We start from the raw sequence: 226,665 nt of genomic DNA on the forward strand, positions 1-226,665 counted from the left end.
TGCGGTACTATCTGCTGTCCAAATACATCTCCCCCAAGAGGTTGCTCCACGTCACCCGCAGCCATTGGGGCATCGAGAATCAGCTCCATTGGGTTCTCGACGTCCATTTCGCTGAGGATGGCAACCGCTCGCGCTGTGACCACGCCCCCGAGAATCTCGCCATTCTGCGCAGGCTCGCCCTCAATGTTCTGCGAACCCACCCGGATCGCGCTTCCCTCCGGCGTAAAATCAAGCGCGCTGGCTGGGACAACGCATTCCTCTTGGCCACCCTCAGCCATATGCGATAGCCCTGCCCTCCAGGGGAGGGTAAGAAGCCAAAAATGTCCCCCGATCTCCACTTCTTCCTCTTCCTTCTCCTGCGCATGGCGATCGCGGCGGCGTTCGTCGTGACGGCCTCGATCATCACTGAGCGCGCGGGTCCGGTGATCGGCGCGCTGGTCGCGACCCTGCCGATCTCGGCCGGTCCCTCCTACGTCTTCCTCGCGCTCGACCACGATGCCGCCTTCATCGCGCAGGGTTCGCTGGCGAGCCTTCCGATCAATGCGGCGACGATCTTCATGTGCCTCGCTTATGTCGTGCTGGCGCAGCGGCATGGTTTTGCGGTGAGTTGTGGAAGCGCGGTTACCGTCTGGATCGTGCTGGCCTCGATCATCCGCCAGTTCGACTGGTCGCTCACCGCCGGGCTCGCCGCCAATCTGATCGCCTTCGGCATCTGCATTCCGCTCCTGGCGGGCTATCGCCATGTGAAGATGCCTCTGGTCACGCGTCGCTGGTACGACGTGCCGATGCGGGCTGCGCTGGTCGCGACCCTGGTCGCCATCGTGGTCTCGACTTCGGGCTGGGTGGGACCCCGCATCAGCGGCATTATCGCGCTGTATCCCGTGGTGTTCTCCAGCATCATGGTGATCCTGCATCCGCGCATCGGCGGCCCGCCGACCGCGGCGGTGCTCGCCAACTCCGCCTGGGGCCTGCTCGGATTCGGCACGGCGATTGCCGTCTTGCACGTTGCGGTCGTGTCGTTCGGCTCGGCCGTCGGTCTGTGTCTCGCGCTCGGCACCTGCATCGCCTGGAATCTGACGCTGTGGGGAATCGGCCGGCGAACGATGCGCAGGGCGCGGCAAGGACCGTGAGACTACGGACACGCGCGACACCGCGTCGCGAAAGACATGTCGGAGACGGCATCTCATGCCGACGGGCAACGCGGCATCTTCCCAAGCCATTGGATGAGAAATGTCATTTCAAGTCGCAGGGGCGCGGGTGGCGGCTCTCGACGCCCGCCGGATCGTTCCCGGCTCTGCTGGTTTCCGACAATTCTATTAGAACTTTGTTCGAGCTTTTCCCGTACGAATAATTTCGCGTACCCGCTTCCGCCGTCGTCGGCGTGAACTCGTCCGAGCTGCATCCGAGTGCAGGGACCCGCGGGAATTGTCGATTTGAATACGGCTGTGTTGCCGCAGCGGTCACTTCCCCTACGGGCTGTCCACGTTACTTCGAGATGGAGATTGGTTGATGTTCGGTCGCAAGTCCCACAGCGATGCACAAGGGCGGCTCGACGCCATAGGCCGTTCGCAGGCCATGATCGAATTCAATCTCGATGGCTCGATCGTCACGGCCAACCAGAATTTTCTCGACGCCCTCGGCTATCGGCTTGACGAGATTCAGGGCAAGCATCACTCCATGTTCGTGCCGGCCGACCAGCGCGATACCGCCGAGTACAAGGCGTTCTGGGCTGCATTGAACCGTGGCGAGTATCAGGCGCGCGAGTTCAAGCGGATCGCGAAGGGTGGCCGCGAGGTCTGGATCGAAGCATCCTACAATCCGGTGCTCGACGGCAACGGCAAGACGGTGATGGTCGCCAAGATCGCGACCGACATCACGGCGAAGAAGATCCGGAGCATGACGGATGCATCGAAGATCGCCGCGATCAGCCGTGCCCAGGCCGTCATCGAATTCAAGCTCGACGGCACCATCGTCAGCGCCAACGAGAATTTCTGCAAGACGCTCGGCTATTCGCTGGCCGAGATCGAGGGCAAGCATCACAGCCTGTTCATGCCGCAGGCCGACCGCGACGGCGCGGCCTATCGCGAGTTCTGGGCTGCACTCAACCGCGGTGAATACCAGGCCGGCGAGTTCAAGCGCATCGGCAAGGGCGGCCGCGAAGTGTGGATCCTCGCCTCCTACAACCCACTGCTTGACGAGAACGGCAAACCTTACGGCGTCGTCAAATTCGCAACGGACGTCACCGCGGAGAAGCTGAAGAACGCCGATCTCGCCGGCCAGATCGCGGCGATCGACAAGGCCCAGGCCGTGATCGAATTCAACATGGACGGCACGATCATCGCCGCCAACGCCAACTTCCTCGGCGCGCTCGGCTACTCGCTGGCCGAGATCAAGGGCAAGCACCACAGCATGTTTGTCGAGCCCACGGAGCGCGACGGCGCGGCCTATCGCGAGTTCTGGGCCGCCCTCAACCGCGGTCAGTACCAGGCGGCCGAATACAAGCGCATCGGCAAGGGCGGCAAGGAGGTCTATATCCAGGCCTCCTACAACCCGATCCTCGATCTCAACGGCAAGCCGTTCAAGGTCGTGAAATATGCCACCGACACCACGCGTCAGGTGCTGGTCCGCATGGGCAACGAGCGCGTGCGCGGCATGATGGAATCGGTCGCCGCCGGTTCGGAAGAGCTGAACGCTTCGGTGCGGGAGATCTCCGAGGCGATGACCAAGTCCCGCGAGACCGCGATGAGCGCGGTGGAGCAGGTCGCCTCCGCCGATGCTCAGGCCCAGCGCCTCACCGAGGCGGCGCAGTCGATGAGCGGGATCGTCGAGATGATCAACAGCATCACCGGACAGATCAACCTGCTCGCGCTCAACGCCACGATCGAATCCGCACGGGCCGGCGAAGCCGGCCGCGGCTTTGCGGTGGTCGCCTCCGAAGTGAAGAGCCTCGCCAATCAGGCCAAGCAGGCCACCGACAAGATCGGCCAGGAGATCGGCAGCCTCAACGGCATCTCCGGCGACGTCGTCAGCGCGCTCGGCTCGATCAAGCAGGCGATCAACAATGTCAGCGAATACGTGACATCGACCGCCGCTGCCGTCGAGGAGCAGAGCACGGTGACGAACGAGATGTCGACCAGCATGCAGCGCGCGGCTGCGGAGGCGGCTGCGATCGCGGCGCGGGCGTAGCGCTCAGCGCACGGAATCGTAGGGTGGGCAAAGGCGCGCACTTCGCGCGCCGTGCCCACCATCTCTTCCCGATCTCGTCCGAAACGCGGTGGGCACGCTTCCGCCGTCGCTCTTCGAGCTATGGCGGACAAGTCGCTTTGCCCACCCTACGGCACCGCTACTGCTTCGGCAGTTTGGCCTTCAACGCATACAACGCATCCAGCGCCTCGCGCGGCGACATCTCGTCGGGGTGCAGCGCCTTCACGGCTTCCATCAGCAACTCAGCCTCGGTCGGCGGCGCCGCTTCCGCGGCGGCGCGCGAGGGCACGGCGAACAGAGGCAGATCGTCCACCAGCGCCCGTGCGGTCTGGCCGCGGTCCTGTGCCTCCAGCTTGGAGAGCACCGATTTGGCGCGATTGATCACGGCCGGCGGCAGGCCGGCGAGCTTGGCCACCTGGATGCCGTAGGAGCGGTCGGCCGAGCCGGGCAGCACCTCGTGCAGGAATACGACATTGCCCTGCCATTCCTTCACGCGCACCGTGGCATTGAACATGCGCGGCAGTTTGGCCGAGAGCGCGGTCAGCTCGTGATAATGCGTGGCGAACAGGGTGCGGCAGCGATTGCTCTCGTGCAGGTGCTCGATCGCGGCCCAGGCAATCGAGAGACCATCGAAGGTCGCGGTGCCGCGGCCGATCTCGTCGAGGATCACGAGCGAGCGTTCGCCGGCCTGGTTCAGGATCGCAGCCGTCTCGACCATTTCGACCATGAAGGTGGAGCGACCGCGGGCGAGATCGTCGGCGGCGCCGACACGCGAGAACAGTCGGTCGATGATGCCGATCCGCGCGCGCGCGGCCGGCACGAAGCTGCCGATTTGGGCAAGCAGGGCAATCAGCGCGTTCTGACGCAGGAAGGTCGATTTGCCGGCCATGTTCGGGCCGGTGAGCAGCCAGAGCTGGCCGGACTTTTGCGCCGGGCTTGGCGAGAGGTCGCAGGCATTGGCGATGAACGGCTCGCCATTGCGCTTCAGCGCCTGCTCCACCACGGGATGGCGGCCGGCCTCGATCGCAAAGCCGAGGGAATCGTCCACGTCCGGCCGCACATAATTGTCGTCGACCGCGAGCTTTGCCAGTGATGTCGCAACGTCGAGCAAGGCGAAGGCGTGGGCGGCGGCGCGCAGATCGTCGCTGATCGCCATGGCCTTGGCTGACAGCCGCTCGAAAATCTCGAGCTCTAGGCCGAGCGCGCGATCGCCGGCATTGGCGATCTTGGCTTCGATCTCGCCCAACTCGGAGGTGGTGAAGCGCACCTGCCCCGCCAGCGTCTGGCGATGGATGAAAGTCGCGTTCAGCGGCGCCGACATCAGCTTGTCGCCGTGCTGCGCGGTGACCTCGACGAAATAGCCGAGCACGTTGTTGTGCCGGATCTTCAGGCCTTTCACGGATGTCGTGTCGGCGTAGCGCGCCTGCATCGAGGCGACGACGAGACGCGAGGCGTCGCGCAGGTTTCGGGCTTCGTCGAGCGCCGGCTCATAGCCCTGTCGAACGAAGCCGCCGTCGCGCTTGATCAGCGGCAGCTGCTCGTCGAGCGCGCTGGCGAATTCGGCCGCGAGCTCGCGCGAGGGACGCTGCAAGGCCGCCATCACCGCGGCGATTTCCTGCGGCGGCTGATCGAGCTCGCCAAGCCGCGCCAGCACCTGGTCGGCGGCGATGATGCCGTCGCGCAGACCTGCGAGGTCGCGCGGGCCGCCGCGGCCGACTGACAGGCGCGCCAGCGCGCGCGACATGTCGGGCGCGCCGCGCAGGATGCTGCGGATGTCTTCGCGCGCAGCTGAATCGGCGACGAAGGTACTGACCGCATCGAGCCGGCGCGCGATCGCCGGCGCATCCGTCAGCGGCGCGGCCAAACGTTGAGCCAGCAGACGCGAGCCCGCCGAGGTCACAGTGCAGTCGATCGCATCGAGCAGCGAGCCGCGACGTTCGCCTGCGAGCGTCCGGGTCAGCTCGAGATTGACGCGGGTCGCCGGATCGATCGCCATGGTCGCGCCGGAAGCTTCGCGCGCGGGCGGCGACAGCGGCGGATGCTTGCCGACCTGGGTGCGGTCGACATAGGTGACGGCGGCTGCTGCTGCCGTGGCCTCCAGCCGCGTCAGCTGCGCCAGCCCGTCCATGGTCGCGACAGCGAAATAATCGCAAAGGCGCTTTTCGGCGGTGGCGCCGTCGAAGACGTCGCGCGTCAGCGGCGTCACCGCCGGCAGCTCGCGCAAGGTCTGTCCGAGCTCGCTGTCGTTATAGAGCGCGTCGGTGACGATGGCCTCGTTCGGGTTGATGCGCGCCAGCGTCGCGGCGAGCTCGCCGCCCGAGCACTCCATCACGGTGAACTCGGCGGTCGAGATGTCGATCCAGGCGAGGCCGAAGCGGTCGCCGCCGCCGGAGGCGCGGGCGCGCGCGATCGCGAGCAGATAATTGTTGGCACGCGCATCGAGCAGCGTGTCCTCGGTCAGCGTGCCAGGCGTCACCAGCCGCACCACGCCGCGGCGGACCACGCTCTTGTTGCCGCGTGCCTTGGCGGCAGCAGGATCTTCGGTCTGCTCGCACACCGCGACGCGGTGGCAGGCCGAGATCAGCCGATGCAGATAATCCTCGGAACGCTCGACCGGCACGCCGCACATCGGGATGTCGGCGCCGTGGTGCTTGCCGCGCTTGGTCAAGACGATGCCGAGCGTCCTGGAGGCGATCTCGGCATCCTCGAAGAACAATTCGTAGAAATCGCCCATCCGGTAGAACAGCAGCAGGCCCTGATGCGCCGCCTTGATCTCCAGGTACTGTTCCATCATCGGCGTGACGCGCGCGACGGCTTCCGTTGGCGAAGCGGGCGCTTCGTCGGGGGGCGGTACTTGTATCGGCTGTTGCATGGTCATGGGCGGCGCAACCTACAAAATTTCGCCCCCTGCTCCTATCGCTTTGGCCGGAAGGAGCGGGTTTTCCACGTTGTCCGCATTGCGGCATGCGTGGCCGGCGTGCGGCCCCCTCGGAACACGCGTGTATCAGTCAATTGACCTGCTGCGGGCGCCCTCCTAAAACTCCGGCGTCATTGAAGAATTTGGGCCGAACCGCGGCATTCAGGGAGAACAACGATGCGTGACGTCTTTATCTGCGATGCCGTGCGGACCCCGATCGGCCGCTTCGGCGGCTCCCTCGCCAAGGTGCGTGCCGACGATCTCGCCGCCGCGCCGATCAAGGCACTGATGGCCAAGCACCTCAATCTCGACTGGGCGCAGGTGGACGAAGTCTTCTTCGGCTGTGCCAACCAGGCCGGCGAGGACAACCGCAACGTCGCCCGCATGGCGCTTCTGCTCGCTGGTCTGCCGGACTCGGTTCCCGGCCAGACGCTCAACCGGCTCTGCGCCTCGGGCCTCGATGCGGTCGGTGCGGCCGGCCGCGCCATCCGCTCCGGCGAGATCGAGCTCGCCATTGCCGGCGGCGTCGAATCCATGACCCGCGCGCCCTTCGTGATGGGCAAGGCGCAGGAGGCCTTCTCGCGGTCGGCCGAAATCTTCGACACCACGATCGGCTGGCGTTTCATCAATCCGCTGCTCAAGGCTCAGTATGGCGTCGACGCCATGCCGGAGACCGGCGAGAACGTCGCCGAGGAATTCCAGGTCTCGCGCGCCGACCAGGACGCCTTCGCCATCCGCTCGCAGCAGCGCGCCGGCAAGGCGATCGCGGCGGGCTATTTCGCCGAGGAAATCGTCCCGATCACCATTCCCGGCGGCAAGGCGGGTCCCATCACCGTCGACAAGGACGAGCATCCGCGTCCCGAAACCACGCTCGAAGGTCTCGCAAAACTGAAGCCGATCGTGCGCAATCCCGGCACGGTGACCGCCGGCAATGCTTCCGGCGTCAATGACGGCGCGGCCGCGATGATCCTGGCCTCGGAAGCTGCGGTGAAGAAGCATGGTCTCACGCCCCGCGCGCGCATCCTCGGCCTTGCCTCGGCCGGCGTGCCGCCGCGCATCATGGGCATTGGTCCCGTGCCCGCGACCCGCAAGCTGATGGAGCGGCTCGGCAAGAAGATCAGCGATTTCGACCTGATCGAGCTCAACGAGGCCTTCGCCTCGCAAGGCATCGCCTGCATGCGCCAGCTCGGCGTTGCCGACGACGCCGATTTCGTCAATCCGCATGGCGGCGCGATCGCGCTCGGCCATCCCCTCGGCATGAGCGGCGCGCGCCTCGCGCTCACCGCCGTCCACGGCATGGAGAAGCGCGGCGGCAAGCTCGCGCTCGCCACCATGTGCGTCGGCGTCGGCCAGGGCGTCGCGGTCGCGATCGAGAAGGTGAACTGAACTCTCTCCTCCCCCTCTCCCCGCTTGCGGGGAGAGGGTTGGGGTGAGGGGAGTCTCCGCAAGGACGGTGATAGTTGGACTCGCGGAGAGNCCCCCTCNCCCGCCGCGCTTCGCGCGCCGGCCTCTCCCCGCAAGCGGGGAGAGGCGAAGAGTCCGGGTTCGCTCGTTTCTCTCGCGTCCCGGAATGACAGGGAGAAAAAGCCAGCATGATCATCGAGCGCGAGCAGGACGTCACGGCCGCGGCACTGGCGGTGATGGAGCGGACTTCCGATCCGCGGATGCGCCAGATCATGATTTCCCTGGTCAAGCATTTGCACGGCTTCGTGCGCGACGTCCGCCTGACCGAGAAGGAGTTTCGCGATGCCACCGCTGTCATCGCCGAGCTCGGCAAGCTGACCACCGACACGCACAACGAAGTGGTGCTGATGGCGGGCTCGCTCGGCGTCTCGCCGCTGGTCTGCCTGCTCAACAACGGCGACCAGGGCAATACCGAAACCGATCAGTCACTGCTCGGGCCGTTCTGGCGGTTGAACTCGCCGCGGGTCGAGAATGGCGGATCGATCGTCCGCTCCGAGACCCCGGGCGCGCCGCTGTTCGTGAACGGCCGCGTCGTGGACAAGGACGGTCGTCCGGTCGTCGGCGCCGAGGTCGATGTCTGGCACGCCTCTCCGGTCGGCCTTTACGAGAACCAGGATCCTGACCAGGCCGACATGAACCTGCGTGGCAAGTTCACGACCGACCAGGATGGGCGCTTCTCCTTCCGTTCGGTGATGATGGTCGGCTATCCCATTCCGACGGACGGCGTGGTCGGCCAGCCTGCTGGAGGCGCAGAGCCGCCATCCCTACCGCCCCGCGCATCTGCATGCCCTGATCTTCAAGCCGGGCTTCAAGGTCCTGATCTCGCAGGTCTACGATCCCAACGATCCCCATATCGACAGCGACGTGCAGTTCGGCGTGACGCAGGCGCTGATCGGCAAGTTCCTGCGCCATGACGCGCTACATCCGACCGAACGCGAGGTTGCGACGCCCTGGTATTCGCTCGACCATGTCTACCGGCTCGAAGTCGGGGAAGCCGTACTGCCCCGTCCGCCGATCAAATAGGGCTCAAACCCGCTTCCCCCAATTAGTTATATCCTATAATGATTGGCGGAAGCGTTGTCCGGCCGGACCACATGGCCGGGGAGGAGTCCGCCCATGACATTCATCTATCCCACTGACAGCAACAAGGCGCATCCGTTGCCGCTGTCGCCCGACTACAAGAGCTCGATCAAGCGTGCGCCGAACAAGCCCTTGATCCCGATGCGCCATACGTTGTCGGAGCTCACCGGCCCGGTCTACGGCCACGAGACCGTGCGCGAGGGCGACAACGACCTCACCACCCAGCACAAGGGCGAGCCGATCGGCGAGCGCATCATCGTGCACGGCCATGTGCGCGACGAGGACGGCCGCGGCGTGCCGAACTCGCTGGTCGAGATCTGGCAGGCCAATGCCTGCGGCCGCTACGTCCATGTCCGCGACCAGCATCCGGCGCCGCTCGATCCGAATTTCACGGGGGCCGGCCGCGCCCAAAGCGATGCCTCCGGCTATTATCGCTTCGTCACCGTCAAGCCGGGTGCTTATCCCTGGGGCAATCACCACAATGCCTGGCGTCCCGCGCACATCCATCTGTCGGTGTTCGGCCATTCCTTCGTCACGCGCCTCGTGACGCAGATGTATTTTCCGAACGATCCGCTGTTCCCGTTCGATCCGATCTTCAACTCGGTGCCGGACGAGAAGGCGCGGGCGCGGATGGTCTCCTCGTTCGATCTCGAGAACACCCAGCCCGAATGGGCGCTGTGCTACCGCTTTGACATCGTGCTGCGCGGCAAGAACGCCACCCCCATGGAGAATCACTAAGTGCAGGATTCTGTGACGCCCGACGGGATCACCCCATCGCAGACGGTCGGCCCGTTCTTCAAATACGGCCTGACGCCGAACGGCGAATACGCCTGGAACGACGCGTTCACCAACTCGACGCTGACGCCAGATGTCACCGGCGAGCGCATCCGCATCGAGGGTCGGGTATTCGACGGTGACGGCGTTGCCGTGCCGGATTGCATGCTGGAGATCTGGCAGGCGGACGCGCAAGGCCGCTTCGCCGACCCGCAGGACAAGCGTGCGCTGCCAAATGCAAGCTTCCGCGGCTTCGCCCGTTGCGGCACCGACAAGGACGGCAATTACGCGTTCGAGACCATCAAGCCGGGCACGGTGCCGGATCCCGATGGCAAGCCGCAGGCGCCGCACATCCTCCTTGCGGTGTTCGGCCGCGGCATGTTCAGGCATCTCTACACCCGGATCTATTTCGGCGACGAGGCCGGCAACGCCGCCGACCCCGTGCTGGCGCTGGTGCCCACCGAGCGCCGCGCCACGCTGACTGCGGTGCGCGAAGCCGGCAAGCCGGTCTACCGGCTCGACCTGCGGCTGCAGGGCGACAACGAGACGGTGTTCTTCGACGTGTGAGACAATGCGGGCCGGGGGGCTTGATCCTCGGCACGCATGTCTCATCTGGCGCATCGAGGCCGAGGCTGCCTCCGGCCGAAACGATTCTCCCGCACGTGTGTGCGTCAGCCTCGCTGACTCAAATACCGATGGCTTGACGTCAAATTCCCGTAGTTAGACGGAGTTCGCGCGATACAATTTCGGCGCGAAGCAATCCCGTATTTACCGTATTCGTCTAGGGTGGCTGCAGTTTTGACACCGCCCTGGATTGTTTTCATGAAATTTCGTCTGTCGTTGTCATCTGCGATCATTGCGTTCGGTATCGTTCTCGCCATCGGTTTTGCCGCCGTGGTTTTGACCAGCCTGTACGCCTTGAAAGAGCTCAAGGTCGGCGGTCCGCTCTATTCCGACATCAAGCTCGGCAACGACCTCATCGCGGACATTCTGCCGCCGCCGGAATATGTCATCGAGGCCTATCTCGAGGCGACCCTGGCCATGCGCGAGCCGGACCAGCTGGCGGCCCACGGCGAACGCCTGGTCCAGCTCCGCAAGGATTACGACGAGCGCAAGGCGTTCTGGGTCACCTCCAGCCTCTCGGCCGACCTGAAGACGGCGCTGGTGTCGAAATCCGACGCCGAGGTGCAGAAGTTCTGGAAGGCGTCCGACCAGCTCCTGCCGGCCCTCAAGGCCAAGGACGCCGCTGCGTCCGAGCGCATCTATGCGCAGGTGAAGGACGCCTACACCGCGCATCGCGCCGTAATCGACAGCATCGTCGAGAACGCCAACAAGCAGAATGCAGCCATGGAAAAGCTGGCCGCGGACCGCGACAGCTCGATGCTTTATATCCTCCTCGGCGTCTCCGCCGCTGTCCTGGCCTTCGTTGCTGCGGGCCTGCTCGGCGTCGCACTCGGCGTGGTGCGGCCGATCGTGCGCATGACGGGCACGATGCAGAAGCTCGCGACCGGCGATCTCGCCGCCGACATTCCTTTCGCTGACCGAAAGGACGAGGTCGGCTCGATGGCGGGGGCGCTTGTGGTGTTCAAGCAGGCGGCGGTCGAGAATTCCCGCCTGCGCGAGGAGCAGTTGCGGCAGGAGCAGGAGGCGGCGCTCGCCAAGCGCTCCGCCCTGCACCAGATGGCCGAGACCGTCGAGCGCGAGACCGGCCGATCGGTCGACACCGCCGGCGCAGCGACGCAAGGCGTCGAGCGGGCGGCGTCCAGCCTGTCCGAGATCGCGAGGTCGCTCTCCGCACAGTCGCAGGCGGTCGCGGCGGCCTCCACCCAGGCCCTGGGCAGTTCGCAGACCGTCTCGGCCGCGGCCGAACAGCTGAGCGCCTCGATCCGCGAGATCGCAAGCCAGGTCGTGCGGACCAGCACCGTCACAAAATCGGCGGTCGCCGGCCGCGAGCAGGCGCGTTCGACCATCCAGGCACTGGCCGGATCGGTGAAGAAGATCGCCGAGGTCTCCGACCTCATCGGCGGCATCGCCGGCCAGACCAACCTTCTGGCGCTCAACGCCACGATCGAGGCCGCCCGTGCCGGCGAGGCCGGCCGCGGCTTCGCCGTGGTCGCCGCCGAAGTGAAGTCCCTGTCCGACCAGACCGCCAAATCCACCGAGGAGATCACGCGGCTGATCACCGAGATTCAGGCCTCGACCCAGGCCGCGGTCGATGCCGTCGAGACGATGGGAGGGCACATCGTCGAGATCGACGGCGTGGCGACCTCGGTTGCCGCCGCGATGGAAGAGCAGGACGCCGCGACGCGGGAGATCACGCGGTCGATTTCCGAATCGGCCTCAGCGGCGAAGGAGGTCTCGGCCAAGATCGGCAATGTCAGCCGCGACGCCGCTTCCGTGAACGAGCGCGCCGCCGAGGTCAGGCAGGCGATCGCCGGCATGGCGGCCAATCTCGAACAGCTTCGGTCGGTCGTGGTGCGGACCGTGCGCGACTCGACCGAGGCGGCTTGAGCGCGGCGTCGGTTCGGCCGCTGGTGCGCGGGGCTATGATCGTGCAGTATGGCGCGGGACAGGGGCATCGTGAATTTCATGACACCTCCACAACTGCCTGATGTCGTTGAGCCCGCCCGACTGACGGCGGCACTGCGCAGAGGCGGCGTGCTGGACGCCGGCGCGGTCCGTGAGGTGAAGGTGCTGCATCAGCGCGACACCGTCGTGTCACACATCATCCGCCTCGGTCTGCGCTATGTCGGTGAATCCGGCGGCGCGCCGCAGACACTGATCCTGAAGACGCCGCATGCCGATTTTGCCAAGACGCTTGCGCATGGTGGCCGGCACGAAGTGGCCTTCTATGCGAAACTTGCACCGAATATGCCGCCGGGGCTGGTGCCGCGTTGCTTTGACGGGCAGTTCGATGAGGAAAATGTCAGTTGGCATCTGCTGCTCGAGGACCTCACCGACAGCCATGAGGTCGCGGCCCCGTGGCCCTTGCCGCCGTCTCGCGAACAGGCGATGGCGATCGTCACGACGCTCGCGGGCTGGCACGCGGCATGGTGGGACCACCCAAGTCTCGGCGACATCGTCGGCAGTTGGATGAGCGCCGATGATACGTCAAGGTTGATGGAGACCTTTGCTGGCCACTATGATCGTTTTGCCGATCTTCTCGGCGACCGTCTGAGCGAAGAACGACGCATCCTCTATCGTCGGTTCATTGAGCAGTCGGATCGTTTGCTTGAGCGCTATCATTCCCATCGACATCTCTCTATTGCCCACGGCGATGCCCATACCTGGAATTTCCTCCTGCCGCGCGCGGACATCGCCGACACCGTGCGGATTTTCGACTTCGACCAGTGGCGCATCAACGTGCCGACCCACGATCTCGCCTACATGATGGCGACACAATGGTATCCGGAGCGCCGGCAGACGCTCGAGCGCCTGCTGCTAAACCGCTATCATGAGACCCTGATCTCGCACGGCGTCAGCGGCTACACGCGCGGCGCACTTGACCAGGATTATCGCCGGTCGGTGCTCTGGCACATCACCAAGCCGGTCTGGCAATGGAGCGTCAATCTCCCGCCGCTGATCTGGTGGAATAATCTGGAGCGGGTGTTTGCGGCGGTGGATGATTTGGGCTGCGAGGAATTGTTGTAGGGCGCGCCGCAATTTCGGTGTCGTCCCTGCGAACGCAGGGACTCATAATCACAGGGAGTAGTTTGGCGCGAGACTGGTAGTTCACAGTCTTCGCCAAACTACTCCCTGTGATTATCGCGACGAGCGCAAGCGCTCGCGCTGAGATCCCGGATCTGCGGTCCGCTTCGCTGCGCTTGTCCGGGATGACAGTGGAGATTGGGAGATCGAGCGTACGTTACTCCATCACCGCATGCTCCGGTCCCGCCGCCTGCTTGCGCAGCGTGGCCTTGGTCGAGCCGATCAGCAAGGCGAGCGGGATGGTACAGAGGACGAAGAGCATCACCATCTGGTAGTCTTGCGCGAACGCGATGATCTGCGCCTGGACGCTGACCATCCTGTCGGCCATGGCGCGGCCGGCGTCGGTGGACAGGTTGATCAGGCCCCTGACGTCGGGCATCTGCAGTGCATGGTTGAACGGGTTGATGTGCTCGGACAGGATTGCATAGGTCCGCCGCGTCCCCTGCGTCAATTGGGCGATGACGACGGAAATGCCGACCGAGCTCGCGACGTTGCGCATCAGGGTCAGCATCGCGGTGCCGTCGGTACGGAGGTCGTTCGACAGTGTCAGGAAGGCCACGGTCGATAGCGGCACGAAGACAAGGCCGAAGCCGAAGCCTTGAATGACGCTGACGGTGACGATCTCCGGCACCTGGGTCAGATCGGTCCAGCCGGTCATCTGGAACAGCGAGCCCGCGGTCAGCGTCAGGCCGGCGATGATCAGCGTGCGCGCCTCGAAATAGCGCATCATGCGGCCGACCAGCATCATCGCGAAGAAGGTGCCGAAGCCGCGGCTCGCCAGCAGCAGGCCGGCGGTGATGATGGGATAGCCGATCACGTTCTGCATATAGGGCGAGGCCAGCGCCATGGTCGAGAACAGCACGAGCCCCATCACGATCATGAACACGCAGCCGGTGACGAAGTTGCGATCCCGAAACAGCGCGAAACGGATGAACGGGGTCGAGGTCGTGAAGGAGTGCGCGAGGAAGAAGTAGAAGGCGACCGCCGAAACGATGAACTCCGCGAGGATCTCATTGGATTCCAGCCAGCCCAGCTGCTCGCCGCGGTCGAGGGCGAGCTGAAGCGAGCCGATCGCAACCGCCAGCGCGGCGAAGCCGAACCAGTCGAATTTGAGGCTGAGATTCTTGTCGGTCTCGTCCATGAAGACGATCAGCCCGAGCACGGTGATGAAGCCGAACGGCAGGTTGACGAAGAACACCCAGTGCCAGGAATAGGTCTCGGTCAGCCAGGCGCCCAGCGAGGGCCCCATGATCGGACCCATCATCACGCCCATGCCCCAGATCGACATCGCCTTGGCACGTTCCTGGAGCGTGTAATAATCGAGCATCACCGATTGCGACAACGGCACCAGGGCGGCGCCGAACACGCCTTGCAGCAGGCGGAACAGCACCATCTGGTTGATGTCCTGGGCGAGGCCGCACAGCACCGAGGCCATCGTGAAGCCGGCCGAGCAGATGATGAAGATGCGCTTGCGGCCGAAGCGGTTGGCGATCCAGCCCACCGGCGCCGTCATGATCGCGGCGGCGACGATGTAGGAGGTCAGCACCCAGTTGATCTGGTCCTGCGAGGCCGACAGCGTGCCCTGCATGTAGGGCAGGGCGACGTTGGCGATGGTGGTGTCCAGCGCCTGCATGATGGTCGCGGTCATGGCGCAGATCGTCACCATGTTCCGGCGCAGGCCGGGGACCATCAGGCTGGCATTGGGACCGGACATCGGATCAGTCCTTGCGTTCAGTCTTTATCCTGGCTCGCGGTTGCCGACAGGCCGAGCAGGCCGGCGAGCGAGCGCTGATGGCCGGTGTCGATGGTGGCGTAGACGCTCATGCCGGCCTTCAGCTTCCGGACATATTTGTCGGTCTCGTCGAAATAGATGCGGATCGGCACGCGCTGCACCACCTTGACGAAATTGCCGGTGGCGTTCTGCGGCGGCAGGATCGCGAATTGCGCGCCGGTGCCGGGCGAGAGCGAGCCGATCTTGCCCTTGAAGACGTGGTTCGGGAACGCGTCGACCTCGAGCGCGACGGGCTGTCCTTCGGTGACGTGGGTGAGGTCGCTCTCCTTCGGATTGGCGTCGACCCAGGGGTGGGCGACGTCGATGATGGAAAACACCGGCGTGCCGGCGGCGACATAGCGGCCGAGCTGGATCTGCTCGACCTGCGTCGCCACGCCGTCCATCGGCGCGCGCAGCACGGTGTGATCGAGGTTGCGCTGGGCATCGTCCAGCTTGGCTTTCGCCTGTGCGTAGGGCGGGAATTGCTCCAGTGGCAATTCGGGGTCGCCGAGCAGCTGCGTCCTGGCGTTGGACAGCTGTTGCTTGATGTATTGCGCCTGCGCGCCGGCGGTGACCAGCGCATTCGAGGCATTGTCGAGATCGAGCTGCGAGCCGTAATTGTTCTTCACCAGCGCCTGCTTGCGCTCGACGTCGCGCTGCTTCAAATCGATGCCTTGCTGGGCGAGGCCCAGCATGTCGCCATAGATCTTGATGTTGGCGACGAGGTTGTCGTAGGTCGTGCGGGCCTGCGCGAGCTGCGCCTTGGCTTCGACCACCGCGTGGCGAAACGGAGCGGGGTCGATCTCGAACAGCTCGTCGCCCTGCTTGACGGACTGGCCTTCCTTCACGACGACCTTCTGGATCTTGCCGGAGATGTCGGGCGTCACCAGCACCTTCTGCGCGCCGACATAGGCGTCGTCGGTGCCGACATAGCGGCCGCCATGCAGGTAGAAAGTGATGCCGCCGATGGCGGCGATGACAGGCAGCACGACCAGGAGCAGGAAGCGGCGGTAACGCCGCAGGCCGGCTACCAAGCGGCGGCGCGGATCGGTGCCGGCCTTCTTGGTGGGCTTGCCGCTGTCGGTCTTCTGCTCGGGCTGGAACTTGAGGACTTGGTCAGCCATAGCGCTGCTCCTTACGCGCCTGTTCCGCGCCGCTGGTCTGGATCGCGGTACGCACGTTTTCCTTGATGGTTTCGAGCTGGGTCAGGAGGCGATGGGCGTCCGCCGGCGTGATGCCGTCGAGCGCGTTGGCCGTGAGCTCGGACTTCAGCCCGCTCATCCGGCCCAGCAATTGCCGGCCGGCCTTCCTCAGATACAGGCGCTTGACGCGGCGGTCCGAAGCGTCGCTGCGGCGCTCGATCCAGTCATTATCGCAGAGCTTGTCGATCAGGCGGGTCAGCGTAATCGGCTGCATCTCGAGCAGTTCGGCGAGTTCCGACTGCTTCATGCCCTCGCTGCGCTCGACCTTGGCCAGCACCGCCCATTGCGCCCGGGTGATGCCGAACCGCGATGCCTCCTTGTCGGCATAGACGCGCAACAGGCGGTAGAGCTCACCGAGCGTGAACAAGAAGTTCTGGTCGACGGACCCGCGGGTCATAAGCTTGGTCTCCAATAAGCCCGGGATATAATAAGCAAGCTTATGATTATTCCATGGCGGATATCACGATGCTGTCCCGCAGCGCGAGCATGGCTGGCAGCCGGTCGCAGGGTCGTGCTTTGGGTTCCCGGGCCCAAATGCTAGAACGTGGCCGCATGACCCTCGCAAAGCCGGCATTTCCCGCGCCCGACCACGATCACGGCCGCTGCACCGCGGACGCGCTGGCGCATGCCGAGGAGGTCTGCAAGCAGCGCGCACAGAAATTCACGCCGATACGCCGTCAGGTGCTGGGGGCCCTGCTCTCCAGCCATCGCCCGCTCGGCGCCTATGAGGTGATCGACGAGCTCGCCAAATCGATGTCGCGGCCGGCGCCGATCACGGTCTATCGCGCGCTCGATTTCCTGATGGCCAACGGCCTTGTGCATCGCATCGAGAGCCGCAATGCCTACCTTGCCTGTGCCGCCCACGACCACGACGCGACCTCGGCGGTGGCGTTCCTGATCTGCGAGCGCTGCGGCCTGGTCGGCGAGATCCCGTCGGCGTCCTTTGCCGGGGACCTCAATGCCGCCGCGCGCAGCTCGGGCTTTGCGCCTAAATTGTCCGTGGTGGAGATCACGGGCGTCTGCACCCATTGTCAGAAAGCTGCATAGAGAAACAACGGCGCAAAGCCGGTAATCGGGAAGAGATGTCCTCACCACAAGCCTTACATTCCGCCGCACGTCCCCTCAGCGCCGGCGCCATCGCCCTGATGCTCATGCTGTGCCTGACCTGGGGGTTCAACCAGATCGCGGTGAAGCTGGTGCTGCCGGACATTCCGCCGATGCTGCAGGCCACGATCCGGTCGACGGGCGCGCTGCCGGTGCTGTTCCTCATCGGCACGCTGCGCGGGGTCAAATTCTTCGAGAATGATGGCACGTGGAAGCCGGGCCTGATCGCCGGGCTGATGTTCGGCATCGAATTCGTGCTGATCTTCCAGGGGCTGCACCTCACGTCGGCCTCGCGCGCGGTGGTGTTCCTCTACACCGCGCCGTTCTTCGTTGCGCTCGGCTCCTACCAAGTGCTCGGCGAACGGCTTGGCGCCTCGCAATGGCTGGGTCTTGCTATCAGCTTTGCCGGCGTCGCCCTAGCGATTGGCGTGCCGCAGCCCAATGTCGATTCGCATGTCCTGCTCGGCGACCTCATGATCGTCGGCGGCGCCGCGCTGTGGGCGGCAACCACGCTGGTTGCCAAGGGCACCAGGTTGCGGTTTGCCGCGCCGGAGAAGGCGCTGGGCTATCAGGTCGCGATCTCGATCCCGATCCTGGGGCTGGCGGCCTGGCTGTTCGGCGAGACCATCACGCACACCCCCGCGCCGCTGTCGCTCGGCCTGATGGCCTTCCAGGCGATCTGGGTCGTTGGAACCACGTTCACGCTTTGGTTCGCGCTGGTGAAGGCCTATTCGGCCAGCAAATTGTCGGCTTTTACCTTCATCACCCCTTTGTTTGGCGTCGTCGGTAGCTATTTCATCATGCACGACACGCTAAGCTTGGCGTTCGGGGCGGCCGCCGTCCTTGTAATTGCTGGGCTTTTTCTGGTTAACCGTCCCAGCCAAGTCGCTGCGGCGCCGCGCGATGCATTGCTGAACGTCACCAAAACCTGATATTTGGACCCCATGAACAAGCCCGAAACCACCATCGATTCCGACATCGCGGGGCCAGCGCCGCGCTATCATACCACCCAGGTCAAGGTCGGCGACGTCGCCGTCGGCGGCGGTGCGCCGATCGTCGTGCAGTCGATGACCAACACCGATACCGCCGACATCGACGGTACCATCGCCCAGGTCGCAGCGCTCGCGCGCGCCGGCTCCGAAATGGTCCGCATCACTGTGGACCGGGAGGAAGCCGCGGCCGCTGTTCCGCACATTCGCGACGGCCTCGCCAAGCGCGGTATCACCACGCCGCTGATCGGCGACTTCCACTATATCGGCCACAAGCTGCTCGCGGCCTACCCGGCCTGCGCCGAGGCGCTCGCCAAGTACCGCATCAATCCCGGCAATGTCGGCTTCAAGGACAAGCGCGACACCCAGTTCGCCGACATCATCGAGATCGCCAACAAGAACAACAAGCCGGTGCGCATCGGCGCCAATTGGGGCTCGCTCGACCAGGAGCTGCTGACCAAGCTGATGGACGAGAACGCCGCCTCCGCCAATCCGCGTGACGTGCGCGCGGTGACGCGCGAGGCCATGGTGCAGTCCGCGCTGCTCTCGGCCGCGCGCGCCGAAGAGCTCGGCATGCCCAAGAACCGCATCATCCTCTCCGCAAAGGTCTCGGCGGTGCAGGATCTGATCGCGGTCTATCAGGATCTCGCTTCTCGTTCCGACTACGCCATCCATCTCGGCCTGACCGAGGCCGGCATGGGCTCGAAGGGCATCGTGGCGTCGTCCGCCGCGCTCGGCATCCTGCTGCAGCAGGGCATCGGCGACACCATCCGCATCTCGCTGACGCCGGAGCCCGGCGGCGACCGCACCCGCGAGGTGCAGGTCGGCCAGGAGCTGCTGCAGACCATGGGCTTCCGCACCTTCGTGCCGCTGGTCGCCGCGTGCCCCGGCTGCGGCCGCACCACCTCGACCACGTTCCAGGAGCTGGCGCGCTCGATCCAGGATTTCATCCGCGACGAGATGCCGACCTGGAAGACGAAATATCCTGGTGTCGAGGAGCTCAACGTCGCGGTGATGGGCTGCATCGTCAACGGCCCCGGCGAATCCAAGCACGCCAATATCGGCATCTCGCTGCCCGGCACCGGTGAAGCGCCGGCCGCACCCGTGTTCGTCGACGGCAAGAAGTTCCGCACGCTGCGCGGCCCGACCATCTCCGCCGACTTCAAGGCGCTGGTGATCGACTATATCGAGCAGCGTTACGGCCAGGGCGCCAAGGTGCCGGTGACCGCGGCGGAGTAAGCGTTCAGGTCAGCATGTAATCGTGCTGACCTGGCCTGTCTCGCCATATCTCAGCATCAATCCGTCCCGGGTAATCACGCTCGCGCCAAGGTCGCGAGCGGTTGCAATGATGATTCGATCCGCAGGGTCACGCGGCGGGGCACCGGGCAAGAATGAAGACGCGATCAAAATATTGGGCGTGAGTTCGGCGAGCCGCACTCCTTCGACGGCAAGCAGCCGTTGAAACCAGAGTTCTGGTCTCGTGGAGAGGCCCAGCCTGTTGCGTGCAACGAGCAAGCCGATTTCCCAAGCGGTGATTGCAGAGACGAAGATGGCAGATCCTGCGCGATAGGCGGCTTCAATCGCCTCGCTCGCCTCGGTGGCAATAGGTTTGTCTTCTGCAATCCAGATCGCGGCATGCGTATCGAGCAAAAGAGGCGCAGGATCACTCATACACTTGGCCCCAATCGGGATCGGCCGGCTGTGTCAAATCAACGCCGGGTGGGATGTGTGCCAATCCTTTGAGGGCGCCGAACAGCGGAGGGCGGCCGAGCTTCTTGACGCGCGACGGCGCCGGTTCTGCGGAACTCAATTCGACCCGGCGAAACACGACCTTGCGAGCCTTCGTGTCGACCTGCTCGGTACGAAAGCCGGCGGCCAGCCAGACCTTGGTCATCACATTGTTGGTCGGATTATTGCTCCACCAGGCCGGGTATTGAGGAGAGTTAGGAGGGAGCTTGCTTCCAATGACTCGCTCGATTTCGGCAAAGGTCATAGGGACCTCTTTGGTCCGTTGGGACTTCAGGAACGCGCCAAGTCGCTCATATTTACCCATCGTGGAAGCCTCTTTCCTTCTGCACACTATTAAAACTTTATAAGTGTGTCAAGATTCGCGGGTTGCTATCTTTGCGTCTGCGCTCCCGAGGCCTAGGATAGCAAGCAACGAACAACAGATCGGGAGACACGCCATGAGCTCACTCGCCGGCAAGCAGGGCCCGCGCTATCGCCACACGGCTGACGACGGCGCGCCCTACGAGACCATCGCGGTCGAAAAGCTCACCCCCATCATCGGCGCGGAAATATCGGGCGTGGACATCGGCGGGCTCGTCTCCGACGACGCGCGTTCAAATCAGCAGATGGACGAGATCCACCGCGCGCTCGCCGAAAACCTCGTCATCTTCTTTCGCGACCAGCAGATCACGCCGCAGCAGCAGCTCGCCTTCGGCCGCAAGTTCGGCGAGCTGCATTTCCATCCCGCCGCGCCGCATGAGGACGAAGACCCGGCGCTGATGAAGATCTACGCCGACAAGAACTCGCCGCGTGCCAACGGCGAGGGCTGGCACTCCGACGTGTCCTGCGATCTCGAACCGCCGATGGGCTCGATCCTCTACATCAAGCAGTGCCCGCCGCGCGGCGGCGACACGCTATTCGCCAACATGTACGCCGCCTATGAGGCGCTGTCCGATCGCATGAAGACCTATCTCGATGGCCTCACCGCGCTGCATGATGGCGAGCCGATCTATCGCGGGCTCTATGCGAACTACGGCGTTGCCGACCGTCCGTCCTATCCGAGCGCCGAGCATCCCGTTGTGCGTACGCATCCGGTCACCGGCAGAAAGGCGCTCTACGTCAACCGCGGCTTCACCCGCCACATCAACGGCATCCCGCGCGACGAGAGCGATGCGATGCTCGCCTATCTCTACCAGCACGCCGAAAACCCACTGTTCCAGTGCCGCTTCCGCTGGACCGAGAACGCCATCGCGTTCTGGGACAACCGCTGCACCCAGCACCGCGCGATGTGGGACTACTGGCCCCACACGCGCTCGGGCACGCGGGTGACGGTGAAGGGGGAGAGGCCGGTTTAGGGGACAGTGCGGTAGGGTGGGCAAAGGCGCGTCAGCGCCGTGCCCACGTCTTCTCATCAAATAGGCAGGACGTGGGCACGCTTCGCTTTGCCCACCCTACGAGAGCCGTTCTTGCGTTGACGTCTTCCCGCGTCCGCGCCAATCTTCCCGAAAATATTCGGGAGGATCAGCCATGCTCCGCGCCGAGGACAACAAATTCCTGACCGAGGCCGGCCCTGGAACAGGCATGGGCGAATTGCTGCGCCGCTTCTGGATTCCCGTCCTGCTGTCCGAAGAACTCCCCGAACCAGACGGCGAGCCGAAGAAGATCACCGTGCTCGGCGAGGAACTGCTTGCCTTCCGCGACACGCGCGGCGTCGTCGGCGTCATCGACCAATATTGCCCGCATCGCGGCGCCAATCTCTGGCTGGGGCGAAACGAGGAATGCGGCATCCGCTGCGTCTATCACGGCTGGAAGTTCAACACCGACGGCCGCTGCGTCGACATGCCGACCTCCTATCCCGATCTCAACGCCAAGGACCTGATCCGCATCAAGTCCTATCCGGTGCGCGAATGGGGCGAGATGATCTGGGCCTATATGGGTCCGATCGAGGCCATGCCCGAGCTGCCCGATCTCGAAATGGCGCTGCTGCCGGCCTCGCACCGCTACGTCAGCAAGAAATGGCAGGACTGCAACTGGGTGCAGGCGCTGGAAGGCTCGATCGACACCGCGCATTTCACCTTTGCCCATCTCTCCTTCGACAAGGAGGAGAACGAGATCCTGGACATCAAGAAGCACTTTGTGAATCCGATCGCGCGGATGTCGAGCGATCACATGCGCTGGATCGCGGAAGACCCGCGGCCGGTGATCAAGATCAGCCCGCACGAGGCCGGACTGACCATTGCCGGTGGCCGGCTCACCGGCAGCGACAGCATCTACTGGCGCATCGCGCAATTCCTGATGCCATTCCACGCCTACGCGCCGAGCGCGATGCCGGGCGAGAGCATTTTTGGCCAGACCTTCGTGCCTGTGACCGACACCAATTGCTGGATCTACACCTATGCCTGGAATCCGGAGCGGCCGTTGTCGCAAGCGGAGCGCGACGCCTACGACCGCGGCAACGGCGTGATCGCGGAGGTCGACGACAATTACGTGCCGCTGCGCCATAAGGGCAACGACTATCTGATCGATCGCAAGCTGCAGAAGACCAGGAGCTACACCGGCATTAAGGGTGTCTCCGAGCAGGACGCCGCCGTGCAGGACAGCCAGGGGCCGATCGCCGACCGCACCCGCGAGCATCTCGGGCCGACCGATCTCGGCATCATGCATTTTCGTAAAGTGGTGATGGATCTGGCGCGGGCGCTGCAGCAGGGTGAGCCGCCCCCGCAGGCGGCGCATCAGGATCGCTATGCGGTGCGCTCCGGCGCCTGCGTCACCAGCAAGTCGAAGGATCTACCCGCGGTCATGCTCGAACGATTCGGCGATGTCGCGGGCTTCGTCGGCCGGCCACGCATCGCGGCAGCGGAGTAGGATTTGTCGTCAGGGCGGGACATCGTCGCAATTCTCCTGGTGTCGCTGGTCGCGTTATTGCTTCCGTCCATCGATGCGGGGCAGGCTGCCCCGGCCCGAAAGGTCGCGAAAGCAAGGCTCAAGCCTTCGCCCGCGCCGGCCAAATGTGAGATGCCGAAATTCCGGATCGTCGTGGATGTCGGGCATACGCCGGACTCCTACGGCGCGTTGAGCGCGCGCAACGATCCGGAGTTCGGCTTCAACTTCCGTCTCGCAAGACTCATCACGGCGAAACTCAAGTCCGAAGGCTTTGCCGCAACACGTCTGCTCGTCACGGACGGCAAGGCTAGGCCCAGCCTGTTTAAACGTGTCGGCAGCGCCAATGGGTCGCACGCCGATCTCTTCCTGTCGATCCATCATGATTCGGTGCCGGACAAGCTGCTCGAGACCTGGGAATTCGATGGTGCGAAGAGCTATTTCAGCGATCGCTTTTCGGGCCACTCGCTGTTCGTGTCGCAGCGGAATTCGCACTTCGCCACCAGCCTGATGCTGGCCCGGATGATCGGCAGGCAGTTGAAGGAGCAAGGCCTGCACTATGCCAGCCAATACACTTTGCCGCTGATGGGCCGTTACCGGCGCCAGTTGCTCGACAAGGACGTCGGCGTCTACCGCTATGACGGGCTCGTCGTCCTGTCGCGGACCAGCAGTGCCGCAGTGCTGCTCGAGGCCGGCTCCATCATCAACCGCGACGAGGAAATGGCGATGAACGCACCCGAGCGGCATGAAACGATTGCGGCGGCCGTGGCGTCCGCCATAGCGGAGTTTTGCGCAAGGCGGTAATTGCTCCCGCCGTCATTGCGAGCCAACGGGTCCGCGCCTAGCGCGGCCCGAGGACAGGCTCCGCGAAGCAATCCAGAGTCTTTCCGTGGAGGCGGTCTGGATTGCTTCGTCGCAACGGCTCCTCGCAATGACGGGAGGCTACAGCGGCGTCCGCCGATACTCCCGGTTCGCCAGGCTCGCTTCCTCCAGATCCAGGTCGCGCTCGATTCGCCGCCGCGTCTCGTCGGTGATCTGGCCGTCGCGCAGCAGGTTGTGAATGAATTTGCGTTCGGCGGCGATCAGGTCGCGGGTCAGCGCGGTACCGGCGGCGGAGACGTCGTGGTGGGTGGGATCGAGTGAATCAGGCAGTTGGTTGACGCGGATGTCGTGGCGGGCACGCAGGAGCCGCATCACTTCGTCGGACACCTCCTTCTCCTCGGTCAGCGCGTCGAGCGATTTCAGCGCTGCATCCAGCGCCTGACGGCGCGCGGCGATCTCGGCTTCGTGCTCGGCGGCATGCTCGTTACGGCCGGCCTCGGCGACGCCGAGCCATCTCACCACCGGCGGCAGCGTCAGCCCGACGCCGATCAGCGTGACGAAGATGACGCCGAAGGCCACGAACAGGATCAGGTCGCGATACGGAAATGCATCGCCATCCGGCAGCGTGAACGGCAGTGCCAGCGCGGCCGCCAGCGACACCGCGCCGCGCACGCCGGTGAAGGCGAGCACGAACGGCCATTGCCAGGGTGGCGACGGATCGCGCTGGCGCAGCGATTTGCTGAGCATGCGCGGCAGATAGGTTGCAGGATAGAGCCAGGCGAAGCGCGCGACCACGACGATCACCAGGACCACGGCAGTTGCGATCAGGATGTCGTCGAGCGGGAACGCCTTCGATTTCTCGTAGAGCGCGCGCATCTGGAATCCGGTGAGCAGGAACAGCACGCCCTCGATCAGGTAGATCACGAGGTCCCAGAAGAAGATGCCCTGCAGGCGCGTTGCCGACGAGATCAGCAGCGGGCCGTTCCAGCTCACATAGAGGCCGCAGGCCACCGTCGCGATCACTCCGGAGCCACCGATATGCTCGGGCAGCCAGTAGGAGACGTAGGGGGTGATCAGCGACAGCGTCAGCTCGACCTGCGGATCTCCGGACCATTTGCGGAAGCGAAGGGAGAGCCAACCGACGCCGATGCCGAAGGCGATCTCGCTGGCGACAATGAGGAGGAATTCGCCGGCGGCGAGCGGCAGCGAGAAATGTCCGACCATGATGGCGGCCAGCGCGAAGCGGTAGAGGATCAGCGCGGTGGCATCATTGGCGAGCCCTTCACCCTCGAGGATGACGAGGAGCCGCCGCGGCATGTTGAGCCGGCGCGCGATCGCGAGCGGTGCCACCACGTCGGGCGGCGCGACGATGGCGCCGAGCAGGAAGCCGATGGTCCAGGGCAGGCCGATCATGTAGTGCGTGGCGGCCGCCACCATCGCTGCGGTGAAGATCACCGCGCCAACCGCGAGCAGCACGATCGGGCGCAAATTGTTCTTGAACTCACGCCAGCTCATGGCGACGCTCGCCGAGTAGATCAGCGGCGGCAGCACCATCAGCAGCACCAGCTCGGGAGGCAATTCCACCGGGGGCATGCCAGGCACGAAGGCGAGGCCGACGCCGGCCAGCATCAGCAGGATGGCGGGGGCGACGTTGAAGCGGCGTGCGGCCAGCGCCACGCCTGCCAGCACGGCGAGCAGGATGAGAAAGGTCTGAAACTTCGCTTCCATGATAGTCTGTCTTGACCCGGAAGCGACGGCTACGTCAATGTGCGCGGCTTACGCCAGCCGCTCGGCCACCATCCGCCCGATGCGTGCAAAGGCGGCTTCGATCTGCGTCGGATTCGGCGTGCCGCCCTGGGTATAGACCGCGATCAGGATCGGCGTCCCGGGCTTGGGCCAGGCGACCGCGATATCACCCGAAGCGTCCTTGCCGTTGTTGCCGGTCTTGTCGCCGATGGTCCAGCTTGCGGGCAGGCCGCCGCGCAGCCGGTTCGCGCCAGTCTTGCAGTTCACCATCCAGTCGGTGAGCAGGGCCCGCGAGGCTGGCGACAGCGCTTCGCCCACCACCAGGCGCTGCAAATTTCCCGCCATTGCTGACGGCGTCGTGGTGTCGTGGGGATTGCCCGGCGGCGAGCGGTTGAGTTCTGGCTCGTTGTGGTCGAGCCGGGAGGTGGTGTCGCCGAGCGATCGCCAGAAGGCGGTGAGGGCGGCGGGTCCGCCGATCCGCGCCAGCAGCAGATTGGCGCAGGTATTGTCGCTGAGCTCGACGATCGCCTTGCACATGTCGCTGACCGACATCGCGCCGGCCGCAAGATTCTGTTTGGCGACCGGCGCGTAGTCCAAGAGGTCGGGCTTGCCGTAAGCGATCATGGCCGCAAGCTGGTCCTCGCCGCGGTCGACCCGGGCCAGCATGCAAGCCGCAAGCGAGGCCTTGAAGGTCGAGCACATGACGAAGCGCTCGTCGGCGCGCCAGGCGAGCTTTTTGCCGGTCGCAAGGTTCTCTGCATAGACCCCGATCCGTCCTCCGCTCTCACGTTCATAGGTTTCGAGCTCAGGCGGTGCCTCAGCGGCCGACGCAGGAGAGGCGGCGATCCAGCAGAGAGAGGCGAGCAGGGAACGGCGATCGAGCGGCATGGGGAGCTTTCATGAGAAGAGATGGAAGAGATTACGCACGCGTCATCCGCGCCGTCATTGCGAGCGCAGCGAAGCAATCCAGAATCTCTCCGCGGAGAGATTCCGGATTGCTTCGTCGCAAGAGCTCCTCGCGCGCCGAGAGTTGTGCTTGCAATGGTGCAGAATGGAGGGCGAGCGCGTCCGAATTCAGGCAGCGGGACGTCAGGCCCTCCTCACTCCCTCAGGTCATACCGATACGATTTCGACACGATCTGCCAGCCGTCGGCGAGCTTCATCGCCACCAGATAATCGGTGAAGAAACGTGGCGGCAGTTGGCAACGGACCTTGATGAAGGCGGTCTTGTCGTCCGAACGGTCGATGGTGACGATGAAATCCTCGCGCGGCTTGCCTTCGGCCTTGGCGGAGGCGCGCTTGCGGACGCGGTCGAGCCAGTCGGGTACGGTCAGGACCTGGAGCTCGCCCTTCTCGACCCAGCGCAAGTCAGCGGAGGGATGGAAGATGGTGCCGAGCTTCTCGGCGTCGCCCTCGTAAAGCCCGTCGAAATAGGATTGCACGACGGCTTCGACACTCGAACGGTTCTGGTTCATAGGTCATCCTTTTGCATGATGGCTTGGGCGGAACTTAGTCGTACACATCGAAATGCGCTATGGGCGTCTCTTGCCAATCGCGCAAGGACGCTGGAATGACCGGATCAGAAACTTCGAACGCTCGTATCCTGATCGGCGAATGCTACTGCCGCGCCGTGCGGTTTGAGGTGGCCGACGCGTTCTCCTATGCGATGAACTGCCACTGTTCGAACTGCCGTCGCACCACCGGCTCCGCCTTCAAGCCCTTCGCCGGCATCGCGCAGGACGAGCTCCGCATTGTCCGGGGAGGGGACCAGCGGATGATTTTCGGCGACGACACCACCCATGACGCCCATTGCTCCCGGTGCGGCTCGCTGCTTTATTCCCGGGTACGTGAAGGACAATGGGTCCATGTCGCCATGGGAACCCTGGTTGATGCCCCCTCGATCCGGCCGAGCGCCCACATCTTCGTGGCCTCGAAGGCGCCCTGGCACGAAATTACGGATAATCTGCCGCAATATCGGGGGCATATCGGCGATCCCTAGGGGAATTCGGTCTGCTTGCCTGTTTGGCAGCGAACCGTGACCGCGCTGGCGCGACAAACAAAGGGGGTCCTTCGGGCTGTCGCCGGCGCGGCCTTGGTGACCTCCATCACAAGCGCCGGCACCGGATCCTGCTAAAGCGGTCCCAAGGGGTACCGAAACGTCCCGAACTTCGGAAGTCGTGTCATGCGCAGCCTGCTCAGACTCTGCCCGCTTCTCCTCGCCGCCGTGCTGTTGTTCGGCACGGATCCCGCTTTTGCCGGCAACCGCGTCGCGCTGGTGATCGCCAATTCGGCCTATCAGCACGCGCCGTCGCTCACCAATCCCGTCAATGACGGTGCGGTGATGGCGAAGACGCTGAAGGAGGCCGGCTTCAACAGCGTCGATTTCCGGCACGACCTGTCGGCCCTGGATACGCGGCGCGTGCTGCGCGATTTTGCCGATGCGACCCGCAATGCCGACATCGCCGTGGTCTACTATGCCGGTCACGGCATCGAGGTCGAGGGTTCGAATTATCTGATACCGGTCGACGCCAAGCTTGAGCGCGACACCGACGTCTATGACGAGGCGCTCTCGCTCGACCGCGTCCTGGTCGCCGTCGAACCGGCCAAACAGCTTCGGCTGGTGATCCTGGATGCCTGCCGCGACAATCCGTTCGGCAAGACCATGAAGCGCACGGTGGCCGCGCGCGGTATCGGCCGGGGCCTCGCCCAGGTCGAGCCGACCAGCCCCAATACGCTGATCGCCTATTCGGCGAAGGCCGGCTTCACCGCTCAGGACGGCGACGGCGCCAACAGCCCCTTTACGGTGGCGCTGTCGAAGCATCTGACGACGCCGGGCCTCGACGTCCGCCGTGCCTTCGGCTTCGTGCGCGACGACGTGCTCAAGTCGACCGGCAACAAGCAGGAGCCGTTCGTCTACGGCTCGCTCGGTGGCGAGGACGTGCCGCTGGTTCCGGTCAAGGTGACGGCCGCAGCAACGGTTGCGCCCGCGCCGAACCCGCAGGCCGATATCCGCCGCGATTACGAGCTCGCGCTCCAGGTCGGCAACAAGGCGGCGTGGGCCGCTTTCCTCGCCCAGCATCCCGATGGCTTCTATGCGAGCCTCGCCAAGCTTCAGGTCGAGAAAATCGGTGCCGAGCAGGCCCATGCGGCTGCCACCGAGAAGGCGAAACAGGCCGAGGCAGAACGCGATCGTCTTGCCGCCCTCGGCGCACAGAAGGATGCGCAGGCCAAAGCCGCGGCCGATGCGAAGGCCGCCGAGCAGGCGCAGCTCGCTGCGCAGAAGGCCAAGGAGCAGGCGCAACAGCAGGCAGCTGCCGCCGAGCAGCAGCGCGTCAATCTCGCCGCTGCGGCCCCGAGCGCGGCGCCGGCCAGCACCGCGAGCCCCGCCGGCACCAACGTTGCCTCTCTGACGCCGGCGACCGCGCCGGCGGATCTCAGCCGTTCGGTGCAGACCGAGCTCGGCCGCGTCGGCTGCTTCTCGGGCACTGCCGACGGCAATTGGAGCACATCCTCGCAGCGCTCGCTGTCGCAGTTCAACCGCTATGCCGGCACCAAGCTCGACGTGAAGGTGGCGAGCACGGACGCGCTGGATGCGGTCAAGGCCAAGCCGTCACGCGTCTGCCCGCTGGTCTGCGAGCACGGCTTCAAGGCCGATGGCGACAAGTGCACCAAGATCGTCTGCCGTGAGGGCTATGCGGTCAACGACGACAATGAGTGCGAGAAGAAGCGCGCCGCCAAGCCGGCCAAGCCTGCAACGGCGAAGCGCGATGACGGTGATGAACGTCCCGCCCGGCAGCGTCCTCAGGCCGGCGGCGCGGCAGGCGGCTATGGTGCCGCGGCCGGCATTGCGGCCGCTGCCGGCGCCGGTCGCGCCGCAGGTGGCGGGCAAGTCATCTGCAATAGCACCGGCTGCCGCCCGGTCAGCCGCGGTTGCCACCTCGAATATCGCGGCGGCGGCGGCCCCGGCAACGATGCCAATGCCGAGGTGTGTCGTTAGGGCATGCATGATCCAGGTCGTCGTCCCGAAAGCCCGGGACGACGTCAGGTCGCAATCGCGCTCGCCGCGATGTTGACCGTCAGTGCCAGCAAGGCCGTGTTGTAGATGAACGATACGATCCCGTGCGCCGTGGCCGTGCGGCGGATCGTCTTGTCGGTGATGCCGACGTCGGAGACCTGCGCGGTCATGCCGATCACGAACGAGAAATAGACGAAGTCCCAGTAGTCGGCGTGGTCTTCCTTGTCGCCGCTCGGGAACTGAAGGCCGCCCGGCTTGGCGTTCCGATAATAATCATGCGCGTAGTGCAGCGCGAAGGTCGTGTGCACGGCGGCCCATGACATGGCGATGGTGCTGATTGCGATGGTCAGCTCCAACACGCCCCGATGCGGTGTGCCGAGTTCTGAGACGATCGCGGCGATGCTGGCGAAGGCGCCGGTCGCCGTCACCAGCAGGATCACGAAACGGCCGTCGTCCTGCATCGCGGCGGCGCGCCGGATATGGTGATGGTCGTTGCAAAGCATCATTGCGTAGACCAGCACGAGATAGACCGCGATCAGCGCATCCCAGCCGAACAGGAGCCGTGTCACCAGCCGGTGCGAGCCCGGCAGCAGCAGACAGACCAGGACGCCAGCCGCGAGCGCGATGAAGGTCCGCGGCCGCGCGTAAAGCAGCCGCATCGGCCGCGACATCTGGCGGAAGCGGACGAGGACGGGATCTTCTTTGCCCTCGGCCGCCATCGATGCGTGTCAGCTCTTCCGCTCGGCGACAAACCGCGCGGCGGCCTGCAGCACGGCGGCGCGATCGCCGAAGATCGAGACCGCGCTGTCGGCCCGGGCGAGCAGGTCGCGCACGCGCTGCTTGGCGCCTTCGATGCCGAGCTGGGTGACGAAGGTGGTCTTGCCGAGCGCGGCATCGGCGCCGGCCGGCTTGCCGAGGGCCGCCGCATCGCCCTCGACATCGAGCAGATCATCGGCGATCTGGAAGGCTTCGCCGAGCGCGCGGCCGTAATCGTCGAGTGCCTGATATTCTTTCTGCGAGGCCTGGCCAAGGATCGCACCGGCGATGCAGCCGTAACGCAAGAGCGCGCCGGTCTTCATCTGCTGAATGCGGGCGACATCGATCGGCTCGTTGCCGCCAAAGCGGCCTTCGCCGGCGAGGTCGAGGATCTGGCCGCCGACCATGCCGCCGATGCCGGCGCAGCGCGCCAGCGCGCGCGTCAGCAGCAGCCGCACATTGGCGTCGCGATGGATTTCGTCACGGGTGACGATGTCGAAGGCCAGCGTCAGCAGACCGTCGCCGGCGAGGATCGCGGTCGCGTCATCGGTCTGCTTGTGCAGGGTGGGGCGGCCGCGGCGCAGGTCCGAATTGTCCATGGCGGGCAGATCGTCGTGGATCAGCGAATAGCAGTGGATGCATTCGAGCGCGGCGCCGACCAGCAACGCGGCTTCACGGGGAACACCGAACACGGCCGCGCTCTCGACCACCAGGAACGGGCGCAGACGCTTGCCGCCGTTCAGGCTCGAGTAGCGCATTGCGTCCATCAGTCGCTTGGGCCGGGCGATCTCATCGTGCAGGATGTCGTCCGACAACAGGCGCCCGAGCAGGGCCTCGGTGTCATCAGCGGTCTTGTCCAGACGCTTGGCGAAATCGGACGGGGACGTGCCGGTCATCAAGAAGGGCTCCAGAACTAAAATTCGGCGGGACAATCCTTTATGCGCCCGCCCCAGTCAATCGTTTGGAAGGCCTAAAAAGTGCTGGAAAAGGCCCGAATTATCACAGACTTAATGGCGAGAGCCGTGGCCGCGTTTCGTTCCATGCCGGAAAGGTCGATTTGCGCATCGTCAAAATCCTGCTGGTAGCGCTCGCGGTCGTCATTCTCGCGCCCTATGTGATCGCGCCGTTCTACCGAACCGGCCATCCGGGTTCGACACTGATGGCGTGGCGTTCGCTTCGCGGCGCGCCAATGCAGCGGGAATGGATCGATCTGGCGGCGATGTCGCCCTATCTGCCGCGCGCGGTGGTGGCGGCTGAGGACGCACATTTCTGCAAGCATCAGGGCATCGATTGGGGGGCGCTGCGCGAGGCGATCGATGACGCGCAGGAGGACGGCACGCCGTTCCGGGGCGCCTCCACCATTACCCAGCAGGTCGCAAAAAACCTGTTCCTCTGGCAGGGGCGGGATTTCGTCCGCAAGGCGCTGGAATTCCCGCTGGCGCTCTGGATCGATCTCGTCCTGCCCAAGCCGCGGATCCTGGAGATTTATCTCAACATCGCCGAGCTCGGCCCGCAGGGCCAGTTCGGGGTGGGGGCGGCCAGCGCCTATGCCTTCGGCAAATCGGCCGCCGCCCTCTCTCCGCGTGAGGCGGCCCTTCTGGCCTCGATCCTGCCGAATCCGGTCAAACGCAGCGCCAAAACCCCCGGTCCGGGCGTCCGGCGGCTGGCAGGGACCTATGTGGCAAGGGCGCAGGCCTCTTCGCTTGCGACCTGCTGGCGGGAAAATCGCTGATTTTGGGCTCTTTTCGGGCGCATTTTCCGGCCCAAGAGCCTAGCTTTGCAGCCAGCCTTCCTCTATAAGCGCGACCTTGATCGGCATTCAGCTCGCCTCGGATTGCGGGTGCTGAGCCGTCCCTCGCGGACGATGCCCTGATAACACCAATCCCTAGAGGATATTGAAATGGCCGTTCCGAGAAGAAAAACCTCGCCGTCGCGCCGTGGCATGCGCCGCTCGGCAGACGCCATCAAGAAGCCGACCTATGTGGAAGACAAGGACTCCGGCGAGCTGCGTCGTCCGCACCATCTCGACCTCAAGACCGGCATGTACAAGGGCCGTCAGGTCCTGAAGAAGAAAGAGTCCTGAGTTAAGGACCTTTCTCCAGGCGGGATGATTGCACCTGCCTGATTTCGGCCAACCCATGAGATATGACAGTGGCGGCGGCGGAGCTAATGCTTCGCCGCCGCATTGTCCTGTCTGGATATCTTGATCGAGAAGGCATTTCGCCGATGGTCGGTTTCCCGCTGCTTCTGATTCCGCTCGCGGTCTACAACATCATCGCCTTCCTGATGCCGACCGTGTCCTTCACGGATGTGCTGTTCAAGGTGCCGATGGTGTCGGGCGAGACCTGGCCGGTCACGCTCGCCGACGTGATGCTGGCGCTCGGTATCGTGCTGCTGCTGCTCGAAGTGGTGAAGGGCGCGCGGCCGGGCTCGAAATTCCTGATGGATCATCTGCTGTCACTGATCCTGTTTGGCGCGGCCGCGGCCGAATTCGTGATGTGGCCCAAATTCGGCAACTCGACCTATTTCCTGCTGGTGCTGCTCGCGATGGCCGATTTCCTCGGCGGTATTGCCCAGCGCACGCGCCGCCGCGTCACCTATGTCGCCGAGACAACGGTGCCGGCGCCACGCAAGGCCAAGCGTCAGGTGGAAGCTCCGGATGCCGTGGCCGAGCCCAAGTTCGAACCGGTGTCCGCGCCGATCGCAGCACCGGCGGCACCGCCCGCGCCCTCGGCACAGTCGGTCGCCGAATCCGTGCTGATGGATCCTCCCGCGCCGAAGCCGGTGCAGAGCACGCCCTCGCCGGAAGTCCCCTCGCCGCATTTGCAGCCGGGCGACGGCACGCCTCCGTCCCCCGACACGCCGCCGCGCTGACCGATCTCAAGCCACCTGCCGCGTGCGCGCGCTGACGCTTTGCAGCGGGCGCTTGTCGCCATAGGCCGTCTGCGCATCTTCGGAAGAGGCGCGGCGCAGCCGGCTCGCCTGGGGCAGATGTTCGGCATTGGCGATCAGCTGGGCGACGAAGCTGGGATCGGGGCGCGGCAACGGCGTCTTGTGGACCCATTGCAAAATCGGCAGTACCGGCACCAGGGCCGTGCCTGTGCCGCTATCCGCCGCGTCCGATCGATCGGTACTCAACATCGCTATCACCGTTGATCCGGCAGAGCCTGTCGCGTTTCGGGACGCTGGTGCCGGGTGCGTGTCAGTACTCGCAAGGCCTATGCCGGACGGGCCGGTTTGGTTCCCCCGGCCTGTAGAAACGTGGTTTCCAAATTGTTTATCAACTTTGCCTAGGGTTGGGGACGAATCTAGCTCTATCCTGTGTCAGCTCAGGACTTTCCCGCTGTCCCGAAACGAGGCGATTTTGATCCCCGCATTACCGCAAGCCTCCGACATCCTGGCCGCCCTCGGCCAGGCCGTGTTTGCCTGGGACATTGGCAGTGATGCGATCGTCTGGGGTGACCAGGTTGGCAGCGTCTTTCCCGGCATTCCCGCCGAGCGGCTGGCGACGGGGGCCGAATTTGCCAAGCTGATCGAGCCCTCGCCAACGCTGCGGAGCGCCGCGCTGGCGCAAGCCTATGCCGTGCATGGTGCCGACGGCACGCCCTACCGGGTCGAGTACGGGGTGCGCATGAGCGCCGCCGATCCCGTGATTTGGATCGAGGAGACCGGCCGCTGGTTCGCCGGCCCCGACGGCCGCCCGGTGCGCGCGATCGGCTCGGTCCGAATCAACAATGAGCGCCACGCCCGTGACGAGGAGCTGACCAAGCTGGCCCGGCTCGATCCGCTGACCGGCGAGCTCAACCGCTCTCATCTGATTGCCGCGCTGGCCGAGGCGATCGAGGAGACGACCCGCTTCCGCTCGACCGCGGCCTTCATGCTGGTCGGTATCGACCATCTTGCCCGCGTCAACGACGCCTTCGGCTTCGACGTTGCCGACGCCGTGATCCTCGACATCGCCAAGCGCATCCGCTCGCGCCTGCGTGGCGGCGACGTGCTCGGCCGCTTTTCCGGCAACAAGTTCGGCCTGATCCTGAAGAACTGCACCGTCGACGACATGAATGTCGCCGCCGAGCGTTTCCTCGCCGGCGTTCGCGACGAGGTGGTGCCGACCAAATCCGGTCCGGTCTCGGTCACCGCCTCGATCGGCGCGGTCAGCGTACCGCGCTATGCCCGCAACACCGACGAGGCCGTCAACCGCGCCCATGAGACGCTGGATGCCGCCAAGCGCCGCCGCGTCGGCTCGTTCGCGGCATGGCGTCCGGATGCCACACGCGACGCGCAGCGCCGCGTCAACATCCGCGTCACCGACGAGATCGTCACCGCGCTGAACGAGCGCCGCATCAAGCTCGCCTATGAGCCGGTGGTCTCGGCCGTCTCCCGCGAGCGCGCATTTCATGAATGCCTGGTGCGGATGGACCAGGGCGACGGCCAGGTGCTGCTCGCGCCCGACATCGTGCCGGTCGCCGAGCGGCTCGGCCTGATCCGCCTGGTCGATCATCGCGTGCTGGAGCTCGTGGTCGCCGAGCTCGCCGCCGCGCCCGACATCTGCCTCAGCCTCAACATCTCGCCTGATACGACCATGGATCCGGACTGGTGGGCGGGCATCGAATCGCTGATGCAGGCCCATCCCGGCGTTGCCGAGCGGCTGATCGTCGAGATCACCGAGACGGTCGCGATTCAGGACATCGATGACGTCCGCGCCTTCGTTGGCCGCCTCAAGCATTTCGGCAGCCGCATCGCCATCGACGATTTCGGCGCCGGCTACACCTCGTTCCGAAACTTGCGCAAGCTCGGCGTGGATATCGTGAAGATCGATGGCGCGTTCGTGCAGAACATCACTCATTCCGCCGACGACCGCGCCTTCGTGCAGACCCTGATCGATCTCGCCCGCCGCCTCGACATCAAGACCGTCGCCGAATGGGTGCAGGACGAGGAAGCCGCAAGCATGCTGCGCGATTGGGGCTGCGACTACATCCAGGGCCGCCTGATCGGGCTTGCGTCTGGCGAGCGTCCTTGGGGGACTTCAACGGATAGTGCGCTTCCTGCTGCATGCTGAGGTCTCGTAGGGCGGGCAAAGGCGCACTTGCGCCGTGCCCACCATTCCTCCGTGATGGATACAGATCGTGGGTACGCTTCCGCCTTCGCTCTTCGAGCTACGGCGGACAAGTCGCTTTGCCCACCCTGCGAAACTTCACGCCCCCTCATCCAGCGCCACCAGCTCGCGCTTCTTGCGCAGCGACGGCAATAGCGGCGCGATCAGCAGCACCAGGGCAAACACGAGACAGACCCCCGAGATCGGCCGCTGTACGAAGGTCCAGAGATCGCCCTGCGACAGGATCAGTGACTTGCGCAGATTGTTCTCCATCATCGGTCCCAGCACGAAAGCCAGCACAAGCGGCGCTGGCTCGTAGCCGAGCTTGCGCATGAAATAGCCGATGATCCCGAACGCGATCATCACATAGACGTCGAACACGTTGTTGCTGGAGCAGTAGACGCCCAGGATCGTGAACAGGATGATCAGGGGGAACAGGATGTTGTACGGCAGCTTGAGCAGCTGCACCCACATGCCGATCATCGGCAGGTTCAGGATCAGCAGCATGACGTTGCCGATATACATGCTGGCGACGATGCCCCAGAACAGGCCGGGGTTCTGCGTGATCAGCAGCGGTCCCGGCTGCAGGCCGTGGATGACGAAGGCGCCGAGCAGCAGCGCCATCACCACGTTCGGCGGAATGCCGAGCGTCATCAGCGGAATGAAGGCGCCGCCCGCCGCGGCGTTGTTCGCCGATTCCGGTCCGGCAACGCCTTCGATCGCGCCATGGCCGAAGCGCTCCGGCGTCTTCGACAGCCGCTTCTCCAGCGCGTAGGAGGCAAAGGACGCCACCACCGCGCCGCCGCCCGGCAGGATGCCGAGGAAGAAGCCGAGGATGGTGCCGCGGCCGACCGGACCTGCGCTCGCCTTCCAGTCCTCCCTGGTGGGCAGCAGATGGGTGATCTTGGTGTTGATGATGTCGCGCTTGATCGCCTGCTCGGTGTTGAGCAGCACCTCCGCAACGCCGAACAGGCCCATCACGACGGGCACCAGCCCGATGCCGTCGATCAGCTCCATGCGGCCGAAGGTCAGACGCGGCTGCGCCGTGATGCTGTCGAGCCCGATCAGTCCGAGCACGACGCCGATGCACGCCATCAGCAATGCCTTCGGCATCGAGCCCTGGGTCAGGAAGGTGAGCACCACGAGGCCGAGCACCATCAGGCTGAAATATTCGGCCGGGCCGAACGCGATGGCGACGCTGGCGAGCTTCGGCGCCACCAGCATCAAGGCGATCAGCGCGAACGTGCCGGCAATGAAGGAGCCGAAGGCGGAAATGCCGAGTGCAGGGCCAGCGCGTCCCTGCTTCGCCATCTGGTGGCCGTCGATGCAGGTGACGACGGAGGCCGCCTCGCCGGGGATGTTGACCAGGATCGAGGTGGTCGAGCCGCCATACATCGAGCCGTAATAGATCCCGGCCATCATGATGATGCCGGATTCCGGCGTGCCCGACAGCGTCACGGGCAGAAGCAGCGACATCGCCGAGATCGGCCCGATGCCCGGCAGCACGCCGACCAGGGTGCCGATGAAGACGCCGATGAAGCAGTAGAGCAGGTTGACTGGCAGCAGCGCGACGCCGAACCCATGCGCGACATTGAATAGCGTATCCATAGGGTCAGCCGATCCCGAACAGGCCCGAGGGCAGCTGGATCAGCAGCAGCCGCTTGAGCACCCACCACATGCCTGATGGCACCAGGACGGCGATCGGGATCGCCAGCGTCCAGCGGACGGGATCGATCAGCCGCAACAGCAGCAGCACCAGGGGGATCGACGACAGCAGGAAGCCGAGTGGTTCCAGCGCAATGGAGAATGCCACGAGACAGGCAATCAGCAGGAGCGGCTTGCTCCAGCGCACATTCTCCCAGCGCGAGGCCAGCGTCGGCGCGCCCTCGGTGAGCGCCGAGACGATGATGGCGCCTGCGAACACGCACATCAGGATGCCCGTGTAGAACAGCACGTAGCCGGAGCCGGGATCGTTGATGGTGCCGAGCTTGAGCTTCATGCCGGACCAGATCACGAATCCGCCCAGCGCGAGCCCGATCAGCCCGCCCCAGAGCTCGGAATTGCTGAGGCGGAGTTTGACGTTGGTGTCGTTGTTCATGTGAAGCGCCTTGAGATCACCGTCGTCCTGAGGTGGCGGAGCGCAGCGTAGCCCTCGAAGGGCGACGGTGCCCCGATCCATCCTTCGAGGCGAGCCGCAAGCGCGGCTCGCACCTCAGGATGAGGTCAGCATGTGTGATGGGACAAGCTACTTCTTCGCGAGCCCGAGCGTATCGATCACCTTGCGCTCGGACTCCGTGACCTCGACGACGAACTTCTTGTAGTCCTCGGTGTTCTTGTAGTTCGGCACCATGTCGTATTTGGCGAGCGTCGCGACCACCGCGGGATCCTCGACCGCCTTCTTGAAGGCATCGTGCAGCTTGGCGACGATCTTTGGATCCATGCCTTTCGGGCCGGCGATGCCGAACGGGGAATCATAAACCATGGGATAGCCGAGCTCCTTCAGCGTCGGCGCATCGGGATAGTTCGGCGAGCGTGCGCCGGTCCACACCATCAGCAGCCGCAGCTTGCCGGCGTCGACCAGCGGCCGCCATCCCGTGGAGTCCGCCTGAAGCATCGTGTGCTGTCCCAGCACCGCGGCGTTGGTCTCCGCGCCGCCCTTGAAAGGAACTTGCGTCAGCTTGATACCGGACATTCCGGCGATCTGCTCCATGCCGATATGCAGCGAGGTGCCGGCGCCCGGCGTGGCATAGGTCACCTTGCCCGGATTCGCCTTGGCGAACTCCACGACGTCCTTCCAGCTCTTGAACTGCGACTCCGCGCTGGTGGTCACACCGAAGGTGTAGCCGGTGAGATGGATGATGTAGGTGAAGTCCTTGGCCGGATCCCACGACACTTCCTGCATCAAGGGCAGGCGGAACACGGTGATCGGAATCTGCGAGATGGTGTAGCCGTCCGGCTTCGCGGCCGCCGCCATGGTCGCGGGGCCCACCGTGCCGCCGCCGCCGGCCTTGTTGTCGATCACGATCGGCTGCCCCAGCACCTTCGAGGCGCTGTCGGCGATGGCGCGCATCGAGATATCGGTCGATCCGCCGGCCGGCCATGGCACGATCAGCGTGATCGGCTTGCTGGGATAGTCCTGCGCGCTTGCGGCAGTCGAGAGCAATGCGCCCATGACAGCATGCATCGCGGCAAATGCGATCGTCTTCAGCCCGTATCGCGGCATCGAAACTCCTCCCCTCGCGGCGGCCTCTTTGCGGGCCGCCGTTTTCTCGTTCTTGCGCGGCGATTGTTCCTGAAATCGAGGGAGAAGAAAAGCGCATTGCGCGGACCGCGGGCGCCGGGCGATGCGGCAATCCCGGTCGAGGCGGCACATGCGACAATTCGTCGTTTGGTCGTGTGCCGAGAGACGGAATTTGAGGGAGCAGAAAGCCGCTACGCCACGCGCCGGACCGTGTTCAGCGTCTCGATGGTGCGGCCGACCTCCGATGCGGGGCACGGCCTGCCGAAATAATAGCCCTGTACGGCGGTGCAGCCGCATTCGCGGACGAAGTCGAGTTGCTCCTCGGTCTCCACACCCTCCGCCGTCGTCTCGACGCCGAGCACGGAACCGAGGCTTGCGATGGTGCGGACGATGGCAACGCTCTCCGGACTTTCGCCGAGCGTGCCGACGAAGGAACGATCGATCTTGATGCGATCGAACGGAAACTTGCGTAAATAGCTCAGCGAGGAATAGCCGACGCCGAAATCGTCGAGGCTGACGCGCACGCCTAACGCGCGAAGCTGGTGCAGGATCTCGATCGTCGCCTCGCTGTCGTCGAGCAGCGCCGTCTCGGTGACCTCGAGCTCGAGCCGTTGCGGCGGCAGGCCGGCTTCGGCAAGTGCGCTCGTGACCATCGCCACCAGCCCGCGCGAACGGAACTGCACCGGCGACAGATTTACCGCGACGGTGACATCGGGCCAGGACGCGGCGGTCGCACAGGCGCTGCGCAGCACCCATTCGCCGATCGGAACGATCAGCCCGGTCTCTTCAGCGATCGGAATGAACTCGGCCGGCGAGACGAAGCCGCGCGAGGGATGTTTCCAGCGCAGGAGTGCCTCGAACCCGGTGAGCTCGGTCGAATCGAGCCGCAGTTGCGGCTGGAATACCAGATGGAATTGACGCGCCTCGAGCGCGCCGCGTAGATCGTGCTCCAGCGCGTGCCGACTGCGCGCCTCTTCCTCCATCTCGGGCTCGAACAGCTGATAGGCGCCGCGCCCCTTGGCCTTGGCCTGGTACAGCGCGAGATCTGCGCATTTCATCAGTTCGTCGGCATCGAGCCCGTGGTCGGGTGCGATCGCGATGCCGACGGAGGCGCCGACATGGATCGACTGGTTTTCCAGTGGCGGCGGATGACCGAGAACCTCGACCAGACGCCGGGCCAGCTTTTCCGCCGCTTGCGGCTGCGGTCCGCGCTGGAGCACGGCGAACTCGTCGCCGCCGAGCCGCGCGACGGTATCGTGCTCGCCGACATTCTCCTTCAGCCGCGCCGCGACCCAGCGCAGCAGCCGGTCGCCGGCGGCGTGGCCGAGGCGGTCGTTGACGGTCTTGAAATTGTCGAGGTCGAAGCACAGCACGGCCATGGCGCCGCCGGCGATCGCGACCTGGTTCAGTCCCTCGCCCATCTTTTCGCGGAACAGCGTGCGGTTGGGCAGGTCGGTCAACGAATCGTGCCGCGCCATGTGCGCGACGCGCGCCTGGGCCTTGTGGCGCTCGGTGACGTCCTCGTAGGTGACGACCCAGCCGCCATGCTCCATCCGCTTGTGATTGAGCTTGATGATGCGGCCGTCGCTCAAATGGCGATGCAGCGTATGCTCGCCCTCGCGCAGCCGCTCGACGTAATCGGCATAAAGCCGCGCGGCTGTGGTGTTCTGATGGACGCCGAGCTCGCAGCTGTGCTCCATGATTTCGCGCATCGAGACACCGGGCTTCACGATGTCAGGCGACAGGCCGTACATCTCGATGTAGCGGCGATTGCACACGATGACGCGCAGGCTCGCGTCGAGCATGCACAGGCCCTGGCTCATGTTGTTCAGCGCCGCGTCGAAGCGGCGATACTGCTCGCTCAGCTCCTCGATCGCGTGCTCGCGTTCGGTGATGTCCTCGTAAGTGGCGACGAAGCCGCCCTCGTGCAGCGCGCAATAGCGCACCGAGATCACTGTATCGTTCGACATGCGCCGGCGCATCGGCGAGGAATCGCGGTTCGCGATCCTGGCGCTGGCGGCTTCCAAGAGCTGCCGGGGGCTGTACTCGGACGAGAACGCGCCGTTCGCCATCGAGCGCTCGATCAGCTCGGCGAGATGCGTGCCGGGCCTGGTCTCCTCCGGCGACAGCAGGTAGATCTTGCGGTAGGTGGTATTGCAGACGCGAAGGCGCATGTCGCTGTCATAGAAGGCGAGCCCGTGCGCCATGTTCTCCATCGCGGCATCGAGAATAAAATTCTGTTGCCGCAGCGTCTCTTCATATTGCAGCCGCTCCGTGACGTCCTCATGCACGGTCACCCAGCCGCCGTCGGGCAGGAAGCGCGAGACCGTCTGCACCATGCGTCCGTCATAACGCATCACCAGCAGGGACTTCGCCTTTCTGGTGCGCACGTCCTCCAGCCTGGATTTATGGAATTCGTCTGTCGGCATGCCCGGCAAATTGCCGCGCGATACCCAATGATCGAGCACCTCGCGATGCGAGGCGCCCGGCCTTACGATGCTGGGATCGAGGTTGTAGAGGTTCAGGAAACGTTCGTTGCAGACGACGACGCAACTGTCGGCATCATACATGATGAGGCCGTGCGACATGTTGGCGAGCGCGTGCTGGCTGCGCTCGGTCTGCACGCGCAATTCCGCCTCGAGCCGGGCGAGGCGGGTGACATCGTCGCAGATCGTCATCCAGCCGCCGCCGGGAAGCGGCTTGAGCTCGAGCGACATGACGAGGCCGCTCGCCAGCTGCTGCTCGGTCCGGAACGGCTTTCCCCCAGCGATCTGCGCGATCCGCGCCGAATACAGCGTGTCGAGCTGGTCCTGGGGAAAGTTGCCGCGCATCGCACTATGCGCAAGTACCTCGCGGTAGCTCGTGCCCACGCGCACGATGTCGGCCGACATGTCGAACAGCGAGAGGTAACGCTGGTTGACCAGCACGATCCGGTTGTCGGCATCGTAGACGCAGACGCCCTGTTCCATGTGGTCGAGCGCAAGCTGGCTCAGCGCGACCAGGGCCTCCGGGCCCTGCTCGCGGCGTGCACCAAGCTCGTTGTCGCGGGTCGACGTCATGGGATCGGCGGGATCTCGGCGAGCAATAGACTTAACGCAACCTAATTCAGCCGCCGAGGGTAGCGAAGAGGCCGGAAAATTCCCTTAAGCGCAGTAGTTTACGGAGGGTGACTGACGATGGAGAGCGCGTCGGAAATGCGGAGGTGCGCGCGAGAGTTGGGCGGGAGGGCGCGTCAAATGAAGTGTCGTCCCTGCGAAAGCAGGGACCCATAACCACAGGGGAAGGTTTGACGAAGATTGGAAGTGAAGGGGCCTTCCCGTGGTACCAGCATTGCGGCTTAGAGACAGATCACGCGGTATGGGTCCCTGCGTTCGCAGGGACGACAGCGGTGGTCTGGTCCGACGGCCTCCCTCACGGCCCGTACAACACCAGTTCCGTATCGGTGAGATCGCCGAGCTGCGGCCGATCCGGGCCCTTGAAGTATTTGCGACCGCGCCGCTCGGTATAAATACCGACCAGGCCGGGAAGCGGTCCATTGGAATCGATCGCCACCGCGATCTTGCCGAGCCGAAGCAGCAGCCGGCCGATGCGGCCTGCGCAGGCGGCATATTCCGCGGCGCTACGGCAGTAGATCAGCTTCATCGCAGGAGGCGCAATGAAGCCGCGGCGGATGCGCACCGGCTGCAGGATGAAGGGGAATGTTCCCTTCGGCGTGCGGCAGACGAGGCTGAGGCAATTGTAGCGCGCATGCCGCGTCAAGAGCTCGGTTTCGGCTTCGGATAGCCCCTCGATCGTTTTGGCGTGAGGCGAGATGACCTCGATCTCGCTCCAGCGCGGAGGTCGCGCCAGGGCAGGAACCGAGAAGAATATGCCGCGGCAATAGGCACGAAAGCCCTGCGTCTCGATGATCGGCCAGGTCCACGGGGCCGGGCTGATGTTGAAATAGGTCACGTCCTTGTGCCGCTGCGCGATCTTGGTCAGCAGCGGGGCATAGTTGCGGTAGGCCGGATCGACATACCAGCTCGACAGATTGCACTGGATGGCGGTCTCTTCGCCGTTCTTCCGCGCCGTGTAGATCAGCAGCAGCACACCGACCGGCGTGCCGTCACTCTCGAGCATGTAGCCGAAGCGCGGATAGCCCTCCGGCACGGACCGGAAGGCCTGCCGGCGCAGACCCTGGATCCAATAGTTCCGCGAGCGGCCGACGAAGCCGCGCGTCAGCAGGTCCGCGACCGCTTCGGCGTCGGACTCGGTGATCTCGCGGCATCGCACCTTGGTGTGAATCACGCTCGTCTTACCCGTGGAAATGACAGGCCTCGTTTGGTCTATTGTTTCAGCATGATCTTGTCGGAAGACCGCTTTGCACTTTTCGCTGACGCGGTCCTTCGGATCCGGATCATGCTGCTAGCGCCAGCCTTCGACATGGGCGTCGGCCGTGACCCGCGGCTGCAGGCCCAGGACGTCCCGCACCTTGGCGGGCCAGGCGGAAAGGTCCGTGCCGTGGGTGTGGAACATGGCGACCGCCAGCCGGTCCATGCCGAAGGCGACGCAGCCGGTGTGGGCCGGCTCGCCGCCGGCATCCTGGATTCCCCAGGTCGTGCCGAAATGCTCGCGGTGATAGTTGAAGCTCATGCAGGCCGTCGGCTGCTCTTCCGAGCGCAGCGGAATGAGCAGCTCGAACTTGAGCTGCTGCTGCTTCTGGCTCACCGCCTTCATTTGGCCAACGCGGCCGAAGAAGGGATCGCTGGCATAGTCGACGCGGAAGGTGAGGCCGAGGTCGGTCGCGATCTTCTGCGCGCGCACCATCCAGCGCTCGCGGAAATCGGCGACGTCGTCGGGGCTGCCGATGCAGACATATTCGCGCATCCGGAACGATTGCAGCCGGTCGAGATGCTTCGACGGCTCGCGGCGGAAGCAATCAGCGGCAACGTCGAAGCGCAGGCCGCCCTTCGGCAAGGGGCCGCGGCTCGCCGCGATCGGATAGACCGGATAGCAGGCGGCGGGCGACAGCACGAGATCGGCGGGAGACAGTGAGGTGGTCCAGTCGCCGCCGGCATCGAAGCGGCTCACCGCGGCGTTGATCTCGCGCTCGGTCCCGTGCAGACCGCAAACGCAGCCGAGCAGGTTCGGAAAGCTCTTGAGGTAGCCGGATTTTTCCAGCTGGGCCCGGCTCATCACCGGCGGGAAACGCATCACCTCGGTGCCGCTCTCGCGATGGCTGGTGATCAGCGCGGCGAGCTTCTCGACGACGCCTTCATAGAGCGCGGTGCGGGCGTAGACGCCATCGGCGCCCATGCGGTGGAACAGCTTGTCGGCGAGATGATCGAGCGGATCGATCATCTGCGGCGCGGTCGCGGGCGAGTCGGGGAGGATGGCAATGTTCATGGCGCGATGTCCTGTTATCTCAAAATTGTTGTTGTTGATTCAGTCGTGAAGGCTTGTCGGCACGCCGCTCATCAGCGTCGATGTCGCGGCATTGGCCAGGATACGGTCGTTGTTGATCATGATCGGGGACGACAGCACGTCGCGGAGGTGCCGGCCCATGGTGAACTCGCCGTCGTTGCGGTAGCCGGAGAGGCCGGCTGTGCGCATCGCATGCATCACGGTCTCGACCGCGAGCTCGGAAGCCTGCACCTTCAGCAGCGTGATCGAGGACTGGAAGTCGAGCGAGCCGAGGGCGCGCTCGTCATGCTCGGCGCGGGCAAAGGCATCGATATTGGCCGACAGCAGCGCGCGCAGTTTCGCCAGCGACATCTTGGCGGCGGTGAAATGCGCCGCGGCCGGCGGCATCTGGCCGCCGGAGGTGCGGGCCGCCTTGCGGATGAAGGCCTGCGCGCGGGTCACGGCTGCGGCGGCGATGCCGGCCCAGGCCGACGACCAGCACAGATGCGCGAATGGCGTCATGGTCTGGCCGTGGATCTTGTCATAGGATTCCGGGAAGACGCGATCGGCGGGACAATCAACCTTCAGCTCGAAGCCGGTCGAGCAGGTGCCGCGCATGCCGAGCGTTTCCCAGCCCAGCGTCCGCTTCAGCGAATAATCGTCCCTGGCGAGCGCCAGCAGCACCTGGTCGGAGGCGGCGGCCTCGGTGGCGCGGCGGGCGATGGTGACGAGGCCGTCGGCTTCCGCGCCGTAGGAGATCACGGTGGCGTCGCGCACCAGCGAAACGGTGTCGCCGGCGTGGTCGACGGCGGCGGCGCTGGCCCGGATGTTGCCACCGTTCTGGCCTTCAGTGGTGGAGGAGGCGAGCAGCCACTGGTCGCGGGCGACCCGGCGCATCATGGTTTCCATCCAGGGGATGCCGTGGCCGTGCCTGACGACGCAGGCGACCTTGGTCTGGTGCATCGCATAGATCATCGCGGTCGAGGCGCAGGCGCGTCCGAGCGTGTAGCAGATGTCGGTGACGTCGTAGATGGAGGCACCGAAGCCGCCGAATTCGACCGGGATCATGACGCCGAGCAGCTTCTGCTCGCGCGCGACCTCGAAAGCCTTGTGCGGGAAACGGGCGTCGCGATCGACCCCGTCAGCGTCGGCCGCGGCAGCTGCGGCGGTCCGGGCGGCGCGCTCGGTCAGGGAGGGACCCTGCTCGAGGAAGCCCGTCTGCGTTTCGTCGACAGTGAGGACTGCTTCACGCACGTTCATACTCGTCCGCCTCCGGTTTGCCGTTCGAGATCGCCGGCATCATTCGCGATGCGCGTAAGCGATCCTCCGGCCATCTTTGCTTGTGAGATGAGGCTACGGATTTAATTCAAATTCGTCGATGAAATAGAGGGTAAACAAAGCCCAATTCCGAACGAACAGTTAAGGTCCGGTTGTTTGCATCACCCGTTTTTCCAGCATCGCGTTAGGACTCTGGAAGAAGCCTGAATTTCAGACAATCTGAGTCATCGTTTACTAAGAAACGCGAAGTATTGGTGTCGCCCATTGCGGGACCGGCAGGCCGTGCCCATCGTAGCGGCAAGCCGGTTCGACCTTTGACAGACAGACGGGAATTTGCCGATGCAATCCTTTGATACCGACGTACGCAATCGCATCATCAAGCTGGTGAAGGGCATCCTCGAGCAGAATTCGCTCACGGCCGATGTCACGTCGTCTGCAAAGCTGGTCGATGTCGGCCTGACCTCGATGGACATGGTCAATCTGATGCTCGCCGTCGAAGCCGAGTTCGACTTCACCATCCCGCAAGCCGAGATCACGCCGGAGAATTTCCAGTCCGTCGAGACGCTGGAGCGGATGGTGGCGACCCAGCTTCAGCTGGCGAACGCGGCTTAAGCCGCGCGCCGACCTCTCTCCGGGTCGTCCCTGCGAACGCAGGGACCCATTACCCCAGGGAGAGGTTTTGCGAAGGCTGGTCGTTCTGGATTGCGACCAAGCACCTCGAAAGAATCCGCGGTATGGGTCCCTGCGTGCGCAGGGACGACCTCGAGTGAGAGGCGAGCGCGCCCGCGCCCCTCACACCACCGACATCGCCCCACCACCCCGTTCCAAAACCGCCGCAAAACTGGCATAGCTTAACCATGTCGCACGTGGCGAACAGGGTGGAGCAGGCATGAAGCAGGCGGTATTGGGCATCATCGGCGGCTCGGGCATCTATGACCTGCCGGGCCTCGAGAGTGCGCGCGAAGAGGTGATCGAGAGCCCCTGGGGCGAGCCATCGGCGCCCGTGCGTCGCGGCACCATCGCAGGGTTGCCGATCGTATTCCTGCCGCGGCACGACAAGGGGCACCGCCTGTCGCCCTCCGACATCAACTACCGCGCCAATATCGACGTTCTGAAGCGGGCCGGCGTCACCGATCTGATCTCGCTGTCGGCCTGCGGTTCCTTCAAAGAGGAACTGCCGCCGGGCACCTTCGTTCTCGTCGATCAGTTCGTCGACCGCACCCACAAACGCGAGAGCTCGTTCTTCGGCCGGGGCTGCGTCGCGCATGTGTCGATGGCGCATCCGGTCTCTCCGCGTTTGCGTATCCATCTTGCCGCGGCCGCTGAAGCCGAGAGCATCGCGATCGCGCGTGGCGGCACTTACGTCTGCATGGAGGGGCCGCAATTCTCCACCTATGCGGAGAGCATGACCTACAAGACGCTGGGCTATTCCGTGATCGGCATGACCAACATGCCGGAGGCGAAGCTCGCGCGTGAGGCGGAGATCTGTTACGCCACGGTGGCGATGGTGACGGATTTCGACTGCTGGCATCCCGATCACGATGCCGTCACCGTGCAGGACATCATCCGCGTGCTGACCTCGAACGCCGACAAGGCGAAAGCGCTGGTGGCGCGGCTGGCAAAGGACTTTCCGCGCGAGCATGAGTCGTGTCCGATCGGTTCGGACCGCGCGCTCGACACCGCGCTGATCACGGCGCCCGAGGCGCGCGATCCCGAGCTTCTGAAGAAGCTCGATGCGGTGGCCGGGCGCATCCTGCGAGTATGAGAAAGGCAGAATGCCATGAAGGTCGACGGCAAGCATTTTCGCAGCATCTGGCGCGAGCATGACGGCTGGTCAATCGGCGCGATCGACCAGCGCCGGCTGCCGCATGAGTTCGTCGTCGCGAAGCTCACATCCTGCGAAGATGCAGCCGTCGCCATCCGCGACATGCTGGTGCGAGGCGCGCCGCTGATCGGCGCCACCGCGGCCTACGGCATGGCGCTCGCCATGCGCGAGGACGCTTCCGACGCCGGCCTGAAGCGCGCTTACGACACGCTCGTGGTGGCGCGGCCGACGGCGATCAATCTGAAATGGGCGCTGGACGAGATGCGCACGGCGCTCGCGCCGATCGACCCGATTGAAAGGGCGGAGGCGGCCTATGCGCGCGCCGACGAAATCGTCGAGCAGGATGTCGAGATCAACCGCGGCATCGCCGGCAACGGCTTGAAGCTGATCGAGGCAATCGCAGCGAAGAAGCGGGGCGAGACCGTCAACGTGTTGACCCATTGCAACGCCGGTTGGCTCGCCACCGTCGATTGGGGCACGGCGACGGCGCCGATCTATCTTGCGCATGAACGCGGCATCAAGATCCATGTCTGGGTCGACGAGACACGTCCGCGCAACCAGGGCGCCTCGCTCACGGCCTGGGAGCTCGGTCATCACGGCGTACCGCACACGGTGATCCCCGACAATACCGGCGGGCACCTGATGCAGCACGGCATGGTCGACCTCGCCATCGTCGGTACCGACCGCGTCGCCGCCAATGGCGATGTCTGCAACAAGATCGGCACCTATCTGAAGGCGCTCGCCGCCCACGACAACGGCGTGCCGTTCTATGTCGCGCTGCCGTCGCCGACGATCGATTTTGCCGTCCATGACGGCATCCGCGACATTCCGATCGAGCAGCGCAGCGGCACTGAGGTCACCGACATGACCGGCCGCACCGCCGATGGAAGGCTGGAGACGGTGCGCATCGTGCCGGAGGGATCGCCGGTCGCGAATTACGCTTTCGACGTGACGCCGGCGCGGCTCGTGACCGGCCTCATCACCGAGCGCGGCGTGCTGAAGCCGGATCGCGACGAGCTGGCGGCGGCGTTTCCGGAGCGAATCGCGGCGGGAGAGTAGGCTCCGCCGTCATTGCGAGCTCTCGTAGGGTGGGCAAAGGCGCGGAAGCGCCGTGCCCACCATCTGATTGTGGTGGGCACGCTTTCGCTTTGCCCACCCTACGGCTTCGTGCCTCGCAACGACGAGGTGCCTACCCGAGCTTCAACCCCGTCGCCGCCTCAAGCTCGGCGATCGCCTGCGCGCCGCTCGTCACCTTGATCGTGGTCATGCCCATCTCGCGCGCGGGCTTCAGATTGACGCCGAGATCGTCGAGATAGACGCAATTGTTCGGATCGACCTTCAGCGTCTCGACCATCAGCCGGTAGATGCGCGGATCAGGCTTGCGCAGGCCGATCTTGGCGGACTCGATCACGTGGTCGAACAGCACCATGACTTCGGCGATGTAGAGCGAGCGCCCGGTCATGCTGCCGATCGCATTGGCCGGCAGGTTGTTGGTGATGCAGCCGGTCTTGAATTGCGCCTTGATGCGCTTCAGCGCCTCGACCATCTCGGGGCGCAGATCGCCCTGCAGCAGCGGCAGCACGTCGCGGCCGCGCACCTCCGCGCCGAGTGCGAGCGATTCCGTGGCGAACAATTCGTCGAAGGTGTCGATATCGACCTCGGCCCGCTCGAACTTGGCCCAGGCGTTCTCCAGGTGGTTGGCGGCGTTGGTCCGCCGGATGATGTCGACGGGCAGGCCGCGCTCGGTCTCGAACCGCGCGAATGCCTCGAACGGCGAACTCGTCAGCACGCCGCCAAAATCAAAGATCACCGCCTCGATCGCCAATGTCCTGCCCTCGTCAATTCCTTTCCAAGAGGGCTAGCATGCGCTATCGGCAAGGACCAGTCCGAAGCAATCTGCCGCCGCCAATACCGAAGCGTGTTCCCATGAAGAAGCTTGCCATTCTCATTACAGCCGCGCTGCTCGCGACGCCCGCCCATGCCATCGTCGGCGGTGGCACGCCGCAGGCCGATGGCGTGGCGCGCGCTGTCGTCACCATCGTCGGCTCGCGCGGCAATTCCTGCACCGGCACTCTGATCGCGCCGAAGATCGTATTGACCGGCGCTCACTGCGTGCCGCCGGGCGCGGACTACAAGATCGTCGATCGCAGCGGTGGCGCACCGCAATTGCTGAACGTGCGCACCATCGCGATCCATCCGGGCTACAAAGCGCAGGTTCATCGCGCCGGCGCAGACGTGGCGCTGCTGCAACTGGAAATTCCACTCAAGGGAAAATCGGCGGTGCCGGTCGGCGCGCCGAATATTCCGATCCAGGTCGGTAGCCGTTTCGTCATTGCCGGTACCGGTGTCACCGTGCGCGGTGATGGCAGGAGCGGCGGGGCCACGCGCGTCGCGGGCCTTGTCGTCACGGGCCAGCCCGGCACGCTCCAGATCCGCCTGGTCGATCCCGTAACCAACGGTGTTCGCGACGGAATTGGCGCTTGTACCGGCGATTCCGGTGGTCCTGTGTTCGAGGACAAGCCGAACGGCGCCGTGCTTGTCGGTGTCATCAGCTGGGCGACGGGACCGAACGCCGGCGATGGCTGTGGCGGATTGACCGGCGTCACGCCGCTCACGCTCTACCGCGACTGGATCTTGCAGACCGCGCGGAGCTGGGGTGCGGCGCTGTGATTTGACCGCGGCTCGATCTATGTCATTTTGAAGCGGAAGCGCGGCGGGTGATCATGCCGGCCGCGGAGGAAACGCGTCGTCCGTCAAGGGCGGCCACAAAAACAAGCAAGGCATAGAAGCAACAATGAATGTCGCTGTTCGCAGTCACGCCACCGCCAAACAGGTTTCTGAACATTTCGACGTGCTGATCGTCGGCGCCGGCATCTCCGGCATCGGCAGCGCCTATCACATCGAGAAGCAGCTTCCGGGCACGAGCTATGTCATCCTGGAGACGCAGGCGACGTTCGGCGGCACCTGGAGCACGCATCGTTATCCCGGCATCCGCTCGGACAGTGATCTCCATACGTTCGGCTATAGCTTCAAGCCCTGGGTCGGGCCGCCGATCGCGACCGCCGAAGAAATCCTCACCTATATGAAAGAGGTGATCGACGACAACGGTATCGCCAAGCACATCCGCTACAAGCACAAGATCAATTCCGCGAGCTGGTCGAGCGAGCAGAATCTCTGGACTATTGAGGCGGTGACGATCGACACCGGCGAGCCGAGGACGTTCACGGCGAACTTCCTCTGGATGTGCCAGGGCTATTACCGTCATTCGGAAGGCTACACGCCGGAATGGAAGGGCACCGATCGCTTCAAGGGCCGCATCGTCCATCCGCAGACATGGCCCGATGACGTCGACCTCACGAACAAGAGGGTCGTTGTGATCGGCTCGGGCGCCACAGCGGCGACGCTGGTGCCGAACATCGCTGACCAATGCGCGCATGTCACCATGCTGCAGCGTTCGCCGACTTATTTTCGCCTCGGCCGCAACGCCATCGAGATCGCGGAGGAACTGCGCCGGCTTCAGGTCGATGAGGCCTGGATCCACGAGATCGTTCGGCGCAAGATCCTGTTCGAGCAGGATGCCTTCACGAAGCTCTGCGTGTCCAAGCCAGAGCAGGTCAAGAAGGACCTGATCGGCCAGATCAGTGCGGTGCTCGGTCCCGACTACGACGTCGGGACGCATTTCACGCCGACTTACCGGCCGTGGCGGCAGCGCATCGCCTTCGTGCCCGATGCCGATCTGTTCAAGGGCATCGCCAGCGGCAAGGCCTCCGTCGTGACCGACGAGATCGAATGCTTCGTCGAGAACGGCATTCAGCTCAAGTCCGGCAAGCTGCTGGAAGCCGATGTCATCGTCACCGCGACCGGCTTCAATCTCGCCGCGCTCGGCGACATCGCCTTTGAGATCGACGGCAAGCCGCTCGCCTTCGGCGATACCGTCACCTATCGCGGCATGATGTTCACGGGCGTTCCGAACATGGTCTGGGTGTTCGGCTATTTCCGCGCCAGCTGGACGCTGCGCGTCGATCTCGTCGCCGACTTCGTCTGCCGACTGCTTGGTCACATGAAGGACAAGGGTGCGAAGAAGGTCGAGGTACGCTTGCGCGCCGAAGACCACAACATGCCGATCCTGCCCTGGATCGATCCGGAAAACTTCAACCCCGGCTATATGATGCGCAACATGGATTTGTTGCCCAAGCGCGGCGACAAGCCGGAATGGCAGCACAGCCAGGATTACTGGACGGAGAAGGACGAGATCCCGAAGACGGATCTGGATGACAAGGCGTTTGTGTACGGGTGAGAGCGCTCGGGGGTGTAAGGAGCGGTAACGATTGCCACATCCTCCACTGTCGTCCCCGCGAAGGCGGGGACCCGTAACCACAGGGAGTAGTTATGGAGCGAGCTGCTAACTCCGAGCCTTCGCCAAACATCGGCTGTGGCTACGGGTCCCGGATCTGCGCTTCGCTTGTCCGGGACGATAGCGGTTGTGGGATCAGTAGCGCACCAACTCATCCGCACTGCGCTCACGAGTTCCTTCGCGTCGCATTCGCCGCAATCGCCGCCGCGGCGGTCCGGTTCTCCACGCCGAGTTTTGCGTAGATCTGCTCGAGATGCTTGTCGACCGTGCGCGGGCTGAGGCCCAGGATTTGCGCGATGTCGCGATTGGTCTTGCCCTTGCTGAGCCAGGCCAGCACCTCGCCCTCGCGGGTGGTGAGGCCGAGTTCGCTGGTGAATTCTGGCGGCAGCGCGGTGCCGGACTCCCTGGAGAGCCGCAACAGGAATTCGTTCGGCGCGGTTTCGCCCATGTAATAGAGCCGCAGCTGCGGATTGTCGGGCAAGCAAGCCGCCTGGGATTTCGAGCTGCCCTTGGCTTTGGCCTGCTCCAGCCATTGCAGCAGCGATGGCGGCAGGACGGAGTCGTCAGCCTGTGCGCCGTGATGATCGGACAGCAGCTTCTGCGCCTGCGGCGTTGCCCACAGCAGATTGCCATGGCGGTCGACCGCGAACAGGAAGCGGCCGGAGACGTCGAGCGCGGCGCGCGCACTCTGGGTCAGCCGGGCATTGCCGAGATGGACGCGGATGCGCGCCAGCATCTCCTCGATCACGATCGGCTTTGTCACGTAATCGACGCCGCCGGCCTCGAGCCCGCGCACGATATGCTCGGTTTCGGCGAGGCCCGTCATGAAGATCACGGGGACATTGGCAAGAGCCGCATCGCGCTTGAGCCGACGGCAGGTCTCGAAGCCGTCGATGCCGGGCATCACGGCATCGAGCAGAACGATATCGGGCGTGATCTGGTCGATGATGCGTATCGCGGCCGCGCCGTCGAGCGCTACCATCACCGTCATTCCGGCGCCGTCGAGCGCGTCGGTGAGCAGCCGCAGCGTCTCGGGAGAGTCATCTACAACGAGCGCGACGTCGCGCTTTTTCGACTCAATGTTCATGCGCATGCAACGTCTTCAATGTGGCCATGTACTGCTCGAGATCGAACCGGTCGACCAGCGACCGCATCTGCGCGACGAAGTCGGCGTGCTCCGGATGCTCGCTGCCGATCTCGTCCAGCTTCAATTGTATGCCCCTGACGTAGCCGATCTGGCCGAGCCCGATCAGCGCCTCGATGTGCCGCGCCGGCGGCCTCGATCCGCTTTCGGGGCGCCAGAACGGCATTGCGATCTCGTCCGAGCCGTATTGCCATTCGATCTTGAGGAGCTGGCGGATCGTCTCCAGGAGCCTCGGGATGTCGATCGGCTTCATCAAATAGCCGTCATGGAAGGGCTGCGCCAGCGGCGCGCCGTGGGCCTCGATCGCGCTGGCCGACACCATCAAGATGCGGGCCTGGTGATGGCCGCTCGCGCGCAAGGCCTCCGCGACGGCCCAGCCGTCCATGGCGGGCATCGAGATGTCGAGCAGGAACAGATCGGGCCGGCAATGCTGCGCCAATGCAAGGCAGCCGGGGCCATCCGGTGCGCTGAGCAGGATGAAGCCGAGCGGGGTCAGCACCTCGCGCAGGAGGTCGCGATGCACGGGGTCGTCGTCGGTGATGAGAATGGTCTTGCGCGCGCCGTGATAGCCGGAGACCGGGGCCTCCACCGGCGCGATGAGCTGCGGATTGGTGACCTCCGAGAGCAGGATCTTGACCTTGAACGTTGAGCCGGTGCCGACCGTGCTCATGACCTTGATATCGCCGCCCATTACGCCGGCGAGCAGACGGCTGATGGTCAGGCCGAGGCCGGTGCCGGTTTGCGGCTGCGAGACGCCGAGCGCACCGCGCTCGAACGGCGCGAAGATGCGTTCGAGATCGTCGCCCTGGATGCCGGGACCGGTGTCGATCACTTCGAACTCGGCAACGGGGCTGCGATAGTGCACCACGAACTGCACGCTGCCGGTCTGGGTGAACTTGATGGCGTTCGAGAGCAAATTGATCAACACCTGGCGCAGCCGCTTCTCGTCGGCATAGACCACCAGCGGTAAATACGCCGGCCGCCTGAACACGAAATCGATACCCTTGGCAGCGGCCTGAAGGCGGAACATGCCGACCAGCTGATCGAGGAACTCGCTGAAGCGCACCTCGTCGCGCGACAGATACAGCCGTCCCGCCTCGATCTTGGAGATGTCCAGAATGCCGTCGATCAGGCCGGAGAGGTGGTCGGCACTGCGGCGGACGACGCGGACCTGGTCGCGCGGCTTGGTGTTGAGCGTCGTGTCCTGCTCCAGGAGCTGGGCATAGCCGCTGATCGCGTTCAGGGGTGAACGCAGCTCGTGGCTCAGGCCCACCACGTAGCGGCTCTTGGCGAGGTTGGCGGATTCGGCGACTTCCTTGGCGCGCTGCAGCTCGGCGTCGGTGCGCTTGTGCGCGTCGATCTCCTGGATCAGCAGCGCGGTCTGCCGTCGCGTCTCGGCTTCCGCCGCGCGGCGGCTCTGCTGCGCCAGGACGAACAGCCACGCCACCACGCCGATGATGATGCTGAGCGAGAAGAAAACCTTCCAGAGCACGTCGGAGACGAGCGCGTTCTCGCCATGCACGCTCGCCGAGGTCTGCAGATAGATCAGGCCCAGCACCAGCGCGACGAGGCCGGCGGAGACCACGAACACGCCGACATAGTGGCCGAGTTGCGAGTTGATGCGCGCGTAGATCGGCTGCGGCATCAGCTTGCCCAGCGTCTCCGATACCTGCGCCTGGATCCGCGCGTGCGGCTTGCAGAGATCGTGGCAGCGGGCATCCAGCGAGCAGCACAGAGAGCAGATCGGGCCGGCATAAGCGGGGCACGAGGCCATGTCCTCCGGCTCGAACGCGTGCTCGCAGATGCAGCACTGGATCGCCTCGATGTCCTGCCAGCTCCGTTTCGGCTTGCGCGCGATGTAGTATTTGCCGTCCGTGGCCCAGGCAATCAACGGTGCGGTGAGGAACGCAACCGCCAGCGCTATGAAGGCCGACAGCGCCTTCGCGGTCGGCCCGAACAGGCCGTAAAAGGCGCTGATGGAAACAATGGTCGCGATCGTCATCGCACCCACGCCGACCGGATTGACGTCGTAGAGATGCGCGCGTTTGAATTCGATCTGCTGTGGCCGCAATCCAAGCGGCTTGTTGACGATGAGATCCGCGACCAGCGCACCCACCCAGGCGATCGCGACGTTCGAATAGAGCGCGAGCGTCTGCTCCAGCGCCTTGTAGACGCCGATCTCCATCAACAGCAGCGCTACGATGACGTTGAAGACCAGCCAGACGACGCGGCCGGGATGGCTGTGGGTCAGGCGCGAGAAGAAGTTCGACCAGGCGATCGAGCCGGCATAGGCGTTGGTGACGTTGATCTTCACCTGGGACAGGATCACGAACGTGCCGGTCAACGCCAGCGCGAGGTCAGGCTGGGACAGCACATAGCGGAACGCTTCGAGATACATATGGGCGGGCTCGGCGGCCTCCTCGGGCGGCACCCCGTGGCTGAGCGCGAAGAACGCGAGGAACGAACCCGCCAGGAGCTTCAGCGCGCCCAGCACGATCCAGCCCGGTCCCGCGCTCATCAGCGCCACCCACCAGGACGCCCTGGAGGCGCGGCGGTCGCGCGGCAAAAATCGCAGGAAGTCGACCTGCTCGCCGATCTGCGCCACCAGCGAAAACACCACGGAAGCCGCAACCCCGAACAGCAGCAGGTCAAATTGCCCGTTGAGGTCGCCGTGCTCGCCCGAGAACTTTCGCCACTCCGTGAAAGAGTGCGGGTTGTGCCAGGCGATCGCCGCGAACGGAATGATGTGGAGCACGATCCACAGCGGCTGCGTCCATAATTGGAAGCGGCTGATCAGCGTGATGCCGTAGGCCACCAGCGGGATGATGACGACGGCGCTGATGAGATAGCCGATCGGCCGCGGAATCCCGAAGCACATCTCGAGCGCGGACGCGAGGATCACGGCTTCGATCGCAAAGAAGATGAAGGTGAAGGATGCGTAGATCAGCGAGGTGACGGTGGAGCCGATGTAGCCGAAGCCGGCGCCGCGCGTGAGCAGGTCGATGTCGATGCCGCATTTGGCGGCATAATAGGCGATCGGTACGCCACAGCAGAAGATGATGAGGGAGACCACGAGGATGGCGGCGGTCGCATTGGTGACGCCATAGTTTAGCGTGATGGTGCCGCCGATCGCCTCCATCGCCAGGAACGAGATCGCGCCCAGCGCCGTGTTGGCGACCCGGGCGGCGGACCAGCGGCGCGCGCTCTTGGCCGTGAAGCGCAGCGCATAGTCCTCCAGGGTCTGGTTGGCGACCCATTGGTTGTACTGGCGCCTGACGCGGTCTATTCGCTGCCGCCCTGCCACGCTCTACCCCACTCCTGATACGGACCCGGAGCCCTCGCAAATTCCGTACCAAAAGCCTACGTCGGCATTTTGCGGTGCAGTATACGCGATCTTGCGTATGCTGGCACTGCATCAATCCGAGCCATCCTCACGGCACCAATCGCGTGTCCTCGAACAAAAGTGGGGTGCTCATGTCAGACGAACCAAACAAGGGCCTTTTGTCGCCGCTCCGGCGCAAACTATTGATGGGAATGGCCGCCGTGCCGGCCATCACGATGCTGCCGCGGGCGTCCTTTGCGCAGGCTCCCGCGACCTCGGCGGTCAACACCACCGGCCTTGCAGTCACCGATACCGAGGTCACGGTCGGCATCCTGCACTCGGCGACCGGCACCATGGCCATCTCCGAGACCGGGTCGATCGAGGCCGAAAAGCTTGCCATCGAGCAGATCAATGCCGCCGGCGGCGTGCTCGGCCGCAAGATCAAGTTCATCCAGGAAGACGGCGCCAGCGACTGGCCGACCTTTGCGGAAAAGGCCAAGAAGCTGCTGGTCAACGACAAGGTCGCGGCGATCATGGGCTGCTGGACCTCGGCCTCGCGCAAGGCGGTGCTGCCGGTCATGGAGCAGTATAACGGCATGCTCTATTACCCGACCTTCTACGAAGGCCTCGAGCAGTCCAAGAACGTCATCTACACCGGTCAGGAAGCGACCCAGCAGATTCTCGCCGGCCTGAACTGGATCGCCAAGGAAAAGGGCGCCAAGTCGTTCTTCTTCATCGGCTCCGACTACATCTGGCCGCGCACCTCGAACAAGATCGCGCGCAAGCACGTCGAGAACGTGCTGAAGGGCAAGGTGGTCGGCGAGGAGTACTATCCGCTCGGCAACACCCAGTTCAACTCGGTCATCAACAAGATCAAGCTGACCAAGCCCGACGTGATCTTCACCGACGTCGTGGGCGGCTCCAACGTCGCCTTCTACAAGCAGCTCAAGGCCGCCGGCATCGACCTCTCCAAGCAGGCGCTGCTGACGATCTCGGTGACCGAAGACGAGATCGACGGCATCGGCGGCGAGAACATCGCGGGTGCCTATGCCTGCATGAAGTACTTCCAGTCGCTCGACAATCCGAACAACAAGGCGTTCGTGCCGGCGTTCAAGAAGGCCTGGGGCGAGAAGACCGTGATTGGCGACGTCACCCAGGCTGCGTATCTCGGCCCGTGGCTGTGGAAGTTGACGGTGGAGAAGGCGGGCTCCTTCGACGTCGACAAGATCGCGGCGGCCTCGCCCGGCGTCGAGTTCAAGGGCGCGCCGGAAGGCTATGTGCGCATCCACGAGAACCATCATCTCTGGTCGAAGACCCGGGTGGGGCGCGCCAAGCTCGATGGCCAGTTCGAGCTGATCTACGAGACCGCCGATCTCGTCGAGCCCGATCCGTTCCCGAAGGGTTACCAATAAAGAAGCGCGCCCAGTCGCGCTTTCTTCCAACCACCAAGCCTCTCCCTGGCGTGGACCGCAAATCCACGCCCAAGACCCCCGCGTCGCGAACCTGCTCGCGACGCGGGACCCTTATCCCCGACGGAGAACATCGATGTTCGGCGACTACTCGCTTGGTGACCTTGGCTCCATCTTCGTCATGCAGGGCTTTGCAGGACTGATCCTGTTCTCGGTCTACGTCCTGATGGCGCTCGGGCTTGCCATCATCTTCGGCCAGATGGGCGTCATCAACATGGCCCATGGCGAGTTCATGATCCTCGGGGCCTACGTCACCTGGATGACCTCGAATGTCTTCCAGTCCTATTTGCCCGGCTTGTTCAGCGGCTATTTCTTCCTTGCGATGATCCTGGCCTTTGTCGCGTCCGGCGCATTGGGGATGCTGGTGGAGTGGGTGCTGATACGGCATCTCTACAAGCGCCCGCTGGATACGCTGCTTGCCACCTGGGGCCTCAGCCTGATGCTGCAGCAGGCCTATCGCTCGGTGTTCGGCGCGCGTGAGGTCGGGGTCGAGCTGCCGCAATGGATGCTGGGCTCGCTGCACGTCACCGACAGCATCGAAGTGCCGATCAACGGCGTCTTCGTGATGTGTCTCACCGTGTTGATCACTCTCTCGGTCGCGTACGTCATGTACATGTCGCGCTGGGGCCGCCAGGTCCGTGCGGTGGTGCAGAACCGCATCATGGCCGGAGCGGTCGGCATCAACACCGAGAAGGTCGACCGCTACACCTTCGGGCTTGGTTGCGGCATTGCCGGAATCGCCGGAAGCGCCTTCACCATGATCGGCTCGACCGGGCCGACCTCCGGACAGCTCTACATCGTCGACACGTTCCTGGTCGTCGTATTCGGCGGCGCGGCCAGCCTGCTCGGCACCATCGCCTCCGCGTTCTCGATCTCGCAGACGCAATCGACGCTCGAATTCTTCATGTCGGGCTCGATGGCCAAGGTCCTGACGCTGCTCGCTGTCGTCGGCATCCTGATGCTGCGGCCGCAGGGTCTCTTCGCCCTCAAAGTCCGCAAGTAAGGAGAAGCAGGCAAGTCATGATCATCAACTCACGCTTCTTCAATCGCTCCGAGCTCATCGGCTTCATCGTCCTGGCGGCCGTGCTGTTCGTGATCCTGCCGCTCTCGCTGGATGTGTTCCGCCTCAACCTGGTCGCGAAATACCTCACCTACGCCTTTGTCGCGCTCGGCCTCGTGCTGTGCTGGGGCTATGGCGGCATCTTGAGCCTCGGCCAGGGCGTGTTCTTCGGTCTCGGCGGCTACTGCATGGCGATGTTCCTCAAGCTCGAGGCTTCCAGCGTCGAGAACACGAAGATCCAGTCGACGCCCGGCATCCCCGATTTCATGGACTGGAATCAGATCACTTCGCTGCCGCTGTTCTGGCAACCATTCCACAGCCTCACCTTCACCATCCTCGCCATCATCCTGGTCCCCGGCCTGTTCGCGCTGATCATCGGCACCGCGATGTTCAAGCGCCGTGTCGGCGGCACCTATTTCGCGATCATCACCCAGGCCGTCGCCGCCATCCTCACCATCCTGATCGTCGGGCAGCAGGGCTACACCGGCGGCATCAACGGCATGACCGACCTGCGCACCCTCAAGGGCTGGGACATCCGGCCCGACCACGCCAAGGTCATCCTGTACTTCGTCGAGGTGGTGCTGCTTTTCGCCTGCATCGGCATCGCGCAGTTCATCCGCCTGACCAAGCTCGGCCGCATCCTGGTGGCGATGCGCGAACAGGAGGACCGCGTCCGCTTCTCCGGCTACAGCGTCGCCAACTTCAAGATCTTCGCCTTCTGCATGGCCGCGGTCTTCGCCGCGATCGGCGGCGCCATGTTCGCACTCAATGTCGGTTTCATGTCGCCGTCCTTTGTCGGCATCGTGCCGTCGATCGAGATGGTGATCTACACCGCGGTCGGCGGACGCATGTCGATCTTCGGCGCGATCTGGGGCGCCATCCTGGTGAATTTCGCCAAGACCAGCCTGTCGGAATCCTTCCCGCAACTCTGGCTGTTCGGCCTCGGCGCGCTGTTCATCGCCGTCGTGCTCGCCTTCCCGAACGGTTTGTCCGGGCTCTGGGCCGATTACGTGCAGCCGCGGATCGATCGGCTGTTCGCCTCGCGCAGGCGGAAGCCGGGCTGGAATGACAATTCGGTCGCCGACGGCGCACCGGCAGAGTGAGGAGGCCATCATGCTCGTTGGACACCAGCCCAAGGATTTCCTGCTCGCTGTCTCCGGACTGACCGTCTCGTTCGACGGGTTCAAGGCGGTCAATGATCTCTCCTTTTACGTCGAGGAGAACGAGATCCGCGTCATCATCGGTCCCAACGGCGCCGGCAAGACCACGGTGCTCGATCTGATCTGCGGCAAGACCAAGGCGACCTCGGGCTCGATCCAGTTTCGTGGCAAGGAGCTCACGAAGATGAAAGAGAACGAGATCGTGCAGACCGGCGTCGGGCGCAAATTCCAGACGCCGTCGGTGTTCGAGGATCTCACCGTGTTCGAGAACCTCGAGATCTCGTTTCCACGCGGCCGCACCGTGTTCGGCTCGCTGACCTTTCAGCGCGACCAGCTGGTGAAGGACCGGGTCGAGGAGGTCGCCGAGATGATCTTCCTCAAGGACAAGCTCAACACCTATGCCGACGAGCTCAGCCATGGCCAGAAGCAATGGCTCGAGATCGGCATGCTACTGATCCAGGACCCGGACCTCCTGATGCTCGACGAGCCGGTCGCCGGCATGAGCGTGTCCGAGCGCGCCAAGACGGCCGAGCTCCTCAACCGCATCATCAAGAACCGCTCGGTGCTGGTGATCGAGCACGACATGAAGTTCGTCGAGGATATCGCCCACAAGGTCACCGTGCTGCACCAGGGCCAGATCCTCTCCGAGGGCACCATGGAGAAGGTCAAGAACGATCCCAAGGTCATCGAAGTCTATCTGGGGCACTGACGATGGCGAAAACCAATGAGTCCGTCGCGGCATCGACGGTGCACCTCTCCCCTTGTGGGAGAGGTCGGATCGCATCGTCAGATGCGATCCGGGTGAGGGGTATCTCTCCGCGCGTCGAACTGCCTGTCGCATCCGCGGATGCAAACCCCTCATCCGTCGCGGACTTCGTCCGCGCCACCTTCTCCCACAAGGGGAGAAGGAAGGCATACCGAGTCTAGGAGCACGCTGATGCTGGCAATTTCCGATCTTCACGTCGCCTACGGCCAGAGCGAGGTGCTGCACGGGCTCAACGTCAAGGTCGCGCCCAACGAGATCGTGGCGATCATGGGCCGCAACGGCATGGGCAAGACCACGCTGATGAAGTCGCTGATGGGCATCCTGCCGGCCAGGAGCGGCTCGGTGACCATGGACGGCGCCGAGCTCGGCAACCTCAAGAGCTACGAGCGCGTCGCCAAGGGCCTCGCCTATGTGCCGCAGGGCCGCATGATCTTCTCCACCATGACGGTGAAGGAGAACATCGAGACCGGCCTCGTCGTTGCGGGCGAATCCGAGGTGCCCGGCGACATCTACGAATTGTTTCCGGTCCTGCTGGAGATGAAGGGCCGCCGCGGCGGCAATCTCTCCGGCGGCCAGCAGCAGCAGCTCGCCATTGCGCGTGCGCTCGCGACCAAGCCGAAGGTGTTGCTGCTGGATGAGCCGACCGAAGGCATCCAGCCTTCCATCATCAAGGAGATGGCGCGGACCCTGAAGCGCATCCGCGACGAGAAGGGGCTCTCGATCGTCGTGTCCGAGCAGGTCCTGAGCTTCGCGCTCGACATCGCCGACCGCGTGCTGGTGATCGAGAACGGCGAGATCGTGCGCGACGATCCGCGCGACGCCGTCGATGCCGCACAGGTCTCGAAATATCTGTCCGTCTAACCAACCGTGTAAAAGGGGAGCTTTGCGATGCCAGAGACACTGATCAAGGTCGATCTGACCAAGTCGGCTTACGAAAATGACATGGTGCACAACCGCTGGCACCCCGACATCCCGATCGTGGCCTGGGTCAATCCCGGTGACGATTTCATCATCGAGACCTATGACTGGACCGGCGGCTTCATCAAAAACAACGATTCCGCCGATGACGTGCGCGACATCGACCTGTCGATCGTGCACTTTCTGTCCGGCCCGATCGGCGTCAAGGGCGCCGAGCCCGGCGATCTCCTCGTCGTCGATCTGCTCGACGTCGGCCCGATGAAAGAGAGCCTGTGGGGCTTCAACGGCTTCTTCTCCAAGCAGAACGGCGGCGGCTTCCTCACCGACCATTTCCCGCTGGCGCAGAAATCGATCTGGGACATCAAGGGCCTCTACACCTCGTCCCGCCACGTGCCCGGCGTGAACTTCGCCGGCCTGATCCATCCCGGCCTGATCGGCTGTCTGCCCGATCCGAAGATGCTGGAGACCTGGAACAAGCGTGAGGCCGAGTTGATCTCGACCAATCCGACCCGCGTGCCGGGCCTTGCCAATCCGCCGTTCGCGGCGACCGCCCATGGCGGCCGCGCCAAGGGCGACGTCAAAGCCAAGATCGGCGCGGAAGGTGCGCGCACGGTGCCGCCGCGCGAGCACGGCGGCAATTGCGACATCAAGGATCTCTCGCGCGGCTCGAAGATCTACTTCCCGGTCTATGTGCCGGGCGCGGGTCTTTCGATGGGCGATCTGCACTTCAGCCAGGGTGACGGCGAGATCACCTTCTGCGGCGCCATCGAGATGGCGGGATGGCTGCATCTGAAGGTCGAGGTGATCAAGGACGGCATGTCGAAGTACGGCATCAAGAACCCGATCTTCAAGCCGTCCCCGATCACGCCGAACTACAAGGATTATCTGATCTTCGAAGGCATCTCGGTGGATGAAGCCGGCAAGCAGCACTATCTCGATGTTCACATCGCCTATCGCCAGGCCTGTCTCAACGCCATCGAATACCTGAAGAAGTTCGGCTACTCCGGCGCACAGGCCTATTCGATCCTCGGCACCGCGCCATGTCAGGGCCACATCTCCGGCGTGGTCGACGTGCCCAACGCCTGCGCCACGCTGTGGCTGCCGACCGAGATCTTCGACTTCGACGTGATGCCGTCGGCGGCAGGTCCCATCAAGCACATCACCGGCGATATCCAGATGCCGATCTCGCCGGACAAGTAGTCGGTGCGCGACGGGATGCGGAGCGGCGTCTCTCTGCCGCCCCGCATCCGCCGCCGGATCATTTCTGAACAGGCAAGAGCGTGGGAATAATGCGATGCCGGTCTATGAGTATCTCTGTGACGAATGCGGTCCGTTCAAGGACCTGCGCCCGATGGCCGAGTGCGACGATCCACAAAGCTGCCCGCATTGCGAGACCATGGCGCCGCGCGTCATTCTGACCGCGCCGAATTTCTTCTGCATGCCATCAGACAAGCGCAAGGCACACGCCATCAACGAGCGCAGCTCGCACGCGCCGCGGACGCTCGCGCAATACAAGGCCTCGCACGGTCCCGGCTGCGGCTGCTGCTCTTCGGGCAAGACCGTGAAGGACAAGAACGCGATCGACAAGAAGAAGCCGGCGCGGCTGGTGACCAAGACGAAGAGCGGCGCCAAGGGCTTTCCGACTGCGCGGCCGTGGATGATCAGCCACTAACGCACCTCAAACCAATAAACGACAGGAGCGCCCAACATGCTTCACGGTGACATTTCCAGCAGTAACGATACCGTCGGCGTCGCCGTGGTGAACTACAAGATGCCCCGCCTGCACACCAAGGCCGAGGTGCTCGATAACGCCCGCAAGATCGCCGACATGGTGGTGGGCATGAAGACTGGCCTGCCCGGCATGGACCTCGTGATCTTCCCGGAATATTCCACGCAAGGCATCATGTACGACTCCAAGGAGATGTACGAGACGGCGTGCGCGGTGCCGGGTGAAGAGACAGCGATCTTCGCCGAGGCCTGCCGCAGGGCCAAGGTGTGGGGCGTGTTCTCGCTGACCGGCGAACGCCACGAGGAGCATCCGCACAAGGCGCCCTACAACACCCTGATCCTGATGAACGACAAGGGCGAGATCGTGCAGAAGTATCGCAAGATCATGCCATGGGTGCCGATCGAGGGCTGGTATCCCGGCAATTGCACCTATGTCTCCGACGGCCCGAAGGGGATGAAGGTCAGCCTGATCATCTGCGACGATGGCAATTTCCCGGAGATCTGGCGTGATTGTGCCATGAAGGGCGCCGAGTTGATCGTGCGCTGCCAGGGCTACATGTATCCGGCCAAGGAGCAGCAGGTCCTTATTTCCAAGGCGATGGCGTGGGCCAACAACGTCTATGTCGCCGTCGCCAATGCCGCCGGTTTCGACGGCGTCTACTCCTATTTCGGCCACTCCGCGATCATCGGCTTCGATGGCCGTACGCTCGGCGAGTGCGGTGAGGAGGATTACGGCATCCAGTACGCACAGCTGTCGAAACATCTGATCCGCGATGCGCGCCGCAACGGCCAGTCACAGAACCATCTCTACAAGCTGGTCCACCGCGGCTACACCGGCATGATCAATTCCGGCGAAAGCCCGCGCGGCGTTGCGGCGTGCCCCTATGACTTCTACAAGAACTGGATCAAGGATCCCGAAGGCACGCGTGACATGGTCGAGGCGATGACCCGCTCGACCCCCGGCACCGACGAATGTCCGATCGACGGCATCCCGAATGGGTCGTCGCCGAGCAATTACTGAGCCCTTGCCGGCACCACGAGTTGGACGGTCACCCCTTGATGTGAACGGCCGTCCACAAATGCGGACGTTCTGATGCGTCCGTAGGTGCGCGGAATGGGAATGGCGCCCGGCAAAACCGTGGCGCGGTTACAACATGGACTGTTGAATCTGCCCGAGTTGGGGGGCAGTTGGGCGGATTCTCGATGCCCCGTAGTTCTACCGCCCATCCTCTTCGCCTAAGTTCCCCGCGGCGCCGCTGGGGAGCGCCGCGGGGTGGGGAACGAGCGTGGGGGCTTGGTTGCGATCGAGCGGGGGGAGTTGCCCGCGCCGGAGTGCTGCGGCAAAGCGCGCGGCATTCGGGGCCGGCCTCGTCGTGACCGCGATCGCTGTGGCGAGCCCGGTCGGGGCCCAGCAGGTTTTCAACGGATCACAGACCACGCCGAACGGCACCGTCAACGGCGGGGGCGGCGTCTGGGACAACACGACGACCAACTGGACCGACGTCTTTGGCGCGACCAGCACCGCCTATGATCCCGCGTCAGCCGGCACGCTGTTCGGAAGCAGCGCTCCCTCGACGCCGGCGACGGGCGGCACGGTGACGGTTACGCCGGGCGGCGTGCAGCTCACCAGCCTCGTGGGCTTCGACCTGACCGCCGACGGCTCGATCTATACCATTCAGGGCGGCGACCTCAGGCTGGCTGCGGGCGGCACCACGTTCGTCACCAACGATGTGACCGGCACCAGCGATCCCTCGGCCGCGATCGTTTCGCGCATCGTCGGCAGCGACGGCATCAATGTTCAGGGACCAGGTACCCTGGCGCTGCTCGGCGCGAACTCCTATACCGGCGGCACCTTCATCTGCAATTGCGGGTCCCTGCAGCTCGGTGACGCGACCCACACCGCGAGCATGGTCGGCGCCGTCACCAACGAGGGCCTCTTCAGCATCGTCAATGCCGACACGTCGGGAATCACGTCGATCCTGAACGCCTTCTCCGGCACGACGATGTTCCTCAACGCAAGCTCCGCCAGCTCGATCGTGATCACCAACAACGGCCAGGTGTATTTCGGCGATCCGCTCGGGGGTGGAGCCGACACCGCGACGGCCGGTCGGGCCACCATCATCAATGACAGCGGCCTGATCGGCTTCTTCGGACGGACTAATGCAGGCGCCGCCAACATCACCAACCAGAATGGCGGCGGCACGATATTCATCGAGCAATCTTCGGCGGGCTCGGCGACGATCGTGAACAAGGATTTTGGCGGGACCGTGTTCGGGACGTTCGCCGGCTCCGACACGGCGACCGCCGGCAATGCAATCATCATCAATGAAGCGGATGGTCTCACCGATTTCGGCGCGTTCACCACGGCCGGCAATGCCACGATCATCACCAAGGACGGCGGCAGGACCGAATTCTTCGACAACTCCACCGGCGGCAACGCACGCTTCATCACCACCGGGACCGGCGTCGTCGATTTCGGTGGAGGCACCGGTCCGGCCGGCGATGGTCGCATCACCGCAGGATCGATCGAAGGCAGCGGCTTCTACTACATCGGCGGCGGCAATACCCTCGTCGTCGGCGGTAACAACCTCTCGACCGAGGTCAGCGGCGTCATCGGTGATACCTGCGGTTGCGGTCCCGCCGGCCCCGGCTCGCTGGAAAAGGTCGGCAGCGGCACGTTGATCCTCTCGGGCGCGAATACCTACACCGGCACGACCACGGTGAACGGCGGCATCCTGCGGGTCGATGGTGACATCTCGCAGTCGAGCCTGACCACCGTGAATGCCGGTGGTGCGTTGTTCGGCGCCGGAATCGTTGGCAATACGGTTATCGCCAACGGCGGTATCTATGCGCCCGGCGACGGCGGCCCGGGCTCGAGCATGCAGGTTCAGGGCGATCTCACGCTTCAGTCCGGCTCGGTCTATGTGGTGCAGGTCGGTAGCGGATCCAGCACGAGCCACGCGCTCGTCACCGGCAATGTCGCGCTGGACGGCACTGTCGGCGTCGCGCTGTATCCGGGCGCCGCGGTGATGAAGCATTATTCGATCATGAACTTCTTCGGCACCTCCGGCGGGAATTTTTCGGGCGTTGCCGCGCCGGGTGGCCTCATCGGCACGACGAGCGTCGGATCGAACGAGGTCTTCCTCGATTTCACGCTGAACTACGGCGCGAAATACGCGCTCAACGTCAACCAGCAGAACGTTGCCACGACGCTTCAGAATTTCTTCAACACCAACGGCTTCCTGCAGGCCGAACTCGCGGGTCTTGGTTCCGGGGGCCTGACGCAGGCCTCGGGTGAATCCGCAACGGGATCGCAGCAGACGACGTTCAATGCGATGAACCTGTTCATGAGCCTGTTGACCGACGTCTTCAGCTCTGGACGCAGCGGCACCCCTGGCGCCTCGCCATTTGCCGCGGACGCAAATGCGCGCGACAAGAGCGCGCGCGACGCCTTCGCCTCGATTTACCGCAAGGCACCAGGTGCAACGTTCGAGCAGCGCTGGGATGTGTGGACGGCCGGCTACGGCGGCTCGCAGACCACGGACGGCAATTCCGGCCTCGGCTCGAACAACACGAGCAGCAGTGTCTACGGCACTGCCGTGGGCCTCGATTACCGCTTCTCGCCATCGACGATTGCGGGCTTTGCACTCGCAGGCGGCGGGACCGCCTTCAACGTCAACGGGCTCGGCTGGGGTCGCTCCGACCTTTTCCAGGCCGGTGCCTTCGTGCGTCATACGGCGGGACCGGCCTACATCACGGCGGCGCTCGCCTATGGCTGGCAGGACGTCACGACCAACCGCATCGTGACGGCTGCCGGTTATGACCAGCTGCGTGCGCAGTTCAACGCCAACGCGTTCTCGGGCCGCATCGAGGGCGGCTATCGCTATGCCATGCAGTGGGCTGGCCTCACGCCGTATGCGGCGCTCCAGGCCACCTTGTTCAGCCTTCCGACCTATGCAGAGGCTGCCGTGGTCGGCAGCAACGTCTTCGCTCTCAACTATGCCGCCAAGGACGTGACCAGCACGCGCACCGAACTCGGCCTGCGCGCGGACAGATCGTTTGCCGCGGCCGGTGGCCTCATGACCCTGCGCGGCCGCCTCGCCTGGGCACATGACTACAATCCGGACCGCACTGTGGGCGCGGTGTTCCAGACCCTGCCGGGATCGGCTTTCGTCGTGAACGGCGCCGCCCAGGCGCGCGATTCGGCTCTGACTACGGCATCAGCGCAGATGAACTGGATGAACGGCTGGTCTGCATCGGCGACGTTCGAGGGAGAGTTCTCGAACCTCACCCGCTCCTACGCCGGCAAGGGCGTCGTGCGCTACGCTTGGTGAGGCATCGTCGCCTCCCTTGAGAGGGAGGATAGGGGAGGCGTCACTGCTTCTTCTGCGGCGGCTTGCGCGGCGGGCGCGGGGCGGCAGTGGGGGCCGGCGTCCCGCTCATCTTGTTGGCGGCCTCGCTGACGTCGAGCAGCGAGCGACGGATGTCCTCGAGGTAGCCGGCCGATTTTTTTCTCATGATGTCGGCGAGCTCGTGCAGCCCCTGTATCTTTTCGAACAGCTCGTCGGCCTTGCCGTCGACGAAGCCGGGCACCACGCCCTCGATCTTCGTGACCGCCTTGTCGAAGCCCGCGAAGGCCGTGTCGACCTTGGCCATGACGGAGTCGATTTCGCCACCCTTGCTCCGGAGGTCGGCGGTGTAGTCCTCGAACGTGCGCAGGCCCTCCTTGATCGCGGGGGCGTTGCTGACGATGGTGCGGTCGACACTGTGCAGGGTGTCGACGATGGACTCGGCGTCGCTGAGATCGGCGGTCAGCACGGGGATGCCGTCCGAGTCCAGCGGCACCGGCGGCGCGGAGGGCGCGCCCCCGATCAGCGAGATCGCGGCGACGCCGGTGAGGCCCTGGAACTCGATGCCCGCCACGGTGTCCTTGCGGATCGGCGCGGTGTTGTCGAGCATCACCAGCGCCACGATCCTGCGCGGATTGTCCAGCTTGATCGAGAGGATCTGGCCGGCGGGCACGCCGTCGAAATTGACCGGTCCGCCGCGGCGCAGGCCGCTGGCCGAGCCGCCTTCGAACACCACGCGCAACTGGCTGCGGCTCTGGATGGTGCGCCATTTCTGCACGCCGAGCAGGCCGCCGAACGCCACGGCAATCACCGTCAGCGTTGCCGTTCCGATCACCAGATTACTCGCGCGTGCCATCAGGCGATTCTACGGCCAAAGCGGGGAAGTTGGAAGGAGGCCCCAATGGTACGTAGGGCGGGTTAGCGAAGCGTAACCCGCCGTTTTCGCCGCAGCAGTCGTGTAAATTGGCGGATTACGCTGGCGCTAATCCGCCCTACGGCCTCAATGCCCGGCAACTCGCCTAGCAGCAGCATTGTTCAGCACGATCAGAGCGTCGACCGCTACGCCCGTCCTGGTGTTGATCAGGAACGGGTTGATATCGATCGAGGCGATCCGGTCGCCGGCATCCGCGATCAAATTGGACAGGCCGACCAGCGCCTTCACCGCGGAGGCCTCGTGCAGGGCCGGCTTGCCGCGATAGCCGCGCAGTTTGATGCCGGCCTTGGTGCGGCCGATCAGGAGCCGCGCCTCGGCTTCGTCCAAGGGCGCGCCGGCCAGCGCGACGTCTTTCATCAGCTCGATGTCGATGCCGCCGGTGCCGAACAGCACGACAGGTCCCATCTCGGCATCGAGCGAGGCGCCGACGACGAGCTCGAGCTCGGCCTTGACCTGCTGCGAGATCAAAATGCCGTCCAGCTTCGGCTTGCCCTTCAGCTTCGCGACCCGTGCGGTGATGTCAGCGAACGCCTTCTTCACCTCGGCCGCGCTGTTCAGGTTCAAAACCACGCCGCCGATGTCGGATTTGTGCAGGATCTCGGCGCTGACGAGTTTTGCCACGACCGGAAAGCCGATCTGCTTGGCGATCTTCACCGCCTCCGCCGCGGTCTGTGCGATCGCCTCCTTCGAGATCGGAATGCCATAGGCCTTCAGCAGCTTCTTCGAGGCGACCTCGTCGAGCGCGGCACCGCTCGCCGATTTCAGCGCCTTCTCCAGCACGGCGCGCGCGGCAGGCTTCGAGCTCGAGACGATATCAGGCACCTCCTTGCGCAGCCTGGCGTAGTCGAGCAGCGACTTGATCGCGGTCACCGCCCGGTCCATGCCCTGCATGACCGCGAGATGCGGCAGCGATTTGCGCAAGGTCTTGGTGAACTCGGTGAAGCCGATCGACATCGCGCTGATATAGATCACGGGCTTGCCGCCCTGGCGCGCCATGTCGTCGACGATACGCAAATTGCGCTCGCGCAGCTCGTGCGGAGCTTTCGGCAGCTCGGCATCCACGATGACGATGTCGATATCGGGATCGTCGATCATCAGCTTGATCGACTTCATGTAGACGGAAGGATCGACTACCGCGGCAAAGCCGGCGTCGAGCGGATTGCCGACAATCGACCCCGGGCCGAGCATCTTTGCCAGCTCGGAGCCGACGTGCGGGCTGAGCGGCGCAAAGTTCAGGCCCTCGGCATAGAAGGCATCCAGCAGCATGCCGCGCTTGCCGCCGGACAGCGTGACCGCCGCGAGCCGGTCGCCTTTGGGCACGCCGCAATGAACGAAGCATTCGGTGGTCTCGATCAGTTCGTCGAGCCCGCCGACGCGGATGACGCCTTCGCGCGTTGCAATGGCGTCGAACGTCTCGATCGAGCCTGCAAGCGCACCCGTATGTGCCATCGCCGCGGCGCGGCCACCCTCGGACGAACCGAGCTTGAGTGCGATCACGGGTTTGCTGGCAGCGCGCGCTGCCTTGCAGGCCTCGCGGAACGCCTTGGTATTGCGTACGCCTTCGAGGTAGACGACGATCACCTTGATGCTCGGATCCTCGGCGAAATAGCGCATCAGGTCCGGCGTCTCGAGCCCGGCCTCATTGCCTGATGTCACCATGTAGCCGACGCCGACACCTCGATCCTCCAGCGCTTGGCGGATCGCCATGACGATCGCGCCGGACTGTCCGGCGATCGCTACCGCGCCCTGTTCCATGGTGACGATGCGGTCGTCGATGTTGGTGAAAAGCTTCTCGCCGGCGCTCAGATTGCCGAGGCAGTTCGGGCCGGTGACGGCAAGTCCCGTCTCGCGTATCGCCGCCTGCAATTCGGCCGCGAGCTTCTGGCTTTCCTCGTCCTGCAACTCGCTGAAGCCCGAGGTGACGATGGTGGCCGACCGTGCGCCGGCGGCCGCGGCATCGCGGATCACCTGTACGGCAAAGCGCGCCGGCACCAGCACCAGAACGTGATCCGGCTTTTCCGGGAGGCTCGCAAAGTCCTTGTAGCAGGGGACGCCCCAGATGGTTTCCCGCTTGGCGTTGACCGGATAGAGGCCGCCCTCGTAACCGTACTTGATCAGGTTATTCCAGATGCGTTCGGCATAGTTGCCAGGCTTGTCGGTCGCGCCCACCAGCACGATGTTGTGCGGGTGCAGCATGGCGTGGATGCCCTTGACGATCTCTCCGGCATCGGGCGATGGAGACCATGGGCGCGGAGAAACCGATGCGGCGGGCACTTGAGCTTCCATGCGCTTCCCTCACTTCTTGTTCTTGTTGCAACGCGCGCCCGCGCGCCGGCTTCGGGGGCTGATCGTGGCCGCTCCATGCCGCGAGACGGAATGGGCAGGATCTGACGATAAGGCTAGCATCACGAGACTTTTGGCGAAAGTGCGAACGGTCCGGCAAGATGCTAGGAAACCGTGACCCTCATTCTCGCAAATGGTGATCATGCCGCTGCTGTCCATCGTGGTGCCGACCCTCGATCGTCCCGACACGCTTCGCCACGCGCTCGCGACCATGGCGTGCCAGCCTGCGGATGCAGATTGCGAGTTCATCGTTCAGAACAATGGCGGCAATCCCGAGATTGCGAAGATCGTCGCAGACCTCAGGGACGATCGCTTCAGGCATTTTGCCAGCGAGACCGTTCTGACCATGACCGACAATTGGGAGGCGGCGCTCGGCCACGCCTCGGGCGAGTACGTTGCCTTCATCGGCGACGACGACGGGCTGATGCCCTATGCATGCGCCGCGGCATCGGAGATGCTCTCCGGCCGAAACATCGATCTCCTGAGCTGGAGCGCCTACACCTATCACTGGCCGAGCTACTACCATCCAGCCTTCCGCAACCGGCTGCTCGCCGAGATCGACCTGACCTCGTCCGCACAGCGAGTTTCGTCGCGCGACGAACTGAGGCGCATCTTCGGTTTCCAGGCGAACTATGCGCATCTGCCGATGATCTACAATTCGTTCGTCCGCCGCAGCGTCATCGATCGAATGCGTGCGATCGGCGGCCGCTATTTCATCGGTCTATCGCCCGACGTGGCGTCCGGTATCGCCAACGCTGCGCTGACCGACAGTTTCATCCGTCTGTCGCGGCCGCTGAGCATGGCCGGATTCTCGCAGCACAGCACCGGTCACGCGCTGTTCTTCGAGACCACTGATCTGTTCGAGACGCCGCGAGGAGCGCGCGATTTCGGACCCATTGACGAGGATCCCCAACTTCCCGATCTCAACGCCCTCCAGCTCTTCATCGCCAAGGACATGCTTGTCCTCAAGCGTTTGCTGCTGGCGGATCACGACGAGGTGCGGCTCGACTTCAAGGCGCTGGCACAGGCGCTCGCGACCGACATCAACCATCGGCCGCCCCTGTATGATCGCACCGTGCAGACCATCGGCGAACTCGCGCGCACGCATGGGTTCGACGTCGCCGACATCATCATTCCTGCCCGCCTTGCGGACCGGCCGCCACCCGGCCGGGGTGTTCGCATGACCGGACCGAACCGTGTGGCTTACGAGCTGGATGGTTCTGCGCTTGGGCTCAATTCGATTGCGGATGCAGTGCGCGTGATCGCGCAGTTCGTTCCGGATCAGGGGCCGTTCGATCCAGCCGCTCTGAAGGCTCCCGTGTCCTCGCCGATCCTCGGCGCAAAGCAGCTCGAATTCGCGCATGGCGGAGCGGGCGTCGCCGCGTTGATCGAGGGATGGAGCGAGCCGGAGCAATGGGGCACCTGGTCCATTGCCAGGAATTGCGTGCTCCGGTTCGAGGTCCATCCCATTCCGTCACGGCCGGTTGAGCTTGTGCTGGCGTGCCGGGCCTTCGTTTCCGAGAGGAATCCGCAATTGCAGGCGGCATGCCGCGTCGGCAATGGAGCGCCGCAGCAACTGACATTCTCGAGAGAGGCGTTCGCGGGCTTGCGCAGGTTGATGCTCGATCCCGCCGCGATTGCCGCCGACGGGACGCTGACCATCAGCCTGTCGCTATCCGATCCACGCTCGCCCGCGGATCTCGGACTGAGCCCCGACGCGCGACCTCTCGGCATCGGGCTCGAGCGGATCTGGCTCGATCACGATGTCCATGCGGCACGAGGTGGGTGATCGCCGCCCGCTCAGTATCCCAGCAGGCTCAGCTTGTGGGCGTAGTGAAAGATGACCTGCCTCGCGAGATAGGGGGCGATGGCGCGGCGAATCTGAATCTGTGTCGGATCGAAGCCGAGAGCGCGGCGCCGCAGGATGCCCATCTCCCGGACGCCGATCGCGTAGGTCGATGCCGTCTTCTGGGCATCATGGATTCGGAAGCAGGCGAGAAATCGCGGCAGGCGCACGAATTTGAATCCCGCGGCCTGCGCCCGCAGGATGAAGTCCCAATCCATCGCGTAGTGGAAGCTCTCGTCGATCGGACCGATCCTGTCCCATACGCGCCTGCGCCAGAACATCGTCTCCTGCGGGATATAGTCGGCATATTGCAGCGCGCGCCCGTCATGGGGCGGCAGCACGGCACGGCCCACCTCGAGTCCCTCGCGATCGACGAAGACGCGATGGCCATAGACGATGTCGACATGCGGATGCGACGTGAAGTAGTTGGCGACATAGGCCAGCGTCCCCGGCAGCAGCATGTCGTCGCTGTTGAGATAGGCCATGATCTCGCTGTCGACGCCGGCGAAGCCGAGATTGATGGCGTTCGATTGCCCGCTGTCAGGTTCGCTCTTCCAGCTGATGCTCTCGCCGCGGCCCTTCAGGAGATCAGCCGTGCCGTCGATCGAGGCGCCGTCCTGCACGTGGTAATACAGGTTCGGATAGTTCTGGCTCACGATGCTGTCGATCGTGGCGCCGAGATATTGCGCGTGGTTGTAGCTCGGCGTGACCATCGCGATCCGCGGTGCATTCTCATGGATCGAGGGTGCTGGCGGGAAAGCCCTTAGGTTGAGCAGGCGCGGTGGATATTGCTCGAAGGTCCACATCGGCGGACGCCGCCAGAGGCTCCGAAGCGAGGATCGTCTTTGCCCGGCGGCGATGAGATCCTGATTCCTTTCGAGCAGCGCGACGCGATTTTCGAGCTGCTCCAATCGCTGTTCGAGGCGCTGCCTGAACTCGTCGTCCATCTATCGAGCTTTCGCAAATTACAACGTCCAAAAACAATGGAACCTTCTTACAGGTCTCTGGTCGGCGGCGCCAGTTCACGGTCGCGTCAAACGCGATGGCCCGGCGTGTCCGGCGCGCTTTGAGAAGGCTCGATCGTTTCCGGATGGGTCGATTGCGAACCGCTATTCACGCGTTACGATCAAGGTGGCATGCAGGACGTAGCGCTCCGGGCCGGACGTAACGGCGTCGAACGGCCAGCAGGTCGCGAGCACGAGTTCCACGCCCTGCGTCGAGGGGGCGATGCCCGACGCGTCGAATCGGACAACGGCCGAAGAATCCGCCCGATAGTGAAAATGCTTGCCGTCGCGGCGGGTGACCTCAATGACGTCTCCGACGGCAACATTCCGCAAGAAGCGGAAATGGGTGTCACGATGCGCGGCGTATACGGCAACTCCACGCTCGCCGGCATCAACCGTTTGATGGATGTGGCCCGGCCCGAAGGCGAGCGCCTGGCCGCTCGTACCTTCCAGCACGATCGCGCTGGCGCCAATCCGCTTCACTTCGATCCGCGCGACCGGCCAGGTATCGGCCCATGCCCATGGTTTGATCGCCTCGCCCGTCGCAAGGCTCTTGTCGAACGCGCGCTCCAGCAGCACCTGCGCCAGCCACGCCTTGGCATGGATGTAGGCGCCGTCGCCGAACAGGATGAGTCCGATCAGTGCCAGAACCAGGGGAGATAAGAGGCGGAGCATGACATCTACTCTCGTCACTTCGCTCTTCACAATGACAGAGAAAAAGGCGCGCGCGGCCGTTGGTATGGGACGGGCAGCCGCGCGCGCTAACAGAGGAGCTCGGGGAGGCTCCTCTCTCAAGCGGCGTCGGTGAGCAAGAGCCGACGCCGGTTGAACACGAACAGGATCAGGGCGAGCACGATCAGGACCAGGCCTGCGATCATCTTCAGCTCGGCTGAAGTTGCTGTCTTGGGCAGACGGATCGCGTCAGGCCCTGCGGGTGTCGGACGCCGCGCGGCCGGTGAGGTGCGCGCATCGGCGTGGCGTTCACGCAAGTGTGCCGGGACCTGCGGCCGTTCGCCGAACACCTTCTCGAACTGCCAGCCGGCGGGCAGGTTGATCGGCAATTCGCTGAGCTTGAGCGGCGCGCCTTCGGGCCGACTTGGCGTCTTGTCGACGGCGACAAGGCTGGTCAGGCGCGTGACGATCTGATGGTCGAGCGCCAGCGCCAGGATCGCCTTGTCGGCTTCCTCGGGCGCGAGCTCCCGCATGGCGCGCGCCACTTCGGCATCACCGATCTTGCGCCTGGCCCAGAGTTTCGACAGGCCGTTGCCTTCGGCGGCATTTTGCAGCGGCAGGGTTACCGACCATGGACGGTCGCCGACGCGGCCCCTGATCTCGAGCGAGCCCGCGAGCTTGTCGAGCTTTGCCGCCAGCACCAGCGGCTCGTCGCGATAGACGTCGGGGATGATCGCCGGGGTGATGTCGGCGTTGGCCTCGGAGAATTTCGCGGTAAGGCCGGTTACGGCCGGGTTTTCCAGCTTGGCGAACAAGCCGCGCATGCGCTCCTCCACCTGCTCGACGGAACCGATATGGGTGAAGGCACCACGGCCGAGCTCGGCGGCGCGTGTCATGAGATAGGTGTTGGGCGCCGACCCGATGCCGACCATGAAGACGCGCGAGCGGCCGCGCATCGCCGTGATCGTTTCGAACAATTGCTGTTCGTTGCCGATTGCGCCGTCGGTCAGGAAGACGACCTGGCGAACCATGCCGGTGTCGCCGAGCTTGTCGGCCAGCGCGGCGCGCATTGCCGGCACCATCTCGGTGCCGCCGCGTGCCTGCAACGCGCTCACGAACGAGGTGGCATCACCGACATGGGCCGCGTCTGCCGGCACGGAATCGGGAAACAGCACATCCATGGTATCGTCGAAACGGATGACGTTGAAGTGGTCGGTCGGCTGGAGCCGCGACAGAGCGTAGGCGAGGCTCGCCTTGGCCTGGACGATCGACGTGCCGCCCATCGAGCCCGAATTGTCGATCACGAACACGACCTCACGCGGCAATGGCTTTTGTGTCGTCTGTTCTGCGCTGGGCGGAGTGACGAAGGCGAGCAGGTAGTCGGCGTCGCCGACATGTTCACGGAACAGGCCGACCGACGGCGCCTTCTCGGCGGCGGGCTTCCAGGTCAGCTCGAAGTCGCGGTCGGCGGGGACCGCGCCGTCGGCGAGCGTAATGACGCGATCCGTGTTGTCCGGACTTTCGACCTTGACCTTATGGTGGTAGCTCTTGACCTCGCCGAGCGCGAAGCCGGCCTTCAGGCGCACCGTGATGCTGGTCGGATTGACCGGTGCATTCCTGGCGGGATCCAGCACAGGCGGCGAGATGCGGTCACGGTCCGGGACCGGGTCCGAGGTCGCCGCGCCCCAGCCCGATCCGTCCTTGCGGAAGTCGACGCTCTGGACGATCGGCGCCGGATTGTAGCGCGGTCCGACCACCAGCGGCAGGCGCAGCGAATATTCGTTGCCGGATTGATGCACGGGTTCCTGATATTCGATCTGCACCAGCACGGTCTCGCCGGGGCCGATATTGGCAACCGAATTGGTGAAGATGTTCGGCCGCTCCTGCTCGGTGAGCGCGGCTCGCTGACCGGTGCGGCGCGCCTCTTCGTAGATCACGCGGGCCTGCTGCCGCTCCTTGATGTCTCCGACGATGACGCGGTCGCCGACCACCATCTTCAGCGTATCGACGGCGCCGCCGGCCGCGAGCGGATAGACATAGGTTGCTTCGACCCAGTCCTTGGTCGGGTTGCGGAAGATTTGGGTGACGCGCGCGCGCAGCGTCGGGCCCGAGACCGTGATGTCGATGTCGGTGCCGAGGCGGATCGCTTCGGTGGTGGTGCCATCCTCCTTGAGGAAGAGGGAGCCGGACTTGGCGTCGCCGGGCTGAAGCAGGCTGGCCTGATCTGTCGTGGCCGACCAACTGGTCCCGAAGCTGACGAGCAGGGCCACGAAGGCCATCAGCATCACCGCGATGCCCTGCGCGAGAAGAAACAATCCGAGCTTGATCAGCCCCTTCAACATGGGGTGCTCGTCGTTGTCGGCTGTGTCGTAGGTGTCCATTGGCCTGCTCCCGAAAGGACGTTTGCTGGCTCTGAGCATTCGCTGGGAGGGGCCGATTTCGCGAGCAGAATGATCGGTCATGTTCCGCCGCGGCCGGCCCGGGCAGGCCGCCGTGGGGCGCCCATGTGCGGTTTTGTGCTGGTTTGTCCGCCCTGCTAGAATGGCCGTGCTGGAGCAGGGTTAGCGATGCAGATTCAGGACAAATTCGCCGACAAGCAGCTTTCGGACGAGCAGAGCCGCGAGATCGCCGAGACCATTCGCGAGGAGCTCGCCAGACGCCGGATCTCCCGGCAGACGCTGGCCGAGCAGGCCAAGCTCAGCCTGTCGACGCTGGAGAAGGTGCTCGGCGGCCGACGGCCGTTTACGCTGGCGACGACGGTCCGGCTGGAGCAGGCGCTGGGCGTCTCCTTGCGGAAGAGTCCCGTCGTGGCGGCGCCTCAGGCCGCCAACGATGTCGCTCCCGACAGTCTTGGCTCCTATGCGCATCGCGCCGTGACCTGGCTCGAGGACGTCTACATCACGCTGCGGCCGTCGTTCGGCGACAAGGACGCGATCTTCGCGTACCGCACCGAGATCGTCTGGGAGCCGAAAGTGTCTTCGCTGGTCTTTCGGGAGGGCGATCGCACCGATACCGCCTACGAGCATACCGGCGAGGTCGCCGTCCCGCATCAGTCAGGCTTCATCTACCTCGTCATCATCAAGCACGGCCAGCATCGCGTGATCACAGTGTCGCGGCCGACGGTCGCCGGCGAGATGTACGGCATCATCTCGACGCTCCGCGCCGGGCCTGGTTCACAGCTCACGCCGATCGCAGCGCCGATCGCCTACGTACCGCTCCGGAACGTCCCGAAGCCATCGCTGGGGAGGGTCGGGCCCGGCGACGCCAACCATGCGTTGTACGGAAAGCATCTGCGCCGCACGGTGGAAGAATCCTTCGCACTGTTTCTGTCGGTATAGTCCGCAAGAAAGAATCCGGAATGGCGTTGCCTGCGTCTATAAGGGGGTATGCAGAACGCGCGCGCCCCATGCCTCGGCGAATCTCCGCTGTTCTCCATCATCATCCCGCTCGAATATCATCGCGGGCAATGGGAGCAGTCCTGGCTCGGCTGGACATCGCAGACCGCGGACAAGTCGCTTTACGAAATCATCCTGGTCGTGCCACCGGATTTCAAGACGCGCGAGGCGTTGAAGGCGCTGGCCGGCGACGAGGCTCGCCTCGAGTTCACTGATTCCGAACACGATATCGGGCTGTGCGCATTCGGCGCAACCAAAGCCCGCGGCAGCTATCTGTTCTTCACCGAATCGCACTGCTGGCCCGCGCCCGATGTGATCGAGCTGTGCATCCGCGCCATCGAGGCTCATCCCGAGTGGGCCGGCTTTTCCTGCCATTCGGTTCCGATCTGCCACAATCGATTGTCCGTGGCGGAGGCTGCGATGTATCAGGCCGACATCGAGTTCGGCATGAAGCGGCATCCCTGGCGCAAAGTGCTTGATCAGTGCTTCGTGACGCGGCGCGACGTCTATTGGGAATGCGGCGGCCTGCGCGAGGAGCTCGGCCATTTCGCCGAATGGGTGCTGGCTGCGGCATATCACGCGAGAGGCCATACCATTGGTTATCTGCAAGAGGCGCGCTTCCATCACTATTACATAGGCAAGATCGGCGAGCTGAAGACGTTCACGCTCGATTTCGTTCGGGGCGAGATCCGCTATCTCGGCGAGGCGCACCGTGATCCCGGTAGCGAGTTGCTGGAAGTGCCCACCGAGTGGAGCAAGCGCGACGATTTCGACACCGCGCTTGCGCGGAGTGCCCTCGGCGCACGGATGCGATCCGCTCGAGTGAACGGCGAAAGCGTGCAGGCGCTCGGGCGCTGGGGCGTGATCGCGTTGGTCGGCGGCCGCTCTGCGCGCAGTTCAGCGCGCCTCTCCGCAGTCTATGCCCGCTGTGTGCTGACCATGCTCACCATGGGCGGCTCTCCCGACAGCATCGCGCGTTGGCTGAAGCGCTATATCGCCTCACTGATTCACTTTCAGCGCCTCGATTGCATTCAGGGCGGCAGCGAGCCCGCTGGCACGAAGCTGTCACGTCTCGGGGATGAGGTGATGGCGCAAGCCGGCTTCCACGCGTGCGAGGTCTGGCAGGGCCACAGCTTTCGCTGGAGTGAGCCGGAAGCTGCCTTGCGGATCAAGGTGTCGCCCGGACGCAGCATCATCCGCATCGTATCGCCCGAGATACGCGAGCCTTTGGATCGAATCGGGGTAAGGTTTTATCTCGACGGCATGCGGGTCGCCGATGCAGCGATCGCGATCGACGCCGGTGCTTTCGTCCTGCAACTCGATCGACCGTCATCAGGCACGGCGATACTGGCATGGACATGTCCGCGCTTTGCGGCCGCCGGCGACGATCGCCGGCTGGGTCTGCCGGTGGCGGAGATCCGCATGCCGGGGGGCGAAGGCGCGAACCGCGCGCCATCGCCCACGGCCATCATGTGCAACTAACCGCCCGTTTCGGCGCTGATGATATCGCCGAACAGCTCCCACTGGCCGGCCTTGAAGCGGATCATCTTGAGCTGCTCGATCGGCGCGAAATCGTTGGCGCCGGTGTTGATCTTGATGCCGGGGATCAGCGTATCGGGCGTAAAGTCCTTCAGGCTGGCGGCCTGCTTCATCACGTTCTCTCGCGTCAGATTGTCTCCGCACTGCTTCAGCGTCTGCGCCAGGGTCTGCGCTGCGGCATAGCCGTAGACGAGGTTGGTGTCGGAGACGTTGGCGCCCGGCATGTATTTGTCGATGAAGGCGAGAAATTTCTTCATGCCTTCGTCGTCCTTCCATTGCGGATCGGACGCGTCCTTCAGATAGGTCGCCGACAGCACGCCTTCCGACGCGTCGAGGCCCGCGGGTCTCATCACGGCGCCGATCGAGATCGAGACGTCGGTCATCACATGCATCGGCTTCCATTCGAGCTCGGCGATCTTCTTGATCGCCTGTGCCGCGAATTTCGGCGTCGAGATGTTGACGAAGACGTTGGCGCCGGTTCCCTTCAGCTTGACGATGTGGGAATCGATCGACGGCTCGGTGGTCTCGTAGCTCTCCTCCGCGACGACCAGCGAGGAGGCCTTGTCGCCGAAGATCTCCTTGATGCCGGCGACGTAGTCCTTGCCGAAATCGTCATTGGCATAGAAGATCGCGACCTTGGCATCTGGCTTGGCCTGCAGGATGTATTTGGCGAAGATCCGCGCCTCGACCCGGTAGCTGGGCTGGAAGCCCATGGTCCAGGGAAAATTCTTCGGGTCGTTCCACTTGCTGGCGCCGGTGGCGAGGAACAGCTGCGGCACCTTCTTGGCATTGTGATATTTCTGCACGGCGGTCTGGGTCGGGGTGCCCAGCGCGTTGAAGATCAGGAATACTTCGTCGCTCTCGATCAGCTTGCGGACCTGCTCCACGGTCTTGGGCGGCGAATAGCCGTCATCGTAGGAGATCCAGTTGATCTTGCGGCCGTTGATGCCGCCCTGGTCGTTGACCATCTTGAAATAGGCTTCCTCGGTCTTGCCGATGATGCCGTAGGCGGAGGCCGGACCGGAATAGGCCTCGACGTTGCCGATCTTGATCTCGGTGTCGCTGGCGCCGGTGTCGTATTTCTTCTGCGCGAAAGCGCCCTGGGTGGAGAGTAGCGTCAGGGCAGTTGCCGCGGCGAGCAGGACGAGTTTCTTGTTCTTCATGGAAATTCCTTGGGGTTTCTTGTTGGGTCGAGCAGGCACTTCAAAAAAGAAAAAGCGCCCGCGAGGGGCGCTTGGGTCAGGCGTTGGCGACTTTCTTGTCGACTTCGGAGGCCACCGAGAACTCCTTGCGCAAGGTCGGCTTGTGGATCTTGCCCGTGGCGTTGCGCGGCAGCGCGTCGACGAAGCGGATCTGGCGCGGACATTTGAAGCGCGCCAGATTGGCCGCGCAATGCGCGAGGACATCGACCTCGGTCAGCTTTTGGCCCGGCTTGACCGCGACGATAGCAAGGCCCACTTCGCCCCATTGGGGATCGGAAATGCCGATCACGGCAGCTTCGGCAACGGCCGCGAGCTGATGCAGGACGTTCTCGACCTCGGCCGGATAGACGTTCTCGCCGCCGGAGATGTACATGTCCTTCCAGCGGTCGACGATGTAGTAAAAGCCCTCCTCGTCGACGCGCGTCGCGTCACCGGTGTGCAGCCAGCCGTCGGTGAAGGAGGTCTTGTTCGCCTCCGGCCTGTTCCAGTAGCCCGGCGTGATGTTCGGCCCCTTGACCCAGAGCTCACCGAGCTCGCCGACGTCGGCATCGCTGCCGTCAGGGCGCACGATGCGCACTTCGGTGTGCAGCACGGGCTTGCCGGCGGAGCCGGCTTTGCGCGCCGCATCCTCGCGGTCGAGCACCAGCACGGCCGGCGAGGTCTCGGTCATGCCGTAGCCCTGCTGGAGCGCGACGCCGCGCGCCTCCCACACTTTCAAGAGCGGCACCGGCATCGGTGCGCCGCCGACGCCGCCGACGATCAGCCGGCCGAGATCGGTCGTCGCGAAGGCGGGGTGCTGCGCCATGAACTGGTAGATCGCGGGCACGCCGAAGAACACGTTGATGCCCTGCGCGGGGTCGTTGATCAGGCCGAGCGCGGTGCCGGGATCGAAGGCGCGCATGATCATCACGGTGCCGCCGGCATGCAGCACCGGATTGGTGTAGCAATTCAGCCCGCCGGTATGGAACAGCGGCAGCACGGTGAGCAGCACCGAGGACGGACCGATACAGGCGGGGCCGCCGAGATTGACGCAATTCCAGAAGGTCATGCCATGGGTGATGGTCGCGCCCTTCGGATGTCCCGTCGTGCCCGACGTGTACATGATGGTCGAGACGTCATCGAGCGTGACCTGCTCGATCGCCTCGAGCGGCTTTGCGCCGGCGATCCCGGCCTCATAGGCCCCGCCGGGCCCGAGCAGCAGGCTGGTCGCAATGCCGCACAGCTTTGCGACGCTGAGCGCGGTCTCGGTGAGATCGGCGTCGTGGATCATCACCTTCGGTGCGCAGTCGCCGGTGATGAACTGAAGCTCGGGAACGGTGAGCCGAGTGTTCAGCGGCACGAAGATCGCGCCCAGGCGGCCGCAGGCGAACTGCACCTCCAGCGTATCGGTCGTGTTCAGGGCCAGCACCGCGACGCGGTCGCCGCGTGAGACGTTCAGCGTATGGCGCAGGAATGAGGCGAGGCGCGAGACGCGGGCGTCCAGCTGTGCATAGGTGAAGCGGCGCTCGCTCGCAAGATCGACCAGCGCGACCTTGTCAGGCGTGCGGCGGCCATGGTGAACGATCCAGTCGTAGTAACGAACGGCCAAGAATTCCTCCCTCGGCGGCCTTTGCCGCCAGCATCCCTATTGCCGTGCACCATGCCCGGCGTGGCCCTGGGGCCAGCCGGAGTTGGTGCATCGACGTCTTTTTTTGATTTGGAGTTGGCGCGCGAGGGGTCAAAATCGTCTTGCGTTGAGTTGCTAGGCCATGGCCTGCGCCGCAGTGGTTCTTTGGTCAGCCACTCTGCGCAAGTGAGCAGCCGATGTTCCGGCCATGGTGAACGAGACGAATCCGTCCGCGAGGCGAGACTGCGATGAAGAGCCCGTTCTATACCGCCGAGCACGATGCCTTCCGCGAAATGATGCGCCGCTTCGTCGAGAAGGAGATCTCCCCGTTCGCCCATGAGTGGGACGAGGCTGGCGAATTCCCGCGCGCGCTCTATCGCAAGGCGGCCGAGATCGGCCTGTTGGGGCTGGGATTCCCCGAGGAATATGGCGGGATTGCTGCCGACCAGTTCATGAAGATCGTGGCCAGTCAGGAGCTGGCGCGCGCGGGCGCCGGCGGCGTCAGCGCCAGCCTGATGAGTCACACCATCGGCTCGCCACCGATTGCGCGGGCGGCACGGCCGGAGGTAAAGGCACGCGTGCTGCCGCAGGTGCTGTCAGGCGACAAGATCTCCGCGCTCGCGATCACCGAGCCGGGCGGCGGCTCCGATGTCGCGAACCTCGCCACAAGGGCGCGGCGCGACGGCGATCACTACGTCGTGAGCGGTGAGAAGACCTTCATCACCTCGGGGATGCGCGCCGACTATCTGACCGTTGCGGTGCGCACGGGCGGCGAAGGTGCCGGCGGCGTCAGCCTGCTTCTGATCGAGGGCGATACGCCCGGCCTGTCGCGCACGAAGCTGAAGAAGATGGGCTGGTGGGCCTCCGATACCGCGACGCTGCATTTCGACCAATGCCGCGTCCCGGCCGAAAACCTGATCGGCGAGGAAGGCCAGGGCTTTAAGATCATCATGCAGAATTTCAACAGCGAGCGCATGGGCATGGCGGCCGGCTGCACCGCCTTCGCGCGGGTTTGCCTGGACGAGGCGATCGCCTACGCCAAGGAGCGCAAGACGTTTGGCAAGCCGCTGGCGCAGCACCAGGTCATCAGGCACAAGATCGTCGACATGGCGCAGAAGGTGGCGGTGTCACAGGCGATGCTGGAGATGCTGGCCTGGCGGCTCGAGCAGGGCGAGAGCCCGGTCGCCGAAATCTGCATGATGAAGAACCAGGCGACGCAGACCATGGCCTTCTGCGCCTCGGAAGCCGTACAGATCTTCGGCGGCGCCGGCTTCATGCGCGGCATCAAGGCCGAGCGCATCTACCGCGAGGTCAAGGTCAACGCCATCGGCGGCGGGACCGAGGAGATCATGAAGGATCTGGCATCGCGGCAGATGGGGTTGTGATCACCACCGTGGGGCGACGCCAAGCGCCGAACTGCGATGCGCAATTGCGCATCGGAGAATCTCGACATTGTAGGACCTGATCTCTGGATTCCGGGTTCGCGCTTCGCGCGCCCCGGAATGACAAAGGGGAAAGAATGCTATTCACCGCCGACCATGACGACATTCGCCGTAGCTTACAAAAGTTCATCGCCAACGAGATCAATCCTCATGTCGATGAATGGGAAAAGGCCGACATCTTCCCAGCGCACGAGCTGTTCAAGAAGATGGGCAGCCTCGGCTTCCTCGGCCTGAACAAGCCCGTGGAGTTCGGCGGCTCCGGCCTCGACTACTCCTACGCGCTGATGATGGCGGAGGAGCTGGGTGCCATCACCTGCGGCGGCGTGCCGATGGCGATCGGGGTGCAGACCGACATGGCGACGCCCGCGCTGGCGCGGTTCGGCTCGGATGAGGTGCGCCGCGAGTTCCTGGCGCCCTCGATCTCGGGCGATTTCGTCGCTTGCATCGGCGTCTCCGAGCCCGGTGCGGGCTCCGACGTGGCCTCGATCAAGACCCAGGCGCGCTCCGACGGCGACGATTATGTCATCACCGGCGGCAAGATGTGGATCACCAACGGCACCCAGGCCGACTGGATCTGCCTGCTCGCCAACACCGGCGACGGGCCCGTTCACCGCAACAAGTCGCTGATCTGCGTGCCCATGAAGAGCAAGGGCGTCACCGTCGCCCGCAAGCTCGACAAGATGGGCATGCGCTCCTCCGACACCGCGCAGATCTTCTTCGACAATGTCCGCGTGCCCAAGCGCAACCGGATCGGCGAGGAGGGCAAGGGCTTTACCTATCAGATGATTCAATTCCAGGAGGAGCGGCTCTGGGGCGCGGCGGCCTGCCTGAAGGCGCATGAATACATCATCGATCAGACCGTCGGGTACACCCGCAACCGCAAGGCCTTCGGGAAGTCGATCCTCGACAACCAGGTGGTACACTTCAAGCTGGCGGAGATGCAGACCGAGGTCGAGCTGCTGCGCGCGCTGATCTATCGGGCTGCCGAGCAGCTGGTGGCCGGCGAGGACGTGACGAAGCTCGCCACCATGGCCAAGCTCAAGGCCGGCCGGCTCGGCCGCGAGCTCACCGACGCCTGCTTGCAATATTGGGGCGGAATGGGCTTTACCAACGAGACGCCGGTCAGCCGCGCCTATCGCGACAGCCGCCTGACCTCGATCGGCGGCGGTGCCGATGAGGTCATGCTGATGGTCCTGTGCAAGATGATGGGCACGCTGCCCGGCAGCAAAGGAAACGCCTGATGATAACGCTCTATCACTGCGACGCCGCGCGCTCGTTCCGCCCGCTCTGGATGCTGGAGGAGATGGGGCTGCCGTATGAGCTGAAGATGCTGCCATTCCCGCCGCGGGTCTTCGCCAAGGAATATCTCGCGCTCAATCCGCTCGGCACGATTCCCTTCATGGTCGACGGCGAGACGAAGATGACCGAATCCTCCGGCATCTGCCACTATCTCGGCATCAAGCATGGCCCGACGCCGCTGATGGTCGGGCCGGAAGATCCCGCCTATGGCGCGTTCCTGAACTGGATGTATTTCAGCGACGCCACGTTAACCTTCCCGCAGACGCTGGTGCTCCGATACACCCAGCTCGAGCCGGAGGAGCGGCGCAATCCGCAGGTCGCCGGCGACTATGCAAAATGGTTCCTGGGCCGGTTGCGCGCCGTCGAGGCCGCGACGGCTAATGCCGAAACATTGTGCGCCGGCCGCTTCACCGCCGCTGACATTGTCATCGGTTATGCGCTTCGGCTGGCCGACAACATCGGGCTTGCCAAGGATTTTGGGCCAAATGTCGCAGCCTATTGGGCCCGCCTGCAGCAGCGCGACGGTTTCAAGTGTGCGGTTGCTGCGGAACAGAAGGCTGGCGCCGAGCAGAATGTTGCACCGCGCGTGAGGGCGTAAACCTCCGCGCGTCGAGACTATAGTCTCACGATGGTTCCGGACGGGCGCATCGCTGTCCTGGAATGCCAATGCTTTGCGCTCGATGACAGCGCTATCCCGTCGTGACAGCGCCCAAATTTCCGCTAAGGTGACCTCCGTCCGCAGCGGCCAGAGAGCCGCGCGAGGAGGACCCCAATGGAAGATAAAGGTCGCGAATCCGACCATCTGATGCTGATCACGCCGGAGCGGGTATTCTATGCCGGCCTGCTCGGGCGCCCTCGCAAGCGGACCCCCGGCTGCTGCCATATCTACGTCGCGGTGAAAGGCAGCCTGCACCTGACGATCGACGACGTCCACACGTCGGACGAACTGATCGTGACCCTGCCGAACCAGCGGCATTCCATCGCCAGCGACTACCGCACTGCAATCAGCGTGACCCTCGAGCCGGAAAGCATGCCGGATGGCGTGATCGAGGCCTTGGCCGGGCGGCTGCGCGGGCCGGACAAGGCTCTCTATGCCCGCAAGATCCTGGCCGCTTACGCATTGCTGCGCCAGCGTCGTTATGGCGACATCACCACCGCCGAGTTCGACGAGATGTGCTTTGGCGAGGCGCTTGCTCGCCGCGAGCTCGATCCGCGCGTGACCCGCGCCGTCGCCCGCATCGAGCGGTTCTCCGGCGAGCCGGTGACGGCCGACACTTGCGCGGCGGAGGCCGGGCTCTCGGCCTCGCGCTTCCTGCATCTGTTCAAGGAGGAGACCGGCATCTCGTTCCGCTCCTTCCGCGCCTGGAAGCGCGCACGGCATCTGCTGCACTTCGCCAACCAGGACCTCAACCTCGCCCATCTCGCGCAGGACATCGGCTATCCCGACTCCACGCATTTCAGCCATTCGATCCGCCGCTTCTACGGATTGAAGCCGCGCGCGATCTTCGTCGGATCGCGCGACCTTGCGATCTATCGCAGCACCGAGACGGTGAGGCTCGCGGAGGCGAGTTAGGCTCGCTCTCGTAGGGTGGGCAAAGGCGCTCTTGCGCCGTGCCCACCACCTCTCGGCAACTGACAAAGATGATGGGCACGCTTCGCTTTGCCCGCCCTACGAATTCGTCGTGTTTTCCAGCTTCTCCGCGCAAGAAGCCGCATGCCACCCATCCCATGATCGCAAGCGTTGAATTCTCAACGTGCGAGATATCCAAGGCATGAGCGACAAGGCCGTCATCACCTGCGCGCTGAACGGCGTGCTCACCGACCCCAAGCAGCACAATGTGCCCGTGACGCCCGAGCAGATGGCGCGCGAGGCCAAGGCTGCGTTCGACGCCGGTGCGTCCGTCATGCACATCCACCTGCGCCAGCAGGCGCCGGGCAAGGGCCATCTGCCGTCCTGGGAGGTCGCCGTCAGCAGGGAGATCCAGCAGGCGATCCGTGAAGCCTGTCCCGGCGTGATCATCAATCACACCTCGGGGGTGTCAGGGCCGAACTACTCCGGCGCGCTCGACTGCATCCGTGAGACCAAGCCGGAGATCGCCGCCTGCAACGCCGGCTCGCTGAATTATCTGAAGGTGAAGGCCGACAATACCTGGGCCTGGCCACCGATGATGTTCGACAACGCGGTCGAGAAGGTGAAGGACTATCTCGACGTCATGAACGCGGTCGGCACCATTCCCGAGTTCGAATGTTTCGACGTCGGCATCGTCCGCTGCGTCGGCATGTACACGCAGGTCGGCATGTACAAGGGACCGCTCGAGTATAATTTTGTGATGGGCGTCGCGTCGGGAATGCCTTCGGATCCGGAGCTGCTGCCGATCCTGATCAAGCTGAAACGTCCCGAGGCGCAGTTTCAGGTCACCGCGATCGGCCGCGAGGAGATCTGGCCGCTGCACCAGCGCTGCGCCGAGCTCGGTGGCCACCTGCGCACCGGTCTCGAGGACACCTTCTATCTCGCCGACGGCAAGAAGGTGACATCGAACGGCCAGCTGATCGAAGCCGTCGCCGCCTGTGCCCGCCGTGCCGGCCGCGAGATCGCGAGCCCCGCCGAGGCGCGGAAGATCTTTGGGACGAATCGCTGAATGTAGCCCCAGCCGTCATTGCGAGCGAAGCGAAGCAATCCAGAGTACATCCGCGGAAACAGACTGGATTGCTTCGTCGCTTCGCTCCTCGCAATGATGGGTAGGATAGAGTCATGTCCATTCTCGAAAACACCATCTCCCCCGGCGGCGCCGCCTACCACGCCAACCGCGACGGCATGCTCGGCCTCATCGACCGCATGCGCGCGCTGGAAGAGCGCACCCGCGCGGCGTCGGCGGCGGCGAAGGATCGCTTTCACAAGCGCGGCCAACTGCTGCCGCGCGAGCGCGTCGCGCTGGTGCTCGATCCCGGCGCGCCCTTCATCGAGCTGTCGACGCTCGCCGGCTACATGTTCGATGTACCCGACGCGACCAAGAGCGTGCCCGGCGGCGGCGTCATCGCGGGCATCGGCTTCGTCTCGGGCATTCGCTGCATGGTCAGCGCCAGCGATTCCGGCATCGATGCCGGTGCGTTGCAGCCTTACGGTCTCGACAAGACGTTGCGGGTGCAGGAGCTCGCGCTGGAGAACAAGCTGCCCTACGTGCAACTGGTCGAAAGCGCCGGCGCCAACCTGTTGCGCTACCGCGTCGAGGACTTTGTCCGCGGTGGCAACATTTTTCGCAATCTGGCGCGGCTCTCTGCGGCAGGCCTGCCCGTCGTCACCGTCACGCACGGCTCCTCGACTGCCGGCGGCGCCTATCAGACGGGTCTCTCCGACTACATCGTCATGGTGCGCGGCCGTACCCGCGCCTTCCTCGCGGGGCCGCCGCTGCTGAAGGCCGCGACCGGCGAGATCGCTACGGAAGAAGAGCTCGGTGGCGCCGAGATGCACACGCAAGTGTCCGGTCTCGGCGACTACCTCGCCGAGGACGACCGCGATGCACTGCGCATCGCGCGCGAGATCATGGCGGCGCTGCAATGGGAGCGACCGGGCAGGACGGCGTCGGAATTCAAGCCGCCGCGCTACGACCAGGACGAGCTGCTCGGCATCATGCCGATGGACCACAAGCGCTCCGTCGACATGAAGCAGGTAATCGCACGTATCGTCGACGATTCCGATTTCACCGAGATGGCGCCGAATTTCGGCCCCGCCACCGTCTGCGGCCACGCCCGCATCGAAGGACAGGCGATCGGCATCATCACCAACAACGGGCCGCTCGATCCCGCCGGCGCCAACAAGGCGACGCATTTCATCCAGGCCTGCTGCCAGACCCGCACGCCGATCCTCTATCTCAACAACACCACCGGCTACATGGTCGGCAAGGCCTATGAAGAAGCTGGCATGATCAAGCACGGCTCGAAGATGATCCAGGCGGTGACCTCGGCGACGGTGCCGCAGATCACCATCTATTGCGGCGCCTCGTTCGGCGCCGGCAATTACGGCATGTGCGGCCGCGGCTTCCATCCGCGCTTCTGCTTCTCCTGGCCGAACGCCAAGACCGCTGTGATGGGCGGCGAGCAGGCCGCCGAGACCATGGCTATCGTGACGGAAGCGGCCGCCGCGAGGCGCGGAAAGCCGGTCGAAAAGGACAAGCTCGATGCCATGAAGGCGCAGATCATCGGCGTGTTCGACGGCCAGATGGATGTATTCTCGACCAGCGCGCGCGTGCTCGACGACGGGGTGATCGATCCGCGCGACACCCGCGCGGTGCTGTCCGAAGTGCTCGCGATCTGCCGCGAGGGCGACGCGCGAACGCCGCAGCGCATGCAGTTCTCGGTGGCCCGCCCATGAGGAACGGATCAGTGCAGCACCGGCCGTTCTTCAAGGTCCTGGTCGCCAATCGCGGCGAGATCGCATTGCGCGTGATGCGCAGCGCCCGGCAGCTCGGCCTTGGCGTCGTCGCGGTCTATTCGGACGCGGATCGCGATGCGATCCATGTGCAGCAGGCGGATCAGGCCGTGGGCATCGGCGAAGCCTTGCCGGCGCAATCCTATCTCAACATCCCCGCGATCATCGCCGCGGCGAAAGCGAGCGGCGCAGATGCGGTTCATCCCGGCTACGGCTTCCTCGCCGAGAACGAGGATTTTGCGCGCGCCTGCAAGGATGCGGGCCTGATCTTCATCGGTCCCTCGCCGCAGGCGATCGAGGCGATGGGCAACAAGGCCGGCGCCAAGGAGATCATGATGAAGGCCGGCGTGCCCTGCGTGCCCGGCTATCAGGGCGCCGATCAAGGCGATGAAGTCATGCTGGCGGAGGCCAGGAAGATCGGCTTTCCTGTGATGATTAAGGCGGTCGCCGGCGGCGGCGGTCGTGGCATGCGGCTCGTGACGGACGCGGCGTCCTTCCCGGATGCGCTGCGCAGTGCGCGGTCGGAGGCGAAGGCGGCGTTCGGCGACCCCACCGTCATTCTCGAACGCGCCATTCAGAACCCGCGCCATATCGAGATCCAGGTGTTCGGCGACGGCCATGGCAGCGCCATCCATCTCGGCGAGCGCGACTGCTCGGTGCAGCGGCGGCACCAGAAGCTGATTGAGGAGGCGCCGTCGCCTGCGGTGACGCCGGTGTTGCGCGCGAAGATGGGTGAAGTCGCGGTCGCCGCGGTGAAGGCGCTGCGTTACGAAGGCGCCGGCACGCTGGAATTCCTGCTCGATGCCAGCGGCGAATTCTACTTCATGGAGATGAACACGCGTCTCCAGGTCGAGCATCCCGTGACCGAGGCGATCACCGGGCTGGATCTGGTCGAGCTGCAGCTGCGTGTCGCGCGCGGCGAGCCGCTGCCGGTGAAGCAGCAGGACGTCAAGTTCTCCGGCCATGCCATCGAGGTGCGGCTGTGCTCGGAAGATGCCGCGCATGACTTCATGCCGCAGTCGGGCCGCATGGCGCGCTGGCAGGTGCCTGACGGCATCCGCGTCGAGCACGCGCTGCGATCGGGCTCGGAGATCCCGCCGTTCTACGATTCCATGATCGCCAAGGTGATCAGCCATGGCGCCACGCGCGATGAGGCGAGGGGGCGGCTGATCGTCGGCCTCGAGCAGCTCACCGCGTTCGGCGTGACCACCAACCAGTCGTTTCTGATGTCCTGCCTCCGTCATCCCGGCTTTGCCAGGGGCGAGGCGACGACGGCCTTCATCGGCGCACACCGCGACGAGCTGCTGGCACCACGCGCGAACGCGGCATTTGACTTGGCGCTGGCGGGCCTGCTGCTCTATATCACCAACCCGCGCACACCGTCATGGCAGGGCGGGCGGAGCCTCGCTGCCACCTTTCCCCTGCCAGCGAAGATCGAGATCGCCGGTCAGACGTACGAACTCGAAGTCACGCGCGAGCGCGATGGTAGCTACACCGTTGCCATCGACGGCCGGCGAAACACATTCGAAATTGATCAACTCGACGCCGACGCCGTCCGCTTCCGCCACGATGGCTTGATGGATAGTGCAAAATTCCTGCGCGACGGCGACCGCCTCTACCTCCAGCACCGTGGCATCCCGCTCGCGGTCAGCGATCTCACGCTCGCCGCGCCGAAGGCCACTGCTGCCAATGGCGGCGACGGCAAGGTGCGCGCCGCCATGAACGGCCGCGTCGTCGCCGTCCTGGTCAAGCCGGGTGACCGCGTCACCGCTGGCCAACCGGTTCTGACGCTTGAAGCGATGAAGATGGAGCACGTCCACAAGGCCGGCGTCGACGGCGTGGTGGCGGCTATCGACGTCGCCGAAGGCGAGCAGGTGACGACGGGCAGGATCGTCGCGGAGATCGGGGCATAGTCGGCGCCACGAACTCCGCAATCGTAGGGTGGGCAAAGGCGCAAAGCGCCGTGCCCACCATCTCGCGCTAATCGCAGAAAAGTCGTGGGCACGCTCCGCTTTGCCCACCCTACGGCATCTCGCGTGCGATAGAAATTCCCTTATTATTTCAGTTGCTTAATCGCGTATTGGCGCAAGGGGGAAATTCAATTTGAAACTCGTTCATCTTCCAGCTACAAATAATGAACGTTGTTCAATTTTGGAGCCGGCATGTTGCGCGTCAATGATCCCGCCCGAGCGACCAATCCGACGCTCCCCTCGGTATCCCGCCGCTTCTCGTTCGCCGCCCCACAACTCCGCGAGAGATACCTGATTGGAGCCCTCTGCGTTCTGGCGCTGTCGGCGCTCCTTGCCCCCGCGCTGCCCGCCGCCGCTTGGCACATCCCGCACTTCGTCGACAGTCGCACCTGGCTCGGCGTGCCCAACGCAGGCGATGTGCTGAGCAATCTCGCCTTTCTCGCGATGGGCGTCTGGGGCTCGGAGCGGCTGCGCGCCCGCCATGATGCGCCAGTGGGTGCAAGCTGGTTTTTCGTCGGCCTGATCCTCACCTGCCTGGGCTCAGGCTTCTATCATCTGGACCCCGACATGCCGCAACGGCTCGTGGCTGATCGTCTCGGCATGGCGGTGGCATTCGCAGGCTTTCTGGGCATCGCGGCCAGTGAGCGCGTCAGTGTGCGCGCCGGCGAGGCGGTGCTGGTGCTGATGATGGTTGCGGGCTTGCTTGCTGCCTGGGTGGCACGCGAGAATCTCACGCCATGGGTGGTCGTGCAGTTCGGCGGCATGGCACTTGCCGTGGGACTGGCGTTGGCGCGGCCGCAGCCTGGCGCGCTCGGCGTGCCGCTCGGCGGCGTGATCTTCTTTTATGTGCTGGCGAAGCTTTTCGAACTCGGTGACGCGCTCATTTTCGAAGCGACAGGACACATCGTCTCGGGCCACACGCTCAAGCATCTGGCCGCAGCGCTGGCGGCCTGGCCGGTGATCAGCACGCTCCGCAATCGTACCGAGCGTAGGGTGGACTAGCCGGCGGCCGCGCGAAGCGCGGTCCGCTGGCGTAATCCACCTCTTTGAGCTCCGCAGAAACAGAAGTGGTGGGTTACGCCTTGCGGACCACGCTTCGCGCAGTCCGCAAGGCTAACCTACCCTACGGGACTGTGTTGCTCCGCCCCGTGCCCTCATTGAGCAGACACGCCACCTGATGCCCGTCGCCCGCGTCCAGCAGCGCCGGCCGCTCCGTCCTGCAACGCTCCATCGCAAATCGGCAGCGGGTGTGAAACGCGCAGCCTGAGGGTGGATTGACCGGGCTCGGCACATCGCCGTCGACCAGCGGCGCGAGCTTCTTCGCGAGCGGATTGGCGACCGGAACTGAGGCGAGCAGGGCCTGCGTGTAGGGATGGCGCGGATTGCGGAACAGCTCGTCCTTGCCTGCGATCTCGACGATGCGGCCGAGATACATCACGGCGACGCGGTGGCTGATGTGCGCGACCACGGCGAGGTCGTGCGCGATGAACAGATAGGAAAAGCCGTGCTGGCGCTGCAGGTCGATCAGCAGGTTGATCACCTGCGCCTGGATCGAGACGTCGAGCGCGGAGACCGGCTCGTCGCAGACGATCAGGCGCGGCTCCAGCGCCAGTGCGCGCGCGATGCAGATGCGCTGGCGCTGGCCGCCGGAGAATTGATGCGGGAAGTTGTGCATCTGATCGGCTCGCAAGCCCACCTGCTCGAACAGCGTTGCGACCCGCGCCTCCAGTTCCTTGCCGCTGGCGAGCCCGTGCACCGCAAGCGGCTCGCCAACGATGTCGCCGGCGGTCATGCGCGGATTGAGCGAGGCGAACGGGTCCTGGAAGACGATCTGCATCGAGCGCCGGCGCGGGCGCAGTGCTGCCTTGGACAGATGGGTGATATCCTCGCCGTCGAGGTGAATCTGGCCCGAGGTCGGCTCGACCAGCCGCAACACGCTGCGCGCCACCGTCGATTTGCCGCAACCGGACTCGCCGACGAGCCCGAGTGTCTCGCCGGCATGCAGCGAGAACGAGACGCCGTCGACCGAGTGCACGGTGCCGACCTGCCGACGCAGCACGCCGGCCCGCACCGGGTAGTGCTTCTTGAGGTTGGTGACTTCGAGCAGAACGTCGCTCATGCCACCTCCGCGACTTCTTCCGCACGCCAGCAGGCGGCAAGATGTCCGCCGCCCCAATCCGCCAGCGGCGGATACTCGGCCTCGCAGCGCTTGATCGCGAGCTTGCAGCGCGGCGCGAAGGCGCATCCCTTCGGTAGCCGCACCAGCGACGGCACGGTGCCGGGAATTTCGTTCAGCCGTGCCGGCGCCGCGACGCCGGATGCCGGCACCGCCGGGATCGAGGCCATCAGCCCGCGCGTATAAGGGTGCTTCGGCGCGGCGAACAGCGCTTCGACGCTGGCTTCCTCGACCTTGCGGCCCGCATACATCACGATCACGCGCTGCGCCGTCTGCGCGACCACGCCGAGATCATGCGTGATCAGCACGAGCCCGGTGCCGAGCTCCTTCTGCAGATCGAGGATCAGCGCCAGAATCTGCGCCTGGATGGTGACGTCGAGCGCGGTGGTCGGCTCGTCCGCGATCAGCAGCGCCGGTCGGCAGGCCAGCGCCATCGCGATCATCGCGCGCTGGCGCATGCCGCCGGAGAGTTGATGCGGATATTCCTTCGCGCGCCGCGCCGGTTCGGGAATGCGGACCAGGCGCAGCATCTCGACGGCGATATTCTGGGCCTCTTTGGCCGGGATGCTCCGGTGCAGCCGCACCGCCTCGACGATCTGGTCGCCGATCCGCATCACGGGATTGAGCGAAGTCATCGGCTCCTGGAAGATCATCGAGATGCGGTTGCCCCTGATGGCACGCATCTCCGCCTCGTCCAGCGCCAGCAGATCGGTGCCTTCGAGCGAGACGGAGCCGCCGACGATGCGGCCGGGCGGGTCGGGCACCAGCCGCATCAGCGACAGCGCGGTGACGCTCTTGCCGCAGCCGGATTCGCCGACGATCGCCAGCGTCTCGCCGCGCTTCACGGTAAAGGAAACGTCGTCGACCGCTTTGAACAGGCCGGAATTGGTGAAGAATACCGTTTTCAGGTTCTTCACATCGAGCACGAGGTCGGGTTTGTCAGCCATCAGCCGCGTTGCCTCGGATCAAGAATGTCGCGCAAGGCGTCGCCGAACAGGTTGGCGCCGAACACGGCGAGGCTGATCGCGATGCCCGGGAAGATCACCAGCCACGGCGCGGTGCGGACATATTCGGCGGCGGACTCCGAGAGCATGCGGCCCCATGATGGATAAGGCTCGGGAATGCCGAGGCCGAGGAAGGAGAGCGAGGCCTCGGTGAGGATGGTCGAGCCGAGCTGGGCGGTCGCGAGTACGATCAGCGGCGCCAGCGTGTTCGGCAGCACGTGGCGGAGCGCGATGCGCACTTCGCTCATGCCGATCGACTTGGCGGCTTCGATAAAGGGAAGTTCGCGCAGCGCCAGCGTGTTGGCGCGGATGACACGCGCGACCGTCGGGATCAGCGGAATGGCAATCGCAATGATCACGTTCGGCAGCGATGGGCCGAGCGCCGCCGTCATCACCAGCGCCAGGACCAGCAGCGGCAGCGCCTGGAGGACGTCGGAGACGCGCTGGAACACGAGATCGACCCAGCCGGAGAGATAGCCGGATGTGAGGCCGACGATGACGCCGATCGTGCCGCCAAGCGCGGTCGAGCCGATCCCGACCGCCAGCGAGATCCGCGCGCCGTGGATGATGCGGCTGAACACGTCGCGGCCGAAGGAGTCCGTTCCCATCCAGTGCGCCAGGCTCGGGCGGGCGAGAGCGCGGGCCGAATCGATCGACAGGGGATCGTAGCGCGCGATGAAATCGGCGAAGACGGCCGTGAATACGAACACGGTCATGATGACGAGGCCCGCGGCGCCCAGCACATGCCGCTGTGCCAAAAACAGTACGCGGCGCCAGCCCCCGGTCGCATGCGCGCCGGCCCGCCTCAGTTCAACGTCGAAGTCGATCGCGGCCAAATTGATCTCCTAATCCGTGTATCTGATGCGCGGATCGAACACGGCGTAGAGCATGTCGACGATGAAATTCGCGCTCACCACCACGACGGCGATCAGCATCACGAGGTTCTGCACGATCGGATAGTCGCGCCAGCGGATCGCCTCGACCAGGAAGCGGGCGACGCCGGGGATGTTGAACACCGTCTCGGTGACGATCAGGCCGCCGATCAGGAACGCAGCCTCGATGCCGATCACGGTGATCACCGGAAGGATCGCGTTCTTCAGCGCGTGGTGATAGTTCACGGCGGCATCGGAGGCGCCCTTGGCGCGCGCGGTGCGGATGTAGTCCTGCCGCAGCACCTCCAGCATCGAGGATCGCGTGATGCGCATGGTCAGCGCGGCGCTGCGGAAACCGACCGCGGCGGCCGGCACGGCGTAGGTGGCGAACGCCTCGAGCCAGGTCTTCGGGTTTGGATTGAAGATCGGCATCTGGCCGAACATCGCTACCGACGCAGTCAGGATGAGCAGGCCGAGCCAGAACGAGGGCAGCGACAAGCCGCTCAAGCTGACGACACGCAATGCGTAATCCAGCCGTGTGCCCTGCTTCACCGCGCTGATGACGCCGAGCGGAATACCGATCGAGGCCGAGAATAGCAGCGCGAGGCCGGCTAGCTTTGCCGTGATCGGAATCCGCGGCAATATCTCCTGCAGCGCGGGCTTTTCGGAGACGTAGGAGTAGCCGAAGTCGCCGTGCAGAAAACCGCTGATCCAGTGCCAATATTGCACGATCAGCGGCTGGTCGATGCCGAGCTCCTTCTCCAGATTGGCCTTGTCGGCGGGATCGACATAGCCCGCGGCTGCGAACAGGATATCGACGATGTTACCCGGGACGATGCGCAGCAGGACGAAGATGACGACCGAGATCCCAAACAGGGTCACGAGCATCAGGAACAGGCGTCGCACCAGATAGGCAAACATCCTTCGCCCTCCGCGAGCCGCTAGAGCATGATCCGGAAAGGTGCGCAGCGGTTTTCCGACAAGATCATGCTCAAAACCAAAATCCCGAAGCCTTCAGCCTGCCGCGCTACTTGTCGAGCCACGCGTCCTCGTAGCGAAAGCCGTTATAGGAGCTGTTCGACATGATCGTGATGCCCTTGACGTAGGGCTGCCAGCAGGTGCCGGCCCGTGCGTGGAAGATGATCGGACGGGCGACGTCCTCCTGCAGCTTCTTGTCGATGTCCCACACCAGCGGCTTGCGCTTGGCGGTGTCGGTCTCCTGCGATTGCACGTCGAACAGCTTCTCGATCTCCTTGTTGCAGTAATTGGTGTAGTTCCGCTCCGACCCGCAGGAATAGTTTTCGTAGAAGGACTGATCGGGGTCGTCGACGGAGTTGCCGGTCAGATTGAGGCCCAGCATGTAATCCTTGCGCGCGACTTTCGGGAACCAGTTCGCGGTTTCCACGACGTCGAGCTCGCCATCGATATAGATGCTCTTGAGCTGGTCGATCAGGATCACGGCGGGGTCGCGATACTCCGCCAGATTGCGCGTCGAGACCTTCACCGCGAGATGCTTGTCAGGACCGTAGCCCGCCTTCTGCATCAGCTTCTTTGCCTCTTCCCGATTCGCGTTCACGTCCCGGCCGTAGCCCGGAATGGTCTCGAGCTTGTCCTTGGGCATGCCCCAGATGCCCTGAGGCGGTGGCAGCATGGTGCCGCCGATATCGGCCTGGCCTTCGAACAGGATGTCGACGAAGGCCTTGCGGTCGAGTGCAAGCGCCACCGCCCGGCGAATATCGATGTTGTCGAATGGCGCCGAGGTCGAATTGACGATGATGTTGGTTGAAACGTTGGTCGGCTCGACCACGCAAGTCGCGTTCGGCGCCTGCGACTTGATGTCCTTCAGGAGCGGAATCGTGATGTGCGTCGGGAAGGTCATGTCGAACTTGCCGGCGACGAAAGCGAGAATCGCGGTCGAGCGGTTCGTGATGATCGTGTATTCGATGCCGTCGAGATAGGGCAGGCCCTTCTTCCAATAGTCCGGATTTCGCGTCAGCTTGATCGATTCATTGGCCTTGAACTCGACGAATTTAAACGGTCCGGTCCCGATCGGATGGGTGCGCATGTCCGCCGGCGAGACGTGACAGGGATAGACCGGCGTATAGCCGGACGCGAGCATCGCCAGCAGTGACGGCTGTGGCCGCTTCAGGTCGAAGGAGACCTCGAAATCGCCACTCGTCGTGATCTCGTTGACTTCGTTGTACCAGGCCTTGCGCGGATTCTGCCGAAGCTTCTGCTGCGATTTGCCCATCAGGAGATCGAAGCTGCATTTGACGTCGGCCGATGTGAAAGGCTTGCCGTCATGCCATTTGACACCCTGGCGCAGCTTGAACGTCAGCTTCTTGTTGTCGTTGCCCCAGGACCAGCTTTCAGCCAGCTCGGGCCGGAGGGTCTCAGGACTGTTCTGCGCGATGTGCTGGTCATAAATGACGAGGTTATTGAAGACGCCCATGAACGGCACGTTGACCGAATAGGTCGCGCCCTCGAGGATCGATGCGTTGGCCGGGCTGTCGCGGTGATACATTCGCAGGACGCCGCCCTGCTTGGGCTCGCCGGCGAGCGTGGTGGTTGAGGCCGTCAGCACAGATAGCGCCGCCATTGCGGCGAGCGCCCACACGCTCCGCATGCTCATCCTCCCTGGACGTCAGTCTTTTGGGCCTTTGCGGCCTGTTTGTCGCGACGATAGCACGCGAGTTGAGGGAGGCAACCGGTAAGGCCGCATGCCGCCTCGACAATTCGGATGACCGAAGGCCGCAGGTCTTACTCTCATGATGTGAGAGTGCAGGTGCGAAGAGATGGTTCCGGTGCTGGTGTTGCGCGCAATCGTATCAACAAGCTCGCCGCCGCGCCCTCACACAATCCGCGACGCCTTGTTCCCCCAATACCGGTCCCGCAGCAGCCGCTTGTACAACTTCCCGGTCGGCAGCCGCGGCAATTCCTTCTCGAAATCGACCGAGCGCGGCACCTTCTGCCGTGACAGCGATTTTGCGCAGAATGCGATCAGCTCTTCGGCGAGGGCCTCGTCCGGCACGACATCAGGCATCGGCTGCACCACCGCCTTCACCTCTTCGCCGAGATCGGGATTGGGCACGCCGAACACCGCGGCATCGGCGACCTTGGGATGGGTGATCAGCAAATTCTCGCATTCCTGCGGGTAGATGTTCACGCCACCGGAGATGATCATGAAGGTGGCGCGATCGGTGAGATAGAGAAACCGGTCGGCATCGACATAGCCGACATCGCCGACCGTGCTCATGCTGCCGTCGGCCGAACGCGCCTCCTTGGTCTTCTCCGGATCGTTGAAATATTCGAACGGCGAGGCGGTCTTGAACCAGACCTGGCCCGGGGTTCCGGTCGGGCATTCCCGCATGTTCTCGTCGAGGATGTGGAGGTCGCCGAGCAGCACCTTGCCGACGGTGCCGCGATGGCTAAGCCATTCTTCGCTGTTGCAGGCGGTAAAGCCGAGGCCTTCGGTGGCGCCGTAATATTCGTGGATGATCGGGCCCCACCATTTGATGATGTCGTCCTTGACCAGGGCCGGGCAGGGCGCGGCGGCGTGGATCGCGATCTCCAGCGAGGACAGGTCGTAACGGCCGCGCACCTCCTCCGGCAACTTCAGCATGCGCGAGAACATGGTCGGCACCAGCTGGGTGTGGGTGATGCCCCACCGCTGGACGAGCTCGAGGTAACGCTCGGGATCGAAGCTCTCCATGATGATCACGGTGCCGCCCATGCGGATCGTGAGGTTCACGGCCGCCTGCGGCGCCGAGTGATAGAGCGGGGCCGGCGAGAGGTAGACCATGCCCTCGCGGTAGTGCCAGAGCCTGGTCAGGAAATCGAACAGCGGCAGATTGTGCTTCGGCGGCTCCTCCGGCAGCGGCCGCAGAATGCCTTTCGGCCGTCCCGTCGTGCCGGACGAATAGAGCATGGCGGTGCCGAGCCACTCATCCGCGATCGGTGTCGCCGGCATATCGGCGGTCACGTCCGCAAGACCGACGATGCGCTCGCTCTCGCCCGGGCCGTCGGCGACGATGCAGAGCTTGATGTCGGGGCAGGCCTTGATCGCCTCGCGCGCGATGTCGAGCTTCGCCACCGAGGTGATCAGGATCTTCGACTGGCTGTTGACGAGGAGATAAGCGAGCTCGCCCGGTGTCAGGAAGGAGTTGATGCAGGTGTAGTACAGCCCGGAGCGTTCGCCGGCGCCGCAGGCCTCCAGATAGCGCGAATTGTTCTCCATGAAGATCGAATAGTGGTCGAGCCGCTTCAGGCCGTGCTGGCGGAACAGATGGGCCAGCCGGTTGCTGCGCGCATCGAGCTCGCGATAGGTGACGGCCTCGCCTGTGGCCGCCATGATGAAGGCGGGCTGCAGCGGGCGTAGGCGGGCATGCTGACCTGGGTACATCTATCCTCCGGCTTTGGATTATGCGGCGAGAAGCAGGATTTCGCGCACCTGCGCCGGGCCTTCGATCTTGCGCGGGTTGCGCGGGATCCAGTTGGTGCGCATCGCCTGCTCGGCGATTGTCTCGAAATGCTCGGGCGATACACGCACCTCTGCGAGGCTGCGCGGCATGCCGAGCGAGCGGATGAAGGCATCGAGCACGTCGGCGGCGTTGTGGCCGGGATAGCCCATGGCAGCGGCGACGATCATCTGGCGCTCGGCGTTGTCCCTCGCGTTCCAGCGCATCACCGCCGGCAGCATGATGCAGGACGTGTAGCCGTGCGGCACGTCGAAGGCCGCGCCCAGCACGTAGCCGATGCCGTGGCTCGCGCCCATGGGAACGCCGGCCGCGAGCGCGCCCATCGACAGCCAGGTGCCGATCTGCGCGTCCATCCGCGCGTCGAGATCGGTGGGGTCGGCTTTCACCCGCGGCAGCGCGTCGGCGAGCATGGCGAGGCCCTTCACCGCTTGCGCGTCGGCATAAGGATGTGTCTCGCGCGAGCAGATCGCTTCGACGCAATGGTCGATGGCGCGGATGCCGGTCGACAGGAACAGCCATTCCGGGGTGTGCACGGTGATGGCGGGATCGAGGATGGTCGCGCGCGGCACGGCGAGCGGATGCCGCAGCATCTGCTTCACATGGGTGCTGAGGTCGGTAACCCCCGCGATTGAGCTGAACTCGCCGCCGGCGATCGTGGTCGGCACGCTGATCTGGCGCACCGTCGGCGCCTTCATCTCGGGCGCGACGCCCTTGTGCACGCGGATGCGATCGATGTCGGCGATGTCGTTGATGCCATTGGCGAGACAAAGCTGCACCGCCTTGGCGCCGTCGGTGATCGAGCCGCCGCCGACGGTGACGATCAAATCGGCGCCGGCCTCGCGCGCCGCGTTGGTTGCCGCGATCACCGCCTCGCGCGGCGTGTGCGCCGGCATGGCATCGAACAGGCCGGCGCAGCGGGGGTCCAAAGCCTGCTTGATTTTCTCGATTTCGTCGGTCTGCCGGTTCAGCGTGCCCGAAACCATCAGGAAGGCGCGGCGCGTTCCCAGCCGGTCCATCTGCGCGACGATGGCCTCAGTTGCAGGATGGCCGAACACGACCTCCTCGATCGCGCCGAAAACGACACGTCCCTGGTGCACGCCTGTCCTCCCGGACAATTCGTCTTGTTCTTGTGAGGGCAATCTAGCCGAGCGGATGGCGTTCGTCATGTGCGAAGGCGCTGGCTCTCTCTCTTACCCTCCCTCCAGGAGAGTAGGGCGATCGCATATGGTGTGCACGATGCGGCGGCATTGGCAGTCGGCTCCCTCTCCCGCTTGCGGGGGAGGGCTGGGGTGGGGGCTGTCTCCGCATTGGGATTGTTGAGAATTGCGGACGATGTCCCCGAGTGGTGACAACCCTCACCCGCCGCGCTCTGCGAGCGCGTCGGCCTCTCCCGCAAGCGGGAGAGGCGGAGCAAGCCCGCGGCCCTCACGAAATCCAAACGCGATAGCCCTACCCAGGGGAGGGTGGCGTCGTGCCTTCGTCACCGGTCTCGTATCGCGCGAGAGAGCTCCACTCACCCCCTGTCAACCCGCCATCCGGTCAGGGCGCGCTCGGAAGCCCTGCACGCGCTTTGGTCTTGAAGTGGTCATCAACTCCACCCATCTTGGGACGCCCGCGGGTAAATGCCTACCCTGCTTTTTCCGCGGCTTTTGACATGCGGACGATGCGAGGACCTGGGATGGCTGGACCGGATGGAAGCGAGCGACTTGTCAAAAAGCACGAATTCGTCCAGCCGCGGCATTGCGCACTAGCGGGTCTCCTCGTCGCTTCATTCGTGCTCACCGGTTGCGGGCAGCCCGCCTCGCAAGGCGCTGCCCCGCCGCCGGCGCCCGTGACGGTCGCCCAGCCGGTCAAGCGCACCGTTACCGATTGGGACGAGTTCACCGGCCGCTTTGAGGCGGTGGAGGAGGTGCAGGTGCGCCCGCGCGTCGGCGGCTTCGTCAATTCGGTCGAATTCCAGGACGGCGCCATCGTGCGTCAGGGCGACCTGCTCTACGTGATCGACCCGCGTCCGTTCGAGGCGGTGGCCACGCAGGCGGAAGGGCAGCTGTCGGATGCCCGCGCCAAGGTGGAGCTTGCCAAGCGCGAGCTCGACCGCGGCCTCAGCCTGGTGCAGACCAGCGCCGTCTCCGAGCAGGTCGTCGACCAGCGCCGCCAGGCCCTGCAAGCTGCGCATGCGGCGGAGGTGCAGGCTGAAGGCGCGCTGAAAGCCGCCAGACTGAACATCGAATTCACCCATGTGGCGGCGCCGTTGACCGGCCGCGTCAGCCGCCATCTCGTCAGCCCCGGCAATCTCGTGCAGGGCAGCGACAATGGCTCTTCGACCCTCCTGACCTCGATCGTCACGCTCGACCCGATCTACGTCTATTTCGACATGGATGAGGCGACTTTCATCAAATATAGCAAGCTGTGGTTCGAGGGGCGGCGTCCGAGCTCGCGCGATACGGCGAACCCGGTGCAGGTGACGCTGGCCGGCGAAACCAAGCCGTCGCATGAAGGCACCATCAACTTCCTCGACAACCGGCTCGACGTCTCGACCGGCACGCTACGCAGCCGCGCCGTGGTCAAGAATACCGATCTGTCGATCCTGCCGGGCCAGTTCGGGCGTGTCAGGCTGATCGGCAGCGCGCCCTATGAGGCGTTGCTTATTCCGGATGCTGCCGTCGCGACCGACCAGTCCCGCAAGATCGTGTTCGTGGTGAAACCCGACGACACCGTCGAGGCGCGTCCCGTGGTGCTCGGGCCGCTCGATGACGGCCTGCGCGTGATCCGCGAAGGATTGAAGGCCGAGGACCGCGTCATCGTCAACGGCATCCAGCGTGCCCGTGTCGGTGCCAAGGTAGCCCCGCAGACCGCGCAAGCCCCGGCCGGTGGCAAGTCATGAATCTCGGCCGTCTCTCCATCAACCAGCCCATCCTGGCGATGGTGCTGTCGATCGTGCTCCTGATCGTCGGCGCGATCGCCTACACCACGCTGCCGGTCTCCGAATATCCGCAAGTGGTGCCGCCGACCGTCGTCGTCACCACGCAATATCCTGGCGCTTCCGCGCAGACCGTTTCCGACACGGTCGCCGCTCCGATCGAGCAGGAGATCAACGGCGTCGAGGACATGCTGTACCTCTACAGCCAGGCCACCTCGAACGGCCAGCTCACCATCACCGTCACCTTCAAGCTCGGCACCGACCTCGACAAGGCCCAGGTGCTGGTGCAGAACCGCGTCGCGATCGCGCAGCCGCGCTTGCCCGAGGAGGTCCAGCGCAACGGCGTCACCACCCGCAAGAACTCGCCCGACATCCTGATGGTCGTATTCATGCTGTCGCCGGACGACACCTTCGACCAGCTCTACATCTCCAACTACGCGCTGCTCCAGGTCCGCGACCAGCTGCTGCGTCTCGACGGCGTCGGCGACATCCAGATCTTCGGCGCGCGCGACTATTCGATGCGGCTGTGGCTCGACCCCGATAGAATTGCCAATCTCGGCCTGACCTCGGCCGAGGTTCTGGCCGCGATCCGCGCCCAGAACGTGCAGATTGCGGGCGGCCAGATCGCCGAGCCGCCGATCGCCGATCGCGCCTTCCAGCCGAACCTCACCTTCACCGGGCGCCTGAAGGACCAGAAGCAGTTCGAGGACATCCTGATCAAGGCCGGCTCCGACGGCCGCGTGGTGCGGTTGCGTGACGTCGCCCGCATCGAGCTCGGCGCGCTCGCCTACAGCACCAACAGCTTCCTGCTGCGCAAATCCGCGGTCGCCATGCTGGTGACGCAGCGACCGGGATCGAACGCGCTCGCGACGGCAAAGAACATCTCCGATACCATGACGAGGCTCAAGGAGAGCTTCCCGAAAGGCCTCGACTACAATATCGGCTATAACCCGACCGAGTTCATCGCCCAGTCCGTCCACGAGCTGATCAAGACCATCTACGAGGCGATGCTGCTCGTGGTCATCGTCGTGCTGGTGTTCCTGCAGGGCTGGCGGCCCGCGATCATTCCGATCATCGCGATCCCGGTGTCGCTGGTCGGCACTTTCGCGGTGATGGCGGCGCTGGGCTTCTCGATCAACAATCTCACTTTGTTCGGTCTCGTCCTCGCGGTCGGCATCGTGGTCGACGATGCCATCGTGGTGGTCGAGAACGTCGAGCGCCATCTCGAGCACGGCATGAGCCGGCGCGACGCCGCGCTCAAGACCATGGAGGAGGTCGGCGGCGCGCTGGTCTCGATCGCGCTGGTGCTGTGCGCGGTGTTCGTCCCGACCGCGTTTCTGGGCGGTATTTCCGGGCAGTTCTTCCAGCAATTCGCCGTCACCATTGCGGTCGCGACGGCGATCTCCTGCTTCTGCTCGCTGACACTGTCGCCGGCGCTGGCCTCGCAGATCCTGGTGCCGCACGAGGAGAAGCGGCCGCCGGCAAGCTGGAATGTCATCGCGCGGGCGTGGGGCGCCTTCACCGCGGTCTTCAACCGTGTGTTCGACCGGCTGGCGCACGGCTATGCCGGCCTCGCCGATTTCGTCATCCGCCATGCGGTGGTGATGATCCTGATCTACGTCGCGCTGATCGGCAGCGCCGGCTGGCTGATCGTGACGACCCCGCAGGGCTTCATCCCCGCGCAGGACCGCGGTTATGTCATCGTCTCCGTGCAATTGCCCGGAGCAGCATCGCTGGCGCGCACCACCGAGGTCGTGCGCGAGATCGAGCGGATTGCGCTGGACACGCCTGGCATCGTCCGCGTCGCAGCCTTTGCCGGCTTTTCCGGCGCGACGCGCACGCAGGCGGGTAATGCCGCGGCGCTGTTCCCGGTGTTCGATGAACCGGAGGCGCGGATCAAGAAAGGATTGACGGCCAACGCCATCACCGGCGAGCTGCGCAAGCGGCTGCAGGCGATCCAGGGCGCCTTCATCATCGTGATTCCGCCGCCGGCCGTGCCTGGCATCGGCACCGGCGGCGGCTTTACCATCCGCATCCAGGATCGCCAGGGCCGCGGGCCTGAGTTGCTCGCCGCGGCCACCGACGAGCTGGTCGCCGCGGCGCGCAAATCGCCCTCGCTGCTCGGCCCCACGGTGTTCTCGCCGTTCTCGGCCAACACGCCGCAGCTCTTCGTCGACATCGACCGCACCAAGGCGCAGAAGCTCGGTGTTCCCATCTCCAATATCAACGACACGATCCAGAGCTATTTCGGATCGACCTATGTCAACGACTTCAACCTGTTCGGCCGCACCTATCACGTCACCGCGCAGGCCGACTTCCCGTTCCGGAAAGAGCCCAGCGACCTCGCACGCCTGCGCACGCGCAACGCCGCCGGCGACATGGTGATGCTCGGCAGCGTGGTTGAGTTCAGGGACGTCTCGGGTCCCGACCGCGTCGCGCGCTACAATCTCTATGCGGCGTCCGAGCTCCAAGGCGAGCCGGCACCGGGCACCAGCTCGACCACGGCGCTCAACACCATCAAGAAGCTGGCGGACGACACCTTGCCGAGCGGCTTCACCTTCGAATGGACCGATCTGTCCTATCAGCAGATCACCGGCGGCAATGCCGGCCTCTACGTGTTTCCGATCTGCGTGCTGTTCGTCTACCTCGTGCTCGCTGCGCAATATGGCAGCTGGACCCTGCCGTTCGCGGTGATTTTGATCGTGCCGATGTGCTTGCTCGCTGCCACCATCGGCGTGCGCATCATGGGCCAGGACGTCAACATCCTCACCCAGATCGGCTTCGTCGTGCTGGTGGGGCTGGCGGCCAAGAACGCGATCCTGATCGTCGAGTTCGCGCGCGACATCGAGAACGAAGGCAAGCCGCGGCTGGAGGCGGTGATCGACGCCTGCCGCTTGCGCCTGCGACCGATCCTGATGACGTCCTTCGCCTTCATCCTCGGCGTGCTGCCATTGGTAATATCGAGCGGCTCCGGCTCGGAAATGCGGCAGGCCGTCGGCGTCGCCGTGTTCTTCGGCATGATCGGCGTCACCCTGTTCGGCCTGTTGTTCACGCCGATCTTCTACGTGGTGGTGCGGAACCTGGCGGAAGGGCGGAACGAGGGGAAGAAGCCGCAGGTGGCGGGCCCCTAGTTGTCGGTGGCGGCCACTTGCTTCCCCTCACTCCACGTGTCGTTCCCGCGAAAGCGGGGATCCATAGCCACAGGGAGCAGTTTGGCGAAGACTCGGAGCTGCGAGGTTCGCCCCAAACCTCTCCCTGTGGTTATGGCGACGAGCGCAAGCGCTCGCGCCGGGATCCCGGATCTTCGCTTCGCTCGTCCGGGACGACAGCTCATTTTGTCGCGCCACCCGCGATGCCAATTGGCACACGCCCATACTAACGACCAACTTGAAATGGATGGGCAGGCGCGGGGTTCTTCACTAGTATCCGCGCGATTTCAAAACAGAAAACTGCTGGGAGCTAACAGATGAAATCAGCACTTTTGGCCGCCGTCGCAACCTCTGCTCTGGTGCTGGCGGCGCCGGCCTCCGCGCAAGGCGTCAAGATCGGCATCCTCAACGACCAATCCGGCGTCTATGCCGATTACGGCGGCAAATGGTCGGTCGAGGCGGCCAAGATGGCGATCGAGGATTTTGGCGGCGAGGTGCTCGGCCAGAAGATCGAGCTCGTCACCGCCGACCACCAGAACAAGCCTGACCTCGCGAGCTCGATCGCGCGGCGCTGGTACGACGTCGAGAACGTCGACATGATCACGGAGCTGACGACCTCCTCGGTCGCGCTCGCGATCCACGAGCTCTCCAAGGAAAAGAAGAAGATCGACATCGTCGTCGGCGCGGCGACCTCGCGACTCACCGGCGATGCGTGCCAGCCCTACGGCTTCCACTGGGCTTACGACACCCGCGCGCTCGGCGTCGGCACAGGTGGTGCGCTGACCAAGGCCGGCGGCGACACCTGGTTCTTCCTCACCGCGGACTACGCCTTCGGCTACGCGCTGGAGAAGGACACCAGCGAGATCGTCACCGCCAATGGCGGCAAGGTGGTCGGCTCGGTGCGCGTGCCGCTCAACTCGTCGGACTTCTCCTCCTTCCTGCTGCAGGCGCAGAGCTCGAAGGCGAAGATCGTCGGTCTCGCCAATGCCGGCCTCGACACCACCAACTCGATCAAGCAGGCGTCCGAGTTCGGCATCGTCGCCAGCGGGCAGAAGCTTGCCGGCCTGCTGATGACGCTTGCCGAAGTGAACGGCCTCGGCCTGCAGGCCGCGCAAGGCCTGGTGCTGACCGAGGGCTATTACTGGGATCTCAATGACAAGACCCGCAATCTCGGCGAACGCTTCCTCAAGCGCACCGGCCGGATGCCGAGCATGATCCACGCCGGCACCTACTCCGCGACGCTGAGCTATCTCAAGGCGGTCAAGGCCGCCGGCACCAAGGATCCGGAAGCCGTCGCCAAGAAGCTGAAGGAACTCCCGGTCAACGATGACTTCGCGCAGGGCGGCAAGGTGCTCGAGAACGGCCGCATGGTCCACGACATGTATCTGTTCGAGGTCAAGAAACCCTCGGAATCGAAGAAGCCCTGGGACTATTACAAGCTGCTCGCCACCGTCCCCGGCGACAAGGCCTTTTTCACGGCCAAGGAAAGCGGCTGCCCGCTGACGAAGTGACGGCTCTCGTATCCCGGACGCGCTTCAGCGTGAAACGCTGCTGCGCAGAGCCGGGACCCACGCTCGTGCCACAAACTCTCTGTCGTCCCCGCGAACGCGGGGACCCATAACCCCAGGGGGAAGTTGTCGCGCGGGCTGATAACTTCGAGTCTTCGCCAAACCTCTCCCTGTGAGTATGGGTCCCGGATCAGCGCTCCGCTTCGCTACGCTTGTCCGGGACGACAGCGAAACGTGGGGCCGCAGATCATCCCTCACACCATCCGCAACACCACCGCTCCCAGCGCCCCCGCCCACAGCGCCATGGCGGCGAGCGCCTGGATCGCAAAGCCGGTGCCGCGCTTGGCTGCCGCCTTCGTATAGCCGATGAAGTAGACGACGCGGCCGATGATCCAGACCGCGCCGATCGCTGCCGCGATGCCGTCGCCGATATAGATCGCGAATAGCCAGAGCGCCGGCAGGACAATCGGCATCCATTCCAGTGTGTTCATCTGGATGCGGAAGGCGCGTTCGAAATCCGGATGGCCCGACATCGCCGGCACCTTGACGCCGGTCTTGGTGCGCGAGCGCGACACGTTGATGGCGGTGAAGAAATAAAACGCGATCGCCAGCAGCGTGACGAGGGCGGTGAAATGATACATCGCTGGTTCCTTCAAACAGACCGCGCTTCAATACCCGGTCAGCTCGAGATAGCCAACGCCATCATGCGTCCCGGCAAAGCTGATCGGCCCCTCCCAATAGGAGAAGCCGGTCCCCATCCAGGCCCTGGGATTGAGCGGCTTGCAGTGGATCGAGAACGATCGCGACGGGATCGCGATCTGCCATTTCACGGGCAGCTTGCGTCCCGCAACCTCCGCCGTCGCGTTCGGGATCATCTGAATGTCGTCGCCCGCGATCATCTGCGTTTCGCCGGCAGCGCTGATCCAGTTGCCGAACGGATAGTCTTTGCCGTCCTTCTGTCGCAGCCGATACAGCATCAGCTTGTCGCCTGACGACAGATGCAGCGACAGCCAGTCCCAGCCGGTCTGGTCGGCGTCGAGCGGCTGGCTGCTCCATTCGCGGTCCATCCAGGCCTGGCCCGTCACGTCCAGCGGTTTGTCGTCGATGGTGAGCGTGCCGCGGGCGCGGTAGAACGGCTGGCTGTAATAATAGGACGCCTGCCCACGCTCCGACTTGCGGCTGTAGCCGCGATCGCCCTGTAGGACAACCGGCCGGTCGGCCTCCAGCGTCAGGGCGTAGCTGAAATCGGTGCTGGACGCCTTCAGCGCCAGCGGCGCCAAAGTGCGATCGTCGGTGCGCTCACAACCCTTCATCTCCCAATCATCGATCCAGGCATCGAACGGCTTTGCCGTGACGCCGGCCTGCCCCACGCCGCCGCGTGAAAAGACTTCGTTGAAGCGGTGGGTGTCGGCGCGCGTCACCGCGGCGTGCGCCATCCACACCTGCTGATTGGCCCAGCCTTCGCCTTGCGGGCCCGGCTGCGCCGCCTGACGGAACAGCGTCCATTGCAGGCCGCACGCCGCGCCGCTGCCGTCGACGAGGTTTGCCGTCAGATACCACCATTCGATACGAAACTCCGGATGCGGCCCGTGATCGCCAGGAAAAGCAAACAGCTTTCCCGGCGTCACCTTCCCAAAGCCATCCGCTTTCTCACCGAGCCCGGCATAGCCCTGCGCGCTGGCGCGGCGTGCGAGGGCCAGCGCAGCGATGCCGCCGGCGAAGGCGCGGCGCGACATGCGATCAGCGCTCATTGGCAAACACCTTGACGAGATTTTCCGGCTGCATCCGCGCCAGCCGTGCCACCGGCAACAGCGCCGCAAGCAGCGACGCGAGCAGCGCGACCGCGACCAGCTCAACCAGCTGCAGCGGGAATACGTGGAAAGGCAGCCGCCAGCCGAACGCCTTCACGTTCACGATCGCGATCAGGCACCACGCCACCAGGAGGCCGAGCGGCACGGCGAGCAGCGCCGTGAACAGCGCCACCGACAGCGTCTTGGTCAATTCGATCGCGGCCAGGCGCGGCCGGGTGATGCCGATCGCCCACAGTGGCGCGAGGTGCGGCAGGCGGGAGTTCGCCAGCGTGAGCAGGCTCGTGAACAGCGCGATCCCGGCGACACCGAGCGTGAATGCGTTCAGCGCCGATGTCACCGCAAAGGTGCGGTTGAAGATGCGGATCGATTCCGCCTTCACCGTCGCCTGGTCGGCGACGCTGCGGTCGTCGAGTGCGAATTGCTTCTGCAAGGCCGCGATCAGGCCGGGAATGTTCTCCTTCGCGACGATCAGGCCGATCCGCGTCTGTGGCGTCTGCGGAAACTGCCGGATCAGCGCCGCGACGTTGACGGTGAGTTGCCCCCTGGGATTGCCGTAATCGGCATAGATACCGACGATGTCGAGCTCCCATGTCCCGCTAGGTGCCGCCACCTCGACGACGTCGCCGATGCGGACGTTGAGGCGGCGGCTGAGCTGCTCGCTGATGAAGGCGGCATTGCCCGGCACGAGCCGGCTCCAGCCGCGCGGCGCGGCTTCCAGCAGCGGCCAGCGCTCGCGATAGAGCGCGTGGTCGGGCAGGCCGAGCAATTCCACCGGTTGGCCCTGAACCTGCGCCTCGGCACGGCCGCCCGACAGGATCGCCTGCACGTCGCTGCGCTCGCGCAGCCAGTTGCGGATGGCAACGCCTTGCGCATTGTCGGAGGCGCTGATGTAGACGTCGGCTGCGAGCCGTCCGTTCAGCCAGCCGAGGAAGGTGCGGCTGAAGGTTTCCACCATGGTGGACACCCCGACATTGACGGCGAGCGCGAGCAGCAGCGCCATCAGCGCGAGCGATAATCCGGAAAGCTGCTGCCGGCTGTCCGCCCAGAACCACAGCGCAAGCGGCTTTCTCGCGGCGCGCTGACCCGCGAGCAGGATGATCTCGAGCAGCGCCGGCAGGATCAGCGCCGCGCCGAACATCAGCGCCGCCAGCACGCCAAAGCCCGCGATCAGCGATTGCCCGTACTGAAGCAACAGCAGCGCGACCGCGAACACGGCGCAGGCCGCACAGCTCTGCAGGATCAGCCAGCGGCGCTGCCTCTGCTGCCAGGCGTGCGGCTGCGCGGTCGCCAGCACCGGCATCCTGATCGCCTTGATCAGGCTGGTCGCCGCCGCAACGAGCGCGCCCGCAATGCTGATGCCGATGCCGGCGAGCCACCATTCAGGCTGTAAGGTCAGCTGCCCCGGGATCTGAGCGCCATAGAGCCCGCGCAGTGACGCCGCGACGTCGGGCAGCAGCACGGCCGCGATGAAATAGCCGCAGACGAGCCCGATCAGGCCGGCGATCAGCGCCAGCGCCACGAGCTCGATCACCAGCACGGTGTTGACCAGCCGCGCCGAGGCGCCGCAGGCGCGCAGCGTTCGCAGCATCGGCAACCGCTGCTCGAAAGCGAGGCCGACGGCCGAGTTGACGATGAACAGGCCGACGAAGAACGACAACAGGCCGAACGCCGTGAGGTTGAGGTGAAAGCTGTCGGTGAGGCGTTCCAGCTCGGTCTCCGCGTTCGGCTCGACCAGCTGCAATCGGTCGCCGACCACGCTTGCCAGCGGCGCAGGCTTGCCCTTGGGCTTGCCGATCAGAAGCCGCGACAGCTGATCCGGCTTGTTCAGCAGACGCTGCGCCACGCCGATATCGACCACCAGCACGCCGGGCGCGAGCTGCGGCAGCACGCGTAGTGGCGGCAATTTCGCGCCGTTGCTGATCGGTGGCGCCGCGCCTTCCGTTTCCTGCAAGTCGCTCAACGTCTCCCGCGCCACCAATGTCTGGCCCGGCGGTGCAACAAAGCTGCCTAAATCCGCAGCACCGAGACGCGGTGCGTTGCCGATTTCGAGCGGCAGCGTCACCGGCTCGATTCCGAGCAGCCGCACCGAACGTCCGTTGATCTGGACCCGGCCCTCCAGCGCCGGCGACACCGGCCAGCCGGCGCGGCGGAGCTTGATGAACAATTCCTGCGGAAAGGTCGCTGCCTGGGGCGCCACCAGCATCGCGGTGCGCACGCCGCCGAACGTCGCGGCGGCGCGGTCATAGGCGTTGCGGGCCTGCTGGTTGATGGCCTGCACGCCGCTCCACAGCGCGGTCGCCGCGATCAGCCCGACCAGCAGCGTCGCGAACTGCATCTTGTGACGCCGCCAATGGCTGAGCAGCACCGCGAGCACCCAGAGCGCGCGTCTCATGCGATCCGCCCCGCATGCAGGGTGAGATGGCGGTCGAGCGTGCCGGCCAGATGCAGGCTATGGGTCACCATCAGGAAGCCGCAACCGGTGCGCGCGACCAGGTCGCGCGTCAGCGCCAGCACGTTCTCGGCGGTGGCCTCATCGAGATTGCCGGTCGGCTCATCCGCCAGCAGTAGCGACGGCCTTGTCGCCAGCGCCCGGCCGATCGCGACCCGTTGCTGCTGGCCGCCGGACAATTGCTCGGGATAGCGCTTCAGGAGAGCGCCGAGCCCGAGCCGTTCGACCAGCTCCTTGGTCCAGGCTGCATCGTGACGGTCGGCGATCCGCGCCTGAAAGGCCAGATTGTCCGCGACCGACAGGCTCGGGATCAGGTTGAATTGCTGAAAAACCAGACCGATCCGGTCGCGCCGCAAGCTGGCGCGCCCTGCATCGGACAGCGCGGTGACCTCAATGTCCTCTAGCCGGATCGCGCCGCCATCGGCGGCATCGAGTCCCGCGATCAGGTGCAACAATGTGCTCTTGCCGCTGCCGGACTCACCCGTTAGCGCGACGCGTTCGCCGGCCCTGAGGTCGAGATCGACGCCGCGCAGCACATGGACCGGCTCGCCGGCCGAGAAGAAGGTCTTGGAGAGATTCTTGATGCTCAACACGATGAATGGCGCCGGGCGGAATTAGCGGAATTGCTGCGTAGCACACTTGCTGCGGAAATGCCGGGTTGCGTTGGTCTCGAAGCCGTTGTTAGCTCCCAAGACAGCCAAATCAAAAAAGTGCCAAAAACCAAAAGACATCGACGGGGGAGAATCATGAGCGTTGAGGGAACGACGGAGGGAGCCGGCAAGACGATCGGGACCAAGGGAACGCCAAAGGGCGCCTGGACCGTCACCTTTCTCCTCTTCCTCTTCATGGTCGTGAACTTCGCCGACAAGATCGTCGTCGGTCTCGCCGGCGTGCCGATCATGACCGATCTGAAGCTCACCCCGGAGCAGTTCGGCCTGCTCGGCTCCTCGTTCTTCTTCCTGTTCTCGATCGCGGCCATCGTGGTCGGCTTCATCGTCAACAAGGTGCCGACGCGCTGGGTGTTGCTGGCTCTCGCAGTGATCTGGGCGCTGGCGCAGTTTCCGATGGTCGGCACCGTCTCCTTCACCACGCTGCTGATCTGCCGCATAGTGCTGGGTGCCGGCGAAGGCCCGGCCTTCTCGGTCGCCGCGCACGCCATCTACAAATGGTTCCCCGACGAGAAGCGCACGCTGCCGACCGCGATCCTGTCGCAGGGCTCGGCCTTCGGCGTCATCCTCGCGGTGCCGGCGCTGAACTGGATCATCGTCAACCATTCCTGGCACTACGCCTTCGGCGCGCTCGGCGTCGTCGGCCTGATCTGGGTCTGTGCCTGGCTCGCGCTCGGCAAGGAAGGCCCGCTGGAGGATACGCAGGTCCTGGCCGCGACCGAGCAGAAGATCCCTTACTTGCAGCTTCTCACCTCTCGCACCTTCATCGGCTGTGTCGCGGCGACCTTCGGTGCTTATTGGGCGCTCTCGCTCGGCCTGACCTGGTTCACGCCGTTCATCGTCAAGGGGCTCGGCTTCTCGCAGAGCCAGGCCGGCTTCATCTCGATCCTGCCCTGGGTGTTCGGCGCCACCATCGTCATTCTCACCGGGTGGATATCGCAGGTGATGATGGCGCGCGGCTACAACACCCGCGTGGCGCGCGGCGTGCTCGGCTCGGTGCCGCTGGTGATCGGCGGGTTGATTCTGGCGACGATGCCGCACGTTCAGGGCGCGGGCCTCCAGATCGCGCTGCTCGTGGTCGGCTCTGGCCTGTGCGGGGCGATCTATGTGGTCTGCCCGCCGATGCTTGGCGAGTTCACGCCGACGTCGCAGCGTGGCGCGATCCTTGCGATCTACGGTGCGCTCTACACGCTGGCCGGCATCATCGCGCCGGCCGTGATGGGGGCGATGATCCAGCGTGCCGGCAGCACGGTCGATGGTTACATGGCCGGCTTCACCATCAACGCCGTGATCATGGTCGGCTCCGGCCTGCTCGGCCTGCTGCTGCTGTGGCCGAACTCGGAAAAGGCCAGGTTGATGCGTGGTGCCGCCCCGCAGCCAGCTGCGCTGAAGGGCGTGGTGTCGCCGACGTAAGGGGCTGCTCTCTTACCCTCCCCTGGAGGGGGAGGGTCGATCGCGCGAAGCGCGAGCGGGGTGGGGTGATCTCTCCGCTCGGGCACCGTTGGTTGGGGAGAGACTGTCACTCCACCCCGTCTCACATTTCGCTGCGCTCCATGTGAGCCGACCTACGGGCGAGCTACGCTCGTCCCGGACCCCTCCAGGGGAGGGTAAGCAACACGCCGTGCTAGCTCGCGAGCCCCTGCGCCCCGCGAATCAACTTCCCCGGCCGGCGGCCCGTGGCCTCTCCATGCCGCCGCGTCACCACGCCTGAGACGATCGTCGCCTCATAGCCGTCGACGTCCTGCAACAGGCGCCGCCCGCCGACCGGCAGATCGTAGTGCACCTTCGGCGGATGCAAATGCAGGCGGTCATAGTCGATCACGTTGACGTCGGCCTTGTAGCCGGGCGCAATCAGGCCGCGATCGGTGAGGCCGACCGAGAGCGCGGTCTTGCGCGCCTGCGCCGCGACCACGAACGGGATCGACAGCTTCTCGCCGCGCGTGCGGTCGCGCGTCCAGTGCGTCAGCAGATAGGTCGGGAAGCTCGCATCGCAGATGATGCCGCAATGTGCGCCGCCGTCGGACAGGCCCGGCACCGATTGCGGGTCGATCAGCATCTCGCGCGTCGCGTCGAGATTGCCGTCGGCATAGTTGAGGAACGGCACGTAGAGCATGCCGCGGCCCTCGTCCGACAGCATCGCATCATAGGCGAGCTCTTCCGGCTGACGGCCCTGCTTGCGCGCCTGCGGCCCCAGCGCGTTCTCCGGCGGCTGCTCGTAATCGGGGGGATCGCCGAGCAGAAACATCTTGTCGTAGTTGGGCCGGAAGAACAGTGGATCGTCGGTGGCGGTCGCCGTCTCGCTCAAAATGGCCTTGCGCAAATCGCCCTGATGCAGCCGTGCCAGCCGCTCCTTCAAGGGAAGATGCGCGATCGCCCTGTAGCTCGGATGGGTCTGGAACGGATTGCGCGACAGCTCGAGCCCGAGCAGCAGGCCGACCGGGCGCGCTGCGATCTGCGCGGTGATGGAGAGGCCGCGCTTCGCCGCTGCATTGATCTCGTCCAGCGTCTGGCGCCAGCGGTTTGGCGATCTGTCGTTCTGTGTGATCGAGAACGAGATCGGGCACTTCGTCGTGTCGGCGACCCGCAACATCATCGGCAAATCTTCGTGGATAGTGGAGAGATCGAGCACGAATTGCAGCACGCTGCGGCCCTGGCTGTGCATCGCCCCGGCGATCGCGGTGAGCTCGTCCTCGCCGGCCTTCAGCGTCGGTGTGAAGTCGCCGGTCGAGGTGCGGTGGTTGAGCGTGCGCGAGGTCGAGAAGCCGAGCGCGCCGGAGCGCACCGCCTCGCCCGCGAGCTTGGCCATCGCCGCATTATCCTCGGCGGTCGAGGGATCGCGGCGTGCGCCGCGCTCGCCCATGACATAGACCCGTAGCGCCGCATGCGGCAGCTGCGCGCCGACATCGATGTCGAAATCGCGCTTGGAGAGCCAGTTCATGTAGTCCGGAAAGCTCTCCCACGCCCACGGAATGCCGGCGCTCAGCACGGGCTCCGGAATGTCCTCGACGCCTTCCATCAGCTGGATCAGGCGGGTTTGGTCGGCGAGCTTGCACGGCGCGAAGCCGACGCCGCAATTGCCCATGATCGCGGTGGTGACGCCATTCTGCGAGGACGGCGTGATGTCCTGGCTCCAGGTGACCTGGCCGTCGTAATGGGTGTGCACGTCGACGAAACCCGGCGTCACCAGTTTTCCGCGGGCGTCGATTTCCTCGGCACCTTTGCCAGAGACCTTGCCGACCTCGCTGACCTTCCCGCCGGTGATGGCGACATCAGCCTCGAACAGCTCGCCGCCGCGACCGTCCGCGACGGTGCCGCCGCGGATCACCAGATCAGGATTGCTCATGTGTTTCTTCCCGGTTTGTTTTGTTGTTGCTTGCCGTCGTCCCGGACAAGCGCGCCCTAAGCGCGCAGATCCGGAACCCATAACCACAGGGAGATGTTTTGCGACGACTCGGAGTGACCACCTAGTGCCGCAACTTCTCCCTGTGGTTATGGGTCCCCGCGTTCGCGGGGACGACAGCTCAATTTGTGGCGATACCGGCGACTCAATTTGCCTTGGCCCGCTTCCGCTCCGTGAACGGCGACAGCGCCACCGTCGCGACCATGAAGATCACCGACGCGCCGAATACCCAGTGCGGTGCGCTCTGGTCCATGATCCAGCCGAACAGCAGCGGGCTGATAATGCCGCCGAGATTGAATCCGGTGGAGACGATGCCGAAGGCGCGCCCGGCGGCGCCGGGAGGTGCTGCGTTGCGCACCAGCATGTCGCGCGAGGGGGCTATCACGCCGGAGAGGAAGCCTGCGAGCGTCATCGCGGCAGTCAGCGCCCAACCCGGCACCGTCACGAGCGCGATCAGCAGCACGATTGCCGCGTTCACGGCAAAGCAGGCCGCGGCGACATAGCCGTGGCGTTCGGTGTGGTCGGCGAGAAAACCGCCGGCCAGCACGCCGGCGGCGCTGGCGCCAAGGAATGCCGTCAGCATGACGTTGGCGGCCGAATAGGACGTGCCATAGCCGCTCATCAGCGCGACAACGCCGAAATTGTTGATACCGGCGACCGAGAGGCTGAGCAGCATGAACAGCGCCGTCAGCACGATCAGCGCCGGCGTGATGACAGCCTGCTTCGGTGCGTTCTCCGTGCCCGGTTTCTTCTTGCTGGCGCCGGCGTCGGGAATGTTCATGACGAGCAGCAGCATCGCCACCAGAATGCCGATCGCCCCCGAGGCGATCAGCGCCCCGACGCCGCCGGACAGGGTGACGAGTGCACCCACGATCGCCGGCGCCACCGCGCCGCCGAGAAACCCGGCAAAGGTGTGGATCGAGAAGGCGCGGCCCATCCGTGCCTCGTCCATGTGCTCGGCCAGGATCGCGTAGTCGGCGGGGTGATAGACGCTGTTGGCGAGACCCAGCAGCACGGCGCAGGCGATCAGTGAGGCGTAGCTGAGGTGCAGACCAAGCAGGATCAGCGCGAAGCCGCCGAGCGTGAGGCCGGCCAGCAGAATTCGCCGCGCGCCAAAATGGTCGACGAGATAGCCGGTCGGCGCCTGCGTCAGTCCGGACACCACCGCGAACACGGTGAGCGCGAAGCCAAGCTCGATATAGCCGACGCCGAGCTGCGCCTTGAGGAACGGAAACAGCATCGGCAGGACCAGCAGATGGAAATGGCTGACCCAATGCGCGATCGAGATTCCGGTCAGCGTGCGTAGTGCGCTGTCCGCCTTGCCTTGCTGCGGTGCGGCGAGAACGTCGACCATTGCAATTCCGGTTTCACTCCCTGGAAGGCGCGCAAACTATCGGGGAGAGCGGTTATTTGTCCATGAACGCAGGCGCATGGCAGGTAGTGCGGGTGGTAGAAGAGCGCGTTGAGGTGCCTCCACGCCGTCGTCCCTGCGAAAGCAGGGACCCCCATACCGTGTGATGAAGTGCCGAACGACGATCTCCGCAAAACTCCTCCTTGTGGCTACGGGTCCCTGCGCCCCGTGCGCAATTGCGCACTAGGCAGGGACGACAGCGGAGTTTGGGGCCGCCCTCACAACGGGTCGTCATCCGGACCGTAGCGGTCGCGTTTGGGCGTCGCGATGTCGCCGTCCTCGTAATCGTCGTCATCGAGAGGAGGCGGCGGTATCTTCACCTTGTCTTCCGCCCGCTTTTTGTCAGCGATTTTGGGCGGCTCGCTTGGCTTGCCGATCTTGGCCATGGCTGTTCCCGGATGGTGATGCTGCATCCGATCCTATCCGGAAGATATGTGTAGTTTCTGACCTATCGCAAGCAGGCCGTCAGTGCACCAGCGGCCCGCCCGCCTTCTTCCAGGCATCCACGCCGCCGGCGATATGGGCGGTGTTGGAAAGGCCGGCCGCCTTGGCGGCGGCCACCGCCATCGCCGAGCGCTCGCCGAAGGCGCAGAAGAACACGATGCGGCGGCCGGTGGCGGCGGCGACCTCGCGCAGCATGCCGCCGGGCTTGAGGCTCTCCTCGACGGACGGATAGGGCGTATGCAGCGCGCCTTCGAGCATGCCGTGCTTCATCCGCTCGTTGGTCTCGCGCAGATCGACCAGCAGCATGTCGGGCCGGCCGAGAATGCGGATCGCCTCGACCGCGCTGAGCGCGCGGCCTTCCTTCTCCAGCTCCTCCTGATGCAGGCCGACATGCATGTTGGCGGGCACCGCCACGTCCATCATCTTCGGATTGGGCAGCTTCAGGTTGGCCATCAGCTCGATATATTCGTCGACCGAGCGCACCTGGAGCCGCGGGTTGTAGCGCTTCTCCTCGCCGATGGTGGAGACGGTGTCGCCCTTGTAGTCGTGCGCCGGGAATACCATCGTCTCGTCCGGCAGCTTGAGCAGGCGGTTGAAGATCGATTCGTATTGCGCGCGCGATGAGCCGTTCTGGAAATCGGTGCGGCCGGTGCCGCGGATCAGCAGCGTATCGCCGGTGAAGACGCGATCGCCCATCAGATAGGAATAGGAATCGTCGGTGTGGCCGGGCGTGTACATCACGTCGAGCGACAGGCCCTCGATCGTCACCTTGTCGCCGTCGGCGACCCGCATCGCCACCACGTCGGCCTTGGTCTGGTCGCCCATCACGGTCATGCAATGGGTGCGGTCGCGCAGCTCGCCGAGGCCGGTGACGTGGTCGGCATGCAAATGGGTGTCGACCGCCTTGACCAGCTTGAGGTCGAGCTCGCGCAGCAATTGGCAGTAGCGGTCGACTTTCTCAAGCACGGGATCGAGGATCAGAGCCTCGCCGCCTGGGCGGCTGGCCAGGACGTAGCTGTAGGTGCCCGAAACGCTGTCGAAGAGCTGGCGGAAGATCATGGCGGGAAAGTCCGGCAGTGGAACTGGTTTCGAGGATTCTACTACGTTCCGGGCCGGAAAGAGAAGTAATTCACTGGGCGGATCGCAAGTTTTGGAAGATTTTTGCTTTGCAGGATCGAATCTCCGATTGAACGCGATGGCCGTCCCACAAGTTCAGTGTCGTCCCTGCGAACGCAGGGACCCATAACCCCAGGGTGGAGTTTGGCGAAGACCAGCCGTTCGGTGCGCCTGCCGCCGCGATCGAGAGATCACGCGGTATGGGTCCCTGCGTTCGCAGGGACGACAGCTGAGTGCGACGCGGGAGCGCAGCGCCCCCCTCAGGGGCCTCACCACCGTATATCCATTCTCCGCCAGGAACAGGATCTGCCCGACGCCCACCTGCACCGGGGTCGCGGCCTGGATGAACTCCGGCCGCTTGCCGGTCTCGCGCTCGATCGTATCCACCGTGTTGAGGCAGATGTCGAAGCGCACGCCTTGCGCGATCAAGCTTTCGACCTGCTTGCGACGCTCGCTGCCGGACAACAGGAGATCGATGCCGGGGCCGAACGCGACGACCTCGATCGCGATCTTGTCGGGGTCGTAGGCCTTCAGGAGATTATTGGCGACGCTGAGCACCAGCGCCTGCTTCCTGGCGTCGCCGTCGGAGAGTTGCAGCACGATCTTGTGCTCGGCGAACGGCTTGTCCTGCAGCGGTACCTGCTGTGCCGAGGCCGTTGGGATCGCGACCCGGACCAGCAGCGCCAGCATCAGCGCGCAAAAGACCGGACCCCGAATCATCCCTGTCCCGCAATGCCTGGATTGTCCTCGACGCCCTTCAGCGTGACACCGGGGCCAAGCCGCTTCTCGTCGGCTTATCAGGGTGGACCGGACGTCAGCGGACGGCCGGTGGCGATGGGTCGGGCTTGAAAAACGCTGTCAGCGGCGGCAGTCTCGGCCTGATTGAGGCTTCGATCTGACGAATCTCGGCTTATGCCGACCGATGCGAGGATCGACGATGAAGCAGCGGCCGATAGTGTGGCTTGCCGTTGTTGCAGGCGTGGTCCTGGTGCTTGCTGTCGCCTGGGCCGCCATCCTCTGGACGCGCCCAGAGCCTATTCGCATCGCATTCGCCAATTCGCTCTCTGGCCCGTCCGCCCCGATCGGGGCGGAAAGCCTGGTCGCTACGCAGCTTGCAATCGACGAGGTGAACGCCAAGGGCGGCGTCAACGGACGGCTGATTGAGCTCGTTCTGTTCGACGACGCAAGCAATCCAGCTGTGGCGCGCGCGAATGCGCAGGCGATTGCCGACAGCCCGTGCGTCGCTGTGCTCGGACATTATCTTAGTTCCGCGTCGCTCGCGGCGGCGCCGATATACAAGGATGCGCGGATACCGGCACTCACGGGAAGCTCGGCTGCCGACGATCTGACAAACAACAGTGAATATTATTTTCGTGCGCTGTCGCCGGTCTCCGTGCAGGCGCGCTCGATCGCGGAACATCTGCGCGCCGTGATGAGGGAGCCAAAAGTCCGTCTCGTTCACACGCGCGATTCCTACGGCAAGAGTTTTGAGCATGGATTTGCGACGGCCTATCCGGCGGAGCAGTTGCGTGTGTTCGGACTGGACGTCGCAGCCGGTCAGATCGGATCGACGGATGAGGCGCTGGACGCTGCCGCGCAGGAGCCCGGGCCCGGTGTTATTGTCGTCGGCGCGGCAGCCGATTTTAGCGCAGACATCGTCAAGGCGCTCCGCCGCCGCGGTATCAAGGGAATGATCATTGCATCCCAAGCCGCGGCCCGCGAAAGCTATTTGCAGAATTTCGCCAATGAGCCCGAGGAAAAAGCGCAGCCGGGTTTCTTCAGCGAGAATCTGTATGCTGCTTCCTCGCTGATGTTCGACAGTGCCGGCGTGGCAGCGCAGGTCTTTGCCGCCGACTACAAAGCGAAAGCGGGAACCTTGCCAAGCTGGGTTGCCGGCGGCTCGTATGACGCTGCGCGCCTGATGATCGATGCGCTAAAACGAGCTGCCGTACATCCCCGGTTTATGGGGCAGGGAATTCAGAAACGATCCGACAGCAAGGTCGCAGATCGCGACCGTGTGCGCGTCGCGCTCGCCGCGATCGGCGATCCGAAATCGGCGGTCGTCGGGCTGACTGGGCGGCTCTATTTCAACGCGAACCGCGACATTCCGCGCCCGATTCGACTGGGTTTCTTCCGTTACGGTTTGTTCGTCACTGCGCCGCTGCAACTCGTGCGCATCGATCAGCCCAAAGGAATCGATCTCGCCGCGGAACGAGAGAAGGGCCATGTCGTCACGTTCGGCGACCGACACTACTGGATTCAGCGCGTCGTTTATACCGGCATCGACATCATTCGCGTCAGCCGGGTCGACGTGAAGCAAAATTCGTTCAACGTCGACTTCTATCTCTGGATGCGGTTCGCCGGGGACGATGAGGCGCAGACGCACGTCGAATTCCCGGCCTTGCTGGATCGCGGGGCGTTCGATCCGGCTCGGCCGATTCAGATTGGACAGGAAGACGGCCTGAGCTATCGGCTCTATCGAATCAACGGCGATTTCAAAGCCCGTTTCGATCTCCATGATTATCCGTTCGACACGCAGGAATTGCGTCTACGTTTCCAGAACACGGAGCAGCGGCGGGAACTCATCACCTATGTCATCGATCGGTTCGGCTTGCGCCTCGCCGGCGATGGAAGCTCGCGGGCCGAGGATGGGGCCTATTCCGGACTTCAGCTCTGGCGATTTCTCGGACTGAACTATTTCGTCGAATCTCAGTCCAGCGGATCGACGCTCGGAAAGGCGTCCTCGTTTGGTGCCGAGGCAATGACGGAATTCGCAGGCTTCGATGCGACCATCATGCTGCGCCGCAGCTCCGCCATCTACATGCTGAAGAACCTATTGCCGCTGTTTCTGCTCGTGCTCGTCGTGTTCGCGACGCTGTTCTTTCCCGAAACCATGTTTCGTGAACGCGTGACGATTCCAGTGACCTCGATCCTGGCGAGCGCGGTGCTGCTCGTGACGGTCGCCAGTCAGGTCGGCGATGTCGGATATACGGTGGTCGTCGAAGAGATGTTCTACATTTTCTTCATACTATGCCTGATGACGATATTGGCGGGCTACAAACATGAAAAACTTCGAGACGCCGGCCGAAAGCGCGCCGCTATTGTTTTGGATCACGCAGCGCGGATCATTTATGCCGGGACGGTACTCGCTGTAATCGTCGTGCTCTACCGGCGTTATGCCGTGTGAGGCAAGCGTGGATACCTCGCTGGTCCGCCACACCTTCTTGAAATTCGCAGCATGAGTCCGGATCTGGCCCTTGGCCGACATGACCAAGCGCGCCTCTTTTGTCCGTTTCCGATGGTCATGCGGACGTCATCCGCCGGGCGGATTGGGTACACGCGTGTTCGGCGGGAGCGCCGCCCCCTACGGCCGCACCACCGTATACCCGTTCTCCGCCAGGAACAGGATCTGCCCCACGCCCACCTGCACCGGCGTCGCCGCCTGGATGAACTCCGGCCGCTTGCCCGTCTCGCGCTCGATCGTATCCACCGTGTTGAGACAGATGTCGAAGCGCACGCCCTGCGCGATCAGGCTCTCGACCTGCTTGCGGCGCTCGCTGCCGGACAGCAGGAGATCGATGCCGGGACCGAACGCGACGACCTCGATCGCGATCTTGTCGGGGTCGTACGCCTTCAGAAGATTGTTGGCGACGCTGAGCACCAGCGCCTGCTTCTTCGCATCACCGTCGGAAAGCTGCAGCACGATCCTGTGCTCTGCGAACGGCTTGTCCTGAAGCGGCACCTGCTGCGCCAAGGCTGGCAGGATCGCGGCCTGGACCAGCAGCGTCAGTAGCATCGCGCGAAACATTTGCGCCCGCATCATCCTTGTCCCGCAATGCCCGGATTGTCCTCGACGCCCTTCAGCGTCACGCCGGAGCCGAGCCGCTCCTGGAACATCCGGCCCGAGCGCAGATATTTGCCGACGACGTCCCACACCGGCGCGCCTTGCTGGCCGTTGACCGAAGCCCAGCCTGCGACCTTGTAGCGGTGGCTGGCGCTGAGCGCCTTGCCGCCATGGAGCTTCACTTCCGAGATGCGGCCGCCGATCGCGGCGGTCGGCGTGCAGGTGTAGCTGAGCCCGCCGGCGCGCACCATGTCGCCGCCCTGCTGATAATAGGGATCGGCGTTGAAGAGATTGTCGCAGACGTCTTCCAGCACGTCCTTGATCTGGGCGCCCGTCATCTCCTGCACATAGGTCTCGGGATAGGTGATCGCCGTCTCCGTGAGCAGATCCTCCATGGTCAGCGCCTGACCCGACAGCGCGGTGACGCCCCAGCGGAACCCCGGCGACAGCGCGATCTCGGCATCGAGCTCGGTGCGCAGCGCCGTGCAGATCAGCTCGTCGACCGGCCCGGAGAAATTGCCGCGCCGATAGAGCAGGCGGTCGGGCGTTGCGATCTTTGCCGACCAGTCGGTCACATGCGGCGCGCGCAGCCGGCCGATCAGCTCGGCCATTCCAGGGTCGGGCTTCAGCAGTTCGGAATAAACAGGCAGCAGATGATAATGAATGTCGCTGACCTTGCCCTTGTCGATCGCGAGATCGAGCACGGCGAGGAATTTTCCGTTGGAGCCGGCATTGGTGACGAGCGTGGTGCCGCCGGCGTTCTTCACGGCGATCGGCTGCGGTACGGCGTCATGGGTATGGCCGCCGAGAATGACGTCGATGCCCGTGACGCGGCTTGCGAGCTTGAGGTCGACATCCATGCCGTTGTGCGACAGCAGGATGACGGCGTCGACCTTGTCGGTGCCGCGCAAGGCATCGACATGCTTCTGCAACTCCTCCTCGCGGATGCCGAAGGTCCAGTCCGGCGTGAACCGCTTGGGGTGCGCGATCGGCACGTAAGGGAAGGCCTGGCCGACGATCGCGACCCGGTGACCGCCGATCTCCTTGATGACAGAAGGCTTGAACACGCGCCCGGTGGCCTTGTCGAAGGCGGGGGCATCGTTGAACGCGGCTTCCTCGGTCAGGAACACGTTCTGCGCCAGGAACTCGCCCTTGAAGCGCTCGAGATTGTCGCGCAGCGTCTGCTCGCCATAGGTGAATTCCCAGTGCCCGGTCATCGCTTCGATGCCGAGCAGATTGGCGACCTCGACCATGTCTCGGCCCTGCATGACGTTGGCAAGCCCGGTGCCCTGCCAGAGATCGCCGCCGTCGACCAGCAGCGAACGCTTCTCGCCGACATCGCCACGCAAGCGATCGACCAGCGTCTTCAGATGGGCAAAGCCGCCGAGCTTGCCGAAGCGGCCTGCCGACTTCTCGAACTCGACGCAGGTGAAGGCATAGGCATCGGCGCTGTCGGGACGGATGCCGAAACGATCGAGGAAGGCGCGGCCGACCAGATGCGGTGGCCGCCCGGCCATCTCACCGACGCCGATATTGATGCTGGGCTCGCGGAAATAAACCGGGTTGAGCTGCGCATGCGTGTCGGTGATGTGCAGGATGCGCGCGTTGCCGAAGCGCTCGAGGTCGTAAATGCTCGCGGACTCAGTGCCCCGCGCAAGCCGCGGCAGACTGAGCGATGCAGCAGCAAGGCCTGCGCTCTTCAGGAAATCGCGGCGGCGGATCGCCATACCAAAATTCTCCGCGCCCTCAATGTCGCAAGACTGTTTCAGTTCAGGCAGTCTAGCGGATTTCCATCGCCTTCCAGGCTTCTTTTTCGGACGCCGCCTGGAAGATCGACGCCTTTGCCAGCGCCTCGGCCTCCCTGGCCGCGGCGGTGGCGCGGTCGAAATCGCCGCCATCCGCCGCTTTCTTGGCCGCGGCCAGCGTCGAGACGGTCACGGTCCACTGGTTGCGCAAGCCGGCAGCCTCCTTCGATGCGGCTTCCGCGGTGGCATAGGCCGCCTTGTAGTCCGCTTCATTTGCCGCGCGCGCCGCGGTCGCGAGGCCGAACGCCAGCAGCATGGCGAGGGGAAGTGACCGCTTCATGGCCGCGCTCCCGGTCCTGATATCGGCAGGCCGTTGGCGACATAGGACAGGAAATATTCGACGTCGCGATATTCGTCCGATTGCGGCTCCAGCGGAACCGCGCGGGTCTGGCTGTTGCAGGTGACGAAGCGGCGGCTGGTGGTGCCCATGCCGCTCCATTCGGAGCGGTAGATCGGCATCGCGTTCAAAATGCCGAGCGCCGGCGCCAGGACCTCGGCGCGGATGCGCTCGCCCGGGCTCTGCACATGGCAGCTGGCGCAGGAGAAATTCATCTGGCCGCGCCGCGTATAGAAGTAGCGCTTGCCGTTCTCGAATGCCGCGAGCGCACGGGGATCGTCGGGAATCTTGATGTCCATCGGCTTGCCGCGCGAGGTGAAGGCCATGTAGGCGGTGAGCGAGGCCATCTCGTCCTTGACGTAGGAGTAGGGCGCCTCGCCATTGGCCTCGCGGCAGCGGTTGAGCGCGAGCTCCAGCGTGACGACCTTGCCTTCCTTCTCGTCGAAGTAGGGATAGTTCTGGCGGATGCCGACGCCCCCATTGGGGAAGCAATCGGCATAGGTCTTGCCGTTCTTGAACGGGGTGGCGAACATCTCCTTGCCGGCGTCGAGCGCGAATTCGTAAGGCGGGAATTCTTCCTTCTCCTGCCACTGCCGCTTCATGTCCGCGTTCATGGAATACGGACCGTTGACGAAGTCCTCGTGCTTTACGTCGGGAAACTTCTGGAAGAAGAAGTTCTGGAACGCCTTGGCGTCGGCAGCGGGATCGACCTTGTCGGCCGCGACGACGCGCGGAGAGGTGAGGGCGAACGCAACGAGTGCGGCGCTGAGCGAACCAAGCAGCAATGCAGACCGGGTCTTCATCACGCGATCTTCGCGGTGGTCGTATCCGACGCACCCTTGTTGTCGGTCCAGGAGATCTTGAGGTCGTCGCCCTTCTTGGCGCCCTTGAAGCTGAACTTCACATAGGGGTCCTTGGAGACCGCAGTGCCCCAATCGGCGACGAAGACGTCCTTGCCGTTACATTCGAATTTCAGCTGCTGGATGTAGTGCGCGGGGATCAGCTCGCCCTTGGGATCCTTGACCAGGCCGGTATCCATGGGGTGCTGGATCAGCGCCTGCACCTCGGTGATGTCGCCATTGGATGTTGCGCGCACGCGAATGCTTGATGCCATCGGACCGATCCTCCTAGCCGCCGCAGCCGCCGACGGTGACCTTCACTTCCTTGGTCGCGCTGTAGAGCTTGCCGTCAGCCTCGACGATGGCGACCAGTTTGGTGGTCTTGGCCATTTTCAGCCGGTTGGCGACGCCCGGAATGGTGCCGTCGGCAACCTTGTAGGACGCTGCGAGCGCGTACGGGTTCTCGGTCACGAGGAACGAGATCGAGCTCACCTTGTCGAGCGTCGTCGTCACCGAGACCGGCACGACGCCGCCGTTCTCGGCGATCTCGGGCGCATCCAGCTTGACCTTGTCGGAGGGCTCGGCGGTCTTGCCATAGAGCGCCTTGATCGCCTCAGCCTCGTTCTTCTGCTTGAAGGCCTCTTCCGGATATTTGTCGTTGGCCGCGGCGCGCGCGGGCGTGGCCGCGAACGGCAGATTGCCAAGGCCGAGCAGGGCGACAGAGGCAGCGCCCTGAAGGATCAGGCGCCTTGTCGCAAGCGGGCCGGTGGTCGTGGTCATCTCAAATCTCCTGGCAGCCGGCCGTTACAGCGTCTGCAGGAAATCAACGATCGCGTTGATCTCCTGTTCGGTCAAAATCCGGTTCCGGCCGAACGGCGGCATCATGGTCTGCGGATTGCGCTTGGTCTCGTCGAAGATGATCGCGGTGAGCTCGTTGCGATCAGGGTATTTGGCCTTGAGGTCCTTCAGTTCCGGCCCGATTGTTCCCGGCAGGTCGCCGCCTTTGATGACGTGGCAGGTCAGGCAATTGCCCTTGCCGCGATCGAAAGCGAGCTTCTGGCCGTCGGCGACAGCGGATTGTGCCCGCGCTGGAGCCACAGCCGCGCCGGCGGAGAGCACCAGCGCCACCAGGACGGCAAGCTTGCAAGGAAAGGCGGTCAAGGCATCGTCCCAGGCGTTATGTCGATGATCTCGTTTGCGGAAATATAAGCGTTCCAAAGCACAAAGGGCATCGCCTGACAATCAAGACTATGCACGCGGCAAAATGGAGTTAATATCCCGCGCATTGCAACCGATGAGATGGTTTGTTCATCCTAACAGGTTGACACTAGCAAATTATTCTAGGGCGTTTGGCCCTTACGGGCCGTCTTTTCTGTTTCGCATTCATTGGGGACTGACTTGGCTGAATATGTCGTCGAATTTGGCAGGGATGGCGGACGGGTCGAGCCGGATGGACGGCTCGATGCACCGGCGTTCCATCGCAACCATGTGCCGATCTGGGCGGCGCTGGAAAAGCACCTCACCGGGCTGACCGGCAACGTGGTCGAGCTCGGCAGCGGAACCGGCCAGCACGTGGTCTATTTCGCCCGCCACACGCCCGGCCTGATCTGGTGGCCGAGCGACCTCAACCAGCGCCACCTCAAGAGCATCGAGGCCTGGCGTGTCCATACGGGCCTCGCGAACATCCGCAGCCCCCTGCGGATCGATCTCACCGATTCCGACTGGTGCGAGGAGATGAAAAGCGGACAGGCGCCGACGAGCCTTGCGGCGGTGTTCTGCGCCAATGTCATTCACATCGCGCCCTGGGCCGTGGCCGAGGGCCTGTTCGCCGGCGCCGGCCGCTACTTACGCCCCGACGGCAAGCTGTTCCTCTATGGCCCGTTCAAGCGCGACGGCAAGCACACCGCGCTCAGCAATGCGGTGTTCGACACCTCCTTGCGTGAAGGCAATCCCGAATGGGGCGTGCGCGACATCAGCGATGTCGAGCTCCTCGCGCGCGGCGCGGGCCTTCGCCTCGTCGATACGATCGACATGCCCGCGAACAATCTGACGCTGGTGTTCGAGCGGTAAGCGACTCGGAAGGTGTGCTCCCTCCCCCGCCTGCGGGGGAGGGTTGGGGAGAGGGTGTCTCCGCAACGGGACATCCCCCAGAGGAGAAAACCCTCACCCGCCACGCTCTTCGAGCGCGTCGACCTCTCCCGCAAGCGGGAGAGGTAAGAGCCGGCCTTGGTCTGCACCGACCAAACGAGTCCCATCACCCTTCTTCCCTCCACCCGATCTTCTCCTTCAAGAACCGGAAGCCGAGCACCTCGAAGCCGGCGCGTTCCCTGTTGTCCTTGCCGTAGCCGTGGCCGCCGGCTTCCGGCTCGTAGAACCAGGCCTCATAGCCCATGGCCTGCAGCTTGGCCGCCATCTTGCGCGCGTGGCCGGGATGAACGCGGTCATCGCGCCTTGTGGTGGCGATCAGGATCGGCGGATAGGTCTGGCCGGCTTTCACGTTGTGATAGGCCGAGTAGGTCTTCAGCCACTGCCATTCCTCGGGCTTGTCGGGATCGCCGTATTCCGCGATCCAGCTCGCGCCCGCGAGCAGTTTTGTGTAGCGGCGCATGTCGATCAGCGGGATGGTGCAGAACAGCGCGCCGAAGCGCTCGGGATAGCGCACCAGCATGTTGGTGATGAGGATGCCGCCGTTCGAGCCGCCCTGTGCCGCAATGCGCTTCGGATGCGTCACGCCGCGACGGACGAGATCGGCCGCGACCGCGGCGAAATCGTCGTGCGAGAGTTTCTTGCCGGCGAGGCGGCCGGCGTCGTGCCAGCGCGTGCCGAACTCGCCGCCGCCGCGCAAATTCGCCTGCACGATGGTGCCGCCGCGCTCCAGCCACAGCTTGCCGAGCGAGGAATTGTAGTACCGCTTCACCGAATGGGCGAAGCCGCCATAGGCGCTCATATAGACCGGCGCGTCGCCGGTCTCGCCTGCCGGCCCGGTCTGGACATAGGGAATGCGCTCGCCGTCAACAGAGACCGCCTCGTGCTGCGTCACCACGAGCCCGTCGGCGGTGAACGTCTTCGGCGCCTGCTTCAGGACGATCGGGCTGGCGACGCCGCGCTCTATCAACAGCAGTGACGGCGGGGTGAGTGGATCCTGCACATTGGCGAGCAGATCGCCGTTGCTCTCGCTGGGATGACGATCGAGCGGCCAGACGTCGACGACGCCGATCTCAGGCAGGCCGGGAAGCGTCTCGCGGCTCCAGCCGGTGGCGGATGGCGTGCAGATCTCAAAGCGTGGGCGCAGCTCGTCGAGGATCGACAGCACGAGCTTGCCCGCCGCCCAGAACAGGCCTTGCAAAGCGCGCCGCGGCGCCGGCTCGAACAGCACCGCAAAATCGCGGCTGCCGTTCAGGAATGCCGACAGTGAGATGCCGAGCACGGTGTCGGTGGCGTAGGTCCGCCCGCCGGCCGTCCAGTCCTTGCGCAGTTTCATCGCGAACCAGTCGCCATGGGCCTGCAACCAGATCCCGGTTGGCAGATCGAGCTTCGTCATGCGACCTGCCGCATCGCGCAGCCAGACCGCGTGATTGAAGAAGTCGATCTGCTCGACGATCCAGACCCGCGGCTCAGGTCCGGTGTCGTCGGCGCCGCCATAGATCATCATGTGATCGGCGGTGGTCTCGGCGATCATCTCAGCCTGATCGACCGGCTGGCCGCGCCGCCACAGGCGAACTGTCCGCGAGTATCCGGAGTCCGTCACCATACCCTCGCCATGGGCGCTCGACAGCAGCAGCGTATCGGCATCGAGCCAGTCCGCGCCGCCCTTGGCTTCCGGCAGTGTAAAGCCGTCCGCCACGAAGCCCTTCGCAACGAGGTCGAATTCGCGCAAGGTCACGGCGTCGCTGCCACCGCGCGACAGGCTCAAAATGGCGCGCGAGCTTCCCGGCGTCGTGGCGATCCCGCTCAGCAGCCAATCCTCGCCTTCGCGCGCTGCGAGCTGGTCGATATCCAGCATGGTCTCCCACGCAGGAGTAGCTTTGCGAAATTCCGTCAGCGTGGTCCGCCGCCACAGGCCGCGCGGGTTGGCAGCGTCCTTCCAGAGATTGTGCAGGTCGCTGCCGCGTCGGCTGACATAGGGAATGTTGTCGGGACGATCGTAGATCGCTGCGAGGATGTCGCGGTCATGTCCGAAGGCTTTGCCGCCGAACGCCGCGAGCGTCAGCTGGTTCTGCCGCTCGACGAAATCGAGCGCTTGCGTGCCCTCGATCTCCTCCAGCCAGAGCCAGGGATCGTCGTCGGGAGCGCTGAGCGTGGGCCTGTCGTCGACGGTCATGAACGAAACTCCGAAAAATAGCGGCGGATAGGATTTGATCGAGCGCAAGCCGTCAAGTGCGCGGCCGGCTATGATCGCACCGATTGCGTCAGAGGCATGGCCAGCGCCCGTTTGCGCCGGTTGTCCGGCCAGTCGCGTCCCTCCATAGTGCCGGGAATCAACCAGCCCTTGAGCCCGTTCGGGCAGAAAAAACCGATGCTTGACGTGACTTCTGCCCATGCAATCGCCGACGACGCCCGCGTGCGCGCCAATGTGGTGCGCCTGGCTGCAGCCCAGGCGCTGACCGGTGCCAATTCGGCGGTGATCTTCGCTACCGGCGCGATCGTCGGCTCCACGCTCGCGCCCGACATGTCGTTCGCGACGGTGCCGATCTCGATGTATGTGGTCGGACTCGCCGCCGGAACGCTGCCGACCGGCGCGATCTCGCACCGCTTCGGCCGCCGCGCGGCCTTCGTCATCGGCACCGCTCTCGGCACGCTCACCGGCGTGCTCGGCTCGTTCGCGATCCTGCACGGCTCGTTCGCGCTGTTCTGCATCGCGACCTTCCTCGGCGGCCTCTACGGCTCCGTGGCGCAATCCTATCGCTTCGCGGCCGCCGACGGCGCCAGCGCGGCCTACCGGCCGAAAGCTGTGTCCTGGGTGATGGCGGGCGGCGTGTTCGCCGGTGTGCTCGGTCCGCAGCTCGTGCAATGGACCATGGACGTCTGGCAGCCTTATCTGTTCGCCTTCAGCTTCCTGGTGCAGGCCGCCGTGGCGCTGATCGCGATGGGCATCGTCGCCGGCGTCGATATGCCCAAGCCCGCACCGGCCGATCTGCATGGTGGCCGGCCGCTGCGCGCCATCGTGAGCCAGCCGCGCTTCATCGCCGCGGCGCTGTGCGGCATCATCTCCTATCCCATGATGAACCTCGTCATGACTTCGGCGCCGCTCGCCATGAAGATGTGCGGCCTGTCCGTGTCCGATTCCAATTTCGGCATTCAATGGCACATCGTCGCGATGTACGGGCCGAGCTTCTTCACGGGCACGCTGATCGCCCGCTTCGGCGCACCGAAAGTCGTGGCCGCCGGCCTGCTGCTGGAGGCCGGCGCTGCCGGCATCGGCCTCTCCGGTCTCACCGCGATGCATTTCTGGGCCACGCTGATCGTGCTCGGCGTCGGCTGGAATTTCTCCTTCATCGGCGCCTCCGCCCTGGTGCTGGAGACGCACCGCCCGCAGGAGCGCAACAAGGTGCAGGCCTTCAACGATTTCCTGGTGTTCGGCATGATGGCGATCGGCTCGTTCTCCTCCGGGCAATTGCTCGCCAGCTACGGCTGGTCGGCGGTGAACCTGGTGGTGTTCCCGCCGGTGGTGCTGGGCCTTGCCGTACTCTCGCTGGTCTCCTGGGCCCGCCGCCGCAAGGCGCGGCTGGAGGCGGCGATGGGCGAGTTCCCGGATGCGATCTGACTGGCAGGAGGCTGTCAGCAACCTTGATACTTCGATCCAGGTCGAAGTGATTTTAAGGTAAGGGCCATTTAGATGTCGTCATGGCCGGGCTTGTCCCGGCCATCCACGTCTTGGGTGCTCGGATCGAACAACGTGATGCCCGGGCATGACGGAGTAAGCGGCGATGCTCGACAATCCTCAGACCCCAGCGCTCGACGAATCCTCCCTTCGCTACGAAGGCTGGCGCATCGTCGCGGTCTGCTTCCTGCTCGCGACCTTCGGCTGGGGGCTCGGCTTCAACGGCCAGAGCGTCTATGTCGCCGAGCTGCAGCGCGCGCGGGGCTGGCCGACCACGCTGATCTCGTCAGGCACCACGTTCTTCTATCTGTTCGGCGCGCTGCTCGTCGTGTTCGTCGGCGAAGCCGTGAGGAGACACGGCCCGCGCCTCTGCCTGATCGCCGGCACGCTGGCGATGGCGGCAGCTAGCGTCGCGATCGGCGCGGTGCGCGAGCCCTGGCAGCTTTATCTCGCCAACGCCGTGCTCGCCTTCGGCTGGGCCGGCACCAGTCTCGCCATGATCACCAACACGATCAGCCTGTGGTTCGACCACAAGCGCGGCATGGCGATCAGCCTGGCGCTGAACGGCGCCAGCTTCGGCGGCATCGTCGGCGTGCCGCTGCTGGTGACCCTGATCGGTCATGTCGGCTTCGCCAGCGCGATGTACGCTGCCGCCGGCGCCATGCTGGTGCTGCTGCTGCCGGTGATCCTTGTTCTCGTCGGCCGGCCGCCCGATCACCATGGCTGGCACGCGGCGGCGAAAGCGAAGCCGCAATCATCGACGCAGATTCGCGCACGGGCGCTGCGCGACGTCGGCTTCCTCACGGTGACGATCGCGTTTGCGCTGGTGCTGTTCGCGCAGGTCGGCTTCATCGTGCATCTGATCTCGTTCCTCGATCCCGTGATCGGCCGCGAACGCGCCGCGGTCGCCGTCGCGGTGCTGACTGCGATGGCGGTGGTCGGCCGCGTGCTGTTCTCGCTGGTGATCGATCGTCTCAACCAGCGGCTGGCCTCCGCGCTGTCGTTCCTCAGCCAGGCCGCGGCGCTTCTGGTCGTCATCAACCTGCACAACGATTACGTGCTGATCGCGGCCTGCGCGGTCTTCGGCTTCTCCGTCGGCAACCTCATCACGCTGCCGTCGCTGATCGTGCAGCGGGAGTTCGATTCGGCCTCGTTCGGCGTTCTGATCAGCCTCAACACCGCGATCAACCAGGTGACGTATGCTTTCGGCCCCGGTGTCGTCGGGGCCTTGCGCGATTGGTCCGGTGGCTACGCGTTGCCGTTCTATCTCTGCATCGCGCTGGAAGTGGCGGCCGCCGCGTTGATCATGGTGCGCGGGACGCCGCGGACGAAGCTCGCGTAGGGTGGGCAAAGGCGCAAAGCGCCGTGCCCACGATTCTTCGATGAGTCAGCAGGGTTTCGTGGGCACGCTTCGCTTTGCCCACCCTACGAGACTATCCTTGCCGATCGCTCAACAACCCCTCCACATCCAGCCGTTTCGTAAACATCGCGAGCTTGCCATCCGGCCCGAACGGCCATTGCTCCCTCGGCTTGTCCCAGTACAGCTCGACGCCATTCTCGTCGGGATCGCGCAAATACAGCGCCTCGCTGACGCCGTGGTCGCTGGCGCCATCCAGCGCAATGCCGGCCGAGCGCACGCGGTGCAGCGCATCAGCGAGCGCGGCGCGCGTCGGATAGAGGATCGCGGTGTGATAGAGCCCGGTCGTGCCCGGCGGCGGCGGCGAGCCGCCCTTGCTTTCCCAGGTGTTGAGCCCGATGTGGTGATGATAGCCGCCGGCCGCGATGAAGGCGGCGCCCGAGCCCATCCGCTGCATCAGCTCGAAGCCGAGCACGCCGCAATAGAAGCCGAGCGCGCGATCGAGATCGGCGACCTTGAGGTGAACGTGGCCGATCCTGGTGCCGGCGGCGACGGCTGGGCTTTGCGACATGGGAATGCTCCGTTGAAAGCATGCACATAGGGCGGGCTCCGGGGCTGTGCTACGGCCGTTCCCGAAACCCAGCGTTTCCTGATGCGCAATTGCGCATCAGGATCGGAAACTAAGCCAGTTCCGGCACCTCGCCTTCGGGTAGGTCGAACTCGAACGTGTTCAGCGTCATCGACACCAGCGTGTAATAGCCGCACAGTCCGATCACCTCGACCACGCCGCGCTCACCGAGAAGCTTCACCGCCTCATCATAGAGGCCCTTCTCGACGCCGTGTCCCTCGTGCAACGATTTCGCCACGTCGTAGATCATCTTGCCCTTGGGATCGTCGAACTCGGGCGTGCGACGGTCGCGGATCGCGTCGATGATCTCAGGCTTCATGCCGCCCGCCAGTGCCAGCCGCTTATGCGCGTACCATTCGTAATGCGCGGTCCAGTGCCGCGCCGTCACCAGGATCGCGATCTCCGAGAGCTTTGCGGGGAATATCGTGTCGTAACGCAGCACCTCGCCGAGCCGCGTGGCGTGACGGGCCATGTCGGGGCTGTTCAGCCAGGCCATCATCGGCGCCGGCGGCTTGCCGCGCTTGCCGGCAATCGACTCGTCATAGGTCTGCCGCTGGCTCTCGTTCATTTCGCCAGGCGAAAGAAGTTTCAGGCGCATCGTCGTTTCCTCTTTGTTTTCAAGCACCGTCTTGGTCGCGACTATAGCGGAATGCGGGCTCGCGGAAGTGGTTGAATTCCGCGGGAGCTTGGCCCAGAGTCGCGCCCAACAAGTCGATTGATTGATGGAAACGACCAATGACTGACTCCAAAACCAGCGAATCTGAGACCGCCGATCTCGAATCATTCCGCAACGAGACGCGCGCCTGGCTGGAAGCCAATTGTCCGCCGGAGATGCGCAAGCCCGCGACGTCGGATGCCGACGTGTTCTGGGGCGGGCGCAACGCAAAGTTCTCGTCCGAGCCGCAGCGCATCTGGTTCGAGCGCATGCGCGACAAGGGCTGGACCGTACCGGACTGGCCGAAGGAGTACGGTGGCGGAGGTCTGAGCGCGGCCGAGCACAAGGTGCTGCGCGCCGAGATGGCGCGAATCGGCGCGCGCCCGCCGCTGTCGAGCTTCGGCATCTGGATGCTCGGGCCGGCGCTGCTCAAATACGGCAATGAGGCCCAGAAGAAGGAGCATCTGCCCAAGATCGCCGCCGGCGAGATCCGCTGGTGCCAGGGTTATTCCGAGCCGAACGCCGGCTCTGACCTGGCTTCGCTGCAGACCCGCGCCGAAAGCGATGGCGACGATTTCGTCATCACGGGATCGAAGATCTGGACCTCCTACGCCAACTACGCCGACTGGATCTTCTGCCTGGTCCGCACCGATCCCGCCGCCAAGAAACATGACGGCATCAGCTTCATCCTGTTCGACATGACCTCGAAGGGCGTGACGACCAAGCCGATCCTCTTGATCTCCGGCTATTCGCCGTTCTGCGAGACCTTCTTCGATGGCGTCCGCGTGCCGAAATCGCATGTGGTCGGCACCGTCAACCGCGGCTGGGACGTCGCGAAATACCTGCTGCAGCACGAGCGCGCTATGATCTCCGGCATGGGCGAGCGTGGCGTCGGCCGTCCGCTCGGCCAGATCGCGGCCGATTCCGTCGGCACTGATGCGCAGGGGCGGCTCGATGATTCCATGCTGCGCGGCAAGATCGCCAGCTTCGACGTCGATGAAGCCGCGCTTGCGGCCTGCGCCGAGCACGCGGTCGATCTCGCCAAGGCGGGACAGGCGCATCCGGCGTTCTCCTCCGCGATGAAATATTACGGCACCGAGCTCAACAAGCGCCGCTACGAGATCCTGATGTCGGCCGGCGGCGTCGATGCACTGGAATGGGAGAGCGAGCGCTCCAAGCAGGGCGCCCGCCCGCGCGCCTGGCTGCGCACCAAGGCCAATTCGATCGAGGGCGGCACCACCGAGGTGATGCTCGGCATCGTCGCCAAGCGCATCCTGGATTTGCCGGGGGCTTGACTTCACCGTCGTTCCGGGACGGTCCGCAGGACCGGACCCGGAACCTCGAGATTCCGGGTTCGATGCTTCGCATCGCCCTGGAATGACAGCAACAAACATGCATTCGATGCGACACTAGAGACTCAACACCATGGCCCTCGTCCTCACCGAAGAACAATCAATGCTCCGCGATAGCGCGCGCGGGCTGATCAGCGACAAGGCGCCGGTGTCGCACCTGCGCCATTTGCGCGACAGCAAAGACCCCACCGGCTTCTCCAAGGAGTTTTGGCATTCCTTCGCCGAGATGGGCTTTGCCGGCCTTTTGGTGCCGGAAGAATTCGGCGGCAGCGGCCTCGGCTATGTCGAGGCCGGTGTCGTGATGGAGGAGATCGGCCGCACCTTGATGCCGTCGCCGTTTCTCGCCACCTCAGTGGTCGCGGCCTCGGCGCTGAACCGCGGCGGCAATGCTGCGCAGAAGTCGGAATATCTGCCGAAGATCGCGAGCGGCTCGCTGCTTGCGACACTGGCGATCGACGAAGGCCCCAAGCATCGTCCGCTGCAGACCAGTCTGCAGGCCGTGCGCGCCGGCAACGGCTTCAAGCTCTCCGGCGCCAAGGCGCTGGTCGTCGATGGCCATGTTGCTGATTTGCTCATCGTCGCCGCGCGCACTGCCGGCTCCGCCGGCGAGCGCGAGGGCTTGACGCTGTTCCTGGTCAACCCCAAAGCCAAGGGCGTTGTGATCGAGCGCACCATCATGGTCGATTCGCACAACGCGGCGCGGATCGAGCTCGCGAATGTCGAGGTCACCGCCGACAGCGTGCTCGGCGAGGTCGACCAGGGCGCCGCGCTGCTCGACGGCGTGCTCGACATCGGCCGTGGCGCGGTCGCGTCCGAAATGGTGGGCTTGAGCGACGAGGTCTTCAACCGCACCGTCGAGTACCTCAAGAACAGAAAGCAGTTCGGCAAGCTGATCGGCGAATTCCAGGCGCTGCAGCATCGCGCCGCCGAGCTCTATGTCGACATCGAGATCACCCGCGCCGCCACCATGAAGGCACTGCAGGCGCTGGACGGCGATGTCGCGAAGGCGGCCTCAGCCGTCGCCGTGGCAAAGGCGCGCGCCGGCACCACCGCCACCCGCGCAGTGCAGGAAGGCGTGCAGATGCATGGCGGCATGGGCATGACCGACCAGTTCGACATCGGCTTCTTCATGAAGCGCGCGCGGGTGTGCGAGGAATTGTTCGGCGACGCCAATTACCACACCGAGCAGCTGGCGCGGGCGCGGGGGTATTGAGGCGATAGACGTGAGACGCGAGCGCGCGCCTCACCCCTCGGTGTCGTCCCGGCGAACGCCGGGACCCATAACCCCAGGAAGTACTTTGACGAAGGCTCGGAGTTTAAAGAGTCTTCCCGCGGTACTGTCACCTGTGCTTATCGATAGATCAGCGCGGTACGGGTCCCGGCGTTCGCCGGGACGACAGCGGAGAGAGCCGCCTCTTCCTTACCTCATCGGCGGCGCGTACTGCACGCCACCGGCGTTCCACAGCTGGTTCATGCCGCGCGGGATCTTCAGCTTCGACTTCTCGCCGATGTTGCGCTCGTACATCTCGCCGTAATTGCCGACGTGGCGGATGATGCGGACGGCCCAGTCCTTGGTGAGGCCGAGCTGCTCGCCGTAATTGCCTTCGGTGCCGACGAGGCGCATCACTTCCGGCTTCTTCGACTTCAGGGCCTCGTCGATGTTCTCAGAGGTGACGCCCAGCTCTTCGGCGTTGATCATCGCATAGAGCGTCCACTTCACGATCATCATCCAGTCGTCGTCGCGCTGGCGCACCACGGGGGCGAGCGGCTCCTTGGAGATCATGTCCGGCAGGATCATGTGGTCGCCGGGCTTCGCCAGGTTGATCCTCAGCGCGTAAAGCTGGGAAACGTCGGCGGAGAGCGTGTCGCACTTGCCGGTGTCGTAGGCCTTCACGACGTCGTCGAGCTTGTCGAACTTCACCTCGTCATACTTCATGTTGTTGGCACGGAAGTAATCGGTGACGTTGAGTGCCGTCGTGGTGCCGGCCTGGACGCAGACCTTGCTGCCGGTCAGGTCCAGCGAGGTCTCCTTGTTGCGCGAACGCGGCAGCATGAAGCCCGCACCGTCGTAATAGGCGACCGCGGGGAAATAGAGGTCGTAGTCGAGCTCGCGCGCCATGCTCCAGGTCGAGTTGCGCGAGAGGATGTCCACCTTCCGGCTCTGCAATTCCTTGAAGCGCTCGCCGGCATCGAGCGGGATGAACTTCGCCTTGCCGGGGTCGTTGAAGATCGCCGCGGCCACGGCGCGGCAGAAATCCACGTCGAAGCCGGTCCAGTTCTTGTTGTCCTCGGAGTACGAGAAGCCCGGCAGGCCCTTGTTGACGCCGCACAGCACCTCGCCGCGGCGAACGGTGCGCTTCAGCGTACGGGTATCGTAGAACTCGTAGATGATGGCCAGAACGGCGACCAGCACGGCGACCGCGAGCCCGATCAGCAGGCCGCCTCGAAAAGTGCGCATCATGTTGCTCTCTCGAAAAATCGGGAAAAGGAATCAGGAGGGAAGGCGACGAGCATGGTCCGGAGGACCATGCCCGGATCAAAAACCTCAGAGCTCGGGCTTCTGCCGGATCACCACTTTGGTGCCGACGGGGACGCGCTCATAGAGATCGGCGACGTCGTTGTTGACGAGACGGAAGCAGCCCGAGGACACCTTGGTGCCGATCGTGTCGGGGCGGTTGGTGCCGTGGATGCGGTAGACGGTGGTGCCGAGATACATGGCGCGGGCCCCGAGCGGATTGCCGGGGCCGCCGGCCATGAAGCGCGGCAGATAGGGCTGGCGCTGGATCATTTCCGGCGGCGGCGTCCAGTCCGGCCATTCCTTCTTGTTGGTGATGGTCACGAGGCCTTGCCACTGGAAGCCGTCGCGGCCGACGCCGATGCCGTAGCGGATCGCACGCCCGCCCGGCTGCACCAGATAGAGGTGCCGTTCGGCGGTCGAGACGATGATGGTGCCCGGTGCCTCGGTGGTGCGGAAGTAGACGACCTGCTTCTGCCATTCCGGCTCGAGCTGGTAGCCGTCGTCGGCGACCAGGCCCGGCTCGTCGCCGCGGTCGGGCTGCTGCGCGATGGCCTGCGGTGCGGACAGGATCAGGCCGATCGCGGCCACGAACATCCCGGTCAGGCGACGAAAATCCGTCATTTCAAGCTCTCCCCACTGCCACGGCGCAAATCATTCGGAACCATCAAACCTGAGGGGCATGTTCATGGCAAGTTGATGGCGCGCCACCCTGATATGTCACGAGAATGCTTTGGCTTTTTGACGCCCGCCCGGCAATGCCACAAACAGGGGATGGCGCGAAAAGCCTAGGATGTTGCGGCTGGGCGGGGTGCGCTCCCTCCCCCGCTTGCGGGGGAGGGTTGGGGAGAGGGTGTCTCCTCTAGGGAGACTCCCCAGAGGAGAGAGCCCCCACCCGGCGCTACGCGCCGACCTCCCCCGCAAGCGGGAGAGGTTGCAGCGAGCCCGCAGCTAGATCACCTGAGCCAACAGGCATCGATGTCAGATCTTGTTGCTCTCCGCCGCGATCCCGAGCCGCCTTACAATCTCCGTCCCCACCGCGCGCGCCTCTACCCGCGAGCCGATGCGGGGGCTGCGAAACCTTCGCCCCGAGTGCAACCGGATCGTGACGATGCAGTGCTCGTCCTCGGACCGGCCGCGGCGCTCGACGGTGATCGTCTTCACGTCGTGCCCCTCGATATGATCGGCGCGCGGCGTGCCGTCACCCCACAGGCGTTCGACGCGGATGTCGTGCTCGCGGATGATCCAGAACGCGCCGGTGACGAGGTTGGCATAGCGATGCACGGCGAACGCCGCGATCACGCCAAGCGGAAGCAGCAGGATATCGACATGGGTGGGCGGCCACCCGCGCCACAGCTTGTAGGCATAGGGCAGGGCGGACAATGCGACGGCGATCAGGGACACGATGCGGATGTCCCGCGCGGAAAATGCCTCGAGCGGCTCGCCGAGCTGCATCTCGGGATTGCTGGCATCGAGCGGGTTGACGGGCTCCTCGACATTGGGAACCTCGAACTGCGTCGCGATCCGGGCCACGGTATCGCGAACATGGGTGACGTCGGAGATCGGCGGGGACGTCAGGCGCTCTCCCGAGGCCAGCGTGAAGACGAGCTGAAAGCGGGCCTTCACCCGCTTGCTGCCGGGAACCTGCAGCCTCGTGATGACGTCTTTTGCGACGATGCGCGTACGCAGCTTTCCGAACGGGCTTTGCCGCCCAATCAGGATCTCGCCAGGCGTGATGATCCACACCACCGCCGGCGCCATCATGATGCCGACGACGAACCCCGCACCCACCAGCAGCGCCACCACCGAGATGATGATCTCCAGCGTGTCATGCGTGAACAGTCCGGGCGTGAAGCACAGCGCAACAGCCGCCGCAAAAGCGGACATCACCAGCCGCTGCGCGATCGAGGAGCCTTCACGAAGGCGGATGTCGGGAGCGGTCGTTGTATCGTCCATCGCGGGCGGCTGATTCCGTCGCGTTGGAAACTCCACGGACGGGTCCGTGGAGTCAAGCAACAAGGGCGAGACTCGCGCCGGTCATGTGACTCAGCGGCACACCCCTTCAGGAGCGATCCCCAGCCGTCGGGCAATCTCGTCGCTCACCGCCTGCGTCTCTTCCTTCGTTCCGATGCTCTGGCTGAGGAACTTCTGCCCACTCAAAAGGTCGATCCTGACGACGTAGAGCTCCCCCTCGGCCCTGCTGTCGGGCGCCAGCCCAATCGTAGCAACGTCGCTGCCTGTGATCGTATCAACAATTGGCTTGCCGTCACGTGTCAGCCGTTCGACGCGCAGTTCGCCGTGGTGGACAATCCAGAATGCGCCGGCGGACGTGTGCGCATATCGAAAAGAGAGGAGGGCAATGACGGCGACGGCCACCCCGAATATGATTTCGGCAGTCGTGAGAGGCGCGCCGTTCCAGAATCTGTACGCATAGCGAATGGCGCAGAGGCCCGCGATGATCAGGGCGACGATTCGCCGCTCCGTGCCGGCGGCCTTTCGGACAGGTTCGCCGATCCGCATCTCCAAATTGGTGGCGTCAAGCGGGTTCACCGGAGGGTCGATATCGACGAAGCTTAGCTGTTCGGCGATCCGCGCTGTGGTCTCACGGACGTGCGTGACCTCCGGAAGCTGCGGCGAGATCAGGCGCTCACCTGACGTCAGCTGCAAAGCGAGGCGGAAGCACGTTGGGTCGGCCTTGTCGCGATTGATCCGAATTCCAGATATCTCCTCTCTCCGGATGAATCGGGTGTTAGGCTGGCCGAATGGTCGCGTCTTTTCGACGACGATCATGTCTAGGGCGATGGTCCAAAGCTCATCGGCGCCGAAGGCTGCTTCGTAGAGCATTGCAACGCCGATCACCAGGCCGACCAACGCTGCAACGATTTCTGCGTATCCGTTCCAGGTCGCGAGGTTGCAAACAGAAATAAACAACACGACGGTTGCAAAGCCAGCCCCAACAAGGCGACCTTCGGAAGATGCATTCTTGCGGAGACGAACTTCGCTTCCGGTCGTTACGTCGGTCATTGCGTGCGTCAAACTCCCCCGTCGCGGCGGAAGCTCCGCGAACGGCTCGGGGGAGTCAAGCAAGAAGAGTGTCTGATCCCTGCGGCAACCTCAGGATTGGCCGCCGCACTCAGCCATTGGCGTCCAGCAGCCGCGCCACGGTGCGGTCGATCACGTCGTAGCTGCCCTCGCCGGCGTGCTGGAACACGATCTTGCCGCTCTGGTCGATGATGTACTGCGCCGGCCAATATTGGTTGCGGTAGGCGTTCCAGGTCTTCGAATCGTTATCCTGCGCCACCGGATAGGTGATGCCGTGGCGCTTGAGCGCGGCCTGCACGTTGGAGGCGGAGCGCTCGAACGGGAATTCCGGCGTGTGCACGCCGACCACGACCAGGCCTTTGTCCTTGTACTTGGCGTAGAGATCAGTGACGTGCGGCAGCGTGTTGACGCAGTTGACGCAGCCATAGGTCCAGAAATCGACCAGCACGACCTTGCCGCGCAGTTCGGCCATGCTCAGTGGTTTCGAGTTAAACCAATTGTTGATGCCGGCGAAGTCGGGCGCGGTCTGCTGGCCTGCGGCGGCGATGACGATTGGCGCGGCGCGCGCGGCCTCCTCGCAGATGCCGGGGATGACAGCGCCGGTAACGGTGAAGCCGATCAGGGCGGCCGAGACGGCAAGCAGCTTGAAAGTCATGGAAGCGTCCTCCGGTGAAGATGAGGGATGATCACAGGCCGATCTGGCCGGTGGGATAGAAGCCGGTGAGCCACGCCACGATCAGCGTGTCGTATTGGAAATAGGCGGCGACCGCGAAGCCGATCACGACGAGGCCAAAGCCCTGCTGCAGCCGCGGCGAGATCCGCGCCAGGCTGCGCACCCGCGTGGTCGCGGCCTGCCCGCCATAGGCGATCCCAAGCATCGGGATCGCGGCGCCGATCGCATAGGCGATCAGCAGTGTGCCGGCCCAGCTGAGGTTCTTGGAGGTCGCAACCAGCGTCAGGATCGAGCCGAGCACCGGGCCGGCGCACGGCGTCCAGACCAGGCCCAGCGTGGTGCCGAGCACGAGCCCGCCGAGCGCACCCTCGCGCTGGGTGGCGCCGGTGTTGCCGAGATCGAGCCAGCCATTGAGCCGGCTCGACAGCCATTCGAACGGCGCCGGCCACAGCATCAGCAGGCCAAAGCCGAGCAGCAGGATCGCGGCGGCTTCGCGCAGCACGTTCGGATCGAAATCGAACAGACGGGTGATCGCACCCAGCAGCAGCGCGGTCGCCGAGAAGGAAAGCACGAAGCCGAGCGCGATCATCGCAGGGCGCAGATGTCCCGCGCGCCCGATCGAGGCGCCAAGCAGGATCGGCAGCATCGGCAGCGTGCAGGGCGCGGCGATGGTGAGGATGCCGGCAAGGACGGCGAAGACAAGTTCGAGCATGGGGCACTCGTGAAGGAGGTCACGAGGATGGTTCGGGCGGCATGGAGCGGTCGTTACGGAGCGTCACGGCTTCGTGACGGGAGCTGCCAATCGCACGGCCGGTGCGCTCCCTCTCCCGCTTGCGGGGGAGGGCTGGGGTGGGGGTCTCTCTGCGACGGGACATCCCCCCAGAGGAAAGAACCCTCACCCGCCGCGCGCGGGACGATGCTTCGCATCGCCCGGGGCGCGTCGGCCTCTCCCGCAGGCGGGAGAGGCGGGAGCCCGCGGCTGCCACTTCAAGCCCAAACACAAAACGACCCGGAGGGGGGCATCCCGTCCGGGTCGCTGGAAGTCTTGGGAGGTTTAAGCAAAACCGTATGTGAGGTTTATAGGAGCGAAGTTTTTCCGCCTGATGTTGTGCTTTGTTTCAATTGTTTCGTCGGCGGTAACACTTCCGTGTCCCGGGAGAGGGCCAGATCGGCGGCCCTATCCCTTTGAATTCATTTAGCTTAGGCGGCGAAGCGCTCGACGCCGCAGCCCTTAAGCAATTCGGCCAGCTGCTTGCGGGCGTAGAACATCCGCGTCTTCACGGTGCTCTGGGGGATGCCGATGATCTGCCCGACCTCCTCCACCGACTTCTCGTGGTAGTAGACGAGGGTGATGATCTCGCGATGCGCGGGCGACAGCTTCTGCACGCAGGCGCGCAGGATGGCGCTGGTGTCGCTGCGGTCGAGCGAGGTCTCCGGCGTGTCGGAATCGTCGGGGATCTGGCGCACGTCTTCCTGGTCGATGTCCTCGAAGCGGCGCTGGCGCATCGCGGTCAGCGCCTTGAAGCGGGCGATCGAGAGCAGCCAGGTCGAAACCTGCGAGCGGCCCTGGAATTGGCCGGCGGTCCGCCACACGTCCAGGAACACCTGGCTGACGAGGTCTTCGGCCGCGGTGGCGTCGCGCACGATGCGCAGGATGAAGCGGTACACCCGCACGCTGTGCCGGCAATAAAGGATGTGCATCGACGTCCGGTTGCCGTCGGCAATGCTTTCGAGAAGCATGTCGTCCGAAGTCGCCTGAGCGGCGATGATGCTCTGGCTGGCCTGGGCGTTGATGGCGATGACGTTCCGCATTGACTTGGCTCCCCGTAGCGCCGCGACCGAGCGGCGTTTCCTTGGACCAAAGTGTTAATGAGCCAACGTTTCGGGACGTCTGCACGAAAAGCGGAAAATGGTTTCGTGCGCCGCCAAATTGTTTCGTCGGAGAAGGGATGACGAAACATTCGGGACGAAAAAGCGTGGAATTTCAATGTACGGAAAATACGGGGGTAGGGTTTTGAGCCGGACGGAGGCGCCACGGAACGAATCTCGGTGACTTGCGTTCGGTCGCGCCCACCGCTGGGACGGTGATCTCGTAGGGTGGGCAAAGGCGCGCTCTTGCGCGCCGTGCCCACGATCTTTCCGATATGGCGACAGACGCGTGGGCACGCTTCGCTTTGCCCACCCTACGGCACCTGGCGTGCCGCGCGACTTACGCCTTCTCGCCGGCCGGCGAGAACAGATAGCCGCCGCCGCGGATGGTGCGGATCACGGCGGGTTTTGCCGGATCGGGCTCGATCTTGCGGCGGATGCGCATGATGCGCAGGTCGACGGCGCGGTCGAAAGCTTCGGCGTCGCGCGCGTTAGCCAATTCCAGCAGGCGCTCGCGCGACAGCACGCGCTTCGGATTGGCCGCGAACACTTTCAGCAATCCGAACTCGGAGGCGGTCAGCGGATGCTCGTTGCCCTCGTCGTCGCGCAAGGCCTGGGCTTCGAGGTCGAGCCACTTTGTCCCGAACCGTACCAGCTGCTCCTTGTCGGATTTCGCCGCCGCCGCATCAGGCGCGGCGGCCTTGGCCGGCCCGCTCCGCCGCAGCACCGAGCGGATGCGCGCCATCAGCTCGCGCAGCTCGCAGGGCTTGGCTACGTAATCGTCGGCGCCGAGCTCGAGCCCCACCACGCGGTCGATCGGGCTCGCGGTTGCCGTCAGCATGATGACGGGCACGTTGATGCGGCTCTTGAGATCGCGGATGATCGAGAGGCCGTCTTCCTCGGGCATGTTGAGGTCGAGCACGACGAGATCAGGCATGCTGCCCTGGATCGCGGCGCGCAAACTCTTGCCGCCGTCGCACAGCGTCACGGTGAAGCCGTGCATCTTGAGATAATCGCCGACCATCTCCCGGGCCGGGGCTTCATCGTCGACGATCATGATGTGCTGGCTTTGGGTCATGGTCTTGAGATCACGGCATTTCGGTCGCGGGAAGGGTGAAGGTGAAGGTCGAGCCTTTGCCGGGCCCTTCGCTGTCGGCGGTCACCTCGCCGCCATGCATGTCGACAATACGCTTGACGATGGAGAGCCCAAGCCCCGTCGAGCTCTCGCCTGCGGTCGGCTTGGCCGACAGCCGCTGGAACCGGCCGAACAGGCGGCCGAGATCTTCCGGCGACAGGCCGGCGCCCTCGTCGCTGACGCGGACGACGGTGTCGCTGCCCTCGTGGCTGACGACCACGTCGATCTTGCCGCCGATTGGTGAGTATTTGATGGCGTTGCTGATGAGATTGTCGATGGCTTCGCGGATGCGGTCGGTGTCGCACATGGTGACGATGTTGGCCGGCGCGGCGACGCTGATTGCCTGCTGCTTGTTGACGGCGAGCGGCTGGTTGGCCTCGGCGACCTCCTTGACCAGGGCGGCGACGTCGACCGGCTCGCGGCGGATGGTGATGTCGAAGGCGTCAGCCATCGCATCCGAGATCAGATGGTCGACCATCGTGGTCAGGCGCTTGGTGGCGTCGCGGATGTGGTCGACCTGGGCGACCACGCCGTTTTCCGAGGCGCCGGTCGAGATCAGCTCCTTCAGCATCTCGGTGCGGCCGAGGATGACGCCGAGCGGGTTCTTCAGATCGTGCGCGACCGTGCCCAAAATCTCGTTCTTGAAGCCGTTGGCGCGCTGCAGCCGCAGCCATTGCGCCGAGAGGCGGCGATTGGCCTGCATCAGCGCGCGGGTGCGCTGGGCGACGCGGTCCTCCAGCTGGGTGTTGGCGGCCTGGAGCTGCTGGTAGAGGATGACGTTGTCGAAGGCGATCGAGAGCCTTGAGGAGAAGATCTCGACCAGCGAGCGATCGGTCTCGGACAATTCGCGCTCGGCCTGCAGCAGCACCACCACCTCGCGGCCGGATCCGGTGCGCAAATAGATCACGCTGCGGTGGTCGGCGAATTCGTTCTTGCGGCGCTGGAACGCGGCCTCCACCATCTCGCGCAGCTCGGGGTCGAGCGCCTTCGACGTCGTGGTGCCGATGAAGCGGCTGTAGCAGCCGCTGCCGGCGAGCACCGAGAGCTCGGGGTCGATGCCGCCATTGTCGCGCAAGACCAGTATACCGGCGCAATCGACGTTGAGCAGCGAGGCGAGCTGGGTCAGCACGCCCTCGGCGAGCCGCTGCATCGACTTGAAGTCGTACAGCGTCGAGGCCGCGTCGATGATGATCTCGAGCCCGCGCCTTGTCTGCACCATGCGCTCGAGCTGCTGATAGGAGCGCAGCGCCGCGGTCAGCGAGGTGAACAGCTTGTCGGCGGTGAGCTCGGTCTTGGCCTTGTAGTCGTTGATGTCGTACTGCACGATCACGCGCCGCTCGGGCGCCTGGCCGGGCTGTCCCGTGCGCAGGATGATGCGCACCGTCTCGTTCCGGATCTCGTTGCGGATGAACTCGACCAGCTCGAGGCCGGCGACGTCGGTCTCCATGATGACGTCGAGCAGCACGGCGGCGATGTCGCTGTGCTCGGCCATCAGCTTGCGGCCTTCCGCCGCGGAATAGGCCGACAGGATCTCCAGGCTCTGGCCGTTGAGGCTGTAGTCGGACAGCGCAAAACGGGTGCCGTCATGCACGGCCGGATCGTCGTCGATGACGGCGATCTTCCATTTCCGGGCGTTGGCATCCTCCGACGCGGTACCGGTATCGTCGATCAGGTGGAGGACATCGTCCTGTTCGGCCATTGAGAAGTCCCGTCACTTTCTGTGCTTTGCGCGCCGCCCTTGGCGACCCGGGGCATGATAATGCGAAAAGTGGTGCCTTGTCCCAGCTTGGATTCCAGCATCATGCGCCCGCCGAGCTGCTGGGTGACGAGGTTATAGACGATATGAAGCCCGAGTCCCGTGCCGCCTTCATTGCGCCGGGTGGTAAAGAAAGGGTCAAAGGCCTGGCGCTGCACGTCGGGGGTCATGCCGGCCCCGTCGTCGGTGAAGATAAGCTCGACGTCCTCGGTCCCGCGCGGCCGCGCCTGGATGATGATCGTGCCGGCACGCCCGTCGGCGAAGGCGTGATTGGCGGCGTTGAGGAAGAGGTTGGTCAGGATCTGGCCATAGGAGCCGGGATAGCCGTCGAGCAGCAGCCCCTCCGGCACGTCGACCTGCAGCGTGATCGGCGAGCGCTTCAGCACCGGGCGCAGGCTGGCGATGATCTGGTCGGTGGCCTCGCTGAGCGAGAACTGCCGCCGCTCGGCATGGGAGCGGTCGACCGCGACCTGCTTGAACGACTGGATCAGCTCGCCGGCGCGCTGCAGATTGGCGACCAGCTGCTGCGAGGCGTCGCGCGAGGACTGCACGAACTCCTCCAGCTGCGAGCGGCGCAGGCCCCCGTCGCCCTTGAGCTGGGCCTCGAAGATCTCGGTGCGCCGGGCAAAGCTCGAGGCAACGGTGAGGCTGATGCCGATCGGGTTGTTGACCTCATGCGCGACGCCGGCGACGAGACCGCCAAGCGCCGCCAGCCGCTCGGCATCGATCAAATTCTGCTGCGCGGTATTGAGTTCGAGCAGCGCGCTCTCGGCCTTCTCCTTCGACGCGCGCAGCTCGTCCTCGGTCTCGCGCTTTGCGATCGCGTTCTCGCGGAACACCTCCACCGCGCGCGCCATGGCCCCGACCTCGTCGCGGGCCTTGGTGCCCTGCACCTCGCGGTCGAGGTCGCCGAGCGTGATCGCGCGCATCGCCGCCATGATCTGCTGCAGCGGCAGCCGGATCGACAGCGCGATCATCACGCCGGCGGTGAGGATGATGCCGAGGAAGATCACCGCGATGGAAAGGACGCGGCGGGAAATATCCGCCAGCGTGCGGTCGAAGGTCTCCTGCGCTCTCTGCTCGCGCTGGCGCATCTTGGTGGAGAGGTCGTCGATGGCGCCGATCGCCTCGGCCTGGCTGGCGTCGATGCTGTTGCGGAGCAGCTCGGTGCGGCTGGCAAGCTGCTCGGAGAGCTTTGCAAAGCCCTCGCGCAGTGCGGCGGTGCGGGCCCCGAGCCGCCGCAAGGCCATCTTCTGCAGATCGTTGTCGGCGAGATCGATCATGACGGGGATGGTCTTCTCGATCGTCTCGGTGTTGCGGCGCGCGTCGTCGGCCGCGCCCGCTGACAGCGACAGATAATAGGAATTGGCCGCCACCAGCATCGCGGTGAAGGCCTCGCGGGATTTTCCGAGCGAGGGCCAGATCAGCGCGTCGCGATGGCCGGTGGCGCCTTCGATGATGGAATAGAGGCCGGCCATGTCCCTGGCCGGGCCCTGCACCTGGTCCTCATAGGTCTTGGCGATGGTGGCCTGCACGCTGCGCAGCTCGCCGAAACCGTTGAGGAAGCGGTCGGTGGTGCGCTCCAGCTCCTCGACCGAGCCCGACAGCATCGGGTCCTTGGCGGCGCGGTTGGTCAGCGTGCCCAGCACCGCCTCGCGCAGCAGCAGGATCTCGGCGAACAGGTCGGGGCTCGGCTGGTTGATGTAGCGGTGGATCAGATTGTGCAGGCGTCCGGTCTCGCTTTCGAGCAGCGCCAGGATCCGGTCGGACTCGCGCACCTGGCGGACGTCGCCCCAGGCCGAGCCCAGCACCTGCGCGCCGTTCCAGATCATCCCCACCAGCACCACCACCACGGCGGAGTTCAGCGCCGCGATCGACAGGATGCGCCAGCGGATCGGCACCGCGCGCAGCACGCCGACCAGGCGTGCGCGCAGCCGTCCGATCGGGCCGGACGGCCGGTCTGGGTGCTCGGTATGTCCAAGTGCAGCCAACGCGGCTCACTCCACCTTGCGAATACGTTCGATCAGCGCGGCCGCGGCGGGATCGCGCCCGGCCTTGGCGTAGATCGGGGCCATCGCGTCCTCGAACGGCTTGCGGTCGATATCCCTGATGATGGTGACGCCGGCCTCCTGCGCCTTGCGCTGCGACTGCTCCTCGAGGTCGCGCCATTTCTCGCGCATGAACCGACTGGAGCGCTGCGCAGCCTCCCGGAAGATTTTCTGGTCGTCCGGCGACAGGCTCTGCCAGGCCTTCAGCGAGATCACCAGCACTTCGGGGCTCATCGTATGCTCGGTGAGCGTATAATGCCCGGCATGCGTGTAATGATCCGTCGTCACGAAAGATGGCCAATTGTTTTCGGCGCCGTCGATCAGATGGTTGGCGAGCCCGGTGAGCACCTGCCCATAGGGCATCTCGACCGGCTCGGCGCCGAGCGAGCGGATCATCTGGCTCATCAACTCCGACTGCTGCACCCGGATCCGCAATCCCTTGAGATCCGCGATGGTCTTCACCGGGCGGGCGCCGTTGTAGATCGACCGCGCCCCGGAATCGTAGAAGGCGAGCCCGACGAAGCCATAGGGCTCGAAGCTGTTCAGAATCTCGCTGCCGATCGGGCCGTCCAGCACCTTCTGCATGTGCTCGATGGACCGGAACAGGAACGGCATGGCGAGCACGTTCATCGCCGGAACGAAGTTGCCGATCAGCGCGACATTGGTCCGGTTCAGGTCGATCGCGCCGGCCCGGGTCTGCTCGATGGTCTCCTTTTCCTCGCCAAGCTGGCGGGAGTGGAACACCTTGATCTCATGGCGGCCGCCGCTGCGCTCGGCGATCAGCGCGCCCATGTAGCGCAGCGCCTGGACGGTCGGGTAATCCTCGGTTTGGGTATCGGCGGCGCGAAATTCGCGTGCGACGGCACCCGTCGCACAGACGGCAAGCAGAAGCGCGACGACGATCACTCCGGTCCGCGAGAGTTCGGCACGGCTCAACACTGGCACACTCAACCCCTCAGTGGTGGAGTCTATGGCGGGGGCAAAAGGTTCAATGCAATCTAGCAGATGGTCGGGGGAAGGCCATCCCGCCCGGCGCGGCCGTGTAATTGTGCGGCGCGGCCGGCGCTCATTCCCGGTTGAAACCGCAAATGCCGCGCCTTAAGCAGGGCAGCCGCCTTTGTCGCGCGGCATGGGAAGCGCCATCGTGAGTTCAGCATTGCGCCTTTTGCAGCTCGTCGCCGCCTTGGCGGCTCTCTCATTGGCCGCGCCCGTGCGCGCCGCCACCGACATCGCGTGGTGGCACGCGATGTCCGGCGAGCTTGGGCGGCAATTGGAAAAGCTCGCCTCGGACTTCAACGCCTCGCAGTCCGATTACCGCATCGTGCCCGCTTACAAGGGCAACTACACCGAGACGGTGACGGCGGCGATCTTCGCCTTCCGCTCGCGCAGCCAGCCCGCGATCGTCCAGGTCAACGAGGTCGCCACCGCCACCATGACCGCCGCCAAGGGCGCGATCTATCCGGTGTTCAGCCTGATGCGGGACCAGGGCGAGCCGTTCTCGCTCAATGACTACCTGCCCGCCGTCTCCGGCTACTACACCGATGCGGGCGGCAACCTGCTGTCGTTCCCGTTCAACTCCTCGACGCCGATCCTCTATTACAACAAGACCATGTTCCGCGACGCGGGCCTCGATCCGGAGACGCCGCCGAAGACCTGGCCGGAATTGGGGGCCGCTGCAAAGCGCCTGCGCGACCGCGGCGCTGCTTGCGGCTTCACCACATCATGGCCGTCCTGGATCCATGTCGAGAATTTTTCCGCCTTCCACAATCTGCCGCTGGCGACGCGCGGGAACGGCTTTGCCGGGCTCGATGCCGAGCTGACCATCAACAACCCGGTCGTGGTCAAACACATCGCCCAGCTCGCCGAATGGCAAAGGACAAAGCTGTTCGACTATGGCGGCCGCGGCCAAGCGGCCGAGCCCCGCTTCCAGAGCGGCGAATGCGGCATCTTCATCGGCTCCTCGGCGACGCGCGCCGACATCAAGGCGAATTCGAAATTCGAGATCGGCTACGGCATGATGCCGTATTGGCCCGACGTGAAGGGCGCGCCGCAGAACTCGATCATCGGCGGCGCCACGCTGTGGGTGCTGCGCGACCGGCCGCGCGAGGAATACAAGGGCGTGGCGCGGTTCTTCGCCTATCTGTCACAGCCCGGCGTGCAGGCCGCCTGGCATCAGAACACGGGCTATCTGCCGATCACCCGCGCCGCCTCCGAGTTGACGCGCGCGCAGGGCTTTTACGAGCGCAACCCGGGCTCGTCGATCTCGTTCGAGGAGATCACGCTCAACCCGCCGACGGAGAATTCGAAGGGCATCCGGCTCGGCTCCTTCGTCCTGATCCGCGGCGCGATCGAGGACGAGCTGGAGCAGGCCTTTTCCGGCCAGAAGAGCGCGCAATTTGCCCTGGATTCCGCCGTCGAGCGCGGCAACAAACTGCTGCGCCAGTTCGAGCGCGCCAGCCCGGAACGGTAGTGCATGTTGCGATTGGGCTTCGCTGTGGCCGCGCGGGAGGCGCTCCCTCCCCCGCTTGCGGGGGAGGGTTGGGGAGAGGGCGCTCTCCACGCTGGGATTGCCTGACGTCTGCGGAAAGTGTCCCCGCGGGGAGAGAGCCCCCACCCGACGCTTCGCGCCGACCTCCCCCGCAAGCGGGAGAGGTGCACCGTCTCCTCGGCTCGCACTGACGAATCAATCAAGCTCGTAACGATGATGACTAACGCTCCATCGCAAACACTGCCGGCCTTCGCCGACGAGGAAAGCTTCCGCGCCTTTCGCTCCGCGCCCTCGCAATGGCTTCCGATCGCACTCGGCATTGCGCGCAGCCACGGTCTCGATACCAGCGCGCCGCATGTGTTCGCGACCGGCACCAACCTCGTCGTCGGCCTCGGCGAGGGGCCGATCCTCAAAATCTTCCCGCCGATGCTGTACGCGCAATTCGTCTCCGAGCGCGGCTCGCTGATGCAGCTCAAAGGCCATCTCGATCTGCCGATCCCCGAGATCGTCGCGGAAGGGATACGCGACGGCTGGCCCTATCTCGTCATCACGCGGCTATCAGGCACGCTCGGCTCGGAGGTGTGGCCACACCTGCCGGAATCGCAGAAGGAACGCCTGCTGCGCCAGATCGGCGAGACCATTGCGAGCGTCCAGCGCGCCCCGCTCGGGCCGCTTGCAGAGATCGAGCCGCGCTGGGACGATTTCATGCGTGCCCAGATGCAGGGCTGCAGGGCGCGGCACACGCGTCTCGGCCTCGCGCCGAAATTTCTTGCCGGCCTCGATGATCTCCTGTGCGATGCGGAAAAGCTCATCCCGCTGGATGCGCCGCCGGTCTTTCTGGTCGGCGAGTACATTCCGGAGAACTTCCTGCTCGCCTGCGATGACGGCCAGTGGTCGCTCAAAGGCCTGTTCGACTTCGGGGACGTGCTGGCGGGATGGCGCGATTACGACCTGCTCGGCCCCGGCGCGTTCATGGCGGCGGGCCGGCCGGGAAGGGTGAAGAGCCTGCTCGAAGGCTTTGGCTATGTGAAGCTCGACTACACGCTCAAGCGCCGGCTGATGGCCCTGATGCTGCTGCACCGCGCCAGCGACCTCAACAGCCACATCTGCATCGCGCGCTGGCAGGAGCAGGCGGACGATCTGGTCGAACTGCAGGAGCTGATCTGGGCGGGGTGAGGCCGGTGAGCGCCGGCCCCGCCTCTCTCCATCATTCCGGGGCGCCGCGGAGCGGCGAACCCGGAATGCATGGTCCTGCGCGTGCCGCCGCCCGAGGGATTCCGGGCTCGATGCTGCGCATCGCCCGGATGGCAGCCGTGCTTATGGGGCGGGCGCCAATCAAATTAAGCTCATTGAATAGGCAAATCTGTATCTTTGTATGCAATATCGGGAGATCGAGACGAAGGCCGCGACGCGCCTAAATCGACATTTCCTAAGCGATATCAGTTCATTAACTTGATCGTAAACATCCGTTAAGCTCCGGCACGAACCTTGCGAATCCGGCTCCAACCAAAAACGTTGTGTTGGAGCGATTTCATGAAGCGCCGCGATTTCCTCAAGTCCGTTTCCGGATTGGCCGCCGGGGCGGCGCTTCCGGCGATGCCACAGGTGATTTCCTCAGCCTATGCCGACGCCCGTTCGGAGACGCTGCTGATCGTCTCGGAAGGCGGCCCCAACAATCTCGACATCCACGGCGTCGGCACCAACGTGCCCGGCTATGAGGTGTCCTGGAATTGCTATGACCGCCTGATCAGCCACGAGATGAAGAGCGGCCCGGGCGGCGTGCCCTATTATGACCGCGACAAGTTCAAGGGCGAGCTCGCCGAAGATTTCAGGATCGACGACATGTCGGTCACCTTCAAGCTGAAGAAGAACGCCAAATTCCACGACGGCACGCCGGTGACCGCGAAGGACGTGAAGTGGTCGCTCGACCGCGCCGTCAGCGTCGGCGGCTTCCCGACCTTCCAGATGAGCGCGGGCTCGCTGACCAAGCCGGAGCAGTTCGTCGTGATCGACGACTACACCGTGCGCGTCGACTTCCTGAAAAAGGACAAGCTCACGATCCCCGATCTCGCCGTGATCGTGCCCTGCATCGTCAACTCCGAGCTGGTGAAGAAGAACGCCAGCGAGAAGGACCCCTGGGGTCTCGAGTTCACGAAACAGCAGACCGCTGGCTCCGGCGCCTACAAGGTGACGAAATGGACCGCGGGCACCGAAGTCATCATGGAGCGCAACGAGGATTGGGTCGGCGGCCCCTTGCCGAAGATCAAGCGCGTGATCTGGCGCATGGTGCCGCAGGCCGGCAACCGCCGCGCGCTCTTGGAACGCGGCGATGCCGACATCTCCTACGAACTGCCGAACAAGGACTTTCAGGAGATGAAAGCCAACGGCAAGCTCAACGTGGTGTCGCTGCCGTTCTCCAACGGCATCCAGTATATCGGCATGAACGTCACCAAGCCGCCCTTCGACAATCCGAAGGTGCGCCAGGCGGTCGCCTACGCGCTGCCCTATCAGAAGATCATGGACGCCGTGATGTTCGGCCTCGCCAACCCGATGTTCGGCGCGCCAAAGGACAAGGCCACCGAAGTCGCCTGGCCGCAGCCGCACAAATACAACACCGACATGGAGAAGGCGAAGGCACTGCTCACCGAGGCCGGCTACGCAGGCGGCTTCGAGACCACGATCTCGTTCGATCTGAATTTCGCCGGCGTCAACGAGCCGCTCTGCGTGCTGGTGCAGGAGAGCCTCGCGCAGATCGGGATCAAGACCACCATCAACAAGGTGCCCGGCGCCAACTGGCGCACCGAATTGAACAAGAAGGAGATGCCGCTCTTCACCAACGTGTTCTCGGGCTGGCTCGATTACCCCGAATACTTCTTCTACTGGTGCTATCACGGCAACAATTCCGTCTTCAACACCATGAGCTACAAGTCGGCGGAGATGGACAAGCTGATCGACGGCGCGCGCACTGCCGCTGCGGCCGGCGATACCGCGGCCTACGACAAGGACGTGAAGGGCTTCGTCGATCTCGCCTACACCGACATCCCGCGCATCCCGCTGTACCAACCCTTCGTCAACGTCGCGATGCAGAAGAACATCAGCGGCTATCAGTACTGGTTCCATCGGCGGCTCGATTATCGCGCGATGGCGAAGGGGTGAGATCAGCCGATTGGCGATTAGGGCGAGGCAATCGGATATGGCGTTCGGAGGCTTATCGGCTGGCTCGGTTCGCCTCTCCCGCTTGCGGGGGAGGCCGACGCGCTCAAAGAGCGCGGCGGGTGGGGGCTCTCTCCACACGGAGAACCCCAATGCGGAAGCACCCCCACCCCAACCCTCCCCCGCAAGCGGGAGAGGGGGCGCAGTTGTGCCTGTTGCGTCATCTCCTCTCATCACGGGAAGTCGCCCATGCTGACCATGATCGGCAAGCGCTTGATGTTCGCGGTTCCCTCGCTGATCGGGGTCGTCATCGTCACCTTCCTGCTGACACGCGCGCTGCCCGGTGATCCCGCCGCTTATTTCGCCGGTCCCGCCGCGACCAAGGAAGCCGTCGAGCAGATCCGCAAGAAGCTCGGCCTCGACAAGCCGCTGATCGAGCAGTTCTTCCGCTACACCAATGATCTCGCCCACGGCGATTTCGGCAACTCGCTGACGACAGGACAGCCGGTCGCGGCCGAGATCCGCAACCGCCTGCCGGCCTCGGCTGAACTCACGCTGCTCGGCCTCATCGCGTCCGTCGTCATCGCCATTCCGCTCGGCGTCCTCGCGGCGACGCGGCCAGGGTCATGGGTCGACCACTTATGCCGCGTCACGACGACGGCCGGCGTCTCGCTGCCGGTGTTCTTCACTGGCCTCGTGCTGGTCTATGTCTTCTATTTCCGCCTGGGTTGGTCGCCGGCGCCGCTCGGCCGTCTCGACGTGTTCACCAGCGCGCCGCCGACGGTGACCGGCTTCTATCTGATCGACACGTTGATCGCGCGCGATCTCGAAGCGTTTCGCTCGGCGCTGAGCCAGCTCATCCTGCCCGCAACGACGCTCGCAATCTTCTCGCTGGCGCCGATCGCGCGCATGACGCGCGCCTCGATGCTGGCGGTGCTCGCGTCCGAATTCGTCCGCACCGCGCGCGCCAGCGGCCTGTCGCCGTCGACCGTCATCGTCACCTACGCGTTTCGGAACGCGATGCTGCCCGTGATCACCACGCTCAGCATGGTGTTCTCGTTCCTGCTCGGCGCCAACGTGCTGGTGGAGAAAGTGTTCGCCTGGCCGGGCATCGGCTCCTATGCGGTGGAAGCCCTAATCTCGTCGGACTTCGCGCCGGTGCAGGGTTTTGTGCTCACCATGGCGGTCATGTACGTGCTGCTCAATCTCGTGATCGACATTTTGTACGGCGTGATCGATCCGCGCGTGCGGTTGGAAGGGTAGACCGTCATGATCTCGCCCAATACGAGCCACGCGAGCGGTCCGCTCCCTCTCCCGCTTGCGGGGGAGGGCTGGGGAGGGGGTGTCTCCGCGGGCGAGAGCCCCCAAGAGGAGAGAGCCCTCACCCGCGCCTTTGGCGCGACCTCTCCCGCAAGCGGGAGAGGTGAAGCGCGCTCGCCGCTTGGCCGTTCGTCCCCACGCTCAGAAGCTCCAGGAGTAAAGCCATGAGCTCCGTTGCGCCTGCTGTTGAACCCGTCGGTCCCGCGCGCACCTCCGGGCTCGTCGCGGTGCTCGAACAGACCCGCTATGTCCTCAGCGAAAACAAGGTCACCGGTTTTGCCTTCGCGCTGCTGATCCTGATCCTCGCTGCCGCGATCGTCGGCCCCTATGTCGTGCCGTACGATCCGCTGGCGTCCGACACCGCCGCGGCGCTGAAGCCGCCGTCAGCCGCGCATTGGTTCGGCACCGATCAGCTCGGGCGCGACATCTTCAGCCGCGTCATCGTCGCGACCCGGCTCGACGTCTTCATCGCCGTCGCCTCGGTCGCGCTGGTGTTCCTGATGGGCGGCCTCGCCGGCATTGCGGCCGGTTATTTCGGCGGTTGGACCGACCGCATCGTCGGCCGCATCGCCGACACCATCATGGCCTTTCCGCTGTTCGTGCTGGCGATGGGCATCGTCGCCGCCCTCGGCAACACCGTGCAGAACATCATCCTGGCCACCGCCATCGTGAACTTCCCGCTCTATGCCCGCGTCGCGCGTGCCGAGGCCAATGTCCGCCGCAATGCCGGCTTCGTGCAGGCCGCGCGGCTGTCGGGTAACGGCGAGTTCCGCATCCTGCTGGTGCACATCCTGCCCAACATCATGCCGATCATGATCGTGCAGATGTCGCTGACCATGGGCTACGCCATCCTCAATGCCGCGGGCCTGTCCTTCATCGGCCTCGGCGTCCGTCCGCCCACCGCCGAATGGGGCATCATGGTCGCCGAGGGCGCGGGCTTCATGGTGTCAGGCGAATGGTGGATCGCGCTCTTCCCCGGCCTCGCGCTGATGATCGCCGTGTTCTGCTTCAATCTCCTCGGCGACGGCCTGCGCGACATCGTCGACCCCCAGCGGAGGACGTGATGATGGTTGGGGGCAGAGAGAAGATCGGGACGCTTGGGAGTGTGGTTGCCACGGCTCTCTCATTCCCTCCCCCCTTGTGGGGGAGGGGAAGGGAGGGGGGTAGCCACGAACTCCGATTTAGCTTGGAGCCACCCCTCTCCCCAACCCTCCCCCACAAGGGGGGAGGGAGCGAGAGGCCGGTGCCTGCCTCACGCGTAAATCTACGTCAAAAATTCCCCAACGAATCCAACCTCTTTCTACTGTGCATGGGGTTGTTTTCGCGTTTTTTGATCGGCAGGCTCGCATGACCGCCCAGCCGCTGCTCGATGTCCAGGACCTCACCGTCGAATTCACCACCCGCCGCGGCATCGTCAAGGCCGTACAGCACGTCAATATTTCCGTCGCCAAGGGCGAGACGCTCGCCATCGTCGGTGAATCAGGCTCCGGCAAGTCGGTGACGTCCTACGCGGTGATGCGCATCCTCGACCGGGCCGGGCGGATCGCCGAGGGCTCGGTGATGTTCTCCGGCATCGACGTGAAGGCTGCGACCGAAGACCAGATGCGCGACCTGCGCGGCCGCGAAGTCTCGATGATCTTCCAGAACCCGCGCGCGGCGCTGAACCCGATCCGGAAAGTCGGCGACCAGATCGAGGACGTCTTGCGCACCCATGTGCAGCAGGCGCAGGTAGCCGATCACGGCGAGAAGGCGATCGAGGCGCTGGAGCAGGTCAAGATCGCCCGCCCGCGCGAGCGCTACCATGCCTATCCGTTCGAGCTGTCGGGCGGCATGTGCCAGCGCGTCGTCATCGCGCTCGCGCTCGCCTGCAATCCGCAGCTCCTGATCGCGGACGAGCCGACCACGGGCCTCGACGTCACCACGCAGAAGGCGGTGATGGATCTGATCGTGGAGCTGACCAAGCGCCGCGCGATGTCGACCATCCTGATCACCCACGATCTCGGCCTCGCCGCCGCCTATTGCGACCGCGTCGTGGTGATGGAGAAGGGCCGCGTGGTCGAGACCGCCAAGGCCGCCGACATTTTTGCGAACCCGCAACACCCCTACACCAAGAAGCTGATGCGCGCGACGCCGCGGCTGGGGGTGAGCTTGCGGGATCTGTTGCCGGAGGAGGAGGGGGCTTCACCTGCCGCGAGCGCGTTGCTCGTGGAAACCGCTCCCGCCGCCGAGGAGCGGCAGAAACCCCTCCTCCTCGTCGAAAAGCTCGTCAAGGAATACCCGCGCCAGGGTGCCACCGCGACGCTCGGAAAACTGTTCGGCCGCAAGCCGCCGCTGGAGCCGGACGTGTTCCGCGCCGTCGATGGCATCAGCTTTTCGATCGGCCATGGCGAGAGCGTCGGCCTCGTCGGCGAGTCCGGCTGCGGCAAGTCGACCACGTCGATGATGGTGATGCGGCTCCTGGACCAGGCCTCCGGCCTGATCCAGTTCGACGGCGAGGACATCGGCGCCATCCAGCCTGCGTCCTTCGCCCGACTGCCGCAGCGCAGCCGCATCCAGATGGTGTTCCAGGATCCGACCGACAGCCTCAACCCGCGCTTCACTGCTGCGCGCGCCATCGCCGACCCGATCATGCAATTGAGCGACATCAGGGGACGCGATGCGCTTCGCGCCCGCTGCGAGGAGCTGGCCACCATGGTCGGCCTGCCGCACAACCTGCTGGATCGTTTCCCGCACCAGCTCTCCGGCGGCCAGAAGGCGCGCGTCGGCATTGCCCGCGCCATTGCGCTGCATCCAAAACTGGTCATCCTGGATGAGCCGACCGCGGCGCTGGACGTCTCTGTGCAGGCTGTCGTTCTGAACCTGCTTCAGGATCTCAAGGCGCGGCTAGGTATGAGCTATCTGTTCGTCTCGCATGATTTGAACGTAGTGCGCTTGCTGTGCGATCGTGTCATTGTGATGCGGACCGGTCGAATCGTCGAAGAGGGCTCTTCCGAGCAGGTCCTCAGCGATCCGCAGGACGACTACACCAAGGAGCTGCTGACGGCGATCCCGCATCCGCCGTTGCAGGTACACTAGAGCATGATCCGGAAAAGTGCGCAGCGGTTTTCCGAAAAGATCATGCTCAAATAACAACCTAGAGAGATAGTTTGGGAGCGTGATGGCCGAGCCGCTGGACGACTATATCGACGCCGTATCGAAAGCGCTGGCGCTGCCGGTCGAGGAGGCCTGGAGGCCGGCGGTGCGCGCCAACCTCGAAGTCTCGCTGCGGCTCGCCCGCCTCGTCGACGAATTCGCGTTGCCGGACGAGACCGAGCCGGCACCGATTTTCACGGCGTGATGCTGCCATGGCCAGCAAGCCAGAGATGACGGCCGCCGAGATCGCGAGTGCAGTCGCGGGCCGCAGGATGTCCGCGCTCGATGCCACGGAAGCCGCGCTGTCGCGCATCAAGCAGCACGACGGCATCCTCAATTCCTTCACCGACGTCACCGCCGATCGCGCTCGTGCGAAGGCGAGTGCCATCGACGCCGACATCGCCGCCGGTAAGGAAGTCGGCCCGCTCGCCGGCGTGCCCTTCGCGGTGAAGAACCTGTTTGACGTCGCGGGGCTCGCCACGCGCGCGGGCTCGAAGATCAACCGCGACCTCGCGCCCGCTAAACGCGATGCGACGCTGATCGAGCGCATGGAAGCGGCCGGCGCCGTGCTGGTCGGTGCGCTCAACATGGGCGAATACGCCTACGACTTCACTGGCGAGAACGTCCATGACGGTCCCTCGCGCAATCCGCATGACACAACGCGGATGACCGGCGGCTCCTCCGGCGGCTCGGGCAGCGCCGTCGGCGGCGCGCTGGTGCCGATCGCGCTCGGCTCGGACACCAACGGCTCGATCCGCGTGCCGTCCTCGTTTTGCGGCATTTTTGGTTTGAAGCCGACCTATGGCCGGCTGTCGCGGGCGCGCTCGTTCCCGTTCGTCGCGAGCCTCGATCATCTCGGCCCGTTCGCGCGCTCGGCCGCCGATCTCGCGCTCGCCTATGACGCGATGCAGGGCCCGGACGCGGAGGACAGCGCCTGCACGACGCGCGGTCTGGAGCCGACGCTGCCGCTGATCGCCAACCCGGTCTCGGATCTGCGCATCGCCATCGCCGGCGGGTATTTCCAGAAGAACGTGTTTCCGGAAGCGGTCGAGGCCGTCAGCCGCGTTGCCAAGGCGCTTGGGGCAACGAAGGTGGTCGACGTTCCCGAAGCCGCGCGCGCCCGCGCGGCGGCTTATGTCATCACCACCACCGAGGGAGCTTCGCTGCATCTCGATCGCCTGCGCAAGCGGCCGAACGATTTCGATCCGGCGGTGCGCGACCGGCTGATCGCGGGCGCGATGGTGCCGGCGTCGATGGTCGATCGGGCTCAAAAATTCCGCCGCTGGTATCGCGCGCAGCTCGCCGAGATCTTCAAGTCGGTCGACGTGCTGCTCGCGCCGGCGACGCCTTGCACCGCGCCAAAGCTCGGTCAGGTGAATTTCAACCTCGACGGCGTCGAGCTGCCGGTGCGCGCCAATATCGGCATCCACACCCAGCCGATCTCCTTCATCGGCCTGCCAGTGGTCGCCGTCCCGGTGCCGCTCGAGCCGCTGCCGATCGGCGTGCAGATCATCGCGGCGCCCTGGCGCGAGGACATTGCGCTCCGCGTCGCCTACGCCCTGGAAAAGATGGGCGTCGCCGCAGCGCCCGCGCCGAGAGGACTCTGACATGGAGATCGATCTCCCCGAGGTGATCGCGGAAGTCAAAGCCGCGTTCGATCGCTATGAGCAGGCCCTCGTCAGCAACGACGTGGCCGTGCTCGGCGAGCTCTTCCGCAACGATCCCCGCACGCTGCGTTACGGCATCGGCGAGAATCTCTATGGCTATGAGGCGATCAGCGGTTTCCGCGCCGGCCGCTCGCCGGTCGGCCTGAACCGCCGCACCGCAAAGACCGTCATCTCCAGCTACGGCCGCGACACGGCCGTGGCCTCCACTTTGTTCTATCGCGACACCGCGCCCGGCAAGGTCGGCCGGCAGATGCAGACCTGGATTCGCTTCCCGGAGGGCTGGCGCGTCGTCGCTGCCCATGTCAGCATCATCGACGAGCCGAAAGAGACCTGACCGTATGACGCTTGAGGATCTTCCGCAGGGAGCACTGCCGGCCGAGCCGGTGGTGCCCCGCGTCGACCGCGCCTCGCCATCGGTGCTGAAGGTCACGCGCGCAGAGGAGTTGCGGCTGCAGCTCGCCGACGAGATCGTGCGCGGCACCCTGGCCCCCGGCGCACCCTTGGACGAGACCGACATCGCGCGCCGTTTCAGCGTGTCGCGGACGCCGGTGCGCGAGGCGTTGCGTCAGCTCGTGGCAAGCGGCCTCGTCGAAGCGCGTGCCCATCGCGGCGCGGTGGTGGCGCAGCCCTCGATCGAGCGCCTGAAGAGCATGTTCGAGGCGATGGCCGAGCTGGAGGCGCTGTGCGCAGGGCTGGCCGCCGAGCGCATGTCCGCGGCCGAGCGCCACGGCCTGGAGGCCATCCACGAGGAGCTGCGGGTGCTGAGCTACACCGGCAATCCCGATCGCTTCCACGAGGTCAACGAACGCTTCCACAACGCGATCTATGCGGGCTCGCAGAACGGCTACATCGCCGAGATCACGCTGGCGACGCGGGTGCGCGTGCAGCCGTTCCGCCGCGCCCAGTTCCGCAACCTCGGCCGTCTCGCCAAATCGCAAGCCGAGCACGACCGCGTCGTCGTCGCCATCATGCGCGGCGACAAGCAGGGCGCTGCCGCCGCGATGCGCGCGCATATCGAGCTGGTGCGCGGGGAGTATGAGATTTACGCGGTGTCGGTGTAAGGCCGCACGATCGGTGCCGTAGGGTGGGCAAAGGCGCAAAGCGCCGTGCCCACGGTTTTTCATGAAGGTCGGGATCGTGGGCACGCTTCGCTTTGCCCACCCTACGAGACCTACTTTGTCGCAGCTTCCTTCATATACGCGCGCCATCCCCCATACGCGGTGATGTCGCGCGCGTCACCCAGCACTTCGGGCTCGACGAGAAACCCTTTTACGCTGCGTCCGTCCGCCAGCCGCACCGTGCCGATCGCCATCGGCGAAGGAATCGCATTGACGAACTTGCCGAACGCGGATGGTGACAGCGACCAGATCTCCAGCTCGATCGATGCGCCCTTGCCGGCTTCCACGCGCAGCATGCCGGGCTTCGGCGGCGTGGTCTTGAGCGCGTAGAGCTTGTAGTCGGGCGCGGTTCTTGTCGCCTCGATCAGCTCTGCGTCCAGCGCCTTCAATTCGCCGTTGAGCACCATGCCGGATAGATGTGCGCCGACCACGGCGATGGGGATCTCGTCGCCGCTGCTTGCCGGCAGCGACGGAAGCGGCGCTGGCGCCGTGCCGTTCGCGCCGAGGCTCAGCTTGGTATCGGCATGGAAGACGCGGCCGATGCTCGCGAGCAGCGCATCATCTCCTGCCGGCGCGAGCAGCGTGATGCCGAACGGAATGCCGTCGCTGCGCATCGATGCCGGCACGGCGAGGCCGCAGAGGTCGAGCAGATTGACGAAATTGGTGTAGGTGCCGAGCCGGCTGTTGAGCTCGATCGGATTCGCCACCACCTGCGCGGTCGTATAGGCCGTCGGCGCCGTCGGCAGCACCAGCGCGTCGATATTGGCGAACGTGCGCTCGGCGATCTTGCGCAGGCCCTGCAGGCGATAGAGCGCCGAGAACGTGTCCGCAGCGGTGAGCCGCGCGCCGGCCGCGGTGATCTCGCGCGTCACCGGATGGATCGTATCAGGCGCGGACGCGAGCAAGTCCTTGATCACCAGATAGCGCTCGGCGACCCAGGGGCCCTCGTAGAGCAGCCGCGCGGTCTCATAGAACGGCTCGAGATCGAACTCGAGGAGCCTGGCTCCAAGCGCAGTCCAGCGCTTCAGCGCATCGGCGTAGGCGGTTTCCGATTTCTTGTCGCCGAAGAAGATCAGCTGTCCGTTGCGCGGCACGCCGAGGCGCAAGCCTGCCTGGAACGGCGTGAGCGCGCCCAGTGGCCGGTCGCGCGAGAACGGATCGGCCGGGTCCGGCCCCGCCATCACGGAGAGCGCGAGCGCAGCATCATCCACCGTCAAGGCGAACACCGAGATGCAGTCCAGCGTACGGCAGGCCGGCACGAGGCCAGCATTCGAGATCATGCCGAGGCTCGGCTTCAGCCCGATGATGTTGTTGAGCATCGCCGGCACGCGGCCGGAGCCGGCCGTGTCGGTCCCCAGCGACAGCGGCACGAGCCCCGCGCCGACCGCCACAGCGGAGCCCGAACTGGAGCCGCCAGGAATGAGATCGTCGCGGATCGAATTTTTGGGAATGCCGTAAGGCGAGCGCACGCCGACGAGGCCGGTGGCGAACTGGTCGAGATTGGTCTTGCCGATGATGATCGCGCCGGCGGCACGCAGCCGCGCCACCGCAGTCGAGTCATGCGTCGGTGTAGTGGAGAAGGCCGGGCAGGCTGCCGTGGTCGGAAAGCCCAGCGCGTCGATATTGTCCTTCACCGCAACGGGCACGCCGTAGAGTGGCAGGTTGGCGGCGTCCTTCGTAGCAAGCCTCTCGGCCTCGGCGATCGCATCCTTTTCGTCGCGCAGGCTGATGAAGATGGCGGGGTCATTGTGGTCGCGGATGCGCTGATAGGTCCGCGCGATCGTCTGCGCCGGCGTCAGCGTGCCCGCGCGATGCGCGGCCACAATCGCGGCGATCGTTTCAGGCTGCTCAGCCCCCATTTCAGCCCTCATGGCGACAAAAACTCCGGCAACTGCTTCATCCGGAGAAGCAAGCGATGTGCCATTGTGTACATTAACCGGGCAGGGCGGCTGCTGCGGATATTATCCGTCTGATCAGTGGCTTGGGGCACATTTCGACAGGCGGGCGGGCAGCGATGTCAGCGCCCTGTGACGGGCATCTGCTCAAATCATGGGCAGTCGAGATCAGGTGAAGCCGGCGAGGATCCGCAGCAGCTGCGCCCGGTTTTCCTTGCCGATCTTCTCTTCGACATGTCGCTCGTGCTCGGCCGCAAGCCGCTTGAATTTCGCCAGCGCCGTCTCGCCCTGGGTCGTCAGATGCAGCGCGTGGGAGCGACGATCCGCCTTCGATTTGACCCGCTTCACCAGCTTGCGCTGCTCGAGGCTGTCGAGCAGGTGCACCAGCCGGGCGCGCTCGATGCCGAGGCGCTTTGCCACCGCCATTTGCGACAGGCCCGGATTGGCGCCGATCACCGTCAGCACCGAATATTGCGTCGGCCGGATGTCGACATCGCCGAGCGTCCTGATGAAGTCCTGAAAGATCCAGATCTGGAAGCGCCGCACCGCATAGCCGGCGTGCCCGACCAGCGCGTCGAGGCCGACATCGTCGGCGATATCGCGCGGCGCCGCGCCGTTGCCGGCGCGCTTGCGTGGGGAGGTCTGGGCTGCGGTGGCTGTCAAATCGCGTCTCCTGCCGCACCTGTTGTAGCCTCTCTGTTGCCCGGGCGAAAGATTGTTGTTGACGACAACAATTGTCATGCCCAACATTATGGCCAAAGCAGCCCGGAACGAGGCTGCGGCCGATCCGGGGGCCGGGCGGAGGAGGAAACACATGACAGTCGCGCCACACGGCGACGCTGCAAGCCTGTTCGCAACACCCAGAACCGTCGCCGAGCATCGCGCCGACGGCAGCATCGTGCTGCGCTCGCCCGAACCGTTGCGCGATGGCGCGCGCTGTGTCGGCGACTGGCTGGAGCAATGGGCGCGGCAAACGCCTGACACGATCTTCTTTGCCGAGCGCGGCCACGTCGATGCGCCTTGGATCACCGTCACCTATGGGCAGGCGCTGCGACAGGTGCGTGCGGCGGCGTCCTGGATTCTGGCGCAGGGCCTCAGCGCAGAGCGCCCGCTCGCGATCCTCTCCGACAACAGCATCGACCACGCGCTGCTCGCGCTCGCCGCCCAGCATGTCGGCGTGCCCTCGGCCGCGATCTCGCCGGCCTATTCGCTGATGTCGAAAGACTTTGACAAGCTCAAGAGTATGATCGCGCTGCTCGAGCCGGGCGCGATCTATGTCTCCGCCACGAAACCATTTGCGGCAGCGCTGGCGGCGATCAAGCCGCTGCACAAGGCGCAGATCATCAGCGGGAACGCTGACGATGTCGGTGCGCTCGCGTTCCACACCATCGCCGCGACGCCCGAAACGCCCAACGTCGCAACGGCGTTCGCCGCGGTGACGCCGGATACGATCGCAAAACTCCTGTTCACCTCGGGGTCAACCGGTGCGCCCAAGGCCGTCATCAATACCCAACGCATGCTGACCTCGAGCCAGCAGGCCAAGGCGCAGACCTGGACCTTCCTCGAACAAAGCCGCGGCGACCTCGTCATCCTCGACTGGCTGCCCTGGAGCCACACTTTCGGCGCCAACCACAATTTCAATCTCGTGCTGCGCAATGGCGGCTCGCTCTATATCGACGGCGGCAAGCCGGCGCCCGGGTTGTTTGCGACGTCGCTGGCCAATCTGAAAAGCGTGATGCCGACGGTCTATTTCAACGTGCCGCGCGGCTTCGACATGCTGATCGCGGCACTGCGCGGCGACGAGGAATTGCGCCGCCGCTTCTTCAGCGAGGTGAAGTTCGCCTTCTATGCCGGCGCGGCACTGCCGCAGAATCTCTGGGATGCGCTCGAAGACCTCTCGATTAAGACCGTGGGCCGCGCGATGCCGATGGTTTCGGCCTGGGGCTCGACCGAGACGTCGCCGCTGGCGGCCGACTGCCATTTCCTCGCGGAGCGCTCCGGCAATATCGGTGTCCCCATTCCCGGCACCGAGCTGAAACTCGTCCCCTCCGGCGACAAGCTGGAGGTGCGGGTGCGCGGTCCCAACGTCACGCCGGGCTATTGGAAGGCGCCAGAGCTGACGAAGCAGGCTTTTGATGAAGAGGGTTTTTACCTCATCGGCGATGCCGTGAAGCTTGCCGACAGCGCGCGGCCGGAGCGCGGCCTGTTCTTCGACGGCCGCGTCGCCGAGGATTTCAAGCTCAATTCCGGCACTTGGGTCAGCGTCGGCACGCTGCGCGTCGCCGGCATCGCCGCGCTGGCGCCGCTGGCGCAGGACATCGTCGTCGCAGGCCATGGCGGCGACGAGGTGCGCTTTCTGGTGTTCCCAAACATCGCGGCCTGCCGTGCCCATGCCGGCTTGGGCGAGACGGCGGATCTGCACGAGGTGCTCGCGCATGACAAGGTCAGGAGCGCGATCGCACACGGCCTGGCGAAACTCAGGCAGCAGGGCCCCAACTCCTCCGGCCACGCCACGCGCGCGCTGCTTCTCGCCGAACCGCCATCGGTCGATGGCGGCGAGATCACCGACAAGGGCTACATCAACCAGCGCGCAGTGCTGACGCGCCGCGCCGATGCGGTGGCGCGGTTGAATGATGATGCGTCGGCGGAGTGGATCGGTCTGTAGCTGGCCGCATTTCCCTCTTCCCTTGTGGGAGAGGGTGGCTCGCCGCGAAGCGGCGAGACGGGTGAGGGGTTCTCTCCGGGTCTCACACTGCCACGTGTAGTCGCGGAGACAACCCCTCATCCGGCGCTTCGCGCCACCTTCTCCCACAACAAGGGGAGAAGGAAGCAAGCGAGACCTCTCACCCATAGGCCAGTGACCCTGCCGCAATATATTGCTGATTCTTTTGTTGCCTAAGCAACTAATTTATGCGAACCGTTCCAGAGAGCGATGACGGCGGGAAAACTGCCGCGTCTGATCCTGGAGGAAACGATGCTCGGCCCGAACGGTGCCGTCGGCAAGCGCCGGCGCATGCCTGGACGTGACGGAGGACGGTGCCGGAAGCGCGCCCCGTCAGGTCTCGGTGCCGCCGGTGACCGCGCCGAGATTCTCGTGCAGCCGGCGGAGCAGGCCGATCAGCACCTCGCGCTCGTCCTTGTTGAGGCAGGACAACAGCCGCCGCTCGCGTTCGAGCGCGGCGGCGATCACCTTGTCATGGGTCGCGCGGCCCCTCGCCGTCAGGGAAATCGAATGGGTGCGGCCGTCGTTCGGGTCGGTGCGGATCGAGATCAGCCCGCGCTTCTCGAGGCCCGCCAGCGTCCGGCTCACGGGCCCCTTGTCGAAGCCGATGACGTGACAGATGCGCGAGGCCGGAATGCCGGGCTCGATCGCCAGCAGCGACATGACCCGCCATTCCGTGACGTTGACGCCGAACTCGCGCTGATAGAATGCGGTCGCGCTGTTCGAGAGCTTGTTGGCGATGAAGGTGACGAAGGCCGGGACGTAGCGCTCGAGATCGAGCGTCGGTCCGGCCTCTGCGGGCGCAGGCTTGTGGCGGGGTCTGGTCGAAGGCGCAGGCATGTCGGCGTTCTGTCTCGCGGTGAGGCCACCGACCTAAAGGCATGCGCTGCGCTTTCACAAGATCAAAATGAGAGAGGTCTCCCATGACCGCATCCGGCAGCCCTGCATCGACAGGCTCTGCGGCCGTTCCGCATCTCGACGTCGATCCCTTCGACATGAATTTTTTCGCCGACCCGTATCCGACGCATCACCGGCTGCGGGAGGCCGGTCCGGTGGTCTATCTCGACAAGTGGAACGTCTATGGCGTGGCGCGCTATGCCGAGGTCCATGCGGTACTGAACGATCCCGCGACCTTCTGCTCCAGCCGCGGCGTCGGCCTGTCCGACTTCAAGAAGGAGACGCCGTGGCGGCCGCCGAGCCTGATCCTCGAGGCCGATCCGCCTGCGCACACCCGCACCCGCGCCGTGCTGTCGAAGGTGCTGTCGCTGACCGTGATGAAGCAGGTGCGCGATCGCTTTGCCGCCGCGGCGGAGGAGCGCGTGAACGCACTGCTGGACAAGCGCAGCTTCGATGCGATCACCGATCTTGCCGAGGCCTATCCGCTCTCGATCTTTCCGGATGCGCTAGGCCTGAAGGCGGAGGGGCGCGAGCATCTGATTCCCTACGCGAGCGTCGTGTTCAACGCGTTCGGCCCGCCCAACCAGTTGCGCCAGGAGGCGATCGCGCGCTCGACGCCGCACCAGGCCTATGTTGCCGAGCAATGCCAGCGCGACAACCTCGCGCCCGGCGGCTTCGGTGCTTGTATCCACGCCCGCGTCGACGACGGCGAGATCACCGCGACCGAGGCTCCGCTGCTGGTGCGTTCGCTGCTGTCGGCCGGTCTCGACACCACCGTCAACGGCATCGGTGCTGCCGTCTATTGCCTCGCGCGCTTCCCCGACCAGTGGCAGCGCCTGCGCGCTGATCTGACGCTGGCGCGCAACGCCTTCGAGGAGGCCGTGCGGTTCGAAAGCCCGGTGCAGACCTTCTTCCGCACCACCACGCGGGAGGTCGAGCTCTCAGGTGCGACGATCGGCGAGGGCGAGAAAGTGCTGATGTTCCTCGCCGCCGCCAATCGCGATCCCAGACGCTGGGACGAGCCTGATAGTTACGACATCACCCGCCGCACCTCCGGTCATGTCGGCTTCGGCTCGGGCATCCACATGTGCGTCGGCCAGCTCGTTGCCCGCCTCGAAGGTGAGGTGATGCTGACGGCGCTGGCCCGGCGCATCGCGAAGATCGAGATCACGGGCGAGCCGAAGCGTCGCTTCAACAACACGCTGCGCGGGCTCGACAGCCTGCCCGTCACCATCACCCCGGCTTGACCAGGAGCTTTGATGCCCGCCATCACTTTCATCCATCCCGACGGCAAGTCCGACCGCCTCGAGACCGCGGACGGCGAGAGCGCCATGCAGGCGGCGACCCGACACGGTCTCGACGGCATTCTGGCCGAGTGCGGCGGCAACGCCATGTGCGCGACCTGTCACGTCTATGTCGACGAGAGCTGGCTCGTGCGGCTTCCCGCGGTGGCTGACGACGAGGACGCGCTGCTCGACGGCACAGCGAGCGAGCGGCTGCCCAACAGCCGGCTGTCATGCCAGATCAAGATCACTCCGGAGCTCGACGGGCTCGTGGTGAAGCTGCCGGAGCGGCAGGTCTGAGTCGACGCGCCGGCAACGACCGGCACGGCAATCCATCAAACAGGGGAGGGAAGAATGAAACATCTGAAATGGACGCTTGCGCTGGCCGCGAGCCTGGTGACGGGCGCGGCGAGCGCCGAGATCTCGGACAATGTCGTGCGCGTCGGCGTGCTCAACGACATCTCCGGCATCTTCCAGGATACCAACGGCATGGGCTCGGTGGAAGCGGCGCGCATGGCCGCGGAGGATTTCAACGGCGGTGGCAAGAACATCAAGGTCGAGATCGTCTATGCCGACCACCAGAACAAGGCCGATGTCGGCAACGCCATTGCGCGCAAATGGCTCGATGTCGAGGGCGTCGATGCCATTGTCGACGTGCCGAACTCGGCCGTAGGCCTCTCCATCAACACGCTGCTGCGCGACAGCCGCATGACGTTCCTGGCGTCGTCGACCGCAAGCTCGGATCTCACCGGCAAGGCCTGCTCGCCCAACACCATTCAGTGGGTCAACGACACCTGGGCCACCGGCAACACCACCGCGGCCGCGATGATGTCGCGCGGCGGCAAGGACTGGTATTTCCTGACCGTCGACTACGCGCTCGGCAAGGGCATCGAGGCGGAGGCGCAGAAATATATCGAGGCGCATGGCGGTAAGGTGACCGGCTCCTCCAAGCACCCGCTCGGCACCTCCGACTTCGCCTCCTTCCTGTTGCAGGCGCAGAGCTCGAAGGCTCAGGTGATCGGCCTCGCCAATGCCGGTGGTGACACCATCAACGCGGTGAAGCAGGCCGCCGAGTTCGGCATCCAGCAGAGCGGCCAGAAGCTTGTCGCCTTCCTGCTCTTCATCAACGACGTTCACGGCATGGGCATCAAGGTCGCGCAGGGCCTGCAGCTCATGGAAGCCTTCTACTGGGACATGAACGATGACACCCGCGCCTTTGCCAAACGTTTCGCCGCGCGGCCGGGCATGAACGGCAAGATGCCGAGCGGCAACCAGGCCGGCGTCTATGCCTCGACGCTCGCTTATCTCAACGCGGTTGCCGCGACCGGCAGCGACAATGCCAAGGACGCCGTGCCCGAGATGAAGAAGTTCAGGGGCAAGGACAAACTGTTCGGCGACACCACCATCCGCCAGGACGGCCGCGTCGTGCATCCGATGTACTTGTTTGAGGTGAAGAAGCCGGAGGAGTCGAAATACCCGTACGATTATTACAAGCTGGTCTCGACGATTCCCGCGGAGCAGGCGTTTCGGCCGCTGGCGGAGGGTGGATGTGAGCTGGTGAAGTGAATTTAGCGAAGGGCACCGCTGCACCCTCTCCCCTTGTTGTGGGAGAGGGTGGCTTCGCAAAGCGAAGCCGGGTGAGGGGTCTCTCTCTTCACGAGCGGCCGTGCGAGTGGACACATACCCCTCATCCGGCGCTTCGCGCCACCTTCTCCCACAAGGGGAGAAGGAAGAAGGCTACACCACCTTGCTTGATCCCTGCGTGATCAATCTCGCCGCGCGCTGGTCCCGCGCGTAGATCCACAGCCAGCTCAGCGCGACACTGAGGCGGTGGCGCAGGCCGATCAGGAAGTAGATGTGGGCGATGCCCCAGATCCACCATGCGATCGCGCCGCGCAGCTTGAAGCGGCCGAAGTCGATCACTGCGAGGCGCTTGCCGATCTGGGCGAGGCTGCCGGCATGCTTGTAGCGGAACGCGCCCTTTGCCTCGCCTCGCAGCCGCGCCTTGATGGTCTCGGCGACGTGACGACCCTGCTGCTTCGCAGCCGGCGCGATGCCGGGCACCGGCTTGCCGTCCCAGGCGTTGATGCTGACGGTATCGCCGATCGCAAAGATTTCGGGATGGCTTGGTATCGTCAGGTCGTCTTCGACCTGCACGCGCCCGGCGCGATCGGCTGGCGCGTCCAGCCATTCTGCGGCGGGCGAGGCGCGCACGCCGGCCGCCCAGATTCGGGTCTTGGCCTCGAGCAGCTTGCCGCCGAACACCACGCCCTCACGATTGATCTCGGTGACGGCCTGTCCCAGCACGACCTCGACGCCGATCTTCTCCAGCGAGGCCTGCGCGTAAGCTGAGAGGTCGTCGGCAAAGCCTGCGAGCACGCGGGGCCCCGCCTCGATCAGCACCACGCGCGCCTTGGTCGTGTCGATGTTGCGGAAATCGCCGGGCAGCGTGTGGCGCGCCATCTCGGCAATGGTGCCGGCGAGCTCGACGCCGGTCGGACCGGCGCCGACGATGACGAAGGTCAGCCGCGCCGCGCGCTTGGCTGGATCGGTCTCGCGCTCGGCGCGCTCGAACGCCACCAGGATGTGGCGGCGCAGTGTGGTGCCGTCCTCCAGCGTCTTCAGGCCAGGTGCGAACTGCTCCCATTCGTCGTGGCCGAAATAGGCGTGCCGCGCGCCGGTGGCGAGCACCAGCGTGTCGTAAGGCACCTCGCTGCCGTCGTCGATCAGCACGCAGCGCCTTGCCGCATCGACGCCGCTGACGGTCGCGAACAGCGTCGTCACCTCGGGCCTGTCTCGCATCAGGTGGCGGATCGGCCAGGCGATCTCGCTGGTCGCGAGCGAGGCGGTCGCGACCTGATACAGCAGCGGCTGGAACAGATGATGATTACGGCGGTCGATCAGCGTGATCTCGACCGGCGCACCCGCAAGCCGGTAGGTCGTCTCCAGCCCGCCGAAGCCGGCGCCGACGATGACGACGCGATGCGGTGTCGTGGTCATGATGTGCCCTCGAATCTCGCTGCTCCACACTCCCATTTAAGTGCGGATCGGACACTGCGGTCCAATAGCTGTCATCAATCGCCGCATAGGCCGGATGTATCGATCGGGCGCGAAAAAGCGCCGCAGGCTCGGATCAGGCTTTGGCCGAAGTATGTAGAATTATATTTCTTGCCATCGCCGATTGGGGCGAAATATGGTGCAGCAGCGGCCGCTGAGCCATTGGCGGCGCGACAGATTTTGCGTTCAATAGAGACAGGCCCGGGGCGGCGATCACCCCGTTTTCCGGGACCGATAATAAGGAGGGGAGTGGTTATGAGGACGGCATTCTGGCTGGCGGGCGCAGCGGCGCTGGTGCTGGCGAGCCCGGCATTCGCCGGCGACACCATCAAGATCGGTTTCGTTTCGACCTTCAGCGGCCCGACCGCCGTGATCGGCAACGACATGCGCAACTCCTTCGAGCTCGCGCTGGACCACATGGGCCGCAAGATGGACGGCAAGCCGGTCGAGGTCATCTACGAGGATGACGGGCAGAAGCCCGATGTCGGCAAGCAGAAGACCGAGAAGCTGGTGCAGTCGGACAAGGTCGATTTCATCGTCGGCTATATCTGGTCGAACGTGCTTTTGGCCTCGCTGAAGACCGCGGTCGACTCGCAGACCTTCCTGATCTCGGCCAATGCCGGCCCGTCGCAACTCGCCGGCGAACTCTGTTCGCCTTACGTGTTCTCGACCTCCTGGCAGAACGACCAGACGCCGCAGGCGATGGGCCTCTACATGAACCAGAAAGGCGTCAAGAGCGTGTTCCTGATCGGGCCGAACTACGCGGCCGGCAAGGACATGCTCGCGGGCCTGAAGAACACGTTCAAGGGCGAGATCAAGGGCGAGGAATACACGGTGTGGCCGAGCCAGCTGGATTTCTCCGCCGAGCTCTCCAAGGCGCGCGCCTCGGGCGCGGAGTCGATCTTCGTGTTCTATCCGGGCGCCGCCGGCGTGCAGTTCCTCAACCAATATGCGCAGGCCGGCTTGAAGAGCACGATGCCGCTCTACACCGCCTTCACCGTCGACGAGCTCTCGCTGCCGCTGCAGAAGGAGAACGCGCTCGGCGTTCCCGGCGCGCAGGAATGGGTCAACGACCTCCCGAACGAGCAGAACAAGCGCTTCGTCGCCGACTACCGCAAGAAATATCCCGGCCTGCGCCCGACCTATTACGGCGCGCAATCCTATGACGCCGCCCAGCTCATCAACAGCGCGGTGGTCGCGGTGAAGGGCGACACCAGCAAAAAGGACGCAATGAAGGCCGAGATGGAGAAGGCCAACTTCAAGTCGCTGCGCGGCGCGTTCAAATACGGCAAGAACCACATCCCGGTGCAGAGCTTCTATCTCCAGGACGTCGTGAAGGACGCCGAAGGCCAGCTCTCGCTGAAGACGGTCGCGACCATCGTGGAGAACGACCAGGATCGTTTCCACGACAAGTGCAAGATGAAGTGAGGTGTTAGCCACGCGCGACACTTCCCTTGTGGGAGAAGGTGGCGCGAAGCGCCGGATGAGGGGTATCTCTCCGCAGATTCCCTGCGAGGTGATCGCACGGATAGAGACCCCTCACCCGTCTCGCCGCTTTGCGGCGAGCCACCCTCTCGCACAGGGGGAGAGGGGAAGAAGTGCCTACACTCTTGGCATGCTGACGGGCCGCACTTCGCGGGCCTGGGCTGCTAGCCTGATCCCGGCATTCGCCGCGCCGAACCCCTGATAATCCCTGCGCTCGACGATCTCGAAGAAAAACCGCTCGTCGAAAATGTGGGTGTAGACCTGGAAGAACTCGCCGTCGCCCTCGCGGTCGTAGAGGATGTGGTTGGCGCGCAGCTGCGCCATCAGCCCGGGTGCGAGGTCGTATTTAGCCTCGATGTCGTCGTAGTAATTGGCGGGGATATCCAGGAAATCGGCGCCGCGCCTGCGCATCTCCGCGACCGTCGCAAAGATGTCCCGGCACGAGAACGCGACGTGCTGCACGCCCGAGCCGAAGAACTCCGAGATGAAACGTGCCGGCAACGTCCGGTTGGCGGAGGAGCCGTTGAGCACGAAGCACAGGCTCTGGTCGGCGTTGATGATGGCCTGGCTCTGCACGAGGCCTCGGGGATCGGCGATCTCCATCTGCGGCAGGCGCTTGAGGTCGAGGATGCCGGTGTAGAACAACAGCCAGGACAGCATCTCGTCATAGGGCATCGACTGCGCGATGTGATCGACCGCGAGCAGCGCGTCCGCGCCTTCGTCGCTCGCAACAGGCTCGAAATCCGTGTCCCAGTTCTTGCCGGCCTGGTCCAGGAAATACAGCAGGCTGCCGCCAACGCCGTGGATCGCCGGGATTTCGAGTTCGCCCGGTCCGACCGGCTGGTAGAAGGTGCGCGCCTTCAGCATCTCGGCGCGCTGCATGGCAAGGCCGGCATTGTCGACATCGAGCGCAATCGCGCAGACGCCGGGCCCGTGCGTCACATAGTGCGAATGCGCGAAGCCGTCGGTCTCGCTGTTGATGACGAGCTCGACCTTGCCCTGCGACCAGCGCTCCACCGCCTTGCTGCGATGCGCGCCGGTCTTGCGGAAACCGAGTTGCGAAAACAGGCGGCCGAGCTCGCCCGCCTTGGTCTCATTGACAGCAAATTCGACGAACCCGGTGCCGCGGCTCTTCGCCTTCGGCGCCAGCGGCTCGGCGGCGAATCTCGGCCAATCCGGCGCAAGCTGGTCTTCCAGCAGGATCAGCGAGCGCAGGCCGTCGAGCGCGGTCTGCGCGGCCGAGCCGGCGCGGAACTGGTCGTTGAATATCTCCAGTGACAGCGGCCCGGCATAGCCGGTTGCCGCGATCGCCGCCATGAACTCGCCGACCGGCAGATCGCCCTGGCCGGGGAAGGAGCGGAAGTGCCGGCTCCACGACAGGATATCGAGATCGAGCTTCGGCGCGTCGGCAAGCTGGACCAGAAAAATCTTGTCGCCGGGGATCGAGGCCATCGCACGGGTCGGAAAGCCCGGTGCCAGGGCATGAAAGCTGTCGAGGATGACGCCAATCGCGGGATGATCGGCGCGGCGCACGATCTCCCAGGCGTCGCGATAGTCGTTGACATGGCGTCCCCAGGCCAAGGCCTCGTAGCCGACGCGCAAGTCGCGCTTGGCGGCGCGCTCGCCGAGCTCACGAAAATCGTCCGCGGCGCGATCGATGCCGCCGAGCGAGGTGGGCGAGACGTTGGAGCAGATCAGCAGCAGATCGGTGCCGAGCTCTTGCATCAGATCGAACTTGCGTTCCGCGCGGGCAAAGTTGCGCGCGCGCTGCGGCTCGGGCATGCCTTCGAAATCGCGGAACGGCTGGAACGCGCAGATCTTCAGGTTAAGATCGCGGCAGAGCTTTGCGATGTCGCGCGGGCCGGCGCCGAACGACAGCAGATCGTTCTCGAAGATCTCCACCCCGTCGAAGCCGGCGGATGCGATGGCGCGGAGCTTCTCGTCGAGGGCGCCTGAGAGGGAGACGGTTGCGATCGAGCGCTTGTTCATGTTGCCTGCTCCATGATCCGCCCCGGTGAGATTTTTTGGCCCGTGCGTGCCGCTTCGCTGACGGCTTCGACGACTGCGAGTGTCGCTGTCGCATCCTCGACCGGAATCAGAGGCTGTTCGCGGCCTGCGATCACCGCCAGGAAATGCCGGAGCTGTTCAACGAGTGGATCGTAAGCGGAGAGTGCGACGGGCTCGCGAACCAGCGGTGCGTGCCAGCCGGGATTCTGTGGATAGGACCACAGCTCCATATTCGGCACCGACAGCGAGCCGCCCGTGCCGGCGAGGATGTAGCAGGGCTGATCCTGCTTCGGATACGCGGCGTTCTCGCCCGAGGTCAGCTCCCAGCTCCATGGTGCGGGCGTCGCATCCGAGACCGTCATGGTTCCGAGCGCGCCATTGGCGAAGCGCAGCAGCAGCGCGGCCGTGTCCTCGACGGCAAAGCCGCGCACCATGTTCGACGTCAGCGCCTGCACCTCGGCGATCTCGCCGCAAATGAAGCGGAGATTGTCGATGTCGTGGATCAGGTTGATCAGCAGCGGCCCGCCGCCGTGCTCGCGCCGCCAGGCGATCTCGAAGTAATCGTCGGGCTTCTTCAGCAGCCACAGCCCGGCCACGGCGGTGAGCTGGCCGAGCTTGCCGGCCACGACGGCCTCGCGGGCGGCCTTGATGATGGGATTGTGGCGGCGATGGTGGCCGACCAGCATCGGCACGCCGCTGCACTTGGCCGCCTCGCAGAGACGACGTGCCGCCGCGACGCTGTCGGTCACCGGCTTCTCGATCAGCGCGGGCACGCCCGCCTCCACGCAGTCGAGCGCCATCTGAAGATGCAACGCGTTGGGCGAGGCGATCATCAGGCCATCGGGCTTTTCCTGCTCCAGCAATGCGCGGTGATCGGCGTACCAGGGCGCGTTGCGTGCTTGCGCGAATTCCCTGGCCGCAGGCGAGGGGTCGGCAATGCCGGCCAGCACGCAATCCCCGGAGGACTGGATCAGTTCAATGTGGCGGCGGCCGATCAGGCCGGCACCGGCGACGGCGATGCGCATACGCCCGCTCATGCCGCGCTCTCCTCCATGGCACCGCCGAGGAAGAGCTGGCCGATGCGCGGATCGTTCAGGATGCGCTTGGCGTCGTCGACCATGCGGGTCTGACCGAGCTCGAGCACGATGCCGATGTCGGAGATCTCCAGCGCCGAGCGCGCGTTCTGCTCGATCATCAGGATGGTGACACCACGGTCGCGCAGGCTCTTGAGGATGTCGAAGGTCTGCTGCACCATCAGCGGCGACAGGCCGATCGAGGGTTCGTCGATCAGCACCAGTTTTGGCTCGAGCAGCAGCGAGCGGGCAATCTCGAGCTGCTTCTGCTCGCCGCCTGATAGCGTGGACGCCTGCTGCGTCGATTTGCGGCGCAAGGCGGGGAACAGATCGAGGGCCGCCTCGATCCGCCTGGGCAGGTCGAGGCCTTTGTCGGCGGCGACGCCGCCGAGCTCGATATTGTGGCGCACCGACAGCTCGGGGAAGATGTTGCGGCCCTGCGGCACGTAGCAAATGCCGGCATTGAGCAGCGCTCGTTGGCTCAGATTGGTGACGTCGCGGCCGGCAAAGCTGATCTTGCCCTCGCGCAGCTTCAACAGGCCGAAGATCGCCTTGAACACGGTGGATTTGCCGGCGCCGTTCGGGCCGATGATCGTGGTGATGGTCGCCTGCGGCACGGCGAAATTCGTGCCGTTCAGGATCGTCATCTTGCCGTAGCCGCCGACGAGATTGTGAACCGAGAGGATTGGCTCGCTCATGATCGGCTCCTCAATGTCCGAGATAGGCTTCGATCACGGCGGGGTTCTTGCGGACCTCGTCGGGCCGTCCCATCGCCAGCACCTTGCCTTCCGCCATCACCATCACGCGCGAGCACAGCGACATCACGAACTCCATGTTGTGCTCGATCACGACGAAGGTGGCGTTCTTCTCGCGGTTGATCGCGACCAGGCGGTCCTTCAGGTCCGCCAGCATCGACGGGTTGACGCCGCCGGCGGGCTCGTCGAGCAGCACCAGGCGCGGGCCGCCCATGAAGGCCATGGCGGCGTCTAGCAGTTTTTGCTGGCCGTAGGACAATCCGCCGGCCGGCTCGTCGGCGAGATGATCGAGCTTGAAGAAGCCGATCATCTGGTTGGCAGTCTCGGTCAACCCGGCATCGGAGCGGCCGACCAGGCGCGAGGCCATGTTGCCCTGGTGCTCCTGGCCCGCGAGGATCAGGTTCTCGCGCACCGAGAGCTTTGGAAACACCTGCAGCAGCTGGAAGGTGCGGCTGACCCCTAACTTGTTGAGCTCGGACGGGCGGAGGCCCGTGACGAGCTTGCCGTCGAGCCTGACCTCACCGCCCGACGGCGTGAGCTGGCCGAGGATGCAGTTGAACAGCGTGGACTTGCCGCAGCCGTTCGGACCGATCAGGCCGAGGATCTCGCCCTCGCGGACGTCGAAGGAGACACCGTCGACGGCGCTGATACCGCCAAAGTTCTTCTTGATATCGGAGACTTCGAGCACCGCACTCATTGCACCGTCTCCAGGCGGGATTTTGCGACGGCGCGCAGCGCGGAGGCCGCCTTGGTCCGGCGTTCGGCGAGATAGCGGTCGAGGATTCCCAAAATGCCGGTCGGCGACCAGATCAGCAGCAGCATCACCGCCACCGCGTAGAGCATCAGATAATAGCCTTCGGTGAAGCGCAGCCATTCCGGCAGCAGCACCGCGATCATCGCGCCGAGGAAGGGACCGAAATAGAAGCCAGCGCCGCCGACGATCACCATCATCAGGAGGTCGAGCGAGAGCGACAGGTTGAAGGGCACGGGGTCGATATATTGCGTCAGCGGCGCATAGAGCGCGCCGGCGACGCCGCCGAGCGCCGAGCCGATCGCGAACGCCATCAGCGTGTAGCGCCTTGTGTCGATGCCGAGCGATTGCGCGCGCAGCGGATTCTCGCGCAGCGCCATGAAGGCGCGGCCCCAGGGCGAGCGGATCAGCCACCACACCGCCAGCGACACGATCGCGAGCGAGCCGAGGCAGACATAGTAGAACGGCAGCGGCTTGTTGGTCGCGAAACCGAAGATATGCGGACGCGGGATGTTGGAGATGCCGTAGATGCCGCCGGTGAGCCAGCTCTCGTTGCGGAACACGAGGAAGGCGAGGGTGGAGAAGGCCAGGGTGACGAAGGCGAGGTAGTGATGCTGCACGCGCAGCGCGGGATAGCCGAGCACCCAGCCGACTGCGAAGCTGAGCACGATCGCAACCAGGATCGCGGCCGGCAGCGGCCAGCCATGGGTGGTCATGATCGCCGCCGCGTAGGCGCCGATGCCGACGAACGCGCCCTGCGCCAGCGAGACCTGGCCGGCATAGCCGAGCGTGAGGTTCAGCCCCATCGCGGCGATGGTCATCACCGCCCATTGGCTCAGGATGAACAAGCCGTAGCGGTTGAAGTTCATGGGAACGATGATCAGGCCGGCGATGACAATGAGGCCGAGCGCGATCTTCAGGGGCTTGGCAAAGCTGCTCATACCGTGCGCTCCTCGGCGCGGCCCAGCAGTCCTTGCGGCCGGAACAGGATGACGACGATCAGGAAGATCATCGGCACGGCGGCGCGGTACTGCGTCGAGACATAGGCGGCCGCGAGATTGTCGAGCACGCCGATCAAAAGGCCGCCGGCGATCGCGCCGCGGACCTGGTTGAAGCCGCCGACGATCGCCGCGATGAAAGCCGCCTGTCCCAGCACCTCGCCGGAGGAGAATTTTGCGAGGTAAATCGGTGTGATCAAAAGCGACGCCAGCGCGACCAGGAAGGCGTTGATCAGGAACGTCAGCAGGATCATCCGCTCGACCGGCACGCCGATGATGCGCGCGACCGTCGGGTTCTGCGCCGCCGCCTGCATCTGGTGGCCGAGCGAGGTGCGGTTGAGAAGGGCGGTCAAGCCGAACACGGCAACGATGGCGACGGCGAGGACGCCGATGCTTTGCAGCGACACCGCGTGGCCGAGGATGGAGATGTCACCGGTCGGCACGATCGAGGGAAAGGGCGAGGCCTCGGCGCTGAAGAACTGCTTGACGGCTTCCTTGAGGCCGATCGCGAGCGCCATGGTCGCGATCGCCAGCGGCAGCACGCCATGGCGCATCATCGGATCGACCAGCAGCATCTTGAAAGCAAGGCCCAGCAGGATCATCGACAGCAGGATGCCGAGGATGATCGCGAGCCAGAACGGCGCGCCGGCATGCATCGCCGCCAGCATCAGGAACGCCGGCAGCATCACGAACTCGCCTTGCGCGAAATTGATGGTCTGCGAAGTCTGCCACAGCAGCGTGAAGCCGACCGCCACCAGCGCATAGATCGCGCCGGTGGCCAGTCCCGCGACCAGAAGATCGAATAGGTTGGACATGTTCCCCTCTTTCCTCTCCCTCGCCCCGCTTGCGGGGAGAGGCGTAGGCGGCCTACGGCCGCCGTTCTTGAGAACGCCGATGCGAAGCATCGGCTACGGTGAGGGGGAGTCTCCGCGCGGTCGCTAACAGTTGGACTCGCGGAGGCTCCCCCTCACCCGGATCGCATCTTGATGCGATCCGACCTCTCCCCGCAGGCGGGGAGAGGTGAAGAAGTCCTCACTTCACCTTGGGCAGCACCTGCTTCACCACCTGCTTGCCTTCGACCACCTCGACCAGGAAGCTCTGGCGGTCGATGTCACCGGTGTCGCTGAAGGTGACGTCCATCAGGATGCCCGGCTCGTCCGCGGCCTTGATGGTGAGGCCGTGCAGCGTCTCGGCAAACTTCTTCGGGTCGACCTTGCCCATCTTCTCGGTGGTGGCTTTCACCATGTAGACCGCGAGATAGCCCTTCAGGCCGTTATGGTCAGGGACATAATTGTACTTCTTGGAGAACTTCTCGCGGAACGCCTTGATCAGATCGACCGGTGCATCGGTGGTGAGGCCGACATGGCCGCGTGCGCCGTTGGCGGCGTCGCCGGCGAGCTCGATCACCTTCTGGCCGATCAGCGTGGTCTCGCCCATCAGTGGCGCGGTGACGCCCTGGCGCTTCAGCTCCTTCAGGATGCGCGCGCTCTCTTCCTCGTTCAGGTAGACGAACACGGCATCCGGATTGGCGGCCTTGATCTTGCCGACGTCGGCGGCGAAATCGGCCTGGCCCGCCTCGGTCGAGAGGTCGGCGACCACCTTGGAGCCGAGCCGGTCGAGCTCCTTGACGACGACGTCGCGTCCGCCGCGGCCGAAATCGTTGTTGACCCAGACCACCGCGACCGTCTTCGCCTTCATCTCGTCGTGGATGTATTTCGCGACCTTCGGCATCGAGGATTGCTGGCCGAACGAGGTGCGGAACAGGAATTTGTTGCCGGCCTGCGTTAGCTCGGCGGCTTCGCCGCCCATGATCTGCGCGATGCCCGCTTCGGCGGCGAGCGGCGCGGTGACCTTGACCGAGCCGGAATAGCCGGGTCCGAGCAGCACATAGGGCTCGGCGTCGAGCGCCTTCTGCACCTGGGCGCGGGCGACGCCGGGATTGGATTGCGAGTCGGCATGGCTGACTTCCAGCTTGCGGCCGAGCACGCCGCCCTTGGCGTTGATCTCCTCGATCGCGAGATCGATGCCGTTCTTCCAGTTGGTGCCGACGGTGGCGCCGCCGCCCGAGAGCTCGGCGACGTTGGCGAGCTTGATGGCCTGGGCGTGGACGCTGGTTGCAGTCGCGAAGGCAAGCAGGGCGCCTGCCAGCAGGGTCGATTTCATGGCTTCTCCTCCCATTTTTCGTCGAGATTGTCCGCGGCCTTGTGTCGGCCGCTTCGGTTACGCTGCGTGATAGGCCGAGCTTCGTGCCGCCATCACCTCGTCGAATGCCTGTCCCATGATCTCGGTCGATGGGGCAAGGCCCGTGAACAGTTCGAAGGCGTCGGCCGCCTGATAGATCGCGAGCTCCCGCCCGGTCATGATCCGCGCGCCCTTGGCTTGCGCCGCCGCCAGCAGCGGCGTGATCAACGGCGAGTACACGGCGTCGGCGACCCACAGGTTTTCGCGCAGCAGCGAGGCTGGGACCGGGATGTCCCGGTTCGGCAGCATCCCGACCGGCGTGCCGTTGACGAGGCCGGTTGCGCCACGAAGCGCGTCTTCCACGCTCGTAACCACCCGCGCGCCGCCATGCATGGCCAGCAGCGCGGCGAGTTTTTCGGCGCGTGCCGGCTCGCTGTCGAAGATTCGGAGGTCCGTCACTTTCAGGCTCGCCAGCGCAAAGGCAATCGCCTTGCCGACGCCGCCGGTGCCGATCACGGCCACCGCATTTCCGGAAGACGCCAGCAGCGGCGCGACGGCGCGGGCAAAGCCGGTCGTGTCGGTGTTGTGGCCGATCAGCCGGCCGTCTCTCACGACGACGGTGTTGACTGCCGCCATGGTCGCCGCAGCCGGCGCCAGCTCGTCGAGCAGCGGCACCACGGCCTCCTTGTAGGGGTAGGTGACGTTGACGCCGGCAAAGCCGAGCCGCCGCACGCCCTCGAGCATCATGCGAAGCCCGGCCGCATCGGCGCCGGCGACCTCGATGAGCTGGTAGTGGCCGCGCAGGCCAAGCGCTTCGGCGGCGCGCTCATGCATGGCGGGGGACGCGGAATGCGCGATCGGCGCGCCGATCAGGCCGGTGAGGAGCTTCTTGCTGGCGGCGTATCCGCGCTTGGACATGGTTCGCTATCGTCTCGTTGGGCCCGTTCGGTCCCGGCCATTAGCGGGGAAATCTCCGCAAGTCCAAGGGAGTTCCAGCTGCGACGATAGTCTTTCCCCCGCCTAACACAATTACCCTTTTATCCGACAAACCTAACATGATGTTATTTCTTCCGTCCGCGCGCACCGGCGGCCTTGCCGTTGCCGCGGGACGGCTCGACCGCCCGCATCTCCGCGCGCAGCGACTCGATGAAAGACTCGGCATGGAGCGACAGCGGCGCGCCGCGCTTGACCGCGATGTAAGTATCGAACCGCGTCGGCTCGGTGATCTTCAGAAGCTCGATCCCGGGATAGCCGCCATGGGCCACGGTGAACTGGTCGATGATGGCGATGCCGAGGCCCGCCTTCACCAGCGCGCAGACCGTGGTGCCGAAGCGCGCGCGGATGGTGATGTTGTAGGCGAGACGGTTGCGGGCAAAGATCTCGGCCATGATCCGGCCGTAGGGATCGTTGGGATCGATGCCGATCAGCGGATAGCGGGTGATCTCGGCGGCCGAGACCTGCTTGCGGCCGGCGAGTTCGTGCCCCGGCGGCACGATGCAGTACAGCTCGCCCGAGGCCAGCGGCATGAAGTCGAGCCCGGAATGCTCCAGCCGGTAGCTCATCGCCACGCACTCGCCGCGGCCGAGCATGAGATAGTCGATGGCCTCCTCGAGCTTGAGGATGTTGATGTCGATGCCGAGATCGGGATAGCGGCGCCGGACGCGCTCGATCGCGCGGGGCACCATCACCTGCGAGATGCTGGGCACCGAGCCGATGCGCAGCTCCGACAGGCCGCCACGGCCGATCTTGGAGATGATCTCTGAGAGATCGTCGACCTTCTTGTAGACGCCGTTGATCTGCTCGAAGATGTTCTCGGCTTCCGGCGTCGGGAAGTATCGCCCGTTCTGGCGCTGGAAGAAGCGGATGCCTAGCGAGCGCTCGGTGTATTTGACGAGGCGGCTGATCCCGGGCGCCGAGACGTTGAGCAGCTTCGCCGCACCGCCGATGGTGCCCGTCACCATCACGGCACGGATCACTTCAACCTGGCGCAGCGTCATCATGCTCGTGAAATGTCCTTGGCATCCGAAAGATGATCATGGCGGCAATCATCTCACGAGAGCTGCGCTGTCATCCAGCGGCAAGTGTGGGTGGATGTGGATGGCGGAGGGGAGTTTTTACCCTCTCCCCCTGGGGGAGAGGGTGGCTCGCCGCGAAAGCGGCGAGACGGGCGAGGGGTCTCTCTCAGCGAGTCCGGAATCGCAGGGTGGGCAAAGGCGCACTTGCGCCGTGCCACGTCGTCTCACCAAACAGGCAGGACGTGGGCGCGCTTCCGCCGTCGCTCTTCGAGCTATGGCGGACAAGTCGCTTTGCCCACCCTACGATACTGCACTTGTGGATAGAGACCCTCATCCGGCGCCATAGCCGAAGTTTCGCTTCGGCGTCCATTTAGAACGGTGGCCGAAGGCCGCCTATGCCACGTTCTCCCACAAGGGAAGAAGGGAAACTCGAGTTCGCTGTCAGATTGTTTTCGACTAAAATCAGCGCGTTCGAACAGAAGGGTGGCGGCGCTCGAATTGGTTCGTCGGCGCTACGGCTGTGTCTTAGCTCGCCGGGCCCTCGGGCAATACGCTCTCGGCCAGCTCCTCGCGCTCGCTTTCCAGCACCGCGCGCGCGAACTCGATGATCTTCTGCTTGTTTGCCGTTTCGCGGACGGCGAAAAACACGCGGTTCAATTCCAGGCCGAGCACGCTGTTGAGGGCAATATCCTCGTCTTCCATCGTGGTGTTCCCGCTTCGGTCGTCTCAGGTGTATCGTGAGGCCAATTCTGCCACAAGTAGTTTAAATCTTCAGGGCAGATGAGCACCGGTAAACTACGGCCGCAGCGAATTGAGGCAGTCCCCAAATACGTGCTATACGAGGCGGTGTGGGGCAGGAAACGCACCGATGTCCGCCGTAGATTATGGCCGGGAGGCGCTCGACTTCATTGAAGGCCTGGGGACCTATCGCAAGGTGCCCGATGCCATGAATGCGCTCGAGACGGCGTTCGGTCGTTTCGGCTTCGAAACCATCATCGTGACGGGATTGCCCAATCCCGACCAGCGGTTTGCGCAGATGGTGCTTGCCAAGCGCTGGCCGGCGGGCTGGTTCAGCCTCTACACCCAGAACAATTACGACCGCTTCGATCCGGTGGTGCGGCTGTGTCGGCAATCGGTCAATCCGTTCGAATGGTCGGAAGCGCCCTATGACGCCGAACTCGAGCCGAACGCGGCCGAGGTGATGAACCGCGCCACCGATTTTCGCATGTCGCGGGGCTTCATCGTGCCGATCCACGGGCTCACCGGCTATGAAGCGGCGGTGTCGCTTGGCGGCGTTCATCTCGACCTCAATCCGCGCAGCAAGCCGGCACTGCATCTGATGGCGATGTATGGCTTCGACCACATACGCCGTCTGCTCGAGCCGACGGCTTATCCCTCGACGCGCCTCACCCCGCGCGAGCGCGAGGTGATCTCCTGGGCCTCGCAGGGCAAGTCGGCCTGGGAGATCGGTGAGATCTTGCACATCACGCAGCGCACGGCGGAAGAGCATCTTGCAACTGCCGCGCGCAAGCTCGGTGCCGTCAACCGCACGCATGCGGTAGCGCTGGCGATTCGGAACAAAATCATCAATCCGTAAGCGCCGTACTGGGAAATTTCCCAATATCGAATCCGGCTCTTTTCGCAGACTCTGCCCCCATTGAGGATGATTGGGGGTTTTCATGATTCACGCAATTTCTGCGGTAAATCGTCACCTTTATGAAGACGTGATCGAGCAGCATTTCCGATTGCGCCACGATATCTTCGTCGAGGAGCGGCGCTGGGAGACGCTGCGCAGGCCGGATTGCCGCGAGATCGATTCCTATGACGACGAGGATACCGTCTATCTGCTTGCGTTGGAGGGACGGCGCGTCATCGGTGGCCACCGGCTCTACCCGACGACCAAGCCCTCGATGATGAGCGAGGTGTTCCCGCATCTGGCGTCGGTGCGCGGCTGCCCCGCGGATCCGCTGGTCTGGGAATGGTCGCGCTACTTCGTCGTGCGTGATCGCCGCGACGGCGCGCTCAACCTGAAACTGATGGCGGCGGTGCAGGAGTTCTGCCTCAATCAGGGGATCGCGCAGGTCAGCGCGATCATGGAGACCTGGTGGCTGCCGCGCTTCCACGAGGCCGGCTTCATGGTGACCCCGCTTGGCCTGCCGGCTCTGGTGGAGGATGCATGGACCATGGCGGCGACCATCGACATTCGTCGCGAGACCCTCGATGCCCTGCACGATCGTATCGGCATGACCTCGGTCGTGCGCCAGGACGGCCCGCGTCTGGACGCCGTCACCCGTGCCAACCTCTGCGGCGCTGCTGCCGCGCAACGAAAGAGCGCCTGAGATGTCGAACATGATGCGGGACAGCCAGATCATGGCGCAGATCAGGGACGAGAATCTCGGCTACATGTCCGACATGGCGCTCGAGCTGGCGCAGATGGCGGAAGACACCGGATTGGCGACGCTCGCCTATCTGTTCCGGATGGCGGCGCTGGAGGCCTCGACGGCCAACAGCGTGCTCGCTGAACCGGACGATCTTCCCCAGCAGATGACGTCGCACTAGACGTAATCCTTCCTTGCATTCCGACGAAGTCGCACCCTCTCGCCGGCCACCGGCGAGGGGGTCATCGTTTGGGTGCGGCAGGTTGCCCCAGCCTGCACGGCAGCCTTCTTGCAGGAGCGTCTCGACCGCATGCACCCGCATGCAACAAAGTGCATGTTTGGTGTCGAATCGCTCTTGCCTCTGAACGATACTGCCATTACCCATTTTTCCGCCTTGAACAGGCAGGGGGAGCTCTTTCACTGATGGCGACCGTGTTCGAACATCGGCGCGACACCGCGTGCGCCTGAAAGAGTCTTGATGCTGCTCGTCGTCGAACAGTTCCTGAACGGATTGCAGTTCGGCCTGCTGCTGTTCCTGCTCGCCGCCGGCCTGACGCTGGTGTTCGGGATCATGGATCTCGTCAACCTCGCGCACGGCTCGCTCTATATGATGGGCGCCTATTTCGCCGCGACCTTCGCGGCGTGGACCGGCAGCTTCCTGCTCGGGGCGCTGATGGCGCTGGGGGCTACGCTGGTGCTCGGCATCGTGCTCGAGATGAGCGCGCTGCGGCATCTCTACGGCCGCGACCATCTCGACCATGTACTGGCGACCTTCGGCCTGATCCTGTTCTTCAACGAAGCCGTGCGGCTGATCTGGGGCCCGGCCGGCCTTGCGCTGCCGCTGCCGGCCTGGCTCACCGTGCCGGTGCCAATCCTGCCCGGTATTCATTATCCCGCCTATCGCCTCGCCATCATCATCGTGGCGCTGCTGGTGGCGCTGCTGCTCTATCTCGGCGTGATGCGCACCCGCATCGGCATGCTGATCCGCGCCGGCGCCTCCAACCGCGAGATGATCGGCGCGCTCGGCATCAACATCAAGCTGCTCTACACGCTGGTGTTCGGCCTGGGGGCCGCGCTCGCCGGCCTGGCGGGCCTGATGCAGGCGCCGATCCTCACCGTGCAGATCGGCATGGGTGAGAACATTTTGATCCTCGCCTTCGTCATCATCGTGATCGGCGGCATCGGCTCGATCCGCGGCGCGTTCCTGGCCGCGATCTTCGTCGGCATGATCGACACGCTCGGCCGCGCCTTCCTGCCCAATCTGCTGCGGCAAGTGTTGAGCGGCGCCGCGGCCTCCACCGCCGCGCCCGCGCTGTCCTCCATGCTGATCTATCTCCTGATGGCGATCGTGCTGGTGGTGCGGCCGGAGGGGCTGTTTCCGGCCAACCGTCGATGAAGTCTTTCACTGTGAGCAAGGCCGTCACGGCCCTGGTGCTGGCGGGCCTCCTGCTGTTGCCGCTCTATTCGCAGCTCTCCGGCAACATCTTCATCCTGACGCTGTTCACCCGCATCATCATCCTGGCGCTGGCGGCCGCGAGCCTCAACCTCATCATGGGTTTTGGCGGCATGATGAGCTTCGGCCACGCCGCCTATCTCGGCATCGGCGGCTACGCGGTCGGCATGCTGGCGCAGGAGGGCGTCGGTTCCGGCTTCATCCAGTTTCCGGTCGCGCTCGCGGCTTCCGCGCTCTATGCGCTGGTGATCGGGGCGCTCTCGTTGCGCACCCGCGGCGTCTATTTCATCATGATCACGCTGGCCTTTGCGCAGATGGCCTATTACGTCGCCTCGGGGCTGGCGCGCTACGGCGGCGATGACGGCCTCACCGTCTACAAGCGCAGCGACTTCTCCGGGCTGATCGACCTGTCCAACCGCACGCAGTTCTATTATCTCTGCCTCGCCTGCCTCCTCGGCGTCGTCTTCCTGATCTGGCGCATCGTCAATTCGCGCTTCGGCCTCGTCGTGCAGGGGCTGCGCTCCAACGAGCAGCGCATGCAGGCGATCGGCTTCCCGGCAAAGCGCTACCAGCTGGTCTGCTTCGTCATTTCAGGCACCATGTGCGGCCTCGCCGGCGCTCTGCTCGCCAACAACACCGACTTCGTCAGCCCGGCCGTGATGTACTGGACGCGCTCCGGCGATCTCATGGTGATGGTGATCCTGGGCGGCATGGGCACGCTGTTTGGCCCGATCATGGGCGCGGTGGTGTTCCTGCTGCTGGAGGAATTCCTGTCGCAGATCACCGAATATTGGGCGCTGATCATGGGCCCGCTGCTGCTGCTGATCGTGCTGTTCGGCCGCGGCGGCATCATGGGCACGCTGGGGAGGGCCGGCCGTGGCTGAACCCTTGCTTCGCGTCGAAAAGCTGGTGCGGCGCTTCGGCGGCATCGTTGCGACGGACAATGTCTCGCTCGACGTCGCCGCGGGCGAGCTGCACGCCATCATCGGCCCGAACGGCGCCGGCAAGACCACGCTGATCAGCCAGCTCACCGGACATCTCGAGCCGCATTCCGGCAGCGTCTCGCTGGCGGGACGCGACATCACCTATTTGCCGGCCTATCGCCGCTGCGCGCTGGGCCTGGCACGTTCGTTCCAGATCACCTCGCTGCTGCTCGACTTCACCGCCGCCGACAACGTCGCGCTGGCGGCGCAAGCCCATGCCGGCACCTCGTTTCGCTTCTTTGCCAATGCGCGCAAGGAGCGATCCCTGCGCGATGCCGCCCACGCCGCGCTCGATCGCGTCGGCCTGTTGCATCGTGCCGACGTCGTGGTGAACCGGCTCAGCCATGGCGAGCGGCGCGAGCTCGAGCTCGCGGTGGCGCTTGCGAGCAAGCCGAAGCTGCTGCTGCTCGACGAGCCGATGGCGGGCTTGGGGGTCACCGAATCCCAGCGCATGGTGAAGCTGCTCCAGGAGCTGCGCAAGGAAGTCTCGATCGTGCTGGTCGAGCACGACATGCCGGCGGTGTTTGCGCTTGCCGACCGCATTACGGTGCTGGTCTATGGCCGCGTCATCGCCTCGGGCGATCCGGCCGCGATCCGTGCCAACGAGGACGTCAAGCGCGCCTATCTCGGCGACCAGCACGTGGTGACGCATCATGGCTGACACGCTGCTCGAGGTCGACGGCATCGAGACCTGCTATGGCCTCTCCCAGGTGCTGTTCGGCCTGTCGCTATCGATCAAGCCGGGCGAGATGGTCTCGCTGATGGGCCGCAACGGCATGGGCAAGACCACGACCATCCGCTCCATCATGGGCCTGACGCCGGCGCGCGCCGGCAGCATTCGTTTCGCGGGCGCCGAGGTCAGGCAGCTTCCCTCCTACAGGATCGCAAAGCTCGGCGTCGGCCTGGTCCCCGAGGGACGCCAGATCTTCCCGAACCTCACCGTGCGCGAAAACCTGGTCGCGGCCGCCGCCGACCGCTTCGGCAGCCCCAATCCCTGGACGCTGGCCGCGATCTACGTGTTGTTTCCGCGCCTCGCCGAACGCGCCGCCAACATGGGCAACCAGCTCTCCGGCGGCGAGCAGCAGATGCTCGCGATCGGCCGCGCGCTGATGACCAATCCAAAACTCCTGATCCTGGACGAAGCGACCGAAGGCCTCGCGCCGCTGATCCGCGAGGAAATCTGGAGCTGCCTGTCGCTGCTCAAGAGCCGCGGACAGTCGATCCTGGTCGTCGACAAGAACGTCGACCATCTCGCCCGCATCTGCGACCGCCACACCATCATCGAGCGCGGCAAGACGGTGTGGAGCGGCACCTCCGATCAGCTGATGGCGGAACCGGATCTCCAGCACAAATATCTCGGCATCTGAGGCGCGTTCCTGCCGACCGCGCGCGACGCGCAAGCTTCTCTTCGAGCAAATCCAGTTTCGAATCCCTCCAAACCGCGCGCAGAGCTCTTGAGCGCGCCGCCGTCAAGCGGTCAAAGAAGCCGCGGCGTAAGCGGATTCGATGCGGGACTTCTACGATCAAATTGTCGGACGGCCTCAAGACGACATCGGTTCCGCACAGCCGGGCGCTTCGACAGCGCAATGGCTGGATTTTCCGGGCTGCGTGTTTGTCAGAGGCGAGTTTCGAGCCGATGCCGATGGCTCTGCGATCGCAGCCCCGGGTCTGTTCATCTCGGTCTCCGTTGATGGTGGCGCAGGCCGCGGCATTCTGACGCGCAGCGCTGGCTGCGACGGGCAGATGACGGCAATTGCCGTGCGCGAGACCTGCGCAGCGGAACGCGCGGTTCATTCCGGCGAGCGTTCCGCAATCGGCCTGGCGTTTCCTCAAACCTCGATCGATGGACTTGGACTCGGCGATGAGTTTCGGGCGCTGTTTGCGAACGACGTCTCGGGCGCAGCGATCGTCTCGCTGAGGGCATCTGCGCGCATACAGGCGGTCGCGGCAGAAATGTTTTCGCCGCCGGTCACCGGCAGCGCGGCGCAATTGCTGCTGTCGGCGCATGCCGCCGAGATCGTGGTCCACGCCTTGTTCGGCGAGCGCGGCCGGATTGCGGCCGATCCCGCCACCGATCTGCAGTGGACGCGGCTGCAATCGGTGAAGCAGCGGATGGACGCCGATCTCGCCTATCCCTGGAGCATCGACGAACTGGCGCGGAACGCGGGGCTGAGCCGCAGGTCCTTCAACCAGAAATTCCGGATGGCATATGGCCAGAGCGCGATCGACTATCTCAGGGCTCAGCGGCTCGATGCCGCACGTGCCTTTTTGATTCACCAGCGCTTGTCCGTCACCGAAGCGGCCTATCGGGTCGGCTACGCCCATCCGGCAAATTTCGCGACGGCCTTCCGCAGACGCTTCGGCCATTCGCCGAGCCGCTTTCAGTAAAACTTGAAAGCCTCCACGTGGGATCAAAGGTGATTTGCGCGCGCGCAAAGGCGGCGGCCGCTTTGATCTGGTTACACCCGGGTTGTTGAACACGGAACTCGGGGAAGACGATGAGGCGGAACGACGGGCAGACGCTCGGCTGGGAACGGTTGGTGAGAACTGGTCTGGGAGCGGCCGGTTTGGGAATGGTCCTGCACGCGACGCCCTCGGCCGCACAGGTCTCCGGAACCAATTCGCCTTCGACGGCGGGCACATTGCCGCCGGTCACGGTGGAGGCACCGAGCCAGGCGCGTCCGCGTGCCCAACCTGTCCAGCGCGCCTCACAATCGCAGCGTGGCCGCGCCGCGACGCCGCGCAATGCCGGGTCCGGACAAGCCAGAAACGCGGACACGCGCGAGGCGGGAAGCGGCCGCGCCAATCCGTCGAGCGAGAACAGCTATGTCGCAAGCAGCAGCTCGGCGGGCACCAAGACGAACACGCCATTGCTCGAGACGCCGCAGTCGATTTCGGTCGTGACCCGCAAGGAGCTCAACGATCGCGCCGTGCAGACGCTGACCGAGGCGGTCGGCTATGAACCGGGCGTCCGCATCGATGCTTCAGGTTACGATCCGCGCTTCGATGCCATCTCGATCCGCGGCTTCGACATCACCTATAACGGCATCTATCTCGACGGCTTGCGCCTCGTCGGCGCCGGTCTGGGCGTGTTCAAGACCGAGCCCTATGGCGTCGACAGCATCACCGTGGTCCGCGGGCCGAGCTCGGCCCTCTACGGCCTCGGCTCGCCCGGCGGATTGATCGACCTGCAAAGCAAGCTGCCGACCAGCCAGCCGTTCCACGAGGTGCAGACGGTGTTCGGCGACCGCGAGCGCGTGCAGGGCAATTTCGATTTCTCGGGTCCGGTCGATCCCAACGGTCAATTTTCCTATCGATTGACCGGCGTCGTGCGCGACGCCGACGTGTTCGTGCCCGGCGGCAAGGACAATCGTGTCTATGTCGCTCCCGCCGTCACCTGGAAGCCGGACCAATCGACGACCCTCACCATTCTCGGCGCCTACCAGAAATCGAAGACGCCGGGCTCGATGTTCACCTATTCCACGGGCACCGGCACCACGACGGACATCTTCACCGGCAGTCCGTCCTATAACTCGCTGGACCAGGAGCAGGGACGCGTCGGCTATCTGTTCGAGCATGCGTTCAACAACGCCGTGACCGTTCGCCAGAAATTCCGCTATGTCGATGTCGATGCGGTCACGCGCTATGTCGGCTTTCTCGGCGCTCCCGTCGGCAATGTCGTCTCGCGCTATACCGGCTACGTCCACGACACGCTGCAATCGGCCATCATGGACAACCAGGTCGAGGCAAAGCTCTCGACCGGCCCGGTGCAGCACACGCTCCTGGTCGGCACCGATTACACGGCGTCGAAATTCAACGACAAGCAGGGATTTGGCTTCGGGGTTTCCCCCCTCAATCTGGCCGCCCCGGTCTACGCGCCGGAATCCATTCCCGATCCCGCGATCTCGTCCTCGACGCAGCAGCGGCAGACCCAATCCGGCGTGTACATTCAGGACCAGGCCAAGCTCGACCACTGGATCCTGACGCTGAGCGGCCGCAGCGACTGGGTTCGCACCACGGGCGAGGATCAGTTCGCGCTGACCCGCCAGCAGCAGTCCGAACAGGCCTATAGCGGGCGCGCCGGGCTGACCTATGTATTCGATTCCGGGGTTGCGCCTTATGTCGCCTATTCAACCTCGTTCTTTCCCAATCTCGGCGTCGATCCCACCGGCGCCTTCTTCAAGCCTACCACCGGCAAGCAGACCGAGATCGGCGTCAAGTACCAGCCGCTGGGGACGAGGAGCTTCATCACTGCTGCGGTGTTCGACCTGACCCAGGGCGGCGGCCTGGTCACGACCGGGACCGGCGTCACGGTCCAGCGCGGCGAGATTCAAAGCCGCGGCTTCGAATTGCAGGCGCTGGCGAGCCTCGGCGGTGGTTTCGACATCACCTCGTCCTACACCTATCTCGACATGGTCACCAAGCAGGCCGGCGACAGCGCGCAGATCGGCAAGTTTCCGTCGGGCAATCCTCCGCACACCGCGACGCTGTGGGGCAACTATGCCCTGCCGCTGGCCGGCCCGTTTGCCGGCTTGAGCATCGGTGGCGGCGTGCGTTACATGTCCTGGAGCTATGGTGACGATCTCAACACGTTCAAGAACAGCTCGGTGACCTTGGTTGATGCTGCGCTGAAATATGATTTCGGCCAGGCGGCGAAGGAGCTGAAGGGCCTGCAGTTCCAGGTCAACGCCAAGAACCTGTTCAATCTGCACTACACGACGTGCCAGGTCGGGTACTGCTATCGCGGCGCACCGCTGACCGTCATCGCAACGCTCGGCTATCGCTGGTGAGCGGGATCACCAATAGATCCCGTGACGGTGCAACTCGCGCACGATTCGGGCCTCGGTGGGCGACTGGCGCCGCTTCGGCTTGGTCGTTCCGGCCGTGCTTGCCGGCGGCGGTGATGGCGTGGCTGATGCTGGTGCCGTGGTGGCCGCCGGTGCCGTCGCTGAGGTTGGTGCGGTGGTCGCAGTCTGGACGTTTGCCGGCTGCGACGGCGCTTGGGTGGTTTGCGGCGAGACCGCTGCCGCCGTGGCGGGCTGCTCAGTCGCCTGCTGGCTTGAATTGCTGGCTGCCAGGCTGAGGCTCCGCGACCCACCCGCATAGGCCTGGCTTGTGAGAAGAGACACCGTTGCGATCAGGATCAGCTTGCGCATGGAAACGCTCCTAATCTGGTCAATCCGTCTTACCTATCGCGCATCCATTGAGTTTCAGCGCGCCAGACGATGCACACCGATGTTGATCAAGGTTGTCCGGCAGGACAGACGGTAGATCAGACTGAATAATTGTTCCCACATGATCGAACTCCACTGTTGATCACATGCGGGAATCCTAGCGCAGGATTCTTTCCGTGGGTTTTCGCGGGGATGGAAAATGGCTTCGTCCGGCAGCGGTGCGATGTCGTCGGAACCGGCGCGACGAAGCCGCTTCACACGGCCGTGAGCCGTACTCGCCTTGAGAGGAATCCCCAGGACAGGATGTCAAAACACCTCGAAATATTCGCGGTGCTCCCAGTCGGTCACTTCGGACAGGAAGCGGTCGATCTCGGCGTTCTTGATGTGGGTGTAATAGTCGACGAACTCCGGCCCGAACTTCTCGCGGAAGAACGGATCGTCCTTCAGCGCGCTGACCGCATCGCGCAGTGATTTCGGCAGCAGCGGCGCCTTGGTCTCGTAGGGTGTGTCGGCGGAGGGGCCGGGATCGAGCTTGCGGTCGACGCCGTCGAGGCCCGAGAGGATCTGCGAGGCCATGTAGAGATAGGGATTGGCGGCGGGCTCGCCGATGCGGTTCTCCAGGCGCGTTGCGGCATCATTGGCGCCGCCGAGCACGCGGATCATCACGCCGCGATTGTCGCGGCCCCAGATCGCGCGGTCCGGCGCCAACGAGTAGGAGCGGTAGCGCTTGTAGCCGTTGATGGTCGGAGTGGTGAACAATGTCGAGGCGCGGGCGTGGTCGAGCAGGCCGGCGAGGTATGAGCGGCCGAAGGCGCTGAGCGGCTCGCCGCCGTCTTTCACCATGAACAGATTCTCGCCGCTGGCGCGCGAGACGATCGACTGGTGCAGATGCCAGCCGCTCGCGAACACGTTCGGCAGTTTCGGCCGGCACATGAAGGTGGCGTGATAGCCGTGCCGCCGCGCGATCTGCTTCACGGCGCTCCGAAACAGCACCATGTTGTCGGCGGGCTCGATCCCCTTCCGCGGCGCGAAGGTGAACTCGCACTGGCTCGGCCCGAACTCGACCTCGACCGAGCGCAAGGGCAGTCCGAGCGCGACGATGTCGCGGCGCAGGATCTCCAGCACCGGCTCCATCTGATCGAAGCGCTGCTCGGTGAGATATTGATAGCCGTGGCTGAGCAGGCTCACTGATGGTGGCGTGCCCGGCTGGCCGGCGTCCTCGGGGCGCATATGCGGGTTGTCGAGCTTGAAGATGTGGAATTCGACTTCAAGACCGGCGACGAAATCGTGTCCGCGCGTGCCGAGTTCGTCCAGCGCGCGCTTGTAGAGCCCGCGCGTCGCGAACGGCACCGGGCGGCCGTCATTGAAGTGGAGGTCGCACAGCACCCAGCCCGTGGTCGGCGCCCACGGCAAGATGCGAAACGTGGTGGGATCGGCGACCATCAGCACGTCGGCCGCGCCTTCCATCTCCTTCATGCCGAAGCCGCCGCCCGCGGTGAACACCGGGAATACCGTGCGGTGCGAAGTATCCTTGGCCAGCATGGTGGTGGTGATTGAGCATCCGCTCTCCAGCGAGGCGATCGCCTCGGAGGCGATGATGGTCTTGCCGCGCAGGATGCCGTGCTGGTCGGGGAAGGCGAGGCGGATGACCTCGAGATTCTTGTCCTCGACGATGCGGCGCATGCGCGTCGCCGCGTCCCTCTGCTCATCCGACCACAGCGCATGACGCGCAACGAAAGTCACTGTGCTACTCCCTCAACTGCCGTAGGGTGGGCAAAGCGAAGCGTGCCCACGCAGTCTATCATCTCAACGAAAGCATGGTGGGCACGGCGCGTTGCGCCTTTGCCCACCCTACGGCAGCGGTGCACGAACGTCACTCTGCCGCCGTCAGCCGGTGCACGTTGTCCGCGATCTCCTTCGGCACCGGTGCGGCCCAAGGTGCGCCGCGGCGGCGCTTGACGTCGACCTCCATCCAATAGAGCTCCCACCCCTGGGTCGGCCCGATGCCGTCCATGGTGGCCGGTCCCTGGATGCTGCGTGCTCTGCTCTCGTCCAGAAACAGCATCGGCTTCTCGCCGCCGGAGACCTTCTCGATCTCCTGCCGCAGCAGGCGGCGATATTGCACGATCGCCTTGTCGCTCGAGCCGAGATGCTCCTTGGTGCGATCCTGGATCGCGCCCATCGATTCCACCGCCCATTGGTCGTGCACGTTGATGTCGGTGCCCATGCCGGTATAGGTCGCGGTCTGCTGCTCGTGCGGATCGAAGCCGTAATCGTTGGCTTTGTTCTTGCGCGACTTGTAGTCGGGCAGCTCATAGAGCTCGAGCCGCTGGTCGCGCATCTTCTTCTTGTCGACCGGGTTCGAATAGCTGGTGAAGATCGCGTACCAGTAGCAGTTCTCGTCGTCGACCGGGACGTGCCACTGCGTGATCGTCATCTCCGTGCTCATGGGGATGACGAAGCCGTGCGGGAACAGCTGGTTGGTGACGCGCACATGGGTGCGCTCCTCGTCGATCTCGCGCAGCGCGATCAGCCGCAGGCCGTATTCGGTGTGCTCGACATTGATGATCGGGCGGTCGTATTCGCGCAGGATTTTCGTCATCGGCAGGTCAGACCCTGCAGATGCGCCGCGGAACTGCTTGCCGTAGGCGGTAGAGGTGTCCTCGTCCTCGAAGAAGCGATGCAGGTAGGAGGCGTGCGCGGGATCGATGCCGACTTCGAGCGCCTGCAGCCAGTTGCAGGCCATGTGGCCCTTGAACGCAAAGGTGTGCGTGCCGGGCGCGACGAAACAGTCGAGCTCCGGAAAAGCCGGCGGCTCACCCTCGCCGAGATAGGCCCAGAGGATGCCGCTCTTCTCGACCACGGGATAGGAGCGCTGGCGGATGTTCTGGCAGAGCTTTGAGTCCTTCGGCTCGGCCGGCGTTTCGATGCACTGGCCGGTCGCGTCGAACAGCCAGCCATGGAAGGCGCAGCGCAGGCCGCCGTGCTCGAGCCGTCCGAACGCGAGGTCGGCGCCGCGATGGGCGCAGTGGCGGTCGATCAGGCCGTAGCGTCCGGTCTCGTCGCGGAATAGCACCAGGTTCTCGCCGAGCAGCCTGATGGGACGGATCGGCCGCTCGCCCTCCAGCTCATCCACCAGCGCCGCCGGCTGCCAATAGCTCCGCATCAGCTTTCCACACGGATCCTTCGGACCGGTGCGGGTGATCAGGTCGTTCTGCTCCTGGCTCATCATGGCGGTGCATCCTTGTGGAGTGGCGCTTGTTCGCCTATTGAACGAATGGGCGAATTATGACATGCCTTGGGGCAGCAGCAAGCACTATTTTGCAGGACTGTCCCGTCCCATGCCCAAGCTGAAGCGCAGTGAGAGCGACGAGCGTGCGACGGATTTCGTCGAGGCGCTCGATCGCGGCCTGCGCCTGCTGCAATGTTTCGGCAGCAATGCAGGCCCGATGACGCTGAGCGATCTCGCCCGCGCTGCGGACCTGCCGCGCGCGACCGCCCGGCGCATGCTGTTCACGCTGCAGCGCGGCGGCTTCGTCAGCGGCGATGGCAAGCTGTTCTCGCTGACACCGCATGTGCTGACGCTGGCGGCATCTTACTTGCGTTCCAATCAGCTCGTTGCGGTGCTCCAACCCGTGCTCGATCGCGTTGCGACCGCGGCGAACGAAATCTCCTCGCTCGCCGTGCTCGACGGTGATGATGTCGTGTTCATTGCCCGCGGCAGCCCGGCGCGCGTTTTCTCGGGCGGGTTGGAGATCGGCTATCGGCTGCCTTCATTCTGCACCTCGGTCGGCCGCGCCATGCTGGGCCAGCTCGACGATGCCGACCTTGCCGCGCGCCTGAAGGCGATGACGCGCGGGGCGCTGACGCCGCAGACGCAGACCGACCCGGAGGCGCTGCTCGCGCGCATCGCCGCCGATCGCACGCAAGGCTATTCACTGGTCGACCGCGAGGCCGAGCCGCATTTCCGCTCGATCTCGGTTCCGGTGCGCCGCTACGACGACGTGATCGTCGCCGCCATCAACATGGGCGCCCATGTCGACCGCGTGCCGGCGCAGGAATTGATCGACCGGTTCCTGCCGCTGTTGCGGGAAGGCGCGGACTCCGTGCGTTCGCAACTGCTCTAGCTGTAGCCCGGGCGAGCGTCGCGATACCCCGGGAAGCATCGCAAGGCCCCGGATGTCGCTTCGCTGATCCGGGCTGCAGGACTATAATGCCCGCAACGCAAGAACCCAGGGAGCACGCCATGCAACACACCATGGTTCCCAGTGATCGCGTCGAACACGTCGCCGTCTATGGGTGTGACGGCACGAAGCTCGGCACGATCGAGCGATTGATGCTCGACAAGGTCAGTGGAACGGTCGCTTACGCGGTGGTCAAGACCGGCAGGTTGCTCGGGACACATCACCATTATCCCGTGCAGTGGAGCGCGTTGAAATATGATCCGGGACGCCAGGCCTTCCAGGCCGACCTGACGCCGGAGCAATTGAGCAGCGGTCCCTGCGAATTCGATGGCGATGAGTTCGACTGGGGCGACCGCTCGCGGCCCTACCAGCATCCGAACTATTGGTCGATCTAGCAAGCAAGACGGCCGGGCCGCCCGCATTCCCGGCGCGGACGCGGCTGGGCTCGAGCCGCGGCCGCCGAGCAGTCGCTGACGAGAGCGTCCACCTATCCGGCGAGCGGCTGTTCGCCGACCTTGGGCCAATAGGTGCCAAAGCTCCAGAGGCCGCCCTCCGGATCGCGCGCGGCGAAATCGCGGCTGCCATAATCGGTCGTGTAGGGCTCCATCTCGATCTCTGCACCAGCGGCTTTCACCTTCGCATAGAGCGCGTCGGGATCATCAACGGCCATGTAGACGGCATCCGTCCGCCGGCCGCCGATATCGCCAACCAGTTTGCCGTAGGCATCGTCGCGATGCGCGCCCAGCATGAGGATCGACGATCCGAACGCCAGCTCGGCGTGAACGACCGTGCCCTCGTTGCGGTACACCACGCGTTCGGCGAAGCCGAGAACGTTCTTCAGCCAGGCGATCATCGCCTCCGCATCCCTGCAGCGCATGGTGTGGTAGAGGCGCGGCGCTTCATAGCCGTTCGGCTGGTTCATGAAACTCTCCAGGTTTGATGCAAGACGTTCGATGCAAGTGCTTGCAAGCTTGCTGCAGAGCTGACCCTAGTTCGGATCGCGGCAGCCGGCTTGAACAAATGGGACTTGACCGTCTCGCGCCGTCCTGGCCGCCGTTTGGCGCTAGCCCCCGCCGTCGCGCTTCAGGCGGGGATCGACGACGTCGAGCCGCGCGGCCCATCCGGTCGGCGTCTCGCCGCTGAAGATCCGGAAATCGCGCGCGAGATGTGCCTGGTCGGCATAGCCGGCGTCCGTGGCAATGGCTGCCCAGCCGCCCGTGCCGTCCGTCCGGGCCAGCGCGCAGGCTCGATGAAAGCGCAGCATCTGGGCCAGCGTTTTCGGCGCAACGCCGATCTCGTTGTGGAAGCGGCGCGTGAGATGCTTGCGGCTCCAGCCGATGTCTGAGGCGATGTCGGCGATCCTGACCGCGCCCGCGCCTCGCCAGAGCGTCTCCAGGGCGAAAGCCACCGCAGGCGAGGGCTCGTGCACGGCGCGGCCAAGCACGAAGTCTTCCACGATCTCGAACCGCCGTTGCCAGCCGACCGCCTCGGCGACCCTGGCGCGGAGGTTCTCGCCATCCCGTCCCAGAATGTCGTCGAGGCCGACCATGCGCGCGGTCAGGTCGGGCACGGCGCCTCCGAAGAAGCGATACGCCCCGAGCGGCGTGAAATCGACCTGAACGCATTCGGCGCGGCCGTCGGATTCGATCACGACCGGTCCGGGAAACAGACCCGCCGCGAAGCTCGGCTGCGCGTCGGCAGGATCCGGTTGGTGTCCGAGCGCAATGCGGAAGGGCGTTCCCAGATTCACCAGGAGAGGCAGCGCGAGCGGCGCGGCGTGCCGGAAGGCGGAAAGGCCGAGGCCGCGCTCGCGATAGAACGAGATGCTCGAGATCAGCCGCGCAAGGCGCGGCGAGGCCGGTCGACGGATGACATCGGCAGGTGCGTCCATCGTGTGCTACCGCTCCGCCGCTTCGCGCTCCATGTCACGGCCCGACAGATCTTCGCCCTGCATGTTGGCGTAGTCGCGCGCCATTTCGCGCATCAGGAACTTTGCGGGCACGTCGTGATAGGTGCCGCGGTCATTGACATATTGCATGTAGGCGCGCCCCTCGCCGTCGAAGGGATGCAGCAGTGCGTCGGTATGACCGTCGAAATCGAGCGGGGCCACGCCGACCTTGGCGCAGAGCGTGTCGTTGAAGGTCGGCGTCGCCTTGCGCCAGGCGCCATCGACATGCACCTCCGTAAAGCCGTGCCAGGTGAAGATGTCGGTGCCCATGCTCGCGCGCAGCTTCTCTGTGGTGAGATGGTTCTTCACGTCCGCAAAGCCGACCCGTGCGGGAATGCCGTGGACGCGGCAGGCGGCGGCATAGAGCGCGGCCTTGCCGACGCAATAGCCCTGGCCCGCGGCGAGAACACTCGAAGCACGAAACGTCTCGGCGACGCGCATGCTGACGTAAGGATTATAGCGGATGCCATCGCGCACCGCCTTGTAGAGCACGCTCGCTTTTTCGCGCGCGCTCGCATCCGCGCGCACGGCGTCGGCCGCAAATTGCTGCACGGCCGGATGATCGCTGTCGATGTACTCGCCGGGATCGGTGTAGAGGCGGCGGATGGTATCGGGAAGGATGTCGGTCATGTCTGGAGCTTAGCAGGCGATCGCCGCGGAACTCAAATCACGCGATGCGGGTCCATGATACGCCTTCGAATGGCGTCGAGGCGCTGCCGCCCTGTCACTGCCGGTTACGCATCCAGTCGGCGAGGCCCGATATCGCCTTGTCGAGCTCCAGCCGCGCCGCCGTGTCGGTCACCGTCTCCTCCATCGCGCCGCGCATGCAGAGCATCCACGCATCGCGCTCGGCATCGCCGATGGCAAAGCCGATGTGGCGCTGCCGCAACCGCGGATGGCCCTTCTCGGGGGTATAGAGCCGCGGGCCGCCGGTCCATTCGGTGAGATAGCGCTTCAGCACATCCCTGATCAGGCCGAGGTCGTCCGCATGCATCGCGCGGATCACTTGCGCCTCCGGCAGCGTGTCCATGCGTTCGTAGAAGCGATCGACCAGGGCGTCGATCGTAGCGCTGCCGCCGATCCGCTCGAACATGGAGGTGGTGACGTCGGTGGAGGTCATTGGTGGTCCGGATGTTTGCTGCTGGGCCAGCATATATGATGATCGCAGCTCGATCACAAATCTCCGCTGTCGTCCCTGCGAACGCAGGGACCCATTACCCCAGCGAGGAGTTTGGCGAAGACTGGTCGTTCGGGATGGGCGGCGCGCGCTACCGATAGATCACGCGGTATGGGTCCCTGCTTTCGCAGGGACGACAGCGGAGAGTGTAGCTCCAGCGAGATCCAATCGCCCTACAGCGCCACACTCCGCAGGCCGAAGCTGCGGGCCTCGTTCTGCAGCACGGGCCGTACCGCATCGATCAGCCGTGCGGCCGCTGCATCGACGGAGAGGCCCGCGGTATCCACCACTGCCGTCGCGCGCGAGTACAGCGGCTCGCGGCTGAGCAGGATGTTGCGCAGCTCCGCCATGGCGGAGCGGTCGTCGGCCATCGGACGCAAATCGCCCTGGCGACGGACGCGGGCCATGTGCTCTTCGGGCTCGGCCTTCAGCCAGATCGTGTAGAACGAGGTCAGGATCTGGTCGAACGTCAAAGGCTCGGACACGATGCCGCCGCCGGTCGCCAGCACCATCAGCTCGTTGCGCGCGAGCAGCTGTTGCAGCGCCGCCTGCTCCATGCGGCGAAAACCTTCCTGGCCGTACAGCGCGATGATCTCGGCGACCGAGAGCCCATTCTGCTGCTCGACCTCCTTGTTGAGCTCGACGAAGCTCCAGCCGACTTTCTTCGCCAGCATGCGCCCGAGCGTCGACTTGCCGGCGCCGCGCAGGCCGATCAGCGCGATGCCGCAGAACGGAGCGCGTCGCGGCGCCGAGGCGCTGCCCCCAGTGAGCAGATCTTTTGCCTGCGCGATCTGCGCAGGCGTGGCCTTGCGCAACAGGTCGCGAAACATCTGCCAGTCCGGCGTCGGGTCGGCGCTGGGAAGCAGATCTTCGAGATGCGCGCCCATCGCGTCCGAGACGCGGCGCAACAGCACGATGGAGACATTGCCCTTGCCGCTTTCGAGCTGCGCGATGTAGCGCTCCGAGATTCCTGATACCTTGGCGAGCACTTTGCGCGACATACCGCGCAACGCGCGCATGGTGCGCACGCGCTGGCCGAGCTGTTCGAGAAATCGGGATTCGGCGTCGGGACTTTCGGTCATGAGCCTTCTTTAAGGGATGTCTTTTTGAAGGGTGTCCTGCGGCGCATTTTAATGAAACATAATGCCTGCTAGCATTGACAGCAAGCCGCCGTGGTGTCTTTCTATGAATTATAATTCTAAATTCGGGGGAGAAGTCCGTGAGCGAGGGATCCTATAACGCGGTGACCTGGCTGCTCGACCGTAACGTCGAGGAGGGCCGCGGCAACAAGCTGGCCTTCGACGACACCGTCTCGCGGCTCACCTATGGCGAGCTTCAGCGCGAGAGCCGACGCGCCGCCAACATGCTGCGCCGGCTCGGCGTCCGCCGCGAGGAGCGCGTGGCGATGATCATGCTGGATACGATCGACTTTCCGGTCGTGTTCCTGGGCGCGATCCGCGCCGGCATCGTGCCGGTGCCGCTGAACACGCTGCTGACCGCGGACCAATACGCCTACATCCTCGCCGACTGCCGCGCGCGTGTGCTGTTCGTCTCCGAGGCGCTCTACCCTGTCATCAAGGACGTCGTCGGCCGCATGCCCGATCTCGAGCATGTCGTGGTCTCCGGCGCCAAGCAGAACGGGCACAAGCAGCTCACCGAGGAGCTCGCCGGCGAGAGGGACCAGTTCACCACCGCCGCGACGCATCCTGACGAGCCGGCGTTCTGGCTCTATTCGTCCGGCTCGACCGGCATGCCCAAGGGCGTGCGCCATATCCATTCCAATTTGCAGGCGACCGCCGACACCTACGCAAAGCAGGTGCTCGGCATCCGCGATAGCGACGTCTGTCTTTCCGCCGCAAAGCTGTTCTTCGCCTATGGCCTCGGCAACGCGCTGACCTTCCCGATGTCGGTCGGCGCCAGCGTGATCCTCAACAGCGAACGGCCGACGCCGGCGCGCATGTTCGATCTGATGAACCGCTACAGGCCGTCGATCTTCTACGGCGTACCGACCTTGTTCGCGGCCATGCTCAACGACGAGACCATGAAGGCCGAGCGTGGCGGCGGCGCCTTGCGCATCTGCACCTCGGCCGGCGAGGCGCTGCCGGAATCCGTCGGCACCAGCTGGAAGGCGCGCTTCGGGGTCGACATCCTCGACGGCGTCGGCTCGACCGAGCTGTTGCACATTTTTCTCTCGAACGCGCCCGGCGACATCAAATACGGCTCCTCCGGCAAGCCGGTGCCGGGCTATGCGGTGCGGCTCGTCAATGAGGCCGGGCAAGACGTTGCCGACGGCGAGGTCGGCGAGCTCCTGGTCGATGCACCCTCGGCCGGCGAGGGCTACTGGAATCAACGCCACAAGAGCCGCCGCACTTTTGAGGGACCGTGGACCCGCACCGGCGACAAATATGTTCGCGATGCAGACGGCCGCTACACCTTCTGCGGCCGCGCCGACGACATGTTCAAGGTCTCCGGCATCTGGGTCTCGCCGTTCGAGGTCGAGAGCGCGCTGATCACCCATCCCGCCGTGCTGGAGGCCGCCGTCGTGCCCGAGGCCGATCCGGAAGGATTGCTCAAGCCGAAAGCCTTCGTCGTGCTGCGCCCCGGCGCGACGACGAGCGATCTTCAGGAAATGCTGAAGGAGCACGTCAAGCAGAAGATCGGCCCGTGGAAATATCCGCGCTGGATCGACGTGGTGGAGTCCTTGCCGAAGACGGCGACGGGCAAGATCCAGCGGTTCAAGCTGCGGGAAGGGGCGAATTGAGTGTGCGAACTGCACTTGCTTACCCTCCCCTGGAGGGGGAGGGTCGGCACGCGATCGAGCGCAGCGAGATGCGTGACGGGGTGGGGTGATCTCTCCACGCGGGCGCTGCATCTGCGGAGAGACTGTCACCCCACCCCGCTTCACATCTCGCTACGCTCGCTGTGAATCGACCCTCCCCCTCCAGGGGAGGGTGGGCATCTCGGCCTTGGCTAGGAATGGGACTTCGACCATGACCAACCTCACCCCCACCGGCTTCCTCAGCATCGGCGGCGCCAGCCTCGAATACAAATGGCTCGCGCCTGCATCGGCCGACGCCCCCACCATCGTCATGCTGCATGAGGGCCTCGGCTCGGTTGGGCTCTGGGGCGATTTTCCCGAGAAGCTGCAGCAAGCCACCGGTGCCGGCATCTTCGCCTATTCGCGGGCAGGCTACGGCCAGTCGAGCCCGGTGACATTGCCGCGGCCGCTCGACTACATGCAGCGCGAGGCGCTGGACGTGTTGCCGAAAATCCTCGACGCAGTTCCCTTCAAGCGCGGCCTGCTGCTCGGCCATTCCGACGGCGGCTCGATCGCGACGATCTATGCCGGCGCGCATCAGGATCACCGCCTGAGCGGCCTCGTGCTGATCGCGCCGCACTTCATCGTCGAGGACATCTCGGTGAAGTCCATCGCGGAGATCAAGACCAGCTTCGAGACCACCGACCTCAAGGCCAAGCTGTCGCGCTGGCACAAGGATGTCGACAACGCCTTCTACGGCTGGAACGGCGCCTGGCTCGATCCCAAATTCCGCGATTGGGACATCTCGGAATATCTGGCCTATATCCGCGTTCCCATGATGGTCCTGCAAGGTGCAGGCGACCAATATGGGACATTGCGTCAGGTCGAAATTGCGCAGGAAGAGTGTTACTGTCCGATAGATTTTAAAGTCATTTCAGACGCGGGCCATTCCCCGCATCGTGAAGCGCCGGGGGCGACGCTTGACGCGATTGAGCAATTTGCAAAAGCGGCCCTGCGCGACGATCAGGGACTCCAGGGACGCGCCGCATGACCATGCGGAGGCACATCGATGAATGTGCCTTCACATGCGAGCGGCCAATTGCCATGGCCGCAATGGGCCTATGTGCCGGGCGAGACCGGCGCCATCGAGGCCGATGACGAGACGCTTCGCTTGGCCAAGGCGCTGGTGCCCTCGGCCTTTCGCGGCTACGTGCCGGCCCGCCATCCGGCGCTGCGCTACGGGCTCGCGCTCAACGATCGCGGCTATTTCTGGGAAGCGCAGGAGGTGCTGGAGACGGTGTGGGCCGCAGCCCCGCAGAGCGGCCGCGAACGCATCCTGCTGCGCGCCTGCATCCACATCGCCAATGCCAATTTGCGTTTGCGCATGCAGAAGGCGCATTCGGCCGCGCGCCTGTTCGGCGACGCTCTGACCGAGCTGCGCGCGTTGAGCGCACGCAAGCTCGCCAGCGGCGGCGACGGTTTCGTCGAGAGCTTTCCGGTCGCGGCCCTGGTGGCGCTGCTTCAGGCCAAGATCGGCCGCCCGCAGCTCGCAAAGGCCGACTGGATCGCGCTGGGTGCGATCGTGCGGTCTTGGCCGGCTGCATGAAACAAAGTGCATGCGCCGGCCGTTAAGGGCTAGACGCATCCAAAAAGATGCACTATTGTGCATCTAACGCTAAACCAAAACGAGCTCAAGGGTGGCCCATGGCCGGGGAAGATCGGCGCCTCGCAGGCGGCGCGACATTCATCGATTTCCAGACCGAACCGTCCCGCTACCGGCACTGGAAGCTCGCGGTCGACGGTGACGTCGCGACCCTGACCATGGACGTCGACGAGAATGGCGGCCTGTTCGAGGGCTATCTGCTCAAGCTCAATTCCTACGATCTCGGCGTCGACATCGAGCTGGCGGATGCGGTCCAGCGGCTGCGCTTCGAGCATCCCGAGGTGAAGGTCGTGGTGATGCGCTCAGCCAAGAACCGCGTGTTCTGCGCCGGCGCCAACATCCGCATGCTCGCGGGCTCGACCCACGCCCACAAGGTGAACTTCTGCAAGTTCACCAACGAGACCCGTAACGGCATGGAAGATTCGTCCGAGAATTCCGGCCAGCGCTTCATCACGGTGGTGAACGGCTCCGCCGCCGGCGGCGGCTACGAGCTGGCGCTCGCGACCGACCACATCATCCTCGCCGACGACGGCTCCTCTGCCGTTGCTTTGCCCGAGGTGCCGCTGCTCGCGGTGCTGCCGGGCACCGGCGGTCTCACCCGCGTCGTCGACAAGCGCAAGGTGCGCCGCGACCATGCCGATTTCTTCTGCACCATCGAGGAAGGCGTCAAGGGCAAGCGCGCCGTGCAATGGCGTCTCGTCGACGAGATCGCACCGAACTCGAAGTTAGAGGCCAAGATCGCCGAGCGTGCCAAGGAGTTCGCGGCCGCCTCGAAGCGCAAGGGCAGCGGCAAGGGCATCGCGCTGACACAGCTCAAGCGCATCATCGACGAAAACAGCATCCGCTACGGCTTCGTCACGGTCGATATCGATCGCACGGCCCGCATCGCCACCATCTCCATCAAGGCGCCGGAGGCTGCAGCACCCGCCGATATCGACGGCATGATGGCGCAAGGCGCCTCGTTCTGGCCGTTGCAAGTGGCGCGCGAGCTCGACGATGCCATCCTGCATTTGCGCATCAACGAGCTCGAGATCGCGATGCTGGTGTTCAAGAGCCATGGCGACCGCGCAAATGTGCTCGCGGCCGACGCCTTCCTCGAAGCCAACAAGGCGCATTGGCTGGTCAACGAAATCCGCCATTACTGGAAGCGCGTGCTCAAGCGCATCGACGTCACCTCGCGCACGCTGGTGACGCTGGTCGAGCCCGGCTCCTGCTTTGCCGGCACGCTCGCCGAGCTCGTCTTCGCCGCCGACCGCTCCTACATGCTGATCGGCACGCGCCAGGGCGACAACCGCCCGCCGCCGTCGATCGAGCTCTCCGCCATGAATTTCGGCCCGTATCCGATGAGCCACGGCCTGACGCGGCTGGAGTCGCGCTTCCAGGCCGATCCGTCGGATGTGGAGCGCGCCGAAGCCACTATGGGCACCGCGCTCGATGCCGAGCAGGCCGAGGAGCTCGGCCTCGTCACCTTCGCGCTCGACGACATCGACTGGGACGACGAGGTCCGCGTGTTCCTGGAGGAGCGCGCCAGCTTCTCGCCGGACAGCCTCACCGGCATGGAAGCAAGCCTGCGCTTCGTCGGCCCGGAGACGATGGAATCGAAAATCTTCTCGCGCCTGACCGCGTGGCAGAACTGGATCTTCCAGCGCCCCAACGCGGTCGGCGAAGAAGGCGCGCTGCGCCGCTACGGCAGCGGCCAGAAGCCGAAATTCGATATGACGCGAGTCTAGCGAGTAGGGAGTGGCGAATGGCGAATAGGAGTTTCCATTCGCTACTCGCCATTCGCCATTCGCCCCTTTAACGAGCTAGTCCCCCACGGGAGGTCCACATGAACATGAACATCATGAACGTCGACTACTCGACCAAGATTCCCAACAACGTCAATCTCGCCGAAGACCGCCAGGTGCTCAAAGCGCTCGAGGGCTGGCATCCCGGCTACATGGATTGGTGGAGCGACATGGGGCCGGAAGGCTTCCAGGAATCGCTGGTGTATCTGCGCACCGCCTATTCGGTCGATCCGCGCGGCTGGGCCAAGTTCGACTACGTCCGCATGCCCGACTATCGCTGGGGCATTCTGCTTGCGCCGCAGGAAGAGAACCGCGTCGTGCCGTTCGGCGAGCATTATGGCGAGCCGGCCTGGCAGGAAGTCCCGGGCGAGCATCGCGCCATGCTGCGCCGCCTGATCGTGATCCAGGGCGACACTGAACCTGCTTCCGTCGAGCAGCAGCGCCATCTCGGCAAGACCGCGCCCTCGCTCTACGACATGCGCAACCTGTTCCAGGTCAATGTCGAGGAAGGCCGCCACCTCTGGGCGATGGTCTATCTGCTGCAGAAATATTTTGGCCGCGACGGCCGTGAGGAAGCAGATGATTTGCTGCGCCGCCGCTCCGGCGATGCCGATGCGCCGCGCATGCTCGGCGCCTTCAACGAGGCGACGCCGGACTGGCTGTCCTTCTTCATGTTCACCTATTTCACCGACCGTGACGGCAAGATGCAGCTGCACTCGCTCGCGCAGTCCGGCTTCGATCCGCTGTCGCGCACCTGCCGCTTCATGCTCACGGAAGAAGCGCACCACATGTTCGTCGGCGAGACCGGCATCACCCGCGTCGTGCAGCGCACCTGCGATGCGATGCGCGAGGCCGGCATCACCGATCCGACCGATATCGCAAAAGTCCGCGCGCTCGGCGTGATCGACTTGCCGACCATCCAGAAGAAGCTGAACCTGCACTACACGCTGTCGCTCGATCTGTTTGGCTCGGAGGTCTCGACCAACGCAGCCAACGCCTTCAATGCCGGCATCAAGGGCCGCTATCACGAGACCCAGATCGAGGACGATCACCAGCTCAAGAACGCCACCTATCCGGTGCTGAAGTTCATCAACGGCGAGATCAAGCTGGTCGACGAGCCGGCGCTGACCGCGCTCAACATGCGCCTGCGCGACGATTACAGCCAGGATTGCGTCAAGGGCATGCTGCGCTGGAACAAGGTGATCTCGACCGCGGGCTACGACTTCAAGCTGACCCTGCCCAACGTCGCCTTCCACCGCCACATCGGCGAGTTCAAGGACGTGCATGCGACGCCCGACGGCCTCCTGATCGACGATGCCACCTGGGCGAAGCGCAAGGACGAATGGCTGCCCTCGACCGCCGACGGCGACTTCATCACCTCCCTGATGCAGCCCGTCACGGAGAGCGGCAAGTTCGCCTCCTGGATTTCGCCGCCGAAGGTCGGCATCGACAACAAGCCCGGCGATTTCGAGTACGTGAAGATCGAGTCGTAGGCGTCAGGGCCGCCGGCGCAACACAAATGGTGTCATCACCCGCGAAAGCGGGTGATCCAGTATTCCAGAGGCGTCAGAGATAAATCGAGAGGCCGCGGCGTACTGGATGCCCCGGTCAAGCCGGGGCATGACCGCGGAGGGTGAGGTGAGGGCGAAGTACCATTCGCCCCCTCAGCTATCCCACCCGCTCCCCTTGATCCCCGGGTTGGCATAGACGATGCCGCCGTCCACCGCGATGGTCGCGCCCACCACGTAATCGCCCGCGCGCGAGGCGAGATAGATTGCGGCGCCCGCCATGTCCTCGTCGGTGCCGATGCGCCCCGCAGGCACGCGCGTTGCGACTTCGTCGCCATGGTCGCGCGCGGCGCGGTTCATGTCGGACTGGAACGGGCCCGGCGCAATCGCCGTGACCACGACGTGGTCGGAGATCAGCTTCACCGCCATGCGCCGGGTCAGATGGATCAGCCCGGCCTTGCTCGCGGCGTAGGAATAGGTCTCCATCGGGTTGACGAAGATGCCGTCGATCGAGGCGATGTTGATCACCTTCGCCGGCCGCTCCGCGCTTGCGGCTGCGCGCAGCGGGCCGGCCAGCGCCTTGGTCAGGAAGAACGGCGCCTTGACGTTGAGGTTCATCACCTTGTCCCAGCCGCTCTCCGGGAATTCGTCGAACTCCGCGCCCCAGGCGGCACCGGCATTGTTGACGAGGATGTCGAGCTTCGGCTCGCGCTTCTTGAACTCGGTTGCCAGCAGCTCGGCGCCGGCGAGCGTCGAGATGTCGATCGGCAGCGCGATGCACTCGCCGTCATATTGCGCGGTGAGCGCCTTGGCGGTCTCCTCGCACGGTCCCGCCTTGCGCGCGGTGATGTAGACCTTCGCGGCGCCGGCGCTGAGAAATCCTGCCGCGATCATTTTGCCGATGCCGCGCGAGCCGCCGGTCACCAGTGCGACGCGGCCTTTGAGCGAGAACAGATCGTTGAACATGGTGCCTCCTCCCTTGGTTGGCGATGTTTTGGGCGGGGAGGGGTGGGGAGTCAAGAAAGGCGCTGGATGCGATAGGAGTGTGGCGCGAGAGCGCTCCATCCAAGGCGGTGTCGTCCCCGCGAACGCGGGGACCCATACCCACAAGGAGTAGTTTGGCGAAGGCTGGTCGTTCGGTAGGTCTACCGATCGCAATCGATAGATCACGCGGTATGGGTCCCTGCTTTCGCAGGGACGACGGCGGAGATTGGAGCAGCAGCTACGCCGCCGCGATCCGGCGGAAGCCGTTCCACATCGCGGTCGCGGCGCCCGAGGTCAGAACGGGGAGGATTCTTGCGTCCTGGTAATTGCCGTTGAGCGAGACGCGCGGCAGTGCCGTCATGTGGGCGGCATTGTCGGCGAACAGCATGCCGGGCCGCGTCGTCACCGCGGTCTTGAAGCCCGCGGTTGCAGCAAGGCCGAATTCGCGCATCCCCGCGGCCTCGCGGTCGCCATAGGGATAGGCGAGATGCAGCACCGGGCGCTGCAGCGCCTGCTCGATCCGCGCGCGGCTCGTGGCGATCTCCTGCGCGGCGACGTCTTCGGCCACCTTGGCGAGATTGCAATGGCTGACGCTATGCGCGCCGATCGTGACCAGCGGGTCGGCGGCAAAGCTCTTCACCTCGGCCCAGGACAGGCAGAGGCTGCGGCACAGCGCTGCCATGTCGACGTCGTATGTCGTGCAGAGCGCCTCGATCTCTCGCGCCAGATCGTGCTCGCCCGGCAGCGCGCGCAGCCAGTCGTGCAGGCGGTCGAATGTTGCCTGCTTGGCGGCGGGTGTCGTCGCATCGAGCCGCAGTGCGGAATTGCCTATTCTGACATCGACCTGCTCGGCCTTGGCGATCACGGCCTCCAGCGCCACCCACCACAGCCGTCCAGTGCCCTCGGCAAAATCGCTCGCGACATAGACCGCCAGAGGCGCGTCAAATTCGCGCAGCACGGGCAGCGCATAGTCCAGATTATCGCGATAACCGTCATCGAAGGTGAAGGCAGCGAAGCGGCGGTCGAACCGGCCCTGCACCAGCCGCTCATGCAGCTCGTCCATGCTGACAATGTCGATGTCGCGCGAGCGCAGATGGCACAGCGTGGCGCGCAGGAATTCGGGGGTGACTTCGAGATGCCGGTTCGGCTGGAACACGGACTCGCGGGCCGGTCGCACGTGGTGCAGCATGAAAATGGCGCCGACGCCCGACAAAAGCGGGCGCAGCAGGTGGTGCGCCCCGCTGAAATAGAGTGCTCCCAGCCCGGCGCGGATGACGTTGTTACGCAGTTGTTTCATGACCCGCTGGCGGACTCTGGCATTCCGCTTTCAACTTACGGAAGAACCCTTGAAGAAAAAGTTATTCCGATTGTCCGGCTAAGGCCTTCGCAAGGGCAACATTTCCGGTTTGACAGCCTGCCAAGGGTTTGTTTTGTCTCCGGTTCCAGAGTTCGGGTCGTCGAATGAAGAAGCTTTTTAGGTGGGCCAGCAAATGGTGGCCCGGGCTGATCCCCTTGGCCGTCATGTGGGGATTTGCGGCTTGGAATAATACCTTACCGGTCGAAGCCGACCTGTCGGCGCGCAGCTCGGCTGCGCTGAAGGACACCGTCCTGGATAAGACCCGGATCGCGGTCGACGGCCGCGATGTCAGCCTGGCCGCGGACGCCTTCTCCGAGGAGGGGCGGCGGGATGCCGTGATGGCGGTCGAGACCGTCCCCGGCGTCCGCCTGGTCGACGACCGGACCCGCCTTGTTCCCGAGGCCAAACCCTTCGTCTGGAACGCCGAGCGCGACGTGGTGCGGGTGACGCTGTCAGGCTCCGCGCCCTTGCCGTCGATGAAGGGCCGGCTGACCGAGGCGGCCCGCAAGGAGGTCGGCGGCGTCGAGGTGGCCGACCAGATGGGGCTGGCGCGCGGTGCGCCGCCGCGGTTCGAGGCCGCAGCGACGCTGTTGCTGGACCAGATCGGCAAGCTGAAGGACGGCAAGATCACGATCACGGACACCAAGGTCAATCTGTCGGGCATGGCGCGCGATCTCGGTGGCCGCGAGGCGATCGTGGCAGCTTTGAAGAACCTGCCCGAGGGCTTTTCGATCGCCGCCAACGACGTCAAGGCGCCGCCCTATATCTTCCAGGCCTACAAGGATCCGGTCGCCGCGACCGTGACGCTGACCGGCTACGTTCCCGACAACACCATCCACGCCGCGATCGCCACCAGCGCCGCGCGAAAATTCTTCACCGAGAAGGTCGTCGACAATCTCAAGGCCAGCATCGGCGCGCCCGGCTCCTTCAACACCGCCGTGATCGCCGCCCTCGGCGCGCTGTCGCGGCTGTCGACCGGCACGCTCGTCGTCTCCGACCGCGAGGTGAAGCTGTCGGGCGATGCGCTCTACGAGGGCGCGGCCAACGACATCCGCGCAGGCCTCGGCAAGGACTTCCCGAAAAACTGGCAGTACAAGCCGGAGATCACCGTAAAGCCCGCGGCAGGCCCGGTCGATGGCACCGTGTGCCAGCAATTGTTCACGGACCTTCTGGCCAAAGGCAAGATCCGCTTCGCAGCCAAGCGCGCCGACATCGATCCGGATTCCGCCGCCATTCTCGACCATCTGATCGAGACGGCGCTGCGCTGCCCCACCACCAATGTCGAGGTCGCCGGGCATACCGATGCCGATGGCGAGGACGGCTTCAACCGCGCTCTCTCGGAGAAGCGCGCGCAGGCGGTGATCGACTATCTGGTCAAGGCCGGCCTGCCCGCCAGCCGCTTCACCGCGGTCGGCCATGGCAGCACGCAGCCGCTCGCCGGCAACGACACCGACGAAGGCAAGGCGCAGAACCGCCGTATCGAATTCCTGGTGAGGTGACGATGCCCTATCTCGTCTCGTTCCATCTGGGCTGGCTGATCGGCTCGCTGCTGCTGGGCTTTTGCATGGGCTGGATCTCGGTGGTCCAGCGCGGCAACGGCACCTCGAAGGTGACGGCGCGCTGGCTCGCCGCGCTTGCCGCCGCCCTGGTCGCGGCCTCGTTCGCACACATCGTCCCCGGCCGCTTCGGCTACTGGCTCGACCTCGGCCTGATCATGTTCGCCTGCTATCTGGTCGGCTGCACCATCGGCGCCTGGCTGCGCGACCGCGTGGTCTCGCGCAGCATGCGGACCGGCTGAAGCTCCGCCGCCAACCCCCTTTTTCTGTTTGGATACGTCGTTGAGAGAGACGTCAAACGCTCCGCTTGACAACAATACGTACGTGCGTATTATTCCTCCATGCCCAAGCCCTCGCTCAAAGACGCCATCCTCGACGCCGGTCTCAAGGTCATGTTCCGGACCGGCTATCACGGCACCAGTGTGCGCGATGTCACCACTGCGGCAGGCGCCCCGCAGGGGTCCTTCACCAATCATTTCCGCTCCAAGGAAGCGTTCGCCTCGGAGGTGCTCGATCGCTATTTCGAGATCACGAAGGGATTGGTCGCGGAGGCCCTTGAAGACGCCTCGCTGACCCCGCGGGCGCGGCTCAAACGCTATCTCGACATCATCACCGGCCGGCTCGAAGCCGACGGCTACGGACGCGGCTGCCTGATCGGCGATCTCAGCCTGGAGGCGGCCGGCAGCAGCGAGATGCTGCGCACCCGCCTTGCCGAAATTTTCGCCGAATGGCGCATGCCCTTCGCCGCCTGCATCAGCGAGGCGCAGAGAAGCGGCGAGATCGATTCCGAATTCGAGCCCGAGGAGCTTGCCGATTTCCTGCTCGCGTCCTGGCAGGGCGCGATCCTGCGCATGAAGGTCGACCGCACGCCCAAGGCGCTCGAGCGCTTCAAGACCATCGCATTCAAGACCGTCTTCAAGGAGCCGACATGAGCCAGCATTCCGAGATCCAGATCCGCAGCGCCTCCGTGCTGGGAAGCACGATGGCCTATCGCGACACGGGCGCGCAGGATGCGCCGGTCGCGCTCTTCCTTCACGGCAATCCGACGTCGTCGCACATCTGGCGGAACATCCTGCCGCTGGTGGCGCCTGTGGCGCGTTGCATCGCGCCCGATCTCATCGGTTTCGGCCGGTCCGGCAAGCCCGACATCGCCTACCGCTTCTTCGACCATGTCCGCTATCTCGACGCGTTGATCGACGAGCTCGGCCTCACCTCGGCCTATCTCGTTGCGCAGGATTGGGGCACGGCGCTCGCATTTCATCTCGCGGCGCGCCGGCCGGCCTTCGTGCGCGGGCTCGCCTTCATGAGTTCATCCGGCCGATGCCGACCTGGCAGGATTTCCACCAGGCCGAACCCGCGCGCCAGGCTTTCCGCAAATTCAGGACGCAAGGCGAGGGAGAGGCCATGATCCTGGAGGCGAACGCCTTCGTCGAACGCGTGCTGCCCGGCGGCATCATGCGCACCCTGAGCGAAGACGAGATGGAGCCGTATCGCGCGCCCTTTCCGACGCCGGACAGCCGCCGTCCCGTTCTTGCATTCCCTCGGGAATTGCCGATCGCCGGCGAACCCGCCGATGTCTATGAAGCGCTGCAATCGGCTCATGCGTCGCTCAAGGCGTCTGCATATCCGAAGCTGCTGTTCGCAGGGGAGCCGGGGGCCGTCGTCGCTCCCGAATTTGCCGAGACCTTCGCGGCCTCGCTGCAGCACTGCGCGCTCGTCCGCCTCGGGCCTGGCAGGCATTACCTCCAGGAGGATCACCCCGACGCGATCGGCCGTTCCGTTGCCGGCTGGATCGCCGGCATTGAAGCGGTGCGTCCCCAGCTTGCGGCCTGAAGGAGGACGAGATGTCCGAGGTAACCATCATCTATTGCCGGCCGTGCGGATACGAGAAGCGTGCCAAGGAGGCGGCCGCGGCTTTGCGCCGGCAGTTAGGGCTGGAAGCGGATCTCGTCCCCGGCAAGGGCGGCGTTTTCCAGGTCAAGCTCGGCGATCGGATCGTCGCCAGCCGCAGCAAAGGACATTTTCCGGACGGCGACGAAATCGTCGCTGCCGTCACCGCCGCGCGGCACTGAGCCGGGGAGGGCCTTTGCGATGTCGATTGTCTGGGCCGACGATCTCGCCGGGATCGACTGGGATGAGCTATCCGAGCTCTATCGCATCGCGCCGCTCGGCAACAAGGCGCCGGCCGATCTCGCGCTGGTGTTCGGCAACAGCATGTTTCGCGCCTTCGCCAATGAGGATGGTCGCATCGTGGCTGCGGGACGCGTCCTGGCTGACGGCCGCGACTGCGCCTATCTCTGTGATATCGCCGTGCACCCGGACCGCCAGGGGCGAGGTCTCGGCCGCGACATTATCGAGCGTTTGCTTGTGCGTTGCCGCGGCCATCGCAAGATCATCCTCTACGCCGTCCCGGGCAAGGAAGGGTTTTATGAACGCCTGGGTTTCAGGCGGATGACCACGGCCATGGCGATCTTCGAGGATCAGGCCGCAGCCCATGGCCGCGGCTATTTGACCGCGCCTTGAGGCTGCGCCCGGGGCCCGCGACCTTCCGGCGCATCGGACAACCCGTCGGACGGACGCCGGGATTGCCCCCTCTTTCAACAGGCGGGCGCGGTCCATAGATTGACGTCGGCTTAAGGCGTGAAGGAACATTGTGCGGCCGAAATCATCAAAACTTCATGGCACCTGCGCAGGATCGCCATGGAGATTCGCCTCAAGTCCTGCCGCCGAAGGCGCCAAACCGTGCATCAGGAGCCCGCAACCCTGCCTAAAATATTGAATGCACGTGTTTTTGTTCGAATTGGCGAATTCCACTTCGTCCCAAAACGCGCTAGTGGAGGGGCAGGGGGCATGCGCGATACCGGAGCCGGCGGCGAGGGTTCGTTGAGTGCCAGTGCGTCGTCCGCCTGTTCGCCGGCCACCCTGGCCGCTGAAGCGTTGTTCGAGGTCTAGATGCTGGAAGCCATACGCAGGGCGACGTCGTTTCTGCGCCAGAAGCAAGTCCTGCATAAGCTTGGCGTTGTGATCAGCGTCGCGGTCATCGGCATCGCTTGCTATGTGCTCTACCACATGTTGCGAGGCATCGATTTCAACGAAGTCCTCGAAGCGATCAAGAGCACCGAGCCGACCCAGATCGCGATGGCGGCGCTGTTCGTCACCGCGGGCTATTTCACCCTGACCTTCTACGACCTGTTCGCCGTGCGCGCGATTGGCCATGCCCATGTGCCCTATCGCATCAACGCGCTCGCGGCCTTCACCAGCTATTCGATCGGCCACAATGTCGGCGCATCCGTCTTCACCGGCGGCGCGGTGCGCTATCGCATCTATTCGGCCTACGGGCTGAACGCGATCGACGTCGCGAAGATCTGCTTCCTCGCCGGCCTGACCTTCTGGCTCGGCAATGCCGCCGTGCTCGGCCTCGGCATCTCCTATCATCCGGAGGCCGCCGCCTCGATCGACCAGCTGCCGCCATGGCTGAACCGGACGCTGGCGCTGATGATCATCGTCGGGCTGGTCGGCTACGTGGTCTGGGTCTGGACCCAGCCGCGCGTGGTCGGCCGCGGGCCCTGGACCGTGGTGCTGCCGGGCGGCCCGCTGACGCTGCTCCAGATCGCGATCGGCATCGTCGATCTCGGCTTCTGCGCGCTCGCGATGTACGTGCTGGTCCCGGACGAGCCCAATCTCGGCTTCGTGGTGGTCGCGGTGATCTTTGTCTCGGCCACCCTGCTCGGCTTCGCCAGCCACTCGCCCGGCGGGCTCGGGGTGTTCGACGCCGCCATGCTGGTCGGTCTCTGGCAGATGGATCGCGAGGAACTTCTGGGCGGCATGCTGCTGTTCCGCGTCCTCTATTATCTGTCGCCCTTCGTCATATCTGTAATCTTGCTGACGTTTCGCGAAGTTATCATCGGCGCACGATCGAAGCGCTTGCAGCAGGCGGCGCTCAAGCTCGACCCCGGCCCCGCGCGTGAAGCCGCTTATGTGAGAGAGCGCAGCGACAGCGGTGCCTGACGGCGCCAAGCCTTATTTGACAGGCCTTCAGACAAGCCCCAGGAGAAGTCCGCCCCGATGGCGATCGACGCCCCATCTTCTCCCTCCGCGCAGCCCTGGTCCGACCGGCTGCGGCATTCGACCGTGATCCTGATCGCCGCGGCGCTGGCGCTGTCCGTCGTCGTCTCGCTCGGCGACTTGTCGGCGCTGCACGCCGCGATCGTGTTCCTCTGTATCGCGGCGGCCGCGCTGATCCCGTGGCGGCTGCACGATCCAGCCGCCTCGCGCGACGACGTCAGGCGCATCAACCCGGTCGAGAGCGCGGCGGTGGCCGCCGTCGTCGCCGGCATGCCGGATCCGGCGGTGCTGCTCGACCGCGCCGGCCGCGTCATCCATCTCAATGCCGCCGCCGCCCAGCTCGCGCCGGCGCTGCGCCGGAACGAGCTGGCCCAGTTCGCGCTGCGCTCGCCGGAGATCATCACCGCGCTGCGCGAGGCGATCGCGACCACCGAGCCGCGGCGCGCCACCTATCTCGACCACGTCCCGGTCGACCGCTGGCTGGAGCTCATGATCACGCCGGTGCCGGTGCCGACCAGCTTCGGCGGCGCCGACAAATGCATGCTGATGACCTTCCACGACCAGACGCCGCTGCGCCGGGTCGAGGAGATGCGCGCCGACTTCGTCGCCAATGCCAGCCACGAGCTGCGCACGCCGCTGGCCGCGCTGTCGGGCTTCATCGACACGCTGCAGGGCCAGGCCAAGGACGATCCCAAGGCGCGCGAGCGCTTCCTCGGCATCATGCACAACCAGGCCACCCGCATGGCGCGCCTGATCGACGATCTGTTGTCGCTGTCGCGGGTCGAGCTGTCGGCCCACGTCCGGCCCGACACCCTGGTCGATTTGCTGCCGATCATCCGCCAGGTCGCCGACGGGCTCGAGCCGCTGGCGCGCGAGCGCCAGGTCGAGGTCGAGATCCATCTGCCCGAGGGACCGGTGATGATCGCGGGCGACCGCGAGGAGCTGCTCCGCCTGTTCGAGAATTTGATCGAGAACGCGCTCAAATACGGTGCCTCCGGCGGACGCGTCATCGTGTCGCTGACCTCAGCCGCAGCCACTGATGGAACTCAGGAAATCCGGATCATGGTCCGCGATTTCGGCCCCGGCATCGCGCCCGAGCACCTGCCGCGGCTGACCGAGCGGTTCTATCGGGTCGACGTCGGCGACAGTCGCTCGCAGGGCGGCACCGGGCTCGGATTATCGCTGGTGAAACATATTCTTAACCGCCATCGCGGCCGGCTTTTGATCGAAAGCGTGCCCCGTCAGGGTGCCACTTTCACCGCCTGTTTCCCCCAGGCTAAGACTTTAGTTTAAGCCTGAAACACAAGCGATTTCAATCGCTTGAGTGTGTCATCCGACTGTCACGAAACCTTCGTAAAAGCACAGCCGACCGCTCCTAAAGGGGCGGCGCGGGGAGCGCGATCGGGCGCGGTTGGCGCTTCGCTCCCCTGTATGGAGACCAGCATGAATTTCATCAAAACCATGGTCGCTGCCGGCTTGCTCGCCGCATCGACGACGGTGGCCTTCGCTGCCGACATCACGGGTGCCGGTGCCACCTTCCCGTTCCCGATCTATTCCAAATGGGCTGACGCCTACAAGAAGGAGACCGGCAACGGTCTGAACTACCAGTCGATCGGCTCCGGCGGCGGCATCAAGCAGATCCAGGCCAAGACCGTGACCTTCGGCGCCAGCGACGCGCCGCTCAAGGCCGAGCAGCTCGAGAAGGACGGCCTCGTCCAGTGGCCGATGGTGATGGGCGCCATCGTCCCCGTCGTCAACCTCGAGGGCGTGAAGCCCGGCGAGATGGTGTTCGACGGCGAGACGCTCGCCAGCATCTATCTCGGCAAGATCACCAAGTGGGACGACGCCGCGATCAAGAAGCTCAATCCGAAGGTGAAGCTGCCCTCGGACGCCATCACCGTGGTGCGCCGCTCGGACGGTTCGGGCACCACCTTCAACTTCACCAACTACCTCTCCAAGGCCAGCGCGGACTGGAAGAGCAAGGTCGGTGAGGGCACCGCGGTCGAGTGGCCGGTCGGCGTCGGCGCCAAGGGCAATGAAGGCGTGTCGGGCAACATCAGCCAGACCAAGAACTCGATCGGCTATGTCGAGTACGCCTATGCCAAGCAGAACAAGCTGACCTACACCGGTCTCGTCAACAAGGCCGGCAAGCCGGTGCAGCCGACCGTCGAAGCCTTCCAGGCGGCCGCCTCCAACGCCGACTGGGCCAAGGCGCCCGGCTACTACGTCATCCTGACCGACCAGCCCGGCGAGAAGTCCTGGCCGATCACGGCGGCGACCTTCATCCTCATGCACAAGGACGCCACCGACAAGGCGGCCTCGCAGGAAGCCATCAAGTTCTTCCGCTGGGCCTTCAAGAGCGGCGGCAAGGCGGCTGAAGAACTCGACTACATCCCGATGCCCGAAGGCGTCGTGACCCTGATCGAGAAGACCTGGGCTGCCGAGATCAAGAGCTAAGTAAGGCTCTCGCGTCCCGGACGCGGTGCGGCCCTGGCGATATGAAGCATCGTCCAGCGTGCCGCTCCGCGAGAGCCGGGACCCGCAAGACTTCCGCTCCGGATCGGTCATGCCGTGTCCGGAGCGCGAGACCGACAAAAAGACTGACAACAAGCGTATATTATCGGGCACAGGGGATCGGCGTGGCAGAAATGGCCGTTCAGAGCGATGTAATCGACGACGCCGGACCGTATGACCGCGCCAAGGCCTTGAGCGCGTTCAAGCTCGGCGACGTCACCTTCTACTGGATCACGCGGCTGTCCGCGATCTCGGTGCTCCTCATTCTCGGTGGCATCATCGTCTCGCTGATCGTCGGCGCGTTCCCGGCGATGAAGGAATATGGCTTCTCCTTCCTGTGGACACAGCGCTGGGCGCCATCGGCCGATCCGCCCGTGCTCGGCGCGCTCGGGCCGATGTACGGCACGCTCGTCACCTCCTTCATCGCGATGCTGATCGCCATTCCCGTCGGTCTCGGCATTGCGATCTTCCTCACCGAGCTCTGCCCGCAATGGCTGCGCCGCCCGATCGGCATGGCGATCGAGCTGCTCGCCGGCATTCCCTCGATCATCTACGGCATGTGGGGCTTCTTCGTGCTGGGCCCGTTCCTGGCCAATACCTTCCAGCCCTTCATGATCAGGATCTTCGACGGCGTGCCCGTGCTGGGCGCGATCTTCGCAGGTCCGCCGTCCTATCTCAGCACGTTCAACGCCGCGCTGATCCTCGCCATCATGGTGCTGCCCTTCATCACCTCGATCTCGGTCGACGTGTTCAAGACGGTGCCGCCGGTGCTGAAGGAGGCCGCCTACGGCGTCGGCTGCACCACCTGGGAAGTCGTCCGCAGCGTGGTGATCCCCTACACCCGCGTCGGCATCATCGGGGGCGTCATGCTGGCGCTGGGCCGCGCGCTCGGCGAGACAATGGCGGTGACCTTCATCATCGGCAATTCGTTCCGCATCTCCTCATCGATCTTCGCGCCGGGCACCACGATCTCGGCGGCGATCGCATCCGAGTTCGCCGAGAGCGACGGCCTGCACCAGTCCGGCCTGATCCTGCTCGGCCTCTTGCTGTTCGTGCTGACGTTCTTCGTGCTGGCCGCAGCGCGGCTGATGCTGATGCGGCTGGACAAGAAGGCGGGGAAGTAACGTCATGGCGCTCAATCCGATCTATTCGCGTCGTCGCCGCAAGGATATCGTCATCCGCGGGCTCTGCTTCGCCGCGGCCGCCTTCGGCGTCACCTGGCTCGCGCTGATCCTGGTCACGCTGCTCTTCAACGGCCTGGCCGGCCTCAATCTTCAGATCTTCGTCGCGGATACGCCGCCGCCCGGTTCGACCGAAGGCGGCCTGCGCAACGCGATCGTCGGTTCGATCATCATGACGTTGATCGGCGTCGGCATCGGCGCGCCGCTCGGCCTGTTCGCCGGCACCTACCTTGCCGAATACGGCCGCAACGACAAGCTGACCTCGGTGATCCGCTTCATCAACGACATCCTGCTCTCGGCGCCCTCGATCATCATCGGCCTGTTCATCTATGGCGCGGTGGTGGTGCCGATGCGTGGCTTCTCCGCGATCGCGGGCGCGCTCGCGCTCGCCGTCATCGTGATCCCGGTCGTGCTGCGCACCACCGAGGACATGCTGCTGCTGGTGCCGAATCCCCTGCGCGAGGCGGCCTCGGCGCTCGGCCTGCCGCGCTCGCTGGTGATCAAGCGTATCGCCTATCGTGCGGCCCGGTCGGGCCTCATCACCGGCGTGCTGCTCGCCACCGCCCGCGTCGCCGGCGAGACCGCGCCGCTGCTCTTCACCGCGCTGTCGAACCAGTTCTTCAGCCTCGGCCTGAACAAGACGATGGCCAACCTGCCGGTTACCATCAACAACTTCGTCCAGAGCCCCTATGCCTATTGGAAGCAGCTCGCCTGGAGCGGCGCGCTGCTGATCACGCTCACCGTGCTTGCCCTGAACATTGGCGCGCGCATCCTCGGCGCCGAGAGGACTGCAAAATGACCGACCTGTCCGTATCCATGAGTTCCAACGCTCATCTGGCCTCGCAGCCGCTGCCGGAAGCCCCGGCCAAGGTGACGGTGCGCAATCTCAATTTCTATTACGGCGAGCACCACGCGCTGAAGAACATCAACCTGACGCTGGGCGCCAACCGCGTCACGGCGTTCATCGGCCCGTCGGGCTGCGGCAAGTCGACCCTGCTGCGCATCTTCAACCGGATGTACGACCTCTATCCGGGCCAGCGCGCCACCGGCCAGCTCATGCTGGACCAGACCAACGTCCTCGACCCCAGGCTCGACCTCAATCTGCTGCGCGCCCGGGTCGGCATGGTGTTCCAGAAGCCGACGCCGTTCCCGATGACGATCTACGAGAACATCGCCTTCGGCATCCGCCTCTACGAGAAGATCTCGAAGTCCGAGATGGACGACCGCGTCGAGAAGGCACTGCGCGGCGGCGCGCTGTGGAACGAGGTCAAGGACAAGCTCAACGCCTCCGGCCTGTCGCTCTCCGGCGGCCAGCAGCAGCGCCTGTGCATCGCCCGCACCGTCGCGGTGCGTCCTGAAGTGATTTTGTTCGACGAGCCCTGCTCGGCGCTCGATCCGATCTCGACCGCCAAGGTCGAGGAGCTGATCCAGGAACTGTCCGAGAACTACACGATCGCGATCGTCACCCACAACATGCAGCAGGCGGCGCGCGTCTCCGACAAGACCGCCTTCATGTATCTCGGCGAGCTGATCGAGTTCGACGACACCAGCAAGATCTTCACGTCGCCGAGCGACCGGCGCACGCAGGATTACATCACCGGCCGGTTCGGCTGAGGAGACGCGACATGGGTACTGAACATACCGCAAAGGCTTTCGACACCGACCTCCAGGAGCTCACCCGCCTGGTCGCCGAGATGGGCGGCATCGCCGAGCGCATGATCGTCGATTCCGTCGACGCGCTGATCCGCCGCGACGTCGCGCTCGGCCAGCGCGTCGTCACCATCGACGCCGAGCTCGACGCGCTGCAGAAGCGCATCGAGGAACGCGCGGTGCTCACCATCGCCCGCCGGCAGCCGATGGCGGTGGATCTGCGCGAGATCGTCGGCGCCATGCGCGTTGCGACCGACCTCGAGCGCATCGGCGACCTCGCCAAGAACATGGGCAAGCGCGTCGCCGCGCTGGAGACCGACTTCCATCCGCTGAAGCTGTTCCGCGGCCTGGAGCACATGACCGACCTCGTGCAGCAGCAGGTCAAGTCGGTGCTGGATGCCTATGCCGCGCATGACCTGCCGGCGGCGATGGCGGTGTGGAAGGGCGACGAGGAGGTCGACGCGATCTGCACCTCGCTGTTCCGCGAGCTCCTCACCTACATGATGGAGGATCCGCGCAACATCTCGTTCTGCATCCATCTGATGTTCTGCGCCAAGAACATCGAGCGGATCGGCGACCACGCCACCAACATCGCCGAGACCGTGTTCTACATGATCGAGGGCCAGGCGATCACCGACAAGCGGCCGAAGGGCGACATGACCACCTTCGCCACGACGGTCCCGAATACCTGAAGACTTGAAGGAGCGACGACCCGATGGGCGCACGCATTATGGTGGTTGAGGACGAGGAAGCTCTCACCGAGCTGCTTCGCTACAACCTCGAAGGCGACGGCTATGACGTCGAGACGGTCATGCGCGGCGACGACGCCGACACCCGCCTCAAGGAGCACATCCCGGACCTGATCGTGCTCGACTGGATGCTGCCGGGCCTGTCGGGCATCGAGCTGTGCCGCCGCCTGCGCACCCGGCCCGACACCAAGCAGCTCCCGATCATCATGCTCACCGCGCGCGGCGAGGAGAGCGAGCGGGTGCGGGGGCTTGCGACCGGCGCCGACGACTACATCGTCAAGCCGTTCTCGGTGCCGGAGCTTCTGGCGCGCGTGAAGGGCCTGCTGCGGCGCGCCAGTCCTGAGCGGCTCGCGACAGTGCTGGCCTATGGCGACATCGAGCTCGACCGCGACAAGCGCCGCGTGGCGCGCTCGGGCCGGCCGATCGATCTCGGCCCGACCGAATATCGCCTGCTGGAGTTCTTCCTGGAGCATCCCGGCCGCGTGTTCTCGCGCGAGCAGCTGCTCGACAGCGTCTGGGGTCGCGACATCTACATCGATGAGCGCACTGTCGACGTCCATATCGGCCGCTTGCGCAAGCTGCTCAATCTCGGCCGCGAGCAGGACCCGATCCGCACCGTCCGCGGCGCCGGCTACGCGCTCGACGACCGCTTCGCGAAGGCGGAGCAGACGTAAGGTTTGCTGGCGTTGGCTTTGGCGGGCCGCCGCCGCATTCTCCGGCGTCGTCCCTGCGAAAGCAGGGACCCATAACCACAGGCAGTGGTTTGGCGAAGACCCGGAGTGACCATCTCGCGCGACAACTGCGCCTTGTGGTTATGGATCCCCGCGTTCGCGGGGATGACACCGAGTTGGTGGAGCCGTCATCGTGTGACGGCTGCAGTCTTGACGATCAGAGAATTCCGCGAACTCAGCGCGGACCCGGCTTCGCCGGCGCGCGCCGGCGATCCGCCGCCGGCTGATACGCCACGCGCGAGTGCTGGGCGCAGTAGGGCAGGCCGGACAGTGCCTTGCCGCCGCAGAAGAAGAAATCCGGGCTCGAGGGATCGCCGACCGGCCAGTGGCAGGTCGCCTCGTTGAGCTCGAGCAGCGACAGCCGCTGGCCCATCGGCACCACGTTGTCGTAGGTGACGGGTTCGGCCTCCACCTCGACCTCGAAGGCCTGCGCCAGCGCGGTGTTGCCGCGCGCGATGGGGCGGGTCACCCGCATCATGTGCTGCGCGGGACGCGCCTTGCGCGGCCGGGGCGCTGCCGATGAAGGGCTCTTGGCGCGGCCGGACAGACCCAGCCTGTGCACTTTGCCGATCACGGCATTGCGGGTCACATTGCCGAGCTCAGCTGCGATCTGGCTGGCCGAAAGTCCGGCCTCCCAGAGCTTTTTCAGCTGCTCGACGCGATCGTCGGACCAGGTCAAAACCGTCATTGCACCCTTTCCCTCGCTACGCGCCAGCCATCCTGGGGCCTCGCAGCGATTGCCTAAGCCTTCAAAAACCCGTGCCGTCAGAATCCCTTAAGGCTCGCCGGGCGCGTGACTGACGCCCGAACGTTTACGCCGGTACAAGAGGACTCTTGGGATCAGAACCGCTGCACGAGATGTCGTATCTGACAATCCAAACGCTACAATATGGCGTGACTCCCGCGCAAGAGTCCGCCGACTCGCTTCCACATGTTCCGTGGTGAAAACCCGCAAAATCGGCACCGCAAGACTACGGATTCAGCGTTTCCTGAGGCTTTCCGGGCGGCATTGACACCCGTCTTGCCAAGCATAAGATAGTCCCGCGTGCCGCCCTTAAAAGGCGGCACGTTTCGTTTTCCGGGCCGGTCGATGGTGCGTTGCGCAATGCACGCGTCACACCGTCCGCAACATTCAAGTGACATCATGACTAACAGCGCAGCGCCGCATTTGCTCCCCGTTTTCGCCAGAGCCGACCTCGGCTTCGAGCGCGGCGAAGGCTGCTGGCTGATCGCGACCAATGGCGATCGCTATCTCGATTTCACCTCGGGCGTAGCTGTGAATGCGCTCGGCCATTGCCACCCGCATCTGGTCAAGGCGCTGCAGGAGCAGGCGACGAAGCTCTGGCACATGTCGAACCTGTTCCAGAGCCCGGACGGCGAGAAGCTCGCGAGCCGGCTTTGCAACGAAAGCTTTGCCGACTTCGTGTTCTTCTGCAATTCGGGCGCCGAAGCGCTGGAAGGTGTGATCAAGCTGGTCCGCCATCATCACTTCTCCAAGGGGCATCCGGAACGTTATCGCATCATCACCTTCGAAGGCGCCTTCCACGGCCGCACGCTGGCAACGCTGGCCGCGACCGGCTCTGCAAAATATCTCGAAGGCTTCGGCTCGCCCATGGAAGGCTTCGACCAGGTGCCGCATGGCGATATCGAGGCCGTCAAGAAGGCGATCGGCCCGCACACCGCCGGCATCCTGATCGAGCCGATCCAGGGCGAGGGCGGCGTGCGCTCGGCAACGCCGACCTTCCTCAAGGCGTTGCGCCAGCTTTGCGACGAGAAGGGCCTGCTGCTCGCCTTCGACGAGGTGCAGACCGGCATGGGCCGCAGCGGCGATCTGTTCGCCTATCGGCGCACCGGCGTCACGCCTGACGTGATGTCGCTGGCAAAGGCGCTCGGCGGCGGCTTCCCGATCGGCGCAGTGCTGGCGACCGCGGATGCGGCAGCCGGCATGGGGCCCGGCTCGCACGGCTCGACCTTCGGCGGCAATCCGCTGGCGATCTCCGCGGCCAATGCGGTGCTCGACGTCATGCTCCAGCCCGGCTTCTTCGACCACGTGCAGAAGATGTCGCTGCTGCTGAAGCAGAAGCTCGCCGCCGTGATCGACCGTCATGGCGATGTCGTCAGCGAAGTGCGCGGCGAGGGCCTTCTGATCGGCATCAAGGCCGTGGTGCCCTCCGGCGATCTCGTCGCGGCGCTGCGCAACGAGAAACTGCTCACGGTCGGGGCCGGCGACAATGTCGTGCGTTTCCTGCCACCGCTGATCGTGACCGAAGCCGAGATCGAGGACAGCGTCGGGCGGTTAGAGCGCGCCTGCGCCGCGATCTCGTCCAGCCAGACCAAGCGGGCGGCAAGCTGATGAGCAAGTCCCCGAAGCACTTCCTCGATATCAACGAGCTGCCGCTGTCGGAGCTCAAGACCATGCTCGCGGCGTCCTCCGCCATGAAGGCGAAGCAGAAGGCGCAGCAGCCGGTGCGGCCGCTCGAAGGCAAGACGCTGGCGATGATCTTCGAGCGCCCGTCGACCCGGACACGCGTGTCGTTCGACGTCGCGATGCGTCAGCTCGGCGGCGAGCCCATCATGCTCACCGGTGCCGAGATGCAGCTCGGCCGCGGTGAGACCATCGCCGACACCGCGCGCGTGCTGTCGCGCTATGTCGACGCCATCATGATCCGTATCCTCAACCATGACGCGCTGCTGGAGCTTGCGGCCAACGCGACGGTGCCCGTCATCAACGGCCTGACGCGGCGCTCGCACCCCTGCCAGGTGATGGCCGATCTCATGACCTATGAGGAGCATCGCGGCCCGATCGAGGGCAAGACGGTGGCCTGGACCGGCGACGACAACAACGTGCTGGCGTCCTGGGCTCACGCCGCCGAGCGCTTCAAGTTCCAGCTCAATGTCGCAACGCCGCCGGAGCTCGCGCCGAAAAAAGTGATGCGCGACTTCATCAAGGCGACCGGCGCGCCGATCATGCTCGGCACCGATCCGGAAGCCGCCGTGCGCGGCGCCGACTGTGTCGTCACCGACACCTGGGTGTCGATGGGCGACAAGGAAGGCGAGCACCGCCACAACGTGCTCAAGCCCTTTCAGGTCAACGGCAAGCTGATGTCGCTGGCCAAGCCCGATGCGCTGTTCATGCACTGCCTGCCCGCCCATCGCGGCGAGGAGGTCACCGACGACGTGATCGACGGTCCGCAATCGGTCGTGTTCGACGAGGCCGAAAACCGCCTGCACGCGCAGAAGGGCATCCTGGCCTGGTGCTTCGATGCGGTGAAGTAACGGCGCTGCAAGCCCGACGGCCGCCTCACACACAACTATCGTCCCTGCGAACGCAGGGACCCATACCGCGGAATCTCTCTTGTGGCGGGCTGGCGGAGGCGAGCGGTCTTCGCCAAACCGCATCCTGTGGTTATGGGCCCCGGAGCTGCGCTTACGCTTGTCGGGGACGACATCGAATTTGCCGCAACGTTGTGCAACCTTATCGCCCCCGAACCCACCATCCCGCGCCCCTTCCATTTCCCACCGACCGACCCCAGATAACGACCCATGGTTTCCCAATCCCCTCAGATGAAAGCCGGCCCCGAAGGCCCGGTTCGCGCGCCATCAGCGGTTCCGATCGATGACGCCGTGTTGCCCTACGAGGTCGACGCGCTCGACGTGCGCGGGCGCCTGGTGCGGCTTGGCCCGGCGCTCGACGAGATCCTGACCAAGCACGATTACCCCGCGCCGGTCGGCAAGCTGCTCGGCGAGGCCATCGTGCTGACGACGCTGCTCGGCTCGGCGCTGAAATTCGAGGGGCGCTTCATCCTGCAGGCCCAGACCGACGGCCCGGTGTCGTTCCTGGTCGTAGACTACATGGCGCCGGATCGCCTGCGGGCCTATGCGCGCTTCGATGCCGCGCGTCTCGGCGATACCAAAGATTCCGGCACGCTGCTCGGCCGCGGCCATCTCGCCATGACCATCGACCAGGGCCCCGACATGAGTCGCTACCAGGGTCTGGTCGCGCTCGACGGCGGCAGCCTCGAAGACGCCGCCCACGAATATTTCCTGCGCTCCGAGCAGATCCCGACGCGCGTGCGCCTCGCGGTTGGCGAGGAGTGGCGCTCCAACGACGGCGGCAAGCATCGCTGGCGCGCCGGCGGCATGCTGATGCAGTTTCTGCCCAAGGCGGCGGAGCGCGCGCGGCAGGCTGATCTGCATCCCGGCGATGCCCCTGATGGCGTCGAGGTGCACAGCGTCGCGGAGGACGATGCCTGGGTCGAGGCGCGTTCGCTGATCGAGACCGTCGAGGACGTCGAGCTGATTGATCCCGAGCTCTCCGGCGAGCGGCTGCTGTTCCGCCTGTTTCACGAGCGCGGCGTGCGCGTGTTCAATCCGATGGTCCTCAAGGCGCAATGCTCCTGCTCGCGCGATGCGGTCGCCGCGATGCTGAAGAGCTTCTCGCCCGACGACCGCGCCGCCATGGTCAAGGACGACAAGGTCGTCGTCACCTGCGAGTTCTGCAGCTCGGTGTATGATTTCACGCCGGACGAGGCGGGCGTCGAAGGCGCGTAGCGAGCTCTCGTAGGGTGGGCAAAGGCGCACTTGCGCCGTGCCCACGAGCTCTCGACGGCGGCGAAAGACGTGGGCACGCTTCGCTTTGCCCACCCTACGGCGCCTGCCCTGTGTCGCGCTCTGTCAATCCGCTTCGCTAAAAATATTCCACTTTACCGAAATTCGGTTTCGGCGTATGTGTTGCCCATCCCGGCTCACCCAAGAGGGGCGACTATGTGGTCGTCACTGTCGCGAGCCGGGCTTGCGGTGGACGCGGCAGCGTCGGCACGAGAGGTGCGGGCAGGGCGGGTAGTCCCTGTGAGCCCG

192 protein-coding genes and 3 pseudogenes are annotated in these 226,665 nt (G+C 64.7%); 104 read left to right on the plus strand and 91 right to left on the minus strand.

The window, feature by feature from the left end; translation table 11 throughout:
- The 3 genes from A3AS_RS44780 to A3AS_RS0106185 all read left to right on the plus strand — a co-directional run.
- The coding region (locus tag A3AS_RS44780; RefSeq protein ID WP_157644202.1) for an ISAs1 family transposase at positions 1–287 on the plus strand (287 nt) is incomplete at its 5' end.
- Between the two features lie 33 nt (positions 288–320).
- On the plus strand, positions 321–1,130 hold the full coding sequence (locus A3AS_RS0106180; RefSeq protein ID WP_018316728.1) for a hypothetical protein: 810 nt from the start codon (positions 321–323) through the stop codon (positions 1,128–1,130).
- 379 nt (positions 1,131–1,509) lie between these two features.
- Positions 1,510–3,186: a PAS domain-containing methyl-accepting chemotaxis protein gene (locus tag A3AS_RS0106185; protein WP_026201728.1), complete on the plus strand. Its 1,677-nt coding sequence runs from the start codon at positions 1,510–1,512 to the stop codon at positions 3,184–3,186.
- 157 nt (positions 3,187–3,343) lie between these two features.
- Here A3AS_RS0106185 and mutS read toward each other — a convergent pair whose 3' ends face one another.
- The gene (gene mutS / locus A3AS_RS0106190) at positions 3,344–6,082 is read right to left on the minus strand and encodes a DNA mismatch repair protein MutS (RefSeq protein ID WP_018316730.1); all 2,739 of its coding nucleotides are present in this window, start codon (positions 6,080–6,082) and stop codon (positions 3,344–3,346) included.
- A 216-nt stretch (positions 6,083–6,298) separates the two neighbouring features.
- Between mutS and pcaF the strand changes: the two genes are divergently transcribed.
- From pcaF to A3AS_RS0106220, 6 genes and pseudogenes are all read left to right on the plus strand, one after another.
- Complete coding sequence (gene pcaF / locus A3AS_RS0106195) at positions 6,299–7,507, plus strand: 3-oxoadipyl-CoA thiolase (RefSeq protein WP_018316731.1); 1,209 nt, start codon at positions 6,299–6,301, stop codon at positions 7,505–7,507.
- A 206-nt stretch (positions 7,508–7,713) separates the two neighbouring features.
- Positions 7,714–8,608 (plus strand): annotated as a pseudogene (locus tag A3AS_RS0106200) (dioxygenase).
- A 93-nt stretch (positions 8,609–8,701) separates the two neighbouring features.
- On the plus strand, positions 8,702–9,403 hold the full coding sequence (gene pcaH / locus A3AS_RS0106205) for a protocatechuate 3,4-dioxygenase subunit beta (protein WP_026201729.1): 702 nt from the start codon (positions 8,702–8,704) through the stop codon (positions 9,401–9,403).
- Positions 9,404–10,006: a protocatechuate 3,4-dioxygenase subunit alpha gene (pcaG, locus tag A3AS_RS0106210; RefSeq protein ID WP_018316733.1), complete on the plus strand. Its 603-nt coding sequence runs from the start codon at positions 9,404–9,406 to the stop codon at positions 10,004–10,006. It abuts the gene before it with no gap.
- Between the two features lie 255 nt (positions 10,007–10,261).
- On the plus strand, positions 10,262–11,950 hold the full coding sequence (locus A3AS_RS0106215; RefSeq protein ID WP_018316734.1) for a methyl-accepting chemotaxis protein: 1,689 nt from the start codon (positions 10,262–10,264) through the stop codon (positions 11,948–11,950).
- Between the two features lie 48 nt (positions 11,951–11,998).
- The gene (locus tag A3AS_RS0106220; RefSeq protein ID WP_018316735.1) at positions 11,999–13,090 is read left to right on the plus strand and encodes a phosphotransferase; all 1,092 of its coding nucleotides are present in this window, start codon (positions 11,999–12,001) and stop codon (positions 13,088–13,090) included.
- Between the two features lie 214 nt (positions 13,091–13,304).
- Here A3AS_RS0106220 and A3AS_RS0106225 read toward each other — a convergent pair whose 3' ends face one another.
- Genes A3AS_RS0106225 through A3AS_RS0106235 form a run of 3 tightly spaced genes read right to left on the minus strand, consistent with a single transcriptional unit; the run spans position 13,305 to position 16,517 of the window.
- Positions 13,305–14,861, minus strand: coding sequence for an MDR family MFS transporter (locus A3AS_RS0106225; protein WP_018316736.1), 1,557 nt, complete (start codon positions 14,859–14,861; stop codon positions 13,305–13,307).
- Positions 14,862–14,878: 17 nt separating this feature from the next.
- Positions 14,879–16,042, minus strand: a complete 1,164-nt coding sequence (locus tag A3AS_RS0106230) for an HlyD family secretion protein (RefSeq protein WP_018316737.1) — start codon at positions 16,040–16,042, stop codon at positions 14,879–14,881.
- The gene (locus A3AS_RS0106235; RefSeq protein WP_026201730.1) at positions 16,035–16,517 is read right to left on the minus strand and encodes a MarR family winged helix-turn-helix transcriptional regulator; all 483 of its coding nucleotides are present in this window, start codon (positions 16,515–16,517) and stop codon (positions 16,035–16,037) included. Before A3AS_RS0106235 ends, A3AS_RS0106230 begins: the two co-directional genes overlap by 8 nt.
- Positions 16,518–16,672: 155 nt before the next feature.
- Here A3AS_RS0106235 and A3AS_RS0106240 point away from each other — a divergent pair, with 155 nt between their 5' ends.
- From A3AS_RS0106240 to ispG, 3 genes are read left to right on the plus strand one after another with little or no spacing between them, the layout of a single operon-like run.
- On the plus strand, positions 16,673–17,167 hold the full coding sequence (locus A3AS_RS0106240; RefSeq protein ID WP_018316739.1) for a Fur family transcriptional regulator: 495 nt from the start codon (positions 16,673–16,675) through the stop codon (positions 17,165–17,167).
- A gap of 35 nt (positions 17,168–17,202) precedes the next feature.
- Positions 17,203–18,156: a DMT family transporter gene (locus A3AS_RS0106245; RefSeq protein WP_018316740.1), complete on the plus strand. Its 954-nt coding sequence runs from the start codon at positions 17,203–17,205 to the stop codon at positions 18,154–18,156.
- A 12-nt stretch (positions 18,157–18,168) separates the two neighbouring features.
- Complete coding sequence (gene ispG, locus A3AS_RS0106250; protein WP_018316741.1) at positions 18,169–19,452, plus strand: flavodoxin-dependent (E)-4-hydroxy-3-methylbut-2-enyl-diphosphate synthase; 1,284 nt, start codon at positions 18,169–18,171, stop codon at positions 19,450–19,452.
- A 9-nt stretch (positions 19,453–19,461) separates the two neighbouring features.
- Here the strand turns inward: ispG and A3AS_RS0106255 are convergent, their stop codons facing one another.
- A complete protein-coding gene (locus tag A3AS_RS0106255) occupies positions 19,462–19,884 on the minus strand; it encodes a type II toxin-antitoxin system VapC family toxin (protein WP_018316742.1) in 423 nt (140 codons plus the stop codon).
- Positions 19,877–20,206 (minus strand): hypothetical protein, encoded by a 330-nt coding sequence (locus A3AS_RS44595; protein WP_244550564.1) that lies wholly within the window; start codon positions 20,204–20,206, stop codon positions 19,877–19,879. Before A3AS_RS44595 ends, A3AS_RS0106255 begins: the two co-directional genes overlap by 8 nt.
- A 193-nt stretch (positions 20,207–20,399) precedes the next feature.
- On the opposite strand from A3AS_RS44595, the gene A3AS_RS0106265 reads away from it, so the two are divergent.
- From A3AS_RS0106265 to A3AS_RS0106275, 3 genes are all read left to right on the plus strand, one after another.
- On the plus strand, positions 20,400–21,296 hold the full coding sequence (locus A3AS_RS0106265) for a TauD/TfdA family dioxygenase (RefSeq protein WP_018316744.1): 897 nt from the start codon (positions 20,400–20,402) through the stop codon (positions 21,294–21,296).
- A gap of 172 nt (positions 21,297–21,468) precedes the next feature.
- On the plus strand, positions 21,469–22,806 hold the full coding sequence (locus A3AS_RS0106270) for a Rieske 2Fe-2S domain-containing protein (protein ID WP_018316745.1): 1,338 nt from the start codon (positions 21,469–21,471) through the stop codon (positions 22,804–22,806).
- 3 nt (positions 22,807–22,809) lie between these two features.
- Positions 22,810–23,625 carry an N-acetylmuramoyl-L-alanine amidase gene (locus A3AS_RS0106275; RefSeq protein WP_018316746.1) on the plus strand — a complete coding sequence of 272 codons (816 nt, stop codon included), beginning with the start codon at positions 22,810–22,812 and terminating at the stop codon, positions 23,623–23,625.
- Between the two features lie 138 nt (positions 23,626–23,763).
- On the opposite strand, the gene A3AS_RS0106280 is transcribed toward A3AS_RS0106275, so the two are convergent.
- The 3 genes from A3AS_RS0106280 to A3AS_RS0106290 form a co-directional block, all read right to left on the minus strand.
- Positions 23,764–25,371 carry a Na+/H+ antiporter gene (locus A3AS_RS0106280; RefSeq protein WP_018316747.1) on the minus strand — a complete coding sequence of 536 codons (1,608 nt, stop codon included), beginning with the start codon at positions 25,369–25,371 and terminating at the stop codon, positions 23,764–23,766.
- Positions 25,372–25,419: 48 nt separating this feature from the next.
- Positions 25,420–26,277, minus strand: coding sequence for a class A beta-lactamase (gene bla / locus A3AS_RS0106285; RefSeq protein WP_018316748.1), 858 nt, complete (start codon positions 26,275–26,277; stop codon positions 25,420–25,422).
- Between the two features lie 212 nt (positions 26,278–26,489).
- Positions 26,490–26,864 carry a nuclear transport factor 2 family protein gene (locus A3AS_RS0106290; RefSeq protein WP_018316749.1) on the minus strand — a complete coding sequence of 125 codons (375 nt, stop codon included), beginning with the start codon at positions 26,862–26,864 and terminating at the stop codon, positions 26,490–26,492.
- 95 nt (positions 26,865–26,959) lie between these two features.
- Between A3AS_RS0106290 and A3AS_RS0106295 the strand changes: the two genes are divergently transcribed.
- Together A3AS_RS0106295 and A3AS_RS0106300 are read left to right on the plus strand one after the other, a co-directional pair.
- On the plus strand, positions 26,960–27,388 hold the full coding sequence (locus tag A3AS_RS0106295) for a GFA family protein (protein WP_018316750.1): 429 nt from the start codon (positions 26,960–26,962) through the stop codon (positions 27,386–27,388).
- Positions 27,389–27,571: 183 nt separating this feature from the next.
- Entirely contained in the window at positions 27,572–29,386 is a 1,815-nt protein-coding gene (locus A3AS_RS0106300; protein WP_018316751.1) for a caspase family protein, read from the plus strand.
- A 44-nt stretch (positions 29,387–29,430) separates the two neighbouring features.
- Here A3AS_RS0106300 and A3AS_RS0106305 read toward each other — a convergent pair whose 3' ends face one another.
- Positions 29,431–30,123, minus strand: coding sequence for a DUF1345 domain-containing protein (locus A3AS_RS0106305; RefSeq protein ID WP_018316752.1), 693 nt, complete (start codon positions 30,121–30,123; stop codon positions 29,431–29,433).
- A 9-nt stretch (positions 30,124–30,132) separates the two neighbouring features.
- On the minus strand, positions 30,133–31,056 hold the full coding sequence (locus A3AS_RS0106310) for a polyprenyl synthetase family protein (protein WP_018316753.1): 924 nt from the start codon (positions 31,054–31,056) through the stop codon (positions 30,133–30,135).
- 161 nt (positions 31,057–31,217) lie between these two features.
- Here A3AS_RS0106310 and mtgA point away from each other — a divergent pair, with 161 nt between their 5' ends.
- The 3 genes from mtgA (at position 31,218) to A3AS_RS0106325 (ending at position 33,034) form a co-directional block, all read left to right on the plus strand.
- A complete protein-coding gene (mtgA, locus tag A3AS_RS0106315) occupies positions 31,218–31,892 on the plus strand; it encodes a monofunctional biosynthetic peptidoglycan transglycosylase (protein WP_018316754.1) in 675 nt (224 codons plus the stop codon).
- Between the two features lie 168 nt (positions 31,893–32,060).
- Entirely contained in the window at positions 32,061–32,243 is a 183-nt protein-coding gene (gene rpmF, locus A3AS_RS0106320; protein ID WP_007598106.1) for a 50S ribosomal protein L32, read from the plus strand.
- A gap of 143 nt (positions 32,244–32,386) precedes the next feature.
- On the plus strand, positions 32,387–33,034 hold the full coding sequence (locus A3AS_RS0106325; RefSeq protein WP_018316755.1) for a hypothetical protein: 648 nt from the start codon (positions 32,387–32,389) through the stop codon (positions 33,032–33,034).
- Between the two features lie 6 nt (positions 33,035–33,040).
- Here A3AS_RS0106325 and A3AS_RS0106330 read toward each other — a convergent pair whose 3' ends face one another.
- Positions 33,041–33,301, minus strand: a complete 261-nt coding sequence (locus A3AS_RS0106330) for a hypothetical protein (protein ID WP_018316756.1) — start codon at positions 33,299–33,301, stop codon at positions 33,041–33,043.
- 223 nt (positions 33,302–33,524) lie between these two features.
- Here A3AS_RS0106330 and A3AS_RS0106335 point away from each other — a divergent pair, with 223 nt between their 5' ends.
- Positions 33,525–35,219 carry a bifunctional diguanylate cyclase/phosphodiesterase gene (locus A3AS_RS0106335; RefSeq protein WP_026201732.1) on the plus strand — a complete coding sequence of 565 codons (1,695 nt, stop codon included), beginning with the start codon at positions 33,525–33,527 and terminating at the stop codon, positions 35,217–35,219.
- Positions 35,220–35,354: 135 nt separating this feature from the next.
- Here the strand turns inward: A3AS_RS0106335 and A3AS_RS0106340 are convergent, their stop codons facing one another.
- The 7 genes from A3AS_RS0106340 to A3AS_RS0106370 all read right to left on the minus strand — a co-directional run bounded on the left by A3AS_RS0106340 (position 35,355) and on the right by A3AS_RS0106370 (position 45,138).
- The gene (locus A3AS_RS0106340; protein WP_018316758.1) at positions 35,355–36,863 is read right to left on the minus strand and encodes a tripartite tricarboxylate transporter permease; all 1,509 of its coding nucleotides are present in this window, start codon (positions 36,861–36,863) and stop codon (positions 35,355–35,357) included.
- A 4-nt stretch (positions 36,864–36,867) separates the two neighbouring features.
- Entirely contained in the window at positions 36,868–37,353 is a 486-nt protein-coding gene (locus A3AS_RS0106345) for a tripartite tricarboxylate transporter TctB family protein (RefSeq protein WP_018316759.1), read from the minus strand.
- A gap of 147 nt (positions 37,354–37,500) precedes the next feature.
- Positions 37,501–38,478, minus strand: coding sequence for a tripartite tricarboxylate transporter substrate binding protein (locus A3AS_RS0106350; RefSeq protein ID WP_018316760.1), 978 nt, complete (start codon positions 38,476–38,478; stop codon positions 37,501–37,503).
- Between the two features lie 209 nt (positions 38,479–38,687).
- Positions 38,688–41,555 (minus strand): PAS-domain containing protein, encoded by a 2,868-nt coding sequence (locus tag A3AS_RS0106355; RefSeq protein WP_018316761.1) that lies wholly within the window; start codon positions 41,553–41,555, stop codon positions 38,688–38,690.
- Positions 41,556–41,907: 352 nt separating this feature from the next.
- Complete coding sequence (locus A3AS_RS0106360; RefSeq protein ID WP_018316762.1) at positions 41,908–42,783, minus strand: hypothetical protein; 876 nt, start codon at positions 42,781–42,783, stop codon at positions 41,908–41,910.
- 117 nt (positions 42,784–42,900) lie between these two features.
- Positions 42,901–43,881 carry an amino acid--[acyl-carrier-protein] ligase gene (locus A3AS_RS0106365; protein ID WP_018316763.1) on the minus strand — a complete coding sequence of 327 codons (981 nt, stop codon included), beginning with the start codon at positions 43,879–43,881 and terminating at the stop codon, positions 42,901–42,903.
- 39 nt (positions 43,882–43,920) lie between these two features.
- Positions 43,921–45,138, minus strand: a complete 1,218-nt coding sequence (locus tag A3AS_RS0106370) for an acyl-CoA dehydrogenase family protein (RefSeq protein WP_018316764.1) — start codon at positions 45,136–45,138, stop codon at positions 43,921–43,923.
- Between the two features lie 357 nt (positions 45,139–45,495).
- On the opposite strand from A3AS_RS0106370, the gene A3AS_RS0106375 reads away from it, so the two are divergent.
- From A3AS_RS0106375 to mtnA, 3 genes are all read left to right on the plus strand, one after another.
- Positions 45,496–45,768: a phosphopantetheine-binding protein gene (locus A3AS_RS0106375; RefSeq protein ID WP_018316765.1), complete on the plus strand. Its 273-nt coding sequence runs from the start codon at positions 45,496–45,498 to the stop codon at positions 45,766–45,768.
- 277 nt (positions 45,769–46,045) lie between these two features.
- The gene (locus A3AS_RS0106380) at positions 46,046–46,921 is read left to right on the plus strand and encodes an S-methyl-5'-thioadenosine phosphorylase (protein WP_018316766.1); all 876 of its coding nucleotides are present in this window, start codon (positions 46,046–46,048) and stop codon (positions 46,919–46,921) included.
- Positions 46,922–46,936: 15 nt separating this feature from the next.
- Positions 46,937–48,040: an S-methyl-5-thioribose-1-phosphate isomerase gene (gene mtnA, locus A3AS_RS0106385; RefSeq protein WP_018316767.1), complete on the plus strand. Its 1,104-nt coding sequence runs from the start codon at positions 46,937–46,939 to the stop codon at positions 48,038–48,040.
- A 130-nt stretch (positions 48,041–48,170) separates the two neighbouring features.
- Here the strand turns inward: mtnA and A3AS_RS0106390 are convergent, their stop codons facing one another.
- Positions 48,171–48,806 (minus strand): HAD-IA family hydrolase, encoded by a 636-nt coding sequence (locus A3AS_RS0106390; protein ID WP_018316768.1) that lies wholly within the window; start codon positions 48,804–48,806, stop codon positions 48,171–48,173.
- 101 nt (positions 48,807–48,907) lie between these two features.
- Here A3AS_RS0106390 and A3AS_RS0106395 point away from each other — a divergent pair, with 101 nt between their 5' ends.
- Together A3AS_RS0106395 and A3AS_RS0106400 are read left to right on the plus strand one after the other, a co-directional pair.
- Entirely contained in the window at positions 48,908–49,651 is a 744-nt protein-coding gene (locus tag A3AS_RS0106395; RefSeq protein ID WP_018316769.1) for a trypsin-like serine protease, read from the plus strand.
- A 124-nt stretch (positions 49,652–49,775) separates the two neighbouring features.
- Positions 49,776–51,278 (plus strand): NAD(P)/FAD-dependent oxidoreductase, encoded by a 1,503-nt coding sequence (locus A3AS_RS0106400; RefSeq protein ID WP_018316770.1) that lies wholly within the window; start codon positions 49,776–49,778, stop codon positions 51,276–51,278.
- 223 nt (positions 51,279–51,501) lie between these two features.
- Here the strand turns inward: A3AS_RS0106400 and A3AS_RS0106405 are convergent, their stop codons facing one another.
- Positions 51,502–52,428, minus strand: coding sequence for a response regulator (locus tag A3AS_RS0106405; RefSeq protein WP_018316771.1), 927 nt, complete (start codon positions 52,426–52,428; stop codon positions 51,502–51,504).
- Positions 52,412–55,783 (minus strand): ATP-binding protein, encoded by a 3,372-nt coding sequence (locus A3AS_RS0106410; protein WP_018316772.1) that lies wholly within the window; start codon positions 55,781–55,783, stop codon positions 52,412–52,414. The genes A3AS_RS0106405 and A3AS_RS0106410 overlap by 17 nt, the downstream gene beginning before the upstream one ends.
- 170 nt (positions 55,784–55,953) lie before the next feature.
- Between A3AS_RS0106410 and urtA the strand changes: the two genes are divergently transcribed.
- The 9 genes from urtA (at position 55,954) to A3AS_RS0106455 (ending at position 67,236) form a co-directional block, all read left to right on the plus strand.
- Positions 55,954–57,213: an urea ABC transporter substrate-binding protein gene (gene urtA / locus A3AS_RS0106415; protein ID WP_026201734.1), complete on the plus strand. Its 1,260-nt coding sequence runs from the start codon at positions 55,954–55,956 to the stop codon at positions 57,211–57,213.
- Between the two features lie 133 nt (positions 57,214–57,346).
- Positions 57,347–58,273 (plus strand): urea ABC transporter permease subunit UrtB, encoded by a 927-nt coding sequence (gene urtB, locus A3AS_RS0106420; RefSeq protein WP_018316774.1) that lies wholly within the window; start codon positions 57,347–57,349, stop codon positions 58,271–58,273.
- 17 nt (positions 58,274–58,290) lie between these two features.
- Positions 58,291–59,433 (plus strand): urea ABC transporter permease subunit UrtC, encoded by a 1,143-nt coding sequence (gene urtC, locus A3AS_RS0106425; protein ID WP_018316775.1) that lies wholly within the window; start codon positions 58,291–58,293, stop codon positions 59,431–59,433.
- Positions 59,434–59,443: 10 nt separating this feature from the next.
- On the plus strand, positions 59,444–60,199 hold the full coding sequence (gene urtD / locus A3AS_RS0106430) for an urea ABC transporter ATP-binding protein UrtD (RefSeq protein WP_026201736.1): 756 nt from the start codon (positions 59,444–59,446) through the stop codon (positions 60,197–60,199).
- Positions 60,200–60,427: 228 nt separating this feature from the next.
- Positions 60,428–61,117 (plus strand): urea ABC transporter ATP-binding subunit UrtE, encoded by a 690-nt coding sequence (gene urtE / locus A3AS_RS0106435; RefSeq protein ID WP_018316777.1) that lies wholly within the window; start codon positions 60,428–60,430, stop codon positions 61,115–61,117.
- A gap of 27 nt (positions 61,118–61,144) precedes the next feature.
- Positions 61,145–62,374, plus strand: coding sequence for a formamidase (gene fmdA / locus A3AS_RS0106440; protein WP_018316778.1), 1,230 nt, complete (start codon positions 61,145–61,147; stop codon positions 62,372–62,374).
- 94 nt (positions 62,375–62,468) lie between these two features.
- The gene (locus A3AS_RS0106445; RefSeq protein WP_018316779.1) at positions 62,469–62,846 is read left to right on the plus strand and encodes a zinc ribbon domain-containing protein; all 378 of its coding nucleotides are present in this window, start codon (positions 62,469–62,471) and stop codon (positions 62,844–62,846) included.
- 36 nt (positions 62,847–62,882) lie between these two features.
- Positions 62,883–63,923, plus strand: coding sequence for an aliphatic amidase (locus tag A3AS_RS0106450; protein ID WP_018316780.1), 1,041 nt, complete (start codon positions 62,883–62,885; stop codon positions 63,921–63,923).
- A 352-nt stretch (positions 63,924–64,275) separates the two neighbouring features.
- Positions 64,276–67,236 carry an autotransporter domain-containing protein gene (locus tag A3AS_RS0106455; protein WP_018316781.1) on the plus strand — a complete coding sequence of 987 codons (2,961 nt, stop codon included), beginning with the start codon at positions 64,276–64,278 and terminating at the stop codon, positions 67,234–67,236.
- A gap of 40 nt (positions 67,237–67,276) precedes the next feature.
- Here the strand turns inward: A3AS_RS0106455 and A3AS_RS0106460 are convergent, their stop codons facing one another.
- Both A3AS_RS0106460 and A3AS_RS0106465 read right to left on the minus strand, forming a co-directional pair.
- Entirely contained in the window at positions 67,277–68,107 is an 831-nt protein-coding gene (locus A3AS_RS0106460; RefSeq protein ID WP_018316782.1) for an MlaD family protein, read from the minus strand.
- 144 nt (positions 68,108–68,251) lie between these two features.
- Positions 68,252–70,471, minus strand: coding sequence for an acetate--CoA ligase family protein (locus tag A3AS_RS0106465; protein ID WP_018316783.1), 2,220 nt, complete (start codon positions 70,469–70,471; stop codon positions 68,252–68,254).
- 199 nt (positions 70,472–70,670) lie between these two features.
- On the opposite strand from A3AS_RS0106465, the gene A3AS_RS0106470 reads away from it, so the two are divergent.
- Positions 70,671–72,317, plus strand: coding sequence for a glycosyltransferase (locus A3AS_RS0106470; RefSeq protein ID WP_157644217.1), 1,647 nt, complete (start codon positions 70,671–70,673; stop codon positions 72,315–72,317).
- An 11-nt stretch (positions 72,318–72,328) separates the two neighbouring features.
- Here A3AS_RS0106470 and A3AS_RS0106475 read toward each other — a convergent pair whose 3' ends face one another.
- From A3AS_RS0106475 to A3AS_RS0106485, 3 genes are all read right to left on the minus strand, one after another.
- On the minus strand, positions 72,329–73,321 hold the full coding sequence (locus tag A3AS_RS0106475; protein WP_018316785.1) for a glycosyltransferase: 993 nt from the start codon (positions 73,319–73,321) through the stop codon (positions 72,329–72,331).
- Positions 73,322–73,483: 162 nt separating this feature from the next.
- A complete protein-coding gene (locus tag A3AS_RS0106480) occupies positions 73,484–74,053 on the minus strand; it encodes a class GN sortase (RefSeq protein ID WP_018316786.1) in 570 nt (189 codons plus the stop codon).
- A 116-nt stretch (positions 74,054–74,169) separates the two neighbouring features.
- Entirely contained in the window at positions 74,170–76,431 is a 2,262-nt protein-coding gene (locus A3AS_RS0106485) for a marine proteobacterial sortase target protein (protein WP_018316787.1), read from the minus strand.
- Between the two features lie 186 nt (positions 76,432–76,617).
- On the opposite strand from A3AS_RS0106485, the gene A3AS_RS0106490 reads away from it, so the two are divergent.
- A complete protein-coding gene (locus tag A3AS_RS0106490; protein WP_018316788.1) occupies positions 76,618–77,388 on the plus strand; it encodes a helix-turn-helix transcriptional regulator in 771 nt (256 codons plus the stop codon).
- Positions 77,389–77,436: 48 nt separating this feature from the next.
- A complete protein-coding gene (locus A3AS_RS0106495) occupies positions 77,437–78,927 on the plus strand; it encodes a glycosyltransferase family 2 protein (RefSeq protein ID WP_018316789.1) in 1,491 nt (496 codons plus the stop codon).
- Here the strand turns inward: A3AS_RS0106495 and A3AS_RS0106500 are convergent.
- On the minus strand, positions 78,924–80,147 hold the full coding sequence (locus A3AS_RS0106500; protein WP_018316790.1) for an ABC transporter substrate-binding protein: 1,224 nt from the start codon (positions 80,145–80,147) through the stop codon (positions 78,924–78,926). The genes A3AS_RS0106495 and A3AS_RS0106500 overlap by 4 nt on opposite strands.
- A gap of 76 nt (positions 80,148–80,223) precedes the next feature.
- Positions 80,224–81,774: a long-chain fatty acid--CoA ligase gene (locus A3AS_RS0106505; protein ID WP_018316791.1), complete on the minus strand. Its 1,551-nt coding sequence runs from the start codon at positions 81,772–81,774 to the stop codon at positions 80,224–80,226.
- A gap of 266 nt (positions 81,775–82,040) precedes the next feature.
- Here A3AS_RS0106505 and A3AS_RS0106510 point away from each other — a divergent pair, with 266 nt between their 5' ends.
- The 8 genes from A3AS_RS0106510 to A3AS_RS0106545 all read left to right on the plus strand — a co-directional run bounded on the left by A3AS_RS0106510 (position 82,041) and on the right by A3AS_RS0106545 (position 91,931).
- Positions 82,041–83,177: an acyl-CoA dehydrogenase family protein gene (locus tag A3AS_RS0106510; RefSeq protein ID WP_018316792.1), complete on the plus strand. Its 1,137-nt coding sequence runs from the start codon at positions 82,041–82,043 to the stop codon at positions 83,175–83,177.
- A gap of 134 nt (positions 83,178–83,311) precedes the next feature.
- A complete protein-coding gene (locus A3AS_RS0106515; protein WP_018316793.1) occupies positions 83,312–84,475 on the plus strand; it encodes an acyl-CoA dehydrogenase family protein in 1,164 nt (387 codons plus the stop codon).
- Positions 84,475–85,131 (plus strand): glutathione S-transferase family protein, encoded by a 657-nt coding sequence (locus A3AS_RS0106520; protein WP_018316794.1) that lies wholly within the window; start codon positions 84,475–84,477, stop codon positions 85,129–85,131. Before A3AS_RS0106515 ends, A3AS_RS0106520 begins: the two co-directional genes overlap by 1 nt.
- Before the next feature lie 174 nt (positions 85,132–85,305).
- Entirely contained in the window at positions 85,306–86,106 is an 801-nt protein-coding gene (locus A3AS_RS0106525; protein WP_018316795.1) for an AraC family transcriptional regulator, read from the plus strand.
- Positions 86,107–86,305: 199 nt separating this feature from the next.
- Positions 86,306–87,172 carry a 3-keto-5-aminohexanoate cleavage protein gene (locus A3AS_RS0106530; protein WP_018316796.1) on the plus strand — a complete coding sequence of 289 codons (867 nt, stop codon included), beginning with the start codon at positions 86,306–86,308 and terminating at the stop codon, positions 87,170–87,172.
- 113 nt (positions 87,173–87,285) lie between these two features.
- Complete coding sequence (locus A3AS_RS0106535) at positions 87,286–88,902, plus strand: acyl-CoA carboxylase subunit beta (RefSeq protein ID WP_018316797.1); 1,617 nt, start codon at positions 87,286–87,288, stop codon at positions 88,900–88,902.
- On the plus strand, positions 88,899–90,872 hold the full coding sequence (locus A3AS_RS0106540) for an acetyl-CoA carboxylase biotin carboxylase subunit (RefSeq protein ID WP_020508632.1): 1,974 nt from the start codon (positions 88,899–88,901) through the stop codon (positions 90,870–90,872). Before A3AS_RS0106535 ends, A3AS_RS0106540 begins: the two co-directional genes overlap by 4 nt.
- A 249-nt stretch (positions 90,873–91,121) precedes the next feature.
- Complete coding sequence (locus tag A3AS_RS0106545; protein WP_018316799.1) at positions 91,122–91,931, plus strand: hypothetical protein; 810 nt, start codon at positions 91,122–91,124, stop codon at positions 91,929–91,931.
- 121 nt (positions 91,932–92,052) lie between these two features.
- Here the strand turns inward: A3AS_RS0106545 and A3AS_RS0106550 are convergent, their stop codons facing one another.
- The 7 genes from A3AS_RS0106550 to A3AS_RS0106580 form a co-directional block, all read right to left on the minus strand.
- A complete protein-coding gene (locus A3AS_RS0106550) occupies positions 92,053–93,048 on the minus strand; it encodes an ABC transporter ATP-binding protein (RefSeq protein WP_018316800.1) in 996 nt (331 codons plus the stop codon).
- Positions 93,045–94,052, minus strand: a complete 1,008-nt coding sequence (locus A3AS_RS0106555; protein ID WP_018316801.1) for an ABC transporter ATP-binding protein — start codon at positions 94,050–94,052, stop codon at positions 93,045–93,047. The genes A3AS_RS0106550 and A3AS_RS0106555 overlap by 4 nt, the downstream gene beginning before the upstream one ends.
- Positions 94,052–94,945, minus strand: coding sequence for an ABC transporter permease (locus A3AS_RS0106560; protein WP_018316802.1), 894 nt, complete (start codon positions 94,943–94,945; stop codon positions 94,052–94,054). The genes A3AS_RS0106555 and A3AS_RS0106560 overlap by 1 nt, the downstream gene beginning before the upstream one ends.
- A gap of 9 nt (positions 94,946–94,954) precedes the next feature.
- Positions 94,955–95,902, minus strand: coding sequence for an ABC transporter permease (locus A3AS_RS0106565; protein ID WP_018316803.1), 948 nt, complete (start codon positions 95,900–95,902; stop codon positions 94,955–94,957).
- 106 nt (positions 95,903–96,008) lie between these two features.
- Positions 96,009–97,607 (minus strand): ABC transporter substrate-binding protein, encoded by a 1,599-nt coding sequence (locus A3AS_RS0106570; protein ID WP_018316804.1) that lies wholly within the window; start codon positions 97,605–97,607, stop codon positions 96,009–96,011.
- A 225-nt stretch (positions 97,608–97,832) separates the two neighbouring features.
- Entirely contained in the window at positions 97,833–99,383 is a 1,551-nt protein-coding gene (locus A3AS_RS0106575; protein WP_018316805.1) for an AMP-binding protein, read from the minus strand.
- Positions 99,384–99,401: 18 nt separating this feature from the next.
- A complete protein-coding gene (locus A3AS_RS0106580; RefSeq protein WP_020508634.1) occupies positions 99,402–100,556 on the minus strand; it encodes an iron-containing alcohol dehydrogenase in 1,155 nt (384 codons plus the stop codon).
- A 581-nt stretch (positions 100,557–101,137) separates the two neighbouring features.
- Here A3AS_RS0106580 and A3AS_RS0106585 point away from each other — a divergent pair.
- From A3AS_RS0106585 to A3AS_RS0106595, 3 genes are all read left to right on the plus strand, one after another.
- Positions 101,138–102,343 (plus strand): efflux RND transporter periplasmic adaptor subunit, encoded by a 1,206-nt coding sequence (locus tag A3AS_RS0106585; RefSeq protein ID WP_018316807.1) that lies wholly within the window; start codon positions 101,138–101,140, stop codon positions 102,341–102,343.
- Entirely contained in the window at positions 102,340–105,510 is a 3,171-nt protein-coding gene (locus A3AS_RS0106590) for an efflux RND transporter permease subunit (protein ID WP_018316808.1), read from the plus strand. The genes A3AS_RS0106585 and A3AS_RS0106590 overlap by 4 nt, the downstream gene beginning before the upstream one ends.
- Positions 105,511–105,845: 335 nt before the next feature.
- Positions 105,846–107,039 carry an ABC transporter substrate-binding protein gene (locus A3AS_RS0106595; RefSeq protein WP_018316809.1) on the plus strand — a complete coding sequence of 398 codons (1,194 nt, stop codon included), beginning with the start codon at positions 105,846–105,848 and terminating at the stop codon, positions 107,037–107,039.
- Positions 107,040–107,290: 251 nt separating this feature from the next.
- Here the strand turns inward: A3AS_RS0106595 and A3AS_RS0106600 are convergent, their stop codons facing one another.
- Genes A3AS_RS0106600 through A3AS_RS0106615 form a run of 4 tightly spaced genes read right to left on the minus strand, consistent with a single transcriptional unit; the run spans position 107,291 to position 111,889 of the window.
- Complete coding sequence (locus tag A3AS_RS0106600; RefSeq protein WP_018316810.1) at positions 107,291–107,677, minus strand: MAPEG family protein; 387 nt, start codon at positions 107,675–107,677, stop codon at positions 107,291–107,293.
- 27 nt (positions 107,678–107,704) lie between these two features.
- Positions 107,705–108,787, minus strand: coding sequence for a lipocalin-like domain-containing protein (locus A3AS_RS0106605; RefSeq protein WP_018316811.1), 1,083 nt, complete (start codon positions 108,785–108,787; stop codon positions 107,705–107,707).
- The gene (locus A3AS_RS0106610) at positions 108,777–111,239 is read right to left on the minus strand and encodes an FtsX-like permease family protein (RefSeq protein WP_018316812.1); all 2,463 of its coding nucleotides are present in this window, start codon (positions 111,237–111,239) and stop codon (positions 108,777–108,779) included. The genes A3AS_RS0106605 and A3AS_RS0106610 overlap by 11 nt, the downstream gene beginning before the upstream one ends.
- A complete protein-coding gene (locus A3AS_RS0106615; protein ID WP_018316813.1) occupies positions 111,236–111,889 on the minus strand; it encodes an ABC transporter ATP-binding protein in 654 nt (217 codons plus the stop codon). Before A3AS_RS0106615 ends, A3AS_RS0106610 begins: the two co-directional genes overlap by 4 nt.
- 153 nt (positions 111,890–112,042) lie before the next feature.
- Here A3AS_RS0106615 and A3AS_RS0106620 point away from each other — a divergent pair, with 153 nt between their 5' ends.
- Complete coding sequence (locus A3AS_RS0106620; protein WP_018316814.1) at positions 112,043–113,377, plus strand: MFS transporter; 1,335 nt, start codon at positions 112,043–112,045, stop codon at positions 113,375–113,377.
- Positions 113,378–113,588: 211 nt separating this feature from the next.
- Here A3AS_RS0106620 and A3AS_RS0106625 read toward each other — a convergent pair whose 3' ends face one another.
- The 5 genes and pseudogenes from A3AS_RS0106625 to A3AS_RS43280 all read right to left on the minus strand — a co-directional run.
- The gene (locus tag A3AS_RS0106625; RefSeq protein ID WP_018316815.1) at positions 113,589–115,307 is read right to left on the minus strand and encodes an amidohydrolase family protein; all 1,719 of its coding nucleotides are present in this window, start codon (positions 115,305–115,307) and stop codon (positions 113,589–113,591) included.
- Positions 115,308–115,509: 202 nt separating this feature from the next.
- Complete coding sequence (locus A3AS_RS0106630) at positions 115,510–116,718, minus strand: MFS transporter (protein ID WP_018316816.1); 1,209 nt, start codon at positions 116,716–116,718, stop codon at positions 115,510–115,512.
- Positions 116,719–116,993: 275 nt separating this feature from the next.
- Positions 116,994–117,161, minus strand: coding sequence for a hypothetical protein (locus tag A3AS_RS46485; RefSeq protein WP_018316817.1), 168 nt, complete (start codon positions 117,159–117,161; stop codon positions 116,994–116,996).
- A gap of 79 nt (positions 117,162–117,240) precedes the next feature.
- On the minus strand, positions 117,241–118,278 hold the full coding sequence (locus A3AS_RS0106640; RefSeq protein WP_018316818.1) for an MBL fold metallo-hydrolase: 1,038 nt from the start codon (positions 118,276–118,278) through the stop codon (positions 117,241–117,243).
- Positions 118,279–118,599: 321 nt separating this feature from the next.
- Positions 118,600–119,055, minus strand: a pseudogene (locus A3AS_RS43280) (hypothetical protein); the annotation flags it as partial.
- Between the two features lie 217 nt (positions 119,056–119,272).
- On the opposite strand from A3AS_RS43280, the gene A3AS_RS0106650 reads away from it, so the two are divergent.
- Positions 119,273–121,522 (plus strand): ABC transporter substrate-binding protein, encoded by a 2,250-nt coding sequence (locus A3AS_RS0106650; protein ID WP_018316820.1) that lies wholly within the window; start codon positions 119,273–119,275, stop codon positions 121,520–121,522.
- Positions 121,523–121,699: 177 nt separating this feature from the next.
- On the opposite strand, the gene A3AS_RS0106655 is transcribed toward A3AS_RS0106650, so the two are convergent.
- From A3AS_RS0106655 to soxX, 7 genes are read right to left on the minus strand one after another with little or no spacing between them, the layout of a single operon-like run.
- Positions 121,700–122,158, minus strand: a complete 459-nt coding sequence (locus A3AS_RS0106655) for a hypothetical protein (protein WP_018316821.1) — start codon at positions 122,156–122,158, stop codon at positions 121,700–121,702.
- Complete coding sequence (soxB, locus tag A3AS_RS0106660; RefSeq protein WP_018316822.1) at positions 122,155–123,906, minus strand: thiosulfohydrolase SoxB; 1,752 nt, start codon at positions 123,904–123,906, stop codon at positions 122,155–122,157. Before soxB ends, A3AS_RS0106655 begins: the two co-directional genes overlap by 4 nt.
- Positions 123,907–123,958: 52 nt before the next feature.
- Complete coding sequence (locus tag A3AS_RS0106665) at positions 123,959–124,264, minus strand: hypothetical protein (RefSeq protein WP_018316823.1); 306 nt, start codon at positions 124,262–124,264, stop codon at positions 123,959–123,961.
- Positions 124,261–125,124 carry a sulfur oxidation c-type cytochrome SoxA gene (gene soxA, locus A3AS_RS0106670; RefSeq protein WP_026201737.1) on the minus strand — a complete coding sequence of 288 codons (864 nt, stop codon included), beginning with the start codon at positions 125,122–125,124 and terminating at the stop codon, positions 124,261–124,263. Before soxA ends, A3AS_RS0106665 begins: the two co-directional genes overlap by 4 nt.
- Positions 125,124–125,435, minus strand: coding sequence for a thiosulfate oxidation carrier complex protein SoxZ (gene soxZ / locus A3AS_RS0106675; protein ID WP_018316825.1), 312 nt, complete (start codon positions 125,433–125,435; stop codon positions 125,124–125,126). The genes soxA and soxZ overlap by 1 nt, the downstream gene beginning before the upstream one ends.
- 13 nt (positions 125,436–125,448) lie before the next feature.
- Positions 125,449–125,940: a thiosulfate oxidation carrier protein SoxY gene (gene soxY / locus A3AS_RS0106680; protein WP_018316826.1), complete on the minus strand. Its 492-nt coding sequence runs from the start codon at positions 125,938–125,940 to the stop codon at positions 125,449–125,451.
- 24 nt (positions 125,941–125,964) lie between these two features.
- Positions 125,965–126,321, minus strand: coding sequence for a sulfur oxidation c-type cytochrome SoxX (gene soxX, locus A3AS_RS0106685; RefSeq protein ID WP_018316827.1), 357 nt, complete (start codon positions 126,319–126,321; stop codon positions 125,965–125,967).
- A 237-nt stretch (positions 126,322–126,558) separates the two neighbouring features.
- On the opposite strand from soxX, the gene A3AS_RS0106690 reads away from it, so the two are divergent.
- Entirely contained in the window at positions 126,559–127,230 is a 672-nt protein-coding gene (locus A3AS_RS0106690; RefSeq protein WP_018316828.1) for a DUF938 domain-containing protein, read from the plus strand.
- Positions 127,231–127,414: 184 nt separating this feature from the next.
- On the opposite strand, the gene A3AS_RS0106695 is transcribed toward A3AS_RS0106690, so the two are convergent.
- A complete protein-coding gene (locus A3AS_RS0106695) occupies positions 127,415–129,481 on the minus strand; it encodes a prolyl oligopeptidase family protein (protein ID WP_026201738.1) in 2,067 nt (688 codons plus the stop codon).
- A gap of 195 nt (positions 129,482–129,676) precedes the next feature.
- On the opposite strand from A3AS_RS0106695, the gene A3AS_RS0106700 reads away from it, so the two are divergent.
- Positions 129,677–130,924, plus strand: a complete 1,248-nt coding sequence (locus A3AS_RS0106700; RefSeq protein WP_018316830.1) for an MFS transporter — start codon at positions 129,677–129,679, stop codon at positions 130,922–130,924.
- A 163-nt stretch (positions 130,925–131,087) separates the two neighbouring features.
- A complete protein-coding gene (locus tag A3AS_RS0106705; RefSeq protein ID WP_018316831.1) occupies positions 131,088–132,323 on the plus strand; it encodes an MFS transporter in 1,236 nt (411 codons plus the stop codon).
- A gap of 91 nt (positions 132,324–132,414) precedes the next feature.
- Here A3AS_RS0106705 and A3AS_RS0106710 read toward each other — a convergent pair whose 3' ends face one another.
- On the minus strand, positions 132,415–132,909 hold the full coding sequence (locus A3AS_RS0106710) for a VOC family protein (protein ID WP_018316832.1): 495 nt from the start codon (positions 132,907–132,909) through the stop codon (positions 132,415–132,417).
- 109 nt (positions 132,910–133,018) lie between these two features.
- A complete protein-coding gene (locus tag A3AS_RS0106715) occupies positions 133,019–133,564 on the minus strand; it encodes a carboxymuconolactone decarboxylase family protein (RefSeq protein WP_026201739.1) in 546 nt (181 codons plus the stop codon).
- Between the two features lie 137 nt (positions 133,565–133,701).
- Between A3AS_RS0106715 and A3AS_RS0106720 the strand changes: the two genes are divergently transcribed.
- Both A3AS_RS0106720 and A3AS_RS0106725 read left to right on the plus strand, forming a co-directional pair.
- Positions 133,702–134,916 (plus strand): acyl-CoA dehydrogenase family protein, encoded by a 1,215-nt coding sequence (locus A3AS_RS0106720; protein ID WP_018316834.1) that lies wholly within the window; start codon positions 133,702–133,704, stop codon positions 134,914–134,916.
- Positions 134,917–135,046: 130 nt separating this feature from the next.
- Positions 135,047–136,186, plus strand: a complete 1,140-nt coding sequence (locus A3AS_RS0106725) for an acyl-CoA dehydrogenase family protein (protein ID WP_018316835.1) — start codon at positions 135,047–135,049, stop codon at positions 136,184–136,186.
- A gap of 207 nt (positions 136,187–136,393) precedes the next feature.
- On the opposite strand, the gene A3AS_RS0106730 is transcribed toward A3AS_RS0106725, so the two are convergent.
- The 11 genes from A3AS_RS0106730 to A3AS_RS0106790 all read right to left on the minus strand — a co-directional run bounded on the left by A3AS_RS0106730 (position 136,394) and on the right by A3AS_RS0106790 (position 148,956).
- Positions 136,394–137,431: an amino acid ABC transporter substrate-binding protein gene (locus tag A3AS_RS0106730; protein ID WP_026201740.1), complete on the minus strand. Its 1,038-nt coding sequence runs from the start codon at positions 137,429–137,431 to the stop codon at positions 136,394–136,396.
- 87 nt (positions 137,432–137,518) lie between these two features.
- On the minus strand, positions 137,519–138,112 hold the full coding sequence (locus A3AS_RS0106735; protein ID WP_018316837.1) for a L,D-transpeptidase: 594 nt from the start codon (positions 138,110–138,112) through the stop codon (positions 137,519–137,521).
- Between the two features lie 357 nt (positions 138,113–138,469).
- A complete protein-coding gene (locus tag A3AS_RS0106740; protein WP_018316838.1) occupies positions 138,470–139,444 on the minus strand; it encodes a hypothetical protein in 975 nt (324 codons plus the stop codon).
- A 90-nt stretch (positions 139,445–139,534) separates the two neighbouring features.
- Entirely contained in the window at positions 139,535–140,512 is a 978-nt protein-coding gene (locus A3AS_RS0106745) for a hypothetical protein (RefSeq protein WP_018316839.1), read from the minus strand.
- A gap of 109 nt (positions 140,513–140,621) precedes the next feature.
- Positions 140,622–141,185 (minus strand): thioredoxin family protein, encoded by a 564-nt coding sequence (locus A3AS_RS0106750; protein ID WP_018316840.1) that lies wholly within the window; start codon positions 141,183–141,185, stop codon positions 140,622–140,624.
- Positions 141,186–141,216: 31 nt separating this feature from the next.
- Positions 141,217–141,915, minus strand: coding sequence for a cytochrome c biogenesis CcdA family protein (locus A3AS_RS0106755; RefSeq protein ID WP_018316841.1), 699 nt, complete (start codon positions 141,913–141,915; stop codon positions 141,217–141,219).
- Between the two features lie 488 nt (positions 141,916–142,403).
- Positions 142,404–143,015: a sigma-70 family RNA polymerase sigma factor gene (locus A3AS_RS0106770; protein ID WP_018316842.1), complete on the minus strand. Its 612-nt coding sequence runs from the start codon at positions 143,013–143,015 to the stop codon at positions 142,404–142,406.
- Between the two features lie 397 nt (positions 143,016–143,412).
- The gene (locus A3AS_RS0106775) at positions 143,413–144,150 is read right to left on the minus strand and encodes a response regulator (protein ID WP_018316843.1); all 738 of its coding nucleotides are present in this window, start codon (positions 144,148–144,150) and stop codon (positions 143,413–143,415) included.
- Between the two features lie 10 nt (positions 144,151–144,160).
- Positions 144,161–145,906: a DUF3369 domain-containing protein gene (locus A3AS_RS0106780; protein ID WP_018316844.1), complete on the minus strand. Its 1,746-nt coding sequence runs from the start codon at positions 145,904–145,906 to the stop codon at positions 144,161–144,163.
- Entirely contained in the window at positions 145,876–147,954 is a 2,079-nt protein-coding gene (locus tag A3AS_RS0106785; protein ID WP_018316845.1) for an ATP-binding protein, read from the minus strand. The genes A3AS_RS0106780 and A3AS_RS0106785 overlap by 31 nt, the downstream gene beginning before the upstream one ends.
- A gap of 6 nt (positions 147,955–147,960) precedes the next feature.
- Positions 147,961–148,956, minus strand: coding sequence for a TRAP transporter substrate-binding protein (locus A3AS_RS0106790; protein ID WP_018316846.1), 996 nt, complete (start codon positions 148,954–148,956; stop codon positions 147,961–147,963).
- A gap of 184 nt (positions 148,957–149,140) precedes the next feature.
- Here A3AS_RS0106790 and ugpB point away from each other — a divergent pair, with 184 nt between their 5' ends.
- From ugpB to A3AS_RS0106840, 10 genes are all read left to right on the plus strand, one after another.
- On the plus strand, positions 149,141–150,481 hold the full coding sequence (gene ugpB / locus A3AS_RS0106795) for a sn-glycerol-3-phosphate ABC transporter substrate-binding protein UgpB (protein ID WP_018316847.1): 1,341 nt from the start codon (positions 149,141–149,143) through the stop codon (positions 150,479–150,481).
- A 234-nt stretch (positions 150,482–150,715) separates the two neighbouring features.
- Positions 150,716–151,675: a phosphotransferase gene (locus A3AS_RS0106800; protein WP_026201743.1), complete on the plus strand. Its 960-nt coding sequence runs from the start codon at positions 150,716–150,718 to the stop codon at positions 151,673–151,675.
- Between the two features lie 357 nt (positions 151,676–152,032).
- Positions 152,033–153,655, plus strand: coding sequence for an ABC transporter substrate-binding protein (locus A3AS_RS0106805; RefSeq protein ID WP_018316849.1), 1,623 nt, complete (start codon positions 152,033–152,035; stop codon positions 153,653–153,655).
- A 246-nt stretch (positions 153,656–153,901) separates the two neighbouring features.
- Positions 153,902–154,915, plus strand: a complete 1,014-nt coding sequence (locus A3AS_RS0106810) for an ABC transporter permease (RefSeq protein WP_018316850.1) — start codon at positions 153,902–153,904, stop codon at positions 154,913–154,915.
- Between the two features lie 221 nt (positions 154,916–155,136).
- Positions 155,137–156,036: an ABC transporter permease gene (locus tag A3AS_RS0106815; protein ID WP_018316851.1), complete on the plus strand. Its 900-nt coding sequence runs from the start codon at positions 155,137–155,139 to the stop codon at positions 156,034–156,036.
- Between the two features lie 283 nt (positions 156,037–156,319).
- A complete protein-coding gene (locus tag A3AS_RS0106820; RefSeq protein WP_018316852.1) occupies positions 156,320–158,047 on the plus strand; it encodes an ABC transporter ATP-binding protein in 1,728 nt (575 codons plus the stop codon).
- 82 nt (positions 158,048–158,129) lie between these two features.
- Positions 158,130–158,309: a DUF4089 domain-containing protein gene (locus A3AS_RS0106825; RefSeq protein WP_018316853.1), complete on the plus strand. Its 180-nt coding sequence runs from the start codon at positions 158,130–158,132 to the stop codon at positions 158,307–158,309.
- 7 nt (positions 158,310–158,316) lie between these two features.
- Positions 158,317–159,711 (plus strand): AtzE family amidohydrolase, encoded by a 1,395-nt coding sequence (locus A3AS_RS0106830; protein ID WP_018316854.1) that lies wholly within the window; start codon positions 158,317–158,319, stop codon positions 159,709–159,711.
- Between the two features lies 1 nt (position 159,712).
- Positions 159,713–160,105, plus strand: a complete 393-nt coding sequence (hpxZ, locus tag A3AS_RS0106835) for an oxalurate catabolism protein HpxZ (RefSeq protein WP_018316855.1) — start codon at positions 159,713–159,715, stop codon at positions 160,103–160,105.
- 4 nt (positions 160,106–160,109) lie between these two features.
- Positions 160,110–160,832 carry a GntR family transcriptional regulator gene (locus A3AS_RS0106840; protein ID WP_026201744.1) on the plus strand — a complete coding sequence of 241 codons (723 nt, stop codon included), beginning with the start codon at positions 160,110–160,112 and terminating at the stop codon, positions 160,830–160,832.
- Between the two features lie 110 nt (positions 160,833–160,942).
- Here A3AS_RS0106840 and atzF read toward each other — a convergent pair whose 3' ends face one another.
- Positions 160,943–162,748, minus strand: coding sequence for an allophanate hydrolase (gene atzF / locus A3AS_RS0106845; RefSeq protein WP_018316857.1), 1,806 nt, complete (start codon positions 162,746–162,748; stop codon positions 160,943–160,945).
- Between the two features lie 204 nt (positions 162,749–162,952).
- On the minus strand, positions 162,953–163,447 hold the full coding sequence (locus tag A3AS_RS0106850; RefSeq protein ID WP_018316858.1) for a MarR family winged helix-turn-helix transcriptional regulator: 495 nt from the start codon (positions 163,445–163,447) through the stop codon (positions 162,953–162,955).
- A 151-nt stretch (positions 163,448–163,598) separates the two neighbouring features.
- Here A3AS_RS0106850 and A3AS_RS0106855 point away from each other — a divergent pair, with 151 nt between their 5' ends.
- A complete protein-coding gene (locus A3AS_RS0106855) occupies positions 163,599–165,449 on the plus strand; it encodes a feruloyl-CoA synthase (protein WP_026201745.1) in 1,851 nt (616 codons plus the stop codon).
- A gap of 390 nt (positions 165,450–165,839) precedes the next feature.
- Here A3AS_RS0106855 and A3AS_RS0106860 read toward each other — a convergent pair whose 3' ends face one another.
- Positions 165,840–166,346 (minus strand): MarR family winged helix-turn-helix transcriptional regulator, encoded by a 507-nt coding sequence (locus A3AS_RS0106860; RefSeq protein WP_018316859.1) that lies wholly within the window; start codon positions 166,344–166,346, stop codon positions 165,840–165,842.
- 83 nt (positions 166,347–166,429) lie between these two features.
- Between A3AS_RS0106860 and A3AS_RS0106865 the strand changes: the two genes are divergently transcribed.
- Genes A3AS_RS0106865 through A3AS_RS0106875 form a run of 3 tightly spaced genes read left to right on the plus strand, consistent with a single transcriptional unit; the run spans position 166,430 to position 169,252 of the window.
- Positions 166,430–167,650 carry a cytochrome P450 gene (locus A3AS_RS0106865; RefSeq protein ID WP_018316860.1) on the plus strand — a complete coding sequence of 407 codons (1,221 nt, stop codon included), beginning with the start codon at positions 166,430–166,432 and terminating at the stop codon, positions 167,648–167,650.
- Positions 167,651–167,662: 12 nt separating this feature from the next.
- Positions 167,663–167,986: a 2Fe-2S iron-sulfur cluster-binding protein gene (locus A3AS_RS0106870; RefSeq protein WP_018316861.1), complete on the plus strand. Its 324-nt coding sequence runs from the start codon at positions 167,663–167,665 to the stop codon at positions 167,984–167,986.
- Positions 167,987–168,040: 54 nt separating this feature from the next.
- A complete protein-coding gene (locus A3AS_RS0106875; protein ID WP_018316862.1) occupies positions 168,041–169,252 on the plus strand; it encodes an ABC transporter substrate-binding protein in 1,212 nt (403 codons plus the stop codon).
- 171 nt (positions 169,253–169,423) lie between these two features.
- Here the strand turns inward: A3AS_RS0106875 and A3AS_RS0106880 are convergent, their stop codons facing one another.
- Entirely contained in the window at positions 169,424–170,686 is a 1,263-nt protein-coding gene (locus tag A3AS_RS0106880) for an NAD(P)/FAD-dependent oxidoreductase (RefSeq protein ID WP_018316863.1), read from the minus strand.
- A gap of 312 nt (positions 170,687–170,998) precedes the next feature.
- On the opposite strand from A3AS_RS0106880, the gene A3AS_RS0106885 reads away from it, so the two are divergent.
- Positions 170,999–172,171, plus strand: a complete 1,173-nt coding sequence (locus tag A3AS_RS0106885) for an ABC transporter substrate-binding protein (protein ID WP_026201746.1) — start codon at positions 170,999–171,001, stop codon at positions 172,169–172,171.
- Between the two features lie 174 nt (positions 172,172–172,345).
- Here the strand turns inward: A3AS_RS0106885 and A3AS_RS0106890 are convergent, their stop codons facing one another.
- The 10 genes from A3AS_RS0106890 to A3AS_RS46495 form a co-directional block, all read right to left on the minus strand.
- The gene (locus tag A3AS_RS0106890) at positions 172,346–174,217 is read right to left on the minus strand and encodes a bifunctional sugar phosphate isomerase/epimerase/4-hydroxyphenylpyruvate dioxygenase family protein (RefSeq protein WP_018316865.1); all 1,872 of its coding nucleotides are present in this window, start codon (positions 174,215–174,217) and stop codon (positions 172,346–172,348) included.
- A complete protein-coding gene (locus A3AS_RS0106895) occupies positions 174,214–175,272 on the minus strand; it encodes a Gfo/Idh/MocA family protein (RefSeq protein WP_018316866.1) in 1,059 nt (352 codons plus the stop codon). The genes A3AS_RS0106890 and A3AS_RS0106895 overlap by 4 nt, the downstream gene beginning before the upstream one ends.
- Positions 175,269–176,006 carry an ABC transporter ATP-binding protein gene (locus A3AS_RS0106900; RefSeq protein WP_018316867.1) on the minus strand — a complete coding sequence of 246 codons (738 nt, stop codon included), beginning with the start codon at positions 176,004–176,006 and terminating at the stop codon, positions 175,269–175,271. The genes A3AS_RS0106895 and A3AS_RS0106900 overlap by 4 nt, the downstream gene beginning before the upstream one ends.
- Positions 176,007–176,016: 10 nt before the next feature.
- Positions 176,017–176,760, minus strand: coding sequence for an ABC transporter ATP-binding protein (locus A3AS_RS0106905; protein WP_018316868.1), 744 nt, complete (start codon positions 176,758–176,760; stop codon positions 176,017–176,019).
- Entirely contained in the window at positions 176,757–177,755 is a 999-nt protein-coding gene (locus A3AS_RS0106910) for a branched-chain amino acid ABC transporter permease (protein WP_018316869.1), read from the minus strand. Before A3AS_RS0106910 ends, A3AS_RS0106905 begins: the two co-directional genes overlap by 4 nt.
- Positions 177,752–178,627: a branched-chain amino acid ABC transporter permease gene (locus A3AS_RS0106915; protein ID WP_018316870.1), complete on the minus strand. Its 876-nt coding sequence runs from the start codon at positions 178,625–178,627 to the stop codon at positions 177,752–177,754. Before A3AS_RS0106915 ends, A3AS_RS0106910 begins: the two co-directional genes overlap by 4 nt.
- 217 nt (positions 178,628–178,844) lie before the next feature.
- Entirely contained in the window at positions 178,845–179,975 is a 1,131-nt protein-coding gene (locus tag A3AS_RS0106920; protein WP_018316871.1) for an ABC transporter substrate-binding protein, read from the minus strand.
- A 57-nt stretch (positions 179,976–180,032) separates the two neighbouring features.
- Positions 180,033–180,911, minus strand: coding sequence for a shikimate dehydrogenase (locus A3AS_RS0106925; protein ID WP_018316872.1), 879 nt, complete (start codon positions 180,909–180,911; stop codon positions 180,033–180,035).
- Between the two features lie 143 nt (positions 180,912–181,054).
- Positions 181,055–181,993, minus strand: a complete 939-nt coding sequence (locus A3AS_RS0106930; RefSeq protein ID WP_018316873.1) for a LysR family transcriptional regulator — start codon at positions 181,991–181,993, stop codon at positions 181,055–181,057.
- A 540-nt stretch (positions 181,994–182,533) separates the two neighbouring features.
- On the minus strand, positions 182,534–182,710 hold the full coding sequence (locus A3AS_RS46495; protein ID WP_018316874.1) for a hypothetical protein: 177 nt from the start codon (positions 182,708–182,710) through the stop codon (positions 182,534–182,536).
- Positions 182,711–182,876: 166 nt separating this feature from the next.
- Here A3AS_RS46495 and A3AS_RS0106940 point away from each other — a divergent pair, with 166 nt between their 5' ends.
- From A3AS_RS0106940 to A3AS_RS0106980, 9 genes are all read left to right on the plus strand, one after another.
- A complete protein-coding gene (locus A3AS_RS0106940; protein ID WP_018316875.1) occupies positions 182,877–183,605 on the plus strand; it encodes a LuxR family transcriptional regulator in 729 nt (242 codons plus the stop codon).
- A gap of 82 nt (positions 183,606–183,687) precedes the next feature.
- Positions 183,688–184,347 (plus strand): acyl-homoserine-lactone synthase, encoded by a 660-nt coding sequence (locus A3AS_RS0106945; protein WP_018316876.1) that lies wholly within the window; start codon positions 183,688–183,690, stop codon positions 184,345–184,347.
- 1 nt (position 184,348) lies between these two features.
- A complete protein-coding gene (locus A3AS_RS0106950; protein WP_018316877.1) occupies positions 184,349–184,567 on the plus strand; it encodes a hypothetical protein in 219 nt (72 codons plus the stop codon).
- A gap of 297 nt (positions 184,568–184,864) precedes the next feature.
- Positions 184,865–185,782, plus strand: coding sequence for a branched-chain amino acid ABC transporter permease (locus A3AS_RS0106955; protein ID WP_018316878.1), 918 nt, complete (start codon positions 184,865–184,867; stop codon positions 185,780–185,782).
- A complete protein-coding gene (locus tag A3AS_RS0106960; RefSeq protein ID WP_018316879.1) occupies positions 185,779–186,723 on the plus strand; it encodes a branched-chain amino acid ABC transporter permease in 945 nt (314 codons plus the stop codon). The genes A3AS_RS0106955 and A3AS_RS0106960 overlap by 4 nt, the downstream gene beginning before the upstream one ends.
- Positions 186,716–187,483: an ABC transporter ATP-binding protein gene (locus A3AS_RS0106965; protein WP_018316880.1), complete on the plus strand. Its 768-nt coding sequence runs from the start codon at positions 186,716–186,718 to the stop codon at positions 187,481–187,483. Before A3AS_RS0106960 ends, A3AS_RS0106965 begins: the two co-directional genes overlap by 8 nt.
- On the plus strand, positions 187,476–188,189 hold the full coding sequence (locus A3AS_RS0106970; protein WP_018316881.1) for an ABC transporter ATP-binding protein: 714 nt from the start codon (positions 187,476–187,478) through the stop codon (positions 188,187–188,189). Before A3AS_RS0106965 ends, A3AS_RS0106970 begins: the two co-directional genes overlap by 8 nt.
- Positions 188,190–188,430: 241 nt before the next feature.
- Positions 188,431–189,210 carry an AraC family transcriptional regulator gene (locus A3AS_RS0106975; protein ID WP_245283154.1) on the plus strand — a complete coding sequence of 260 codons (780 nt, stop codon included), beginning with the start codon at positions 188,431–188,433 and terminating at the stop codon, positions 189,208–189,210.
- Between the two features lie 110 nt (positions 189,211–189,320).
- Complete coding sequence (locus tag A3AS_RS0106980; RefSeq protein WP_049814803.1) at positions 189,321–191,612, plus strand: TonB-dependent siderophore receptor; 2,292 nt, start codon at positions 189,321–189,323, stop codon at positions 191,610–191,612.
- 6 nt (positions 191,613–191,618) lie between these two features.
- On the opposite strand, the gene A3AS_RS44790 is transcribed toward A3AS_RS0106980, so the two are convergent.
- The 3 genes from A3AS_RS44790 to A3AS_RS0106995 all read right to left on the minus strand — a co-directional run bounded on the left by A3AS_RS44790 (position 191,619) and on the right by A3AS_RS0106995 (position 195,228).
- A complete protein-coding gene (locus A3AS_RS44790; RefSeq protein WP_018316884.1) occupies positions 191,619–191,978 on the minus strand; it encodes a hypothetical protein in 360 nt (119 codons plus the stop codon).
- A gap of 324 nt (positions 191,979–192,302) precedes the next feature.
- The gene (locus A3AS_RS0106990) at positions 192,303–193,739 is read right to left on the minus strand and encodes a glutamine synthetase family protein (RefSeq protein ID WP_018316885.1); all 1,437 of its coding nucleotides are present in this window, start codon (positions 193,737–193,739) and stop codon (positions 192,303–192,305) included.
- A 130-nt stretch (positions 193,740–193,869) separates the two neighbouring features.
- On the minus strand, positions 193,870–195,228 hold the full coding sequence (locus A3AS_RS0106995; RefSeq protein WP_018316886.1) for an aromatic ring-hydroxylating dioxygenase subunit alpha: 1,359 nt from the start codon (positions 195,226–195,228) through the stop codon (positions 193,870–193,872).
- Positions 195,229–195,337: 109 nt separating this feature from the next.
- Here A3AS_RS0106995 and A3AS_RS0107000 point away from each other — a divergent pair, with 109 nt between their 5' ends.
- Both A3AS_RS0107000 and A3AS_RS0107005 read left to right on the plus strand, forming a co-directional pair.
- The gene (locus tag A3AS_RS0107000; RefSeq protein ID WP_026201748.1) at positions 195,338–196,123 is read left to right on the plus strand and encodes an IclR family transcriptional regulator C-terminal domain-containing protein; all 786 of its coding nucleotides are present in this window, start codon (positions 195,338–195,340) and stop codon (positions 196,121–196,123) included.
- Positions 196,124–196,242: 119 nt separating this feature from the next.
- Positions 196,243–196,575: a PRC-barrel domain-containing protein gene (locus A3AS_RS0107005; RefSeq protein ID WP_018316888.1), complete on the plus strand. Its 333-nt coding sequence runs from the start codon at positions 196,243–196,245 to the stop codon at positions 196,573–196,575.
- Positions 196,576–196,667: 92 nt separating this feature from the next.
- On the opposite strand, the gene A3AS_RS0107010 is transcribed toward A3AS_RS0107005, so the two are convergent.
- The 5 genes from A3AS_RS0107010 to A3AS_RS0107030 all read right to left on the minus strand — a co-directional run bounded on the left by A3AS_RS0107010 (position 196,668) and on the right by A3AS_RS0107030 (position 200,387).
- Entirely contained in the window at positions 196,668–197,102 is a 435-nt protein-coding gene (locus A3AS_RS0107010) for a VOC family protein (RefSeq protein ID WP_018316889.1), read from the minus strand.
- A 141-nt stretch (positions 197,103–197,243) separates the two neighbouring features.
- A complete protein-coding gene (locus A3AS_RS0107015; protein ID WP_018316890.1) occupies positions 197,244–198,071 on the minus strand; it encodes an AraC family transcriptional regulator in 828 nt (275 codons plus the stop codon).
- Between the two features lie 6 nt (positions 198,072–198,077).
- A complete protein-coding gene (locus A3AS_RS0107020) occupies positions 198,078–198,758 on the minus strand; it encodes a transglutaminase family protein (protein ID WP_018316891.1) in 681 nt (226 codons plus the stop codon).
- A 94-nt stretch (positions 198,759–198,852) separates the two neighbouring features.
- Positions 198,853–199,248: a group II truncated hemoglobin gene (locus A3AS_RS0107025; protein ID WP_018316892.1), complete on the minus strand. Its 396-nt coding sequence runs from the start codon at positions 199,246–199,248 to the stop codon at positions 198,853–198,855.
- 230 nt (positions 199,249–199,478) lie between these two features.
- Positions 199,479–200,387 (minus strand): helix-turn-helix transcriptional regulator, encoded by a 909-nt coding sequence (locus tag A3AS_RS0107030; protein WP_018316893.1) that lies wholly within the window; start codon positions 200,385–200,387, stop codon positions 199,479–199,481.
- A 137-nt stretch (positions 200,388–200,524) separates the two neighbouring features.
- Between A3AS_RS0107030 and A3AS_RS0107035 the strand changes: the two genes are divergently transcribed.
- The 5 genes from A3AS_RS0107035 to boxB all read left to right on the plus strand — a co-directional run bounded on the left by A3AS_RS0107035 (position 200,525) and on the right by boxB (position 207,006).
- Positions 200,525–202,066 (plus strand): benzoate-CoA ligase family protein, encoded by a 1,542-nt coding sequence (locus tag A3AS_RS0107035; protein ID WP_018316894.1) that lies wholly within the window; start codon positions 200,525–200,527, stop codon positions 202,064–202,066.
- Between the two features lie 229 nt (positions 202,067–202,295).
- A complete protein-coding gene (locus tag A3AS_RS0107040; RefSeq protein WP_018316895.1) occupies positions 202,296–203,114 on the plus strand; it encodes an alpha/beta fold hydrolase in 819 nt (272 codons plus the stop codon).
- 18 nt (positions 203,115–203,132) lie between these two features.
- Positions 203,133–203,669, plus strand: coding sequence for a DUF309 domain-containing protein (locus A3AS_RS0107045; protein ID WP_018316896.1), 537 nt, complete (start codon positions 203,133–203,135; stop codon positions 203,667–203,669).
- 98 nt (positions 203,670–203,767) lie between these two features.
- Positions 203,768–205,456 (plus strand): 2,3-epoxybenzoyl-CoA dihydrolase, encoded by a 1,689-nt coding sequence (gene boxC, locus A3AS_RS0107050; protein WP_018316897.1) that lies wholly within the window; start codon positions 203,768–203,770, stop codon positions 205,454–205,456.
- Positions 205,457–205,554: 98 nt separating this feature from the next.
- A complete protein-coding gene (gene boxB / locus A3AS_RS0107055) occupies positions 205,555–207,006 on the plus strand; it encodes a benzoyl-CoA 2,3-epoxidase subunit BoxB (protein WP_018316898.1) in 1,452 nt (483 codons plus the stop codon).
- 171 nt (positions 207,007–207,177) lie between these two features.
- Here boxB and A3AS_RS0107060 read toward each other — a convergent pair whose 3' ends face one another.
- A complete protein-coding gene (locus A3AS_RS0107060) occupies positions 207,178–207,987 on the minus strand; it encodes an SDR family oxidoreductase (protein ID WP_018316899.1) in 810 nt (269 codons plus the stop codon).
- A gap of 256 nt (positions 207,988–208,243) precedes the next feature.
- On the minus strand, positions 208,244–209,302 hold the full coding sequence (locus A3AS_RS0107065; protein ID WP_018316900.1) for a polysaccharide deacetylase family protein: 1,059 nt from the start codon (positions 209,300–209,302) through the stop codon (positions 208,244–208,246).
- Positions 209,303–209,466: 164 nt separating this feature from the next.
- Between A3AS_RS0107065 and A3AS_RS0107070 the strand changes: the two genes are divergently transcribed.
- The 14 genes and pseudogenes from A3AS_RS0107070 to phoB all read left to right on the plus strand — a co-directional run bounded on the left by A3AS_RS0107070 (position 209,467) and on the right by phoB (position 221,751).
- Positions 209,467–210,861, plus strand: coding sequence for an OmpA family protein (locus tag A3AS_RS0107070; RefSeq protein ID WP_018316901.1), 1,395 nt, complete (start codon positions 209,467–209,469; stop codon positions 210,859–210,861).
- Between the two features lie 2 nt (positions 210,862–210,863).
- A complete protein-coding gene (locus A3AS_RS0107075) occupies positions 210,864–211,160 on the plus strand; it encodes a hypothetical protein (protein WP_018316902.1) in 297 nt (98 codons plus the stop codon).
- 99 nt (positions 211,161–211,259) lie between these two features.
- Positions 211,260–211,850: a TetR/AcrR family transcriptional regulator gene (locus tag A3AS_RS0107080; protein ID WP_018316903.1), complete on the plus strand. Its 591-nt coding sequence runs from the start codon at positions 211,260–211,262 to the stop codon at positions 211,848–211,850.
- Positions 211,847–212,751, plus strand: a pseudogene (locus A3AS_RS0107085) (haloalkane dehalogenase). Before A3AS_RS0107080 ends, A3AS_RS0107085 begins: the two are co-directional and overlap by 4 nt.
- 11 nt (positions 212,752–212,762) lie before the next feature.
- Complete coding sequence (locus A3AS_RS0107090; RefSeq protein ID WP_018316904.1) at positions 212,763–212,990, plus strand: SelT/SelW/SelH family protein; 228 nt, start codon at positions 212,763–212,765, stop codon at positions 212,988–212,990.
- A 19-nt stretch (positions 212,991–213,009) separates the two neighbouring features.
- Positions 213,010–213,441, plus strand: coding sequence for a GNAT family N-acetyltransferase (locus A3AS_RS0107095; RefSeq protein ID WP_018316905.1), 432 nt, complete (start codon positions 213,010–213,012; stop codon positions 213,439–213,441).
- A gap of 429 nt (positions 213,442–213,870) precedes the next feature.
- Positions 213,871–214,926 (plus strand): lysylphosphatidylglycerol synthase domain-containing protein, encoded by a 1,056-nt coding sequence (locus tag A3AS_RS0107100; protein WP_018316906.1) that lies wholly within the window; start codon positions 213,871–213,873, stop codon positions 214,924–214,926.
- Between the two features lie 57 nt (positions 214,927–214,983).
- On the plus strand, positions 214,984–216,276 hold the full coding sequence (locus A3AS_RS0107105) for an ATP-binding protein (protein WP_018316907.1): 1,293 nt from the start codon (positions 214,984–214,986) through the stop codon (positions 216,274–216,276).
- Positions 216,277–216,426: 150 nt separating this feature from the next.
- Positions 216,427–217,440 carry a phosphate ABC transporter substrate-binding protein PstS gene (gene pstS / locus A3AS_RS0107110; protein ID WP_026201749.1) on the plus strand — a complete coding sequence of 338 codons (1,014 nt, stop codon included), beginning with the start codon at positions 216,427–216,429 and terminating at the stop codon, positions 217,438–217,440.
- Positions 217,441–217,631: 191 nt separating this feature from the next.
- A complete protein-coding gene (gene pstC / locus A3AS_RS0107115) occupies positions 217,632–218,621 on the plus strand; it encodes a phosphate ABC transporter permease subunit PstC (protein ID WP_026201750.1) in 990 nt (329 codons plus the stop codon).
- Positions 218,622–218,625: 4 nt separating this feature from the next.
- Positions 218,626–219,477 (plus strand): phosphate ABC transporter permease PstA, encoded by an 852-nt coding sequence (gene pstA, locus A3AS_RS0107120; protein WP_018316910.1) that lies wholly within the window; start codon positions 218,626–218,628, stop codon positions 219,475–219,477.
- Positions 219,474–220,292 (plus strand): phosphate ABC transporter ATP-binding protein PstB, encoded by an 819-nt coding sequence (gene pstB / locus A3AS_RS0107125; protein WP_018316911.1) that lies wholly within the window; start codon positions 219,474–219,476, stop codon positions 220,290–220,292. The genes pstA and pstB overlap by 4 nt, the downstream gene beginning before the upstream one ends.
- 11 nt (positions 220,293–220,303) lie before the next feature.
- Entirely contained in the window at positions 220,304–221,020 is a 717-nt protein-coding gene (gene phoU, locus A3AS_RS0107130; protein WP_018316912.1) for a phosphate signaling complex protein PhoU, read from the plus strand.
- Positions 221,021–221,043: 23 nt separating this feature from the next.
- Positions 221,044–221,751: a phosphate regulon transcriptional regulator PhoB gene (gene phoB, locus A3AS_RS0107135; RefSeq protein ID WP_018316913.1), complete on the plus strand. Its 708-nt coding sequence runs from the start codon at positions 221,044–221,046 to the stop codon at positions 221,749–221,751.
- 232 nt (positions 221,752–221,983) lie between these two features.
- On the opposite strand, the gene A3AS_RS0107140 is transcribed toward phoB, so the two are convergent.
- On the minus strand, positions 221,984–222,496 hold the full coding sequence (locus A3AS_RS0107140; protein ID WP_018316914.1) for a GcrA family cell cycle regulator: 513 nt from the start codon (positions 222,494–222,496) through the stop codon (positions 221,984–221,986).
- A gap of 456 nt (positions 222,497–222,952) precedes the next feature.
- Here A3AS_RS0107140 and A3AS_RS0107145 point away from each other — a divergent pair, with 456 nt between their 5' ends.
- The 3 genes from A3AS_RS0107145 to A3AS_RS0107155 all read left to right on the plus strand — a co-directional run bounded on the left by A3AS_RS0107145 (position 222,953) and on the right by A3AS_RS0107155 (position 226,359).
- On the plus strand, positions 222,953–224,161 hold the full coding sequence (locus A3AS_RS0107145; protein WP_026201751.1) for an aspartate aminotransferase family protein: 1,209 nt from the start codon (positions 222,953–222,955) through the stop codon (positions 224,159–224,161).
- Positions 224,161–225,084, plus strand: coding sequence for an ornithine carbamoyltransferase (gene argF / locus A3AS_RS0107150; protein WP_018316916.1), 924 nt, complete (start codon positions 224,161–224,163; stop codon positions 225,082–225,084). Before A3AS_RS0107145 ends, argF begins: the two co-directional genes overlap by 1 nt.
- Before the next feature lie 267 nt (positions 225,085–225,351).
- The gene (locus tag A3AS_RS0107155; RefSeq protein ID WP_018316917.1) at positions 225,352–226,359 is read left to right on the plus strand and encodes an Hsp33 family molecular chaperone; all 1,008 of its coding nucleotides are present in this window, start codon (positions 225,352–225,354) and stop codon (positions 226,357–226,359) included.
- Positions 226,360–226,665: the final 306 nt, after the last annotated feature.

Source organism: Bradyrhizobium sp. WSM2793 (genome assembly GCF_000379585.1).
In the GTDB taxonomy this organism is placed as follows: domain Bacteria; phylum Pseudomonadota; class Alphaproteobacteria; order Rhizobiales; family Xanthobacteraceae; genus Bradyrhizobium.

Coding starts and splice junctions, on each gene's coding strand:
- A3AS_RS0106180 (WP_018316728.1), top strand. CDS start 321: ATGTCCCCCGATCTCCACTTCTTCCTCTTCCTTCTCCTGCGCATGGCG.
- A3AS_RS0106185 (WP_026201728.1), top strand. CDS start 1,510: ATGTTCGGTCGCAAGTCCCACAGCGATGCACAAGGGCGGCTCGACGCC.
- mutS (WP_018316730.1), bottom strand. CDS start 6,082: ATGACCATGCAACAGCCGATACAAGTACCGCCCCCCGACGAAGCGCCC.
- pcaF (WP_018316731.1), top strand. CDS start 6,299: ATGCGTGACGTCTTTATCTGCGATGCCGTGCGGACCCCGATCGGCCGC.
- pcaH (WP_026201729.1), top strand. CDS start 8,702: ATGACATTCATCTATCCCACTGACAGCAACAAGGCGCATCCGTTGCCG.
- A3AS_RS0106215 (WP_018316734.1), top strand. CDS start 10,262: ATGAAATTTCGTCTGTCGTTGTCATCTGCGATCATTGCGTTCGGTATC.
- A3AS_RS0106220 (WP_018316735.1), top strand. CDS start 11,999: ATGGCGCGGGACAGGGGCATCGTGAATTTCATGACACCTCCACAACTG.
- A3AS_RS0106225 (WP_018316736.1), bottom strand. CDS start 14,861: ATGTCCGGTCCCAATGCCAGCCTGATGGTCCCCGGCCTGCGCCGGAAC.
- A3AS_RS0106230 (WP_018316737.1), bottom strand. CDS start 16,042: ATGGCTGACCAAGTCCTCAAGTTCCAGCCCGAGCAGAAGACCGACAGC.
- A3AS_RS0106235 (WP_026201730.1), bottom strand. CDS start 16,517: ATGACCCGCGGGTCCGTCGACCAGAACTTCTTGTTCACGCTCGGTGAG.
- A3AS_RS0106240 (WP_018316739.1), top strand. CDS start 16,673: ATGACCCTCGCAAAGCCGGCATTTCCCGCGCCCGACCACGATCACGGC.
- A3AS_RS0106245 (WP_018316740.1), top strand. CDS start 17,203: ATGTCCTCACCACAAGCCTTACATTCCGCCGCACGTCCCCTCAGCGCC.
- ispG (WP_018316741.1), top strand. CDS start 18,169: ATGAACAAGCCCGAAACCACCATCGATTCCGACATCGCGGGGCCAGCG.
- A3AS_RS0106255 (WP_018316742.1), bottom strand. CDS start 19,884: ATGAGTGATCCTGCGCCTCTTTTGCTCGATACGCATGCCGCGATCTGG.
- A3AS_RS44595 (WP_244550564.1), bottom strand. CDS start 20,206: ATGACCTTTGCCGAAATCGAGCGAGTCATTGGAAGCAAGCTCCCTCCT.
- A3AS_RS0106265 (WP_018316744.1), top strand. CDS start 20,400: ATGAGCTCACTCGCCGGCAAGCAGGGCCCGCGCTATCGCCACACGGCT.
- A3AS_RS0106270 (WP_018316745.1), top strand. CDS start 21,469: ATGCTCCGCGCCGAGGACAACAAATTCCTGACCGAGGCCGGCCCTGGA.
- A3AS_RS0106280 (WP_018316747.1), bottom strand. CDS start 25,371: ATGGAAGCGAAGTTTCAGACCTTTCTCATCCTGCTCGCCGTGCTGGCA.
- bla (WP_018316748.1), bottom strand. CDS start 26,277: ATGCCGCTCGATCGCCGTTCCCTGCTCGCCTCTCTCTGCTGGATCGCC.
- A3AS_RS0106290 (WP_018316749.1), bottom strand. CDS start 26,864: ATGAACCAGAACCGTTCGAGTGTCGAAGCCGTCGTGCAATCCTATTTC.
- A3AS_RS0106295 (WP_018316750.1), top strand. CDS start 26,960: ATGACCGGATCAGAAACTTCGAACGCTCGTATCCTGATCGGCGAATGC.
- A3AS_RS0106300 (WP_018316751.1), top strand. CDS start 27,572: ATGCGCAGCCTGCTCAGACTCTGCCCGCTTCTCCTCGCCGCCGTGCTG.
- A3AS_RS0106305 (WP_018316752.1), bottom strand. CDS start 30,123: ATGGCGGCCGAGGGCAAAGAAGATCCCGTCCTCGTCCGCTTCCGCCAG.
- A3AS_RS0106310 (WP_018316753.1), bottom strand. CDS start 31,056: ATGACCGGCACGTCCCCGTCCGATTTCGCCAAGCGTCTGGACAAGACC.
- rpmF (WP_007598106.1), top strand. CDS start 32,061: ATGGCCGTTCCGAGAAGAAAAACCTCGCCGTCGCGCCGTGGCATGCGC.
- A3AS_RS0106325 (WP_018316755.1), top strand. CDS start 32,387: ATGGTCGGTTTCCCGCTGCTTCTGATTCCGCTCGCGGTCTACAACATC.
- A3AS_RS0106330 (WP_018316756.1), bottom strand. CDS start 33,301: ATGTTGAGTACCGATCGATCGGACGCGGCGGATAGCGGCACAGGCACG.
- A3AS_RS0106340 (WP_018316758.1), bottom strand. CDS start 36,863: ATGGATACGCTATTCAATGTCGCGCATGGGTTCGGCGTCGCGCTGCTG.
- A3AS_RS0106345 (WP_018316759.1), bottom strand. CDS start 37,353: ATGAACAACGACACCAACGTCAAACTCCGCCTCAGCAATTCCGAGCTC.
- A3AS_RS0106350 (WP_018316760.1), bottom strand. CDS start 38,478: ATGCCGCGATACGGGCTGAAGACGATCGCATTTGCCGCGATGCATGCT.
- A3AS_RS0106355 (WP_018316761.1), bottom strand. CDS start 41,555: ATGACGTCGACCCGCGACAACGAGCTTGGTGCACGCCGCGAGCAGGGC.
- A3AS_RS0106365 (WP_018316763.1), bottom strand. CDS start 43,881: ATGAACATTGCCATCCTCCCCGACTCGCCCGCGACCGCGCCGCAGATG.
- A3AS_RS0106370 (WP_018316764.1), bottom strand. CDS start 45,138: ATGAACGTGCGTGAAGCAGTCCTCACTGTCGACGAAACGCAGACGGGC.
- A3AS_RS0106375 (WP_018316765.1), top strand. CDS start 45,496: ATGCAATCCTTTGATACCGACGTACGCAATCGCATCATCAAGCTGGTG.
- A3AS_RS0106380 (WP_018316766.1), top strand. CDS start 46,046: ATGAAGCAGGCGGTATTGGGCATCATCGGCGGCTCGGGCATCTATGAC.
- mtnA (WP_018316767.1), top strand. CDS start 46,937: ATGAAGGTCGACGGCAAGCATTTTCGCAGCATCTGGCGCGAGCATGAC.
- A3AS_RS0106395 (WP_018316769.1), top strand. CDS start 48,908: ATGAAGAAGCTTGCCATTCTCATTACAGCCGCGCTGCTCGCGACGCCC.
- A3AS_RS0106400 (WP_018316770.1), top strand. CDS start 49,776: ATGAATGTCGCTGTTCGCAGTCACGCCACCGCCAAACAGGTTTCTGAA.
- A3AS_RS0106405 (WP_018316771.1), bottom strand. CDS start 52,428: ATGCGCATGAACATTGAGTCGAAAAAGCGCGACGTCGCGCTCGTTGTA.
- urtA (WP_026201734.1), top strand. CDS start 55,954: ATGTCAGACGAACCAAACAAGGGCCTTTTGTCGCCGCTCCGGCGCAAA.
- urtB (WP_018316774.1), top strand. CDS start 57,347: ATGTTCGGCGACTACTCGCTTGGTGACCTTGGCTCCATCTTCGTCATG.
- urtC (WP_018316775.1), top strand. CDS start 58,291: ATGATCATCAACTCACGCTTCTTCAATCGCTCCGAGCTCATCGGCTTC.
- urtD (WP_026201736.1), top strand. CDS start 59,444: ATGCTCGTTGGACACCAGCCCAAGGATTTCCTGCTCGCTGTCTCCGGA.
- urtE (WP_018316777.1), top strand. CDS start 60,428: ATGCTGGCAATTTCCGATCTTCACGTCGCCTACGGCCAGAGCGAGGTG.
- fmdA (WP_018316778.1), top strand. CDS start 61,145: ATGCCAGAGACACTGATCAAGGTCGATCTGACCAAGTCGGCTTACGAA.
- A3AS_RS0106445 (WP_018316779.1), top strand. CDS start 62,469: ATGCCGGTCTATGAGTATCTCTGTGACGAATGCGGTCCGTTCAAGGAC.
- A3AS_RS0106450 (WP_018316780.1), top strand. CDS start 62,883: ATGCTTCACGGTGACATTTCCAGCAGTAACGATACCGTCGGCGTCGCC.
- A3AS_RS0106460 (WP_018316782.1), bottom strand. CDS start 68,107: ATGGCACGCGCGAGTAATCTGGTGATCGGAACGGCAACGCTGACGGTG.
- A3AS_RS0106465 (WP_018316783.1), bottom strand. CDS start 70,471: ATGGAAGCTCAAGTGCCCGCCGCATCGGTTTCTCCGCGCCCATGGTCT.
- A3AS_RS0106470 (WP_157644217.1), top strand. CDS start 70,671: ATGCCGCTGCTGTCCATCGTGGTGCCGACCCTCGATCGTCCCGACACG.
- A3AS_RS0106475 (WP_018316785.1), bottom strand. CDS start 73,321: ATGGACGACGAGTTCAGGCAGCGCCTCGAACAGCGATTGGAGCAGCTC.
- A3AS_RS0106480 (WP_018316786.1), bottom strand. CDS start 74,053: ATGCTCCGCCTCTTATCTCCCCTGGTTCTGGCACTGATCGGACTCATC.
- A3AS_RS0106485 (WP_018316787.1), bottom strand. CDS start 76,431: ATGGACACCTACGACACAGCCGACAACGACGAGCACCCCATGTTGAAG.
- A3AS_RS0106490 (WP_018316788.1), top strand. CDS start 76,618: ATGCAGATTCAGGACAAATTCGCCGACAAGCAGCTTTCGGACGAGCAG.
- A3AS_RS0106495 (WP_018316789.1), top strand. CDS start 77,437: ATGCAGAACGCGCGCGCCCCATGCCTCGGCGAATCTCCGCTGTTCTCC.
- A3AS_RS0106500 (WP_018316790.1), bottom strand. CDS start 80,147: ATGAAGAACAAGAAACTCGTCCTGCTCGCCGCGGCAACTGCCCTGACG.
- A3AS_RS0106510 (WP_018316792.1), top strand. CDS start 82,041: ATGAAGAGCCCGTTCTATACCGCCGAGCACGATGCCTTCCGCGAAATG.
- A3AS_RS0106515 (WP_018316793.1), top strand. CDS start 83,312: ATGCTATTCACCGCCGACCATGACGACATTCGCCGTAGCTTACAAAAG.
- A3AS_RS0106520 (WP_018316794.1), top strand. CDS start 84,475: ATGATAACGCTCTATCACTGCGACGCCGCGCGCTCGTTCCGCCCGCTC.
- A3AS_RS0106525 (WP_018316795.1), top strand. CDS start 85,306: ATGGAAGATAAAGGTCGCGAATCCGACCATCTGATGCTGATCACGCCG.
- A3AS_RS0106530 (WP_018316796.1), top strand. CDS start 86,306: ATGAGCGACAAGGCCGTCATCACCTGCGCGCTGAACGGCGTGCTCACC.
- A3AS_RS0106535 (WP_018316797.1), top strand. CDS start 87,286: ATGTCCATTCTCGAAAACACCATCTCCCCCGGCGGCGCCGCCTACCAC.
- A3AS_RS0106540 (WP_020508632.1), top strand. CDS start 88,899: ATGAGGAACGGATCAGTGCAGCACCGGCCGTTCTTCAAGGTCCTGGTC.
- A3AS_RS0106545 (WP_018316799.1), top strand. CDS start 91,122: ATGTTGCGCGTCAATGATCCCGCCCGAGCGACCAATCCGACGCTCCCC.
- A3AS_RS0106550 (WP_018316800.1), bottom strand. CDS start 93,048: ATGAGCGACGTTCTGCTCGAAGTCACCAACCTCAAGAAGCACTACCCG.
- A3AS_RS0106555 (WP_018316801.1), bottom strand. CDS start 94,052: ATGGCTGACAAACCCGACCTCGTGCTCGATGTGAAGAACCTGAAAACG.
- A3AS_RS0106565 (WP_018316803.1), bottom strand. CDS start 95,902: ATGTTTGCCTATCTGGTGCGACGCCTGTTCCTGATGCTCGTGACCCTG.
- A3AS_RS0106570 (WP_018316804.1), bottom strand. CDS start 97,607: ATGCGGAGCGTGTGGGCGCTCGCCGCAATGGCGGCGCTATCTGTGCTG.
- A3AS_RS0106575 (WP_018316805.1), bottom strand. CDS start 99,383: ATGTACCCAGGTCAGCATGCCCGCCTACGCCCGCTGCAGCCCGCCTTC.
- A3AS_RS0106585 (WP_018316807.1), top strand. CDS start 101,138: ATGGCTGGACCGGATGGAAGCGAGCGACTTGTCAAAAAGCACGAATTC.
- A3AS_RS0106590 (WP_018316808.1), top strand. CDS start 102,340: ATGAATCTCGGCCGTCTCTCCATCAACCAGCCCATCCTGGCGATGGTG.
- A3AS_RS0106595 (WP_018316809.1), top strand. CDS start 105,846: ATGAAATCAGCACTTTTGGCCGCCGTCGCAACCTCTGCTCTGGTGCTG.
- A3AS_RS0106600 (WP_018316810.1), bottom strand. CDS start 107,677: ATGTATCATTTCACCGCCCTCGTCACGCTGCTGGCGATCGCGTTTTAT.
- A3AS_RS0106605 (WP_018316811.1), bottom strand. CDS start 108,787: ATGAGCGCTGATCGCATGTCGCGCCGCGCCTTCGCCGGCGGCATCGCT.
- A3AS_RS0106610 (WP_018316812.1), bottom strand. CDS start 111,239: ATGAGACGCGCGCTCTGGGTGCTCGCGGTGCTGCTCAGCCATTGGCGG.
- A3AS_RS0106620 (WP_018316814.1), top strand. CDS start 112,043: ATGAGCGTTGAGGGAACGACGGAGGGAGCCGGCAAGACGATCGGGACC.
- A3AS_RS0106625 (WP_018316815.1), bottom strand. CDS start 115,307: ATGAGCAATCCTGATCTGGTGATCCGCGGCGGCACCGTCGCGGACGGT.
- A3AS_RS0106630 (WP_018316816.1), bottom strand. CDS start 116,718: ATGGTCGACGTTCTCGCCGCACCGCAGCAAGGCAAGGCGGACAGCGCA.
- A3AS_RS46485 (WP_018316817.1), bottom strand. CDS start 117,161: ATGGCCAAGATCGGCAAGCCAAGCGAGCCGCCCAAAATCGCTGACAAA.
- A3AS_RS0106640 (WP_018316818.1), bottom strand. CDS start 118,278: ATGATCTTCCGCCAGCTCTTCGACAGCGTTTCGGGCACCTACAGCTAC.
- A3AS_RS0106650 (WP_018316820.1), top strand. CDS start 119,273: ATGAAGCAGCGGCCGATAGTGTGGCTTGCCGTTGTTGCAGGCGTGGTC.
- A3AS_RS0106655 (WP_018316821.1), bottom strand. CDS start 122,158: ATGATGCGGGCGCAAATGTTTCGCGCGATGCTACTGACGCTGCTGGTC.
- soxB (WP_018316822.1), bottom strand. CDS start 123,906: ATGGCGATCCGCCGCCGCGATTTCCTGAAGAGCGCAGGCCTTGCTGCT.
- A3AS_RS0106665 (WP_018316823.1), bottom strand. CDS start 124,264: ATGAAGCGGTCACTTCCCCTCGCCATGCTGCTGGCGTTCGGCCTCGCG.
- soxA (WP_026201737.1), bottom strand. CDS start 125,124: ATGAAGACCCGGTCTGCATTGCTGCTTGGTTCGCTCAGCGCCGCACTC.
- soxZ (WP_018316825.1), bottom strand. CDS start 125,435: ATGGCATCAAGCATTCGCGTGCGCGCAACATCCAATGGCGACATCACC.
- soxY (WP_018316826.1), bottom strand. CDS start 125,940: ATGACCACGACCACCGGCCCGCTTGCGACAAGGCGCCTGATCCTTCAG.
- A3AS_RS0106695 (WP_026201738.1), bottom strand. CDS start 129,481: ATGACCGTCGACGACAGGCCCACGCTCAGCGCTCCCGACGACGATCCC.
- A3AS_RS0106700 (WP_018316830.1), top strand. CDS start 129,677: ATGCTTGACGTGACTTCTGCCCATGCAATCGCCGACGACGCCCGCGTG.
- A3AS_RS0106705 (WP_018316831.1), top strand. CDS start 131,088: ATGCTCGACAATCCTCAGACCCCAGCGCTCGACGAATCCTCCCTTCGC.
- A3AS_RS0106710 (WP_018316832.1), bottom strand. CDS start 132,909: ATGTCGCAAAGCCCAGCCGTCGCCGCCGGCACCAGGATCGGCCACGTT.
- A3AS_RS0106715 (WP_026201739.1), bottom strand. CDS start 133,564: ATGCGCCTGAAACTTCTTTCGCCTGGCGAAATGAACGAGAGCCAGCGG.
- A3AS_RS0106720 (WP_018316834.1), top strand. CDS start 133,702: ATGACTGACTCCAAAACCAGCGAATCTGAGACCGCCGATCTCGAATCA.
- A3AS_RS0106725 (WP_018316835.1), top strand. CDS start 135,047: ATGGCCCTCGTCCTCACCGAAGAACAATCAATGCTCCGCGATAGCGCG.
- A3AS_RS0106730 (WP_026201740.1), bottom strand. CDS start 137,431: ATGCGCACTTTTCGAGGCGGCCTGCTGATCGGGCTCGCGGTCGCCGTG.
- A3AS_RS0106735 (WP_018316837.1), bottom strand. CDS start 138,112: ATGACGGATTTTCGTCGCCTGACCGGGATGTTCGTGGCCGCGATCGGC.
- A3AS_RS0106740 (WP_018316838.1), bottom strand. CDS start 139,444: ATGGACGATACAACGACCGCTCCCGACATCCGCCTTCGTGAAGGCTCC.
- A3AS_RS0106745 (WP_018316839.1), bottom strand. CDS start 140,512: ATGACCGACGTAACGACCGGAAGCGAAGTTCGTCTCCGCAAGAATGCA.
- A3AS_RS0106750 (WP_018316840.1), bottom strand. CDS start 141,185: ATGACTTTCAAGCTGCTTGCCGTCTCGGCCGCCCTGATCGGCTTCACC.
- A3AS_RS0106755 (WP_018316841.1), bottom strand. CDS start 141,915: ATGCTCGAACTTGTCTTCGCCGTCCTTGCCGGCATCCTCACCATCGCC.
- A3AS_RS0106770 (WP_018316842.1), bottom strand. CDS start 143,015: ATGCGGAACGTCATCGCCATCAACGCCCAGGCCAGCCAGAGCATCATC.
- A3AS_RS0106775 (WP_018316843.1), bottom strand. CDS start 144,150: ATGACCCAAAGCCAGCACATCATGATCGTCGACGATGAAGCCCCGGCC.
- A3AS_RS0106780 (WP_018316844.1), bottom strand. CDS start 145,906: ATGGCCGAACAGGACGATGTCCTCCACCTGATCGACGATACCGGTACC.
- ugpB (WP_018316847.1), top strand. CDS start 149,141: ATGGGAAGCGCCATCGTGAGTTCAGCATTGCGCCTTTTGCAGCTCGTC.
- A3AS_RS0106800 (WP_026201743.1), top strand. CDS start 150,716: ATGACTAACGCTCCATCGCAAACACTGCCGGCCTTCGCCGACGAGGAA.
- A3AS_RS0106805 (WP_018316849.1), top strand. CDS start 152,033: ATGAAGCGCCGCGATTTCCTCAAGTCCGTTTCCGGATTGGCCGCCGGG.
- A3AS_RS0106810 (WP_018316850.1), top strand. CDS start 153,902: ATGCTGACCATGATCGGCAAGCGCTTGATGTTCGCGGTTCCCTCGCTG.
- A3AS_RS0106815 (WP_018316851.1), top strand. CDS start 155,137: ATGAGCTCCGTTGCGCCTGCTGTTGAACCCGTCGGTCCCGCGCGCACC.
- A3AS_RS0106820 (WP_018316852.1), top strand. CDS start 156,320: ATGACCGCCCAGCCGCTGCTCGATGTCCAGGACCTCACCGTCGAATTC.
- A3AS_RS0106825 (WP_018316853.1), top strand. CDS start 158,130: ATGGCCGAGCCGCTGGACGACTATATCGACGCCGTATCGAAAGCGCTG.
- A3AS_RS0106830 (WP_018316854.1), top strand. CDS start 158,317: ATGGCCAGCAAGCCAGAGATGACGGCCGCCGAGATCGCGAGTGCAGTC.
- hpxZ (WP_018316855.1), top strand. CDS start 159,713: ATGGAGATCGATCTCCCCGAGGTGATCGCGGAAGTCAAAGCCGCGTTC.
- A3AS_RS0106840 (WP_026201744.1), top strand. CDS start 160,110: ATGACGCTTGAGGATCTTCCGCAGGGAGCACTGCCGGCCGAGCCGGTG.
- atzF (WP_018316857.1), bottom strand. CDS start 162,748: ATGGGGGCTGAGCAGCCTGAAACGATCGCCGCGATTGTGGCCGCGCAT.
- A3AS_RS0106855 (WP_026201745.1), top strand. CDS start 163,599: ATGACAGTCGCGCCACACGGCGACGCTGCAAGCCTGTTCGCAACACCC.
- A3AS_RS0106860 (WP_018316859.1), bottom strand. CDS start 166,346: ATGCCTGCGCCTTCGACCAGACCCCGCCACAAGCCTGCGCCCGCAGAG.
- A3AS_RS0106865 (WP_018316860.1), top strand. CDS start 166,430: ATGACCGCATCCGGCAGCCCTGCATCGACAGGCTCTGCGGCCGTTCCG.
- A3AS_RS0106870 (WP_018316861.1), top strand. CDS start 167,663: ATGCCCGCCATCACTTTCATCCATCCCGACGGCAAGTCCGACCGCCTC.
- A3AS_RS0106875 (WP_018316862.1), top strand. CDS start 168,041: ATGAAACATCTGAAATGGACGCTTGCGCTGGCCGCGAGCCTGGTGACG.
- A3AS_RS0106880 (WP_018316863.1), bottom strand. CDS start 170,686: ATGACCACGACACCGCATCGCGTCGTCATCGTCGGCGCCGGCTTCGGC.
- A3AS_RS0106885 (WP_026201746.1), top strand. CDS start 170,999: ATGAGGACGGCATTCTGGCTGGCGGGCGCAGCGGCGCTGGTGCTGGCG.
- A3AS_RS0106890 (WP_018316865.1), bottom strand. CDS start 174,217: ATGAACAAGCGCTCGATCGCAACCGTCTCCCTCTCAGGCGCCCTCGAC.
- A3AS_RS0106895 (WP_018316866.1), bottom strand. CDS start 175,272: ATGAGCGGGCGTATGCGCATCGCCGTCGCCGGTGCCGGCCTGATCGGC.
- A3AS_RS0106900 (WP_018316867.1), bottom strand. CDS start 176,006: ATGAGCGAGCCAATCCTCTCGGTTCACAATCTCGTCGGCGGCTACGGC.
- A3AS_RS0106905 (WP_018316868.1), bottom strand. CDS start 176,760: ATGAGTGCGGTGCTCGAAGTCTCCGATATCAAGAAGAACTTTGGCGGT.
- A3AS_RS0106910 (WP_018316869.1), bottom strand. CDS start 177,755: ATGAGCAGCTTTGCCAAGCCCCTGAAGATCGCGCTCGGCCTCATTGTC.
- A3AS_RS0106915 (WP_018316870.1), bottom strand. CDS start 178,627: ATGTCCAACCTATTCGATCTTCTGGTCGCGGGACTGGCCACCGGCGCG.
- A3AS_RS0106920 (WP_018316871.1), bottom strand. CDS start 179,975: ATGAAATCGACCCTGCTGGCAGGCGCCCTGCTTGCCTTCGCGACTGCA.
- A3AS_RS0106925 (WP_018316872.1), bottom strand. CDS start 180,911: ATGTCCAAGCGCGGATACGCCGCCAGCAAGAAGCTCCTCACCGGCCTG.
- A3AS_RS0106930 (WP_018316873.1), bottom strand. CDS start 181,993: ATGATGACGCTGCGCCAGGTTGAAGTGATCCGTGCCGTGATGGTGACG.
- A3AS_RS46495 (WP_018316874.1), bottom strand. CDS start 182,710: ATGGAAGACGAGGATATTGCCCTCAACAGCGTGCTCGGCCTGGAATTG.
- A3AS_RS0106940 (WP_018316875.1), top strand. CDS start 182,877: ATGTCCGCCGTAGATTATGGCCGGGAGGCGCTCGACTTCATTGAAGGC.
- A3AS_RS0106945 (WP_018316876.1), top strand. CDS start 183,688: ATGATTCACGCAATTTCTGCGGTAAATCGTCACCTTTATGAAGACGTG.
- A3AS_RS0106950 (WP_018316877.1), top strand. CDS start 184,349: ATGTCGAACATGATGCGGGACAGCCAGATCATGGCGCAGATCAGGGAC.
- A3AS_RS0106955 (WP_018316878.1), top strand. CDS start 184,865: ATGCTGCTCGTCGTCGAACAGTTCCTGAACGGATTGCAGTTCGGCCTG.
- A3AS_RS0106960 (WP_018316879.1), top strand. CDS start 185,779: ATGAAGTCTTTCACTGTGAGCAAGGCCGTCACGGCCCTGGTGCTGGCG.
- A3AS_RS0106970 (WP_018316881.1), top strand. CDS start 187,476: ATGGCTGACACGCTGCTCGAGGTCGACGGCATCGAGACCTGCTATGGC.
- A3AS_RS0106980 (WP_049814803.1), top strand. CDS start 189,321: ATGAGGCGGAACGACGGGCAGACGCTCGGCTGGGAACGGTTGGTGAGA.
- A3AS_RS44790 (WP_018316884.1), bottom strand. CDS start 191,978: ATGCGCAAGCTGATCCTGATCGCAACGGTGTCTCTTCTCACAAGCCAG.
- A3AS_RS0106995 (WP_018316886.1), bottom strand. CDS start 195,228: ATGATGAGCCAGGAGCAGAACGACCTGATCACCCGCACCGGTCCGAAG.
- A3AS_RS0107000 (WP_026201748.1), top strand. CDS start 195,338: ATGCCCAAGCTGAAGCGCAGTGAGAGCGACGAGCGTGCGACGGATTTC.
- A3AS_RS0107005 (WP_018316888.1), top strand. CDS start 196,243: ATGCAACACACCATGGTTCCCAGTGATCGCGTCGAACACGTCGCCGTC.
- A3AS_RS0107010 (WP_018316889.1), bottom strand. CDS start 197,102: ATGAACCAGCCGAACGGCTATGAAGCGCCGCGCCTCTACCACACCATG.
- A3AS_RS0107015 (WP_018316890.1), bottom strand. CDS start 198,071: ATGGACGCACCTGCCGATGTCATCCGTCGACCGGCCTCGCCGCGCCTT.
- A3AS_RS0107020 (WP_018316891.1), bottom strand. CDS start 198,758: ATGACCGACATCCTTCCCGATACCATCCGCCGCCTCTACACCGATCCC.
- A3AS_RS0107025 (WP_018316892.1), bottom strand. CDS start 199,248: ATGACCTCCACCGACGTCACCACCTCCATGTTCGAGCGGATCGGCGGC.
- A3AS_RS0107030 (WP_018316893.1), bottom strand. CDS start 200,387: ATGACCGAAAGTCCCGACGCCGAATCCCGATTTCTCGAACAGCTCGGC.
- A3AS_RS0107040 (WP_018316895.1), top strand. CDS start 202,296: ATGACCAACCTCACCCCCACCGGCTTCCTCAGCATCGGCGGCGCCAGC.
- A3AS_RS0107045 (WP_018316896.1), top strand. CDS start 203,133: ATGAATGTGCCTTCACATGCGAGCGGCCAATTGCCATGGCCGCAATGG.
- boxC (WP_018316897.1), top strand. CDS start 203,768: ATGGCCGGGGAAGATCGGCGCCTCGCAGGCGGCGCGACATTCATCGAT.
- boxB (WP_018316898.1), top strand. CDS start 205,555: ATGAACATGAACATCATGAACGTCGACTACTCGACCAAGATTCCCAAC.
- A3AS_RS0107060 (WP_018316899.1), bottom strand. CDS start 207,987: ATGTTCAACGATCTGTTCTCGCTCAAAGGCCGCGTCGCACTGGTGACC.
- A3AS_RS0107065 (WP_018316900.1), bottom strand. CDS start 209,302: ATGAAACAACTGCGTAACAACGTCATCCGCGCCGGGCTGGGAGCACTC.
- A3AS_RS0107070 (WP_018316901.1), top strand. CDS start 209,467: ATGAAGAAGCTTTTTAGGTGGGCCAGCAAATGGTGGCCCGGGCTGATC.
- A3AS_RS0107075 (WP_018316902.1), top strand. CDS start 210,864: ATGCCCTATCTCGTCTCGTTCCATCTGGGCTGGCTGATCGGCTCGCTG.
- A3AS_RS0107080 (WP_018316903.1), top strand. CDS start 211,260: ATGCCCAAGCCCTCGCTCAAAGACGCCATCCTCGACGCCGGTCTCAAG.
- A3AS_RS0107090 (WP_018316904.1), top strand. CDS start 212,763: ATGTCCGAGGTAACCATCATCTATTGCCGGCCGTGCGGATACGAGAAG.
- A3AS_RS0107095 (WP_018316905.1), top strand. CDS start 213,010: ATGTCGATTGTCTGGGCCGACGATCTCGCCGGGATCGACTGGGATGAG.
- A3AS_RS0107100 (WP_018316906.1), top strand. CDS start 213,871: ATGCTGGAAGCCATACGCAGGGCGACGTCGTTTCTGCGCCAGAAGCAA.
- A3AS_RS0107105 (WP_018316907.1), top strand. CDS start 214,984: ATGGCGATCGACGCCCCATCTTCTCCCTCCGCGCAGCCCTGGTCCGAC.
- pstS (WP_026201749.1), top strand. CDS start 216,427: ATGAATTTCATCAAAACCATGGTCGCTGCCGGCTTGCTCGCCGCATCG.
- pstC (WP_026201750.1), top strand. CDS start 217,632: ATGGCCGTTCAGAGCGATGTAATCGACGACGCCGGACCGTATGACCGC.
- pstA (WP_018316910.1), top strand. CDS start 218,626: ATGGCGCTCAATCCGATCTATTCGCGTCGTCGCCGCAAGGATATCGTC.
- pstB (WP_018316911.1), top strand. CDS start 219,474: ATGACCGACCTGTCCGTATCCATGAGTTCCAACGCTCATCTGGCCTCG.
- phoU (WP_018316912.1), top strand. CDS start 220,304: ATGGGTACTGAACATACCGCAAAGGCTTTCGACACCGACCTCCAGGAG.
- phoB (WP_018316913.1), top strand. CDS start 221,044: ATGGGCGCACGCATTATGGTGGTTGAGGACGAGGAAGCTCTCACCGAG.
- A3AS_RS0107140 (WP_018316914.1), bottom strand. CDS start 222,496: ATGACGGTTTTGACCTGGTCCGACGATCGCGTCGAGCAGCTGAAAAAG.
- A3AS_RS0107145 (WP_026201751.1), top strand. CDS start 222,953: ATGACTAACAGCGCAGCGCCGCATTTGCTCCCCGTTTTCGCCAGAGCC.
- argF (WP_018316916.1), top strand. CDS start 224,161: ATGAGCAAGTCCCCGAAGCACTTCCTCGATATCAACGAGCTGCCGCTG.
- A3AS_RS0107155 (WP_018316917.1), top strand. CDS start 225,352: ATGGTTTCCCAATCCCCTCAGATGAAAGCCGGCCCCGAAGGCCCGGTT.